This window comes from Streptomyces sp. NPDC048436, from assembly GCF_043200355.1.
GTDB lineage: Bacteria > Actinomycetota > Actinomycetes > Streptomycetales > Streptomycetaceae > Streptomyces.
In genome coordinates this window covers 57,672-278,529 of sequence record NZ_JBICXP010000006.1, presented here as the reverse complement: position 1 = coordinate 278,529, position 220,858 = coordinate 57,672, and the positions used below count along the sequence as shown (strand labels likewise).

Genomic DNA, 220,858 nt, shown 5'->3' with positions numbered 1-220,858 from the left:
GTGGGCGGGAGGGCAGGGGTGACGACAGTCATGGTGATCCTTCAGTGATGAGTGAGCGGGTGGCGCGGTACGGAGGCGGAGCTCCGGACAGCTAGCGACCCGATCGCTCGCACCCACGCCGCCACGGGACCCCGAAGGTCCGTGCGGTGGCGGTCAGGTGCTGGATCATGCTGGCCATTGTGTACGGCTAGGCCTTGCGGAGCAAACCCCCGTACTCGTAGATCCCCTTGCTCTGCTCGGTGGCGCCCAGATACGGGGCGAGGTCGTCGTGGACCGGGGCGAGCGGCGGCTGGTCGGCGTCCGGGCGCCAGTCGACCAGGTTCACCAGGCCGGGCTCGACGGGAGCGAGGCCCTCCAGGAGGGTGTCGACCTCGGCGGGGGTGCGGGTCTGCCAGGGGACACCGCCGCCGGAGATGTGCGCGCTCATCGCCGCGCCACGTTCCGGGTCGTCGGCGACGACCTGGGAGAGGCCGAGGTAGCTGCCCGGTGCCGCCCGGTCGATGATCGTGCGCAGTACGCGGCGCGGGTCGTCGGCGTCGGTGAGGTGGTGCACCACCGACAGGAAGAGGATGGCGACCGGCTCGTCGAAGTCGATGAGGCGCCGCACGTCGGGGTGGCCGACGATCGCGTCCTGGTCGCGCATGTCACCGTTGATGACGGTGGTGGTGGCGTCGTCGGCGAGCAGCGCCCTGCCGTGCGCGAGGACGATCGGGTCGATGTCCACGTAGACGACACGGGCGTCCGGTGCGAAGCGCCTGGCGACCTGGTGGACGTTGTCGTCGGTCGGCAGGCCGCAGCCCATGTCGATGAACTGGCGGATCCCCGCCCGGCTCAGATGGCGCACGGCCCGGTAGAGGAACTCGCGGTTCTGCCGGGCGATGTCGACGCACTCGGGGAAGTCGGGCAGTGTCCGCAGCAGGAAGTCCCGGTCGACCGCGTAGTTGTCCTTGCCGCCGAGCATCCAGCCGTAGGCGCGTGCCGACGTCGGCACGTCGAAGGGGATGGACATCATCTCGGTCCGGTCGTCTGCGGTCACAGCGCGTTCTCCACCTCTCCCAGAGGGATACGGGTATGTGCTCCGGTCGGTCATGTGTTTTGTCGCGGCGACATTACCCCCTGTCGGCCTTCAACAGCCGTGCGGCTCGGGGCAGTTGCTGCCGAGAGTCACGCCCTTCCCCCCACCCGGCCGCCGCGCCGCCGAGCACCCGCCCACCGCCGAGGCGGCCACATGACGCATGATCGTGGTAGGCGAGATACGTATCCCCAGAGAGGACCTCCCCATGGAAGACCGCTTCGACGTCGTCGTGCTCGGAGCAGGACCCGGCGGCTATGTGGCCGCCATCCGCGCCGCCCAGCTGGGCAAGCGGGTAGCGGTCGTCGAGGAGAAGTACTGGGGAGGTGTCTGCCTCAACGTCGGCTGTATCCCGACGAAGGCGCTGCTGCGCAACGCGGAGCTGGCCCATCTGTTCACGCACGAGCAGAAGACGTACGGAATCAAGGTCGACGGGAACGTGTCCTTCGACTACGGCGAGGCGTTCAACCGCAGCCGCACGGTCGCGGACGGCCGCGTCAAGGGCGTCCACTTCCTGATGAAGAAGAACAAGATCACCGAGTTCGACGGCCGGGGCACCTTCCTCGACGCGAACACGCTCCAGGTCGCCAAGTCGGACGGCACCACGGACACGATCACGTTCGAGAACTGCATCATCGCGACGGGCGCCACGCCGAAGCTGCTGCCCGGCACGGCGCTGTCCGAGCGCGTGGTGACGTACGAGGAGCAGATCCTCGCCGACAGCGTGCCCGAGTCGATCGTGATCGCGGGCGCGGGCGCCATCGGCATCGAGTTCGCCTACGTCCTGCACAACTACGGCGTGAAGGTCACCATCGTCGAGTTCCTCGACCGCATCGCGCCGCTTGAGGACGCGGACGTCTCCACGGAGCTGGCCAAGCAGTACCGCAAGCTCGGCATCGACGTGAAGACCTCGACCCGCGTCGAGTCGATCGACGAGTCCGGACCCAAGGTGAAGGTCACGGTGACGGGCAAGGACGGCGCGCAGCAGGTCCTCGAGGCGGACAAGGTCTTGCAGGCCATCGGCTTCGCGCCGAACGTCACCGGCTACGGCCTGGAGGCCACGGGCGTCGCGCTGACCGAGCGGGGCGCCATCGACATCGACGGGCGCGGGCGTACGAACGTGCCGCACATCTACGCCATCGGTGACGTCACCGCGAAGCTGATGCTCGCGCACACCGCCGAGTCCATGGGCATCGTGGCCGCCGAGACCCTCTCCGGCGCCGAGACGATGGAACTCGACTACCCGATGATCCCGCGGGCCACCTACTCCCAGCCGCAGATCGCCAGCTTCGGCTGGACGGAGTCGCAGGCGAAGGAGAAGGGCTTCGACGTCAAGGTCGCCAAGTTCCCGTTCATGGCGAACGGCAAGGCGCACGGCCTCGGGGACACCGTCGGCTTCGTCAAGATCATCAGCGATGCGCGGTACGGCGAGATCATCGGCGCCCATCTGATCGGCCCGGACGTCACCGAGCTGCTTCCCGAGCTGACACTGGCCCAGCAGTGGGACCTGACCGTGCACGAGGTCGCGCGTAACGTGCACGCGCACCCGACGCTCGGCGAGGCGGTCAAGGAAGCGGTGCACGGCCTGGCCGGGCACATGATCAACTTCTGACGGCCTGCTTCTGACGGCCCGCGGCACCCGGCCCCCTCCACCCCACCGGCGGAGGGGGCCTCGCCGTCCCCCGAGTGGCAAAGGCGGCTACTGTCCCTGCCCGAAAGCCGCGGCGAGCGCCTGGGCGTCGGCGTACGAAGGCAGGCCGTCCGGCACGGCTCCGTCCCGCGTGAGCGAGCGCGCCGTTTCGACGGCCGCGTGCAGGGCCGCCCGGAAGAGGAGCGAGCCGCTGCTCACCCGGCGCACGCCCATTTCCGCGAGGCGCCGGTAGGTCAAGTGGCCGGGCGCGAAGAGGATGTTGAGCGGCACGTCGAGCGTGCCGACCAGCGCGGAGATGACGTGCTCGTCCTGGAGGCCGGGCACGAACAGGCCGTCGGCGCCCGCGTGTTGGTAGGCGGCGGCACGGCGTGCGGTCTCGTCTGCCGCGTCGTCGGCACGCAGCCAGTAGGTGTCCGTGCGCGCGTTGACGAACAGCTCCGGGGCCGCCTCCTTGACGGCGCGGATCAGCGCGCACTGCGGCGCCGTCCCGGTCAGCGTCCCGTCCGGGCGTCCGTCCTCGATGTTCACGCCCACGACGCCCGCCCCGACGAGCTCCGCCGCGAGCCCGGCGACCTCCTGGGGGCGCTCGCTGAAGCCGCCCTCGATGTCGACGGTGATCAGCGCGGGCAGCCGGGCCAGGCCGCGGGCCAGGCGCAGCGTCTCCTCCCGTGTGCCGCCCGTGGCGTCCTCCTTCCCGGCTGCGGACGCCACCCCGAGGCTGGTGGTGCCGATGGCCGGGAACCCGCCGTGGGCGAGCGCGGCGGCCGAGGCGTGGTCCCAGGCGTTGGGGAGCAGCAGGGGTTCGCCGGTGCGGTGCAGGGCGCGGAACGCCTCTGCCCGGCTCCGGAAATCCGCGGCTCGGGAGTGGGTGGCCTCGGCTCGCTGTGCGTACGTCATTCCCGGACCGTAGCCCCGCGTCGGTTCGGCGCCCGCCGAAACGTCGGGGAGCCGTGGAGGAAGGCGGGGGGTCGTGGAGGCCTGCTCCGACATCGCGGAAAAAATCATCCGGCGTAGTGTCGAGAACGGGTCGTCCGCTCCGACGTCCCCTGTGAGAGTTGCCCACAAGGGGCAGCCACCGCACAGCGGAGGAGCGGCATCATGAAGTATCTGGTGATGGTTCAGGGCACGCAGGCGGACTACGAGGCGCAGAGCGGCAAGGCGAACGCCACAAGCCCGGCGTGGAGCGAGAAGGACCTGCAGGCGATGTTCGCCTTCATGGGCGCGCTCAACGACGATCTGGCGGAGTCCGGCGAGATGGTCGACGGACAGGGCCTGTCGGAGCCCGCGCAGACCCGTCTGGTCGACGTGGACAAGGAAGGCCGCCCCGTCATCACGGACGGCCCCTACGGCGAGACCAAGGAAGTACTCGCCGGGTACTGGGTTCTCGACTGCGAGAGCCTCGACCGGGTCACGGAGATCGCCAATCGGATCCAGACGTGCCCGGTTCCCGACGGCGCGCCTCTCTACCCCGTGGTGATCCGCCCCATCATGGGCGGCCCCGACCAGGCGTGCTGAACGGCTCAGCCGTGGCCGATGACCTGCTGCGCCTGCACGCGCCGCAGGTCCTCGGCGCGCTCGTACGCCGGTACGGGCACTTCTGCGAGGCCGAGGACGCCGTGCAGGAGGCGCTGCTCGCCGCCGCGCGGCAGTGGCCCGAGCAGGGTGTGCCGGACAATCCGCGCGGCTGGCTGATCAGGGTCGCGGCGCGGCGGCTCACAGATCAGCTGCGCAGTGACGAGGCCCGGCGCAGGCGCGAGGAGGAGGCCGCCCAGCTGTCCCCGCGGGACGCCCTCACCGCGCCGGCGCCGGGCGAGAACCGCGCGCCGTCCGAGGACGACACCCTGACGCTGCTCTTCCTGTGCTGCCATCCCGGGCTGAGCCCGGCCGCGCAGATCGCGCTGACGCTGCGCGCCGTCGGGGGTCTGACCACGGCGGAGATCGCCCGCGCCCATCTGGTGCCGGAGGCGACGATGGCGCAGCGGATCAGCCGGGCGAAGGCGAAGGTCAAGGGGGTGCCGTTCCGGCAGCCGGGGCCGAGGGACCGCGACCAGCGGCTCGCGGTGGTGCTTCAGGTGCTCTACCTCATCTTCAACGAGGGCTACACGGCGACCTCCGGCAGCGCCCTGCACCGCGCGGACCTGGCGCGCGAGGCGATCAGGCTCACCCGGTCCGTGCGCGGGCTGCTGCCGGAGGAGGGCGCGGTGACCGGACTTCTGGCGCTCATGCTGCTCACCGAGGCGCGCAGCTCGGCGCGTACGGGACCGCACGGGGAGCTCATCCCGCTCGACGAGCAGGACCGCTCCCTGTGGGACCGGCGCGCGATCGAGGAGGGGGCCGCGCTCGTGGAGCAGGCCCTGGCCCAAGGTCCCGCGGGCGCCTACCAGTTGCAGTCCGCGATCGCCGCGCTGCACGACGAGGCGGCGCGGGCCGACGACACGGACTGGCCGCAGATCCTCGCCCTGTACGACATCCTCGTACGCCGTACGCCCGATCCCATGGCCCGGCTCAGCCGTGCCGTGGCCGTCGCCATGGTGCACGGGCCGCGGGCCGGGCTCGCCGAAGCCGACGCGCTCGAGGGCGAGTTGGCGGGCCACCACCGGCTCGATGCCGTGCGCGCCCATCTCCTGGAGCGGGCGGGTGACCTCGAAGCGGCCCGTGTTGCTTACGGGTTGGCGGCCGGGCGTACGCTGAGTATTCCCGAGGCGCGCTATCTGCGGATGCGCGCGGCCCGCCTGCTGTCGACGTGAAATGCGGAGGACGAGATGATCGGCGTCCCGGCCGGCCAGGTGACCCTGTCGGACCGGCGCACGCGACGCAGCTGGCCGGTCGAGGTCGCGGCCTATGAGCTGGCGGCCTTCCCCGTCACCCAGGAGACGTACGAAGAGGTCATCGGCGAGCGGCCGAGCGCGGTGCACGGCGACCTGCTGCCCGTCGAAGGTGTCTCATGGCGGGACGCTGTGCGGTTCTGCAACGCCCTGTCCCTGCGTGAGGGGCGCTCGCCCGCCTATCACCTGGACGCCGAGAGCGCCGAGTGGGACGCGTCCGCCGACGGTTACCGGCTGCCGACCGAGGCCGAGTGGGAGCACGCGTGCCGTGCCGGTTCGGACGGCCCGCGGTACGGGGCGCTGGACGAGATCGCCTGGCACGGCGGCAACTCGGCCGAGCGGATCCACGACGTGGGCGGCAAGCGGCCCAACGCATGGGGTCTGCACGACATGCTGGGCAACGTCTGGGAGTGGTGCTGGGACCTCTACGACGCCGAGGCCTACGGCACCTACCGGGTGCTGCGCGGCGGCGGGTGGTTCGACGAGCACTGGAGCTGCCGGGCCTCGGTGCGCCGCCGCAGCCACCCGACCTTCCGGATCGACGACGTGGGCTTCCGCGTCGCGCGCTCCCTCGTGCGCTGAGACCCGGCACATCGGCGTCCGGTTAGGGATCGCGGTGGCGGTGCGTACACCTCATCGCACCCTCCGGTACGTAACGCAGCTCACAACGACAAGTGTCCGACCTGGGAACACCAGTCGATGGTTCACCGTTGAACAGTACGTAGGCCCCGATCGCGATTCCCCCGTCCGGTCGGGGCCTGCCTCCGTTTCGGGCGGCCCTACCCCTGATTCCGACCGTTCGTGTCCCCCGCGTTCCGTTTCACGCCTTCGAGCGCGAATATGCCAACCGCACCGCACGGCGCACCCCCGGACGGCATCATGCGTTCATGGACGGTGCCAAGCCTGTGCAGGTCTTGTTCACGCCCGACGAGTACGAAGCGGTCCTGCGGAACGCGGACCAGCTCGGCCTGGCGGTCGATGAGTTCATACGCCGGGCGGTGACCGTCGACGCCACGGATCTCCCCTGCCCCGCCACCGACGCCCGGCGCGGCTCCGGCACGCCGGCGGTCGTGCCCCCGATCCGCCGGAGCCTGGGCCCGGGCGGCGCACCCGCGCTCCAGCGGTTCCTCGACACCCTCGCGACCGCGGCGGAGCCCGGCTCCGAGGGCCGGGTTCCACCGCAGCCCACGGTCCGCAACTGTTCGGGGCAGTGAGGCCGAGGGCAGGCGGGCTCAGGCCAGGGAGATCTCCGGCGTATACAGATCGAGCCAGATCGCCAGGTCGAGCGTGCGCTCGAGGCCGCGCCGGGACGCCTGCGTGATCTGCGGTACGTCGCGCCGCGCCGCGCGCGTCACCCGGTCCCTGTCGACGAGGTCGAAGACCGGGTGGCCGGGCTTCGCGAGCAGGTCCTTGACGTGCTCCTGGAGGGCGACGGCGTACTTGGGGTCCTGCGTGGAGGGATAGGGGCTCTTCACCCGGTCGTACACGGATCGCGGCAGGACGTCCGCCGTCGCCTCGCGCAGCAGGCTCTTCTCCCTGCCGTCGAAGGACTTCAGGGACCAGGGCGCGTTGTAGACGTACTCGACGAGCCGGTGGTCGCAGAACGGCACGCGCACCTCAAGGCCGACCGCCATGCTCGCGCGGTCCTTGCGGTCGAGCAGGACGCGCACGAACCGGGTCAGATGCAGATGGCAGATCTTGCGCATCCGGAACTCGAAGTCGCTCTCGCCGTCGAGCCGTTGGATCCCGGCGACCGCCGTGTCGTAACTGCCCTGGATGTACGAGGGCAGGTCGAGGGCGGCGGTCAGGTCCGGGCGCAGGACGTCGGCGTCGTCACCGAAGTGCTCGGCGAACCGCACGAGCCAGGGGAAGGTGTCGGCGTTGCGGGCCTCTTCGTCGAAGAACTGGAGGTAGCCGCCGAAGACCTCGTCGGCCGACTCCCCCGAGAGTGCCACCGTCGAGTGTTCGCGGATGGCCTGGAAGAGCAGATACAGCGAGGCGTCCATGTCGCCGAAGCCCATGGGCAGATCGCGGGCACGGATCATCCTGGCCCGGACCTCGGGGTCGGCCAGGGCGTGCGAGTCGAGGACGATGTCGCGGTGGTCGGTGCCGGACGCCTTGGCGACGTCGTGCACGAAGGGCGTGTCCGGGGTGGAGCGCAGCGCGTCGGCGACGAAGTTCTCGCTCCGGCCGACGAAGTCGACGGCGAAGCTGCGTACGGTCTCGCCGACTTCGCCCAGTTGGCGCGCGGCGATCGCGGTCATCGTCGAGGAGTCGAGGCCACCGGAGAGCAGGGTGCAGCGCGGTACGTCCGAGACGAGCTGGCGGCGCACGATGTCGTCGAGGAGCGAGCGCACATGGGCGATGGACTCCTCGCGGCCGTCGGGGTGCGGCCGGGTCCCGAGCTCCCAGTAGACGTGGCGGCGCAGACCTCCCCGGTCGACGGTGACGACCGTGCCGGGCTCGACTTCCTTCATGCCGTCCCACACGGCGTGGCCGGGCGTCTTGACGAAGGTGAAGAGCTCGCGCAGACCGTCGGCCGTCACGCGGGCGCGGGCCAGCGGATTGGCGAGGATCGCCTTCGGCTCGGAGCCGAACAGGACGCCGTCGGGGGTCTCGTAGTAGTAGAAGGGCTTGATGCCCATCCGGTCGCGGATCATGACGAGCTTGTCGTCCCTGCCGTCCCACACCGCGAACGCGTACATGCCGTTGAGTCGCTCGGCGACGGCCTCGCCCCACTCCAGGTAGCCGTTCAGGACGACTTCGGTGTCGGACTCGGTGGTGAACTCGTGGCCGCGCCCGGTCAGTTCGCGGCGCAGTTCGGTGAAGTTGTAGGTCTCCCCCGAGTAGACGAGGGCGACGGGGCCGCGTGGTGTCCGCGCGGTCATGGGCTGGCGCCCGCCGGGCAGGTCGATGATGGCCAGCCTGCGGTGCCCGAGTGCGGCGGGTCCCTCGGTCCAGGTGCCGCGGTCGTCGGGGCCGCGGCAGGACATCGTTTCCGTCATCGCGTCCAAGGTGCCCGGCTCGGACCGCAGATCACGGTCGAAGGAGACCCAGCCAGTGATGCCACACATGCGCTACCTCCTGCGTCGCGCTGCCTGTGAGCTACCACCCGACGAACTAGGTGTAGCTAGCAGCTATGTGGCAAGGGTGTGTCCGCCGACTGCGTACGGTCAATGAGCCGGTAACACGGAACGACATGTTCCGGCCAACGGCAAAGACTTCCCCAAAGGGCCTCTCACCTGCGCCTACTTGTCTTCGCCGGCAGTCCGGGACGTGTCGCGCAACAGCGCCGCCGCCTCGCCGCGGGCCTGGCCGATCGCGTCGGGGAAGATGCGCAGGCCGTGCGCCACCAGGGCCCCCTCGTGCAGCAGCATGAGGACGCGGCCGAGCCTGGCCGCCCGCCGGGGTGCGATGTCGCGGGCGAGGCCGGTGAAGAGGGCGAGCATCCAGGCCTTCTGGCCCGTGATGACCCGATACGCGGGGTGCGCGGGGTCACTGATCTCGGCGTGCGCGTTGACCATGCTGCACCCCTTGCCGCTGTTCGCCTCCGCCCAGTCGCGCGAGGCGTCGAAGACGGCCAGGATCCGGGCGCGCGGGGTGGTCGCGGCCTCGACGTACGGGGCGAGGAAGGCCTGCCAGCGCTCGTCGCGCGCCGCCAGGTACTCGACGACGATCTGCTCCTTGGAGCCGAACCGGTCGTACAGCGTCTTCTTCGTGACACCGGCCTCGGCGGCGATCAGGTCCACGCCCACGGCGTGGATGCCCCGGTCATAGAACAGCACGCTCGCCGCGTCGAGGACTCGACGGGCGCCCGGCGTCATGACGACCCTGCGCGGTGCGCCTTCGGCGCCGGCGGCGTCCTTCACGATCTCGCTCAGCAGCTCGGTCATGGCTCCATGCTATACCGATCTGTATACTCAAGGCGAGTAGACAGATCGGTATACCTCAGTCGGAGGGGCGTCATGAACTTTCTGCTCTCGATCGCATTTGTACTGAGCTGGAGCTCAGGCTTCATCGGGGCCAAGCTGGGCGCGGGCAGCGCCTCCGCGGTGACGGTCCTGATGTGGCGGTTTCTGCCCCTGGCCCTCGTGCTCGCGGTCGTCGCCCTCACCGTGGCGCGAGCGTCCTGGCGCGGGCTCACCGCGCGTGACGTCCTGCGGCAGGCGGCGGTCGGGGCGCTGTCGCAGAGCGGCTATCTGCTCACCGTGTACTACGCAATCCAGCTCGGCGTCTCCAGCGGCACGACCGCCCTGATCGACGGCACCCAGCCGCTGGTGGCGGGCGCGCTCGCCGGGCCGCTGCTCGGCCAGTACGTCTCGCGCACCCAGTGGGTGGGCCTCGCGCTCGGCGTGGCCGGAGTCGTCATCGTGACGGCGGCGGATGCCTCGGGCGGCACGGACGCGCCCTGGTGGGCCTATCTGGTGCCGTTCCTCGGGATGTTCTCGCTGGTGGCGGCGACCTTCCTGGACCGCCGTTCGCCCCGCCCGGTAGCCCCGGCGGTGTCGATGACGGTCCACTGCGTGACCAGCGCCGTGGTCTTCACCGCCCTCGCGGCGGGCGCGGGCGCGGCGGCGCCGCCGATGGAGACCTCGTTCTGGGTGGCGATCAGCTGGCTCGTGACGCTCTCCACCTTCGGCGGGTACGGCCTGTACTGGCTGATCCTGCGGCGTTCCGGAGTCACCCAGGTCAACACGCTCATGTTCCTGATGGCACCGGTGACGGCCCTGTGGGGCGCCCTGATGTTCGGCGAACCCTTCGGCGTACAGACCGCCCTGGGGCTCGCGGTCGGACTCTCGGCGGTCGCGGTCGTGCACCGGGGCAAGCGCCCGGCGGCGCCGGTTATGCGCTCCCCGCGGAAGCCGTCCGAGGCCGCGGCGCTTCAGTCGGCCAGCCGGAAGTCGGCGTAGTCGAAGCCGGGCGCCACGACGCAGCTCACCAGGACCGCTTCGTCACCGGCGGGACGCGCCGCCTGCCACACGCCGCCGGGCACCAGGATCTGCGGGCGCTGGCCGTGCTCGACGCCAGGACCAAGACGCATGGGCGCCGCGCCCTCCTTCGGCAGCTCGCCGTCGCCGCCAAGACGCAGGTCCAGGGGGCCGCCGCGGTGCCACAGCCAGATCTCGTCGGAGCGCACCACGTGCCAGCGGGACTCCTCCCCCGGGCAGAGCAGGAAGTAGATGGCGGTGGCCGCCGCCCGCACGCCGGGGTAGCCCTTGGGCTCGAAGGAGTGCCCCGAGGCCCAGGTCTCGACGAACCAGCCGCCCTCCGGGTGCGGCTCCATGCCCAACTCGCCCGCCAGGGCCGGACGTTCGATCGCCTCGCTCATGCGTGCACTCCGGGTGTCGGTGCCGGGGGTCCGGCTGCCGTCGACGATACGCACATGGGGCAGCGCGTGCGCGGCAGAAGGCCGCCGTCACGGAGGCGTGAGGAACCGCTGGACGGTGGGCGCGTACCGCTCGGTGATCTCGGCGATCGGCGTGCCGCGCAGGTGCGGGCCGCGGGCGATGCCGTACATCACGCCCAGGCCGAGCAGCGTGCCCACCGCGAGTTCGGCGCGTACCCCCGCGTCCGGCCCTTCGAGGCGTTCGCGGAGGCGGTCCGCCACCTGCGTACGGAAGTTGGCGCGCAGGATGTCGCCCTGCTCGCGGTGGAGGGGGGCGAAGACGATGCGCAGGATGGGGTCGGCGCCGTGCTCGGCCTGGCCGGTCAGCAGATGGCGGACCATGTGGTGGCCGAGCTCGGCGAGGGGCGCGTCGAGGAGAGCCTCGGCATCGGCTTCGAAGGACATGACGCGGGCGAACAGCGCTTCCTTGTTGCCGAAGTACTTGAGGACCAACGGCGCGCTCACACCGGCCCGTTCGGCCACCGCCTTGAGCGTGATGTCCGCGTGCGCGTGCCGTGCGAGGAGGTAGCGGGCGGCTCGGATGATGGCGGCTTTCGTCGCCTCCGCGTCGCGCCGGGCGAGGGCGGGGGCGGTTGCCCCTGGTTGCGCTCCCGCGTCGGGGGGCGATGGGGTCATCAGCTCTTCCCTTTCAGGGGCGTCTCCTGCGCGGCGCCCCGGCTCCCGGTGGTCCGTCGCGGGCCGTCCGGGGAGGGATCCGAGGGTATGGCGAGGGCCGTGGCGCAGGCGACGAGTGCGATGGTTCCGGCCATGGCGAAGGCCAGCTGGTAGCCGGACAGGGTCGGCACCCGCACTCCGTCGAGCGCGGTGGTGTGGTGGACGAGCGCGGCGGCCACCGCCGCGCTGCACATGCTCTGACCGATGGTCCGCATCAGGACGTTCACGCCGTTCGCGGACGCGGTCTGGGTGAGGGGCACCGCCCGCAGGATGAGGGTGGGCAGCGCCGAGTACGCGAAGGTCGTGCCCGTCGACACCACGGCCGCCCCCAGGACGATCGTCCACAGATGGCGGCTGTCGACGATGCGCAGGACATAGCCGAGCGCGATGACGGCCGCCCCGACGGCAAGGGTCACGCGGGCGCCGTACGCCGTGGAGACACGGGCCGACACGGGTGAGAGCACCAGCATGATCACACCGTTGGGCAGCAGGCACAGACCCGTGGCCACGATCGAGAGGCCGAGTCCGTACCCGCTGGCGACGGGCGCCTGGAGCAGCTGGGCGGTGACCAGCGAGTTGGCGTAGAAGGCGAACCCGGCGAGCAGCGCCGCCACATGGGGCAGCGCCACACGCCGCCCGGAGGCCAGCCGCAGGTCCACCAGGGGCGCCTTTGCCCCGAGTTGCTGCCGCCACCACACGGCGAGGATCGCGAGGGCGGCGACGAACAGGCCGATCACAGGCGCGCTCCCCCACCCCCACTGTCCGCCCTGCGACACCGCCAGCAGCAGACAGACCAGACCGGCGGCGAGCCCCAGCGCACCCCATGTGTCGAAGCGGGCGGGTGAGCGGACCGGCGACTCGCGTACGGTCCACCAGGCGAGGGTGAATCCGATGGCGCCCAGCGCGCTCGTCGCCCAGAACATGGCGTGCCAGTCCGCGTACTGCACGATCAGCGCCGCCAGCGGCAGGCCGAGCGCGGCGCCGATCCCGACCGTCGAGCTCATCAGCGCCACCGCCGAACCGGTGCGCTCCGGCGGGAGTTCGTCCCGCAGGATGCTGATCGACAGGGGGACGACGGCGGCCGCGGCGCCCTGCAGCGCGCGGGCCGCGATCAGTATCCGGATGTCGGAGGTGAGCGCGCACAGGGTCGACCCCGCGGTCATCAGGCCGAGCGCGGCGAGCAGCACCCGTCGCTTGCCGTACATGTCGCCCGCCCGGCCCAGTACGGGCGTAAGGACGGCGCCGGCCAGGAGCGTCGCGGTGACCAGCCAGGACACCGCGCCCGGTGAACTCCCGGTCAGTCGCGGCAGGTCGGGCAGCAGCGGCACGACGACCGTCTGTGTCACCGCCATGAGAATGCCGCCGAAGGCCAGCACGGGAACGGTCAGGCGTGCGCATATGCCTGCGCTGTCTGCGGAAGATATCGGGACGAGCTTCATGATCGCTCCAGCGCGGGCACGGCGTACCGAGAAGTGAAATGGGGCGAAGTAGAGTGAATGAGAATTCACCATAGCGGGTGAATGGGCTTTCACCACCGCTGATTTCGGATACTGGATCCGGCCACATCCGTCTTGGACGGAACAACGCGGTATGGCCAACTGCCTTGCGGGCACTGGGCCGCACCCGCCGCCGACGGCATGAAGTCAGCCATAATGCCGACCATGAAGAGACTGCGAATGGGACTGGTCGGCACGGGCTCCTGGGCCTCGGCCACGCACGCTCCGGCGCTCGCCGCGCATCCGGACGTGGAGATCAGCGGAATCTGGGGCCGGCGCCCGGACGCCACGGCCGAGCTGGCGTCGGCGCACGCCACGACGGCGTACGCGGACGTGGACGCCTTGTTCGCCGCCAGTGACGCCGTGGCATTCGCCGTGCCGCCGGACGTGCAGGCGCCGCTGGCCACGCGGGCCGCGGCGGCGGGCTGCCATCTGCTCCTGGACAAACCGGTGGCGACGACGGCCGCCGCGGCGCGTGACCTCGCGGCGGCGGCCGAGGGGGCCGGGGTGGCGTCCGTCGTGTTCTTCACCCTGCGCTTCGCCGGGCCGACGTCGGCCTGGGTGGCCGAACAGGCGGCTACGGAGGGCTGGTTCGCGGGACGGGCCGACTGGTACGGCTCGTTCTACGCGGCGGACGGGACCAGCCCGTTCTCCTCGCCGTGGCGCGCGCGGCGGGGCGGCCTGTGGGACGTCGGCCCGCACGCCCTGTCCGTCCTGTTGCCGGTGCTCGGCGATGTCACGGGCGTGACGGCGGCGGCAGGCAAGGCGGATCTGGTCCACCTGATCCTGCGGCACGGCACAGGGGCGTCGAGCACGGCGGCGCTGAGCCTGAGCACACCGGCGAAGGCTTCGGGGGTGACGGTGGAGCTGCGCGGCGAGGCGGGAACGGTGCGGATGCCGACAGGTGGCGGGGCGCTCGACGCGTTCCACCGGGCGCTCGACGCGCTCGTCGAGTCGGCGCGCTCCGGCCGGCCACACGCCTGCGACGTGCGGTTCGGACTGCGCGTGACGGAGATCCTGGCCCTGGCCGAGGAGCAGCTCCCGGCCGGCTGAACCGCCCGCGGACAACCGCGGGCGGCCGGTACCGTGGCCGCTACGTAATGGCGAGTGACGGCACCGGCCGCAGCCAGTGGGCCCATGGACCGTTCCGGGAAGTTATGCGCCGTACGTACGTCCCGACTGCGACGTTTCCGACCACACGCATCGGAATACGAACAACCGATCCATACTCTTCCCGCAGCGGCCCAATAGGCCTAGGGGGTACCCAACACCGAGGAATTTCAGCCAATTTCAAGTTCCCCGGTCAAGATGCCCCACAGTTGTGTCCGCGTGCCCACCGACGGTCGAACTGGCAGGTCGGTGGTCCCGCGTGGTCCATGATGCCGCACCGACTGATCGTTTTTCTTCGGGCAATCTTTACTACCAAAGCTGGTGCGAATATTTAGACTGCTGATGCTCAACTCGGCGTGGACCAAGAGGGATTACCCACCATGAACAAGACGGCGCTCCGCGCACTGCTCCGCGAACGACGCGCCCTCATCGCCCCCGAATCGCACGGCTTCAGCCGCCCCACAGGCCAGGGGCGGCGGGCCCGCGGCCTCTCGCAGCACCAGGTCGACCAGCTCCTGCACCGCGCGATCGGGACGTATCACCGCCTGGAGTCCGGCAGTTACCCCAATCCGCCGACGTCGCTGCTGCGGGATGTGGCGCGGCTGTTCGGGCTGAACGAGCAGGAGTGGGTGTCGCTGTGCCGGTACGCGCTGTTGCAGGAGCCGCCGGGGCCGCTGCATCAGTCGTCCGGGAAGGAAGTTCCTGGGGTGTGGCAGGAGGCGGTCGACGGAATCCGGCACATGGCCTACGTCACCGATGCCTCGTGGGACATGCTGGCCTACAACGAGGCCCTCCCCGGCATGTTCCCCGACAGGAACGTCCCGAGCAACATCATGCGATGGATGGTCCTCGACCCCATGGGCCGCCGGAATCTGCTGGACTGGCATACGGCCTGGGCTCCCATGGTGCTGCCGCAGCTTCGCGCCGCGCTCGCGTCCCGGCCCCACGACAACACCTTGCGCCAGATCGAGAAGGAGGTCCTCGCCGATCCCGATGCCGCTGCTCTCTACGACGCCGGCAACTCGCACCCGCATCCCGACGGTGACGAACGCCCGCTGCTGCACTCGGAACTGGGACCGGGCTGGGTCACCATGTGCACCGCGCAGCCGCTGACCGCGCCCGGAGCCCGCCTGATGATCCTCGTGTTCCACGCCGGAACCCAGCGCGCCCACACACGTGCGCCCATGCTGCGCGCCGACTGACGCCCCTTCATGTGACAGGGCCCTCCCTGTGACACGGTCCTCCAAGTCACACGGCCCTCCTCTGTGGCGCGGGAAGACGACTTCGGCACCCGTCAAGTACGTTGTGCCGCACCCCCCGCATCCGTCCCAGTCCCCGTGGGAGCCACCTCGTGCTCGCTCATGTCTCCAGACCGCAGACCGTCCTGGGCGACCACAAGGTCGCCACCTCTGAGATAGCGGACGACATACGCACCCGTCACCATGACCACGCGAGGTTGAGGGCGTTCCTTCGCGTAATCGGCAACTCGGGCGTCCGCACCCGCCACTTCACACGTCCTCTGGGCTCCCCGACCGTTTCGGGTTCGGCCGACATCGGTGAGCGCGCCCGTGTGGCGTTCGGTGACGCGCTCACCATGGCCGAACGCGCTGCCCTCTCGGCCCTCGCTGCGGCCGGGCTCTCCGCAGACGACATCGACGCGATCGTCACTACGCACACCACCAGTTGGGCCATCCCCAACCTGGACACCCATCTCATCGATCGGCTCGGGCTCCGCCCCACCGTGCGCCGTATCGCGCTGACCACCGTGGCCTGTCCAGGGGGCACCCACGCCCTCATCCGCGCCGCTGAGCTCGTCGCCGCTCATCCTGGAAGCAACGTTCTCGTCGTGGGCGCGGAGGTCCTCTCGGCCATCTACCAGCATTCGGACACCAGCATCGAGTCGATGATCTACAAGGCTTTGTTCGGTGACTCCGCCGCAGCGACCGTTGTCACCAGCGACCGCCAGGGCCCGGGGATCGTGATCGAGGAAAGCTTCGAGTACGTCCTGCCGGACAGCATCGACCGTCAGCGCGGGCGTATCGGCGCCGACGGAATTCACTTCGACTCCACCAAGAAGGCCCTGAGCGCGGCCAACGACGTCCTGCCCCACATCAAGAACTGGTTCGGCCCGCAGCGGCCCGACTTCGCCGTCCTGCACCCGGGAAGCCCCCGCATTATCTCCGACACCGCCACCGCCCTTGGCCTCGCCCCCCACGACTCCCGCCACGCCACCGACACCCTCGCCGACGAAGGCAACCTCGGCGGTGTCAGCGTCCTGCGGGTCCTGGAACGCACCTACACGGATCCCCCCGCCGACGCCGCCCGCGGCATCGTCGTCGCCTTCGGCCCCGGCTTCGCCACCGCCGCGCTTCGCTGTCACTGGCAAGCCTGACCAATTCAGTTGCCGTGCCCCCGCCACCCTGCTGAAGTGCCCCCATGGATCACGCAGCGGTATTGGCCGCGTACGACCGGCAGCTCAGGCGCGACGTGCGGGCGGACAGTCCCGATGCCCGAGTCGAGCGCGCCGGGGACGTCGTCCGGCAGGTCGGTGCGGAGCACGACTGGAACGGCGTCCACTGGGCCCGTCTCGACCCGGCCACCGCGGACGCGGCAATCGCCGAGCAGGTGCGGTACTTCACCGCCGCCGGGCGGGAGTTCGAGTGGAAGCTGCACTCCCACGACCGGCCCGCCGACCTCGCCGACCGGCTGCTGGCGGCCGGGTTCTCCTCCGAGCCGCCGGAGACCGTGATGGTCCGCGAGGCCGGCGAGCTGCTCGCCGAGCCCGAACTGCCGGAGGGCGTACGGCTGCTCCCGGTGACGGACGCGGCCGGCGTGCGGCTCATGGCGGACGCGCATGAGATCGCGTTCGGCGAGGACGGCTCGGGGCTCAGCGAACGTCTCGCCAAGCGGGTCCTCACCCAGCTGACCGAGACCCCGGACCTGATCGTCGCGGTCGTCGCGATGGCGGGTGACGTTCCGGTGAGCGCGGCCAGGATGGAGTTCTCCCCCGGCACCGACTTCGCCGGGCTCTGGGGCGGCGGCACCGCACCGCGCTGGCGCGGCAAGGGCATCTACCGTGCCCTCGTCGCGTACCGCGCCCGCATCGCGGCCGAACGCGGCTGCCGCTACCTCCAGGTGGACGCCTCCGACGACAGCCGCCCGATCCTGGCACGGCTCGGCTTCGTACCGCTGAGCGTGACGACGCCGTACGTGTACCGGCCCTAGAGCCTGATCAGCCGGCGGCCACCAGCAGCTTCGCGATCGCCTCCGCCGTGTCCGTCTCACCGAGCCTCGGGAAGATCTTCTCGACGCTGTTGCGATGCGCTTCGGCGTCCATGTCGGTGACGGCGTCGACGGCGACCGTGACGTGGTAGCCGTGTTCGTGGGCCGCGCGGGCCGTCGACTCGACGCCGATGCTCGTCGCGATGCCGGCGATCACTATCTGCGTGACGCCGCGGCGGCGCAGCTGGAGGTCGAGGTCGGTGCCGTAGAAGGCGCCCCACTGCTGCTTGGTGACGACGATGTCGCTGTCCTGGCGGCCGAGCTCCGGGACCAGCTCCGCCCAGTCGGCGGGCACCTCACCGCCGCGGGCAGGCCCTTCGGTACGGCCGGGGGCGCCACCGGTCACCCGGACCAGCACGACGGGCAGGCCGCTCTCGCGGAAGGCGGCGGCGAGACGGGCGGATCGCTCGACGATCTCCGCCGAGGGGTGGGCGGTGGGCAGGGCGGTGATGCCCTTCTGGAGGTCCACGAGAACGAGGGCCGTGGTGGGGTCGAGGGTGGTGGCAGTCATGGTGCTGGTCTCTCTTACGTGGGGGAACTTGGGAAGCGGTCAGTGCGGGCGCGCAAGGCCCGGCCGGTCAGGGTCAGGACGACCAGGACGAGCGCCAGTACGCCAACGGTCCGGACGGCGGCCTGATTGCTGGCGCCCATGAACCCCGGCTCATCAGCCGCGGGCGTACGGCGGGCAGCGCTCTCACTGCTGCACCAGCCGCTCCAACAGCACGGCGGCGTCGGCCAGTTGGCGCCGCTCGTCGGCGTCGAGGCCTTCGGCGATGGCGCGCGAGAGCCAGCCGTGCTTGGCGGCGCGCGCCTCCGCGAGGGTGCGGCGGCCCTTGTCGGTGACCGAGACGACCGTCTGCCGTCCGTCGTTGGGATCGGGGGCGCGCTCGATCAGCTCCATGCTCTCCAGGGCGCCCACCGTCATGCGCATCGACTGCGGCCGTACGAGCTCCGCGCGGGCCAGGGCCGCCGTGGTGGCGGGCCCCTCCCGGTCGAGGAGGGCGAGGACGGTGCGCTGCGAGGCGCTGAGCCCGGCCCCTGGTGACGCTGTCCGCAGCCGGCGCGCCACGCGCCCCAGGACGGCGGTGAGATCAGCGGCGACCTGCTCGGGGGTCGGGTCACCAGGCTTCTCGGTCATGACACGACCGTAGGAGATAGACAGGCAAACTTGCAAACTTGTCTGTCTATCTCCTACCACCCCCAGCGGCGGCGACCGCGTCTAGCGGATCGGCATCCCCGACACCGTGCGCGCGATCACCAGACGCTGGATCTCGCTCGTACCCTCGAAGATCGTGTAGATCGCCGCGTCCCGGTGCATGCGCTCCACCGGATACTCGCGCGTGAAGCCGTTGCCGCCGAGGATCTGCACGGCCTGCGCGGTGACCTTCTTGGCGACCTCGCTCGCGTACAGCTTGGACATGGAGCCCTCGGCCGACTCGAACTTCTTGCCCGTGCTCGCCATCCACGACGCGCGCCAGACGAGGAGACGGGCCGCGTCGATCTGCGTGGCCATGTCGGCGAGCTGGAAGGCCACGCCCTGGTTGTCGATGATCGGGCGGCCGAACTGCGTACGCGTCTTGGCGTACTCAAGGGCTTCTTCGTACGCGGCACGCGCCGTGCCCACGGCCATGGCGCCGACGGCCGGGCGCGACGCCTCGAAGGTGGCCATCGCGGCGTTCTTCACGCGCTCGCCGCCGGTCTTGGCGCGCTCCCGGGCGCGGGCGAGGCGCTCGTCGAGCTTCTCCTTGCCGCCGAGCAGGCAGTGGCCCGGGACGCGCACGTCCTCCAGGACGACCTCGGCGGTGTGCGAGGCGCGGATGCCGTGCTTCTTGAACTTCTGGCCCTGGGAGAGGCCGGGGGTGCTCGGCGGGACGATGAAGGAGGCGTGACCCTTGGAGCCGAGCTCCGCGTCGACGACCGCTACGACGACGTGGACGTTGGCGATGCCGCCGTTGGTCGCCCAGGTCTTGGTGCCGTTGAGGACCCACTCGTCCTTGGCCTCGTCGTAGACGGCGCGGGTGCGCATCGCCGCCACGTCGGATCCTGCGTCGGGCTCGGAGGAGCAGAAGGCGGCGACCTTGACGTCGTTCACGTCGCCGTACATCTGCGGGATCCAGGTGCCGATCTGCTCCTCGGTGCCGTTGGCGAGGACGCCGACGGCGGCCAGGCCCGTGCCCATGATGGACAGGCCGATGCCCGCGTCACCCCAGAAGATCTCCTCGGTCACCATCGGGATGCCGAGGCCGGTGGGGTCGAAGAACTGCTGGGCGTAGAAGTCGAGGGAGTAGATCCCCAGCTTCGACGCCTCCTGGATGATCGGCCACGGGGTCTCTTCGCGCTCGTCCCACTCGGCGGCGGCGGGCCGGATCACGTCAGCGGCGAACCCGTGGAGCCAGTCCCGGACCTCCTTCTGTTCGTCGTTGAGCTCCATGGTGAACTCGGCCATGACCCCTCCAGGACCTGCGGTGAAGACGTACGTTACTTGCGGTAACTGGAGTCTGTTACCGGCCGGTAGCCCCTGTCAACTCCCGGCCGCCCGTTCGATGGGTGCCTGTCGCGGGGTGTTACGTTGCGCGTGCGTCACGCAATCGCACGGGCGGGGAGAGAAACACTATGGAGACCACCACACAGCAGACCGATCAGCAACGGTCTGCCGAGCGCCGGCGGCGCGAGTTGCTGGAGGCCGCCGACCGGGTGGTGCTTCGCGACGGGCCCGGCGCCTCGATGAACGCCATCGCCGCCGAGGCGGGCATCACCAAGCCGATCCTGTACCGCCACTTCGGCGACAAGGGCGGACTGTACGCCGCGCTCGCCAAGCGGCACACCGACGCGCTCCTCGAATCGCTGCGCGCCGCCCTTGACGCCCCGGCCGAGCGACGGGAGCGGGTCGAGCAGACCCTCGACACCTACCTCGCGGCGATCGAGGCACGCCCGCAGGTCTACCGCTTCCTCATGCACCCCTCGGACGGCGCCGCCCCCGGCGAGCAGGGCTTCGACGTGGGCCTGCACTCCGCCCCCGTGCTGCGCCGCATGGGCGAGGAGCTCGCGCAGGTCATCGAGGAGCGGGTCGACCTCGGACCGGGCAGCGCGCAGCTCGCGCGCGTCTGGGGGCACGGCATCGTCGGCATGATGCACGCGGCAGGCGACTGGTGGCTCGGCGAACGGCCGTGCCCGCGCGCCGAGTTGGTCAGCAGCCTGGCCGACCTGCTGTGGGGACGGCTCGCCGCGGCGGGCAACCGCGTCGGCGGCCCCGGGTTCTGAGCGGCGGCTCTTCCAAAGAAGCCCCCCGACAACGTCAGCTGTTCCAGGAGGCCTTGGCGGCGGCCCGCAGGACCCTGCGCCGCCGCCAGCCCGTGACGTGATCGGTGTAGACGCCGCCCTCCAGGTGGTCGCACTCGTGCTGCAGGCAGCGCGCGAACCAGCCGGTTCCGTGCACCCGCACCGGCGCCCCGAGCACGTCGACACCCTCCACCACGGCGTGGTCGAAGCGCGGCGTGCCCGCTTCAAGACCCGGCAGCGACAGACAGCCTTCGGGGCCGCGCACGCTGACGCCGTCCGCCTCCACGAGGCGGGGGTTCACCACGTACCCGAGATGACGGACATCGTCGTCGTCCGGGCAGTCGTACACGAAGACCCGCTGATTCACGCCGATCTGGTTGGCGGCGAGACCCACACCCTGGGCGGCGTACATCGTGGCGTACATGTCCTCGATGAGGCGGGCCAGTTCGGGGCCGAAGTCGGTGACCTCCTCGCAGTCCTTGTGCAGCACGGGGTCACCGAGCAGGGTCAGGGGTCGTACGCGCCCTGAGGCGCCCGGGATCGAGCCGTGTCGCATGGCCGCAAGGGTACGGTCCTTGGAGAGCCCCGGGGTCGGGGTGGTGCCGCTGTTCGGGCTTGTCAGTGGATCTCGATAGGCTGAGGTTCATCGCGTTGCCGGGGGCAGGCGCGGCGCCGTAAGCAAGGAGGATCCAGAACTGATGGCAGGCAACACGGACCCGCTGTCGCCGCGGGCCAAGCTGGCCGTGACGGCGGGCAAGGCGGCCGCGGCGGTGTCGCGCGCGGCGGGCCGCGGCAGCGGATCGGTGATCGGCGGCCGCGTTTCACTCAAGCTCGACCCCGACCTGCTCGGGCGTCTTGCCACGCACCTGGACGTGGTACTCGTCTCCGCCACGAACGGCAAGACGACCACGACCCGGCTGCTCGCGGAGGCGCTGCGCGCCAGCGGACCCGTGGTGTCGAACGCGCTGGGCGCGAACATGCCGGCCGGGATCACCTCGGCCCTCGCGGGCGGCTCCGACGCCCGGTTCGGCGTGATCGAGGTCGACGAGAAGTACCTCGCCGGTGTCGCCCGTGACGTGGAGCCGAAGGCGATCGCGCTGCTCAACCTCTCGCGCGACCAGCTCGACCGCGCCGCCGAGACCCGCATGATGGCCGAGAACTGGCGCGAGGGCCTGGCAGGATCCAAGGCCGTCGTGATCGCGAACGCGGACGACCCGCTGGTCGTCTGGGCCGCGTCGTCCTCGCCGAACGTGGTGTGGGTGGCCGCCGGTCAGGAGTGGAAGGACGACGCCTGGTCGTGCCCCTCCTGCGGCGGTGTGATGCAGCGCCCCGGGGACGACTGGTTCTGCGGCGAGTGCGGATTCCGCCGTCCCGCGCCCAGCTGGGTCCTCTCCGGCGACCACGTCCTTGACCCGCACGGCTCGGCCTGGCCGATCCATCTGCAGCTGCCGGGCCGGGCGAACAAGGCGAACGCGACCACGTCGGCCGCCGTCGCCGCCGTCTTCGGTGTGCCGCCGCAGGTCGCCCTGGAGCGCATGTACCAAGTGCAGGCCGTCGCCGGACGCTATGACGTGGTGCAGTTCCAGGGCCGCGAGCTGCGTCTGCTGCTCGCGAAGAACCCCGCGGGCTGGCTCGAGACGTTCTCGCTGATCGACCCGCCGCCCACCCCGGTGGTGCTGTCCGTGAACGCCCGTGGCGCCGACGGCACCGACACCTCCTGGCTGTGGGACGTCGACTACACGCGTCTGGCCGGACACCCGATCTTCGTGCTCGGCGACCGCAAGCTGGACCTCGCGGTGCGTCTTGAGGTCGCGGGTCTGGACTTCCGGGTCTGCGAGACCCTGGACGAGGCCGTACAGCTCGCGCCGCCCGGTCGCATCGAGACGATCGCGAACTACACCGCGTTCCAGGATCTGCGCCGCCGCGTCGGCAACTGACCCCACCGGACCCTCTAGACCCTCGTAGGGACGAATGAGCATGAGCGACAACAGCCTGCGGCTGGTGTGGGTCTACCCCGACCTGCTGAGCACGTACGGAGACCAGGGCAACGCCCTGGTCGTGGAGCGCCGCGCCCACCAGCGCGGCCTCCAGGTCGAGCGCTACGACGTGCGCAGCGACCAGCCGGTGCCCACCTCCGGCGACATCTACCTGATCGGTGGCGGCGAAGACCGCCCGCAGCGTCTGGCCGCCGAGCGGCTGCGGCGCGACGGCGGTCTGCAGCGGGCCGTGGGCAACGGCGCGATCGTCTTCTCGGTCTGCGCGGGCTACCAGATCCTGGGCAACGAGTTCATCAACGACCTCGGCCAGCGCGAGCCGGGCCTCGGCCTGCTCGACGTGGTCTCCACGCGCGGCGAGGGCGACCGGTGCGTCGGCGACGTCCTCGGCGACATCGACCCGCAGCTCGGCCTGCCCCCGCTGACCGGCTTCGAGAACCACCAGGGCATCACGCACATCGGCCCCTCCGCACGCCCGCTCGCCCGCGTCACGCTGGGCCGCGGCAACGGCACGGGTGACGGCACCGAAGGCGCGTACAACGGCACCGTCTTCGGCACGTACATGCACGGTCCCGTCCTGGCCCGCAACCCGCTGATCGCGGACCTGCTCCTGAAGCTGGCCCTCGACGTGAACGCACTGCCGCCCACGGACGACCGCTGGTACGAGGCGCTGCGCGCCGAGCGTGTGGCCGCCGCCACGCAGCCCGCCTGAAGCACCCGCCGCACAGGTGAGCGGGGGCGTCCAGCCCTCGGACGCCCGGTGCTGCCCCGCCCCCTGCCGCCTATAGGGTGGCGGGGTTCCAGCCGGACGACGTGGTCCGGATTCCGGCCCACGTTGCAAAGGTATTCCGGGCTATGCGCATTGGTGTCCTCACCTCCGGCGGCGACTGCCCCGGTCTGAACGCCGTCATCCGTTCGGTCGTGCACCGCGCCGTCGTCGACCACGGCGACGAGGTCATCGGCTTCCACGACGGCTGGCGCGGTCTGCTCGAATGCGACTACCGCAAGCTCGACCTCGACGCGGTGGGCGGCATCCTGGCCCGCGGCGGAACGATTCTCGGCTCCTCGCGTGTCCAGCCCGCACATCTGCGCGACGGCGTCGAGCGGGCCAAGGGCCACCTCGCCGACCTGGGCCTGGACGCGGTCATCCCGATCGGCGGCGAGGGCACGCTGAAGGCGGCCCGGCTCCTGTCGGACGCGGGTCTGCCGATCGTCGGGGTGCCCAAGACGATCGACAACGACATCGCGGTGACCGACGTGACGTTCGGCTTCGACACCGCCGTGGGTGTGGCGACCGAGGCCCTGGACCGTCTGAAGACCACCGCCGAGTCGCACCAGCGCGTCCTGATCGTCGAGGTCATGGGCCGGCACACCGGCTGGATCGCGCTGCACTCCGGCATGGCCGCGGGCGCGCATGCGATCGTCGTGCCGGAACGGCCCTTCGACATCGAGGAACTGGCCAAGAAGGTCGGCGAACGGTTCTCCGCGGGCAAGAAGTTCGCCATCGTCGTGGCCGCCGAGGGCGCCAAGCCCCGTGAGGGCTCGATGCAGTTCGACGAGGGCGCCAAGGACATGTACGGCCACGAGCGGTTCGCCGGCATCGCCCGCCAGCTCTCCATCGAGCTGGAGGAGCGGCTCGGCAAGGAGGCGCGTCCGGTGATCCTCGGGCACGTCCAGCGCGGCGGCACCCCCACCGCGTACGACCGGGTGCTCGCCACGCGCTTCGGCTGGCACGCCGTGGAGGCCGTGCATCGCGGCGAGTTCGGCAAGATGACGGCGCTGCGCGGCACGGACATCACGATGGTGCCGCTCGCCGAGGCGGTCGAGACCCTGAAGACGGTGCCGGACGAGCGGTACGCCGAGGCGGAGTGCGTGCTCTAGGCGTTCCGCCCGAGTTCCGGTGCCCGATCCGCGGCCCGGTGGGGGCTGATCGCGCCCGCGCGGCGGAGCCGCGGATGTCACAGCCCCGCGCCCCTTACGGGGCGCTCACTGAGCCAGGCAGATCGAACGGCCCCCGGACGCGTCGGCGTCCGGGGGCCGTTCTAGTCTGGGGCGGACACACAGCGCACAACCGCACGAATCAGGAGCCAGCGGATGGATCACAGCGGGCACGGCATGAACATGGATCTGCCGCCGTTCACGCTGGGGCGCGGCCTTGAGCTCTCGGCCGACCCCTTCTTCCTCATCGGCTCCCTGGTGGCCCTCGCCCTCTACGGCTTGGGCGTGGTCCGGCTCGTGCGGCGCGGCGACAAGTGGCCGGTGGGCCGCACCATCTCCTTCGTGGCGGGCATGCTGACCATCCTGCTCGTGATGTGCACCAAGCTGAACGACTACGGCATGGTCATGTTCAGCGTGCACATGGTGCAGCACATGATCATCAGCATGCTCTCGCCGATCCTTCTCCTGATGGGCGCCCCGATCACCCTGGCCCTGCGCGCCCTGCCCGTGGCGGCCCGCCGCGGCCACAAGGGCCCCCGCGAGTGGCTGCTGTGGATTCTGCAGAGCCGCTACATGAAGATCATCACGCACCCCGCGTTCACCATCCCGCTGTTCATCGCGAGCCTGTACGCGCTGTACTTCACGCCGATCTTCGACACCTTGATGGGGTCCAAGGCGGGCCACATCGGGATGATGGTGCACTTCCTCGCGGTCGGCCTTGTCTTCTTCTGGCCGATCATGGGCGTCGACCCCGGTCCGCACCGGCCCGGCTACATCATGCGGATGCTGGAGCTGTTCGCGGGCATGCCGTTCCACGCCTTCTTCGGCATCGCGCTGATGATGGCGTCCGAGCCCATGATCGGGACGTACAAGAACCCGCCCGCCTCGCTCGGCATCGACGCGCTCGCCGACCAGAGCGCCGCGGGCGGCATCGCCTGGGCGTTCAGCGAGGTGCCTTCGGTGCTGGTGCTGCTCGCGCTGCTCTTCCAGTGGTACCGCTCCGAACAGCGCCAGGCGCGGCGTACGGACCGGGCCGCTGACCGTGACGGTGACAAGGAGCTGGAGGCGTACAACGCCTATCTGGCCTCACTGGCCGCGCGCGGGCGCTAGCGGGGAAGGGCCTTCGCGGGTCAGGATGGTCTCAGGCCGCGGTCTTGGCGTCGAGGCGTCGGGGCTGCCGGGAGGAGGCAGGGCGATGCCTGATTCTACGAAGACGATGGGTGTATTCACCATCGGAGGCTTGGTCGCGGTGACCGCCTACACGGTCGCGCTGGGGAGCAACGGCTGGCTGTGGTTCGGCTGGGTCGTCATCGGCATGCTCACCCTGGCGATGGTGCTGTCGCGCAGCACCCCCTGAGGGGCGCCGCGCGCAGCCGAGGAGAGGCGCAGGGGGCGCCGGGATCCGTCAGAAGCGGAAGACGGCACTCGTCGAGTACCCCATCTCGCAGGCGTTGCCGTACGTCTTGTGCCAGCTGACCGGCCGGCCGCGGTACGTCCCCGTCGCGCTGACGGTGACCGGGGCGTACTGCTTGGTGCAGATCCCCGACTTCGCCGGCAGCGCGTCGAACTCGCCGTCCGCCTCGCCGATCGCCGCGCAGGCCTCGGCCGCGTGCGGATGGTGCCCGGCCTGCTGGGTCTCGCAGTTCAGGAGCACCCCGCGGACCCAGGCGTTCCCGTCCCCCGAGACGGTGAGGAAGACACCGTCCGACCGCCCGGGGGCGGCTTCACCGGACGCCTGGGCGGGCGCGGCCACGGCGAGGGAGATCAGCGCGGCGGCGGCCGCGGCTTGGAGCGGACGGGACGTGGGACGAGACCTCATGGGGGACCTCCTGGGACGGTGACGCGCTGCGTCGAAGTCAGGCCAGGCCACCCCCGCTCCCCGGCACACACCAAGCGGACACGCCGGGCAGTCACCCGTACGAGTCCGGGGCGGGGTCCGGTCGGCCCGTGACGCCCCGGTGACGCGCGGCTGGTGGTCTGGGGCGATGAGTCCCTACGCGTCCCCTGCAGTGCGGCGCTGGGACGCGCCCCCGGCTGCCTGCCGCGGCAGCGGAAGGAAATACCCTCCGGGACCCACGTGCTGAGCTTCTTCAGTACGGCGGCGGGCTGGCACCTCTACGAGGGGGTCGGTGACCGGGGGCGGCCGCTCGCCGTGCGCGCCGGTGCGCCGGCCGCCGTCCACCTCGCCCAGGACACGTCGGGGCGGCTGTGGGCGGCGACAGGACCGGGCGCCGCCCACCTGGTGCGCATCACCTTGCCCGCTCTTGTGGCCGAGCCGGTGCCGCGGCCGGGGCAGCGGGTGGGCGCGCTCGCGGTGTCGCCGGACGGGGAACGGCTCCTGGTGACCGTCCCGCCGCCGGCCGCGCGCGGGTCGGCCGAGGTGTGGCTGTGGGACGGGTCCACCTGGCAGGTCATGGGCGCCTCTCCGCCGCCGCACGCCTTCAGTTCGCTGGCCTGGCTGAGCGGGAACGTCGTCGCGTACGAGACGGTCCACCGCCGCGTCGCCCTCCTCGCCCTGGGCGAGGAACGCGCCCTGGAGCTCACGGACGGCGGGCTCCCGGCGGCGGCACCGCTGCGGCCCGCCTGGTACGCGGTGACGGGGCGCCGGGTGGCCGAGTTCGACTACACGTTCCCCTACCGCTCGCGTCCCGTGCGGGGGTTCCGCTTCGGTGCCGTGTCCTCCCTGTCGTTCTCGCCGGGCGGGGCGGCCTGTCTGTGGACCGAGCCCCGGGTCGCCTACCGGGTCAAGGGGTTCGGCCAGGTACGCGGCGGCCGGCGCGTGCGGGTGCGTTCGCTCGACAGAGGGGCCGGCATCGTATTGCCGCAGGTGCCGCGGTGACAGCCGCGTGAAGGGACCGGGGCCGTTTCAGGCCTCGGTCCCTTCTCCCGTCGCGGCCGCGCACTTACACTGACCGCTGCGCGAGGACCCGTGACCTGCGACGACGCAGCACCCAGGCCGGTCCACCTACGTCAAGGAGCAACGGGTGTTCTACTACCTGCTCAAGTACGTCGTTCTTGGACCGCTGTTGCGGCTCATGTTCCGGCCGCGCATCGAGGGTCTTGAGCACATACCGGAATCCGGTGCGGCGATCGTGGCGGGCAACCATCTCTCGTTCTCGGACCACTTCCTGATGCCCGCCATCATCAAGCGGCGCATCACCTTCCTCGCGAAGGCCGAGTACTTCACCGGGCCCGGACTCAGGGGCCGTCTCACCGCCGCGTTCTTCCACAGCGCCGGGCAGATCCCGGTGGACCGCTCCGGCAAGGAGGCGGGCCAGGCCGCGATCCGGGAGGGCCTTGGCGTGCTGGCCAAGGACGAGTTGCTCGGCATCTACCCGGAGGGCACCCGCTCGCACGACGGGCGCCTCTACAAGGGCAAGGTCGGCGTCGCCGCGATGGCGCTCAAGGCGCAGGTGCCGGTGATCCCGTGCGCGATGATCGGCACGTTCGAGGCGCAGCCGCCGGGCCAGAAAGTGCCGAACTTCCAGCGTGTGTCCATCCGTTTCGGCGCCCCGCTGGACTTCTCGCGCTACGCGGGCATGGAGAACGAGAAGGCCGTCCTGCGCGCGGTCACGGACGAGATCATGTACGCCATCCTCGGGCTCTCCGGACAGGAGTACGTCGACAAGTACGCCGCGGTCGTGAAGGCGGAGGAGGCCGAGCGGGCAGCCGCCGCGCACCGGAGGAAATTCCCCCGGATGCCGTTGAGTTGATCTGGTGACGCACGGTCCTGTCCATGAGCGAACACAGCCTGTACACCAAGCTGATCGGGCTGCTTGACGAGCGGGGTGCGGCGTACCGCGTGATCGAGCACGAGGAGCAGGGCGCCACGCAGGAGGCAGCCGAGCGGCTCGCGGGCAGCGTGAGCGGCACCATCCTGCCGTTCTCCTTCGACCCCGAGCTCCAACTGGTCGTGGATCCGGCGCTCCTGGTCCACGACGAGATCTTCTTCAACGCGGCGCGCCTCGACCGTTCGCTGGCGCTGCGGACCGCTGATTACGAGGCGATCGCCGAGCCGCGTACGGCCACGATCGCGCAGGAGGCCGCGGCGTAGGAGGGTGCGGCACGAAGGGGGCGACCGGGTTCGAACCCGGTCGCCCCCTTGTTGTGCCGTGCTGCCTAACGCGAAGCTGTTACGGCTTCGGCGTGGCGTGCGGCGCGCACGTCACGTCCTTGCCGTCCAGCTTGCCGGTCAGCAGGTAGGCCTCGACGCGAGGGTTGAGGCACGGGTTGACCAGGTTCGTGATGCCGTGCGAGCCGGCGTCCTTCTCCGTGATCAGACGCGAGCCCTTGAACCGCTTGTGCAGCTCGACAGCGCCCTCGTACGGCGTGGCCGCGTCGCGGGTCGACTGGGCGATCAGCACGGGCGGCAGGCCCTTGCCGGTCTTGACCTCGACGGGCTGGTGCTGCTTGCCCGACCAGGTCGCGCAGGGCAGGTTCATCCAGGCGTTGGCCCACGTCATGAACGGGTTGTCGCGGTGGATGCGGGTGTTGTCGCGGTCCCACTTCTTCCAGCTGGTGGGCCACTTGGCGTCCGCGCACTCGACGGCCGTGTAGACGGCGTTGCTGTTCTCCGAGGCGATGTTGCCCGCGGTGTCCGACAGGTCGGGGCTGGCTGCCTCGATCAGCGGCTTGGTGTCACCCGCGACGTACTTGCTCCAGTTGGTCGCGATCCCCACCCAGACGGAGTCGTAGTACGGAGCGCTCTGGAAGTACGCGATGAGCTCGGCGGGACCGACGACTCCGCCCAGCGGCTCCTTCTTCGCCGCCGCGCGCAGCTTGGTCCACTGCTCCGCGACCTTCGTCTCGGTGTCGCCGAGGTGGAAGGTGGCGTCGTACTTGGCGACCCACTTCATCCAGTCCTTGAGGCGGATCTCGAAGGCGACGTCCTGGTCGAGGTTGGCCTCGTACCAGATCTTCTCCTTCGAGGGGTTGACCACCGAGTCGACGACCATGCGGCGCACGTGCGACGGGAAGAGCGTCCCGTAGACCGCGCCGAGGTAGGTGCCGTAGGAGACGCCGAGGAAGTTCAGCTTCTTCTCGCCGAGCGCGGCCCGGATGACGTCCAGGTCACGTGCGGTGTTCGGCGTCGTCATGTGATCCAGCATGCCGCCGCTGCGCTCGGCGCAGCCGTCCGCGTACTCCGCGGCGATCTTGCGCTGGGCACTCTTGTCGGCCTCGGAGTCCGGCACCGGGTCGGGCTTGGGTGCCTTGACGAACTCCTGCGGGTCGACGCACGAGATGGGCGCCGAGTGGCCGACACCGCGCGGGTCGAAGCCGACGAAGTCGTAGGCCTTCGCCGTCTTCTCCCAGAGCGGCGCCTTGGTGACGACGCGGTTGGGGAAGCGCATTCCGGAGCCGCCGGGGCCGCCCGGGTTGTAGACGAGAGCGCCCTGGCGCTCCTTCTTCGTCCCGGTGCTGCCGATGTGGTCGACGGCCAGCTTGATCTTCTTGCCGTTGGGCTTGGCGTAGTCGAGCGGGACCGTGACCCAGCCGCACGTGATCGCCTTGTCCAGGCCCCAGTCGGCGGGGCATGCCTGCCAGTCGATGCCTGCCTTGGCGGCACGCTGCGCGGCGAGCGCGACTCCGCGCGCCTCCGAGCTGGTGCGCTGAGCGGCGTCAGCGCCGCTCCGGCGGGCGTCGGCACTGGCGACGGGCGCCATGAACGCGCCCGCTATGAGCGAGCCCGTGATCAGCGTGCCGGCTGCGCCGAATGCTGTGGTGCGTCTCAACTGGATCCTCCCCCTGTCGATTTACCTGTCGATTTTCGAACAGTAGGAGGATCCTGTCGGTCTTCTGGTTCAGTGCGACAGACGGAGCAGGTGTTCTTTACCAATCCGATAGACGGTGCACGGAACTCCGCTGAGCGGTTATGCCCCTGTTCACGTGAGTGTGCGCAGCGCCTCGTCGAGGGTGCGGCGGATCCGCAGCGCGTCAGGGGCGACGGCGGTGACGAGCACGGCGGGACCGGCGAGCGGAGTGAGCGCGGCTCCCTCCCCGAGGAGTGTGGGCTCGGGCATGTTCCGCTCGAACTCCGGCCGTACGACGACGAGTTGCCCGACCGCGCGATGGCCCGCCAGGACGGCGGGACCGTCCCAGCCGCCGGGCGCGCCGGGCCCGCAGGCGAGCTCCTGGTCCAGGAGAAGCCGCCCGGCCCGGCGCACGGTGAGCCGGCTGGTGAGACGTCCCGGTTCCTCACCGGTCCGCCCGAGCACCTGCTCCTCCCGCAGTACGAGGCGCGCGCTCCCGGTGAGCTCGGCGCGCGTGGTGACCCGCAGCTCGCTGTCGCGGACGGAGATCAACTGCTCCGGCAGCCAGTACAGTTCCGCGTCCTCACCGACCGTGATCCGCACGTCGTACCGCGCCGCCTCCTTCGACTGCCCGGGCAGCGCGAGCGTGGCGGCGGCCGAGCCGATGTGCAGCCGGGCTCCGTCGTGCGCGGCTGCCTCGACGGTGAGGTGGTCGCCGCCGAGGGGCCCGCTCATCGCCCCGACGAGCGTGACGTGGGCCCTGGTCCCGGCCGACCGGGTGCGGCGGACCGCCAGCGGCCCCTCTCCGTCGAGTACGGGGAAGACGGTACCGCCCCGTCCGTCGCCCCTCGCGGAGATGCGGGCGATGCCGCGTACCCCGGACGTCGCGACGGTGTGCGCGCTCATGCGGACGCGGTCCAGGCCGCGTACTGCGCGCGCACCCAGGCGGCGACAGGACCGACGCCTTCCTCGGACCGCAGCGACTGGAAGATGACGGGCAGTTCGGCGCGCTGGGCCTTGGCGTCCGCGGCCATCCCGGCGAGGTCGGAGCCGACGTACGGGGCGAGGTCGGTCTTGTTCACGACGAGCAGGTCGGCTGTGGTCACGCCGGGGCCGCCCTTGCGCGGGATGTCGTCACCGCCCGCGACGTCGATCACGAAGATCTGGGCGTCGACGAGGCCCTTGGAGAAGGTGGCGGTGAGGTTGTCGCCGCCGGACTCGACGAGGATCAGGTCCAGCGGCCCGAGCCCCTCGTTGGAAAACACAGTCTCCAGGTCTTCCACGGCTTCCAGGTTGGCGGAGATGTCATCGCGGATCGCGGTGTGCGGGCAGGCGCCGGTCTCCACGGCGGTGATCCGCTCGGGCGGCAGGACGGCCTCGCGCAGCAGGAACTCGGCGTCCTCGCGGGTGTAGATGTCATTGGTGACGACGGCGAGCGACAGTTCGTCCCGCAGGACCTTGCAGAGCGCGGCGACGGTGGCGGTCTTGCCGGATCCGACGGGCCCGCCGAGACCGATCCGCAGGGCGCGCCGGGCGCCGTCCGGGCGGTGCGCGTCGGCGCTGACGGCTGCGGGGCCGTCGTGGGAGTGGTCGAGATGCATGGTGCGACTCCTATGGTTCAGCAGTTCTTTCAGTCTGTGCGGAGGTCCCGAAGTCCAGCCCGTCCGCTGGGCCGCCCCTACGACGCGAACAACCGCACGGGCCACGCCGCGTGGGCCTCGGCCCCGACCTCCATCAGCGGCGCGGAGGCCGCGGGCAGCGCGTCGACCCCGTCGACAAGGGCCTCCCGCGCCGCGTCCGCCGCCGCACGGGCGACGAGGTCGAGCTCAGGAGCGAGCCGGGCAAGCACCCCTGTGGCGTCGAACGGGTCAAGGCTCAGCAACCGCACGGTCGCCGTCGCGGGCCCGCTGACACACTCGTACGCGGAGCAGTACGCGGCGTCCTCCGCGCCGAGCCCCGCCGCCCGGGCGGCAAGCCCGAGAACGACGGGCTGGTGGGCCCCTTTGGGCCGGGCGGCGGCCAGCTGGTCAAGGGAGGGATCAGGCCACGCGGCCCGCGCGGCCCGCATCATCTGCCGCCCGAGCCGCCGTCCCGCGACCCGCAGCGCGGCCGAGGGTGTCCGCGCGTCGGCGGCCTCGTCGAGTGCGAGCGGATCGAGCCCGAGCGCGGCGGCGGCCGCCAGCGAGGCGGACACGAGCCCCGTCGTGTGCAACCGCCCGCGGCAGAACTCCCCCAGGCTCGCGGCACCGGTGATCCGCCCCGCCTTGACGGCCTCTTCGGCCCCGCCTGAGTGCGCGTGCCCTCCGGCGGGGAAGCGGCCGTCGGCGAGGACGAGCAATGCTCCTCTAGACATGGCGTACGACCGCCGTCACGGCGGCCATCGCGACGGCCATCAGAAGAGGAAGTACCGCTGTGCGAGCGGCAGTTCGGCGGCCGGGGACGGTTCGACCAGTTCCCCGTCGATGGTGACGGCGAAGCTGTCCGGAGCGACCTCCACCCTCGGCAGGGCGTCGTTCTCGCGCATGTCGGCCTTCGTACGCCCGCGAGTCGAGCGGATCGCGGTGAACTCCTTGGCCAGGCCGAGCCGTTCCGGCAACCCGTCGTCCAGCGCCGACTGGGTCACGAAGTTGACCGAGTTGAGCCCCGGCGCCTTGCCGTGTGCGCCGAACATGGGACGCGGAAGGACCGGCTGGGGCGTGGGGATGGAGGCGTTGGCGTCGCCCATCTGCGCGTACGCGATCTGGCCGCCCTTGATGACCACCTGGGGCTTGACGCCGAAGAACTTCGGGTCCCACAGCACCAGGTCGGCGAGCTTGCCGCTCTCGACCGAACCGATCTCGTGGTCGACGCCCTGGGCGACCGCCGCGTTGATCGTGTATTTGGCGACATAGCGACGCGCGCGCCGGTTGTCCGCCCGGGTGTCCCCCGGCAGGAAGCCGCGCCGCCGCTTCATCACGTGCGCGGTCTGCCAGGTCCGCATGACGACCTCGCCGACGCGCCCCATGGCCTGCGAGTCCGACGACATGATCGAGATGGCGCCGAGGTCGTGCAGGATGTCCTCGGCCCCGATGGTGGTGGGCCGGATGCGCGACTCGGCGAAGGCGAGGTCCTCGGGGACGGCCGGGTTGAGGTGGTGGCAGACCATCAGCATGTCGAGGTGTTCCTCGACGGTGTTGACGGTGTGCGGCCGGGTCGGGTTGGTGGAGCTCGGCAGCATGTTCGGCAGCGACACCGCCGTGATCATGTCCGGGGCGTGCCCGCCGCCCGCGCCCTCGACGTGGAAGGCGTGCAACGTACGGCCCGCGACGGCGTCGAACGTGGCGTCGATGAAGCCCGCTTCGTTCAGGGTGTCGGTGTGGACGGCGAGCTGGGCGCCGGTGTCCTCACAGACGTTCAGGCACGCGTCGATGGTGGCGGGTGTCGCGCCCCAGTCCTCGTGGATCTTGAAGCTCACGGCGCCGGCCCGCAGTTGGGCGTGCATCGACTCGCTGGAGACCGTGTTGCCCTTGCCGAGGAAGCCGATGTTGACGGGGCTCGACTCCATCGCCGCGAACATCCGGGCCAGGTGCCACGAACCAGGGGTGATCGTGGTCGCCTTGCTGCCCTCGGCCGGTCCGGTGCCGCCGCCGATGAGGGTGGTGACGCCGGAGGCGAGGGCCTCGTCGACGATGGTCGGCGAGATGAAGTGGATGTGGGTGTCGATGCCGCCCGCGGTGAGGATCTTGCCGTTGCCGGCGAGGATCTCGGTCTCCGGGCCGATGACGAGGTCCGGGTGCACGCCGTCCATCGTGTCCGGGTTGCCGGACTTGCCGATGCCGGTGATGCGGCCGTCGCGTATGCCGATGTCGGCCTTGACGATGCCCCAGTGGTCGATGATCACGGCGCCGGTGATGACGGTGTCGGGGGCGCCTTCGGCGCGCGTGGTGCGCGACTGCCCCATGGACTCGCGGATGACCTTGCCGCCGCCGAACACCGACTCGTCGCCGGAGCGTCCGGGGCCGCCGGAACGGTCCTCCTCGATCTCGACGAGGAGGTCGGTGTCGGCGAGCCGGATCCGGTCGCCCGTCGTGGGGCCGAACAAGTCGGCGTACGCGGCACGGGACAGCTCAGGCATCGAGGGCTCCTCCGGTCTCGCCGCGCAGTCCGGGCACGATCCGCAGACCGGCCAGGGGGACGAGTTCGACGTCGACGGGGATTCCGGGCTCGAAGCGCACGGCGGTGCCGGCGGCGATGTTGAGCCGCTTGCCGTGCGCGGCCGCACGGTCGAAGTCGAGACCGGGGTTGGCCTCGGCGAAGTGGTAGTGGGAGCCGACCTGGACGGGGCGGTCGGCGGCGTTGAGGACGGTGAGGGAGGTGACCTCGCGGCCTTCGTTGAAGGCGACGGGCTCATCGGCGAAGAGGATCTCGCCGGGTATCACGGGATGCGTGGGACTCATGCGGCCGGCCCCCGTCAGACGATCGGGTCGTGGACGGTGACGAGCTTGGTGCCGTCCGGGAAGGTGGCCTCGACCTGGACGTCGTGGATCATCTCCGGGATGCCGCTCATGACGTCGTCGCGCGTGAGCACCTTGCGACCCGACGACATGAGTTCGGCGACGGTGCGGCCGTCGCGGGCACCTTCGAGAATGTGGGAGGTGATGAGGGCGATCGCCTCGGGGTGGTTGAGCAGCAGCCCGCGCGCCCTTCGCTTCTCGGCCACATCCGCGGCCACATGGATGAGCAGTCTCTCCTGCTCGTGCGGCGTCAGTTGCACGCGTCCCACCTCACAGTCCTCGCTCCGGACCGTGCGGGGTCCGGCTGCCGCGGCCACCGCGACGGATATAGATGTAACACACAGGCAGCGCACTCGATCTTGCGCACCCCGGTTACCAAATCCCCTGGTGGCGTGGGCTCGCAGGCTAGTTGGGCGGAGTTTCAACGAGGTTAACCAGCACTTGACCACCCCATGACCGTCAGCTGGGCTTACCCATACTCATCAGGCCACGCAGACCGTCCTGCAACGCCCCGATGGGAACCTCGTCGAACAACGCCAGCTGGGCGGCGAAACCCTGGGCCGCGGCGATCATCACCCGCGCGACATGGTCCGCCGGGATGTCGTCCCGCATCATGCCCGCCGCCTGATACCCCTCGACGATCCTCACCCAGACGACCCGCACCTTGGCGTACCCCTGCTTCATCACCGCCGCGAGTTCTTCGTTGCGCAGGGTCTCCGCCCACACCTGGACGATCAGCCGGGGGAAGTACGGCGGCTCCCCTTCACGCGCCCCCTGCTTCTGGGCGAGCACCTGGGTCAGCGCCCGGCCGACCAGCACGTCCGGCGGAGGCGGCGGACTCTCCTCGGCGGCCGCCTCGAAGGTCTCCTGGATCCAGCTCAGGACCTCCCCGACGATCGCCGCGATCAGCTCCTCCTTGCCCCCGAAGTAGCGGTAGACGGCCCCGGCCGAGAGGCCCACCTCCTTGAGCACGTCCTGCATCGAGGTGGCGTGGAAGCCGTTGCGGGCAAAGCAGAGGGCGGCGCCGTCGAGGATCTGACGGCGGCGGGCGTCGAGGTGCTCCTGGGATACGCGGGCCATGGCGCCAAACTAAAACGAACATTCATTCTTGACAAGCGACGCCCCCGGCATCACAGTGTCTGAAGCTCGTAAAACGAACGATCATTCTCTTTGACTTCCGACAAGCGGGCGCGTCCCGCGGCACACAGATCCAGAAGGAGTTCAGCCCATGTCCACGCCGGTCGCCACCCCGCCCCCGCAGGGCCGTCGCATCCTGGCGGTGGCCATCCTGGTCTCCGCGCTGATGGCCCTGGCCCTGTGGGCCTTCGCCTGGCCCGCCACCAGGACCGCCCCCCGCGACCTGCCGCTCGGCGTGGCGGGGCCCGCCACGGCGACGGCTCCCCTCCAGTCCCAACTCGCGAAGAAGGAGGGCGCGTTCGAGATCCATCGGTACGCCGACGAGGCCGCGGCCCGCGACGCCATCGAGGACCGGACCGTATACGGAGCGGTGGTCGTCACGCCGCAGGGGATGAGACTCCTGACCGCCACGGCGGCGAGTCCGGTGGTCGCCCAGCTCCTGGAGCAGGCGGTGGCCGGTCAGGCCCCGGAGGGGACCGAGGTCACGACCACCGATGTGGTCGCCGCACCCGCCGACGACCCGCGGGGATCCGCGCTCGCGGCGAGCCTGCTGCCGCTGGTGATCGCGGGCGTGGCGGCAGGTTCTCTGGCGACGCTGCTCGGGCTGCGCGGTATCCGCGCGGTGGCGGCCCTGGTCCTCGCGGCGGCGGCGGTCGGCGTGGCCGCCGCCGCGCTCGCGCACAGCTGGCTGGGCCTGCTGGCCGGCGACTGGTGGGCGGAGGCAGGCACGTTGGGGCTCTCGACGCTCGCGGTGAGCGGCACCGTCGCCGGGCTCGCCGCACTCCTCGGTCCGGCGGGCATCGGCCTCGGCGCTCTGACGATGGTCCTCCTCGGCAACCCGTTCTCCGGCATCAGCTCCGCGCCGCAACTGCTGCCCGAACCGCTCGGATTCATCGGCCAGTTGCTGCCGCCCGGCGCCGGAGGCACCCTGCTGCGCTCGGTCTCGTTCTTCGACGGCGCGCGCGCCACGGGGCCCGTCCTCACCCTCGCCGTCTGGACACTGGTGGGCCTGACGGCCGTGCTGCTCGGCACGCTCCGCCGCCGCCCCGCCCCCGCGGGCGACGAGTCGGCGACGCCGAGGGAAGCCGTGCAGGTCGGCTGAGGCGGCAGCACGTGGCAGCACGCGAAGACGGCCGTACGCCCCCGCTGTAGCGGACGGGGGCGTACGGCCTTTCCCGCGGACGTGGTCATCCCGCCAGGCGGGCGCCGCGGCGCCAGATGGCACGGGTGTTGAGGGTGTCGCTGATGTCGCTGATCGGGTCGCCGTCGACCAGCAGAAGGTCGGCGCGGAGTCCCTCGGCGATGCGGCCCCGGTCGCTGAGGCGGAAGCGGCGGGCCGTGGTCGCCGTGGCCGCGCGCAGGGCCCGTGCGGGCGTGAGGCCGGCGGCCACGAGGTACTGCAGCTCATGGTGCAGGCTCGCTCCGTGTGCCAGGCCCCCGAAGAACGTCTCGGGCATGGAGACGTCGGTACCGGCCAGCACATCGATGCCGGCGGCGTCCAGAGCGCGCACGGTGTCGTACACGTCGTGGAGCTTGCCCTGCGGGTAGCGGTTGTAGCTGGACCGCAGGGTCTGGTCCCACTTGCTGTCGAGGCGGGCCGCGACCCGGGGGTCGTCGGCGAGTTCGCCGCCGGTGATCCCCATCATCGAGGCATTGAGGGTGATGCAGGGAACGACGAACATGCCCGCGTCCCTGATGAGGCCGATGATCTCGGCGGTGTGCGGCTGGTCCATGAACACGTGGGCGAGGCCGTCGATGCCGGCTTCGGCGGCCATCCTGGTGGCCTCCACGGTCAGCGCGTGGGCCACAGTGAGGGCCCCGTACTTCTTGGCTTCGGCCACACCGGCGTTCACCGTGGCCTGGTCGAGCGAGGGCAGCCCGGGGTGTCCCTCCACGCTGCCGTCGTCGATCATGAACTTGATGAAGTCGGATCCCCGGGCGAGGAGTTGAGGGACGAAAGCGGCCGCTTCCTCCGGCGTGGTGGAGAACGGCATCAGGGGCATCACCGGGGGCAGGTCCCACTTCGGCCGGAACCCCTCGGGCATCAGCTCGCTCGGGTGACCACCGGGCGGTGTGATGCCGAAGCCGGCAGAGCGCACGTCGGCCACGGTGTCGTCGTCGGTGATGAGCCCCCGGTTCTCCCGGGTGTTCATCCCCTGCATCTCCAGTTCGGTCGTCACCCCGAACCGCAGGGCGAGCGCCAGGGAGCCCGGGGCGGAGTGCACATGGGCGTCGATGAGTCCAGGCAGCAGTGTGGCGCCACTGCCGTCAACGATCTCGCTGCCCTGGGGCGCGTCGCCACCGACGCGGACGATCCTTGCGCCGTCGATGACCACGGTCTGCGCACCGATGGCCTTCTCCCCGTCGAAGACCCGGGCGTTGGTGATCGCGGTAAGTGCCATGGCAGTCCGCCTCGCTTTCCTGATGACTCATTCGCATTTACATACCTAATGCTATGTACTTGTTCGACGGTATGCAAATGTGCGGTGCGGGCCTAGAATCAGGCACATGAGCAGCGCGTCTTTCTCCGAGCAGCCCCCCGAGGACCAGGCACTGGACCAGATCGGCCCGGCGCTGTCACGTCTGCGGCGACGCGCACCCGCTTCGGGCAGGGACCTCTCCCGCAATCTCGTACTCAATGTGATCGCCGATGCGCCGGACGAGACGACCGTCGGTGGCCTCGCCGCCGAGATGGGCGTCGCCCAGCCGGTGGCCAGCCGGACCGTGTCCGCCTGCATCGACGACGGTCTGCTGCGCCGGGCCGCGTCCCAGGCCGACGGTCGCCGCACCGTGCTCGAACTCACCGAGCACGGCGAGGCCGAACGCAACCGCTTCGCCGCCGAGCAGCGAAAGGCGTTCCAGGAGATCACCGCTGCCTGGTCGCCGGAGGAACGAGTTCAGTTCGCACGCCTCTTGGTCCGATACGGCGCTGACGCCACGGCATGGTCCAGGAAACAATCCGCGAGCGGCGACTGAGCGAGTCGACAGCCCTACGCCCTCGGCTGGTTCGGGTGGGAGTCCCGGTGCTCGGCGGCGATACCGAAGCGTTGGCGTTCCCCGTTCGTTGCGGTGTTCGTACGCCCCGGTCCAGCGGACCGTCACCGTGCGAGCGGCGGCCTGCGTCCGCCGTGCCGGGTGGCCTGCTCGAAGGCGTGGCCGATCTCCAGGACGCGCAGGTCACAGCGGTGCGGGCCGACGATCTGGAGCCCGACCGGCAGGCCTTCCGGGGTGAACCCGGCGGGTACGGACAGGGCAGGGCTGCCGGTCGCGGACACCAGGTATGCCGAACGCATCCAGTCCAGGTAGCTCTCCATGGGCACCCCGTCGACCTCGCCGGGATACTCCAACTCAACGGGGAACGGCGCTACTTGACTGGCGGGAAGGATCAGAGCGTCGTAGCGCTCGAAGAACTCCCTTACCCGGTGGAACAGTTCGCCGTGGAGCACGGTGGCCCGCTCCAGGTCGACGCCGCTGAGCGCGCTGCCCTGCCGTACGTTGTCGACGAGGCTGGGTTTCATCCGGTCCGCCGCCGTGTCCAGGAGAGCGCCGAGCCCCAGGTGGAACTGCCAGGCGCGGAAGGTACGGAAGACGTCGTCGGCGCCGGACAGGTCGGGGCACGCCTCCTCGACCGCGCACCCCAGGTCCGCGAACACCCGTACGGCGGGGGCCAGTACGTCGGTGACCTCGCGGTCGACCGGGACCGCACCGCCCAGGTCGGGCGACCAGGCGATCCGAAGCCCCGTCAGATCCCGTTCCAGTGAGCCGCCGAACGCGCTTCCCGGCGTCTCCAGGGCGATCGGCGAGCGGGGGTCGGGCCCGGCGATGACGGAGAGCAGCAGCGCCGTGTCGGCGACCGTGCGCGCCATGGGGCCCTGCACGGCCATCGTCGACCAAGGCGCGGTCTCCGGCCAGCTCGGCACCCGGCCGGGCGAGGGGCGCAGGCCCACGACGTTGCAGAACGACGCGGGGTTGCGCAGCGAACCGCCCATGTCGCTGCCGTCGGCCAGGGCATGCATGCCGCAGGCGAGGGCGGCCGCCGCTCCCCCGCTGCTGCCGCCCGCCGACCTGCTCAGGTCGTACGGATTGCGGGTCGCCCCGAAGACCGGGTTGAAGGTGTGCGAACCGGCCGCGAACTCGGGGACGTTGGTCTTGCCGATCGTGATCGCCCCGGCGCCGCGGATGCGTTCGACGATCAGCTCGTCACGGTCCGGGATGTTGTCGGCGAGCAGTGGCGTGCCGTAGGTGGTCCGGATCCCGCGGGTGTCGTGGGTGTCCTTGTGGGCCACGGGCAGCCCGTGCAGCGGGCCGAGCGGACCGCCGCGCGCGGCCCGGTCGTCGGCCGTGCGCGCCTCGTCGAGCGCGCGCTCCGCGGCCAGGGTCACCACGGCGTTCACCGCGCCGTTGACCTGCTCGATCCGGTCCAGGTGCGCCTGGACGACCTCGCGGGTGGACAGTTCGCGGGCACGGAGCCCGGCGGCGAGTTCGCGGGCGGTGAGGTGGACGAGCTCGGTGGTTTCGGGACTCATACGGCGCTTTCGGGGTTCATACGACACCTTCGGCTCGGGAATGGCTGCGCGACGAGAGGCAGCATGCCCACCTCGCCGCACCGGCCATGCGGGTCACCATGCCGCCTCCGGCCGCCTCCTGAGCGCCCGTCATGCCCGTCGAGGAGATCCGAAGCGTCCGGGACGCGGCTCAAACGAACCAAACGGGCTACCTCGTTCGGCGTAGACGATCGTCGTCTTAGAGACCGTCACCAGTTGCGCCCCGCGCGTACATCAGGGGCGGAATCTTCCGTTCCGCTGCTGGTCGCACCGTCCTCTGGCCCCTTCACCGGATCTCGAATCCGGCCTTGTCCACCCGAACGGTTCAGGCGTGAGGAGCCTCACAAAACGCCGTTTCGGCTCGGAATTCGAGCCGTTGACGGGTCAAGATCCCTTCCGACGACAAGCCCCCGCCACAGCGGCGGGGCGGTCCGGGCGGACGCCGAGTCCTGCCGCCGCCCGGATGCCCGGTCGACATCGGTGCACCGGCAGGAGTGGAGGACCCAAGCACGACGGGTCGGTCCGGACGGTCCGGACAACGGCCCTTGGGGTGAAGCCGCGTACGCGGCCGGGCAACTTCGCCAGCCCGAATCCGACAGGTCATCCTTCACAGGCGGCTGACGAAGGGTTGCGCATGACCGCGCTGAATCATGTTCCGTCGCTGCTGACCAGGGCCGGTTCCGCCTCGGTCCTCACGCTCGCCGTGGTGGGCGGCACCCTCGTGGCCCCAGGGCTCACGACGGAGGCAGAGGCCGCGACGCCCGGAGCGAAGGCGCTCCGGGTCGCCGCTTCCAAGAAGGGCTCCCCGTACAGCTATGGAGCTGCGGGACCTCACCGGTTCGACTGCTCGGGCCTGACGCGCTACTCGTTCAAACGCGCGGGCAAGAAGCTCCCGCGCACCGCCGCGCAGCAGTACAACAGGACCCGCCACGTCTCCGCGTCGAACCGCTCCCGCGGCGACCTGGTCTTCTTCCGCTCCGGCGGGAGCGTCTACCACGTGGGCATCTACGCCGGTAAGGGCCGGATCTGGCACGCCCCCAAGTCGAACACCGTGGTGCGCCTGGAGAAGATCTGGACCAGGAGCGTCTCGTACGGCAGGGTCCGCTGACCGGTCGTCACCGACCTCAGGCCCGCCGGAGGGCGGCGGCAGGCGGCCACACGGCCGCTGCCGCCGCCCGACCGGGCCCCCGCACGGCGCGCCCGCCATGCGTGGAGCACGGCGGCGCGGATACTCGTGGGCCATGTCCGAAAACAACGGCTCCCCCGTCCCAGGCGACCCGCACGGGCGCAACGAGACCCGGTTCGAGCGCGCCGACCGCAACTTCGGGGAGCTCCTCCAGGAGCTGCGGGTCACGCAGACCGGCGTGCAGATCCTCTTCGCGTTCCTGCTGACGCTGGCCTTCACCGAGCGATTTCCCTCGCTCGACACGGCGCAGCGCGCCACGTACGTCACCACGCTGCTCCTCGCCGTTCTCGCGGCGGCGTTGTTCACCGCGCCGGCCGCCGTGCACAGGACCCTGTTCCAGCAGCACTCCAAGCCGCTGATCGTGCGCGTCTCGTCCCGCCTCGCCGCGATCGGCATGGGGGTCCTGGTGTTCGCGCTCTCCGGTTCCGTGCTCCTGGTCGTGGACGTGGCCGTCGGCCGCACCGGCGGGATCATCGCGAGCGCCGGCACGCTGGTGGTGTGCGGCGGCCTCTGGGGCGTGCTGCCCCGCCTCGTGCGCCGCGCGGACGCCGAACCGGACAACGAGCAAGAGCAAGGACGTCGACACGACGGATGAGGTCAGGCCACGAGAGCCTCGGTGACGAGCACCAGTCCGAGGACACTCAGCGCGGCGCCCGTGCAGCCCTCGACGGCACGGGCCGTACGCGGCTCGCGCAGCCACCGCCCGAGCCGGTCCACCAGGAGCGCCACCGCGGGGAACCACGCCAGAGCCATGGCCACGATGATGGACGCGAGCAGCAGCGTCCTCGGCATCGCGGGGCTGCCCGCGGGCACGAACTGCGGCAGCACGCTCAGGAAGGTGATGGGCGCCTTGGGGTTGAGGGCGTTGGTCAGGAAGCCCTGTCGCAGACTGCCACCCGACGCCGCGGGCTCCTGGCCGTCCCGCGCGCCGGCCCTCCGCGGCGCCCGCGCCGCCGACCGCAGCGCGCGGTACCCGAGGTACAGGACATAGGCCCCGCCCATGAGTTGCAGCGCCCGGAAGAGGGTGGGCACCGCCGCGAGGACCGCCGCGACCCCGGCCACCGCGAGCGCCGTGTGGATCAGGAGCCCGCCCGCGACGCCGATCGCGCAGGTGACACCCGCCCGGCGGGAGGTGAGCGCGTTGCGCACCACGACGGCGAAGTCGGCGCCCGGCATGGCGACCATGCCCGCGGCGACCCCGGTGAAGGCGACCAGTTGTGCGTCCATGGCGCCCACCCTGCCGTTCTTCTGCCTTCAGCAGGTATGTGGAATATCCTGGGTCTGCCTTAAGCAGACGTTTACCCCAAGACGTTTACCCCCTGCCGGCGGCAGGCACCACCGGGAGACACCATGTACGACCCGACGCGGCTCGCCGCACTGGTGGCGGTCTCCGAGGCCGGGTCGATCACCCGCGCAGCCGAGCGCCTCGGCTACACCGTCCCCGCACTCTCCCAGCAGCTGGCCAAGCTCGAACGGGAGGCGGGCACCGCGCTCCTGGTCCGGCATCACCGCGGTGCGCGGCTGACCGGCGCGGGCGAGCTGCTCCTCGCGCGGGCGCGCCGGGTCCTGGACGAGATGGAGCGGGCCCGTCACGAACTGGCCCAGCTGACGGGCCTGACCGGCGGCAGACTGCGCGTGGGCACCTTCACCACGGCCGGCATCCATCTGATGCCGCCCGCCCTGACCGCGTTCCGGCGCGCCCATCCGGACATCGAGCTGACGGTCCGGGGCTATGAGCCGCCGCTCGGCGTCGCGGCCGTGGCGGCGGGCGAGGTCGACCTGGCCCTCACGCACACCTACGAGCCCGCGGACCCGGTGCCGCTGCCCGCTTCCGTGACCGCCGAGCCGGTCCTGGTCGAGGAGTTGGTCCTGGTCACCTCGCCCGGCCACGCGCTCGCGGGCGCCTCGTCGCGGCTGCCGCTGAGCGAGCTCGCCGGGCAGCCGCTGATCAGCATGGCGCCGACGCATCCGCCCCGGCAGGGAGTGGAGTCCGCGCTCGTCCGGGCCGGGGCCACTGCCTCGGTCCTCGTCGAGACTCCGGGGTACGCGCTGGTGTGCGCGCTGGTCAGCGCCGGGCTCGGCGTCGCCGTCGTACCGGAGATGGTGGCGCGGACGGCGGCCACCCCGGTGGGCGTGCGGCCGCTGGAGCCGGGGAATCTGCGCCGTACGATCTCGGTCGTCCACCGCGGCGACGAGTCGCACCCCGCGGCTGACACCTTCCGTGCCCTGCTCCGGGGGGCCTTCGGACGCTCAGCGGTGTGAGTGCGAGGGTGTCTCGCCCCGGACCGGCGCGGTCCACGGCAGTGCGATCCAGACCGTCTTGCCGCCCTCGTCCGTGGGCGTGACCGACAGTCTGCCGCCGCACTCCAGGGTCAGCCAGCGGATGATCACCATGCCACGGCCGTTGTCCTGCTGGACGGCGGCGGGCAGCCGCTTGGGATAGCGGGGATGGCTGTCGGTGACGCCGATGCGCAGCTGCTCGTCCCGGTCGAGTTCGATCTCCACCGTGAACGTGGGCGACTCACCGCGGGTGTGCTGGACGGCGTTCGTGGCGAGTTCGGAGACGATGAGCCTGAGCGTGTCGGCCACTTCGGTGTCGGCCGGCTGTCCCCACCCGGTGAGGACGGTCGACACGAATTTCCGGGCCGCGGAGACCGAGGCAGGATCGCTCGGCAGGGTGACGGATGCTTCCTGAAGGTCTGCCATGGCGACGCTGTCCCTTTCCCACCGGGGCTGGACTCCGACGCGTGGCGGAGGAGACGAGGAACAGCCCCGGACTGGTGCTTCGCGCCAGCCTGCCACTCCTGGGTCCCTCACGGGTGGCGATCCACCGAGATGTGCATATATCTGTCGCTCGAAGCGGTGAACTCTGCTACGGCAGAACGTATTTGGGCGGGAGGCCGGCACTTCCTCTACTGTCGCCGGGGAAAGTCCTGGAAGGGCCCGGAAAAGGGCTCCGTCGGGAAGGAGACGGACATGCGGTACGGCCCCGCGGTGCGCCGTCGCAAACTCGGCACGGAACTGCGCGCGCTGCGCACGCTCGCGGGGCTCACCAGTGGCCAGGCGGCGAGCCGGGTCGGCTGGCATCAGTCGAAGGTGAGCCGGATCGAGACGGGACGTAGCGGCGTCAAGGCGGCCGACGTACGCCTGCTGCTCGAGGCGTACGAGGTGGCGGACCCGCAACTGCGCCAGTTGCTGGTGGCGTTGGCGGGCTCGGAGGACGACGGCGGTCACCGCCACTGGTGGCACGCCTATCGCGAGCTGCTGCCGCCCGCCTACCGCGATTTCATCAGCCTCGAATCACAGGCCTGCCGGATGCGCACCCTGGAGACCACCGTCGTTCCCGGCCTGCTGCAGACGCCGGACTACGCGCGTGCGGTGACGCGGGCCGCCCTCGACGGGCTGCCACAGGAGCAGGTGGACGCGCTGGTGGAGGTGCGTCTGGCCCGCCAGGACGTGCTGCGCGCGGCGCCGCCGCTGCGGCTGAGCGTGATCCTGGACGAGGCGGTGCTGCACCGGCCTGTGGGCGGGAGCCAGGTACTCACCGGTCAGTTGAAACGGTTACTGGAATCCGCGCAGTTGCCCCATGTGCGGCTTCAGGTGCTGCCGTTCTCCGCCGGAGAGCATGTCGGCCTCATCGGCCCTTTCGTTATCTTCTCCTTTCCGAACATCTCTGATCTGGATGTGGTTGTTCTCGACCACTTGACGAGTAGCCTCTACCTCGAACGGAGAGAGGACCTCCGGGCCTATACGGAAGCCTTCAACTCCCTTCAGAGAAAGGCACTCTCACCCGAGGAATCAACGGATCACATCGCCGGGATCGGTGACGGCGTGTAAGGGGGCACCATGACTGCACTCCTTCGGCACGTACCTTCCAGCACGTCCCTGCACGGAGCGCGGTGGCACCGCAGCAGCCGCAGCAACGGAATGAACAACTGCGTGGAGACGGCCCCGCTCACATCAGGGCAGACATCGGGGCTCGTCGCCGTACGCGATTCGAAGAACACGGCAGGGCCCGCCCTGCTCTTCTCGCCCACCACATGGGAGGCCTTCGTCCACGGCCTTCGCTGACTACCGGGGTGCGGTGCGGCTGATCACTCGTACGGCGTCGGCGATGCGCGCGTCGCTCAGATCCGCCCGGGCGGTCAGCCGCAGCCGGGAGATGCCGTCCGGCACCGACGGCGGACGGAAGCAGCCGACGGCGAGTCCCGCCTCGCGGCAGTCGGCGGCCCACCGCACGGCCGCCTCCGGTGACGGTGCGCGCACGGAGACGACGGCGGCGTCGGGGCGTACCGACGCGAGACCTTCCGCGGTGAGGCGTTCATGCAGCTGGGTGGCGACCGCGCGGGCCCGTGCGGCGCGCTCGGGCTCCCTGCGCAGCAGCCGCAGCGCGGCGAGTGCCGCGCCCGCGGCGGCGGGCGCGAGGCCCGTGTCGAAGATGAAGGTGCGGGCCGTGTTGACCAGATGATCGATGACCTTGGCGGGGCCGAGGACCGCGCCGCCCTGGCTGCCGAAGGACTTCGACAGGGTGACCGTGGCCACGGTGTGGGCGGCGCCCGCCAGGCCGGCCGCCTGCGGGGCGCCCCGTCCGCCGTCGCCGAGGACGCCGAGTCCATGGGCGTCGTCGACGATGAGCCCGGCGCCGGACTCCTCGCATACGGAGGCGAGTTCGGCCAGCGGAGCCGCGTCGCCGTCGACCGAGAAGACGGTGTCGGAGACGACGACCGCAGGGCCCGTGTGGCCGTCGAGCGTCTTGCGGACCGCTTCGGGGTCGGCGTGCGGCACCACCTGCGTAACGCCGCGCGCGAGACGGCAGCCGTCGATCAGCGAGGCGTGGTTGCCCGCGTCCGAGACGATCAGCGAGCCGTGCGGGGCGAGCGCGGTGACGGCCGCGAGGTTCGCGGCGTAACCGGAGGACAGGACGAGGGCCGACTCGAAGCCGCAGAACGCGGCGAGTTCGCGCTCAAGGTCCGCGTGCAGCTCGGTGGAGCCCGTCACCAGGCGGGAGCCGGTCGCCCCGCCGCCCCAGCGCCGGGCCGCCGCCGCCGCGCCCTCGGTGATCTCGGGGTGCCTGGCCAGGCCCAGATAGTCGTTGCTCGCCAGGTCCAGGAGGCCGCCCGCGTCGGCCGGGCGGGGGCGCAGGGTGCGGGCGAGTCCGGCCCGGGCACGCAGGGTCGCCTGCTCGTCGATCCAGTCGAACGGCGAGCTCGCCATGGGATTCCTCCGGGTCGTGATCACTGGCCGGTTTGTAGACAGTGCACAGACCCTAGCCGTCCGGCCACCGGGCCAGGATGTGGCAATACCCACACCTCTCAGCGTTTCTGTTGTGCGAAGTCTCCTTGGAAAGGGAGCCTGTCGTGCGTAAGGATCAGCGCCATGGATCTGCTGAACACGCTGGTGGACAAGGGGCTTCGGCGCGAGCTGCCGACCCGTGAAGAGGCGCTGGCCGTGCTGGCCACCTCCGACGACGAGCTTCTCGACGTGGTTGCCGCCGCCGGGAAGGTACGGCGGCAGTGGTTCGGGCGGCGGGTGAAACTCAACTATCTGGTCAATCTCAAGTCGGGTCTCTGCCCCGAGGACTGCTCGTACTGTTCGCAGCGTCTCGGCTCGACGGCCGGGATCCTCAAGTACACCTGGCTGAAGCCCGACGAGGCCTCGCAGGCCGCGGCGGCCGGAGTGGCGGGCGGCGCGAAGCGGGTCTGCCTGGTCGCCAGCGGCCGGGGTCCCACGGACCGCGACGTCGACCGGGTCTCGCAGACCATCGAGGCGATCAAAGAACAGAACGAGGACGTCGAGGTCTGCGCGTGCCTCGGGCTGCTCTCCGCCGGACAGGCGGACAAACTGCGCACAGCGGGCGCGGACGCGTACAACCACAACCTCAATACGTCCGAGGGGACGTACGGACAGATCACCACGACCCACACCTACGCCGACCGCGTGGACACGGTGCAGCAGGCGCAGGCCGCGGGTCTCTCCGCCTGCTCGGGTCTGATCGCGGGCATGGGCGAGACGGATGACGACCTGGTGGACGTGGTCTTCGCGCTGCGCGACCTGGACCCCGACTCGGTGCCGGTGAACTTCCTGATCCCCTTCGAGGGCACGCCCCTGGCCAAGGAGTGGAACCTCACCCCGCAGCGCTGTCTGCGCATCCTCGCGATGGTCCGCTTCGTCTGCCCCGACGTGGAGGTCCGCATCGCGGGCGGGCGCGAGGTACATCTGCGCAGCATGCAGCCGCTGGCGCTGCACCTCGCCAACTCGATCTTCCTCGGCGACTATCTGACCAGCGAGGGCCAGGCGGGCAAGACCGACCTGGACATGATCGCGGACGCCGGTTTCGAGGTCGAGGGCGCGGACACCGTGACGCTGCCGGAGCACCGCGCGGACGCGCTCGCGGCGGCGGGGCCGGGGTGCGGGTCGCATGGGGACGGCGGGGGCGGGTGCGGGCCGTGCGGTTCGTCCGCACCTGCCGAGGGCGCGGAGACCTCGGCCGCCGAGACGTCCGAGGCGCGTACGGATCTGGTGGCGGTACGCCGCCGGGGCGCGGGAACGGATCTGGCACCCAATGCCTGACCTCTCCGTCCCCGAACTTCTCGACCTCGACCGGCGCCATGTGTGGCATCCGTACGGTCCCATGCCCGGCCGGCAGGAGCCCCTCGTCGTCGAGTCGGCGAGCGGTGTAAGGCTCCGCCTCGCCGACGGCGGGGGCGAGTTGATCGACGGCATGTCGTCCTGGTGGTCGGCGATCCACGGCTACAACCACCCCGTCCTCAACGACGCCGTACGCGGCCAGCTCGACCGGATGAGCCATGTCATGTTCGGCGGGCTCACCCATGAGCCCGCGGTCCGCCTGGCGAAGCACCTGGTCGACATGTCGCCCCAAGGACTTGAGCACGTCTTCCTCGCGGACTCCGGCTCGGTGTCGGTCGAGGTCGCGGTCAAGATGTGCCTGCAGCACTGGCGCTCGCTCGGCCGCCCGGCCAAGCGGCGGATGCTGACCTGGCGGGGCGGCTACCACGGGGACACGTGGCAGCCGATGTCGGTGTGCGACCCCGAGGGCGGCATGCACGAGCTGTGGCAAGGGGTGCTGCCCGAGCAGCTGTTCGCGGACGCGCCGCCGGCGGGCTACGAGGCGTACGACGACGCGTACGCCGAGCACCTCCGGGAGCTGATCGGGCGCCACGCCGACGAGCTCGCGGCCGTGATCGTGGAGCCCGTGGTGCAGGGCGCGGGCGGGATGCGGTTCCACTCCCCCGCCTATCTGCGGGTGCTGCGGGAGGCGTGCGACGAACACGACGTGCTGCTCGTGTTCGACGAGATCGCCACCGGGTTCGGCCGCACGGGAAGGCTCTTCGCCGCGGACCACGCGGGTGTCACCCCCGATGTGATGTGCGTGGGCAAGGCGCTGACCGGCGGCTATCTGACGATGGCGGCGACGCTGTGCACGCCACGGGTCGCGGACGGCATCTCGCGGGGCGAGGTGCCGGTCCTTGCCCACGGCCCGACGTTCATGGGCAATCCGCTCGCCGCCGCGGTGGCCTGCGCCTCGATCGAGCTGCTGCTCGGGCAGGACTGGCAGACCGAGGTCAAGCGCATCGAGGCAGGCCTGCGCGGCACGCTGGCCGAGGCGTCCGCGCTGCCGGGCGTACGGGACGTACGGGTGCTCGGCGCGATCGGCGTCGTGCAACTGGACCACGACGTGGACATGGCAGCGGCCACCCGCGCCGCGACGCGCGAGGGGGTGTGGGTGCGGCCGTTCCGCGACCTCATCTACACGATGCCGCCGTTCGTCACGAGCGACGACGACGTGGCACGGATCGGGCGCGCGGTGTGCGCGGCGGCGAAGGAGGGCTGAGATGACGGTCATCGTGGTGTCGGGGACGGGCACCGAGATCGGCAAGACGGTGACGACGGCCGCGGTCGCGGCCCTCGCGCTGGCGCAGGGGCGCAGTGTCGCGATGCTGAAGCCCGCGCAGACGGGGGTGGCGCCTGGTGAGCCGGGCGACGCGGGGGAGGTGACGCGCCTGGCGGGCGAGGCGATCACCACGCTCGAACTGGCCCGCTTCCCGGAGCCGTTGGCACCGGACACCGCGGCGCGGCGGGCGGGCATGGCGCAGGTACGCGCCCACGAAGTGGCCGAGGCGGCCACCAAGTTGGCCGCGTCGCACGATCTGGTCCTGGTGGAGGGCGCGGGCGGCCTGCTGGTCCGCTACGACGACGAGGGCACCACCCTCGCCGACGCGGCGCGCCTGCTCGGGGCGCCGGTCCTGGTGGTCGCGTCGGCGGGCCTTGGCACACTCAACACGACAACGCTGACGTCCGAAGCACTACGCGCGCGCGGCCTCACTCCCCTGGGCGTCGTGATCGGCTGCTGGCCGAGCACCCCCGACCTGGCTTCCCGCTGCAATCTGGCGGACCTCCCCAAGGCGGCGGGCACACAGCTGCTCGGCGCGATCCCGGAGGGTTCGGGCGCTCTGTCCCCGGCCGATTTCCGCTCCCGGGCCGGGAGTTGGATGGGCCCGGAGCTGGGGGGCGTATGGAACAGCGAGGCGTTCGGGGGGCGGGAGGGGCCGGAGGGGGCGCGGAGCTGAGGGCGGGGCCTTTGCGGGCGGGGAGTGACCGGCGGGTGGTTCGTCCGCGTCGGCATGGGGGAAACCGACCGTGCCAGGGCACCATTGCGGTAACCGCTCGCCCCGTCGAGGAGGGCCCATGTCACCTCGCTCCGCCAAGGCCGCGTCCAGGGACGCCGTGCACCACCCCGTTTTCGCCCGTTTCTACGCCCGCCAGAGCGTGGCCGCCGAGCGCGTGATCAGCGCGCACCGCAAGGAACTGCTCGCCGGGCTCTCCGGTCGGGTGATCGAGGTCGGCGCGGGAAACGGGCTGAACTTCGCCTACTACCCGGCAGCGGTCTCCGAAGTCGTGGCCATCGAACCGGAGCGCATCCTGCGGCAGCTGGCCGCGTCGGCGGCCGTGCGGGCCGACGTGCCCGTAGACGTCGTGCCCGGCGCCGCCGAGGCCCTGCCCGTCAAGAGCGAGGCCTTCGACGGCGCCGTGGCCTCCCTGGTGCTCTGCAGCGTGCGCGACGTGCCCCGCGCCCTCAGCGAGCTGCGGCGCGTCCTGCGGCCCGGCGGCGAGCTGCGCTTCTTCGAGCACGGTGTGGCGCCGGGCTCGGCGATGAGGGCCGCACAGCGCGCCCTCGACCACACGGTCTGGCCGCTGCTCTTCGGCGGCTGTCACGTCGGCCGGGACACGATCGGCGCCCTGCGCGAGGCGGGGTTCGAACTCGGCTCGTACCGAAGCCTGTTGGTGCCCGCCAAGGGACCACGGCTACCCAGCTCGTACTGCGTCCTCGGCACGGCCCGACGACCGGAGAGCGACTGAGCGGCAGACAAGCCCCGGAGACGCTCAGATCGCCTGCGTCAGATTCACCGCGTTGCCGTCCGGATCCTTGATGTGCGCCACCCGCTGCCCCCACGGCATATCGGTGGCCGGCCCCAGCACCTCTCCCCCGAGGGATTCCACCCGCTTGAGGAGGTCGTCCACCGCCTCCACCGCCACGCTCAGCAGAATCCGCTGCGGCGTATCCAGCGGCACCGTCGTGTCCGAGACCACGCCGAGTTCCGAGTCCCCGATGCGCAGATCCACGAAGAACGCGGGGCCTTCCTCCGGCACCCTCGACACTTCATCGGCCCCGAGGAGCTCCTGGTAGAACGTGAGCAGGCGGTCGAGTTCAGGGGTGATGATCATCGGCTGGATGGCGGCAGGCATGGCGTCCTCCTGAAGTGCGGCTCTCGCGCCGAACCTATCCTCGCCGCATGATCAATGGCGCACACCTCATCATTTACAGCAACGACGCCGCGGCCGACCGGGCCTTCTTCAGGGACGTACTGGAGTACCCGCATGTCGACGCGGGCGGCGGCTGGCTGATCTTCAAGCTGCCGCCGTCCGAGGTCGCCGTCCATCCCACCCCGGGGCCGGAGTCGCACGAGCTCTATCTGATGTGCGACGACGTGGAGCGAACCGTGCGCGAACTGGGCTCCAAGGGCGTGGAGTTCACCCAGGAGGTCACCGACGCGGGCTGGGGCCTCCTCGCCCGCCTCAGACTGCCGGGCGGCGGCGAGGTCGGTCTGTACGAGCCGCGCCACGAACGGGCCACCGAGCTGTGAGGCGCCGGAAAGCCCGCCCCCGCAGGACCGCTACAGGCTCCATTTCCGCAGCTCGTCCGCGATGGCGTACACGCTCGCCCCGTCCTCCTTCACAAGCCGGGCCAGATCGCGGACCTGCTCGGCCGATGTGACGACCTTGATGCCGCTGGCGACCAGGTAGGCGTAGGCGACGGACGAGGCGAAGAGGGCGTTGGAGCGTTCCAGGGCGGGGATGTGCAGGAGGATCTGGAGCAGGGCGGCCGCCCGGTCGTGCGGGCTCTCGTAGACGGCCGTGCCGAATATCTCCGCCTCGTGCCGGCTGATGGCGGCCACCAGGGCTCCCCAGTCGGTGACCTGCGGGTCTCCGGGCGTCTTGTGTTCGGCGATCATCAACAGCCAGGCAAGATCGATTCTGAGGTTCAAGAGCTCAACGACGACCCTCGCGCTCGGGACCGAACTCTTCGGCGAAGACGGATTCGTACTGCTTCATGAAGTCGGCGGCGGCCTCGACGAAGGTGTGTCCGACCTCGCCGGCGTCCTGTCTGACCAGTTCCTCGATGTAGCGGTTCACGCTCATCCCGCGGGCCAGCGCACGCTCTCGCGCGGCCCGTGCGGTGCCTTCGTCCACCCGCACGTTCAGCTGAGTCTTCGCCATGCCCTCAAGCTAGCGCCGGGGCGCTAGCGTCAGCAAGGGGGCCATCGGAGCGCGGGAGGGCGCACAGGGCGCGCGACGGCGGCACCGGAGACGATGCCCCTTACACACGCCTAAGGGTCACGACCTCGGAGGGATACCGGCAGCCCGCCCTGACCCTCTACTCTGCGCAGGACCAAGGGAGTTGGCAGATCCGCGAGCATATCCGCGAGCCAGGAGGCCGCCTTGTCCACACCTGCTTCGGCAACCGCAACGGACCGATCCGAGCCCGCCAAGGTCGCCGCACGCGCGCGTGGCCTGACCAAGGCATACGGCTCCGGTGAGACGACCGTGCTCGCCCTCGACTCGGTCGACGTGGACATCGCGCGCGGCCACTTCACCGCGGTCATGGGCCCGTCCGGTTCGGGTAAGTCCACGCTCATGCACCTGCTCGCCGGGCTCGACACGGTCTCGGCCGGTCAGGTGTGGCTCGGCGACACCGAGATCACGGGGCTCAGGGAACGCGAGCTGACCCAGCTGCGGCGCGACCGCATCGGGTTCATGTTCCAGTCCTTCAACCTCATCCCCACCCTCAACGCCGCCGAGAACATCACGCTGCCGATGGACATCGCCGGTCAGCGCCCCGACCAGAAGTGGCTGGAGTACGTCATCGACACGCTCGGTCTGCGCGACCGTCTGGGGCACCGGCCCGCCCAGCTCTCCGGCGGCCAGCAGCAGCGCGTGGCGTGCGCGCGGGCTCTCGCGTCGCGCCCCGAGCTGATCTTCGCGGACGAGCCGACCGGCAACCTCGACTCGCGGGCGGGCCTCGAGGTGCTGGGCTTCCTGCGCGAGGCCGTCGACAACCTGGAGCAGACGGTCGTCATGGTGACCCACGATCCGGGCGCAGCCGCCCACGCCGACCTGGTGCTCTTCCTCGCGGACGGCCGGATCGTCGACGAGATGCCGCACCCGACGGCGGAGTCCGTCCTGGAACGTCTCAAGCGCTTCGACGTGCACGCGCTGCCGCACTCCGACACATCGGACGGCTCGGGCCCCCCGGACCACGAGCGGGCACCGGACGGCTCCGCCGCGCCGGGCCAGGACTGAGGCGGTCCGCGGCCATGCTGAAAGCGACACTCAGGAGCTTCCTCGCGCACAAGGGCCGGCTGCTGCTCTCGGCGCTCGCCGTGATCCTCTCCGTGGCGTTCGTCGCGGGCAGTCTCATCTTCTCGGACACCGTGGCCCGCACCTTCGACCGGCTCTTCGCCTCGACGTCCGCCGATGTGACGGTCGAGCCGAAGAAGGACCTCAAGGAGGCGGTCCCCTCGGGGCAGACGCCGACGGTCCCCGCGAGCCTCGCCGGCCGGGCGGCGAAGGTCGAGGGGGTCGCACGGACCCGGGTCGACGCGGCCGTCGAGAACATCACGGTGGTCGACAGCGAGAACGACTCGGTGGGCTCCACCACCGGCGCCCCCACCATCGCCACCAACTGGCAGATCACCGACCGCAGCCCCGTCGAACTCACCTCCGGGCACGCACCGCACGGCAAGGACCAGGCGCTGCTCGACGCCGACACCGCCGACAAGAAGGACGTGAAGATCGGCGACACCCTCACGGTGCTCGCCGCGCCCGGCTCCTTCAAGGTGAAGATCGTCGGCATCGTCACCTTCACCACCACCAACCCCGGCGCGGCCCTGGTCTTCCTGGACACCCCGACCGCCCAGCGTGAACTCCTCGGCGACAAGGACGCGGCGACGGGTATCTCCGTGGACGCCACCGCGGGTGTGAGCGACTCCGAGCTCAAGCACCGCCTCACCGCCGAACTCGGCTCCGGCTACGACCTCAAGACCGCCGACGAGCAGGCCGAGTCGGCGGCATCCGAACTCGGCGGCTTCCTGGACGTCATCAAGTACGTGATGCTCGGCTTCGCCGGGATCGCCGTCCTGGTCGGCATCTTCCTCATCGTCAACACCTTCTCCATGCTGATCGCGCAGCGCACCCGCGAACTTGGCCTGCTGCGCGCGCTCGGCGCCGACCGCAGGCAGGTCCGCCGCTCCGTGCTCACCGAGGCGGTCCTGCTCGGTGTGGTCGGCTCGACGGTGGGCCTCGCGGCGGGCATCGGACTCGCGGCCGGGCTCATCGAGCTCATGGGCCTGTTCGGGGTGAACCTGAAGTCCACCGAGATGGTCATCGGGTGGGTGACTCCCGTCGCCTCGTACGTCGTCGGGGTCGGCGTCACATTCGTCGCGGCGTACCTTCCGGCGCGCCGGGCCGCGCAGGTATCGCCGATGGCGGCGCTTGCCGATGCCGAAATCGCGGGCGTGGGGCGGCCGTTGAAGATCCGTGCGGCGGTCGGCTCGGTCGTCGGAGCGGCGGGCGCCGCCGCGCTCGTGGGCTGCGCCACCGCGGAGAAGACCTCGTCGGCGGCCTCCCTGCTCGGCCTCGGCCTGGTCCTCACGCTGATCGCCACGGTCATCGCGGGGCCGCTGCTCGTGCGCCCGGTGATCCGGGTGCTCGGCGGCGCGTTCCCCGCCCTGTTCGGCCCGGTCGGCCGGATGAGCCAGCGCAACGCGCTGCGCAATCCGCGCCGCACGGGCGCCACGGCAGCCGCGCTGATGGTGGGCCTCGCCCTGGTGAGCGGCATGTCGGTGGCGAGCGCGTCGATGACGAAGTCGTTCGACGATCAGATCGACAAGACGCTGGGCGCCGACTTCGTCGTACAGAACAGCAACTTCATCCCGTTCTCGAAGGAGGTCACCGAGAAGGTGCGGGACACCGAGGGCGCCGGCCTCGTCGTGCGCCAGCGGTTCGCTCCCCTGAAGGTGTCCATGCCGGACGGCAAGAACGTGGAGACGACCGCCGCGGGCTACGACCCGCGCCTCGACGACGTCGCCCGCGTGACGTACGTCGCGGGGAACACCTCTCGCGCACTGGCTCCCGGAAGGATCGCCATGCAGCGGGACTTCGCGCGGGACCACAAGGCGCGGGTGGGCTCCAAGCTGCCCGTGGAGTTCCCCGGCGGGCGCAAGACCGAGCTGACGGTGGGCGCGCTCACCGACCAGCCGGGGGCCGAGGGGTTCGGCGTCGAGGGCGGGCTCTTCTTCGGCATGGAGACGGCCGAGGAGTTCGTGCCCGGCGGGCAGGACTCGGCGGTGTACGTGAACGCGGCACCGGGCACGGACTCCGACCAGCTGCGCGAGCGGCTGGAGAAGACCTTGGACCTGTACCCGCAGGTGCAGGTCCGCGACCAGGCCGACTACAAGGAGCTGATCCGCGGGCAGATCGCCGTGATGCTCTATCTCGTCTACGCGCTGCTCGGGCTCGCGATCATCATCGCGGTGCTCGGCGTGGTCAACACCCTTGCCCTGTCGGTCGTCGAACGCACCCGGGAGCTCGGCCTCCTGCGCGCCATCGGACTCGCGCGGCGCCAGCTGCGCCGGATGATCCGCCTGGAGTCGGTGGTCATCGCGGTGTTCGGCGCGCTGCTCGGGCTCGCGCTCGGCCTGGTGTGGGGCGTCGCGGCGCAGCAAGTGCTCGCGCTCCAGGGGATGACGGCGTTCGCCATCCCCTGGACCACGGTGATCGCGGTGCTGATCGGATCGGTGGTCGTCGGGCTCGCGGCGGCGCTGCTGCCCGCGTTGCGTGCCTCGCGCATGAATGTGCTGGCCGCCATCGCGCACGAGTGAGCGCCGCCGTAGCCCTCCGGCCTACTTGGCGGCGAAGCCGTACATCATGATCGTGTCCTTGCTCCCGGAGTACTGGGCGAGCAGATCGGAGCTGAGGAACAGCTTGTTGTGGGTGAAGACGAGTTCGGACCGCAGGGGCGACAGCGTGCTGGGCCGGGTCGTGGCGTCCAGCAGCACCTTCTCCTTCTTCAGCGTCCTGCCGTCGAGGGAGACCACCTGCGTGACCGGGCTGCTCTTGTATACGAGGATGTTCCCGCCGTCCATGCGGATCGGGAAGATCGGCGAGTTGTCGCCCGCCTCCACCTTCTCCCCCGTCATCTTCCCGGTGGCCAGGGAGAACACCACGATGTCGTTCGTCGACGAGATGCCGTCCGCCTCGTCGCGCTGTTCGGTGGGGACGTAGAGCTTGCCGTTGCCCGCCGTGATGCCCCGGCAGTCCTGGACGATGGACGCGGTGCCGCACTCGTGCAGGTACTTGTCGTCGGGCAGCGCGATCCTCGTGCGCCGCTTGCTGTGCTCGTCAAAGGCGAAGACGTCCGTCGCACCCGAACCGCTGATCTTTCCGGAGTCGACGGCGACGACCACCGGCTCGGCGGAGATCACACTGGGTGAGGTGACTCCGTCGGGGAGCTTGTGGCTCACCTTCGACGCGCCCGTCCTCGGGTCCAGGACCTCGACCCGGAAGCGCTCCGAGCCGAACTCACCGCAGGAGTTGACCGCCACAAGGCGCTTTCCGCCGCCGTAGCCGACATCGTGGCACTTCTCCCCCTGCTTCGGCTCCCACAGGATCCTCCCGCTGCGCAGGTCGAACGCCGCGCCGCCGTACAGACCGCCGACCGCCGCCGTGTCACCGCTGATGGTGACCTGGTTGAACGCCGTCTTCTCCTTCTGGTAGCCGACGGTGATCGACTTGGTCCAGAGCTTCTCGCCGGTGTCCACGTCGAAGGCGGTGACCTCGGTGCACGCGTCTTTGAACCCCTTGTCGTCGTGCACGGTGGCCCCCGTGACGACGACGGCGATGTTGTCCTTGCCGAGATCCGGGGAGCCCGCGCACGACTCCCCTGGCTTCGGCAGGCGCCAGAGCTGCTTCCCCGACGTCGCGTCGACGCCGACGATCGCCTCGACCGAGGCCTTCGCGTACACCTTGTCGGTGAGCCAGGCCCCCTTCGCCTTCCAAGTGGACTCCCCCTTCGGCAACTTGGGCTGCACGGCCTTGGTTTTGAAGAAGGCCTTGGGGTCCGTCGGCACCTTCTCCTTGGGCTTCTCGTACTTGGGCGCCGCGCCGTCGCCGCCCGTCTTGCCCGCGGCCTTGTCCTTCGAGCCGTCGCCGGACGAGGTGGCGTACCAGACCCCGCCTCCGACGATCAGGGCGAGCGCGGCGACGACGGAGACGATGACGGCGGTGCGGCGCCCGGACCGCCCACCGCCGCCTCCGTCTCCCCCCGGTCTCCGCGGCGGCGCCGGTATCGGCTGCTGGGGGCGGGGTGGGCCGAAGCCGCCGGGCGGCGGGGCGACGGGCGGGCCGAAGCCTTGCGGGGGCGGGCCGAAGGCTCCGGGCGGGGGCGGGCCGAAACCGCCCTGCGGGGACTGCTCGGGGGGCGGCGCTGGCTGCGTCATCGTGTCTCCACTGCTGGTTCTTGCGGGTAGGGGGGTTTCTGTCGCGGTGCGTCTGCTGCGCTGCCGCACGGAGGCCTCAGCGGCCGAAGGAGAGCATGCGGGCGTCGCCCTCCTCGCCCGCGGAGCCGTTGCTCTTGCCTGACAGGCGCGACGGGGTCACGAAGAACCGCCCACCGGTGTACAGGGTGTTGCCGGCGAACATGCCGGATTCCATGCTCTGGGCCGACGAGGTGTGCCGCAGCAGTACGTCCGGCTTGCCGCCACCGGGGCCGAACCGCACGGTCTGCCCGGGCTCGCCGCTCGTCGCCCGCACGTAGACGATCACTCCGGGCCGGTCGCCGCCGCCCACCGTCACCGGTGTGATCTGCCGCTTGCCCTTGACCTCCGCGGCCCACTTGGGCCTGCCCGTACCGAGGTCGAAGGCGACGACCTTGTTGGGCCCCAGGATGTCGCCATCGGATTCGCTCGCCAGGTAGAGCGTGTCCGCGCTGACGGCGGCCCCCGGGCAGTTCTGTACGCCCTCGCCGGAGTCTCCCGCCCCGGCGCACATCTCGAAGGCGTGCGGCCCCTTGTCGACGCTGATCCAGGAGCGCTGATGCCCCTTGTCGTCGACAGCGACGACCGCCCACTTGTCCAGCTCGTCGCGGTTCTGGACGGTGACCACGACGGGGTCGACGGAGTAGACCTTCTGGATGCCCCAGCCCTTCTTCGTCCGGTAGCTCCATTTCACGTCGCCGGTGCGGGGGTCGAGCTTCTTGAGCCGGCCGTGCGTGCTGGGACTGCCCAGCTGACAGGACTCCACCTGGAGCAGCCTCGATCCGCCCGCGACGCCGTCGAGGGAGCAGCCGCCCTTGCGCTCCCGCTCGGTCGTGTACAGCCGCTTGCCGTCCCGGATCCGGTAGGCGCGCATGGTGGCGCTCTGGTCGACAAGGACGGTGCTGCCCGTGATCGAGACGTGGGTCATGCTGGTGCCGTCCCAGAAGCCGCGGTCGACGAGCTTCTTGTGCCAGCCCTTCTCACCGGTTCTCAGATCGATCATCCGCAACTGGTCGCACTTCGAGCCGCTCTCGGACTTCCTCGTCGTGTACGCGACCACGACCTTGCCGTCAGACGTGGGGTTCACCGGTGTGTCGCACACCGTGCCGGGCAGCGGCACCGTCCATGCCTTCGAGCCGTCGGCGATCCGGTACCCGGTGACCTCGTCGTGCTCGGCCTGGGCCACGATCCCGGGCACGTGCCAGAGGTCCAGGAGCTGCGCGCCCTTGCCCGGCAGCTTGATGTCGTTCATGGCGAGCCAGGCCTTGGCCTCACCGGGCTTGCGCCCCGCGTTGACGTCGATCACCGCGGCCGACCCGTCGTCCTTCGCGTCGGCGTCCCGGTCCGGTCCTGCCGACTCCCGTGCGCCGTCCGGCGATTGACGCGTCTGTCCCGCTACGGGTTCACGGGAACCGCTCCCGCCCCCGTCCCCGTCTCCACGCGTGACGGCGTAGAAGCCCACGCCGCTCAGGATCAGCACGACGGCGACGGCTACGGCACCGAGGGCGAGGCCGCGTCTTCGCGTGGGGCCGGGGGGAGGCACCGGCTGCGCGTAGGGGTTGCCGGGTACCGGCTGGTGGACCGGCTCGGAATCACGATTGACCATGAGTCAGAGTCTGGACCAGATTCGCCGTTACTAGAGCCCTTTTCTAGAAAACATTTTCATTACAGGTTTCCCTCCCCCGCCAGACCGTAGCGCTGCTTACATGTCCTCATGAACGATCTCCACATCCGCTGCGCGACCCCTTCGGACATCGACACCGTGCTGCGGTTCTGGCGCGAGGCCGCCGAGGGAACGAGCATCAGCGACGACCGCGACGGCGTGGCCCGCCTCGTCGCACGGGACCCCGAGGCCCTGCTCCTCGCCGAGCGCGACGGCCTCCTCGCCGGAACCGCGATAGCCGGCTTCGACGGCTGGCGCTGCCACCTCTACCGCCTCGCCGTGCACCCGGACCACCGCCGCCAGGGCATCGGCTCGGCGCTGCTCGCCGCGGCGGAGGAGCGTTTCGTGGGCCTGGGCGGGCGGCGCGGCGACGCCATGGTCCTCGACCGCAACGAGCGGGCCCATCACACATGGCATGCCGCGGGCTACGCGCCCCAGCCGCAGTGGAGCCGCTGGGTGAAGCACCTCGACGCCTGAGCAGGCGGTCCCCGGGGAGCACAGGAGTGGGCTTTGCTGGTCCTTTAATATGGACGGACCACTCGAACGTCTACGAAAGGTGTGAGCGTCCGCCCATGGGCGAGCCTCCCAGTACCCGACATCGCGCATTCCCCCGGCCCCTGCCCGATCATGGGACGGAGGTGACCCGATGACCGAAGTGCTCCTGCTCCTGGTGGCGGTGCTGCTCTCGCTTGCCTGCGGCGTCTTCGTCGCGGCCGAGTTCTCCCTCACGACGGTCGAGCGCAGCGAACTCGAGCGGGCCGTCGAGCGCGGCGAGCGCGGTGCCGCCGGCGCCCTCAAGGCGGTCAAGAACCTCACCTTCCAGCTCTCCGGCGCCCAGCTCGGCATCACCGTCACCAACCTGGTCGTCGGCATGCTCTCCGAGTCCTCCATCGCCAAGCTGATCTCGGGCCCGCTGCGCGCCGTCGGCATCCCCGCGTCGGCGGCCTCGTCGGTGGCCCTGGTCATCGGCACGGCCCTGTCGACGGTCTTCCTGATGGTCGTCGGCGAGCTGGTCCCCAAGAACTGGGCGATCTCCTCGCCCCTGGCCGTCGCCAAACGGGTGGCGACGCCGCAGCGCGTCTTCAGCTCCCTCTTCCGCCCCTTCATCGCGCATCTGAACAACACCGCGAACCGCTCCGTGCTCCGCTTCGGCATCCAGCCCACCGAGGAGCTGGCCTCCGCGCGCAGCCCCAAGGAGTTGGTGGCGCTCGCCCGGCACTCCGCCAAGGAGGGCGCCCTGGAGGCGGACACCGCCGAACTGTTCGTCCGTACGCTCAACCTCGCCGACCTCAGCGCGGAGAACGTGATGACGCCGCGCGTCCAGGTCATGGCCCTGGACGTGATGGCCTCCTGCGAGGACGTCGCGAACGCCACCCGCGCGACGGGCCTGTCCCGCTTCCCTGTCTACCGCGGCAACCTCGACTCGGTCGTCGGCGTCGCGCACATCAAGGACGTCCTGGCCGTCCCCGCCGAGCGCAGGGCGCGCTTCCCCGTCGCCGAGGTGATGCGTGAGCCGCTCCTCGTACCGGAGTCGCTCACCGTCGACCGCCTTCTCGACCGGCTCTCCGGCAAGCGCACGATGGCCGTGGTCATCGACGAGTACGGCGGCACGGCCGGGGTCGCGACCCTGGAGGACATCGTCGAGGAGGTCGTCGGCGAGGTGCGGGACGAGCACGACCCGCACGAGACACCCGACATCGCCGCCGCGGGCACGGACGACGACGGCAGGACGCTGTACTCCGCCGACGGCTCCGCCCGCACCGACCAGCTGGCCCGCGTCGGCCTGCGCGCGCCGGACGGGCCGTACGAGACGCTCGCCGGGCTCGTCGCCACCGAACTGGGCCGCATCCCGGCCGAGGGCGACAGCTTCGAGGTCGGCAAGTGGAGGCTCGACGTGGTGGACGCCCGCGGTCGCCGCGCCGCCCGCGTACTGCTGCACGCGCCTTCGCACGACGACGAACCGGAGGAGGAGCGATGACCGCGATCCAGCTGCTGATCGGCCTGGCGACCCTCGTCGTCAACGGCTTCTTCGTGGGCGCCGAGTTCGCCCTCATCTCCGTACGAAGGAGCCAGATCGAGCCCTACGCCGAAGAGGGCGACCGGCGCGCGGAGAGCGTCCTGTGGGGTCTGAAGCACGTCTCGGCGCTGCTCGCGGCGGCGCAGCTCGGCATCACGCTGTGCACGCTGGTGCTCGGCATCGTCGCCGAGCCCGCGATCGCGCACATCCTGGAGCCGCTGTTCGACGCGGTCGGGGTGCCGCACGGTCTGGTCCACCCGATCTCGTTCGTCATCGCCCTCGCGCTCGCGACGTATCTGCACATGCTGCTCGGCGAGATGATCCCCAAGAACATCTCGCTGGCCGAGCCGGTGCGTACCGCGCTGCTGCTCGGCCCGCCGCTGGTCGCGATCGCCCGTGCGCTGCGCCCGGTCATCTTCGCGATCAACGCGTTCGCCAACGGCCTGTTGAAGCTGCTCAGGGTCGAGGCGAAGGACGAGGTCGGCGCGACCTTCTCGGACGACGACCTCGCCCGGATGGTCAAGGACTCCGGTGACGCGGGTCTGCTCGACGACCGCGCCCAGGAGCGGCTGCACGACGCCTTGGAGCTGGGCCGCCGTCCCGTCAGGGATGTCGTGCTCCCGCTGGAGCAGGTGGTCTACGCCCGGGTGGGCGTGACGCCCGAGGAGCTGGAGCGGCTTTCGGCGGAGTCCGGTTTCTCGCGCTTCCCCGTGGTGGACGACGGCCGGCGGATCGTCGGCTACCTGCACGTCAAGGACGCGCTCGACCGTGCGCCCCGCGACCTGCCGTTCCGTGTGCCGGACATGCGCAAGATCGCCCAGGTCCGCGAGAGCACGCCGCTGGACGACGTGCTGACCGCGATGCGCCGCAGCCGCACCCATGTGGCCGCGGTGCTCGGCAAGGACGGCAGACTGGCCGGCATGGTCACCATGGAGGACGTACTGCGGGAGCTGTTCGGTCAGCCCGTGTGAGCCGAGGGGGATGTGCAAGGTGAGTCAACTCGTCCTGCGTGACGTGTCGTACGGCTATCCGGAGCGGCCCGTGCTCGAACGGGTCTCCCTCTCGGTGCGGCCCGGCGAGCGGGCCGGTGTCATCGGGGAGAACGGCTCGGGCAAGTCGACGCTCCTGCGCGTCATGGCGGGCGAGTTCACGCCCGCCGACGGTGAGGTGGCCGTCGTCTCGGACGGCGGCACCGGCTACCTCGCGCAGACGCTGCGGCTGCCGCCGCACGCCACCGTGCAGGACGCGGTGGACGACGCCCTCGCCGAACTGCGGGACCTGGAGCGGCGGATCCGGGCGGCGGAGGGCGCGCTCGGATCGGCGGGGGCTGCCGAACTCGCCGCGTACGGAGACCTCGTGGCCGCCTTCGAGGCGCGCGAGGGCTACCGCGCCGACGCACGCCTGGACGCGGCGCTGCACGGTCTCGGCGTGCCGCATCTGGAGCGTTCCCGCACCCTTGGTTCGCTGTCCGGCGGCGAGGCCGCGCGCCTCGCGCTCGCCTGCGTCCTGGCCCCGCAGCCCGAGCTCCTGCTCCTCGACGAGCCGACGAACCACCTGGACGACCAGGCGCTCGGCTGGCTGGAGGAGCGCCTTCGCGCCCACCGGGGCACGGTCGTCGCCGTCACCCACGACCGGGTCTTCCTCGACCGGGTCGCCGAGGTGATCGTCGAGGTCGACGGCGACCGTCAGGCCGTGGACCGCTTCGGCGGCGGCTGGCACGGCTATCTGGAGCAGCGCGCCACGGCCCGGCGGCGCTGGGAGGAGCGCTACCGCGAGTGGAGCGAGGAGGTCGCGCGCCAGGAGCGGCTCGCCGAAGGCGGCTCCGACCGGCTCTCGACGGGCTGGCGGATGAGCGAGCGCCCCCGTTTCGCGGGCCATCAGCGGTCGGTGGAAGGGCAACTGTCCGGTGTCGTGCGCAACGCGCGCGAACGCCTGCGCAGGCTGCGCGCGGAGCCGGTGCCGAGGCCGCCGGATCCGCTGCACTTCACGGTCGGTGAGGGGATCGAGGGCGGCGACCATCCCTTCGTACATCCGGTGTCCCTGACGGATGTGGCGGTGGGCGAGCGCCTCGCCGTCGACCGCCTGCTGCTCGATCCGGGTTCGCGCACGCTGGTGACCGGAGCGAACGGCGCGGGCAAGTCGACGCTGCTCGGCGTCCTGGCCGGGGTGCTCACCCCGGATCGTGGGGAGGTCCAACTCCCGGCCCGCGTGGGCTACTTGCCGCAGGAGATCGAGTACATCACCTACGAGGACACGACGAGGCCCCTGCTCGACGCCTTCGCGGCGGATCTCCCGGGGCTGCCGGAGGACCACGCGGAAGCTCTCCTGTCCCTGGGGCTTTTCCGCGAGCAGGATTTGGTCGTGCCGGTGAAGGGGCTCTCCGTGGGGCAGCGCCGCCGCCTGGCGCTCGCACGCCTGGTGACGTGCCCGGCCGACCTCCTCCTGCTCGACGAACCGACGAACCACCTCTCCCCCGCGCTTGTCGAGGAGCTCGACGAAGCGCTCGCGGGATACCGGGGCACGCTGGTCGTGGTCTCGCACGACCGGCGGCTGCGGGAGCGGTTCCGGGGCGAGCGGCTTTCGGTGGAGGCCGGACGGGTGGTCCGGGGCTAGGGGCTCCCCCTATGGGGCGGGCCGCCTCTGACGGACGGTGGGTGTCTCGGTGATGCCGGGCCCGTGCGTCCCGGCGCGCGAGGCGCCGACCGCCGTGAGGACGGCGAGCAGCGTCGCCATCCCCGCGGTGGCGAGCGCCGCCTTCCAGTCGACGTCCAGGAGGGTGGTCGCACCGGCGACCAGAACGGCGGCGAGCGCCTGCGCGAAGGTGCGGAGCGCGCGCTCCGCGGTGGCCTTCCAGAATCCTGCGGTCCACATGTCTGGCCCACCCTCTCGTGGTTGACGGGTCGACTCCCGGCATACCGCGTTCGGGCCGCGCTGCCCACCTGCTCAGCGTGTCCGTCAGAGAGTGAGGCTGTGTCCGGTCGTCGCGTCGACGTGGGCCGGGATCTCCTCGTGGCGGTCGCCGACCGTCGGGGTTCCGGTGGGTTCGAAGAGCAGGATCGCGGCGCCGGAGGGGGCGGACGGCTTGTGTTCGGTGCCGCGCGGGACCGTGAAGACCGCGCCCTTGGGGAGGGTGACCGTGCGTTCCCCGGCGGGTTCGCGCAGGGAGATGCGCAGTTCGCCTTCGAGTACGAGGAAGAACTCGTCGGTGTCGTCATGGACGTGCCAGAGATGGTCGCCCTCGACCTTGGCCACGCGTACGTCGTAGTCGTTGACCCGGGTGACGATGCGGGGACTCCACAGGGCGTCGAAGGAGGCCAGGGCCTTGGTGAGGGCGATGGGTTCGTTGCTCATGTGTCCAGCCTCCGGTCTGCGCCGACGCCTCCGTGAGTGGTAGAAATAGCGTATGTCGCAAGAATCCTCGCAGCCGGGCGACGCGGGGAGCCCGCACCGCGTCGTCGTCATCGTCGACGCGAACTCCAATCCCTTCGAACTCGGCTGCGCCACCGAGGTGTTCGGACTGCGCAGGCCCGAACTGGGTCGGGACCTCTACGAGTTCAGGCTCTGCTCGCCCGAGCCGCGCACCCTGATGCGGGACGGATTCTTCACGCTCACCGGCGTCGCCGGACTGGACGCGGCCGACACGGCGGACACCCTGATCGTGCCCAACCGGCCCGACGTCGAAGTCCCCCGCCGCCCGGCCGTCCTCGACGCCGTTCGCCGGGCACACGCCCGAGGGGCCCGGCTCGTCGGCTTCTGCAGCGGCGCGTTCACGCTCGCCGAGGCCGGGGTGCTCGACGGGCGCCGGGCCACCGCGCACTGGCAGTGGGCGGACGACTTCCGGGCCCGCTTCCCCGGCGTACGGCTCGAACCGGATGTGCTCTTCGTCGACGACGGCGACATCCTCACCGCCGCGGGCAGCGCCGCCGCGCTCGACCTCGGGCTGCATCTGGTCCGCCGCGACCACGGCGCCGAAGTGGCCAACGCGGTGAGCCGCCGGCTCGTCTTCGCCGCCCACCGGGACGGCGGTCAGCGGCAGTTCGTGGAGCGGCCTGTGCCCGACATCCCCGACGAGTCCCTGGCCCCTGTCCTCGCCTGGGCCCAGGAGCGGCTCGACTCGCCCCTGACCGTGCCGGGCCTCGCCGCGCGCGCCGCACTCAGCCCAGCGACCCTGCACCGCCGCTTCCAGGCCCAGCTTGGCACCACGCCCCTGGCCTGGCTGACCGGCGAACGCCTCGCGCTGGCCTGCCGGTTGATCGAGCGGGGCGTGGCCCCCTTCGCGACGGTCGCCCGGCGCAGCGGGCTCGGCACCACCGCCAATCTGCGCGCCCTGATGCGTCGCGAGACAGGGCTCACCCCATCGGCGTACCGGCGCCGTTTCGGACCCGCGCCGGACTGAGGCGGGGCATGTCCCGTCAGCGCCGGTGCGCGCCACGGCCGCGGGCCACGGCCTTCGCGTCCCTCTTGAACGCCCACTCCATCTCGGGTTCCATCGCGAACCGGAAGCAGCGCTGCACCGGTGGGGTGCAGAGCACGGTGATGACGGCCGCGGCGGCCAGGGTGACCGTGATCTCGCCGAGCGGCGTGTGCAGCCAGTCGAGGTCGTACCAGTCCCAGAAGCGGGAGCCCTTGGCGAGGAATCCGTGCAGCAGGTAGCCGTAGAGCGTGCCCGCGCCGAGCGCGGTGAACCAGAGCCTGCGGCCGGGGACCCAGGCGAGGAAACACGCGACCAGGATCGCCGAGCAGCCGAACATCGCGAGCGTCATCACGCCCCCGGACCAGCCGGGCGCGGCGAGTTCCTGTGCGCTGTCACGGCGGTAGAACCAGGCGGCGTTCATGCGCGGTGCCGCCCAGTAGGCGAAGAGCAGGGCAGCCGCGAAGACGGGCAGCGCGAGGATCCTGGCCTCCCGGCGGCGCACGATCTGGAAGTGCTCGGGCTTGAGGCACAGGCCGAGCACGAAGAACGGCAGGAACTGCAGCACCCGTTGGAGGTCCAGGTCGTCGCCGATGTCGGGCGAGACCGATGCGAGCACCGCGATGGCGAGGGAGAGCGGCAGCGGCCAACGCACCACCTTCCACAGCGGGGTGGTGAGCCGCCAGACGAACAGCGCGACCAGGAACCAGGTCAGGTACCAGGGATCGAGCAGGCTGATGGGGTACGACGGGTCGTCGTCCGCCCAGCGTTTGAAGAAGGTGTACGCCACCTCGAAGAGGACGTACGGCACCGCGACGCCCGTCACCAGGCGCTTGAGGCGGCCTGGGCTCGCGTCGAAACTGCGCGAGAAATAGCCGGAGATGACGATGAACGCCGGCATGTGGAAGCTGTAGACGGTGATGTAGAGCGCGGCGGCGGCCCGGCTGTCCCCGCGCAGCGGCTCCCAGGCATGGCCCATCGCGACCAGCACGATCGCCAGGTACTTGGCGTTGTCGAAGAACGCGTCCCGGCCCTTGACCAAGGGTTTCGGCGCCCAGGATGTGGTCGAAGAGGCCGGGGCCGAGGGCGCCACCGGCGGGGTGCTGCGCGCGGTGGGCAGGGGCGCCCTCAGCGATCCGGCCCGGTCCGCCGACCGGTCTCCCGACCGGTCCGCCGAACGCATCGAGCGGTCCATCGAGCGGACAGGCTCACTCACGGGAACCTCCCGGGGGAACCCGGGCCCGCGGCCTCGCTTCTTGCATGGAATGCGGGTGCTACACCTGTGTAGAACATCACCGGCACCCTAGCCACCCAAGCCCCCGCCCGTACAGCCACGCCACCTGTGAATCAGCCGAGCACCGCCGGTGAAGGGCCGACCAGTTCGGACAGGACGTCCTCCATGGTGACGAAGCCGAGCACCGTGCCGCTCGCGCCGGTGACCGCGGCCAGGTGGCTGCCGGCCGCCCGCAGCGCGGTGAGCGTGTCGTCGAGCGGGGTGTCGATGTGCACCCGCGTGACGACATGCAGGGAGGTGCGCGGGAAGGGCCGGTCGCGCTCGGCGATGCCCAGGGTGTCCTTGATGTGGAGGTAGCCGAGCAGGGTGCCGTCAGGCCCTGTCACCGGGAAGCGCGAGAAGCCCGCGTCCGCCGCCACCCGTTCCAGGCGGGCCGGGGTGACCGTGTGATCGACGGTGCGCATCTTGGCGGCCGGTACGAGGATCTCGCCGACCGGCCGGGTGCCGAGCTCCAGGGCGTCGCGCAGCCGCTCGCCGTCGGCCGCCGACAGGAGTCCTGCCGCGCTGGAGTCGACGACCATGCGGGCGAGCTGGTCGTCGGTGTAGACGGATTCCACCTCGTCCTTCGGTTCGACCCGCAGCAGCTTCAGGAGCGTGTTGGCGAAGGCGTTGATGCCGAAGACGACGGGCTTGAGCGCGCGGGTGAGCGCCACGAGGGGCGGGCCGAGCAGCAGGGCGGTCCGGGCGGGCGCGGCGAGCGCGATGTTCTTGGGAACCATCTCGCCGATCAGCATGTGCAGATACGTCGCCACGGTCAGGGCGATGACGAAGGCGATCGGGTGCACGAGCGCGTGCGGGATGCTGACCGCTTCGAAGCCGGGCTCCAGGAGGTGCGCGATGGCGGGTTCCGCGACCGCGCCGAGCACCAGCGAGGAGACGGTGATGCCGAGTTGGGCGGTGGCCATCATCGCGGAGATGTGCTGCAGGCCCCACAGGGTGATGCGGGCGCGCTTGTCGCCCTCCTGGGCACGGGGTTCGATCTGGCTGCGGCGTACGGAGATCAGGGCGAACTCGGCGCCGACGAAGAACGCGTTGGTGAGCAACGTCAGGGCACCGATGATGAGCTGCAGGGTGGTCATCGTGCCTCCTCCATGGCCTGGCGGGGCACCTGGAGTGCCGGTTCGGTGATGCGGATCCGGTCGGCGCGGTGATGCTCGACCGCCAGAACCGCAAGCTGCCAGCCGTCGAGGTCGAGGGCATCCCCCTTGGCGGGGATGCGGGTCAGGCGGGTGGCGATCAGGCCGGCCACGGTCTCGTACGGCCCGTCGGGCGCGCTGAGTCCTATGGCGGCGAGCTGGTCGATGCGTACGCTGCCGTCCGCCTCCCACACGGTCCGGCCGTCCTGCCCCGTCTGCGCGGGCAGCAGGTCGGGGAGTTCGACCGGGTCGTGCTCGTCGCGGACCTCACCGACGACCTCCTCGACGATGTCCTCCACGGTCGCCACCCCGGCCGTGCCGCCGTACTCGTCGATGACGACGGCCATGGTGCGGGTCTCCCGCAGCCGCTCCAGGAGCCGGTCGGCGGGCAGGCTGTCGGGCACCAGCAGGGGCTCGGTGGCCAGTTCGGTGACGGGGGTGTGCTGCCGTTCGTCGGGGGCCAGGGCGAGCACGTCACGGATGTGTACGGTGCCGATGACCTCGTCCAGGCTGTCGCGGAAGACGGGGAAGCGGGACAGGCCGGTGGCGTGCGTGAGGTTGGCGGCGTCGGCGGCGGTGGCGTGCGCCTCAAGGGCCCGTACGTCGACGCGCGGGGTCATCACGTTCTCCGCCGTGAGCTCGCTCAAGTGCAGGGTGCGGACGAACAGTTCGGCGGAGTCGGCCTCCAGGGCGCCCTCGGCTGCCGAGCGCCGGGCGAGGGCGACCAGTTCCTCGGGGGTGCGCGCGGAGGCCAGCTCCTCGGCGGGCTCAAGGCCGAAACGGCGTACGACGTGGTTCGCGGTGTTGTTCAGGTGCCGGATGAACGGCCCGAACGCGGTGGTGAAGCCGCGCTGGGGTGCCGCCACCACCTTCGCGACGGCCAGCGGGCGTGCGATCGCCCAGTTCTTCGGCACCAGCTCGCCGATGACCATCAGGACCACGGTGGAGAGGACCACGCCGAGCAGGGTGGCCACGGTCGGGGCGGCGCCGCCGAGGCCGGCCGCCTCCAGGGGGCCGCGCAGGAGCGCCGCGAGGGACGGCTCGGCGAGCATGCCGATCACCAGGGAGGTGACGGTGATGCCGAGCTGGGCCCCGGACAGCTGGAGAGTCAGCCGCCGGACCGCCTTCAGGGCACTCTCGGCGCCGCGCTCCCCCGCCGCGGCGGCGCGCTCCAGGTCACCGCGCTCGACGGTGGTCAGGGAGAACTCGGCCGCGACGAACAGCGCGCAGGCGAGCGTGAGGAGCAGGGCGAGCAGCAGAAGCAGGATCTCGGTCACCGTGCCACCTCCGTTCCCTCACGCTCGGACAGCGGGCGGGACATGGCACGGTTCGTACTGGGAGGCTCACCCATTGCGGGTCCGTGGCTCCTTCTCGTACTCGTACGAAGTGTCGTACGAGGGCGGTGGCATGGAAGCGGTGGTGCTTCTACAGACACTGTAAAGGAACGGCAAAGCGAGCAGGCGCGGTCCTGGGCCGGAAAGGTCCTACAGCGGGGTGGCCGCGTGCAGGATCAGGACCATGGTCACGGCGGAGTTAGCCGACGACATGGCCGAGACGGCGGCCCCCGCTGCCGCCGCCCAGGTGGCGAGCCCCACGGCGGTGAACACCGAGGGCCAGCTGCGCGCCGCGGGAGCCGGGCCGAGCAGGGCCGCGACCCGGCGCGGTACGGGCCCCGGCGCCGCGAGGCCGGCGAGGGTCGGTGCCGGGGCGCCCCGGGAGCGCAGGGCCGCCTTGCCGATCGCGCGGGCGACGGCCCTGCGGTCGCCGACTGCGTGGGCGGCGTCCTCGTCGGCCCAGCGCTCCGTGGTGTAGGACACAGCCGTGCGCAACGGGCGCAGGAAGGGGTTGGCGCGCGCCGCGAGCTGCACGGTCAGCAGGTAGCGGTGGTGCCGGGTCGCGAGGTGGGCGCGTTCATGGGCGAACAGGGCGCGGCGCTCGGCGGGGCCGAGGCAGGCGAGCAGTCCGGTGGTGACCACGACCCGGTCGCGGGCGCCGCCGGGCAGCGCGTACGCGTAGGGCGTCTCGTCGGGCAGGACCGCGACGGCCGCTCCGGGCAGCCCGGCCAGCGCGCGGTGGGCGCGGCGTCGCACCTGGCGGTGGTGCCACAGCGTCCTGCCGCAGGCCAGGGCGACGGCGATGAGCCCGGGGATGGCAAGACGCCCCGCGACCTCGTCGTACGGAACGGCCGCGCGGACCTCGGGGTCCGACCAGCCGTCCGGCAGCGGGTTGCCGGGCAGCTGCGCGGTGCCGACGACCATCAGGAGGCCCAGGCACAGGGTGCTGCAGAGCGCCATGACCGCGGCCACCGTCGTCAGGAGCCAGGTGGCGGCCCGCGGATGCAGCCGCTGCTCGGCGAGCCGGGCGACCGGCCAGGCCGTCAGGGGCAGCACCAGCGGCAACAGGACGAACATCCCCATGGCGGTTCAGACGTCCTTCTCCGCCTCGGCCTGCCGCAGCAGCTCACGCAGGAGCCGCTCGTCACCCGGCGGCAGCGCGGTGAGGAAACTGGCGAGGACCGCCTCGCGGTCGCTCTCACCGTCGAGCACCTTGCGCATCCGGCGCGCGGCGAGACCCGCCTCGTCGGACGACGGCGTCCACGCGAAGGAGCGGCCCGCACGCTCGCGGGTCACCGCGCCCTTCTCCAGGAGGCGGGTCAGGATCGTCACGACGGTCGTGTACGCCAGGTCGGCGCCGAGCCGCTCCTGCACCCAGCCCGCCGTCGCCGGGCCTTCCGCCGCACGCAGGGCCGACAGGACCTGCGCCTCCAGCTCGCCCTGCCCGCGCCGCCGCCGCTGCTCCGCCACGCCCGGTCTCCCTTCCACTGCCTCGCCGTCGTGGATGAGGCTAACGCCCGCCCGCAGGTGGGCGCTCGGGCGGCGGCTCTGGGGCCGCCCCGGGTCGAGCTGACCCTTGACCGGCGGCCAGTTTCACGCCGGCCGGCAGCGGTGGACGTGCGCGGGGCGCGACTCCTGTCTAGCGTCACGAGCATGACTATTGTCCCGCAGCGTTTCGAGATCCTGCTGGTGCCCGAGTTCTCGGGGAACGGCGAGAGTACGACCGACGCCCGCGACGCCCTGCGCTCGGCCGTCGTGGAGGCCACCGGCGACACCGGGGCCTCCGGGTTTCCCCGGTACGCGGGGGACGGGATGGTGGCGGACATCGACCCCGCGACGCGCACCGTCGAAGCACTCCTGGTCGACGGGTCCGAGCTGGACTACGGGCTCTCGGTGCGGGTCGCGGACGCGTAGGGATTCCAGGGCCGCCGACGTCCGCGAGGTCGCATTTTTGAAGCAGATTTCTAGATAAGTATTTTAGTTTTGCTGGGATAGGGTGACGCCCATGACGCACAGCGGCCCCATGGGCACGGCGGAACATGGCGCCTAAGCAACAGCGCGGCGAGGCCACCGTCGACAAGCTCCTGACCGCGGCGCTCGAGGTGTACGCCAAGTCGGGCCAGCCCGGGTTCACCGTCACCGCGGTCACCGCGGCCGGCGGCGTCAGTCTCGGCAGCCTCTACCACCACTTCGGCAGCTTCGAGGGCCTCGCCGCCTCGTTGTACACCCGCTGCATGGAGCAGCTGTTCGACGAGATGATCGCCGAGCTGAACCGCGCGCGCACCGCCCGCACCGGGGTCCGCGCACTCGTGACCTCCTATCTGCGCTTCACCCAGGAGCACCCGGACGCCGCGCTCTTCCTGCACGCCTGCGCCTACTCCGGCCGTCTCGCGGCGCACGCGGAGCAGATCCGCACGGCCAAGGCGGCCAAGCTGGCGGTCATCGCGGAGTGGATGCTGCCGCGGGTCGTGGCGGGTGAGATCGCCCCCATGCCGGGACCCGTTCTCGAAGTCCTGGTCATGGGGCCGGTCGCCGAGGCCGCTCACCGCTGGCTCGCCAGCACGTACGACATGGATCTCACCGAGGCCGCACGCTTCCTGCCGGACCGGATCTGGCTCTCGCTGCAGCCGGACCAGCAGCCGGACTAGGCGGGCAGGTCGAGCCGGGTGAGGTGTTCGGGGGTGAGGGCCTTGAGGAAGTCCACGGCGTCGAACGCATCCCCCGCCGCGCGTACACCCGGCGCCGCGCACCGTCCGTCGAGGATGCGTGCGAGGGCCTCCACGACGAGCGGTGCGGTGACGGCGTAGATGTCGCGTCCGCCCGCGACCGCGCTGCGGGTCTCCGCGCCGCGTCGGACGACCGCCTCGACGAGGAAGGTCTGCGCGGAGCGCCCGTCGGCGTCGGCGGGGACGGGCTCCGGCGTCTCCTCGGCGCGGATGTCCTTGAGCGGGGCCAGGTTCATCACCGCGCGCACCTCGGGGGTCCGCACGTGGCGCGGCAGGGTGACCTGGTCGGCCGTCGCGAACGCGTTGGCCTCCTGGGTGCCCAGCGGCTCCGGAAAGTCCCACGCGAAGGTGTCCGGGGAGTAGTCGAAGGGCCGCAGCGCACCGCCGGTGTGGACGAGGTGCTGCCCCGCGTTGGTCTCCCCGGTGAGCCGGGTGCCCTGGGTCGGGTGCCAGCTGTCGAGGCCGTACGCGAGGGTGATCTCGTCCGCGTCCGGCCAGTCCCCCAGAGCCGCGGTGGCAAGGAGGTCGCCGAGCCCGCCGTAGAACGCAAGGGACGGCGCGATGACGACGCCCGCCGCCCGCGCCCGGTCGTCGTAGGTGTCGAACAGCTCGGCGGTGACGCCCTGTTCGGCGGCGACGTCCAGGTAGGGGATGCCCGCCCGCAGCGCCGCGTCAGCGACGGGAAGGGTGGTCCGGAGGAACGGTCCCGCGGCGTTGATGACCGCCGCCGCCCCGTCGAGTGCGCGGTCGAGGGAGGCGGCGTCCTCGGTGGATGCCACGCGTATCGGAGCGCCGGGGGCGAGGTCGCGCAGCGCGTCGAGCTTCCCCTTGTCCCGTCCGACGAGCAGCGGCGTCGCGCCGCGGCGCAGCAGTTCCGCCACGACGAAACGGCCGGTGTGGCCATAGGCGCCGACGACGGCGACCAACCGTCCGTCGATCCAAGCGCCGGTGGCAGGCGTGGAAAGGGCGTTGCTCATCGTTGACTCCCGGTGTCCGGAGGGCGGTTGTGCCCTGCCCGACCATGATCTGTCCCCAGGTGCTCACCCCACCAGTGGCTGAAACGACGAGGGGCGTACAGTTTCGGACATGCGGACTGTGGCGATGGCGCTTCCCGACGGCAGCATGCTCTTCGAGGCCGCGGCGGCCTTCGAGGTCTTCGGCACGGACCACTCCGACCTGGCCGACCCCTGGTACTCCTTCACCGTGTGCGGTCCGGACGGGGCCCGGGTCGGGGACTGGATGCGCGTCGAGACCGCCCAGGGCCTCGAAGTTGTAGCCGCAGCGCAGACGGTGATCGTGCCGGCCTGGCGCGACGTCGACGTGGACCCGCCGGGCGAGCTGATCGACGCCCTTCGCACCGCCCACGCGGCAGGGGCCCGGATCGTCGCGCTGTGCACCGGGGCCTTCGTCCTGGCCGCCGCGGGGCTCCTCGACGGCCGTCGCGCCACCACGCACTGGGCCCACACCGACCGTCTTGCCGCCAGATATCCGCGGGTCACGGTCGACGCCGGGGTGCTCTTCACCGACGAGGGCAGCGTCCTCACCTCGGCCGGGAAGTCCGCCGGCATGGACCTGTGCCTGCACATCGTGCGCACCGACCACGGCGCGACGGTGGCCAACGCCCTGGCCCGGCACCTCGTGACGCCACCTCACCGGGACGGCGGCCAGGCCCAGTTCATCCCGGCGCCGGTGGCCCACGGGCGCGACCATCCGCTGGCCGAGCTGCTCCCCTGGGTGCTCGCCCGGCTCGACGAGCCGCTCACGGTGGAGGACCTCGCCCGGCAGGCGGGCATGAGCAGCCGCAACCTGGCCCGGCACTTCCACGCCGTCACCGGGACCGCGCCACTTCGCTGGCTCCTCGGTCAACGCGTGCGTCTCGCACAGGAGTTGCTGGAGTCCGGCGACGACAGCGTCGAACGCATCGCGGCCAGGACCGGCATGGGCACGTCCGCCACGCTCCGGCGGCACTTCACCCGGGTCACCGGCCTGCCCCCCGAGGCCTACCGGCGGACCTTCGGCGCCGTATGACGAAATGCCCCTGACTGTTTGCCGAACACAGGGGTACTCGGCCGCCATGCGAACCCAGGGACAGTCGTTCAGCCGCTGATCACAGGAGCCCCGATCGGTAACCACGTGGCGTGGATGCCCATCGGCCGGCCTCACCGCTGAGCGAGCCGACAGGACTGCTGGGGTCGCGCCAGAACAACACCGGAACGAAACCGGAGCAGTACCAGCGCAGTACCAGCGCAACATTCAGAGCGGCCAACGGATCAAGAGCCAAAGGAGGCAGCCATGATCACCGCCGTCATCATCGCCGTGGTCGTTCTCGCGGCAGCCGCCGTCCTCTTCGTCGGACTGCGGCGAGCCCGGGGCGGCGGAGGCGGGCTGAAGCACCGCTTCGGACCCGAGTACGAGCACACCGTGGCCCGTCACGACGGCGACGTCAAGGCGGCCGAGCGTGAGCTCCGCGAGCGCGTGCACCGGCACGGCTCCCTCAAGCAGGAGCCCCTGCCGCCCGGCGCCCGCGAGCGCTACCTCGCCGGGTGGGCGGACATCCAGGAGCAGTTCGTCGAGTCACCGCACAAGGCCGTCACCGAGGCCGACGCGCTCCTCGCGCGCCTGGCCAGGGACCGCGGCTTCCCCGACGGCGCGCAGTACGAGGACCAGGTGGCCGCGCTCTCCGTGCACCACGCGCACGCCGTCCACGGCTACCGCAGCATGCACACCGCGGTACGCGGCCAGAACAGCACCGAGGAGATGCGTGAGGCCATGGTCGAGGGCCGCCACCTCTTCGAGGCGCTGGTCTCCGAGCACGCGGTCGACTCGCACCGCGGCAACCCGCAGCGTTCCATCGACAACCGCGGCCGGGCGCCGTGGGCCTCGGCCCGGCGCCACCCGAAGGGAAGTGGCCTGTGATGACGTTCGACCAGCGACGCCCGCAGCAACCCGAGCCCACAAGCGCGCCCGTGACCCCGCCGCCGGTAGGCCCGCCCGCCGGTAGGCCCGACGGCACGCCCGAGGGCCCGGCTCCCGGGAAGCAGCGTGGGGGATCGCACGCGCCCCGCATGGAACCCGGCGAACCCGGCCGCGCGCCGCACGAGTCGCTCACCGGCGCCTCCTCCGGCCGTGCCACCGGTTCCGCCCTGCTTCCGCGGGAGGAACAGGACAAGCTCGGCACGCGGATGCAGGACGCCCTCAACAGCTTCGTCGACAGTCCGCGCCAGTCGGTGGAGGAGGCCGACGCGCTCTTCGACGACGCCGTCAGGCACCTGACCGAATCCCTCGCGGAGCAGCGCCGCAGCCTGCGCGCGACCTGGCAGGGCCAGGACACCGAAGCGCAGACCGAAGAACTCCGGCTCGCGCTGCGCCAGTACCGCGAAGCCACAGAGCGGCTGCTGCGCATCTAGTCCGAGATCGCACATCAGGCGGGCCCCGGCGGATCAGGATCCGCCGGGGCCCGCCCGGGTCGCGTACAGCCGCCGACCGATGTCAGTCCGTGCCGGACTCCATCGCGACGCGGTCCAGGAACGTCTCCTCGTCCGTGGCCTCGCCGCGCGAGGCGATCGCCTGGGCGCCGCCCTGGTCCATGGCGCCGATCAGCCCGGTCGAGGCCGCCTGCGCGGCTCCGATCGGCGTCGGGTGGCCGCCGCCGACCAGGCCGAGAGCCGCGTACTGCTCAAGGCGCGCACGGGAGTCGGCGATGTCCAGGTTCCGCATGGTGAGCTGGCCGATCCGGTCCACCGGACCGAACGCCGAGTCCTCGGTCCGCTCCATGGAGAGCTTGTCCGGGTGGTAGCTGAACGCGGGGCCCGTGGTGTCGAGGATCGAGTAGTCCTCGCCGCGCCGCAGCCGCACCGTCACCTCGCCGGTGACCGCCGCGCCGACCCAGCGCTGCAGCGACTCGCGGATCATCAGCGCCTGCGGGTCCAGCCAGCGGCCCTCGTACATCAGCCGGCCGAGGCGTCGGCCATCGTTGTGGTACGCGGCCAGGGTGTCCTCGTTGTGGATCGCGTTGACCAGGCGCTCGTAGGCGATGTGCAGGAGCGCCATACCGGGCGCCTCGTAGATGCCGCGGCTCTTGGCCTCGATGATCCGGTTCTCGATCTGGTCGGACATACCGAGGCCGTGCCGGCCGCCGATCGCGTTGGCCTCCATGACGAGGTCGACCGCGGAGGCGAACTCCTTGCCGTTGACCGTCACGGGGCGGCCCTGCTCGAAGCCGATCGTCACGTCCTCGGTGAGGATCTCCACCGCGGGGTCCCAGAACCGCACGCCCATGATCGGGTCGACGGTCTCGACGCCGGTGTCGAGGTGCTCAAGCGTCTTGGCCTCGTGCGTGGCGCCCCAGATGTTGGCGTCCGTGGAGTACGCCTTCTCCGTCGAGTCCCGGTAGGGCAGCTCGTGCGCGAGCAGCCACTCCGACATCTCCTTGCGGCCACCGAGCTCCGTGACGAAGTCCGCGTCGAGCCAGGGCTTGTAGATCCGCAGGTGCGGGTTGGCGAGCAGGCCGTAGCGGTAGAACCGCTCGATGTCGTTGCCCTTGAACGTGGAGCCGTCGCCCCAGATCTGCACCCCGTCCTCGAGCATGGCCCGCACCAGGAGCGTGCCGGTCACCGCTCGCCCCAGCGGCGTGGTGTTGAAGTACGGGCGCCCGCCGGACCTGATGTGGAAGGCGCCGCAGGCGAGCGCCGCGAGCCCTTCCTCGACCAGCGCGGCACGGCAGTCGACGAGCCGGGTGATCTCGGCGCCGTAGGCGGAGGCTCGACCGGGCACGGAGGCGATGTCGGGCTCGTCGTACTGGCCGATGTCGGCGGTGTACGTGCACGGCACGGCGCCCTTGTCGCGCATCCAGGCGACGGCGACGGAGGTGTCGAGCCCGCCGGAGAAGGCAATGCCGACGCGCTCGCCGGCGGGGAGGGAGGTGAGGACCTTGGACATAGGAAGAGTATGCAGCATCCCGCATGGTCATGCAACGTCGCGTGCCGGGCTGCTTGAATTCCCCCGTTTTTCGCGACTCGGCAATCGACTACCGTCTTCGCGAATCCGGGTCCGTTGTCGCCGCCGAGGAGCCACGCATGAGCACGCCCCCCGCCACCCCGGACCCTCCTCGCCTGGAGCGTCGGCTGGGGGTGACCGACGCCGTGGTCATCGGCCTCGGGTCGATGATCGGCGCGGGGATCTTCGCCGCGTTCGCCCCCGCCGCGCGCGCCGCGGGCTCGGGCCTGCTCGTGGGCCTCGCGCTCGCGGCGGTGGTCGCGTACTGCAACGCCACCTCCTCGGCCCGGCTCGCCGCCCGGTACCCCGCATCCGGCGGCACCTACGTCTACGGCCGCGAACGGCTCGGGGACTTCTGGGGGTATCTCGCGGGCTGGGGCTTCGTCATCGGCAAGACCGCGTCCTGCGCTGCCATGGCCCTCACCGCGGGGGCCTACGCCTGGCCCGGCCACGAACGCCCGGTGGCGATCGCCGCCGCACTCGCCCTGACCACCGTCAACTACTTCGGCGTCCAGAAGGCCGCCTGGCTGACCCGCGCCATCGTCGCGGTCGTCCTCGCCGTACTCGCCGCCGTCGTGGCGGCCTCCTTCGCCTCCGGTGAAACCGACGCCGCCCGGCTGGAGCCGGGGGGCGACGCTAGCGTGGGCGGCGTACTCCAGGCCGCCGGGCTGCTGTTCTTCGCCTTCGCCGGGTACGCGCGCATCGCCACGCTCGGCGAGGAGGTCCGCGACCCGCGGCGCACCATCCCCCGCGCGATCCCCCTCGCCCTCGGCATCACGCTGGTGGTGTACGCGGCCGTCGCCACCGCGGGCCTTGCCGTGCTCGGACCCGCCGGTCTGGCCGATGCCACCGCGCCGCTCGCTGACGCGGTGCGCCGGGCCGGAGTTCCCGCCCTGGCGCCGGTGGTGCGCGTCGGGGCCGCCGTCGCCGCGCTCGGTTCGCTGCTCGCGCTGATCCTCGGCATCTCGCGCACCACGCTCGCCATGGCCCGTGACCATCACCTGCCGCACGCGCTGGCCGCCGTCCACCCGCGCTTCAACGTCCCCCACCGGGCCGAACTCGCCGTCGGCGCGGCCGTGGTGGCCCTCGTCTCCTTCGCGGACCTGCGCGGCGCGATCGGTTTCTCCTCCTTCGGCGTACTCGCCTACTACGCCATCGCCAATGCCTCCGCGTGGACGCTGACGCCAGCCGAGGGCCGCCCGCCGCGCGCCGTCCCGGTCCTCGGCCTCGTTGGCTGCGTGCTGCTCGCCTTCAGCCTTCCGCCGGCCTCCGTCGCCCTCGGGGCCGCGGTCCTTGCAGCCGGCGCCCTCGTCCATCTCGTACGAAGGACCGTCAACTCGAGGTGAGGCAGTCGGCGACTTCGGCGGGGAGGGGCCCGAACCTCAGCAGTCCGCTCACCGTCTCGCCGGTCAGCCGGTGCCAGGCGCCCGCTCCCCGCAGCATGGCGTGATCACCGCCCGGCATGAGCAGCGCGCACGCCTCGGCGCCTGCTTCCGCTGCTCGGGCGGCGTACGCCAGGGAGGCGCCGGGGTCGGTCGTACGGTCCCGGTCACCGTGCAGCATGACCAGGCGTCGGCCGTTCAGCTGTGCGACCGGCTCTCCCTCGGGGCACCACGGGGCGAGCCCCACCACACCCCGCACCAGTGGATGCCCGGCGGCTCGCAGCGCCGCGCGACCGCCCATGGAGTGCCCGACCAGGACCGTGGGCACATCGCCGGCGCTTGAGGCCAGCTCGTCCAGGGCCCTCCACGCGTCCCGGAACGCGTCCTCACGTTCGCCGTTCCAACCACGGCAGCGGTAACGGACGCTGCCCATGAGGACTCCCCGGCCACGGCAGGACCGCTCGACGGCCCGGACGAACGGGCGCATGCGTACGCCGGGGAGGTTCCACGGAAGCGGCGCCTCCGTCCCCTCGGAGCGACCGCCGTGGAGGAAGAGCACGGCCGCGCGGGGTGACGCGACGCCGCGGTGCACCACGAGAGCCGGTCGGGGGCCGTCGTCCGGTGCGGGCACGCTGTCTCCTCTTCGCGGGGGTCTTCTTCGCGGGGGTCTTCGTCGACCGTTCAACGGCTGGGCCGCCATGTTTGTCCCCGTACGCAGGGGGTTCTGCGGGTCGAAAAAGTTTTCCGCCTTCCTGTCACAACTCCCCGAGCCGCTCCGTCAAGGAGGTGTAGACACCAGCAACGGCTTAGGAGATCACCATGGACGCTCGTCTGAACCTCTACGGCAACCCGCTCGCCGGCAAGTTCCTGCGCTACATCAACTCCGCGGGCAAGGCGATCTCGGACTCGACGCTGCCGCACGCCACGCAGGAACTGGTGAAGATCCGCGCCAGCCAGATCAACGGCTGCGGCTTCTGCACCGACATGCACACCAAGGACGCCACGCACGCCGGTGAGACCTCGACGCGCCTCAACCTGATCGCCGCCTGGCGCGAGGCCACGGTGTTCACCGACGCCGAGCGCGCCGCCCTGGAGCTGACGGAGCAGGGCACCCGCGTCGCCGACGCGGCCGGTGGGGTCACGGATGAGGCGTGGGCGAACGCCGCCAAGCACCACGACGAGGACCAGCTCGCCGCGCTTGTCTCGCTCGTCGCCCTCATCAACGCCTACAACCGCGTGAACGTCATCGTCCAGCAGCCCGCCGGCGACTACCAGCCGGGCCAGTTCGGATGACGAGATCCTGACGACAGCCGCAGGCCGTGGACTCACGGCCTGCGGCTGTCCTCGTCCAGCGGCGAGGCGGGTGTACGCGACGAGGTCGAATGTCGCGGACGGTAGAGCTCTCTCTTGCCGCTGACAACGAGCATGCCGTTGCGATGAGGGGGCATCCGGGGAAGGTGCGAGGAGAAGGAGCTGAGATGGTGTCAACCCCCGAGGTGAGCACGGCGACTTGCGCGTCCGGTGATGTCGCGGACGATCAGCCCGAGAGCCCGAGCGAACGCGTCAACCGGCGCTGGAACGAGATCCTTCAGGAGACGCGCGTCGCCCAGACAGGCGTGCAGGTGCTCTTCGGATTCCTGCTCAGCGTCGCGTTCACTCCCCTGTTCCGGGAGCTCGGTTCCTTCGACCGCGCCGTCTACATCGTGACCGTCGTCCTGGCCGCCTCCGCGACCGGAGCACTCATAGCGCCGGTGTCGATCCACCGCTTCCTCTCGGGACAGCGCATGAAGGACGAGATGGTCGAGGTCGCCGCGCGCCTCATGATGTGCGGTCTCGTCCTTCTCGCGCTGACGATCGGATGCACGCTGCTTCTCATCCTGCGCGTCGTCATGGTGGGCTGGCTCTCGGAGGTCCTCGCCGCGGGTGTCATGGCGTGGTTCGTGCTGTGCTGGTTCGTACTCCCGCTCGTTCTTCGACGCCGATCGGCCCGCCGGGACCGGGCCTTCTCGACCAGGACCTGAAGCGCTCCGTCAGCCGTCGGCGCCGAAGGACGCCACGGAACCCGTGGTGTCAGCGCCGCAACTTCACCTTGGAGAGCGCCGCGACACCCAGGGCGGCCAAGGCGATCTGGATGAGCCACTCCGCCCAGTCCACGCCGTCCGTGTCGGCCACATCGAGACCGGAGGCAATGGCGGTGCCGACCAAGGCCGCCGCGATGCCGACGACAATGGTCCAGAGGATCCCGATGCGCTGCCGCCCGGGGAGAGCCAGGCGCCCGAGTATCCCGATGACAGCTCCGATCAAGATGGCGCTGATCAGACCCGAAATCTCCATCTCTGCTCCTCAGTTCCGTTCCTCGGTCGTTTCATTTCGCGCTTACGAGTTCCCGGAACAGCCCTGGCCAATCCTTTACGCCCGGCTAACGCCCGGCTATCGAATACAGGCGTCAGGGAGAGGACTGAGCCCTCTCCCTGACGCCTGAACTGATTTGATTACGCGTTGTGCGGCGGGCGTCAGATGCGCCCATGTGTCAGCCGAGTCAGCGGGCCGCCCTGGACCTTCGCCGTGCGGCGCCCAGCGGTGAAAGAGGCGCCGACAATGCTGACCAGGCCCGCGGCCGCACCGGCGGCGATGGCCTTGCGGTTCTTCACCAGGGTCCAGCCGGCCACGGCGGTGGACGCCACCTTTCCGCCCGCCGACACCACGGTCTTGCCACCGCTCTCAAGACCCGATGCCGCCGCCTGCTTCGCACGCTGTGTCGCGACGCCGAACGACCGCGCCCCGGAATCGGCGGCGTTCGCCGCCTCCTCGGCGGAACTCTTCGCCTGTTCAGCGGCCTTCGCGGATTCCTGCTTGGCCTTCTGTGCGGTGCTCGTGTTCACCTTGCGTGCTCCTGTACTCGCGGTGGACCGCCCCTTGGCGGTGGTGGCCTTCGTGGAGCGCCGGGCTTTTCCGGCGCCGTCGTCAGAGTTACTTCTCTCTTCAGCCATAAAGTCCGTGTAGCCACTCAACGCCGCGTGAAACTTGGCGAGTTGGATTACTCGTCACGCACTCGTCACGAGTTCGATCATTCGTCGTCAACAGGCAGCAGAGAACCCAGCGGCCCCAGATCCAGATTCAGGTCGCTCATGGTCAGTCCATATCGTTCGCAGAGCTCGGACATGCGGTCCTGAAGAATCATGAGGGTCATTCCCACGCGTTCTTCCTGGTCTTCTCTGAGGTCCCCTTGGTCGACGCGGTGCATGGCGGTGCGTTCCATCAGTTGCCGCAGGAGTTCGACAATGGTCAGCACCAGTTTGATGAGGTCGCGCTCCACCGTTTCCGGGTCGGTCTTCAGGCGGCTCGCGATATCGCGCGGCGGCTTGTCGTCCGGCCCCGCGGGCACCAGGTCGAAGGCGCGCGCCGCCGCCTGCGCCACCTCGTCGAACCTGTCGGCCTTCGGTGGTTCAGCGGACTGGTCGTCGGTCATGTTGGCTCTCCTCCTCACCACGGCGCCGGGCTGTCGGGCGTGATCGAGTGGATCACCGCGCGCAGATTGATGCGGACCAGGTCCACGTCGGCCACGGACAGCACCAGGTCTCCGGTCAGGACCGCTCCCCCGTTCAACAGGCGGTCGAGGAGGTCGATGAGCGCGACCTGCCGGCCGGCAAGACCTTCCTCCTCCGCGAAACCGCCGCCCGCGAGATCGGTGTTCATCACGCGCCCCCGCTCGACGAAGACGAAGGCGTCGCGAAGGAGTACGGGGCCCATGGGCCGGTGACTTCGATGCGCACGCCGGGTGCGTCGGCCGGCAGGTCCGCCAGGATGGCGCGGAACTCGTCCTCGCGGTCGGCCGCCACCAAGTAGGCGTCGTTGGCGATGTTCTCGCCGGGGCCGGAGTCCGGACCGCCCTGCTGTGGCCGGTGCGCGACCCGGGCGCGGGCCAGTTCGGTGACACGGTCGACCACCTGGGCGGCCACCACCCCCGCCGCTCGGTACGCGTCGCGATGCGTACGCCTCTGCGCCCGGCGCCGCTGAAGATAGGCACGCCCCGGGCTGTCCGACGCTGCGTCGTCGACGGCGGGCTCGGCGGCGGCTTCACGCGCTTCCCGCGGGTCGGCGTACACCTTGACGCCGAGTTCGATGTGACCGTCGAGCCACGCCAGGAGTTCGGTGAACTCCCCCGCGCGCTCGCGGAGCATCGCCACGACCCCCGCGTCGTCGAGGTACACCGTGGCCAGCCGCATCGGGAGTACGCCCGTGCTCTCGTACGCGGTCTCCACCACGGCGTGGTGCCTGCGGACGGTCGCTTCGAGTTGGCTGAGGTCCTCCATCTGCGCCTGCATGCCCTCGGCGCCGTACATCGCCTCCGGCACGGTGGACACGAGCGCCGCGAGGCCGCCCTCCTCCACCGTTCGCACCTGCCCCTCTTCCAGCCCCGCCGCCTTGGCGGCGGCGGCGTCGAGGGGCGCGCCGGCCCGTCCGATGGCGTACACGTACGTGATCCCTGCCGTGCTGCCCCATGCGATGCGGGACTCGGCCACGGGGGACCTGTCGACCTCGGACGGGCCGTCGGCGCTCACTTCTTCTCCTTACTGTCCGCACTGTCCTCGACCGCGGCACGCAGTTCGGCGATCTCGGCACGCAGCCTGGAGTTCTCCGCCTCCACCTCGTCCCGTGCGGGCGCCGCCGGAGCGACTTGCCGGTCCGAGTGCGCCCGCGAGGACAGGGAGGGGTCGTGCTCCCACCAGTCGATCCCCATCTCCTTCGCCTTGTCCACGGAGGCGACGAGGAGCCGGATCTTGATGGTCAGGAGCTCGATGTCGAGGAGGTTGATCTGGATGTCACCCGCGATCACGACGCCCTTGTCCAGGACGCGTTCCAGGATGTCGGCCAAGTTGGCGGAGGACCCTTGCTGGGGGCCGTACCGGGACACCCCGGACGAGGGACCGACACGGCCGGCCAGTGAATCGGACATGTCTGATCACCCTTGTCTGCAGATCATGTGACGTCAGCGGCGGGCCGGGGCGGCACGCCGCCGGGAGCGCCGAGCCGGACGTTCGTCCTCGTCGTAGTGACCGTCGTCCTCTGCTTCGGGCTCGTCACGGCCGTCGGCCGCGGGCTCGTCCCGGTCCGGCTCGTCCCGGTCGGGTTCGTCGCCCTCGTCGTCCTCGTCGTAGAGGTCCTGCTTCTCCAGGTCCTCCTTCTCCTCGTCAGGAGCGGCCTCGTCGCGAGCGTCGTCGTACTCTTCGGCTTCTTCCGGCTCTTCCCGCTCTTCCGGCTCGTCCAGTTCGTCGCGCTCGTCCCGCTGGTCGTCCTCGTTCTCCTCGTTCTCCTCGTCCTCCTCCAGCTCACCCTCGGGTTCGTTCTCGTTCTCGTCCTCTACTTCGCCGTACTCGCCCTCGGCGCGCTCGCGCTCCTCCTCCTCGACGGCGTCGTCGTGTTCGACCACGACCTCGCCGTCCCGGATCTCGCCCCGCCAGCCGTCGGTGGCTTCGCCGCGCATCATGATGAACTTGCGGTAGAGCTTGAGGTCGAGCCGGGCCCGGCGGCCCTGCGCCCGCCAGATGTTGCCGGTCTTCTCGAACAGACCCTTGGGGAAGTACTCAAGGACCAGCAGGACCCGTGTCAGGTCACCGGTGAGGCGATGGAACGTCACCACACCCTTGACCGTTCCCTTGGCGCCCTCGGTGGTCCACGTGATCCGCTCGTCCGGCACCTGCTCGGTGACGTTCGCCTTCCAACTGCGCGTGGACTTGGCGACCTTCACCTTCCAGTTGCTGCTGGTGTCGTCCGACTTCTCGACGCTCACCACACCCTTGGAGAAGGTGCTGAACTCCTGGAACTGCGTCCACTGGTCGTAGGCCTCGCGCACCGGCACACCGACATCGATGTCCTCGACGATGGTCACGCTCTTGGACTTGCCGCCGCCGCTCTTGCGTCCCTTCCCGAACATTCCCTTGACCTTGTTCTTCAGGGTGTCCTTGAGGTGCGAGGTTCCGGCGGCGAAGGCCGCCTGCCCGGGCGACTTGCCCTCGCTGAGTGCCTGGCCGCCCTTCGTGAGGCCCTTCACCAGGCCGCCCGCGCCCTGTCCCGGTTCGCCGAGCTTCGCGACGCTGTCGCCCAGCCTGGCTCCCAGGTTGGTGACGGCGTGCTGTGCGCGAGCCGTGAGGTAGTTCTGGAACTCCTCCTTCAGCTGCTCGGCAGCCGGGCTCTTGGTCACCTCGTTCTTCATGCTCCCGAGTGCGGAGTCAGGCATTGCGGCCCCCTCGGTTCGAAGCGGCACGCGTGGCCTTCGTCGCCGTCCTGCCCGCCCCCGAAGTGGCCTTCTTGGCGCTCGAGGTGGTCTTGCGCGACGCCGAGTTGGCGCTCTTGGCACCCGAAGCGGCCCGGCCTGCACCGGAGGCCGCCTTGCCGCCGGCCGACCCGGCCGACTTGGCCGACTTGGTGGCCGTCTTGGCGGGCGCCCTTGCCGCCGCCTTGCGGCGCGGTGCGGGCTCCTCGTCGCTGTCGCGGCTGTCGGCGCCGGATTCCCTGGCCCCGCCCTCGCCGTCGTCACCCTCGTCTTCCTCGTCGTCGAATCGCTCCTCGCGGCCCTTGCCGCGGTCCGGGTCGTCGAGGTCCCGGGTCCGTTCACTGAGCGAGTCGGCCAGACCCGACATGCGGTTGGTCGCGGCCGAGACGGCCGCGGACTTCGTCGCGTCCACAAGTTCCTTGCGGACCTGGCTGTTGAGCGACCCGAGAACCGGGGAATTGCTGACGAGCTGTCCCAGCTGCTTGGGATCCAGATTCAGTTTCTTGCCCGCCAGGAACATGCCGAGGCCTATGGCCATCTTGGCTTTCTTGGTACGTCCCAGCAGATAGCCCCCTACAAGGGCCACGCCTATCTTGCCGTTGGTCATCATCTTTCGAACACCTCAATCTCCCGATCATCAAGATTCGGCCTGGAGACGGCGCTGATGGGCTTCGAGCCACTCCAGCCTGTCCAGCAGTTCGTCCTCACGCCGGTCGAATTCCTCCTCCTCGATACGTCCTGCCAGCAAGTCCCTCTCAAGTTCCGCGAGTTCCTCGCGCACCGGCCCGGGGTCGTAGTACTCGCGCTCGGCGGTGACCACCACCTGGTCGAGCACCCACGCCGCACCGCGCACCGGAGCGAAGGGCAGAGTCACGATGTGAGTGATCAGACCCATGGCTTGTCTCCGCTCTGTGAGGCGACAGTGACCGCTCAGACGAAGCTGTAGGGCGGCAGCGGGCCGTTGACGTTGAGGGTGTAGGCCTCGCCGCGCTCCTCGGCAAGTTCGTGCAGGGCCTGCGAGAACGCCGCCGCCTCTGCCCGCTTGACCAGGAACGACACATTGAGGAAGTGGTCCTTGGTCGGCTGGGACACGACGGTGCGCACCGCGCTGGGCGCAAGGCGCTCCACGAGCGACTGGCCGTCGGATTCCTCGCGCGCGGAGACCTCCTGCGCGATCAGCTCGCCGAGAGCGACCTTCTCGTCCTGGGCCCCGGGGTTCTGCCGGGTGAGTTCGTTGAGCCTGCGGACCTCGGCGGACTCCTCGACGATCTCGTGCAGCAGGTCGTCCTCGTCCCTGCTCGCCTTCAGATTGAACTCGAGGCAGCCGTCGACCTCTCCCAGCCGGGCGATGTAGGCGTCCTGCTGCTCGTCGAGCACGACCTGCACCTGGTTGTCGTCGCTGCCCACCAGGCCGAAGCGCATCGGCAGGGCCGAACCGTCGGCCATCAGGCGTTCCAGGACGCTCTGGTGGGCGACAAGATCACGCCGCTTGGCCCGCAGTCCTTCCGGCACGTCACTGACCACGGCGGTCAGCGCTTGCGTACGCACGGTGCGCAGTTCGGTGGGCGGTTCGCCCACTCCCTTGAGTCCGCCCAGTTCCATCGGGTGATCGGCTGCTGTGATGGCGTATATGTACGTGGGCACTGCCTACTCCTCTCGGCTGCGGGACGGACGGCGGCTGCTGGACGACGACTTGCGCGCCGGACGCTCTTCCTTCTCGGGTTCCTCACGGCCTCGCTGGAGAGAGTCGCTGAACGCCTCGACGGCGCCGGTCAGCGCTCCTTTCGACTTCCCTTTGGCGCCGCCTTCCGTCACCTCGCCGACCAGGTCGGTGAGTTGACTGGGCGCCTTGCGTCCCGATTCGAGGTCGAGGCGGTTGCACGCCTCGGCGAACCGCAGGTACGTGTCGACGCTGGCCACCACGACACGGACATCGATCTTGAGGATCTCGATGCCGACGAGGGACACCCGCACGAAGGCGTCAATGACGAGTCCTCGGTCGAGTATCAGCTCCAGGACGTCGTAGAGATTTCCGGAGCCACCTCCACTGCCGCCCGAGGAGCTGGGTTGCTGAACAATGCTCACGGTTGACCTTCCTTCCGTTTCTGCGGACACCGGTGGTCCGGCGGAGGCACCTGGCGCGCCGCGCCGTGCCGTCGCAGCCGTTCCACCTGGCCGGCTCATCGATCGATTTGTCCCCTTGTGTACCGGCGAATCCGCTCATAGCTCATCAGTTGACCTTCGGTGTCCAGCTGTACGCGGTAGGACGCCATCACACTCGTGGTGTCAGGGACCCGTTCGATTTCGACCACTTCCACGTCGGCGTACCAGCCCTCGTCCGTCGTCTTCAGGGCGGACACCGAGTCGGGCTCGCACTGCAGCAAGGCGACGAGCTGCTCCATGGCGCTTCGCATCGCCTCGGGAGCGGTCATCCGCTCTCTCTTGCTCTTCTCGCCCGTGGGCTCAGATGTCGGCATGATCCCGTCCGTCGAATATCGAGGGAGATTCCCGTCCCTGGTCTCCGCCAGCTGGTCACGCTTGGGTCAACTGGCTCGGTCAGGGACCCGGGTGCCCGGGAGCGCGGGACCTATGCATCGCGAATCCGCCCGGCCCACGCGGTGGATCCGGAGCCGGACGCACCGCGTTTGCGGCCCGGGGCCGGGGACACTCGGTGTCCCAATATCGGCGAGGCGGGCCTCATAGGAGGAGCCATGGGCAGTCTGGTACAGGCAGCGGCGATCGTGCTCGACTGTTCGAATCCTGAGGAACTCTCGGAGTTCTACCGCGAGTTCCTCGACGGATCGGTTTCCGATGACGCGTCGGTCAACCGCATCGACATCGAGACGGCCACCGGTTTCCGGATCGCCTTCAGGCGTGATCTCAACGCCACGCCGGGCAGCTGGCCACGGCCCGACGACTCCATGCAGATCCACATCGACTTCCTGGCGCCCATGGAGGACATGGACGAGCTGGAACGGCGGTTGATCGGCCAAGGCGCCTTGCCTGTCGACGCGTCCGCCAAACGCAGCCCCAACGAGACGCGCCGCTACGCCGATCCGGCCGGCCATGTCTTCACGGTCCGCGCCTCGCTGCGCCAGAGCCCGAAGACTGACTGAGCGCGGGCCCGGCCGTCGACCGGCCGGGCCCGCGCGATGCCAAGTGTGCAAGCGCCCAGGTGCTCAGGCACCCGGGTAGGAGGAGTCGGCCAGGGTGCGGGCCAGATGCGCGGCGTTGACCGCCAGCGTCCGGGTCGTCGAGGCGACCGCCTCCGGGGTGCCGTCCAGGTCCTGGTAGTCGGTGCCCTGCTGAGCCTCGCCCACCCAGTAGGTGACCGCTCCGGGCGGAAGCGTGAAGCCCAGGTCGTTGAGCCCCTGGAAGAGCCCGGCACTCACATGGTGCGCGCCGTCCTCGTTGCCGACGACCGCGACCGCCGCCACCTTGTCGTAGGGCAGCTGTCGCCCCTGTTCGTCGGTCTCCGAGATGTCCGCGTTCAGCCGCTCGAGGACACGCTGGCAGACGCTGGAGGGATGGCCGAGCCAGATGGGGGTGGCCAGCAGCAGGATGTCCGCCGCGAGGACCTTCTCGCGCAGCTGCGGCCAGGCGTCCGTCCCGCCCATGTCCTGTGACACACCAGGCCGTACGTCGAGATCGACCACCCGGACGGCCTCACCCTTGACGCCCAGGGACGACAGTTGGGCGAGCACCTGGTCGGCGAGGAGCTGGCTGCTGGACGGCTCGGGGGACGGCGTGAGCGTACAGACGAGGGCGAGCGCGCTTGTCATGGTGGAACTCCTATTCCGCTGGACGGGCATACGGCCCCCCGTGTCCCCCGTGGGCGGATGGGCATTCACCGGCTCCCGGATCTCACGAGTGGCAGGCGGCCTCACAAGGACAGAGGCTCTGTTGGTACGAGGTGTCGCCGCGGCGCCATCGGGTACTGCGCCCTCAGCCTCCGACGCGGGACGTCAGGCGCAGGACGGGAAGGAGCCGCAGCCGTGGCCATGAGCGAGTTGGAGGAGCGATGGACGCCCGTAAGCTGATCCGCCGCTGGCCCGCCTACCGCCAGCTCACCGGCTCCGACCCGCTGGGGCGGGGGCGGGCCGCCATGTCGCCCCACACCGAGGGGCTGCGCCCGCGCACCGACTCCGCCGACCGGGTGGTCAAGTCCGTCTGCCCGTACTGCGCCGTCGGCTGCGGCCAGGACGTCTACGTCAAGGACGACCGGGTGGTGCAGATCGAGGGCGACCCCGACTCCCCCGTGAGCCGCGGCAGGCTGTGCCCCAAAGGCTCGGCGACGCTCCAGCTGACCACCGGCTCCGGCCGCCGTCATCAGGTCCTCTACCGGCGGCCGTACGCGAGCGACTGGGAGCCGCTGGACCTGGAGACGGCGATGGACATGGTCGCCGACCGGGTCGTCGAGACCCGGCGCCGTACGTGGGAGTGGGAGCACGAGGGGCTGCGCACGGCCCGCACCCTGGGCATCGCGAGTCTCGGCGGCGCCACCCTCGACAACGAGGAGAACTACCTGATCAAGAAGCTCCTGACCGGGCTCGGCGTGGTCCAGGTGGAGAACCAGGCACGGGTCTGCCACAGCTCCACCGTCGCCGGGCTCGGCGCGTCCTTCGGCCGTGGTGGCGCCACGACGTTCATGCAGGATCTGCAGCACTCCGACTGCATCGTCATCCAGGGCTCGAACTTCGCCGAGGCGCACCCCGTGGGCTTCCAGTGGGTGATGGAGGCCAAGGCGCGCGGCGCCCGCATCATCCACGTAGATCCGAGGTTCACGCGCACCAGCGCGCTGGCGGACCTGCACGTGCCCATCCGGGCGGGCAGCGACATCGCTTTCCTCGGCGGGATCATCAACCACGTCCTGACCGAGGAGAAGGACTTCCGGGAGTACGTCCTCGCGTACACGAACGCCGCCACGCTCGTAGCTGAGGACTTCCGCGACACGGAGGACCTGGACGGCGTGTTCTCCGGCCTCGACGAGGAACGGCACCACTACGACCCGGCGAGCTGGCAGTACGAGGGCGCGGAGGTGCAGCAGCCGACCGGCGACGTCGACGAGCAGTACGAGCGCCGCGTCGAGGACACCGAGGACACAGAAGGCGCCCAGGACACCGAGGCGCAGGCGAAGGTCCACGGAGCGGGCGGCGCCGAGACACACGGCTCGGGCGGCCCCCAGGCGCACACCCCTCCGGCCCGCGACGAGACCCTCCGGCATCCGCGCTGCGTCTATCAGATCCTCAGGCGGCACTACTCCCGGTACACGCCCGAGCTGGTCGAGCAGACCTGCGGGGTGCCGCGCGAGACGTTCCTTGAGGTGTGCGAGGCGCTCACCGCCAACTCGGGCCGGGAGCGCACGAGCGCCTTCGCCTACGCGGTGGGCTGGACGCAGCACTCGGTGGGTTCGCAGTACATCCGCGCGGCGAGCGTGCTGCAACTGCTTCTCGGCAATATCGGGCGTCCGGGCGGCGGCATCCAGGCGCTGCGCGGGCATGCCTCCATCCAGGGATCGAGCGACATCCCGACCCTGTTCAATCTGCTGCCCGGCTATCTGCCGATGCCGCACGCGCACGCCCATGAGGACTTGGACGCGTTCGTCGCGGCGAGCCGCACGGACAAGGGCTTCTGGGGCGAGATGCGCTCCTACTTCGTCAGCCTGCTCAAGGCGTACTACGGCGACGCGGCCACCGCCGACAACGACTTCTGCTTCGACCACCTGCCGCGCCTGACCGGTTCGCACAGTACGTACGACACGGTCCTTGCCCAGCTCGACGGCGTCTGCAAGGGCTACTTCCTGATGGGCGAGAACCCCGCGGTGGGCTCCGCCAACACACGCCTGCAGCGCCTGGGCATGGCCGAGTTGGAGTGGCTGGTCGTGCGGGACTTCTCGCTGATCGAGTCGGCGACGTGGTGGCAGGACGGGCCGGAGACCGAGACCGGTGAGATGCGCAGCGAGGACATCGGCACCGAGGTCTTCTTCTTCCCGGCGGCCTCGCACACGGAGAAGTCCGGCTCGTTCACCAACACCAACCGCTGGGTCCAGTGGCACCACGCGGCGGTCGAGCCGGAAGGCGACGCGCGCAGCGACCTCTGGTTCATGTACCACCTGGGCCGGCGCATCAAGGAGAAGCTGGCCTCGTCCACCGACCCGATGGACCGGCCTGTGCAGGATCTCACCTGGGACTACCCGGTGGACGGCCTTCTGCGTGAGCCGGTCTCGGCGGCTGTGCTCGCCGAGATCAACGGCCATGGCGAGGACGGCCAACCTCTGTCCGCCTACACCGAGTTGAAGGATGACGGGTCGACGCGCTGCGGCTGCTGGATCTACTGCGGTGTCTTCGCCGACGGCGTGAACCAGGCCGCCCGGCGCAAGCCGGGCACCGAACAGGACTGGGTGGCCGCGGAGTGGGCCTGGGCGTGGCCCGCCAACCGGCGCATCCTCTACAACCGCGCGTCGGCCGCCCCCGACGGCACGCCCTGGAGCGGGCGCAAGTCGTACGTGTGGTGGGACGAGGCCGAGCGGAAGTGGACCGGGCACGACGTCCCGGACTTCGTGCCCGACCGCGCCCCCGACTACGTACCGCCAAAAGACGCCAAGGGTCCGGACGCCCTGCGCGGCGACGATCCGTTCATCATGCAGGCCGACGGAAAGGGCTGGCTGTACGCGCCGGCGGGCCTCACGGACGGGCCGCTTCCCACGCACTACGAGCCGCAGGACTCGCCCTTCACCAACCTCCTCTACCCCGCCCAGTCCCGCTCCCCGGCGCGCCAGTTGTACGCGCGGGAGGGCAACCGATATCACCCGAGCGGTGACGAGGCGGGCGCCGGTGTCTATCCGTACGTCGTCACCACGCATCGGCTGACCGAACACTTCACCGCGGGCGGGATGAGCCGCTGGTCGTCGTATCTCTCCGAGCTGCAACCGGAGTTCTTCTGCGAACTGTCGCCGCAGCTGGCCGCCGAGCGCGGTCTTGAGCACGGCGGCTGGGCGACGATCATCACCGCGCGCAACGCCGTCGAGGCGCGGGTCATGGTGACCGAGCGGCTGAAACCGCTGACCGTGCACGGCCGTACGGTCCATCAGATCGGGCTGCCCTTCCACTGGGGCCCGAACGGAGTCGTCAAGGGTGACGCCGCGAACGAGCTGGTCGCCATCGCGCTCGACCCCAACTCCCATATCCAGGAGGACAAGGCGCTGACGGCCGACATCATCCCGGGCCGCCGCCCCCGCGGCCCCGAGCTGCACCGGCTCGTCGCCGGCCATCGCCGCAGGGCAGGCATCACGGACTCGACGGGAACGGAGACCAAGCAGTGAGCGAGAACCTGCTCAGCGGCCCCGAACGGGACCCGGCGCGCGACGCGGGACACGAGGACGCGCCGCCGCGCGTGGGGTTCTTCACCGACACCTCCGTCTGCATCGGCTGCAAGGCCTGCGAGGTGGCCTGCAAGGAGTGGAACGCGATCCCGGAGGACGGTCTTTCGCTGAGCGGGATGAGTTACGACAACACGCAGGGCCTCGGCGCTTCCAGCTGGCGGCATGTGGCGTTCATCGAGCAGCCCGCGGTTGCGGTTCCGGCTGCTGAAGGCCGCACCGAACTCCCGTTGTTGGATGCCCCGTTGCTGGACGCCCCGGCGCAGTCGGCCGGGGAAACCACGGGCAAGGACATGCGGTGGCTGATGTCGTCCGACGTGTGCAAGCACTGCACGCACGCCGCCTGCCTGGACGTGTGCCCCACGGGGTCGCTCTTCCGCACCGAGTTCGGGACGGTCGTGGTCCAGGAGGACATCTGCAACGGCTGCGGGTACTGCGTGCCCGCCTGCCCCTACGGCGTCATCGAGCAACGTCCTTCCGACGGGCGGGCGTTCAAGTGCACCATGTGCTACGACCGGCTCGGCGCCGGGCAGGAACCGGCCTGCGCCAAGGCGTGTCCGACCGAGTCCATCCAGTTCGGGCCGCTGGACGAGCTGCGGGAGCGCGCGGCGCTGCGGGTGGACCAGTTGCACGAGGCGGGAGTGAGCGAGGCACGGCTGTACGGCCACGATCCGGATGACGGGGTCGGCGGCGACGGAGCCTTCTTCCTGCTCCTTGACCGGCCCGAGGTGTACGGGCTGCCGCCCGACCCGGTCGTCACCACCCGGGATCTGCCCGCCATGTGGAAACACGCGGGGCTCGCCGCCCTGTCCCTGGCAGGCGGCTTCGCCCTCTCCTTCGCACTTCCGGCAGCCCGGGGAAAGGTCCGGCGATGAGCACCGACGGAACACGACGGCGCGGGCGCCGTGGCGAGGAACTCATGGTCCCGCGGGCCGAGTTCGACTCGTACTACGGGAAGCCCATCATCAAGCCGCCGTCCTGGGCCGCACGGGACATCGCCGGATACTTCTTCCTCGGCGGGCTCGCGGGGGCGGGCTCCGTCCTGGCCGCCGGTGCCCAGCTCACCGGGCGTCCGAAGACGGCCACCGCGCTGAAGGTGTCCTCTCTCGCCTCGGTCTCGCTGTCGGCCGCCGCACTGGTCAACGACCTGGGCATGCCGAGCCGGTTCCCGAACATGCTGCGGGTCATCAAACCCACCTCACCCATGAGCGTCGGCTCCTGGCTCCTGAGCGCCTACGGTCCCGCCGCGGGCGCCGCCGCCCTGTGCGCGGTCACCGGCCGGCTGCCCCGTGTGGGGGCCGCCGCCACCGCGGGCGCCGCGCTCCTCGGCCCGCCGCTGGCCACGTACACGGCGGTACTCGCGGCGAACACCGCGGTGCCCGCCTGGCACGGCGCGCACCGTCAACTCCCTTACCTGTTCGGCGCGTCGGCGACCGCGGCAGCGGCGGGCATGGCCCTGGCGCTCGGCCCGACCCGGGAGAACTCCCCGGCGAGGTGCGCGGCAGTCCTCGGCGCCGTCGCCGAGCAGGTTGCCACCAGGGCGGCGGAGCATGAGCTCGGCATGGTGGCCGAGACGTACCGGAAGGGCCGCGCGGGCCGTCTGATGCGCTGGGCCAAGGCGCTGACCGTGGCGGGAGCGGCGGGCGCCGTGCTCCTCGGCCACCGCAGCCGTCCGGTGGCCGTCGCGTCCGGTGTGGCTCTGCTCGCCGGGTCCGTCTGTACCCGCTTCGGGGTCTTCGCCGCGGGGATCGCGTCCGCCGAAGACCCCCGGTACACGGTGGTGCCGCAGCGGGCGTCGGCCGCCGCGGCTACCGCCGACGGCTGACGGCGAGCCGCCGAACCTCGGCCGGTGCGGTCCCTCACTCCCCGTCCGTGTGCGCCATCCGCGACAGCAGCACATGCAGCGTCTCCCGCTCCTCCACGCCCAGCGGGGCAAGGAGTTCGTCTCTGACGCCCCGGGCCACCTCGTCGGAGTCGCGCAGGAAGTCGTGGCCCGCGGGGGCCAGGGCGACGATGCGTCGGCGGCGGTCGTCGGGGGCTGGGCGGCGGTCGACGAAGCCGAGGCGTTCCAGGTCGTCGACCAGGCCGACGATCGCGCTGGGGTCGTAACCGAGCTCCCGGCTCAGCTCACGCTGGGCCGCGCCCTCCACGGTGGCCAGATAGCGCAGCAACGCGTAGTGCCGCAGGCGCAGGCCGGATCTTTCGAGCGCCGCGTTGAAGAGCTGCCCCGAGCGCAGGCCCAGGCGGTAGAGCAGGTATCCCGCGTCGGCGTGCAGGCCCCGCATCCAGGGCGCGCCCTCGTCGACCGACCCCTTCTCCACGGGCTCGGCGGTGTTCTTCCGGCTGGTCATGAAGGGCGCTCTCCCTGATCGGTCTTTCGCAGTCGTACGTGGTCGTACGTGGCGGTCTCGCAGTCGTACATCGCGGTCTCGCGGCGTACGTGATGGTCGTCGTCGCCGACAGTGTCCAGCATGCCGCATGATCGGTGTCGGCAACAACCATTGACGTCAACAACGGTTTGTCTTAACTTCCTTTCCGCGGGCCGAAGCCGGCCGCCCATCCATCTCGCCCAACCATCTCTCTCCGCTGTCTGTTGAAGGGGTTTCCCAGTGCTGGACTCATACGCCGTGGACCTGAGCGGCAAGGTCGCCGTCGTCACGGGATCGGGGCGCGGCCTCGGCCTCGCCTACGCCCACGCCCTCGCTCGCGCCGGTGCCTCCGTGGTCGTCAACGACGTCGACGAGGAGGCCGCCGAGCGCGCCGTCAAGACCATCACGGAGGCAGGCGGCCGTGCTGTCGCCGAAGTGGCCGCGGTCGGCGGCAGCGAGGCCGCCGACCGCCTCGTCGCCCGCGCCGTCCAGGAGTTCGGGCGCCTCGACGCGATGGTGACCAACGCCGGGATCTTGCGCGACCGGGTGCTGTGGAAGATGACCGACGAGGACTTCGACGCGGTCGTCACCACCCATCTGCGGGGCACCTTCACCTGCGCCCGCGCCGCCGCCGTACGGATGCGGGAGCAGGGCGAGGGCGGCAGCCTGATCCTGGTCGGCTCCCCCGCCGGGCAGCGCGGCAACTTCGGGCAGACCAACTACGCCGCCGCCAAGGCCGGGATCGCCGCCATGGTCCGCACGTGGTCGATGGAGCTGGCCAGGGCCGGCATCACCGTCAACGCGATCGTGCCGGTGGCCGCCACCGCGATGACCGAGACCATCCCCGCCTTCGCCCCGTACATCGAGGCCATGAAGGAGGGGCAGCCCCTTCCGGACTTCCTCCGCAAGGGCGAGGGGTTCGGCACGGCCGACGACTGTGCCGCGCTCGTCCCCTTCCTCGCCTCCGGCGCCGCCCGCGACGTGACCGGGCAGTGCGTCGGCATCGGCGGCGACCGGCTCGCCCTGTGGTCGCATCCGCACGAGGCCTCCGTGGCGTACGCGGATGGCGGCTGGACCCCGCAGACCATCGCCGCCGCCTGGCACACCTCGGTGGGCAGCGCCCCGGAGACGGTCGGCATCCCCGCGCCCAAGATCCCGGGAGCGTGAGGGAGTTGGACCTCTCCGAGCTCACCGCCATCGACGTCCATACGCATGCCGAGGTCTCGTCGAAGGGGCACGCCTCGCTCGACGCGGACCTCGACGCCGCCTCCAGCGCGTACTTCAAGGTCGAGGGCAACAGGAAGCCCACCCTCGAGGAGATGGCCGCCTATTACCGCGAGCGCAAGATGGCCGCCGTCGTCTTCACCGTGGACGCCGAGTCCGCCACGGGCACCGCGCCCGTCCCGAACGAGGAGGTCGCCGAGGCCGCCGCGGCCCACCCCGACGTGCTGATCCCCTTCGCGTCCATCGACCCCTTCCGGGGGAAGGCGGGCGTGCGCCACGCCCGTCGGCTCGTGGAGGAGTACGGGGTGAAGGGGTTCAAGTTCCACCCCAGCATCCAGGGCTTCTTCCCCAACGACCGTGCCCTCGCCTACGCGTTGTACGAGGTCATCGAGGAGACCGGCTGCGTCGCCCTCTTCCACACCGGACAGACCGGCATCGGCGCGGGCGTGCCCGGAGGCGGCGGGATCCGGCTGAAGTACTCCAATCCGATGTACGTCGATGATGTCGCCGCCGATTTCCCGCATCTGAAGATCATCCTGGCGCACCCGTCCTTCCCCTGGCAGGACGAGGCCCTCGCCGTCGCCACGCACAAGCCGGGCGTGCACATCGATCTGTCGGGGTGGTCGCCGAAGTACTTCCCGCCCCAACTCGTGCACTACGCCAACACCTTGCTCAAGGACAAGGTGCTCTTCGGTTCCGACTTCCCCGTCCTCACGCCCGACCGCTGGCTCGCCGACTTCGCGAAGCTGGCGATCAAGGACGAGGTCCGCCCCAAGATCCTCAAGGAGAACGCCGCCCGCCTGCTCGGGCTCAAGTAGAGGGGGCGCCATGCGCAACGAAGGACTCGGCTCCTGGCCCGCGCGCCGGGCCCGCAAGACCCCGCACCGCACCGCCCTCACCCACGAGGGCCGCACCATCAGTTACGCCGCTCTGCACTCCCGCGTCCTGCGACTCGCACACGCCCTGCGTGCCCATGGCATCCGGCGCGGGGACCGGGTCGCCTACCTCGGCCCCAACCATCCGGCCTTCCTGGAGAGCTTCTTCGCGGCAGGCGCACTCGGCGCCGTCTTCGTGCCGCTCAACACCCGCCTGACCGCACCCGAGATCGCCTACCAACTGGCCGACGCGGGCGCCCGCACACTGATCCACTCCCCCGCGCACACCGCGGTCGCGGCGGAGCTGCGGCCGGCAGGGCAGGTGGACCTCTTCGTCGAAGTGGGCGCCGCCTACGAGGAGTTGATGGACGGCACGGTCGAGTCTCCCCTGGACGAGGCGGTCGGCGGGGACGACGTATGCCTCCTGATGTACACCTCCGGCACCACGGGCCGCCCCAAGGGCGCCATGCTCACCCACGCCAACCTCACCTGGAACGCCGTCAACGTCCTCGTCGACGCCGACCTCACCGCCGACACCGTCGCCCTGGTCTCCGCCCCACTCTTCCACGCAGCGGCGCTCGGCATGCTCACCCTGCCCGTACTCCTCAAGGGCGGTCACTGCGTACTCGTCGAGTCCTTCGACCCGGCCGAAACCCTCGGCCTCGTCGAACGGCACGGTGTCAGTGCGATGTTCGGCGTACCCACGATGTACGAGCACCTCACCCGCGAGCCGCGGTGGCGGGCCGCCGACCTGTCCTCCCTTCGGATCCTGATGTGCGGCGGGGCGCCCGTGCCCACGCCGCTGATCGAGGCGTACGCGGAGCGAGGCCTCGCCTTCCAGCAGGGGTACGGGATGACGGAGGCCTCCCCCGGCGTGCTCTACCTCGACGCCGAGCACGCGGCGAGCAAGGCGGGCTCGGCCGGTGTGCCGCACTTCTTCACCGACGTACGCGTCGTACGTCCCGATCTCAGCCCTGCGGGCACCGGGGAGACCGGTGAGGTGCTTGTGCGCGGGCCCCATGTCACGGCGGGCTACTGGCAGTTGCCCGACGAGAGCGCCGCCGCCTTCACCGACGGGTGGTTCCGCACCGGCGACGCGGCCCGGGTGGACTCCGACGGCTTCGTCACCATCGCCGACCGCCTCAAGGACATGATCATCTCCGGTGGCGAGAACATCTACCCCGCCGAGGTCGAGAGCGCCGTCCTCGCCCACCCCGACGTGGTGGAGTGCGCCGTCATCGGTGTGCCGGACCCGCGCTGGGGTGAAGTGCCGCGGGCCGTCGTCGTGCCGCGCGAGGGCGCGGCCCCCACCGCGGACGACGTGCTCGGCTTCCTCGCGGGACGGCTCGCCAAGTACAAGATCCCCAAGTCGGTCGTGTGTGTACCCGAACTGCCGCGCACCGCCTCCGGGAAGCTCCACAAACCCAGCCTGCGCCGCGACCACGGCGACCCCACCCCTGAAGGAGAACCTAAATGACCGTCACCGCCAAGGGACTTGACGAACTGCTCGCGCTCGCGGGAAGCGATCTCGGTGTCACCGACTGGCTTGAGGTCGGCCAGGACCGCATCGACACCTTCGCCGACGCGACCGACGACCACCAGTGGATCCACACCGACCCCGTGAAGGCCGCGCAGGGCCCCTTCGGGGCGCCCATCGCGCACGGCTATCTGACCCTGTCCCTCTTCATCCCGCTCTTCACCGATCTCCTCGACGTCCAGGGCGTCACCACGAAGGTCAACTACGGCCTGGACAAGGTGCGTTTCCCCTCCCCCGTGAAGGCGGGCTCCCGGATACGCCTGCGCGCCACGCTCGCCTCGGTCGACGAGGTGCGGGGCGGAGTGCAGATCGCGGTCGACGGCACCGTCGAGATCGAGGGCGGCGACAAGCCCGCCTGTGTCCTGCGGAGCCTGTCCCGCTTCTACGCCTGAGGAGCCCGACATCATGACGCACCCACCCGCCGGAAAGACGAGCTCCAAGGCCGAACCCGGGGAGAGATCCGGGCAACTGCGCCGCGTCGCCCTGTCCGGACTGCTCGGCACGGCGATCGAGTTCTACGACTTCCTCGTGTACGGCACCGTCGCCGCGCTCGTCTTCGGCGACCTCTTCTTCCCCGATGCCGACCCGGCGGTGGGCACGGTGGCCGCCTTCGGCACGTTCGCCGCGGGCTATCTCGCCCGTCCCCTCGGCGGCATCATCTTCGGCCACTTCGGCGACCGGCTCGGCCGCAAGTCGATGATGCTCCTGACGATGGTCCTGATGGGCGCCGGCAGTTTCCTCATCGGTCTGCTGCCCACGTACGACGCGATCGGCGTCTGGGCACCCGTACTGCTCGTCCTGCTCCGCGTCGTGCAGGGCATCGCGATCGGCGGGGAGTGGGGCGGCGCCACGCTCATGGTCGCCGAGCACGCGGGCGACCGGCCGCGCGGCCTGTGGACCAGCTTCACCCAGCTCGGCGCCCCGCTGGGCATGGTGCTCTCCACCGGTGTCGTCACGCTGGTGACCACCCTGCCCGACGACGACTTCCGGGCCTGGGGCTGGCGGGTGCCGTTCCTGCTCTCCGTCCTGCTGCTCGGCGCGGGCCTCTACATACGCCTCAAGGTCACCGAAAGCCCGCTCTTCACCTCGCTCTCGCAGCGGCGGGAGCGGGCCCGGATGCCGCTGCTCGAAGTCCTGCGCGCGCCGCGTCCGGTGCTTCTCGCCTCGGCGGTCGGTATCGGCCCGTTCACCGCGCAGGCGCTGATGACGAGCTTCATGATCTCGTACGCCGTCGACGAGGGGTACACGCGCCCGCAGGTGCTCACCGGGGTGACCGTCGCCTCCTGTGTGGCCCTTGTGGTGCTGCCGTGCGCGAACCTCCTCTCCGACCGCTTCGGCCGCCGCCCGCTGGTCATGGCCGGGGCCCTGCTCTCGGCGGCCACCGCCTTCCCGGTCTTCGCGCTCGTGGACAGCCACCGGCCCGGTCTGCTGATCCTCGCCTGCGTGATCGGGCACGGGATCGCCCAGTCCGTGATGTACGGGCCGCTCGGCGCGCTGTTCAGCGAGATGTTCTCGACCCGGGTGCGCTACACGGGCGCCTCGCTCGGCTACCAGACCGCGACGTTGCTCGGCGCCGGATTCTCGCCGCTGATCGCCAGCGGGCTGCTCGCCACCTACGACTCCAGCGACTCCGTCGCCCTCCTTCTCACGGCCGGGGGCCTGATCACGGCGCTCGCCGTCTGGCGGGTCAAGGAGACCAACACCCAGAACCTCGCCGTACCAGCCCCGCCGTCCGTACGAGGAGAGTCCACATGACAGGCACCACCCGGCCCCGCACCGCCCGGCAGCCCGCGGTCGGTCTCGCGGCCCTGCTGCTCCTCGTGGCGGCGGCCCCGGCCTCCGCCACGCCATCCACCTCCGGCCACGTGGAGGGCACCCTCCCGTCCGGCGCCGCCTACATGATCGACACCCCGGACGACTGGAACGGCACCGTCCTGCTCTTCAGCCACGGCTACCGCCCGGAAGGCTCGCCCAACCCGGCCGTCAACGCCCCCGACGAGACCGCCAAGAAGCTGCTCCTGAAGGAGGGTTACGCGCTCGTCGGCTCTTCGTACGCGACGACCGGCTGGTCCGTGGAGCAGGCGGTGCCCGACCAGCTGGCCGCGCTCGACGCCTTCACCGGGGAGGTCGGCGAGGCCCGAAGGACGCTCGCCTGGGGGCAGTCGCTCGGCGGTCTGATCACGACGACGATCGCCGAGCGCCACCCGGGACGCATCGACGGCTCCCTCTCTATGTGCGGCCTCGTGCACGGCGGCGTCGCCAACTGGAACTCCACGCTGGACGCCACGTTCGCCCTCCGCACCCTGCTCACGCCCAACTCCGGTGGTGGGAAAGTCCAGTTGACGGGCTTCAAGGATGCCGCCGCCGCGACCGCATCGGCCAAGCGGCTCGGCGAGACCCTGGGCACGGCGCAGAACACCGCGGACGGCCGGGCCCGCATCGCGCTCGCCGCGGCGCTGCACAACATCCCGGGCTGGAACGACCCGGGCACGCCACGTCCCGCCCCGGACGACTACCCCGCCCAGCAGGCCAACCAGTACACGGCGGTACGTGGCCTGGTGGCGCAGCCCGGCTTCGCCTGGCGGGAGGAGGCCGAGCGCCGCGCGGGCGGCAACATGTCCTGGAACACGGGCGTCGACTACTCGGCGATGCTGGCCCGCTCCGCCCACTACAAGGAGGTCAAGGCCCTCTACAAATCAGCGGGCCTGTCCCTCCGGGAGGACCTGCGTGGCCTCGCCCGCGCGCCCCGCGTCAGCGCCGAGCCGCGGGCCGTGCGCTACATGGCCGCCCACGCCGCACCCTCCGGCCGCCTGAGCAAGCCGCAGTTCGACATCCACACCACCGGTGACGCGCTCGTCCCCGTCCAGGTGGAGAACGCCTACCAGCGTGCGGTGGCCGGAGCGGGCCGCACCCCGCTGCTGCGCCAGGCGTACACGGAGAACGCGGGGCACTGTACCTTCAGCCCCGCCGAACAGCTCGCCGCCCTGCACACGATCGAGCACCGGGTGACGACGGGCCACTGGGGCGACACTTCACCGCTCGCCCTCAACTCCCGCGCCCACCAGGCCGATCCGACCACTGCGGCCCGCTTCGCGGCGTACAGGCCGGGGCCGTACCCGCGCCAGTCGTACACCGGCAGCGGATGGAAATTGAAAGCCCCAGCGCACCCAGGCTCCTCACACGGATGACACGGAGGGAAGTTTGCTCGCTGCTCGCAAGGGCAAGCGAACTCCCAGTGCTTCGGACAGAAGGCACGCCCGTGGAGGCCGCATGCGGCTGTCACCCGGTGATGCCCGGGCGCGGCGCGCTCTCCCACGGTGACCTATGGCACCTCTGTTCAGGGAGTTGGCGACCTCATGCCCACCACCGCCGTCGCAACGCGCACCCCTCGCCACGACCACCACGACGCGCCGGACACAGCGGCAGACTTCCGCAAGCTGTGCAGCCTGCCCCACGGCCCCGAACGCGATGAACTGCGCCAGAAGCTCGTCTCCGCCTGGCTGCCCATGGCCGAGCGGCTCGCCGGCCGCTTCCGCAATCGCGGTGAGTCCTACGAGGACCTGACCCAGGTCGCGGCCCTCGGCCTGGTCAAGGCAGTCAACCGGTATGACCCGAAGCGCGGCAACGCCTTCGAGAGCTACGCCATCCCCACGATCAACGGCGAGATCAAGCGCCACTTCCGCGACCACTTGTGGGCCCTGCACGTGCCGCGCAGCGTCCAGGACCTGCGCAACCGGGTACGCGCCGCCCAGCAGGAGCTGGCCGGGACGGGCGCGGGCCCGGCCCCGACCGTCGAGGAGATCGCCGACCAGGCGGGCCTGACCGTGGACGAGGCACGCAGGGGCCTCACGGCGCTCAACAGCTTCAAGACGCTGTCCCTGGACGCCGGCCACCCCGGCGGCGAGGACGGCTACTCGCTCATCGACACGCTGGGTTCCCGGGAGCCCGCGCTGGACATCGCCATCGACCGCGAGGCCGTCAAGCCCTGTCTGCGGGCTCTGCCCGAACGCGAGCGCACCATCCTCTACATGCGGTTCTTCAACGACATGACACAGAGCCGCATCGCCGAACAGCTCGGCATCTCCCAGATGCACGTCTCACGGCTCATCAGCCGATGCTGCGAACAGCTGCGCAATGAGGTTCTCCAAGACGCCGCGTAGCCGCACGGGGGGTATAGGTGCCCGCCGCTGCCCGCCCTTGCCCCGTCGTGAAGCGACACCGGAGTTCGGCGCGTATTCTGATGAGGTAAGAACGCACGGTTCCCGCGGCTGACCGCGGGCCACACCCCGCCGCCCCCTACGGTCCCTTCCGTATCGATGGGCAGTTTGCGCCCCTTTGCACAGGGGACCCGCAGAGGCAGGAGGTGATCGCCATGCCTGAACCACTGCGACCACTGCGACCACTGCGACCACTGCAGGACAACCCCACGTGGCAGAGCCGTGGCCCGCGTACGGAACGTGGCCGCGGCCCCAAGGGCGAGCGCTCTGAGACCGAGCGGACCGACTGAACCGACGGACCCGACTGACCCGAACGACCGACGAACCCAACCGTGGGCCGGTCGCGCTACGCGGCCCACGAGGAGCCAGTCACCATGCGTCTTTCATTTCTGCAACCACTCCTGGACCGGCCCGGCCCCTGGGCGACGGTGTATTTCGATCCCGGTCAGGCGGACGAGGCGGGCGCGAAGCGCCGTGAACTCTCCGTACGGGAGATATGCCGGACCCTCGAACAGGAAGGTGCGGACGCGGCCACCGTCGCGGCGGTCCGCGACGACCTGACGGGGCTCTCGCCCGCCGAGGACCCGGCGGGACGCGTCGTCTTCGCCTCCGGTGGTGAGGTCGTACTGAGCCACCGTCTGTCCCGGCGACCCCAGGGCGAGTTGGCCTGCTGGGCGCCTCTTCCGCGGCTGACGCCCCTCCTGGAGCTGTCCGGCCAGGACCCGGTGGGTCTCGTCGCCTACATCGACCGCACCGGCGCCGACTTCGAGCTGAGGACCGCGGCAGGACCGCAGGAGTCCGGGCACGTCAAGGGAGTGCAGTGGCCGGTGCACCGCACCACCACATCCGACTGGTCCGAGCGGCACTTCCAGCTCAAGGTCGAGAACACCTGGGAGCACAACGCCGCACAGATCGCCGACGCGCTGGCCGCGGCCCACGCGGAGTCGGGCGCCGACCTGGTGGTGCTGGTGGGCGACCCGCGTGAGCGGCCCGCCGTGCGCGACAGGCTGCCGGAGGCGGTCCGCGCCGTGACGGTCGAGACGGAGCACGGTGGCCGCGCCGCCGGTTCGGGCTCGGCGGCGCTGGAAGAGGCCATCGAGAACGCCTGCCAGGACCATCTGCACCGGCGCGTCGACGAGGCACTCGACCGCTTCCGGGCGGGCCGCGTGGGCACCGAAAGGACCACCGACGCCGTGGAGGGCGTGCCCGCCGTGGTCGACGCCGCCCGCGAGCACCGCATCGACACGCTCCTGGTGCGACCCGACGGACCCGACCTGCACCGGGAGATGTGGGCGGGAGCCGATCCGGACCAGGTGGCGGTGCGGCGGAGCGACGCCGACTTCCTGGGCGACGGCGACCCCGTCTCCGTACGCGCCGACGACGCGCTGCTGCGGTCGGCGGCGGCCACGTCCGCGGACGTCCTGATCATCCCGTTCGAGGAGGTGACCGACGACATCCCGGCAGGAGGTCTCGGCGCCCTGCTGCGCTGGACGTACGAGCCGAGTGCGGCCTGAGAGCCAGGAGCCCGCGAAGAGGGAGGTGCATTGTCATGGACCGAGGCAGCAACCAGGTCAGTCCGCGCGCGGACGACGAGCTGAAACACGAACTGGAGGGCTACATGCGCTCCGGTCAGCACACCCACGTCGAGGAGGCGAACGACCCCGAGCCACCGGCGGACGACGACATCGTCGTGGCCCCGGGCGGCCCGGTACCGCCACCGGGTGAGGCCCGCGACCGGGCGCGCTCGACCGCCGAGGCCGATGCCCTGCGCCTGGAGCTGAGCCGTCATGTGGAGCGCACCACGTTCCCGGCCGGCCGGCAGACACTGCTGGCGTCGCTGGAAGCTCACCACGCGCCGGACCACGCCCTGGAAGCTGTCCGGCGACTGCCCGAGGGAGAGACGTACAACGACGTCACGGAAGCCGTGCGCGCACTCGGGGCCGCACCGTCCGGGGGCTGAGGCGCCCCCGGCCTGTCCGCACCAAGAACAACCGCTCAGTTGGAGGTGGAGGCGATGACAACGTCCCCCAAGTCCCCGTCCGGCACACCGTCCGGAGCCCCGTCCTCGATGTCCGGAGCCCATACCCCCATGGCCGGGGGTCCGTCCTCCATGGACACGCACCCCGACATCGTCGACATGCGTGCCCGTCACGAGAGCGCCGAGCGCGCGGCGAGCACACCCAAAGTGCAGGCCATCGACGCGCTGGCCTTCCTCACCGGCCTCTACTTGGCCGCCTCGCCCTGGATCGCGGGCTTCAACAGCTTCACGCGGCTGTCCATCGTCAACCTGATCGTCGGCATCGCCTACGCCCTGCTGATGAGCGGCGGCTTCGGCCGGGCCTACGAGCGCACTCATGGCATGGCGTGGGCCGCGTGTGCGCTGGGCATCTGGACGATCGTCGCGCCATGGGTCATCGCGGGTGACGCCACCACCACAAGGACCGTGGTCAGCAACGTCGTCACCGGTGCCGTGGCCACCCTTCTCGCTCTGGCCGCGGGCGCGGCAGCCCGGTCGGGAGATGCGTCCGGCGCGGCTCGCGGGAAGAGCGGCAGGAGGGGGATGCAAGGCGTCGGCTCCGGCTGACCGACCGTTCGCGCCTCATGCGACCGCGCCTCGTGGCACACCGAACCACGGGGCGCGGTCGCCCCGGCAGACCTCGTTGTGGTGCGTTTGGTGGAGTCCGCCGCGGGCACTTCGGGCACCGACGCGCGACGATCTAAGGGCGAAGCGCGATCTCACGAGACCCCCTAGCGCGAGGTAGTCATGAGCGACCAGAACATGGCGGACGACGCCTACCAGCCCACCGGCGGCAACGAGGAGCAGGAGGACGCGTCCCCGCTGGACCTCCAGGACGCGGTGGACGAGCGTAGCTACGACGACATGCTCGACGAGGGCTACTCGCCGCCGGAGAAGCCGCTCGGCGTCACCAAGACGGGTACGACGGCACAGGAGCAGCACGACGGCGAGAGTCTCGACGAGCGCCTTGAGCAGGAGGTCCCGGACGTCGAGCCGCCCGCCGGCGACGGCGTCGGCGATCTGCCCGGCGGCGAGGGCGAGCCACTCGACCCGGAGTCCGGGGAGCGCCGCGCGGGGCGTCTCGTGGCGCCGGACGAGGGCGCGCACCCGGACACCACCAAGGAGGTCATCGCCACGGACGAGGGAATCGACGGCGGCGCGGCGGGGGCCGAGGAGGCGGCGGTGCACATCGTCCCCGACGAGGAGCTTCCGCCGGCCCCCGGGGGACGTGACTGACCGGGCGGGCGGCAGGGCACCCGGAACGGGCACACACGATCACGCACCAGGGTGTCCCGCTGGGCCGGGGCGCCGGAACGGACGGCTATGAGCAGCGGTTTCATCGGGCCGGAAGGATTCGGGCAGGACCCGTTCGGGGAGCTCTTCGCGCGCTTCCTCGGCAGCGGCCGACGGCAGATCGACATCGGCAGGATGATGAGCGGCCCGGCACGGCAGCTGGTGGCCGCCGCGGCGTCGTACGCGGCGGAACACGGCAAGAGCAACCTCGACACGGAGCACCTGCTGCGGGCGGCCCTGACCATCGAGCTGACCCGCGGTCTGGTCGCGCGCTCGGGGGCCGACCCGGAGCAGCTCGCCGAGGAGATCGACCGTCACTCCACGGAGACCGAGGGCGCCGTGCCCACGCAGGCCGTCGCGCTCACCCCGGCCGTCAAGCGGGCGCTGCTCGACGCGCACGAGGTGGCGCGGGCCGTCGGCGCCGGATACATCGGCCCGGAGCACATCGTGATGGCGCTGGCCGCCAACCCGGACTCCGCGGCCGGGCACATCCTCAGGGCCGCCCGCTTCGACCCCGGCCCGTCCCCCCAGCCGCAGCAAGGTCAGCCGGGGCCTGCCGAGCAGCGGCAGCAGCACGGAGGTGGCGGCGGCGGGACCACACCCACCCTCGACCAGTTCGGGCGGGACCTGACGGCGCGGGCCGCGGAGGGCCGCGTGGATCCGGTCATCGGCCGTGAGGAAGAGATCGAGCAGACCATCGAGGTGCTCTCCCGGCGGGGCAAGAACAACCCGGTCCTCATCGGTGACGCGGGCGTCGGCAAGACCGCCGTGGTGGAGGGGCTCGCCCAGCGGATCGCCGACGGCGACGTACCCGACACCCTCGCGGGCCGCCGTGTCATCGCCCTCGACCTGTCGGGGGTGGTGGCGGGCACCCGCTACCGCGGTGACTTCGAGGAGCGCCTGAACAACATCATCGAGGAGGTGCGCGCCCACTCCGACGAGCTGATCGTCTTCATCGACGAGCTGCACACCGTGGTCGGGGCGGGCGGCGGTTCCGAGGGCGGCGGGTCGATGGACGCGGGCAACATGCTCAAACCGGCGCTTGCCAGGGGCGAGTTGCACGTCATCGGGGCGACCACCCTGGAGGAGTACCGGCGTTACATCGAGAAGGACGCGGCGCTCGCCCGCCGCTTCCAGCCGATCCTGGTCGCGGAGCCGACGGCGGCGGACGCGGTGGAGATCCTGCGCGGTCTGCGCGACCGCTACGAGGCGCACCACCAGGTGCGCTACGCCGACGAGGCGCTGCTCGCCGCCGTGGAGCTTTCCGACCGCTATCTCACCGAGCGGTTCCTGCCGGACAAGGCCATCGACCTCATGGACCAGGCGGGGGCCCGGGTGCGGCTGCGGGCCAGCACGAAGGGCACGGACGTGCGCGCGCTGGAACGCGAGATGGAGCAGCTCACCCGCGACAAGGACCAGGCGGTGGCGGCGGAGCAGTACGAGCGCGCCACCGAACTGCGCGACCGCATCAACGACTTGGGCCGCAAGATCGAGGCCGGGCGGGACCGCGAGCCGGGCGACGGGCAGATCGTCGAGGTGACTTCCGACGACATCGCCGAGGTGGTGTCCCGGCAGACCGGCATCCCGGTCAGCACCCTCACGCAGGAGGAGCGGGACCGTCTCCTTGGCCTTGAGGAGCATCTGCACGAGCGGGTAGTCGGGCAGGAAGAGGCCGTCAGCGCCGTGGCCGAGGCGGTCCTGCGCTCACGCTCGGGCCTGTCGAGCCCTGACCGGCCGATCGGCAGTTTCCTCTTCCTCGGCCCCACCGGCGTGGGCAAGACGGAGCTGGCGAGGGCCCTTGCCGAGGCGCTGTTCGGCAGCGAGGAGCGGATGGTCCGCCTGGACATGAGCGAGTTCCAGGAGCGGCACACCGTGAGCAGGCTGGTCGGGGCGCCGCCCGGCTACGTGGGCCATGAGGAGGCGGGCCAGCTCACCGAGGCCGTACGGCGTCACCCGTATTCGCTGCTGCTGCTCGACGAGGTGGAGAAGGCCCACCCGGACGTCTTCAACACCCTGCTTCAGGTCCTCGACGACGGACGCCTTACCGACGCCCAGGGCCGGACGGTGAACTTCACCAACACCGTCATCGTGATGACCAGCAATCTCGGCTCCGAGGCGCTCACCGGGCGCGGCGCGAGCCTCGGTTTCCGGGCGGACGGCTCGGAGGCGGACGAGGAGGGGCGGCGCGAGCAGGTGCTGCGGCCGCTGCGCGAGCACTTCAGGCCCGAGTTCCTCAACCGCATCGACGAGGTCGTCATCTTCCGGCGGCTGACGGGCGAGCAGTTGCGGCAGGTCACCGATCTGCTCCTTGAGGAGACCCGGCGCAGGCTGCGCGCGCAGGACGTCTCCATCGAGTTCACCTCCGAGGCGGTGGACTGGCTCGCCCGCCGGGGGCATCAGCCGGAGTACGGCGCGCGACCGCTGCGCCGCACGATTCAGCGCGAGGTCGACAACCGCCTCTCCAAGCTGCTCCTCGACGGGAAGCTCACCGCGGGCGGTCGTGTCCTGGTGGACGTCCAGGACGACGCGCTGACCATCGGAATCACGGCGGACGCCCATGGTCACCGGGGGCCGTGACCATGGGCGAGACCTCGGCGGGGCTCAGCGGGTCACGACGTGCCGCTCGTCCGGGACGCAGTGCGTCATGGTCAGCCCGCTCACGTCCCGGGGCGGGTTGTCGCCCAGGGAGGCGAGCCGCTTACGGTCGTCCTCTGTCAGGTCCTGGCTTGCCAGCGGCTGGAGCCCCGCGACGTCCTTCGGGCCGATGCCGAGGCCGTCGCCGACCTTGAGGCCCAGCTCGTTCTCGACGAGCAGGAAGTGCCAGACCATCCGCTCCTGGACTGCCCGGTCGCACTGCGCGAGCAGCTCGATGAAGTTCGCCACGAGATCGTCGCGCTCCCACTGCTCCATCAGGAGGTAGCGCTGTCCGGCCTGGAGGTAGTCGTTGGTGCGCGGAATGCGCTTGCGGGTCAGCCGGCCGTGGATCTCCGGGCCCACCTCGTCGTGGGTCGGGTACTGGGCCTCCCGCAGGCCGCCGGTGATGGACGGCTCGTAGTTGACGATGGGGTTCTCGCCGCCGCCGTCGACGTGATACGCCATCAGGCCGTCGCGCTGGTTCGTGCGCACCTCGGCGTTCTTGGCCTGGTTGACGGGGAGTTGCAGGTAGTTGGGGCCGACGCGGTAGCGCTGGGTGTCGCTGTAGGAGAAGGTGCGGCCGACCAGCATCTTGTCGTCGGAGAAGTCGAGGCCGTCCACCAGGACGCCCGTGCCGAACGAGATCTGGTCGTTCTCCGCGAAGTAGTTCTCCGGCATCCGGTCGAGCACCATCCGGCCGACCGGCTTGGGCGGGAAGTCCTGTTCGGGCCAGGTCTTCGTGTCGTCGAGCGGGTCGAAGTCCAGCTCGGGGTGGTCGTGGTCGTCCATGACCTGGACGAGCAGTTCCCACTCCGGGTGCTCGCCCCGCGCGATCGCCTCGTACAGGTCCTTGGTGGCGTGTCCGAGACCGTCCGCCTGTACGTTGGCGGCGTCCTCCTCGGTCATGCTGCGGACGCCCTGCTTGGGCATCCAGTGGTACTTCACCAGGAGGGACTCGCCCTGTTCGTTGAGCCACTTGTACGTGTTGACGCCGAAGCCCTGCATGTGGCGGTAGTCGGCCGGGATGCCGCGCGGGCTGAACAGGTTGACCAGCATGTGCATGGACTCGGGCGTCTGCGACATGAAGTCGAAGATGCGCCGCGGCTGCTGCTCGAACGTCACGGGGTCCGGCTTGAGGGCGTGGATGACGTCGGGGAACTTGATCGCGTCCCGGATGAAGAAGACGCCCAGGTTGTTGCCGACGAGGTCCCAGTTGCCGTCCTCGGTGTAGAACTTGACCGCGAAGCCGCGGGGGTCGCGGGCCGCCTCCGAGGAGTCACGGCCGCCGATGACGGTCGAGAAGCGCACGGCGACGTCGGTGCGCTTGCCGCGCTCCTGGAAGAGCTTGGCGCGGGTGAAGCGGGCGATGGGCTCGTCGCCGAAGGCTCCGTACGCCTCGAAGTACCCGTAGGCGGTCACGCCGCGGGCGTGGACGACGCGCTCGGGGATGCGTTCGCGGTCGAAGTGGCTGATCTTCTCGAGGAACTGGTAGTTCTCCAGCGTCGCCGGGCCTCGTGAGCCGACGGTGCGCTGGTTCTGGTTGTCGTAGACCGGGTGGCCCTGCCGGTTGGTGAGCTCCTCCCGACCGTCGTCCGCCGCGGGGCCCTTGCTCGATACATCCGTCACGTTCGTCGTCTCCTTCGACCCGATGCGTTCGTTCTGCTCCGATTCATCACGCTATGCGAGGTGACTCTGATCCAAGTTCCCACGCCGTCCGAACCCTCACCTCTCCACCGCGACCGGCTCAGGGCCATGCACGGTTCGGGACCCTGCGCGCGATTCGAAGCGCCGCGCGGTGATTGCGTCGCGCTCTCCGGGAGACCCGGGAGCGTACATGCCCGAATCTGGACACAGGGCGGCACGTGTCACAGCCCGGCGCACGAGGAGGTTTCATGACCGACCGCACCGCTTCCACGGCCAGGGCCGCCGTCGTCACCGGCGCTGATTCCGGCATCGGCCGGGCGGCGGCGGTCCGTCTCGCCGAGGCCGGGATGGATGTCGGGATCACCTGGCACAGCGATGAGGAGGGCGCCGAGAGGACGGCCGCGGAGGTGCGGGGGCACGGCAGGCGCGCGGCCGTCGCCCAGATGGACCTGTCCCGGCTGAGACTCCGGGAGACGTCGTACCCGTCGGGCGGACCGGGCCGTGTCGAAGCCGGCGGACCGGGTATCGGTGGTGTCTGGAGCAGGGATCGTCAAGGACGGGATCGTCAAAGACGGCCGACCGCATGAGCCGGCGCGGCGGTCGGCGTCCGGAAACGGAGGAGCAGGTGACGCGGAACGCGGAAGGCGCCACCCACGACCGGCGCGAGCCGGTCGCCGAGCTGCGTCCGGCGGGAGGGGCCATCGGGGTGACCACACAGCACGACGCCCCCGTCGAGGAACTTCCGCCCGACCTCAACCAGGCCATCCTGGAGGCCGCCAAACAGGTGGGCGCCGTACTCAAGAAGAATGGCCACGACTTCGCCCTCGCCGGCAGCGTCGCCGTATACGCGCACGGCGGGGCCGGGAACCTCCAGCACGACGCCGACTTCTGCATCAAGCCGGACGACGCCGAAGCGGTCGCGGCCAGCCTGAACGAGGCCGGTCTCACGGTGTACAGACCGCCGGAGGACTGGCTGCTCAAGGCCAAGTGCCTGGGCCAGGACATCGACCTCATCTTCGAGCTGGCCCACCAGCCGGTCACGGCGGAGCTGCTGGGACGCGCCGTGGAGCTGCCGGTGGACTCGGTACGGATGCCGGTCCTCGCGCCGACGGATCTGCTGCGGGCCCTGCTCGCCGCCTTCTCCGAGCATCACTGCGACTTCGGGGCCGTCCTGCCGATCGCGCGGCAACTGCGCGAGAAGGTCGGCTGGGAGGCGATCCGCCGCGAATGCGGGGACGAGCCGATGCCGGCCGCCTTCCTCTATCTGCTGGAGCGTCTGCACGTCATCGCACCGGAAGTAGGAGACCGATGAACGACCACGCGCATGTCGATTACCGCATCGCCCATCTGAAGGAACGGCTCGCCGCGGAAGCGCTGGGCGAACTAGGCATCCGTATCGAGGCCCGCGGTCCGTCCGTGATGGCCGCCGGGACCGTGCCCACGGCGCACTGCCGCGAGGAACTGCTGCGCACCGTGAACGAGGAACTGGACGGCCTGACGGTCCACTTCGACATCGTGGTGGCCGAATCGACGGCCCCTGACCACCCGGAGGAACTCGCATGATCCGCGTCGCAGCCGTGGGGGACATCCATATGGGTCTCGACAGCCAGGGTGCGCTCCGGCCCGCCTTCGAGACCCTCCCCGACTGTGCGGACCTGCTGCTCCTGGCGGGGGACCTCACCCGCCACGGCACGCCGGACGAGGCACGGGTGGTCGCGCGTGAGGTGAGAGACCTGCCCGTCCCCGTCGTCGCGGTGCTCGGCAACCACGACCATCACGACGAGCGGCCCGAAGAGGTCACCGCCATTCTGCGCGAGGCGGGCGTACGGGTGCTGGAGGGGCAGGGCACGGTCGTCGAGGTCGACGGCAAGCGCGTGGGCGTCGCGGGCACCAAGGGCTTCGGCGGCGGGTTCATCGGCCGCAGCGGCAGCGAGTTCGGCGAGCCGCTGATGAAGGAGTTCATCCGGTACACCCGCCGCTGTGCCGACGGGCTGCGGACCTCGCTGCGCGAACTGGCCGAGCAGGACTGCGACGCCCGGGTGGCGCTCATGCACTTCGCGCCGGTGCCGGACACCCTGGCGGGCGAGCCCCTGGAGATCTTCCCGTTCCTCGGCAGCTATCTCCTGGCCGAGGCTGTCGACGAGGCAGGCGCGGACCTGGCGGTCCACGGCCACGCGCACGCGGGCACCGAACACGGCATGACCAGCGGTGGCGTACCGGTCCGCAACGTAGCCCAGCCGGTCATCCGCAAGGCGTTCAACGTGTACCACCTGCCGGGCCACCCCCACGCGAGCCCCGCGACGGCGGCGGCCTCAGTCGAGCGGTCCGGCTGAACGATCCGGCCGAACGGTCCGGCTGAGCAGTCAGCTCCAGTCGGTCAGTCGCCCACGAGCCCGTCGACGACGGCTCGGGCGATGCGTCCGGCTCGCTCCGGGGTCCAGTACGCGGGGTCCTCTATGGTCGAGACGAAGTAGCCGCGGGTCAGCAAGGAGAGCATGTCGGCGGCCAGTTCGGCGTCGGGTACTCCGGCGGCGATGGACGCTTCGAGGAACTCCTGTCGCGACTCGCGCGGTTGGCGGCGGTCGACGCCGGCGGGGTCGGTGTGGGCCGTCGAGAGCATCTCGACCCACAGCGTGCGCAGCAGCAGGTCCTCGGGTTCCGTGCTCAAGTGCCACTCCACCGTGGCCCGCAGCCGTTCCTTGCCGCCGAGTTCGCCGACGTGGTCGTCCAGGTCCGCGCGCCAACGGGACTCCGCAGCGCGGACGGCGTTGGTGATCAGAGCGATCCGCGTGGGCACGTAGTTGGTGACCATCGCCGTGGAGCCGCCCAGCTCTTTGGCCACCGCGCGAATGGTGATCGCGCGTGCCCCGTCACGGGCTGCGACAGCAAGGGTGGCCTGGGCGATTTCCTTGCGGCGCTGGACTTCGTCGACGTCGATCGGCATGAAAACAACCTAGCTCAGAGGGGGGTTGACGCTGCACGCGCTCAGATGCAACGCTGTTATATCACGTTGTTTTTTAAACATTCCCCTTTCTGGAGGGCCCGTGACCCTTGCCATCCGGCGCGTCACCCCCGAGCCCGTCCCCCGCCACGCCTGGCAGCACAGGGTGCGCATGCGTGACGGCGCACTGCTGGCCACCGACGTGTACGGGGCCGGCCCCGAATCCGGCCCGTCGCCGACGGTTCTGGTGCGCCTGCCGTACGACAAGAACAGCCGGTACGTCTTCTTCGACCGGATCGCCGAGCGGTTCACGGCACGCGGCTACGTCATGGTGGTCCAGGACGTCCGCGGCAAGTTCCGCTCCCAGGGCGAGACGCTCGGCTGGACCGGCGAGGTGGACGACGGGTACGACACCATCGAGTGGGTCACGCGTCAGCCCTGGTCCGACGGGATCGTCGGCATGTTCGGCGACTCGTACTACGGCTTCACCCAGTGGTCCGCGGTCTCCGCCCAGCACCCCGCCCTCCGCGCGATCGTCCCCCGGGTCACCAGCACCAACGTCCGTCCAGGCGTGGCAAGTTACGACGCCGGGGCGAGGCCGCAGCCGCTGTGGCTGGAGGGCGCCGACTACCAGGCGCACATCTGGGTCGACAACGACAGCTACGACTTCAAGGCCGACCTCAGCAAGCGTCCGCTCATCGCCGCGTACGAAGAGGCCTTCACGTCCATCGGGAAGCGTTCGGCAGGCTTCGATCTGGTCGTCGGCGGCATCCCGCTGCCTCCCTACAACGGGCCACACCCCTACGACGCACGGCCGGTGCCCGTCCTGCACTGCGTGGGCTGGTTCGACAACCTCAACAGCGCCCACATGCGCGACTACACGGAACTGGACCGCCGCCCCGGCTGGTCGGCCGTCCAGTACATGGTCGCCGACGCGATCGACCACGAGAACTACTTCCTGGAGAAGGCCCCGGTCTCCCCCACCACCGATCATCTGCTCGACGACACCGCTCTCGACGGCGTACTCGACTCCTACACGGGACCGGCCCTGGAGTTCTTCGACGTCTTCCTGAAAGGCACCGGCAGGGCCGATTCGATTCCCCGGGTGCGCTGGAAGCTCGGACACGTCGGCTGGCGGACGTCCACCGTCTGGCCACCGGCGGATGCGAGGGAGAGCGAGCTGTATCTCGCGGAGCCGGAATCGGCGGTAGGGCCCATCTCCGGCGGGGTTCTGACGGGGCATCAAGCAGGAGATGACTCTTCCGTGGAGTGGCGGTACGACCCCGACAACCTCGTGCCCTCCGCCTCGGCCGACACTTTCATGCTGCTGCGCGACCATCCGGACGAGCGGCCCACCGCCGACCGCGACGACGTCCTCGTCTTCACGAGTACCGCCTCCGACGCACCGCTCGACCTCGCAGGGCCCGTACACGCGGTTGTGTACGTCGAGAGCACAGCCCCCACCTTCGATGTCTTCGTCCGGCTGCTCGACCTAGCCCCCGACGGCACGGCACGGCTGATCGTGCGCGGCTGTGTCCAGGCGGACGCACCAGGGGACGTGGGCGTCGACCTCGGTCACACCGGCTATCGGGTACGCACGGGCCACCGCCTCGCGCTGACCGTCGCCGGCAGCGACTTCCCGAACCACCTGCCCAACTCCGGTTCGCTGGAGGACCCGTGGCTGACGACCGCCCCCAAGGCGAGCCTGCAGAGACTCAGGACCGGGCCCGCACACCCCTCCCGCCTGCGTCTGACGACCCTGCCGCCCGAAAGCGATGGACACGACGGTAGCGGCGGAAGCGGGGGCCCGCGATGAGTCCCCGGTTCGTCGCCGCGCGGCTGGCCACGCTCGTCGCGACCGTCATCGTCTCCAGCCTGGCCATCTACGGGGCGATGTTCCTCACCCCCGGAGACCCCGCCACGCTGCTGGTCGGGGGCAGCCGCGACCCCGACCCGCACGTGCTGGCCGAAGTGCACCGCGAGTACCACTTGGACGATCCGTTCATCCAGGGCTACTGGCACTGGCTGAGCGGCGCTCTGCACGGCGACTTCGGCAAGTCCCTCGTCTACCGCGACACCGTCGCCCATCTGATCGGGACACGCGCCGGCGACACCCTCGCCCTCGTCGGTTTCGCGGCCGTTCTCGTCCTCACGGCGGGGACGGTCATCGGCACCTTCGCCGCGCTGCGCGGAGGCCGCACGGAGACGCTGGCGACCACACTGACGGCGGGCGCCATGGCGGTGCCCACGTTCGTCATGTCGGTTCTGCTCATCTGGCTCTTCGCCGTCCAGCTGCCCTGGTTCCCCGTCTACGGCTCCGGAGAGGGCTTCACAGGCACCCTCGCGCACCTGACCCTGCCGGCCGTCGCGCTCGCCATGACCTGGATCGGCTACGTAGCGCAGGTGACCAGAACCGCCGTCCGCGCGGAGCTGCGCGCCGAGCACGTGGAGACCTCCCGAAGCCGCGGTGTGCCCGAACGGACCGTGGTCCGACGCCATGTGCTGCACAACGCCTCCGGCCCCGTCCTCGCCGTGTCCGGCGTCGGCATCGCGGGACTCATCGCCACGGCCGCCGTCGCCGAGCAGGCGTTCGGCACCGGCGGCCTCGGGGCGCTCATGATCGAGGCGGCGTCCAAGCAGGACATGGCCGTGGTCCAGGCCGTGTCACTGATCTTCGTCGTCGTGTTCGTCGTCATCAACACCGCGGTCGACCTGGTCAGCGCCGCCTTCGATCCCCGACTCTCCGGCAAGGGGACCCCATGACCACCGCTCCGTACACCCATTCCGGGCGCCTCCCGCATGCCCCGCGTACCAAGAAGCGCACCGGACGCCCGTACGACCTTGTGACGCTCGGCGCCGGATGTGTCGTCGCGCTGTTCGTGCTGCTTGCCGTGTTCGGGCCGCTGCTCGCCCCGCACGACCCCAACGCCGTCGACCCGCTGAGCGTCAACACCGGTCCTTCCGCGGCGCATCTCCTGGGGACGGACGACACCGGGCGCGACATCCTGTCCCGGCTCATCAGCGCCGCCCGCGCCAGCCTGGCCGCGCCCGCCGTGGTCATCGTCGTCTCCACGACCCTCGGGACGGCCCTCGCACTGTCCGCGGCCTGGTTCGGCGGGTGGCTCGACCGGTTGATCTCCGGAGCGCTGGACGTCGTGTTCGGCTTCCCGGGCCTGATCATGGCCGTCCTCGCCGCCGCCGTGTTCGGCACGGGCCTCACCGCGCCGATCGTGGCGCTTTCGATCGCGTACTTGCCGCTCATCACCCGCATCGTCCGGTCCTCGGCCGTCAAGGAGCGCAACCTCCCCTACGTATCGGCCCTTCAGCTCCTGGGCGCTCCCACCGCCCGCATCTGGCTCCGGCACCTGCTGCCGAACCTCCTGCCCCTGGTCCTCGTCCAGGCCACCATCGGCTTCGGTTACGCCCTGCTCGACGTGGCCGCGATCTCCTTCCTCGGGCTCGGCAGCCAGCCGCCCGACCCGGAATGGGGGCTGATGGTGGCCAACGGAGCCCCGTCGATCCTCGCCGGGAACCCGCAACAGGCGCTGTACGCGGGCCTGGTCATCCTGACGGTCGTGGTGGCGTTCAACCTGCTGGGTGCGGGGCTTTCCCGACGACTGCTCGGAGAGAACGCATGAGCTCATCACCTCTGCTCCAGATCGACGCACTGCGGCTCGACCTGCCGGTCGACGGCGCCATGCGCACCGTCGTCCACCGGGCGGACCTGAGCATCCCCGAAGGGGCGGCCGTAGCGCTGGTGGGCGAGTCGGGATCGGGCAAATCACTGACGGCCCGGTCCGTTCTGCGCCTGCTGCCCCCAGGTGCGGGGGTGCACGGAGACCTCCTGTTCGCGGGGGAATCCGTTCCGGGGATGTCACCGGAGCGCCTGCGCCAGTTCCGTGGCGCCGATGTCGCCATGGTGTTCCAGGACCCGCGGGCCCACGTCAACCCCGCCCGCAGCGTGGGCGACTTCCTGGTGGAAGGCCTGACGACCGCCCGCGGGGTTCGCGGCTCCGAGGCCGTCGCCAGGGTCACGAAGATCCTTCGGGAGGTGGGGATCGGCGATGCCGAACGGCGGATGCGGCAGCGTCCCCACGAGCTCTCGGGGGGCCTCCTGCAACGAGTCATGATCGCCGCCGCGCTGGCCGCCGAACCACGGCTGCTCCTTGCCGACGAGCCGACCACCGCGCTCGACGTGACCACGCAGGAGGAAGTGATGGCCATCATCGGCGAGGCGCGCGAGGCGCGCGGCCTCGCCATGCTGTTCATCACGCACGACCTGGAACTGGCCGCCGCCGTGTGCGACAGGGTCGTGGTGATGTACGCGGGTACGACCGTGGAGGAGCTCCCGGCCGACCGGCTGCGGGAAAGCGCCGCCCACCCCTACACCCGTGCGCTGCTCGCGTCCCGGCCTCCGGTGGGCGACCGCGAGGCGGAGCTGCGCTCCATCGCAGGAAGGCCCCTGTCCGGTTTCGAGGCACCGGCCGGCTGCGCCTTCGGCGACCGATGCTCCCGGGTGCGGGACCTTTGCCGCGACGAAAGGCCATCGCAACGCCCGGTGGGTGTCGGCACCGCGGCCTGCCACTTCCCGTACACACGCTCTCCCGAGGAGGTCGGCGGACATGCTTGAGGTACGCGAACTGCGCAAGCTCTTCGGTGATTTCGTCGCCGTGGACGGCGTCACCCTCTCGCTCCCGAAAGGCGGCTCCCTCGCCGTCGTCGGCGAGTCCGGGTCGGGCAAGACGACAACTGCCCGCATGATCGCGGGACTTGAGGTGCCGAGCGCGGGCCGAATCGTCGTAGCGGGCCACGAACGGCGGCGCGCACGGCCGCGGTCCCGGGAGCGGCGCGCCCGCAGCCGGCAGATCCAGATGGTGTTCCAGGACCCGTACGCCTCCCTCGACCGCCGGCAGCGTGTGGGGGACGCCGTGGCCGAGGCGGTCCGGCTCAACCGGTCCCGGCCCGCGGACACACTCCGGGCCCGCGTGGCGGAACTGCTCGACGTGGTCGGCCTTGACGACCGTCAGGCCCGCTCCCTGCCGAGGGCGCTTTCGGGCGGTCAGCGCCAGCGCGTCGCCATCGCCCGCGCGCTGGCCGCCGAGCCCCAGGTGCTGATCCTCGACGAGGCGATAGCGGCGCTCGACGTGTCGATCCAGGCGCAGATCCTCGGGCTGCTCGCGCACATCCGTGCGACGACCGGGACGGCGCTGCTGTTCATCACGCACGACCTCGGGGCCGTCCGGCACATCAGTGAGGACGTCCTTGTGATGCGGGCCGGACGGGTCGTCGAGCACGGCTCGGTCGCCTCCGTACTCGACGACCCTCAGGAGGCGTACACGCGGCGCCTCATCGAGTCCATCCCGCAGCCGGGCTGGAAGCCACGGAGGAGGACGTGCGAGCCGGTGGTCTGAGGAGGCACACCAAAACGCCTGCCCGGCACCCAATGTGGGTTCCGGGCAGGCGTTCTGGTGTGCCTCGGTCGCCGGCCGCGCGCGTCAGCCGGTGTGCGTCCGGGCCAGCGGGGGCCGGGTCCGCGCCGCCCTCGCCTCGATGTCGGCGGCGACCCCGAGCAGCGCGTCCTCGCGGAAACGACCGCCGATCAGCTGCACACCGGACGGGAGTCCGTCGGTGATGCCTGTCGGTACGGAGATCGCCGGGAAGCCGAGCACCGGCACGGCCTGCATGGGCCACTGGGCAGCGAGCAGTTCCCGTACGCGGTCGTCACCGGCCAGGTCGGCGTCCTGCTCGAACGGCGGCTCGGCCGACACGGGCGTCATGAGAACGCGGTCCTCGCCCAGATACCGCTGGAGGCGGCTGATGAGCGTGCCACGCCGTGCGTAGCCCTTGATGTACGCGTCGAGCGTGGGCCGCTCCCCCCACATCTGCGCGGCGGCGGCGAACGAGGAGGTGAGGGAGACCCGCACAGCGTCGTCGCCGAAGCGCTCGATCTCGGGCAGCATCGTGCGCAGCTCCTCGTAGAGCAGCAGCGACCAGAGCCGGGCCGCCTCGCCGAGCAGCGGCAGTTCGACCTCCTCCACGTCGTGTCCCGCTTCGGCGAGCCACCGCGCCGCGTCGTCGAGGGCGGCGTTCACGGCGGGGTGGGGCTTGGCAAGACCGGCGTCACGTACCAGCGCGACCTTCACCGGGCCTGGCTCCCCCAACGGCGGGCGCATGGGGAGGCCCACCGGGTCGGCGAGATCCGGTGTCACCATGGCGTACAGCCCCCGCCGGACGTCGTCGACCGTCCAGCCGAGCGGCCCGTGCACGGCCATCGTCTGGAAGGACAGCGGGCTGTCGAACTCCTCCGCTCCGCGCGGCTCCGACCCGGAGACGAGGCCCATCGTGGGACGCAGACCGACCGCGCCGCAGCAGTACGCGGGGAAGCGGACGGAGCCGCCGATGTCGTTGCCCTGCGCGATCGGCACCATCCCGGCCGCGACCGCCGCGGCGGCGCCTCCGGAGGAACCACCGGGCGTGTGCGCGCTGTTCCACGGGTTGAGGGTCTTGCCGTGCAGGTCGTTGGCGGTGAACCACCGTACGGCGAAGGCGGGGCTGTTGCTGCGGCCCACGAAGTTCGCGCCCGCGTCGCGCAGCGCGGCGACGCACGCCGCGTCCTGCGAGGCGACGGCGCCTGCCCAGGCCGTGACGCCATGCGAACTGGCGTATCCGCGCAGCGAGGTATTGATCTTGGTGGAGACTGGAACGCCGTGCAGCGGCGGGAGTTCCTCCCCGGCGGCGACCGCCGAGTCCGCGGCCGCGGCCTGGGCGAGTGCTTCCTCCGGACGAAGGTCCACGAGGGCGTTGAGCGCCGGGTTGGTCGCGTCGACGCGCTCCAGGAACGACGTGGCGACCTCGGTCGCGGAGAAGGACTTGTCGCGGATTCCGGCTGCCAGTTGAGCGGCTGTACGGTCCCACAGCGGCTTGTCGTCGGCGGTGTCGGTCATCGATGTCTCCTGGGGGTCGGGGTACGTCGTACGTCGCGAGTCGTCACTTGCCGGTGCCGCCGAGGTGAGCGGCCCACGGCATGCCCATGTAGGCGAAGGACGTGGGCGCGCCACTGATGCGCTTGTTCATGAACATCCGCTCGTGGGTGGTGGCGAGATACACCACGGGGACGGTGGGCGCGAAGAGGTCCTGGGCTTCGGCGTACGCGTCCGCCGACGCGGCGGGGTCGGCCGACGTGCGAGCGCGGGTGAGCAGCCGGGTGACCTCGGGGTTGTGGTAGTTCGTCCAGTTGAAGATGCCGTGCGGAGTGACCATTTCGGCGACGTACGACGCGGGGTCGGGCATGGTGACGTATCCGAAGGTCAGGACCAGGTCGAGGTCCTTGCGGACGGCGGGGTCGTAGAAGAGTGACGACATCTCGGTGGGCTGCAGCTGCTTGATCTTGATCTCGACCCCCAGCTTCTTCGCCGCGGCCTGAATGAACGTAAGGGCCTGCAGTCCTCTCTGGTCACCGGCGGGAATGGCGGCCACCAGCGGCCGGGAGACCGGGCCCGCCTTCTTCATCAGCTCCTTGGCCCGCTTCAGGTCCGGCTTCGGGACGGCGGGCAGCTTCTCGTACGCGGCGTCGAACCGGGATGCCGCTTCGTCGCCGCGCCAAGTCAGCGGCGGCACGAGGGACTTCAGGGTGGTGGCGTCACCACCGAAGACGTTCTTGATCAACGCGTCGCGGTCGATGACGTGCGACAGGGCGTCCAGGAGGCGGCGGTCGGCGGCCGGGGACTTGGCGTTGCCGGGGATCAGCAGGACGTTCTGCGTCGAAGGTCCGAGACGGGTCGTGCCGCTGTCGGACCTGGCGAGCGCCGTCGCGCTGCTGGGCGGCAGTTCGTAGGTTCCGTCCACTTCGCCGGAGAGAAGGGCGCTGGTCAGCGTATTGCTGTTGGTGATGAACTTGAAGGCGATCTGGCGCGCCTTGGGCTTCAGTCGGGCGTCCCAATAGGCGTTGTTGCGTTGCAGGGTGATGGTGTCGCCGGACTTCCATGAGTCCAGTTCGTACGGTCCCGTGCACATGAGGCCGCCCTTGGCGGTGCCGTAGGCGGGGCCGGCCTTCGCTGTGTACGCCTTCTGGCTCACCGCGCCGAAGGACGTGGAGAGCGCCTTGGGCAGAGTCTGGTCATAGGTCTTGCCGCGCAGTGTCACCTGGTGCGGCCCTGTGGCCTTGATCGATGTCACCGCGGAGAGGTGATTCCCGTACAGCGCCTGGGTTTTGGGGTCCTTCTGGCGCTCCAGGCTGTAGATCACATCCTGTGGCGTCATCGGGGAGCCGTCCCAGAACTTGACGTCGGAGCGCAGATCGAGCACCAGGGTCCGCTTGTCGCTCCAGGTGACCTTCTGGGCGAGTCCGGGGCTCAGGGAGAAGTCCGCGTTCATCCGCGTCAGCGTGTCGCAGAGGTTCGCGCCGACGGTCTGGGGCGAGTAGTCGCCCACCTTCGCCGGGTCCAGGGTGGTCGGCTCCCCGTAGGGCAGGGCCCAGGTCACGCGGTCCACGGCGGCGGTGCCGGGTGCGGTGGTGGTGGTGAGGCGGGTGGGCCGGGGCGTGCCGTCGGCCTGGTCCGACGTGGAGGTGCAGGCGGTGGTGGCCAGCAGACTCACGCCCATGAGCACCGTCAGCATCTGTCTCTTCGCAGCCATGGCTGATGCTCCTTGCCGAAGCGGGATGGGGAGAGGGGTGGGGAGGGGTGCTCGCGCCGAGGCAGGAGAGATGCCGCTACCGGCGAGCCGTTATAAATGCGTGTCATATAACGCTGTTGCATCTCACGCTCGCATCTGGTGAGGTGACGAGTCAAGACCCCTGCCACCGCCAAGACCCCTGCCGCCAAGGAGTACTGCCGTGCCTTTCGCTCCCGCTCTCGACTTCGCTTTCGAGATCCGCGCCCACATCACCGAGACACTGCACATCGGCCACGGCGCCGGAGAAGTCACCGAGTTCACGCCCATCGTCGGAGGCAGCGTCGAGGGCCCCCTGCTGCGCGGAAAGGTGCTGGCGGGCGGCGGCGACTGGAGCAGCACCCGCGGCGAGGTCTGCGAACTGGACGCGCGCTACCTGTTGCAGGCGGAGGACGGAGCGGTGATCGACATCGTCAACCGCGGCTTCTACCGGCCCAAGGCCGAAAGCCCCGACCAGTACGACGGCGCCCTACAGGTCTCGGAATCCGGCCACTACTACCGGACCTCCCCAGTCTTCCGCACCGACGCACCCGCCCACCGCTGGCTCGCCGAAACGGTCTTCGTCGGCCTCGCGCGCCCCGAGGGCGACAACGTCGTGGCCATACGTATGTACGCGCTCCGTTAAGGGCCGCTGCCACGCCGACGCGCGATGCCCGGTCGTCAGTCGTCAGTCCGAGGAGAGCGCTCCGAGGAGCTCCGCGGGTCGGGAAGGCTGCGTGTCACTCCATTGGTCGGTTCGCCGAGGGGTGCTGGGTGCGGCCCTATGGGTTCCCGGGAGTGGCGCGGGGTGTACCGCCGCCTTACGGGTCTTCTTCGTGTTCCGGCGGCCGGGGCGCAATTACTTTCCGGGAGAACGGTTGCGTACTGGCGGATGAGAATGCCGGGCGAGAGCAGAGGGAGGAAGCCGGATACCGGGCGGATACCGATCCGGAATGCGCGGACCGGAAATACGCGGTTCCACTCCGTAGCGTTTCCTCGCGGCACATACGCGTATCGCCCACGCCGGGTCAGCTTCCCAGGCCACCGCTGCCGAAGCTGCCGCCGTCGCCCTTCCTGTGGTCTTCCGGGTCCTGCGAGGGGCTGCGGTGTGTGCTGGAGGTTCCATATCCCTCCTTGAGCTCGTGCGGGGTGAGCCGACCACCGTCCTGCGGCATCTCATCCGGCTCGCGGTACTCACGCTCCTCCCGAACGGGTCCGTCGTACGGCCGTTTCGGCTGTTCCTCGGGGCGCGGTGTCCGCGTCTCACGTGCTTGAACGCGTCGTCCCCAGTAGAAGGCGCCGAGCAGCACGCCGACCACGATGAGACCGGCGATCCACATCAACAGGGCCGCGGTGGATGAGACGGCAATTTCCATTGTCTCCATATAACGGCTGTACCCGCCCCGCGTGAAAAATAGCTTCCTCGGCTGTTATTACGCGCGGTCGGCCAGCCGGTTCCCGCAAATGGGGAACGCGCCTGGTCCGCTTGTGTGAAAGGCCGGGCAGCGGTACAGGTGAATACATGGCAGGTCGTGAGAGCGAGGAGCCGGATACGGGGTACGGCCCCGATCCGGAGGTGGACCGCGGGGCCCCGGACGCCCCGCCGAATTTGGGCAAGAAGTCGTGGCAGGCGGTGCTGCGCCGGACGGTGCGGGAGTTCAAGAAGGACGAGCTCACCGACCGCGCGGCGGCGCTGACCTACTACGGAATCTTGGCGCTGTTCCCGGCGCTGCTCGTGCTGGTCTCGCTGCTGGGGATCGTCGACAAGTCGGCAACGGACAAGTTGCTGGACAACGTCACCAAGTTCACGCCCGGTTCCGCACGTGATGTGATCACGAACGCGGTGCGGCAATTGCAGGGAAACGCCGGGGTCGGCTCGGTGATGGCCATCGTCGGTCTGGTGCTGGCGGTGTGGTCCGCCTCCGGTTACGTCGCGGCGTTCATCCGTACCGCCAACGCCGTGTACGACGTCCCCGAGGGCCGGCCGGTGTGGAAGGTACTGCCGGTCCGCCTGGGCGTCACCGTGGTGCTGATGATCCTGGCGGTGATCAGCGCGCTCATCGTGGTCTTCAGCGGGCCTCTGGCCAGTCAGGCCGGCACCGCGCTGGGCATCGGGGACACCGCCCTGACCGTGTGGTCGATCGCCAAGTGGCCGGTGCTGTTGGTACTGGTCACGATCATGATCGCGCTCCTCTACTGGGCGACGCCGAACGCACGCGTGAGGGGCTTTCGCTGGGTCACGCCGGGCAGCCTCCTCGCGCTGCTGATCTGGATGATCGCCTCCGCCGGGTTCGCGCTCTATGTGGCGAACTTCGCCTCGTACAACAAGACCTACGGAACGTTCGCCGGGGTCATCGTCTTCCTCGTGTGGCTGTGGATCACCAACCTGGCGATCCTCCTCGGCCTGGAACTCGACGCCGAGACCTCCCGCCAACGGGCCATCGCCGGCGGCCACCCCGAGCAGGAGGAGCCGTACGTCGAACCGCGCGACACGCGCAAGTGGGACGAGCAGGACAGGCAGCGACTGAGAAATCAGGACTGACCGGAGCGCACAGCGGCCCCGATCATGGTGTGGGATCGCCGGATGCGGGAAAACGGCAGGTCATGAAGGTTCTGACGGATGTGCGCCACCGTGAGCGGTGGCTGACACAGCGGATGGCGTCGTGGGACTCCCCCTGGGTGCGGCGGGTTCTGCCAGCGGCGGAGGAGGCGGCCGAGCACACCAAACTGTGGTGCGGCGCGGCGCTGGTCCTGGGGACGTTGGGCGGCCGGCGCGGCCGGAAGGCCGCCGCCGCGGGTCTGGCGAGCATGGCCCTCGCGGAGACGATCTCCAACGCGGTGGTCAAACCGCTGTGCGATCGGCGCCGTCCGCCGGAGGAATGGTTCGAGGACCAGGAGGTCGGCGACCGCCCCGACAGCTCGTCCTTCCCGTCCGGGCATACCGCGGCGGCCATCGGCTTCACCGCCGGGATCGCGCCCGTCTGGCCGTGGGCGGCCGCGGCCTGTGCCGTGCCGGCGGTGACGGTCGCCGCTGAGCGGGTGCACAGCGGTGCGCACTACCCCTCGGACGTCATTGCCGGGGCGACGATCGGCCTCGTCGCGGCCGGTCTCGTACGGACAGGGCCTCGGTTCCTGTTGCGCCACCTGTGGTGAGCGGCGGCACGGGCTCAGTGCTTGAGCGTGAAGGTGAAGTCGCCGGAGAGCTTGCCGGTCAGCCGGATCGCCGAAACGACCTTCCCCTCCGTGACCAGTCTCTCGACCTCCGCCCGCGGAAGACCGCACCCTTCGGCGATCAGTCGCACCGGCCGGACAGGAATCCGCGCCGCGAAGCGGACCGAGATGTCGATCACCTCGCGGTCCAGGTGATCCGATCCGCCGGTGTCGAGGCGCCAGGCGTCGGCCCAGTCGAGGGCGATGCGGTTACGGCGTCGCACGACCGGGTCCTGGAGCAACTCAGCCGCCAGACCAGGGTCGTTGGCGTGCATCCGGTCCAGCAGATCAGGCCGTACGGAGCGCACGTTCATCCGCTCCCAGACCGTCAGCTTGGCCGTGTCCCCGCAAGCGGTACAGAGCACGAGGAGCCAGGCGTCGAGGAGCTTGTGGTGGGCGTTGACGCGAAATTTGCCGTTTGCCCGGAAGCGCTCGGACGCGCACGTGTGACAACGGCGGAGAACGAGCGGCAGGCAGGTGGGCATGACCACCCAGTTATCGAGCACAGAAGTACACCGGTTTCAGCGAGAAGTCCGCAGCAAGAAGCAGCGCGGCGCGCAATGCGCGACGCGCGACAAATCAGCACTCGGGAGGTCTCACACGGTGTACAACGGGACGTCCTTGCCTAGACGACTTGGTTCGCCAGCACGGTAGTGGCGCACAGTGGCGCTCATCCACCGGTTTTCGAGCACCTCACCGCCGGCTCTGTCCGGCGGATCGTGGAGGGCGGCTCAGTGGAGGCAGAGGCAGAACGGATGGCCGGCTGGGTCCGCGTAGATCCGCCAGTTGGTCCCCGGGTGGAGCTGGTCCGTCCGCTCCAGCACAGTCGCGCCGAGGGCGAGCGCCCGCTTCTCCTCGCCGTCGAGGTCGTCCACGTCGAAGTCCAGGTGGAGCTGTTGCGGGCGCTCCTGGCCGGGCCACTTGGGCGGTTGGTAGCCCTCCACCCGCTGGCAGGCCAGCGGAATCCCCTCGAACCCGTGCACCTCGATCCAGTCGAGATCATCGGGGTCAGCGACCACCCGGCCGCCGAGCAGATTCGCGTAGAACTCAGCGAGCCGTACCGGATCAGCGCAGTCCAACGCGACCGCCTGCAGCTTTCGAATCACTTCCGACATCCCTCGCTCTTCGGCCACTTCCGTGACGCCCACATACGGCAGGCTCGTACCCACCACCTCTCGCTTTCACTCGACCTTCGTGGGTGTCCTGCCCACGGCGGTCAGGTGCTGGCGCGGGTCACCACGCGGGTGGGCAGGATCAGCGGGGTGGGGTCCTGTTCGTCGACAAGGGCTATGAGCATGCGGGCCATCTCGCGTCCCAGCGCCTGTATCGGCTGGTGCACCGTGGTCAGCGGCGGCTGGGCGATCTGTGCGACGGCAAGGTCGTCGAAGCCGATGACCGCGACGTCGCGGGGCACCGTCCGTCCTGCCTCCCTCAGCACACGCAGGGCGCCGACGGCCATGTTGTCGTTGGCGGCGAACACCGCGTCCAGGTCCGGGTGGTTGTCGAGCAGGACGGACATGGCGACAGCGCCGCCGGCCTCGGTGAAGTCCCCGCTCTCCGGCTCGACCGGCTCAAGTCCGGCCGCCAGCAGGGCGTCGCGGTAACCACGATGGCGCGCGCGCCCGACTTCGGTGTCCGGTCGCCCGCAGATGGTGACCACCCGGGTGCGACCGCGGGCCAGCAGATGCTCGGTCGCGGCCCGTGCTCCGCCGACGTTGTCGACATCCACGTACCACCTCGGATCCAGACCGAGGGGACGGCCGCCGAACACGACGGGCAACCCGGCTTCTTCGGCCATGCGGGCCAGCGGGTCCTCCTCCCGCAGCGCCATCAGCATGACGCCGTCGGCGGCCCGGGAGCGAAGCAGTTGCTCCACGCGCTTGCGGCTGCGGTCGGTGGCGGTCAGACACAGCATCAGATTCAGGTCGGCCTCCTCCAGGGCCGCGGAAGCGCCCACGATGACCTGGGCGAAGAACGGATCCGCGAAGATCGACGGATCCTCGCCGGAGATGACGAGCGCGGCGGCGCCCGTCTGGCGCATCGCCAGTGCGCGGGCCGTCGGGTTCGGCACGTAACCGAGGCGCCGCACCGCCTGCTCGACCGCCTCCCGTTTGAGCCGGCTGACATGCGGGGCGTTGTTGAGCGCCCGGGAAGCGGCCGAACGCGAGACTCCGGCGAGCACCGCCACCTCATCGAGCGTGGGCTGCCGACGAGGCACATCCTCTGGCATCGACCATGAGCCTTTCCCTCGCGGGTAGTTCGGCACAGCGTCTCCCCTCGGACCGTCCCCTCGGACCATCCCCTCGGGCCGTATACGAGGAGCTGGGAGCGCTTCCGGTTTTGTGACTGTAGAGCCTTCTTGCCGTCACATGAAGGGAAGTTGAGCGAGAACTCTTGACACATTCCTCCCTTCGCCAACACGATGCCGCCCATACCCAAGACCTTCGGACGCGCTTTGGGACCGCTTCCAATTGGGAGCGCTCCCATGATCTTCCGGAGCTGAACGGTTTGTGTCCTCGGGGCCGGAGCCGCCGTCGCCCGGGGCGTCGTACCTCGCACTTCCTCAGTGCGCCGCACACACACGCCCAAGGCGAAGCGTGTGCGGCGCATCCCCCGTCAGGAAGAGGTTCCCCATGTCCAGATACAGGCGCGGCCTGCTCGCGCTGCTGCTCGCCTTACCGCTCGCGCTGGCCGCCCCGGGCCTCGCCCACGCCGACAGTCCGGTGGCGATGACCAGCGGTTTCTACGTCGACCCCAACTCCACCCCCGCCGCCTGGGTCGCCGCCAACCCCAGTGACGGCCGCGCCTCCGCGATCAGGGCCAACATCGCGGCCAAGCCGATGGCCCGCTGGTTCGGCAACTGGAGCGGCACCATCGGCACGGCCACGGGTGCGTTCGCCGGCGCGGCCGACGCCGTGGACAAGCTGCCGGTCCTGGTCGCCTACAACATCCCCAACCGCGATATCTGCGGCGGGCAATCGGGCGGCGGCGCGGGCTCGGCAGCGGCGTACAACACGTGGATCGCCGCCTTCGCCAGTGGCATCGGCAGCCGTCCGGCCGCCGTCATCCTGGAGCCGGACGCCCTGGGAGACACCAGCTGCATGAACGCCGCGCAGATCGCCGAGCGCAACACGCTGCTCAACAACGCCATCGACCAGTTCAGACAGAAGGCCCCCAACACCTGGGTCTACCTGGACGCCGGAAACCCGGCCTGGCTCCCCGCCGCCACGATGGCCCAGCACCTCGCCGCCGCAGGCGCGAGCAAGGCCCACGGCTTCTCGCTGAATGTGTCGAACTACCAGACCACCGGCGCGAACACCACGTACGGCAACGCGATCAACGCGAAGCTGAGCTCGTCCTACGGCTACACCAAGCCCTACGCCATCGACACCAGCCGCAACGCGAACGGCTCCAACGGCGAATGGTGCAACCCCGCTGGCCGCAAGATCGGCACCCCGACCCAACTCGGCGGCGGAGCCGAAATGCTGCTCTGGATCAAGACCCCCGGCGAATCCGACGGCAACTGCGGCGTGGGCGCCGGATCTGTGGCAGGCCAGTTCCTTCCCGAGGTCGCCTACAAGATGATCTACGGCTACTGACCTCCCCCCATCAGGGCTGCCACCCCTTGAGCCCCCGTGGCCTGGGTCTTTTCCGTCCTCGCTGCCAGGCCACGGGGCATCACAGCACTGCCACCGGGACCTGCCATCTCCCGGCCATCCGGTCCCGGCGATATGCCCGTCGATGTACCGCGCCCCCAACCCTCCCCACCAGGAGCACACATGAGATCCGGTATCCGGTCCTCCAGACGCATGGTCTGGCTCGCCTCGGCCGCCTTGATGGCCTGCGCAGCGGCCCCGACCGCCCAGGCGCAGGCACAGGCGGCGCCCGCCGAACAGAAGGTCATCACCCCGGCCACGCGTTTCTACGTCGACCCGCACAGCAAGGCCGCCGAGCAGGCGAAGATCGACTTCCGCAAGGGCGATCGGGCCGACGCCCTGAACATGGCCAAGCTCGCCGTCCAGCCCCAGGCCGAGTGGTTCACCGAAGGCACACCCGCCCAGGTCAAGAGGGAGGTGCGCAAGCTCGTCCACGCCGCCGCGGTCACCCGACGCGTGCCGGTCCTCGTCGCGTACAACGTCCCCGGCCGCGACTGCAGCCTCTACTCCGGTGGCGGCGCCGCCTCCTCGGCCGCCTACCGGCAGTGGATCGACGCCTTCGCCGACGGCATCGGCAGCCGCGAGGCCGCCGTCATCCTGGAACCCGACGGCCTCGCGGCCCTTCCCAAGGACTGCGCCGGCGACATCGACCCCACCGGCGAACTCACCGCCCACCGCATGGCCGACCTCGCCTACGCCGTACGCACCCTGAAGAGCGAGCCGAACACCGCCGTCTACCTCGACGCAGGCAACAGCCAGTGGAAGTCGGTCGGCGACATCACCCAGCGGCTCCTGGACGCCGGCCTCGAACAGAGCGACGGCTTCGCCCTCAACGTCTCCAACTACCAGCCCACCGACCAGACGTCGCGCTACGGCGCATGGATATCCAAGTGCGCGTGGTACGCCACCAAGGGACCGGAGTCGGCTCGTGGCCACGCCGACTGGTGTGCCAGTCAGTACTACTCTCCCGCCGCGCCCAACGACGGAACCCCGGGCAACTCCGTTTCCCCTACCGATCCATCGACCTGGCACTGGACCGACACCTGGTTCGACCAGAACACGGGTGGTGCCTCCACCGGTGAACTGCAACGCTTCGTGGTGGACACCAGCCGCAACGGACTGGGCGCCTGGTCGCCGCCGCCGGGCAAGTACACCGGCGACCCGGAGACTTGGTGCAACCCACCCGGCCGCGGCATGGGCCCTCGTCCCACAGGTGACACCGAGGCCCCGCTCGTCGACGCGTACCTGTACGTGAAGACCATCGGTGAATCCGACGGCAGCTGCACGCGCAACACCGGCGGCACCATCGACCCCGAATACGGCATCGTCGACCCCGCCGCCGGCGTCTGGTGGCCCGAACAAGCCCACACCCTCGCCCGCAACGCCGTACCCGGTCTGGAATTCCACCGGTAACTCCCGGCGACCGCCGCCTCGGGGACGTCCGGACGGTCGGCTTCAAGGTGCCTGGCGGCGCGGCTGGGCGCAGTTTCCTGAGGCGGCGCTACCGTTATGAAGGTGACAGGAATTGACGCCGACCGGCGATGGTCCGAGTCCATGCCGGCGGCCTACGAGCAGTACCTCGTGCCGGTGGTCTTCCGGCCCTTCGCCGAGGACCTGGCCGCCCGAGCGGGAGCACTCCACCCCCGTCGCGTACTCGAACTGGCTGCCGGGACCGGCGTGTTGACGGCCGGCCTGATCGCGGCGGCGCCTTCAGCCGAGGTGACGGCCACCGACCTGAACGAGGCCATGGTCGCCTTCGGGTCGGCTCGATCCCCTGGTGCGGTGTGGCGACAGGCCGACGCGCAGCGGCTGCCGTTCCCGGACGGAAGCTTCGACCTGGTGGTCTGCCAGTTCGGCGTGATGTTCTTCCCTGACCGGGTCGCGGCCTTCACCGAGGTCCGCCGGGTGCTGGCTCCGGGCGGCCGGTTCCTGTTCAACACCTGGGGCCCGCTCAGTACGCACGCGTTCGGAGCCGCGCTGCAGGCCGGACTGGAGCGGGCCTTTCCGGTCGACCCGCCGCAGTTCCTCCCAACGGTCCCGCACGGCTACGCCGACCCCGCTGTCGTGGCCGCTGACCTGGCTGCCGCCGGGTTCGCCGTCGAGGAGGAGCAGGAGCTGACGCTGGAGGGTCGGGCCGCGTCGGTCGCCGACGTCGCCACCGGGTTCCTCGCCGGGACGCCGTTGCGCGCGGCCGTCGAGGAGCGCGGCGGCGGGCCGGCCGTCCGGGCCACCGTCATCGAGGAGATGACCGCACATCTGGGCCCAGGGCCCGTTGCCGCCCTGATGACGGCGTACGTCTTCCGCGGCGCGGCCTAACTGGTTCCGAACAGAAGCTGTCGGTCATGCGACTGTCGACTTGTCTGCTCGTCGGTCTGGTTGTGGTGAACCGTCAGCATCGGACCTGAGGAGTCGGCGACACGATGACGAGCAAGACCGGCTAAGGCTCTACGAGGACAGTCCGCTCGAAGGCGTCAAGCCCCCGCAGTACAACCCGGCGAAGGCGATCATCCCCTCGGTGGCACAGCCGGCCGCGATACGCGCGGCCAGCGACGACACCTTCTTGTTGATCGCTGATCTGATGAGCGGCTGCGGTATGCGCAACGCTGAGGCCACAGCTGTCAATCTCCGCAACATCGTGGCCCACGACCGGGGGGCGCATGCTTCCGGAACACCTTCCCGGGTGGTTTGGTGACCGATGCATGTCACGTGGCAATGACGGTGCGGCAGCGGGGGCATGCACTCCGCGAGGCCCGTGCGGAGGATCACATTCCACGTAGCGAGCGAGCTCCGGAAGGAAGTTGTCCGGCCGGGCGAAGCTCGGCGCAGCTGCCGGGTCGTGCCTGTAGCCGGCCGCCGGATGCGGCCCGTCCCCTGGAGGAACACCTGTGCGCACCCGACCGTTCTCGCGACTTCGCGGCACGCTGACCGCTGCCGTTGCCGTTGCCTTCAGCCTCAGCGCCGCCTCCCTGGCCGCGGCTGACACCTCCCCTTCGCACGCACCGGCCGCCCGTGCCGCGAAGGCCGCCGACATCCGCGGCCACGAGATCATCAACCGGTCCGACGGCTCCCGCATGGGCATCTGGAGCGACCAGGACTTCGACGGAGCCTGGTCCGCCACCCACCGGGGCGTGGGCTACGAGGAACGCAAGACCATGACCTGGCGGTTCGAGGACCAGGGCGACGGCACCTGGCAGATCCGCAACGAGACCGTCGACAAGCTCTGTCTGGCGACCGAGCGCGCTCCGGCTGTCGGCGTACGGGTCATCATGAAGACCTGCGACACCGGCAACCCCGCGCAGTCCTGGCGGATGGTCGCCGAGCAGACCGAACCCGCCTCCGAAGACCCGGGCGGCACCACGACCGGCTGGTGGAGCCTGCGCCCGGCCGACTCCACCAAGTACGCCGCCGCACCCCAGGCGATCGGCGCCGTCCACAGCGAAATCCTCCTGTACCGGGCCACCAACAGCGCCGACCGCCTCTGGCACCATGCACGCCCCTGGCAGAGCTGGTAGGACAGCGGCTGCGGGTTGCGCAACTCCGAGGCCACAGACGTGAATCTCCGCAACATCGTGGCCCACGACGTGTATCGGATCTCGGAACAGGTCAACCACACCAGTGGCCAATACGCACGCCTCAAGCACCGCAAGGTCGGCGAGTACCGGGACGCGCCGCTGCCGGCCCGTGCCCGGCGGACCATCGAGTGGTACGCCGAGAAGCACGGCACCACTGACGGCTACCTACTGCGCCATCCCAAAGACTCCAGCAAACCGTTCCCGTACTACCACCTGGGCAACCGGTGGCTGCGCATCAAGAAGGCTGACGAGGTCGAGATCCCCAAGGGGATGGTCCTGTACGGGATGCGGCACTTCCCGGCTACTGGCCTTCAAAGCGTGGTGTCGCAAGGGCTGACAGCCGGTGACTTCGGCGATATGCCGTCTTCATGAGGCGCAGGGTGGCGGGCTGACCGCTGAACGCCTGCAGTTGCGGACAGCCGATGAAGCGGCACGACGGGTATCCCAGAACAGCGATTCCGCCGGCCACGAGGCCCTGACCCGGGCCCGGCTCGTGCACGTCGACCAGTACTACCTGCGCGCCGGCACCATCGCCGCGGCGAACGCGCGGCTCATCGCCGCCCAGGCCAAGGTGCCCATCGTGAAGTTCTGGGGCAACGGCCTGCTCGCCTCGGTCGACGGACTGCGGTTCGTCGTGCCCGTGCGCACGATCAGCGCGGCGCCGTCGCCGAAGTACTTCGGGTTCAAGCGCGGCATCACCTGGCTCAACGCCGTCAACGACCAAGTCGCCGGGATCGGACAGATGGTCGTCCCCGGCACCCCGCGCGACTCCCTGCACATCCTGGACGCGCTGCTGAACCTGGACGGCGGGGTGAAGCCGGAGATGGTGGCGACCGACAACGCCTCGTACTCCGACATGGTGTTCGGCCTGTTCAAGATCCTCGGCTACAACTTCTCACCCCGGTTCCGCGACCTGGACGACCAGCGGTTCTGGCGCGCCGCGATGCCCGGCGTCGAGACGGGCACGTATGGAGCGGTGGAGGACCTGGCCCGCAACCACGTGAACCTGAACAAGGTGATCACGCACTGGCCGGACATGCTGAAGGTCGCAGGTTCTCTGGTCACCAACCAGGTCCGCGCCTACGGCCTGCTGCGGATGTTCGGACGCGAGGGGCGCCCGACTCCGCTGGGGACCGCGTTCGCGGAGTACGGGCGGATGAGGACCAGCTCGGCGTGCTCGGCCTGGCCCTCAATGCCATCGTGCTGTGGACGACGCGCTACATCGACGCCGCCGTCGCCCAGCTCCGGGCCGGGGGCCACGAGATCCGCGAGGAGGACGTCGCCCGGCTCCCCCCGCTCAAGCACCGCAACCTGAACCTGCTCGGGCGCTACAGCTTCACCGCCGCCGGCGCCCTGCGCCCGCTGCGTGACCCGGACGCGCCCGAGCTGGACGAGGACGACGGCGGCCAGGAGTGAGCGTCGGCAGCCCGGCCGGGGCACTGGTCGGTTCGTGTGCCAGCGCCGTGTTCAGGCCGGGTACGCAAGAGCGTGATTCAGGTGCTGACCTGCGAGTGTGCGGGGCTGAGGTAATGGACGGTGCTTCCAGCGGCGTGCTCGGTGAGCAAGTCCCGCAGTTCGCCGGCGGCGGTCTTGAGGAGGTGTCCGTCGCGGGCGCTGTGGAGGGTTTCCAGGACGAAGGCGACGTGGGTGGAGCCTTCGGTGACACGGGTGCGGTGGGCGTCGCGGTGGTTCCAGTGGCGGGTGAGCACGTCGGTGGTGTCGGCGTAGATGATCTCGCCGGGCTTGGGGTTCTCGACGGTGTCGGGCTCGCCGAGCGGGGTGAAGCTCTCGGTGCCGTCGGCGTAGCGGATCTCGACGTCGCCGGTGACGTGGTCGAGGTCGAAGGCGCCGGCGGGCAGGCCGTGGCGGATGGAGACCGTGTTGTAGGTGTCGACGGCCGGGTTAATGCGCGGCAGGGTGCCCTTCTTGGCCATGCGGCGGCCCAGCGCGTCGATGCTGGGGCGGATGCGGCGGGGGTTGGTGCCGAAGGAGCGGTAGGCGGTATGCCACGCCTCGATACGCGGATCGGCCTCGTCGGCGGGGGCCCAGGTACCGTCCGCGAGCTGCCGCTCCAGATCTTCCAGGGCGGTCGCGGTGGCCGGCCAGGGTTCGTGGCCACGCAGACCGGTGGCGGTGACGACGGCGATGAGAGTGTCAGCGAAGGCGTCGGCGACGGCGGGGCTGATGCGGAAGGTGGTCACAGGGGGGTCCGTTCCGGGAGTGCGGGGCGAGGCGGAGTCAGGCTTTCCAGGGGCCGATGCGGTCCAGGCGGCGTGTCTGCTGACGGGCGGTGGGCGTGTCCAGGCCCTGGCCGCGTTCGGTGAGCCGCCGGGCGGTGTCGGCGCGCTGCTCGACGGGTTTGTGGTCGTCGTACTTGAACTTCGCACGGACCTCGGTGACGTCCAGGCGCAGGCCGCGGATGCCGGGCAGCATCCGCCCGTAAGGCGGCTGGTCAGGGTCGATGGGGGCGTGGTCGCCCTCGGGCTGGAAGTGCGTCATCTGCCGGCGCAGCAGTTCGGCCTTGGCCGCCGGGTCGTCGACGATGGTGGCCTGGCAGGTGAACTGGACGGCCGCGTAGTAGCTGGTGGGGACGCCGTCGGTGGGCGGGATGCCGGGCTTGGCGCGCCAGGGGCCGGGGATGAAGGCGTAGTCGCTGGTGACGGTGAAGGTGACGTTCGGGTCGGCCTCGATCGTCTTCCAGACGGGGTTGGGGCGGGCGAGGTGGACCAGCAGGGTCTGGCCGTCGACGGTGAAGTGGGTGGGCACGACGATCGGCGCCTGGCCGGGCAGTCCGTTGACGCTCAGGAGGCCGAAGTCGTGGCCGTCGGCGATCCAGGTCTGCCACTCGGCATCGTCCAGGGCGGCGTCCCAGGGCTGGATGAACATACGCGGGTCCTTCCAAGGAGGTGCGGGGGTCAGGTGAGGGCGAGGAGGCTGACGGCGATGCCAGCGGTGCCCAGGCCGATGAGCTGGGTGCGGTAGATCCGTTCGGCGAGCACGGTGCGGGCGAGCAGGACGGTGCCGGCCGGGTACAGGGCGGTGATCACGGCGACGACGGCCAGGTCGCCGCTGCGGGCCGCGAGCAGGAACAGCAGGTTGGCCACCGAGTCCAGCACGCCCGCCGCCGCCGACATCGCGTAGGCGGGCTTCTCCGCGCCCAGCCTCCGGAACATGGCCCCGGCCGCGGCCAGCGTGACCGCGGAAGACACAGCCCGTCCGATGATGAGCGGTCCGACGCCGCTGTCGGAGGGCGCCTGGTGCAGGAAGACCAGCTGCAGGGCGATGGCAGCCCCGGCGCCGAAGGCCAGCAGCAGCGCGGTGCGCGTCGGGCGCATGGTGCCGGCGCCGTGGCCGGCGCTGACCAGCACCACCGCCGCCAGTGCCAGCGGCAGGCCGATCAGCCCGGCCAGTCCCAGGTGCTCGCCCTGCAGCAGTCCGACACCGACCGGCAGCATCGCCGAGACCAGTGCGGTGATGGGCGAGAGCACGTTCATCGGGCCGATCGCGAGCGTGCGGTAGAGCAGGGCGAAGGCGGCGGCCGACGCGACACCGGAGGCGGCGCCCCACGCGAGAGTCGCGGGGGCGAAGGAGGCGCCGAGGAAGGGCCACAGCAGCAGTTCGACGGCGAGCGAGGCCGGAGCGGCGATCATCACGGTGCGCAGGACGTGGGCCTTGCGGGCACCGAGGCCGCCGAGGAAGTCGGCGCATCCGTAGGCCAGGGAACTGCCCAGGGCCAGTAGCAGAGCGATCACGGGTACATCCCTTACTATCAATGGAACGACTACACCGAACAACGCACCGACCGGCAGTCGTCAACCGAACGACCGCGTGGTGCAGTGCAGTGATCCACCTGCCTGGAGGGGTGACAGCGATGACCGAGACCGAAGCGGCACTGCGGACGCTCGCGCACAACGTCCGCGCGGCCCGTACCCGCGCCGGACTGTCCCTGGACGAACTCGGCCGCCGCGCCAAAGTCAGCAAGGGAGCGCTGGTAGCCCTGGAGAGGGCCCAGGGCAATCCCAACTTCGCCACCCTGGTCCGCCTCGCCGACACCCTCGGCGCCTCCGTTTCCGCCCTGATGGAGGGGCGGTCCGAGGAACGCGTCCGGGTGGTGAGCGCCGCCACCGTCATGCCCCTGTGGAAGGGCGAACGCGGCAGCGAAGCCCGGCTCATGCTGACCACCAGCGGCCCGGCGGCCACCGAGGTCTGGCGCTGGATGCTGGAACCCGGCGAGGAATACCCCAGCCACCCCCACCAGGCCGGCGTCGTGGAGACCGTCAACGTCACCGCCGGGCAGATGGTGCTCGTCGTCAACGGCACCGAGCACCCCGTCGAGGCAGGACAGACCGCCACCTTCGACGCCGACGCCCCTCACACCTACCGCGGCTCAGGCACCGAGACCTGCCACCTGATCATGACCGTCCACCTGCCCCCCGGCCCCGCGTAGTCCTGGACGGGCCAGGGTGTCCACACCGGACCATCCCTGCCTGTCGGCAACGGATGGCACCCTCAAGTGATCAACGCACCACCCACGGATGATCATGTGATCGTGGAGGCACAGGTGCGTGATTACGGGTTTTCGCCAGCTCAGCAGGACGAGATTTGGAGACGCTGGCGCGAGGGGCAGTCGTTCAGCTTGATCGCGCGGGCGCTCGGGGCGCCGATGCAGCATGCTCGCCGTTTCCTGTATCAGAGCGGCGGCGTCCGCCTCACCCCGCAAGCGCGGTCAGAGCGGCATCTGAGCGGCAGCGAGCGTGAGGAGATATCCCGCGGTATCGCCACCGGGAAATCGGCCCGGCAGCCGGCCAGGCAGCTGGGCCGGCCTTCTTCGGCCGTCTCCCGCGAGATCGCCCGCAACGGCGGTCGGGACCACTACCGAGCTGCCTCGGCCGATGCGGCGGCCTACGAGCGCGGACGCCGTCCCAAGCAGGCCAAGCTCGCCCAACGGCCTGCTCTTCGTGCCCTGGTGGAGATGTTCCGCCTCGTACGCGGCACCGGGCACATCCTCGACGTGCTCGACGTCCTCCACCGCGACCGCCTCGTCCTGCGCATCCAAGACGGCGCATTCTCCGCGATGGACCTCACCGCCCGCCACCCGCGCACCGGCGAGGGTCTGCACCGTGAAGTTCATGGTGCAGACCCTCGCCGCCGCCGGCGAACTCCAGCGCGAGCTGACCTACTACGACGGACTGCGCGCCGCCGAGGCCAAGGGCAGCAAAGGCGGGCGCCGCCCCGCCGTGGCGGCCGCGAAGAGCGCCGACGTGCGCGCCACGTACCTGGAAGGCCGCTCGATCGCCGCTCTCGCCCGCGCCCACGGCGTCAGCCGCGGCGCGATCCGCACCGCCGTCGCCGACCTCATGCCCGACCACGCCGCCATCGAGGAGGACTCCCCGGCGCCGGAGTTGCCGGTCACCCTCGACATGCCGGGCAAGGTCGCCGACTTCCTCCGCGCCGCCGAGCTGGAGCCCGCCGAGCGGGATGCACTCGACCAGGGGGTGACCGTACGACGCGGCCAGGGCTACACCCTGCGCGTCAGCGCCGTCCCCGCCGTACACCTCGCACTCCTCGCCCACTGCCAGCCGCTCGACGGCGGCCACGGCATTCCGGCGGTTCCGGCCCCTCGGCGACACGGCGAACCGGGCAACGACCGGGAGCTATCAGGAGAAGGGCAGGACGAGCGCACCCCAGGCCACCACCGGGCCGATGCCCACTGTGGCGAGGGTGTAGCCGATCACCTGCCGGTAGAAGCGCTGCCGGTCGACCCCTCGAACGTTCGCCAGGACCAGGGCGCCGTTGGTAGAGAAGGGGGATACGTCGACGATGGTGGTGGAGACCGCGAGCGCCGCGACAACGCCGGCCGCGCTGAGCTGCCCGGAGAGGAGCAGCGGGATCGCGATAGGGATGATCGCGGTCAGGATCGCCGTTGACGAGGCGAACGCCGAGGTGACAGCGACGGTGAAGCAGAGCAACAGGGCCACCACCAGCGGGGTTCCCATGCCCGCCGCGCTCTCGGAGATCTTGTCGATCACGCCTGCGTGCTCCAGCATCGCGATGTAGGTCATCATGCCCGCGACCAGCAGGAGCGTGTTCCAGCTGACGCCGTCGACAGCCTTCTCCTGGCGCTTCATGTCCAGCAGGGCCAGGAGCGCTCCCGCGCCCAGCGCGAGGAAGCCGATCTCCAGGTGAAAGCCCACCGCTCCGACGATCAACATGCCGAGCATGGCCAGCGTGAGCAACTGCTGCCAGGTGACGCCCTCGGCGGCAGCGTCCTCGTCCTGCCCTGCGGCCTCGTCCTGCGGGTCGGTGGAGAGGGGCACTACGCGCCCCCGCAGCAGCAGGAAGGTGATGACGGATAGCAGGGTGTTGATGGCGAAACTGGCGAAGAACAGGGTCGCGGGAGAGACCGACGGCACGTCGGCGGCGTCCACCATGTCCAGGACGAGCGCGCCCGAGACAGCGAGCGGAGAGAAGGCGCCCGCGTGCCCGCCGCTGATGACCATCATCCCGACCATCAACGGGTTGATCTTGTACTTGAACGCGAAGTTCATGCCGATCGGCACCAGCATCGCGACGGCGGCCGGTGTGAACGTACCGAACGCCGTGAGCACGGCGGCGATCAGGAACAGCACCCAGGGGATCAGCGCGACCCTGCCGCGTACCAGCCGGACCCCGGCCCCGACCAGGAGGTCGATGGTGCCGTTGCGACGCGCGATGGCGAACAGGTATGTCACGCCGACGATGGTGACGAAGAGCGTCACCGGGAAGCCTTGGAGCAACTCGTCCTCGGAAAGGCCGAGGGAGAGGGTGCCGACCGCGAATGTCGCGACGAAGGCCAGGATGCCGAGATTGATCGGCAGGACGGTTCCGACGACGAACATCACGAGCAGGGCGCCGATGGATATCAGGTCAGCAGACATCATTGTCCTTACTGCGGGCAGCTGGAGCGGGGTCGAGCGGAGCGGACGATGGACGCGTCGCGGATCAGGCGGCGGCTGCGGCTGCGGCTGCGGCCGGGGTACTCGGCTCGGGAACCGAGATCCGGGCCTCGGCGAGGATGCGGGCCGCTCGCCGCACTGTGACCTTGCCGGGGCCGGACGGGGCGAGGTCGTGGCAGCGTACTGAGATGACACCGGCGGGTGTACCGATGCGCAGCCAGCCGACCGTCCGGCCGGTCCCGCCTGAGGCCGCGGCGCGGGTCACGCCGGAAACCACGGTGCCGTCCGTCAGGTTCGCCGTGGCCACGGCAACGGCCGAGGTGAGTCCGATCGCCGGGTGCGGGGCATTCATCGACAGCATCCGTACGGCCACGTCGTAATCCGCGGTTTCAACGCGCTCGCCGAGCGTGGTGGTGTAGGGGGTGGGCGGGCCGACCAGGCCGGTCTTCGGTACGGCGTCCCCGGGCTCCTGACCAGGGGCGAGCAGGCCCATGAGCGGTGCGGCCGCGTGCCGCACCGCACGCAGCAGGGGGACGTCGCCGCGCACTTCGTCCAGGGTCTCCACTCCGCTGCGCCCGGCTGACGCGGCATCCACGAGGACGACCGGGGCTCCCGCGTCGACCATGCTGACTGTGAGCGGGGCGCCATGGCCGAGGGACAGCTTCTCAGCGGGGAGCCCGGTGGGCAGCAGGGCTCCGGTCGTGCGACCGGCCGGGGCGAGAAACGTCAGGCCGACGGCGACGCCGCCGGAGCGGGTGCCTGGAACGGTCTGCTCGCCGAACTCATGGACCCGACCGCCGGCGGTATCCACGGTCGCCTCCAACATGGCGCCGGTGTTGGTGTTGTGCATGATCACCCGGGTCACGTCCCCGGTGATCGGCACGAGGCCCCTGGCAACCGCGTACAGGGCGATGCCCGTAGCGCAGTTGCCACAGTTGGAACCCCACTCGACGACGCCGGTGCCGATGCCGACCTGAGCGAAGAGGTAGTCGATATCGACCCCGTCGCGGGCGGATGCTCCGACGACCGCGGCCTTCGACGTGGTGGGAGTGGCGCCGCCCACGCCGTCGAGTTGGACGGGGTCGGCCGCGTCGTACGCGGCGACCAGTAGGCGCTCGATACCGGCGCGGTCGGCCGGGGTGTCAACCTGGCTGAAGAGCCAGCACTTGCTGGTGCCACCACGCACCAGAGTCGCGGGAATGTGCACGTCAGCGACTTCCTTCTACGTTGCGCGGACGTTTCCGTCCGGTGAATGAGAAGACCGTGACAGAGCCAAGACTTCAGCACAATGCCCATTCCCTTCAATCGCCTTTAGCTCAGCTAAACTCGCAGGCATGTTGAATGTGCGCCGCCTTCTGCTGTTGACCGAGGCCGCCGAGCGCGGTTCGCTCACCTCCGCCGCCGAGGAATTGGGCATGACGACCTCGGCCGCCTCCCAGCAGCTCTCCCTGCTGGAGCGGGAAGCGGGCCAGCCCCTTCTCGAACGGCTCCCCCGGGGGGTGCGCACCACGGCGGCCGGGGCGGCGCTGGTCACCCGGGGGCAGACCATCCGTCGTGAACTACGCGGCGCCGACGCCGACTTGGAGTCCCACGCACACTTGCGTCAGGGCACTCTGCGCCTCGGCTCCTTCCCCACCGCGAGCGCCTCATTGCTGCCCTTGGCCCTGACCCGCTTCCGCCGCCGCCATCCGGACGTCCGCACCGTCGTCCGCGCGGGCGTCCTGGCCGAACTCCTTGAACTGCTGCACACCGGCGAGTGCGAGATGACCCTGCTGTGGGACTACGAGTGGAACCGCGTCGAGGACAACACTCTGACCCTCACTCACCTGCTGGACGACCCCACCGTCCTCGTCGTACCCGCCGACTCCCCCCTGCGCGGGCGCTCCCAGGTCGAACTCGACCGCCTGGCAGATCAGGACTGGATCATCCGCGCCGACAACCACCCCGTCGCCGACGTCCTCCGCCACGCCTGCCACCGCGCGGGCTTCGAGCCCCGCATCGCCTACGAGTCGCACGACTACCAGGAGGCGCAGGCCATGGTCGCCGCCGGCCTCGGCATCGCCCTGGCCCCCCGTCTTGCCCTCACCAACCGGCGCAGCGACGTACGCCTCCTCCCCTTCGCCTCCGACGCCCCCGCACCTGTCCGCCGGATCCTCCTGGCACGCTCGGCCCGGAGCACCGCCACACCGACGGCACAGGCCATGACCCGCGTCCTGCGCGCCGTCGCGGAGAAGTTCGCGGGCACCGGCCTCGATCGCGCCCAAGTCGGCTCCGTACGCCCGGCCGGGCCGGGGCGTTCGGGTACGGCGACCAAGCCCGGGAGCCCGGTCCGGTGAAGCCGTAATAATCGCTGGATGCGAGGTCGGGCCGGCCTCTGGCTTCATGCGGTGAGGCAATAGGCGGATGACGGTGTGCCGAACTTCCCGCTGGGTCCGACAGCAGACCGCCGGTGACGGTGACCTCGCCGGGATGAACCCGCCCGTGGCCGAGATCGATCCGGACGGGCAGCGGGACATCTGCGAGGGGCCTCGTCGACTTCTTCACCGACCCGATGTACCGATCCCGTGCACGGAGCTGGGAGCAGAACGCGCGAACGGTCGTCGCGCAGTTCCGGGCCGCCAGCCTGGCCAGACCGAACGACGAGGGGTTCCAGGCGGTGGCGGCCGAGCTGAAGGCGGCGAGCCCGGAGTTCGCCGACTTGTGGGAGCGGCGGGACATCGAGGAGGCCGGGCAGATCCGCAAGGAGATGGACCACCCGGTGCTGGGGCTGCTGTGCTTCGAGTCCAGCATTGGGATTGCCAGACCTGGCCACAGATGGCCACACCCGCGGTTCGCTGCCTGACCCCGAAGCCCCTCCGGCGCGCATCATCGCTCACCCATGGCCAGCCGCATTCGACGCATTCAGGACCGCCCCGGACCCTAGCCCTCACGACAGCAACCGCCCTGGTCAGCGCACCCGTCCCCGCGGTTTCAGCGGCACAGGCGGCAAGTCCGGCGCAGGGATGCGGTCACCGTCATAGCCCTTCACCTCACCGAAGCGTGAGCTGTCCATCCAGTCCGAACGGGCCTGTGCGATGTCCTCGTTGGACCGTCCGATGAAGTTCCACCACATGACCAGTTCCTCGTCGAACGGCTCGCCCCCGAGCAGCATCAGGCCCGCGTCCGACTCGGCGTGCAGCGGCAGTTCGGTGCGGCCGCAGCCCAGGTACAGCATCGAGCCGGGCAGGACCGGGACGCCGTCCACCCGGGTCTCGCCGGACATGCTCAGGACGGCGTACTCGAAGTCGGGGTTCAGCGGCAGGCGTACGTCCGCGTCGCGGGTCAGGGTCAGGTCCGCGCCGACGATCGGGGTGTAGGTCGTGCCCGGGGAAGTGGTGCCGTCGACCGTGCCCAGGATGAGCGTCGCCGTCAGGCCGGGGGCGGTGACCAGCGGGAGCTCCGCGTGGTGTTCGAAGTGCGGGTCGGCGTGGCGGTGGATGTCCGGCAGCGCCACCCACAGCTGGGCGCCGTGCAGGAGGCGGGCGTGCGACTTCGGGCTCTCCTCGGAGTGCGAGATCGCCCGGCCCGAGGTCATCAGGCCCAGCTCGCGGGGGCGGATCGTCTGGAGGCTGCCCGTGGAGTCGCGGTGCAGCACCTCACCGTCGTGCAGCCAGCTGACCGTCTGCAGGCCCATGTGCGGGTGGGGGCCCACCTGCATGCCGGGCTCGTCGGCGATGTCGTCCGGGCCGTAGTGATCGACGAAGCACCAGGCGCCGACCATGCGGCGGCCCAGGTTGGGCAGCAGGCGGCGGAGCTCGGTTGACTCACCGAGCTTCACCTTTCGGGGGCTGAGGAGTTCCCGCACCGGTTCGGCGACGACGAACCCGCGCCCGCCGCACAGTGACGGAACCGCCTCGCGATCAAGATTGCTCATGCCGCACAACCTAGACCCGTGAGGCACCGGACGTCAGGCGCCCGCCCGGTCATCCCGGAGCGAGGGACAGACCACTAGTGGAATATTTAACTATCTGCTGCCGTTGGACGCCATCGAAGGAGGCAACAGTGGACACGACGTACTACGACCACGGAACCGCGGCGGAGCGCTGGGAGCGCGCGCGGCAGTTCTTCGACGCCAAGGAGTACGCGACGGCGGCGCGAATTCTCGGCGCCCTGGCCGACGAGGTGCCGGAGCAGGTCGCCCCGCGTCTGCTGCTGGCCCGCGCCTACTACCACTCGGCGCAACTGCTGCGCGCCGAGGCCGAGTTGCGTACGGTCATCGAGCTCGACCCCGTCGAGCAGTACGCCAGGCTGCTGCTCGGCCGCACGCTGGAGCGGCAGGGACGGGACACGGACGCGGCCCCGCATCTGCGGATGGCGGCAGCTCTCGCGGGAGACTTCGCCGAGGCGTGAGCCGTGGGGCCGCGGCTCTGCTCCTACCGGCCCGCACCCCGCCGGGCGCCGGTGGCACTCGCCACCGGCGCCCTGGCCGTGGCAGTCGGCCCGCTCACCGACGATCACGCCCGCCTCCACACCACCAGGCGCCGCGTCGCCCACGCCGCGCTCCATACGGCAGCCAGTGCCGCGAGCACGGTCAGTGCGAGGTAGGCGAGGCCCGTGCGGAGGTGGCCGTCGCGCACCAGGCGTTCGATGTCCACCGCGTACGTGGAGAAGGTGGTGAAGCCACCGAGCACGCCGGTGCCGAAGAAGGGCCGCACCAGGCGGTGCGCCGCCCCCACCTCGGTGAGGATCACCATCAAGATCCCCATGAGGGCGCACCCGATGACGTTCACCAAGAGCGTCGTCGTGGGAAATGCGCCGGAGGCGGTCGGCCAGATCAGGGACGCTCCATAGCGGGCCGACGCGCCGATCGCACCGCCGACGGCCACGACAGCCACCACGGGCCACACGCCGTACTCCCTCAGCTGTCTCGGGTAACTTGCGGAGATCATCCTCAGGCTAGCCGCCGGGCGGGGTGTCCCGCAGGCCGAGGCGCAGGTGCTCGACGTGGAAGAGCGCCTGGTCGAGGAGTTCGGCGACGTGGTGGTCGTAGAGGGCGTAGATCACGGAGCGGCCGTGCCGTTCGCCGGTGATCAGGCCCAGGTTGCGCAGCAGCCGCAACTGGTGGGAGCAGGCCGACTGTTCCATGCCGACCGCGTCGGCCAGGTCACCCGCCGCGCAGGGGCCCTCCTGCAGACGGGCGAGGATCCGCAGCCGTGACGGCGTCGCCAGGGCCTGGAGGGTGGCGGCGACGTCGGCGGCCCCCACGGCGTCCAGCCGCTCGCGCGTGGTGGCGGTGCTCTTGTCGTCGACTCCGTGGCCCATGGCGCCATCCTATCGATGACACATGAAAAGGTGTTCATTCATTCCTGTACGGTGATGGGGTCGCCGTTCCCCAGCCCGTGAAGGGTTCCTCCGCCATGCCCACAGCCCTGATCCCACGTTCCACCCAGGGGCCTGACACCACTGCGGCAGCCGCCCCCCGCCGCCGCACCCACGTCCTCGCCCTTGCCGAGGCCCGCTGGGCGGCGGCGGCCACGGCCGCGTTCCTGCTCGCGCTGCCGCTCCAGCTGGCGGGGGCCGCCGCCTGGGCGTGGGGTGCCCTGTACGCCGTCGCGTACGTCGCCGGGGGCTGGGAACCCGGGCTCGCCGGGCTGCGGGCGCTGCGCGGGAAGACGCTGGACGTGGATCTGCTCATGATCGTCGCGGCGGTCGGCGCGGCCTCGATCGGGCAGGTGATGGACGGCGCGCTCCTGATCGTCATCTTCGCCACGTCGGGCGCGCTGGAGGCCGTCGCCACGGCGCGCACCGCCGACTCGGTGCGCGGCCTGCTCGACCTCGCACCCGACACGGCCACGCGGCTGACCGGCGAGGGCGGTGAAGAGACCGTGGGGACAGCCGAGTTGAGGGTCGGCGACATCATCCTCGTACGGCCTGGTGAGCGTGTCGGCGCGGACGGCGAGGTGCTCGACGGTGCCAGTGACGTCGATCAGGCGACGATCACCGGGGAGCCGCTGCCGGTCGCCAAGGAAGCAGGCGACCCGGTGTTCGCGGGGACGCTTAACGGGGCCGGCGCCCTGCGGGTGCGGGTCGGGCGGGACGCGTCGGACTCGGTGATCGCGCGCATCGTCGCGATGGTCCAGGAGGCGTCGGAGACGAAGGCGCCGACGCAGCTGTTCATCGAGAAGGTCGAGCAGCGGTACTCGCTCGGCATGGTCCTCGCCACGCTCGCCGTGTTCGCCGTCCCGTTGACACTCGGCGACGACCTGACCGGGGCCTTGCTGCGGGCCATGACGTTCATGATCGTGGCGTCGCCGTGCGCGGTGGTGCTCGCGACCATGCCGCCGCTCCTTTCGGCGATCGCCAACGCGGGGCGGCACGGCGTCCTGGTCAAGTCCGCCGTCGTGATGGAGCGTCTGGGGCAGGTCGACACGGTCGCCATCGACAAGACGGGCACCCTGACCGAGGGAACGCCCCGGGTGACCGCTCTGCACACGCTGCCCGGCAGCGGTCTGACCGACGACGGCCTCCTCGCGCTCGTGGCGGCCGTCGAGCACCGCAGCGAACATCCGCTGGCCCGTGCCGTGTCGGACGCGGCGCGCGCTCGCGGCCTCGGCCTTCCCGCGGCGGCCGATTTCGCCTCCGCGCCGGGTGTCGGCGTGAGCGCCACGGTCGGGGGTGCGGTCGTCGAAGTGGGGGCGCCTGCGCGGCTGCTCGGCGCCCGGCCGGATGGTGATGACGGGCCAGAGAGTGGCGCCAGGCCGGACGGTGGCAGCCGGGGCGCGGCGAGCGCCGCCGCGGTCGCTCGTGCCCGGCAGGTGGGAGAGAGCGGCCGGACCGCCGTGCTCGTGGTGCGGGACGGGACCCCCGTGGGCGTCCTCGGCATCTCCGACCGGCTCCGCCCGGACGCCGCGGCGACCGTCGCCGCCCTGGAGTCCCTGACGGGCTCGGCTCCGATGCTGCTCACCGGCGACAACGCGCGGGCCGCGGCCAGGCTGGCGGCGGAGGTCGGCATCGGTGACGTAAGGGCCGGGCTGCTCCCGCGGGACAAGGTCGCGGCGGTGCGTGCGGCGGAGGCCGCGGGGCGCAAGGTCCTCGTCATCGGCGACGGCGTCAATGACGCGCCCGCCCTCGCCGCGGCCCACACGGGCATCGCGATGGGCCGGGCCGGTTCCGACCTCGCCCTGGAGACCGCGGACGCGGTGATCGTGCGGGACGAACTCGCCACCGTGCCGCGGGTGATCGCGCTGTCCCGGCGCGCCCGCCGGCTCGTGGCGCAGAACCTGGTGATCGCGGGAGCGTTCATCGCCGTCCTGGTCACCTGGGACCTCGTCGGCAGCCTGCCGCTCCCGCTCGGCGTGCTCGGCCATGAGGGCTCCACGGTGATCGTGGGGCTCAACGGTCTGCGGCTGTTGCGGGACGCGGCGTGGCGGGACACGGCCGACTGAGCGGACCGCCCGCCGCCCCGGCCCGAAGTGTGCGGGGCGCGGGTTCCCCGTGGGCGGTGCACCGCCCACGGAGGCGCCCTGCCGGTCGCCGCCCTGTCAGGGCCTTCGGACCACGACGACGTCGAACTCCAGGATCACCTTCGGGCTGACCATGAGCCTGGTCGCGGCGTTCTGGTTCACGCCCCAGTCGTGACGGTTGATGGTCACGCTGCCCTTGAAGCCGACCCCGGGGTCGCCTCGCGGGTCGCGCTCGACGCCCGTCAGGGCGACGTCCAAGGTGACCTCTCCGGACACGCCGCGCAGGGCCAGGTCGCCGGTGACCTGAAAGTGGCTCCCGTCGACCTGCTTCACCCCGGTCGAGGTGAAGCCGATCGCCGGGTGGTTCTCCGCGTCCAGGAACGCGCCCCACAGCAGGTCGTCACGCTGCCGGTGGCCCGTCTGGATGCTCTTGGCCCGGATCATGAGCTGCGCGCCGGACCTCGAAGGGTGGTCGCCGTCCAGGTGCGCGCCGCCCTCGAACTCGTCGAACCGGCCGCGCACCCGGGTGGACATCGTGTGCCGGGCGACGAACCCGATCCGCGTGTGGGCGGCGTCGAGGACGTAGTCGCCTGTCAGCTCGCCGAGCTCGGTGCGAGCGGGGCCGCCGGTCATCCCAGCTGGCCGGGCCGGTAGTCGCCGCCGGGCTTCTGGGTGATGACGTTCAGGCGGTTGAAGGCGTTGATGACGGCGATGAGCGACACCAGGGCGCCGAGCTGATCCTCGTCGTAGTGCTTGGCCGCGTTCGCCCACACCTCGTCCGTGACCCCACCGGACGCGTCCGCGATGCGCGTGCCCTGCTCCGCGAGCTCCAGGGCGGCCCGCTCGGCGTCGGTGAACACCGTGGCCTCACGCCAGGCGGCGACCATGTGCAGGCGCACCGCGCTCTCCCCTGCGTGCGTGGCCTCCTTGGTGTGCATGTCGACGCAGGCACCGCAGCCGTTGATCTGGCTGACGCGCAGCAGTACCAGTTCCCGCGTCGGGGCCGGGAACGATGATTCCGCCACCGCCTTGCCCGCCACGGCGAGTTGCTGGACGAACTTCCCCGAGACCGGGTTGGCGAGGAAGTCCAGACGGGTTTGCATGGTGATCTCCTTCGTCGTTTTCACGGGATCGCGTTCGTCCCAGCAGTACGACGAGGCAGCCCGCCGGAATGTGAGGTGGGCTCGCCGCATCACATTCCGGCGCGCTGTTTCGTCGTAGTGGTGACGTCGGATACGGATATGGGGAGCGGCGACACCATGAGGACGAGACCCGAGCCAGGAGACGGCCGGATCGACGGCCCCGGAGACGGCCGGATCGATCCGGAGCTGAGCGCGATCGTGAGCGAGCGGCGGCAGCTGATCAATCTCGCCTACCGGCTTCTCGGCTCCTTGGCCGACGCCGAAGATGTCGTACAGGAGGCGTACACACGTTGGTACGCGATGTCCGCGCGGCAGCGGGCGGCCATCGAGTCCCCGGGCGGCTGGCTGACGAAGGTCGCGAGCCGCGTCTGCCTCGACCAGCTCGGCTCGGCACGGGCCCGGCGCGTGAGCTACGTCGGCGAATGGATCCCCGAACCGCTGCCCGATCACACGGAGTGGACGGCGGACGGGCGGCCTGGGGGAAGGACGGCCGACCCGGCCGATCGCGTCACTCTCGACGAGTCGGTCAACATGGCGTTCCTCGTGGTGCTCGAGACGATGACCCCGGCCGAACGCGTCGCGTTCATCCTTCACGACGTCTTCCGCTACCCGTTCGCCGAGGTGGCCGAGATCGTCGGCCGCACCCCAGCGGCCTCCCGCCAGCTGGCCTCATCGGCCCGTCGCCGCATCCGCGCGTCGCACGCTCCCGCGACTCCCGCGGGCCGGCACGCCGAGATCGTCAGGGACTTCAAGCAGGCATGGGAAGCCAAGGACATCGACGCACTCATCGGTCTCCTCGACCCCGACGCCACGGGGCTCTCCGACGGCGGAGGCCTGGTCAGCGCCGCGCCTCCCACCGCAGGCGGCGAGCAGATCGCCCGCTACCTGATCGCCCTGGCCGACAAGGCGCCCGGCCTGACGCTCCTGGAACGGACGGTCAACGGCCAGCCCGGCCTGGTGGTGCGGCACGAGGGCGTCACCGTGACGGTGATGGCCTTCGCGGTGGCGGACGACCGGATCCAGCACTTCTGGGCGATACGCAACCCCGAGAAGCTCCGGACATGGACCACGGACGCGGGGTGACGGCGTGCCCGCCGCCGGATGTCGCGGCGGCGGGCACGCCGACCGTTGTCCTGCTCATGCCCCCTATCCCCGGTAGGTCTCCAGCAACCGCAGCCACACCTCACTCACCGTCGGATAGGCCGGAACCGCGTGCCACAGCCGGTCCATCGGCACCTCCCCCGCGATCGCCACCGTCGCCGAGTGGATGAGTTCGCCCACGCCGGGGCCCACGAACGTCACGCCGAGCAGGACCTCACGGTCGAGGTCGACGATCATGCGGGCGCGGCCCTCGTAGCCGTCCGCGTAGAGGCCCGCGCCCGCGACGCCCGCCATGTCGTAGTCGACGGCACGCACGCGGTGGCCCGCGGATTCCGCCTCCGCGAGGGTGAGGCCCGCCGACGCCGCCTCGGGATCGGTGAAGACCACCTGGGGGGTGGCGGCCCGGTCCGCGGTGGCCGAGTGGGCGCCCCAGGGGTCGGTCTCCAGGAGGGGAACACCCTGGGCGCGTGCGGTGATCGCGGCGCCGGCGATGCGGGCCTGGTACTTGCCCTGGTGGGTGAGGAGCGCGCGGTGGTTGGCGTCGCCCACCGCGTACAGCCAGTCGCTGCCCTGCACCCGCAGGCTCTCGTCGACGGGCAGCCAGGAGCCGGGTTCGAGGCCGATCGTCTCCAGGCCCAGGTCGTCGGTCCGCGGTGCGCGGCCCGTGGCGAAGAGGATCTCGTCGGCTTCGAGGGTGCCGCCGCCGCTCAGGGTCGCTGTGACCGTACCGTTCTCGCGCTTCACCGCGGTGACGGAGACGCCGGTGCGGACGTCCGCGCCCGCCTCAGTCAGCGCCTTGGCGACCAGCTCACCGGCGAACGGCTCCATGCGCGGGAGCAGGCCGTCCCCCCGGACGAGCAGCGTGACCTGGGAGCCGAGCGCCTGCCAGGCCGTTGCCATCTCCACGGCGACGACACCGCCGCCGACCACCGCGAGCCGGCCGGGCACGTGGTCCGCGCTGGTTGCCTCGCGGCTGGTCCAGGGCTTGATGTCGGCGAGGCCCGGCAGATCCGGGAGCGCGGCCCGGGTGCCGGTGCACACCGCCACCGCGTGGCGGGCGGTGAGGGTCCGCTCGGTTCCGTCGGAGGCCGTGACGGTCACCTGGCGGGTTCCCGCGATGCGGCCGTGGCCGCGGTAGAGGTCCACGCCGACCGATTCCAGCCAGCCGACCTGGCCGTCGTCCTTCCAGTGCGAGGTGTAGTCGTCGCGGTGCGCGAGGACCGCCGCCGCGTCGAGCGGCCCCTGCACCGATTGCCGCAGGCCGGGCACCTTGCGCGCGTCCGCACGGGCGATGACAGGGCGCAGCAGCGCCTTGCTCGGCATGCACGCCCAGTACGAGCATTCACCCCCGACGAGTTCGCTCTCCACGATCGCCGCGCTCAGGCCACCCGCACGGGCCCGGTCGGCGACATTCTCCCCTACGGGACCGGCGCCCAGGACCACTACGTCGTACGTCTTCGAATCCGTCATGGAAGCCAGTGTGGTCCCAGGTGTGCGACGTGGCCACATGGGTACGCGCGCGGAACGAGCACGGGTGAGCGCGTGGAATACGTCCGCCGCCCGGGCCGTTGTGCACAGCGGCTTCGACCCATAGCAGGAAGAGGGAAACACCATGAGCAGCACGACTCTGGAGCTCACCAAGGAGAACTTCGACCAGACAGTCACGGACAACGAATTTGTCCTGATCGACTTCTGGGCGGAATGGTGCGGGCCGTGCAAGTCGTTCGCGCCTGTCTACGAGAAGGCCGCAGAAGCCAACCCCGACCTCGTCTTCGGCAAGGTCGACACCGAGGCGCAGCCCGAGCTGGCGCAGGCCTTCGGTATCCAGTCGATCCCGACGTTGATGATCGTCCGTGACCAGGTGGCCGTGTTCGCGCAGCCCGGCGCGCTGCCGGAGGAGGCCCTGGTGGACGTCATCGGTCAGGCCAGGAACCTGGACATGGACGAGGTCCGCCAGTCCGTCGCCGAGGAGCAGGCCAAGGCGGAGGCGCAGGGCCAGAGCCAGGCCCAGTAAGGAAGGACCCCGTAAGGGAGGGGTCAGCTGGACTCGCGGTGCACTGCCGTCGCGCCGAGCACGTCGTGCACCTCGGGCTCCATGCCCGGGTCGCGCACGACCCGGTCGACGAGCTCCGCGAGTTTCTGGCCCGACGGCAGCTCGATGCGGACCGTGCTCAGCCGCGGCCGCAGGAGCTTGCCGAGCATGAGGTCGTCGGCTCCGATGAGTGCTGTCTCGTCGGGGACCGCGATTCCCTCGTCCTGGAGAGCCCGCATCAGCAGCATCGCGTACTCGTCGTTGTACGTGAACACCCCGTCGATGCCCAGCGTGCGCCAGCGTGCCGCGAGCCGGGCCGCCGCTTCCTCGTCGTAGGTGAGGGGCAGCTCGGTCATCGTGGCGTCCGTGCCGTGCAGTGTGCGCCGGATGCCTTCGGCGCGTGGCCGCGCGAAGGGCTCAAGGCCCCGTTCCCCGGGGATCACCACTCCGATGTGCCGGCTGCCGCGCTCCAGGAGATGCGCGGCGGCGCACCGGCCCACCAGGCACTGGTCCATGAGCAGGGAGTGCGCGCCCTCGGCGCCCTGCGGGCCCAGGGTGAAGACGGCCTTGGCGCCCGAGCGCTTCAGGACGCTCACGCCGCGCGCGCCGAGCGCCGACGCGCCTGGGGCGAGGACCGCCACCGGACGCAGCTCGGCCCAGGCGCGGGCCGCGTCCTCGCCGGTCAGGCCGAGGCTGCCGTACTGCACGACGGTGTAGTCGAAGCGGCTGAGCGCCCACTGCAGCTCGTTGAAGAACTCGCTGAAGAGCGGGCCCGCCGGGATCTGCGGGGTGGGCATCAGGACGACGCGGGTGTGCCCGGCGCGCAGGCTGCGGGCCGCGGCGTGCGGGACGTACCCCAGTTCCTTGGCGGCCTCGTGGACGCGGCGGCGCGTGGGCTCGCTGATGCGGACGGCGCTCGTGTTGTTCAGGACGTACGACACGGTCGCGCGGGAGACGCCCGCCAGACGCGCCACGTCGGCGCTCGTCGGTACGGAGTACTGCGCGGGCTGCTGTCCGGTCTTGTTCGGTATCTGCACCATGGCGGGGCTCATCCTTCCAGACGGCGCGAGGGCGCTCCCAGGCGGGCACGAGGGCGCCCCCGGCCCGCGACGGTGCGCGCCCAGGATGCCGTGCGCGGCGTGAACTGCCCTGCCCTCATACCGCGTTCGTCCCGCTCCGGTTAGCGTGCGTGCACCTGTCCGCCGACCAAAGGTGCCCCCACATGACTGCCGACCGTGCCGAGGGCCTCGCGCGGACCGCCCGCGCGCTGGCCGCCGGAGAAGTGTCCTCGCGTGCGCTCACCGAGCGGACGCTGGCCCGGATCAAGGCCTCCCAGCCCCTGCTCAACGCCTTCAAGCTGGTGCGGGCCGAGGCCGCGCTCGCCGAAGCGGACGCCGCGGACCGGGAGTTGGCGGCCGGTGTGGCGGGGCGGCCGCTCCTGGGGGTGCCGCTCGCCGTGAAGGACGACACCGACATCGCCGGGGAGCCGACCGCGTTCGGCTGCCGTGGCGACTTCCCCGCGAAGAAGGAGGACGCCGAGTCGGTACGCAGGCTGCGGGCGGCCGGAGCGGTGATCGTCGGCAAGACCAACACCTGTGAGCTGGGGCAGTGGCCCTTCACGGAGGGGCCCGGCTTCGGGGACACCCGCAATCCGTGGCACACCGGACACACCCCCGGTGGCTCGTCGGGCGGTTCGGCGGCGGCCGTCGCCGCGGGGCTCGTGCCCGCGGCGCTCGGCTCGGACGGCGCGGGCTCGGTGCGCATCCCGGCCGCCTGGACCCACCTCGTCGGGATCAAGCCGCAGCGCGGGCGCATATCGACCTGGCCCTGGCCCGAGGCGTTCAACGGCATCACCGTCAACGGGCCACTCGCGCGGACCGTCGCCGACGCGGCCCTGCTGCTCGACGCGGCCAGCGGCAATCACCACGGTGACCTGCACAAACCGCCCGCCGTCCGGGCCGCCGACGCGGCGACCCGCGACCCGGGGCGGCTGCGGATCGCGCTCGCCCTGCGCATGCCGTTCACCGCGACCCCCAAGCGCCTGCACCCCGTGGTGCGGCGGAAGGTCATCGTCCTCGCGGACCGGCTCGCCGCCCTGGGCCACGACGTCGTGGAGGACGACCCGCGCTACGGCCAGATCGGCCTCGACTTCGTGCCCCGGGCCACGGCGGGGATCACCGACTGGGTTCGCGAGGTCCCCGATCCGCGCCTCCTTGACCCGCGTACGAAGGAGGCCGCCCGCCTGGGTCGCCTGCTCGGCGGTGCTCCCCTGCGCCTGGCCCGCCGCGCCGAGGCCGCCCTGCACCGCCGCGTCGGTGCGGTCTTCTCCACGTACGACGTCGTCCTCACGCCCACCACCGCCACTCCCCCGCCCCGGATCGGCGCCATGGCGGACCTCAGCGGGTGGCGCACCGACCAGGCCATGATCGCCGCCTGCCCCTACGCGTGGACGTGGAACGTCCTTGGCTGGCCCGGCGTCAACGTGCCCGCAGGACGCGTGGGTGACGGCCTGCCGGTCGGCGCCCAGTTGCTCGGCCCGGCGGGCAGCGAACCGCTCCTGGTGTCGCTCGCCGCGCAGTTGGAGGCGGACCAGCGGTGGTACGAGCAGTGGCCTGACGCGGCTTGACGTGAGCTGACGCTGCTTCACCGAGAGCCATCGGGCGGACCCGCCCCACCGGTTGGGCCGGGCAAGTTCTACGGTGGCCCGCGTGACTGCCAACACCGATGACCAGCAGATGCCCGCGCACCCGGGCCGCATGGGCCGCACCGCGACCACCGAGGCCGAGCCCCGCGAGGTGGGCCAGGTCCAGACGACGTACGCCCCCGCCCATGACGGCGATCCCGACCCGGGCGAGATCGTCTGGACGTGGGTTCCTTACGAGGAGAACGACGGGCGCGGCAAGGACCGTCCCGTCCTCGTCGTCGCCCGCGAGGCGCGCGGCACGCTGCTCGCCGTGCAGCTCTCCAGCAAGCAGCACGCCAATGATCGGGAGTGGGTGCCGATCGGCAGTGGGCCGTGGGACCGCGAGGGGCGCGAATCCTGGGTCGACATCGACCGGGTGCTTCGGGTGCACGACGCGGGCATGCGGCGCGAGGCGTGCGCGCTGGACCGGATGCGGTTCAACCTCGTCGTACGGCGGCTCCAGGAGCGCTACGGCTGGCGGTAGCCGCTATGGCCGACGCTGAGCCATGCCTTTGAAGCCCTGCCTCTCGCTCTCGCCGAACGCCTCCTCGAAGGCGGCCCGCGTCACCGCGCCGCGCGTACGGTCGAGCACCCCGAAGACGATGTGCTCGAAGTACCCGTGGAACCGGCCGCCTTCGTCGAGCGGCCGGGCGAACGCGGCCGCCACCTGGGTGGGGTCGTTCTGGAAGACCCCGCAGCCCCACGCGCCGAGCACGAGGCGCCGGTAGCCGTGGGCGGCGGCGGTCTCAAGGACCCGTTCCGCGCGCCGGGCCAGGGCGGCCGGCAGCTCCGCCGCGCGCTCCGGGGCCTGGCGCCGGACGACGCCCGCGTTCGGCGCCGCCGAGGTCAGGAAGCCCACCACGTACGCGGCGTCGAGCAGGCGGCCCTTGTCGTCACGGAAGACCGGCACCGCCGGGGAGTGGATCACGCGGTCGCTGTAGAACGGGTCGCGATGCTCACGGTGGTGGTCGTAGAACTCGCGGACTTCCCGCACGCACGTGTACAGGGCCGAGGCGCGGCAGAGCGCCTCCTCCTGTGCCTGGGCGCCGTTCAGATAGCCGCCGCCGGGATTGCGCGCGGAGGAGAAGTTCAAGGCGGCCACGGGGCCCGCGTCCGCGCGCGTCAGCCGGTGCGCCGCCTCCAAGCTGCTCTCGCCGGTGACCTCGACTACCGTGGAGGTCAGCTCGGGCGGCGTCACGTCAGTCACGCACAGGGCCGCCGGACCGAACATCCGCGTGCCGGAGCGCGCGGCGTCCACCGCTTCCGCGATCACCACCTCGCGGCCACCCTGAGCGACATATCGCCCTGCTGCCACGATCTCCTCGGTCTGCTGCGCGATGCCACGCAGCCGCGCACTCATGCCCGCTCCACCCCCACGACCGCAGCCCCGTCCCCCGTCTCGCACATGAACCCATGGTGAGCTGTTCTCGATGCCCGCCGCAACAGAATTCCCTGGCATCGGCTTCGCTCCAAGGGCACTCTTGTGCGAACGGCCGACAAGGTCTTGGGTGGGACGGGCGCTGCCAACTCGGTCGACCCCATATCGAGTTGACCGGGTGGTCCGCAACCGCTGGACCAGGCAGAACTTGAACAGGAGGACCCCTGCATGCCCGAGGGCGACTGTACGACGTACCGCTCGCACTACGGTGCCGCGGTATCCGAGGCCGAAGCGGAGGCGCTGGTCAGCGGCATCTGCTTCAAGACAGGACCACCTAGGATCACCGGCGTCGAACTGGAATGGCTGATCCACGAGCCGCACCGGCTCCATCTACCCGTAGCCCCCGCCCGCCTCGAAGCGGCCTACGCCGCACTGCGGGCCCTGCCCCTGCACTCCCTGATCACGGTCGAACCAGGCGGCCAGCTGGAGCTCAGCTCGCTCCCCGCCGCCTCGCTGATGGAGTGCGTGTCCGCCGTATCGGCCGACCTGTCCGTCGTACGCGACCGACTCGCCTCCCTGAATCTGACGCTCACCGGACTCGGTGCCGATCCCTGGCGCCCGCCGTCCCGCATCCTGCACCGGCCGCGCTATGACGCGATGGAGTGCTATCTCGACCGCGCGGGACCGGCGGGCCGCCGCATGATGTGCTCCACGGCCTCCGTGCAGATCTGCCTGGACGCGGGGCACGAGGAGCCGGGACCGCTCGGCTACGGGCGGCGCTGGCGGCTCGCGCATCTCCTTGGCCCGGTCCTTGTCGCCGCGTTCGCCAACTCACCCGTCCAGGACGGCCGCTCCACGGGCTGGCGCTCCACGCGGCAGGCCGTGTGGGCCTCGATCGACCCGGGCACGTCGAGCGCGCCGCCGCTGGACATGGAGCCGCGGGCGGCCTGGACGCGGCACGCCCTGGACGCTCCGGTGATGTGCGTCAGAGCCGGGGGCGAGGACGGGGACGAGGAGGACGGGGCTCCCTGGACCGTCCCGGAGGGGCTGACCTTCCGCGGGTGGGCCCGCTCGGGCGGCGGGCCGCGCCCGCCTACGCGCGGGGACCTCGACTACCACCTGACCACGCTCTTCCCGCCCGTACGCCCGCGCGGCCATCTGGAGCTGCGGATGGTCGACGCCCAGCCCGGCGAGAACGGCTGGATCGTGCCGCTCGCGGTGACGAGCGCGCTGTTCGACGATCCTGAGGCCGCCGAGACCGCCTACCGCACCGTGAAACCGCTGGCCGAGCGCGATTGCCCGCCCGGCGCACCCGCGGCCCCCCGCAGCCCGCTGTGGCTGGACGCGGCACGGCACGGGCTCGCCGACCCGGAGCTGCGCGAGGCCGCCGCCGCCTGTTTCGCGGCCGCCGCCGATGCGCTGCCCCGGATGGGCGCGAGCGCCGAGGTGCTGGAAGCCGTCGACGCGTACGCCGAGCGGTATGTCGCACGGGGCCGCTGCCCGGCGGACGACCTGCTCGACGGGCCGCTGGAGGAGCGGCTGGACGAACGGTTGGACGAGCGGTTGGCCGGACACCTGGACGAGCACCACCACCACGAGCACGAGAAGGGCAGCATCCGATGACCGGAACCGTCAGCGACCCCGAATCGCTTCGGGAGCGCGCCCTGGCGGCGCTCCTCGCCGCCCGGGACCGTACCTCGCTCCTCACCACGTGCGTCGAGGAACCCGAACTGACCGCTCAGCACTCGCCGTTGATGTCACCGCTGGTCTGGGACCTGGCGCACATCGGCAACCAGGAAGAGCTGTGGCTGCTGCGCGCGGTGGCGGGCCGCGACGCCATGCGGCCCGAGATCGACGGCCTGTACGACGCGTTCGAGCACCCCCGCTCCGAGCGGCCCAGCCTGCCGCTGCTCGCGCCCGCCGAGGCCCGCCGTTACGCGGCCGAGGTGCGCGGGCGCGCCCTTGACGTCCTGGAGAGCACACCGTTCCGCGGTTCGCCGCTGACCGATGCCGGCTTCGCGTTCGGCATGATCGCGCAGCACGAACAGCAGCACGACGAGACGATGCTGATCACCCATCAGCTGCGCTCGGGACCCACGGCTCTGACCGCGCCGGACCCCGCGCCCGCGCCGCGGTTCAACGGACCCGCCGAAGTCCTCGTACCCGGTGGCCCGTTCACGATGGGCACCTCCACCGAGCCGTGGGCGCTGGACAACGAGCGTCCCGCACACCGCCGTCTCGTCCCGCCGTTCTTCATCGACACGACGCCGGTCACCAACGGCGAGTATCAGCGCTTCATCGCCGACGGCGGCTACGAGGAGCAGCGGTGGTGGGCCCCCGCGGGCTGGGACATGGTGCGCGGCAACGGGCTCTCGGCGCCGCTCTTCTGGCGCCGCGAGGCAGGCCAGTGGCTGCGCCGCCACTTCGGGACCGTCGAGGTGGTGCCGCCGGACGAGCCGGTCCTGCACGTCAGTTGGTACGAGGCGGACGCGTACGCCCGGTGGGCGGGCCGGCGGCTGCCCACCGAGGAGGAGTGGGAGAAGGCGGCGCGCCACGACCCGGCGGCCGACCGCTCGACGCGCTACCCGTGGGGCGACGCGGACCCCACGCCCGAGCACGCGAACCTGGGCCAGCGCCATCTACGCCCGGCCCCTGCGGGCAGCTACCCCGCGGGCGAATCCCCGCTCGGCGTACGCCAGTTGATCGGCGACGTGTGGGAGTGGACGTCGAGCGGCTTCCTGCCCTATCCGGGGTTCGCCGCCTTCCCCTACCCCGAGTACTCGGACGTCTTCTTCGGCGGCGACTACAAGGTGCTGCGCGGCGGGGCTTTCTCGGTGGACGAGGTGGCGTGCCGGGGTACGTTCCGCAACTGGGACCACCCGGTGCGGCGGCAGATCTTCTCCGGGTTCCGCACCGCGCGCGACGCGGGCCCGGCGGAGGGAGCCTGATGTGCCGTCACCTCGCGTTCCTGGGCCCCGAAGAGCCGCTCGGCAAGCTTCTCGTGGACCCCGCGCACAGTCTGTTCCGGCAGTCATGGGAGCCCAGGCAGCAGCGCTACGGGACCGTCAACGCCGATGGCTTCGGCGTGGGCTGGTACGCCGAAGGCGACCCTGTGCCTGCCCGCTACCGCCGTCCCGGGCCGATCTGGGGCGACCAGTCCTTCGCGGACCTCTCCCGGGTCGTCCGCTCCGGTGCCATGCTCGCGGCGGTGCGCGATGCCACCGTGGGGGGCGCGGACGGGGAAGCGGCGGCGGCGCCGTTCGCGGCCGGGACGTGGCTGTTCAGCCATAACGGCGCCGTCGCGGGCTGGCCACGCTCGCTCGCGCCGCTGTCCCGGCTGCTGCCTCCCGCCGATCTGCTCTCGATGGAGGCACGGTGCGACTCCGCGCTGGTGTGGGCGCTCGTCCTGCACCGGCTGCGCGGCGGCGACGACGAGAGCCAGGCGCTCGCGGACACCGTCGTCGAGGTCGCCGCGGCGGCCCCCGGGTCGCGCCTGAACCTGCTGCTCACCAACGGCGAGACGATCACGGCGACGGCCTGGGGCGACACCCTCTGGTATCTCACCGAACCGGGCCGCCGCACCGTCGTGGCCTCCGAGCCCTACGACGACGATCCGCACTGGCGTCAGGTGCCCGACCGCACCCTGCTCGCCGCCAGCCGTACCGATGTCCTGCTGACCCCGCTCAAGGAGCCCACCGAGTGAGCCCGTTCCAGTTGACCCGCACCCTTCCCGAGGACGCCACCGACGCCGCCCTGCGGGCCGATGTCCTGCACGGCCTCACCCACACCCCCAAGACGCTGCCGCCCAAATGGTTCTACGACGCGCGGGGCAGCGCCCTCTTCGACGAGATCACCACGCTGCCCGAGTACTACCCGACGCGCGCCGAGCGCGAGATCCTGCAGACGCGCGCCACGGAGATCGCCGGGGCGACGGGGGCGCGCACGCTGATCGAGCTGGGCTCTGGCTCCTCGGAGAAGACCCGCCACCTGATCGACGCGCTGCCCGGCCTGCACACATACGTCCCTGTGGACGTGAGCGAGAGCGCCCTCACCGGCGCCGCGAACACCCTGATCGCCTCGCGCCCCTCGCTCAACGTGCACGCCCTGATCGCCGACTTCACCCGCGGCCTGGCCCTGCCGGGGGCGCCGGGCCCGCGCCTGGTCGCGTTCCTGGGCGGCACGATCGGCAACCTGCTGCCCGCCGAGCGCACCGCGTTCCTGGCGTCGGTACGGACCCTGCTCTCCCCCGGTGACGCGCTGCTGCTCGGCACGGACCTGGTGAAGGACGAGTCGGTCCTTGTCTCGGCGTACGACGACGGGGCGGGCGTCACGGCCGCCTTCAACAAGAACGTCCTGACCGTCATCAACCGCGAGTTGGGCGCGGACTTCGACCCCGACGCGTTCTCCCACGTGGCCGTCTGGGACCGCGAACACGAGTGGATCGAGATGCGTCTGCGTTCCCTGGCCGCCCAGACGGTGAAGGTCCCCGCGCTCGACCTGACGGTCGACTTCGAACGCCACGAGGAGATGCGCACGGAGATCTCTGCCAAGTTCAGGGAGGCCGGCGTGCGCTCCGAACTGTCAGCGGCGAACCTGAAGTTGACGCATTGGTGGACGGACGAGAGGGCCAGGTTCGCGCTGTCGCTGAGTGTGGCGGACTGAGAACGACCGCCCCACGCCCCCTCAGGGACCGGTCACGTCCAGTTCCTGGGTGATCCGGCGCGAGGCCTTCTTGGCCTCCGCCGCCGGGTCTCCGCCGCCCAGCACCTTGCTCATGTACGTCTTGATCGGGTTGTCCGCCTCCACGGCGGCCCACTTGGGCGAGGCGGGAGTGGCCCGGCCGCGGGCCGCTCCCGTCGCCATTGCCGCGGCGCCGGGTTCTCCCGCCACGGCCGAGGCGAGCGTCGTCTTGTTCGGTACGTAGTTCATGGTGCGGGCGAGTTCCGTCTGCCATTTCTTCCCGGCCAGGGCCTCGATCACGGCGACCGCCCCCTTGCGGTCGTCCGTCTTGCCCCGCACGACGAGATCGGAGCCGCCGGTGAACACGGCCCCGGGTTTCGCCGCCGTCTTCCCCGGGATCGGGAAGTAGCCGAGCTTTCCCTTCAGGCCAGGGTTCGCCTCTTCGATGGCCCGCGCCGTTCCGGGCACGGCGACGATCTGCGCCACGTCCCCCTTGGCGAACACCCCGGCCTGCGGCGGATGCTCCTCGTCCGCGCCCCGTGGCCCCTTCCCCAGCGCCTGCAACCGCCGGTAGAACTCCATCCCCCGCAGGGCCGCGGTGGAGTGCAGGCTGCCCTTCCATACGCCGCGGGATCCCTCGGCCTCCTCGGCCAGCTCGCCGCCCTCGTCCCAGATGAATCCGGCCAGGGTGTACCAGTCCTGGCCCGCCAGATAAATCCCCTGCTGGCCCCCGGAGTTGAGCCGCTCCGTGGCGGCGATCCACTGTGCGCGCGTCTTCGGCGGCTGCTCGATCCCGGCCCGCGCGAAGAGGTCCTTGTTGTAGATGACTACGCGGTTGGCGGCATACCAGGGGACGCCGTACTGGCTGCCGTTGTACCGCCCCGGCTCGGCAAGACCCGGCAGCCAGTCCTTCATGCCGAGGTCGCGCGCGGACTCCAGTGTGAGGTCGTAGAGCCCGCCCTCGTCGACGTACTGGGCGACCTGCGTGTTGCCTACCTCGATGACGTCGGGACCGTCCTCGGCCTTGAGCGCGGCCTTGACCTTGCCGCCGACGCCGGTCCACTCCTGGAGGCGTATCTCCAGGTCGATGTCGCCCTGCCGCTTCTCGAAGTCCGCGGTGAACCGCTTGACGAACTCCGCCGACGCGCTGCCCCGCATCAGCCAGACGGTCACCGTCCGACGCTCCTCTCCCCCGCCCGGCAGGGCCCCGCACCCCGGCAGCAGCACCGTGGCGGCGAGGGCGAGGGACAAGGACATGGCGGCGCGGCGGGAGTGCTTCACGTGGGTCACTTTCTTCCTGCGGACAGGGGAAGGTCGGCCCGACGCGGGGGGTGAGCTCATGGCTCGAACGGGTACGGCTGGATTTTGGTCTGTACCAATGGGCTGGTCAAGGGTTTACGGCCCGGATCAAGGGTTCACGGCCCGGATCGGGCCAGGCGCACCATCGAACACGTCCATCACCTCGCGCACCGACGCTCCGTGGGGCACGGTGGAGTGACGTCACCCCACGGCCGAGAGGAACACCCTCATGTCCGACCACACCTACCGGGTCACCGAGATCGTCGGCACCTCGCACGAGGGCGTCGACCAGGCGATCCGCAACGGCATCGCCCGCGCCTCGCAGACGCTGCGCTCGCTGGACTGGTTCGAGGTCACCCAGGTGCGCGGTCACATCGAGAACGGCGAGATCGAGCACTACCAGGTGGGCCTGAAGGTCGGCTTCCGCCTGGACGACGGCGACAGCGCCTGAGTACGCCCCTGAGCGGTCACGTCCGCCCCTCGCGCTCCTGAGCGTCCTTCAGCGCGGCGGACGTGCTCGCCCAGCGCGCCCGTACGACCCTGAACCCCGCACGCTCGGCCTCGTCGCACACCAGCTCGTCGTCGTCCACGAGGACGCGGACCTCGCGGGTCCTGGCGATCTGCCGGAGGATCTCCAGCTTGGTACGACGGGCCGGGCGCCGGTCGTCGTTGCGGCGCATCCAGATGTGCCCCTCCGGGAGACCCTGTGCCGCGAGCCACGCCACGGTGTCCTCGCGGCACCGTTCGGGCCTGCCCGTGAGGTAGACGACCTCGCACTCCCGCGCGCTCTCAAGGACCAGGGCCACGCCCTGCCCCAGCGGCGGATCGTCCGGCGCCGCCGCGAAGAAGGCGTTCCAGTCGCGCGGCTTCTTCTCCAGGTGGCGCTGCCGGTGCGCGGTGTCCGCGAGCGTGTTGTCCAGGTCGAATACGGCCAGTGGCCTGCTGTCTTCCGTCACGCGCACAGCCTAAGCAGGTTCCGCGGCAGTCGACCGCGGCGGCGGGAATCCTGGCGCCGCTCAGGCGTTGAACCCTCTGTGAGCTCAGTGATCGAAGCAACGCGGTTCTCCGTCCTCGACCGTTCCCGCACCCGCGAGGGGCACGACGGTCCCGAGGCCCTGCGCGACACCGTGCGCCTGGCCAAGGAGCTCGAAGAGCTGGGTTACCACCGTCTCTGGGTGTCCGAACACCACGCGGTGCCGGGCGTCGCGGGCTCCGCGCCGACCGTTCTCGCCGCGGCCGTCGCCGCCGCGACACGCACCATCCGGGTCGGCACGGGCGGTGTGATGCTGCCGAACCATCAACCGCTCATCGTCGCCGAGCAGTTCGGTGTCCTCGAATCGCTCTTCCCCGGCCGGATCGACATGGGGCTCGGCCGCTCGGTCGGCTTCACCGACGGGGTGCGCAGGGCGCTGGGCCGCGACAAGCACGACGCCGATGACTTCGCGGCACAGCTCACCGAACTCCTGGGCTGGTTCGCGGGCACGTCGGACACGGGAGCGCACGCCAGGCCCACCGAGGGCCTGAGTGTCCCGCCGTTCGTCCTGGCCATGGGCGAAGGCGCCACCATCGCGGCCGAGGCCGGCCTTCCGATGGTCATCGGCGACCTCAGGAGCCGCGAGAAGATGCTCCGCGGCATCGAGCACTACCGCGCGTCCTTCCGCCCCTCGGCCTGGTCGAGCGAGCCGTACGTCGTCGTCTCGGGCACGATCGCCGTGGCCGAAACGCCCGAGGAGGCCCGCCGCCTGCTGATACCGGAGGCCTGGTCGATGGCGTACTCCCGCACCCACGGCACGTTCCCGCCGCTGCCCCCGGCCGAGCGGATCGAGTCACCGGCGACGACGATGACCGACAAGGAGCGCGGCTTCTACGAGCAGGGCCTCGCCGGCCACATCCACGGCACGGAGGAGCAGGTCGCCGACGAACTCGAGACCCTGATCAAGGAGAGCGGCGCACAGGAAGTGCTGGTCACGACCAGTACGTACGACCGTCAAGGCCTGCGCGACTCCTTCCGGCGCCTGGCCCGGGTCGCGGGCCTGACCGCGACCTAGAATCGTGGGGTTTGCCCCCGAGCCACGTACGGAGTCCGCCCCATGCGCAGCCCCCACGATCCGTTCGTACGTGTCCGGGGTGCCCGCGAGCACAATCTGCGGGACGTGGACGTGGACATCCCGCGTGACGTCATCGCCGTCTTCACCGGTGTCTCCGGCTCGGGCAAGTCCTCGCTCGCCTTCGGGACGGTCTACGCGGAGGCCCAGCGCCGCTACTTCGAGTCCGTCGCCCCGTACGCCCGTCGGCTGATCCACCAGGTGGGAGCGCCGAAGGTCGGCGAGATCACCGGCCTACCACCCGCGGTCTCGCTCCAGCAGCGCCGCTCGGCGCCCACCTCCCGCTCCTCGGTGGGCACCGTCACCAACCTGTCGAACTCGCTGCGCATGCTTTTCTCCCGCGCCGGCACCTACCCGGAGGGCGCCGAGCGGCTCGACTCGGACGCCTTCTCGCCGAACACGGCGGCCGGGGCCTGCCCGTCGTGCCACGGCCTGGGCCGTGTGCACCGCACGACCGAGGAACTCCTGGTCCCCGACCCGGCCCTCTCCATCCGCGAGGGCGCCATCGCCGCCTGGCCCGGCGCCTGGCAGGGCAAGAACCTCCGCGACGTCCTGGACGCCATCGGATACGACGTCGAGCGTCCCTGGCGGGAGTTGGAGCAGGCGGACCGCGACTGGATCCTGTTCACGGACGAGCAGCCGGTGGTGACCGTGCACCCGGTGCGGGACGCCGGGCGCATCCAACGCCCGTACCAGGGCACGTACATGAGCGCCCGGCGCTATGTGATGAAGACGTTCTCGGACTCCAAGAGCCAGACTCTGCGCGCCAAGGCCGAGCGTTTCCTGCAGAGCGCGGACTGTCCCGCGTGCGGCGGCAGCAGGCTGCGCCCGGAGGCGATGGCGGTCACGTTCGCGGGCCGCACGATCGCCGATCTGGCCGCGCTGCCCCTGTCGGAGCTTGCCAAGTCCCTTGAGCAGGCGGCAGGTTCGGAGGCGGCCCGTGTGCTGAGCGAGGATCTCCTTGCCCGCATCGCCACGATCACCGAGCTGGGCCTTGGCTATCTGAGCCCGGACCGCGCCACGCCGACTCTCTCGGCGGGCGAGCTGCAGCGGCTGCGGCTCGCGACCCAGCTCCGCTCGGGTCTCTTCGGCGTCGTGTACGTCCTGGACGAACCGTCGGCCGGGCTGCACCCGGCGGACACCGAGTCCCTGCTCACCGTCCTCGACCGGCTCAAGGCCGCGGGCAACTCGGTCTTCGTCGTGGAGCACCATCTCGATGTCGTACGCCACGCGGACTGGCTCGTCGACGTGGGTCCGAACGCGGGTGAGCACGGCGGTCAGGTGCTGCACAGCGGCCCGGTGGCGGACCTCGAGGGCGTCACGGAGTCCGCGACGGCCCGCTTCCTCTTCGACCGCGAGCCCGCCGCGGTACGCGAGGTGCGCGTCCCGCACGGCTGGCTGAAGGCCGGCCCCGTGAGCCGGCACAATCTGCGCGATGTGAGCGCCGAGTTCCCGCTCGGCGCCTTCACCGCGGTCACCGGTGTCTCCGGTTCGGGCAAGTCCACGCTCATCGGCGAGATCACCGAGGAACTGGACGGCGTGGGACGTCTGGTGTCCGTCGACCAGAAGCCGATCGGCCGCACCCCCCGCTCCAACCTCGCCACGTACACAGGCCTCTTCGATGTCGTGCGCAAGGTCTTCGCGGCCACGGACGCGGCACGGACACGGGGCTATGGCGTCGGACGCTTCTCGTTCAATGTCGCGGGCGGGCGGTGCGAGACCTGCCAGGGCGAGGGGTTCGTGAGCGTGGAGCTGCTCTTCCTGCCCAGTACGTACGCGCCGTGCCCCGACTGCGGCGGTGCGCGCTACAACCCCGAGACCCTCGAAGTGGCGTACCACGGACGGAACATCGCGGAGGTGCTCGACCTGACGGTGGAGGCCGCCGCGGACTTCTTCGCGGACACCCCGGCCGTCGCCCGCAGCCTGCGGACACTCCTGGACGTGGGGCTCGGCTATCTGCGCCTGGGGCAGCCCGCGACGGAACTCTCCGGCGGCGAGGCGCAACGCATCAAGCTGGCCGCCGAGTTGCAGCGGATCCGGCGCGGGCACACGCTCTACCTCCTGGACGAGCCGACGACCGGGCTCCACCCTGCCGACGTCGAGGTCCTGATGCGTCAGCTGCACGGCCTGGTCGACGCGGGCCACTCGGTGGTGGTCGTCGAGCACGACATGGCGGTGGTGGCGGGCGCGGACTGGGTGATCGACATGGGCCCCGGCGGTGGCGACGAGGGCGGGCGCGTGGTCGCGGCGGGGCCTCCGGCGGCGGTGGCGAGGGCCGAGGGGAGCAGGACGGCGCCGTATCTGGCGCGCGTGGTGGCGGGGGGCCGGTGAGGCCGACCCCGCGCCAACGTGAGCCGCACCAACGCGGTCCGCGCCCACTTGGTCGTCAACTTGGTCCGTCAACTTGGTCCGCACCAACTCCTTGACGGGGCCCAGGAGTCTGCCTTAAATCAAGTACTGAACTAAGCGCCGGGACCGATCGCCCGCCGCGTTCAGTTCTCGATGCCACCTTGTCATGCGCATGGCACACCGTAGACCTCGCACCCCCACAAGCTCGCCACCCCCACGTGAAGCGATGTGATGACTGTGCATACCTCCTGGCGCCGCCGCGCGGCACTCTCCACGGCCGCCCTGGCCTGCTGTGCCACGGCACTGGCCGGACTCCCCGCCGGAGCGTCGGCGGCCCCCTCCCCCGCACCCGCCGCCGCGGACCCCACGTTCACCGACGACTTCAACGGCCCCGCGGGCTCGGCGGTCGACGGCGGCAAGTGGCAGATCGAGACCGGCGACAACGTCAACAACCACGAGCGGCAGTACTACACCTCGGGCAACAACAACGCCGCCCTGGACGGCCAGGGCAACCTGGTCATCACCGCCCGCAAGGAGAACCCCGGCAACTACCAGTGCTGGTACGGCCGTTGTGAGTACACCTCGGCCCGGCTCAACACCTCGGGCAAGTTCACGCAGACGTACGGCCATGTCGAGGCCCGGATGAAGGTGCCGCGCGGTCAGGGCATGTGGCCGGCGTTCTGGATGCTCGGCGCCGACATCGGCAGCGTCGGATGGCCCAACAGCGGTGAGATCGACGTGATGGAGAACGTCGGCTTCGAGCCGGGCACCGTCCACGGCACACTCCACGGCCCCGGCTACTCGGGCTCGGGCGGCATCGGCGCGGGCTACACCCTGCCCGGCGGCAAGGCGTTCGCGGACGACTTCCACACGTTCGCGGTGGACTGGTCGCCGAACAAGGTCACCTGGTCGGTCGACGGCACCGTCTACCAGACCCGCACCCCCGCCGACCTGAACGGCAACAAGTGGGTCTTCGACAAGCCCTTCTTCCTGATCCTCAACCTCGCGGTCGGCGGCTATTGGCCCGGCGACCCGGACGGCAGCACCAGCTTCCCGCAGCAACTCGTCGTCGACTACGTCCACGTGACCACCAACAACTGACGGGAGCGGAACGGGCTAGCGCGCGGCCGGTGCGGCGGCCGCCTGCTCGTCCGGCTCCGCCGTGGCCCGTGCCCGCCGCCCTCGCTCGACCATGCCGAGCGCCACCCCGGCGACGATGATGGCGCCGCCCGCCACCTGGGCCGGGCGGATCGACTCCCCGTTGATCACGACGGCACCCAGGACGCCGAAGACCGGGACGAGGTTGAGGATGTTCACGGCGACGCTCGAAGCCATTCTGCGCAGGCCGTAGTTGTAGAGAAGGAAGCCGCCGACCGAGCACGCCACGGCCAGATGAACGAGCAGCGCCGATGCGGTCGCGTCCGGCATCCGCCAGTCACCGGCCTCAAGGAGCGACGCGAGCAGGAAGCCGGCCGCGCCCGCCAGGGTCTGGTAGTAGGTGACGCTCACAGCGTCCTGCCCGGCGCTCGCGCGCTTGCCGAGCACGTTGTAGCCGGCCCAGGCCAGCCCGCCGAGCAGCAACAGGATGTCGCCAAGCCAGCGCGAACTGCCGCCCACCTGGGCGCCGTTGCGTACGACGAGGAAGGCGCCGGCGGTGGCAAGGAGTACGCCCGTCACCCGCGGCAACGGCAACCGCGTACGGAAGACGAGCAGTTCGAGCAGCATCGTCATCAGCGGGTACGTGGCGACGATCAGCGAGGCGTCGGACGCCGTGGACATGTCGACGCCGACGTTCTCCAGGATGAAGTAGACGGTGATGCCGAGGAACCCGCTCAGGTAGAGCCGGCCCCGCTGCCGCGCGTCCGGCCGGCCCCGGCGGTGCCGGTTCATCCTCACCATCACGCACAGGACCAAGGCCGCCATGCTGAACCTGATGGCGCCGATGCTGAACGGGCCGACGTCCTCGAGCACCCGCTTGGTCACCGCGTACGAACTGCTCCAGAGCAACGCGGCGGCCACCACCGCGCATATCGCCCCCGCGCCGGGTCCTCGTCCGCGCATCTCAAGTCGCCTCTCTCCCAGTCGCCGAACACGCTGTCGCCGAACACGCCGTGGCCGAACAAACATCAGCCGATCTCGGAGGAGGTTAAGCAGATGACCGAAGGCCGCGCTTAGAATCCGAATTACCTTCGGAAACTGACAGGGTGAGGCGAGCGTGGACGAACTTGATTCGGCGTTGGTGCGGATGCTCCAGGAAGACGGTCGGCGCACCAACAGGGACATGGCCCAAGTGCTCGGCATCGCTCCCTCCACCTGTCTGGAGCGGATCCGGTCGCTGCGCCAGCGCGGCATCCTGACGGGGTTCCACGCGGAGGCCGACCTCACGGCGATCGGCCGCGGGCTGCAGGCCATGATCGCCGTACGGGTCCGCCCGCCGACGCGTGCGGTGATCGAGGCGTTCCAGGCGTTCCTCGTGCGGATGCCCGAGGTGATCTCGGTCTTCGTCCTCACGGGGACCGACGACTTCCTGGTGCACGTCGCCGTCCGTGACGCCGACCATCTGCACGCCGTGGTCCTGGACAAGCTGACGAAGCGGCCGGAACTCGCCGACGTACGGACGTCGGTGGTCTACAACCACATGCACAAGAAGGTTGTCGGGCCCATGTGATGGCCCCGTGATCAGTTGAGCCGCGCCAGGGCGTGGGCGGCCTCGCGGGTCGCCGGATACAGGTCCAGGTAGAGGCCGTAGAGCCGGTCGTAGACGGCCGACGCGGCGGGGTCCGCCGCGATCACCTCGACCGTCGGGTTCCAGTGCGCGATGTCGTCCGGCTCGGCCAGTCCTGCGCCGACCGCCGCCAGGAACGCGTCGCCGTACGCCGCGCCGATGGTGTGGCGCGGCAGGTGCTGCTCGCGGCCCGTCACGTCGGAGACGATCCGGGTCCACAGCGCGTGGGCGCCGCCGCCGACCGCGACCAGACGCTCGGCGGTGGCGCCCGCCTCCGTCATGGCGGCGAGATTGTGCCGGACGCCGTACGCGGTGGCCTCCAGCGCCGCCCGGTAGAGGTGACCGCGGCCGTGCCGCAGCGTCAGGCCGTGGACGAGGCCCCTGGCATCGGGGTCGAAGAGCGGGGTGCGCTCCCCCGCGAAGTACGGCAGCATCAGCAGCCCCTCGGCGCCGGGCGGCAACGCCCCTGCCTCCGCGGTCAGTTGCTCGTACGACGTGCCGGTGAGGTCACGCAGCCACCCGGTGACCGCCCCGGAGGTCGCCATGCCGGCGGCCAGACAGTACGTGCCGGGAAACGCCCCCGCCGTGCCCCACAGACGCGGGCTGGTCAGCGGCTCCCGCAGGATGCTCACCAGGAACATCGTCGTGCCGTACATGAGCATGAGGTCGCCCGGGGCGGCTACACCGACGCCGGTCGCCTCCGCCCAGGCGTCGACCGTGCCCGCGACGACCGGGGTGCCCGCGGGGAGGCCCGTGAGGGTCTCGGCCTGCGGGGTCACGGCGCCGACGACTTCGGACGGCCAGACCAGTTCGGGCCACTGGAGGCCAGGGGCGATCTCCTCGCAGCGCTCACCGATCCACTCCTGGGCGGCCAGGTCGTACAGCGGAGTGCACTGACTTGCCGAGTGGTGGTCGAGGACGTACCGGCCGGTGAGGCGGTGCACGAGGTAGGAACTCGCCATGTACCAGCGGCGGGTGCTCCGGTAGGCCGCGGGTTCGTGACGGCGCAGCCACGCGAGCTTCGGGCCGATCGCCTGGCTGGTCAGGGGCGAGCCGCAGCGGCGGATGATGTCGTCGGGCCCGTAGCGTTCGTTCTGCTCGGCGATCTCGGCCCCGGCCCGGGTGTCGACTCCGTACAGGATGGCCGGGCGGACCGGCGCGCCCTGCTCGTCGACGGGCAGCAGACAGGGGCCGATGCCGCTGACGCCGACCCCGGCGAGCGACTCGCCGGCGGGCAGCTCGGCCATCAACTCCCTTGCCAGGGACCGGAATTCGGCCCACCACACACTGTCGGCGTCGTGCTCGAACCAGCCGGGGCGCGGCGTGGACACCGCGTGCTCGCGCCGCGCCTGGGCGACGAGCGTGCCGTCGGGGCGGACGAGGACGCCCTTGGAGGAGGACGTCCCGATGTCGACGCCGAGCAGTAGGCCAGTGGGCGGTCGCCCGGTGGAGGAGGTCATGGTTACGGGACGATCGAGTCCACGTAGCCGCCGTCGACCCGCACGGCGCCGCCCGTGGTGGCCGAGGCGAGCGGTGAGCTGAGATAGACCACCATGTTCGCGATCTCCTCCGGCTCGATGAGCCGCTGGATCAGGGACTGCGGGCGGTGCTTGGCCATGAATTCGCGCTGCGCCTCGTCCCAGGGCAGGGCGGAGTCGACCAGTTCGTACACGAAGTCCTCGACGCCGCCGGTGTGCGTGGGGCCCGCGATCACGGAGTTGACGGTCACGCCCGACCCGGCGGCCTCCTTCGCGAAGCCCCGGGAGACCGCGAGGAGCGCGGTCTTGGACATGCCGTAGTGGATCATCTCGGCGGGCGTGACGAGCGCCGAGTCGCTGGCGATGTTCTGGATCCGCCCCCAGGAGCGGTCCTTCATCCCGGGCAGGTAGTGCCGGATCATCCGGACGGCGGTCAGGACGTTGACCTCGAAGTAGCGTCGCCATTCGTCGTCGCTGATGCCGAGGGCGTCCTCGGCGCCGAAGATGCCGAGGTTGTTGACGAGGATGTCCGCGTGGGGCACGGCCGCGAAGACCTGCTCGGCGCCTTCGTCGGTGGAGATGTCGCCGGGCGCCGGGATGAACTCGGCGCCTCCGTGCTCCTCCTTCAGCCGTTCGACGGCCTTGTCGACGGAAGCGGCGGACCGTCCGTTGACCGCGACCCTGGCGCCCGACCTGGCGAGGCCGACCGCGATGGCCGCCCCGATGCCCTGGGTCGAGCCGGTGACGAGGGCGGTCTTGCCGGAGAGATCGACGAGCATGCTGCGTACCTCCTGCTGTGGTTCGACTGGGCGGGCGCTTGGGTGGCCCGCCGTGTCCCCCGGGCCCAGTAGATCATTCCGGCGGCCCGGGCGACGTGCGGAATACGGCGTCCGTTCAGGCGGCGAGGGTCAAGCGGCGAGAGTCTGCTTCAGGGCGGCGAGCCCGTCGCTGAAGATGCCGTGGAACAGGGTGACGACCTCGTCGTCGCCGACGCCCACCGGTGTGAAGACGCCGGACCACTCGACGCGGGAGGCGTCCTGGCCGGGGGCCTCGTGCACCGCGAGGGTGGCCACGTAGTCGGTGGCGGGGAAGGGTGCCTTGAGGATGGAGTAGCTGTAGGTGCGCGCCTTGTCGTCGAAGTGCAGGAGGCGCTCGACGATGACGCCGCCGTCCTCGCTCGTGAGGGTGCGTACGCGGCCGCCCTCGCTGGATTCACTGGCGGGGATGAACGGAAGCCAGTCGGGCAGCGAGTCGAAGCCGCCGATGAGCTGCCAGACACGGTCGGCGGGTACGGGGATCTCGATGGAGGCGCTGGTGGAGGCCACGGGATTCTCCTTGCGGGACGTAGGTGCTTACGGGCGGGGCCAGTTGAGGGTCAGGCGGTGGGCACGGTTACGTCAGCGGCGATCAGCTTCTGAGCGCGCAGGTCCGCCTGGAACGCCGCCGGGACGCTCTCGCCGAGCGCGGCGACGTCCTCGGCGATGCGGCTCGGCTTGCTGGCGCCGGGGATCGCCGCGGGCGCCTTCCGGAACTCGAAGTGCTGACCGCCCGCGAGGATGCCCGAGCTGCAGGGACCGCCCGCAAGGCCCTGGCGGTCCGCATCATCGGCTGACGCCACCCGCTCACTCCCCATACGACTTCCGCAGCGAGGACTTGGCCAGCTTCCCGGTAGGAGTACGAGGCAGTGTCTGCGCGAAGTCCACGGACCTCGGTGCCTTGTAGTGCGCGATCCGTCGCCGTACGAACTCGATCAGCTCCCGCTCCAGTTCGGGCCCGGCGGTCACTCCTTCGGCAGGCTGCACCACGGCCTTGACCGCCTCCCCCATCTCCGGGTCCGGGACCCCGATCACGGCCACGTCCGCCACCGCCGGATGCAGGACGAGGCAGTCCTCGGCCTCCTGCGGATAGACGTTCACACCACCCGAGATGATCATGAATGCCTTGCGGTCGGTGAGGAAGAGGTAACCGTCCTCGTCGACGTGACCGATGTCGCCCGTGGTGGTCCAGTTGGGGTGCTCGGGGTGCTGGGCCTCGCGGGTGCGGCCGTCGTCGTTGTGGTAGCGGAAGGGCTGTTCCTCGCGCTCGAAGTAGACGATGCCGGTCTCGCCGACCAGCAGCGGAACCCCCGCGTCGTCGCAGATCCGCAGGGTGCCGAGGAAGCCGTCCCGGCCCACCGAACCGGGCTTGCGCAGCCACTCCTCGGGCGAGATGAACGTGATGCCGTTGCCCTCCGTCGAGGAGTAGTACTCGTACAGAATCGGCCCCCACCACTCCAGCATCCGCTGCTTGACCTCGACGGCACAGGGCGCGGCGGCGTGGATGGCGACCTTCATCGAGGACAGGTCATGGCGTTCACGCACCTCGGCGGGCAGCTTCAGCATGCGGACGAACATGGTCGGCACCCACTGGCTGTGCGTGACCCGGTGCTTCTCGATCGCGGCGAGAGCACCCTCGGCCTGGAAGGAGTCCATCAGGACGACCGTGCCGCCGAGCGCCGTGACGACTCCGCAGAAGCGCAGAGGCGCCGCGTGGTAGATCGGCGCGGGCGAGAGATAGACGGTGTCCTCGCCGAAGCCGTACATGGCCTGGAAGATCAGCACATAAGTGCTGGGCTCCTCACGCACGTCCCCTTCGGGCAGTGCGGGCTCGATGCCCTTGGGGCGGCCGGTGGTCCCGGAAGAGTAGAGCATGTCGGTGCCGCGCGGCTGGTGCGCGGGCGGTTCGGCGGATGCGGACTCCAGCGCCTTCTCGTACGTCCCGTCGTCCAGGCCGAGCCGGATCGGCGGACCGCCCGCCAACTCCGTGACCGCCGCGCCCAGTTCGGCGAGCGACCCGGAGGTGATCAGCGCCTTCGCACCGCAGTCGCGGACGATGTAGGCGGCCTCGTCCGTCGAGAGGTGGTGGTTGACGGCGGTGAGATAGAGGCCCGAGCGCAGGGCCGCCCAGTAAACCTCGAGGGCGCGCGGGTCGTTGTCGCAGAGCAGGGCGAAGTGGTCGCCCCGGCGCAACCCCGCGGCCCGCAGATGATCCGCGAGCCGCAGGGAGCGTTCTTCGAGCTGCCCGTAGGTGAGGGTCCGTGTGCCGTCAGCGGTGACGACGGCCGTCCTGGCGGGGTCGTACGCTCCCGGATGCATGCGGGCGACGGTAGCGCCCTGAAGGGGCGCGGGGAACTGCGCGATCAGCCACAACCGACCCGCAGATCCTCAACTGCTCACGCCGTGCCTATCGACTGACCTTCCGAGTGGCCCGCAGCCACTCCTTGTTCATCGCGGAGATGGAAGGCAAGGGGATCCCCTTAGGACAGGCAGAGGCGCAGGCGCCAGTAAGCGTGCAACCACCGAAGCCCTCCTCGTCCATCTGCGCCACCATGTCGAGGACCCGCGTCTCCCGCTCGGGAGCGCCCTGCGGCAGGACATTGAGGTGGTTGACCTTGGCCGAAGTAAACAGCATCGCCGAGCCGTTGGGGCAGGCGGCGACGCACGCCCCGCAGCCGATGCACTCCGCGTGCTCGAACGCGAAGTCCGCGTCCGGCTTCGGCACGGGCGCCGCGTGCGCCTCGGGTGCGGCGCCGGTCGGGGCGCTGATGTAGCCGCCGGACTGGATGATCCGGTCGAAGGACGAGCGGTCCACCACCAGGTCCTTGACGACCGGGAAGGCGGCGGCGCGCCACGGCTCGACGTCGATCGTGTCGCCGTCCTTGAAGGACCGCATGTGCAGCTGGCAGGTAGTGGTGCGCTCGGGGCCGTGCGCGTCGCCGTTGATGACGAGCGAGCACGCGCCGCAGATGCCCTCGCGGCAGTCGTGGTCGAAGGCGACGGGGTCGTCGCCCTTGACGATGAGCTCTTCGTTGAGGGTGTCCAGCATCTCCAGGAAGGACATGTCGGACGAGATGCCGTCCACTTCGTACGTGGACATGGCGCCGTCGGCGTCGGCGTTCTGCTGGCGCCAGACGCGCAGGGTGAGCTTCATGCGTAGCTCCGCTGAGTGGGGTGGACGTACTCGAAGACGAGGTCTTCTTTATGAAGGACGGGGGCATCACCGGTGGCGGTGAACTCCCAGGCGGCGGCGTACGAGAACTCCTCGTCCACACGCGCCGCCTCGCCGTCCGGAGTCTGCGACTCCTCGCGGAAGTGACCGCCGCAGGACTCGGCGCGATGCAGGGCGTCAAGGCACATCAGCTCGGCCAGCTCCAGATAGTCGACGATGCGGTTCGCCTTCTCCAGGGACTGGTTGAACTCCTCGCCGGTGCCCGGCACCTTTATCCGGCGCCAGAACTCCTCGCGGATCTGCGGAATGCGCTCCAGGGCCTTGCGCAGCCCCGTCTCCGTACGGGCCATGCCGCAGAACTCCCACATCAGTTCGCCGAGTTCACGGTGGAAGGAGTCGGGGGTGCGGTCGCCGTCGACGGCGAGGAGCTTCGCCAGCCGCTGCGAGGTCTCGTCGAGGACGTCCCGTACGACGGGGTGTTCGTCGGAGATCTCGTCGTGGTGCGGATGGCGCGCGAGGTAGTCGTTGATCGTGGACGGCAGCACGAAGTAGCCGTCGGCGAGTCCCTGCATCAGGGCCGACGCGCCGAGCCGGTTCGCGCCGTGGTCGGAGAAGTTGGCCTCGCCGACCGCGAAGAGGCCGGGGACGGTGGTCTGCAGGTCGTAGTCGACCCAGAGTCCGCCCATCGTGTAGTGCACTGCGGGGTAGATCCGCATCGGCGTCTCATACGGGTTCTCCGCGGTGATCCGCGCGTACATGTCGAAGAGGTTGCCGTACTTCTCCTCGACCTTCTTCTTGCCCATGCGCGAGATGGCGTCGGCGAAGTCGAGGTAGACGCCCTGCCCGCCGGGGCCCACGCCACGGCCTTCGTCGCATACGTTCTTGGCCGCGCGGGACGCGATGTCGCGGGGCACGAGGTTGCCGAAGGCGGGGTAGATGCGCTCCAGGTAGTAGTCGCGCTCGTCCTCCGGGATCTCGTTGGCCGGGCGGTCGTCGCCCTGGGCCTTGGGGACCCAGATCCGGCCGTCGTTGCGCAGCGACTCACTCATCAGCGTCAGCTTCGACTGGTGGTCGCCGGTGCGCGGAATGCACGTCGGGTGGATCTGCGTGAAACAGGGGTTGGCGAAGTAGGCACCGCGCCGGTGGGCCCGCCAGACGGCCGTGGCGTTGGAGTTCATGGCGTTCGTCGACAGGTAGAAGACGTTGCCGTAGCCGCCGGAGGCCAGGACCACCGCGTCGGCGAAGTACGTCTCGATCTTGCCGGTGATCAGGTCGCGGGCGACGATGCCGCGGGCGCGCCCGTCCACCACGATGACGTCCAGCATCTCCGTGCGCGGGTGCATCTCGACGTTGCCGGCCGCGATCTGCCTCGAGAGTGCCTGGTAGGCGCCGAGGAGCAGCTGCTGTCCCGTCTGGCCTCGCGCGTAGAACGTACGCGAGACCTGTACGCCGCCGAAGGAGCGCGTGTCGAGGAGGCCGCCGTACTCGCGGGCGAACGGCACGCCCTGCGCGACGCACTGGTCGATGATCTCCACCGAGATCTGCGCGAGGCGGTGGACGTTGGACTCGCGGGCGCGGAAGTCGCCGCCCTTGACGGTGTCGTAGAAGAGGCGGTGGACGGAGTCGCCGTCGTTGCGGTAGTTCTTCGCGGCGTTGATGCCGCCCTGCGCGGCGATCGAGTGGGCGCGGCGCGGCGAGTCCTGGTAGCAGAACTGCACGACGTGGTAGCCCTGTTCGGCCAGCGTGGCGCCCGCGGAGCCGCCCGCGAGGCCGGTGCCGACGACGATCACGGTGTGCTTGCGGCGGTTGGCGGGGTTGACCAGCTTGGCCTCGAAGCGGCGGGTGTCCCAGCGTTCGGCGACGGGACCGGCAGGGGCCTTGGTGTCGACGACCGGCTCCCCGGTCGCGTAGTCGGCGTACTCACGAGAGGAGTACTCATGGGAGGAGTACTCATGGGAGGCGTGATCACGGGAGGAATTCATCTGCTAGCTCACCACTCCGGTCATGACGGCCACGGGGACGACGACGAAGCCCGCCGTCAGGAACAGCGCGAGGCCATTGGCGATGATCTTGAGGGCGCGGTCACGGGTCGCCTTGCCCGCGCCGAGGGTCTGCGCGGCGCTCCAGAGTCCGTGGCGGACGTGGAAGCCGAGGGCGATGACGGCGACGATGTAGATGACGTTGCCGTACCACGTGGAGAACGTGTCGATGACGTTCTGGTACGGGTGCAGGTGTTCGTAGCCGCCCGGGTGCACGGTGCCGGTCGTCAGGTCCAGGATGTGCCAGACGATGAACAGGCCGAGGATGATCCCGCCCCAGCGCATCGTGCGCGTCGCGAAGGTCGCGCCCGCCTTCTTGTGGGCGTACTTGGTGGGGCGTGCCTTGATGTCGCGGCGGCTCAACTGGTAGGCGGAGGTGGCGTGCGCGACCACGGCGGCGACGAGGACGACGCGGATCAGCCAGAGCGTCCACTCGTAGTGCATGAAGGGCTCGCCGACCGTGCGCAGCCAGTGGGCGTAGTGGTTGATCTCCTGTGGCCCGAAGAAGATCTTCAGGTTCGCGATCATGTGGGCGATCAGATAGAGCAGCATGATCAGGCCGCTCACTGCCATCACTGTCTTCTTGCCGACGGACGAGTCCCAGATCGTGCGCGTCATCGACGGCCGTCGGTCCGTCCGCGTTGCCAGAGCCATGTCACTGACGTTAGGGGCGAAGGTCCCGATCGGTCCAAGAGATGGATCACCTCATCTCGATAGCGAACGCCTATCATCGCCCGTATCCTGCCGTGTATGCAGTTCCAGCAGCTCCTCTACTTCGTCGCGGTGGCCGAGACCAGGCACTTCACCCGGGCCGCGGAGCAGGTACACGTCTCCCAGCCCTCCCTCTCCCAGCAGGTCCGCGCCCTGGAGAAGGAACTGGGCGCCGAGCTGTTCAGCCGGGCCCGGGGCAACATCGCGCTGACCGACGCGGGCGAGGCGCTGCTTCCGCTGGCCCGCCGGATCCTCGCGGACGCCGACACCGCGCGCATCGAGGTCCAGGAGCTGGCCCAGCTGCGCCGCGGCCGGATCCGCCTGGGGGCCACGCCCAGCGTCTGCACCGGTCTGCTGCCCGAGGTGCTTCGCGCCTTCCACGACCGGCATCCGGGCATCCAGCTGCTCCTTGAGGAAGGCGGCTCCCACGACCTCGTACGGGAACTGGCGCGCGGCGCCCTGGACCTGGCCGTGGTCGTGCTTCCGCTGCCGAGCCCCTCTCCCGCCCTGACGACCGTGGAGCTGCTGCGCGAGGACCTGGTCGTGGTGTCGTCGCCGGACGCGCGGGGGTTCGGCGGCGGGACGGTGCGGGTGGCCTATCTGGAGCGGGAGCGCCTCGTGATGTTCCGGCACGGCTACGACCTGCGAGAGCTCACCGTCGCCGCCTGCCGCGCCGAGGGCTTCGAGCCCGAATTCGCGGTGGAGGGCGGCGAGATGGACGCGGTCCTCGGCTTCGTGCAGGCGGGCCTGGGGGTCGCCGTCGTGCCGCGCATGGTGGCCGAGCGCGCTGGGCGCGGGCTGCGGATGACACCGCTGGCCCGGCCGACGCTGCACCGGACGATCGCACTCGCGCACCGCAGCGATGTGGCACCGCCGCGGGCTGCGCGGGAGCTGCAGAAGATGCTCCTCGCGCGGTGACTACGGAACGGGTGACTACGGAACGGGTGACTTCGGAACGGTGCCTACGGAACGGTGGGCAGACTGCCGGTCCTGGGATTCCGGATCGTCAGGCAGTACGTGCCGCCCGCCGGGTCCCGCATCACGATCCAGTGCGGTCCGCGCCACACGGTCTCGGCACCGCGCTCCTCGTGCCGGGCACGGGCGGCGTCGAGGTCCGAGCAGGAGAAGTCCAGGTGCGCCCCGGCAGGCCCGTCCGCGTCGAGGCGCTGGAGCAGGATCCGGACCGGCAGCCGCGGGGACGGCTCGACGAGGTGGAACTCAGGACGCGAACCCGGGCGCGCGGACCATCGCGTGAAGGCGGGCCAGAACTCCTTCTCCGCCTCGAAAGCCGCCGGCGGCACGTCGAGGCACACCTGGTCGAGGCGGCTCGTGGTCCCGTCCGCCGCGACGAGCGGCTCGGGGCGGGCCCGCTCGCCGTCCCACTTGACCACGCAGAACAGCTGACCGCCGGGAGAGCGCAGGACCTCAAGGCCCTCCTCCGCGAAGACCGGGGTGGCTCCGAGCGCACGGGCCGCGCGTGCGGTGGCGACGACGTCCGCCACGCAGAAGTCGAGATGCGCGCCGCCGGGTCCTTCGACGGCCTGTGCCTTCAGGAAGGCGTCGGCGCCGTCCGGCAGCAGCGTCACGAACTGCTCTTCCTCGCCCCGGAACGCGGAGAGCCGCGTCCCGGTGACCTCCGCCCAGAAGGCGTGGGCCTGCGCGAACCTGTCCTTGGGCCGGTCCACAAAGGCGTACACCCACTGGATCACTTCGGAAGGCACGCTCGTACTCCTCAGCTCGTCGCGTCCGCGAGCGCCAGCTCGTGCAGTTGGTCCGGCGGGCCGGGCCGTGCGTAGTACCAGCCCTGTGCCGTGTCGCAGCCCAACTCTCGCAGCTGATCCGCCTGCGCGCCCGTCTCGACGCCCTCGACCGTGACCGCGAGGTCCAGGCTGTGGGCGAGCGAGACGATTCCCTCGACGATCTTCAAGTCCACGGGGTCGGCGGGGAAGTGCTGCATGCCCTGCGTGAAGGAGCGGTCGAGCTTGAGGATGCTCACCGGCAGACGGCGCAGATTGGCGAGGTTGGAGTAGCCCGTGCCGAAGTCGTCGAGCGCGATGTCCACGCCCATCTCGGCGAGCCGCCGCAGCGGCTTGAGCAGATCGTCGTCGGCGCCGATCAGCGCGGACTCGGTCACTTCCAGGCACAGGGCGCCCGGTTCGAGCCCCAGACGCTCAAGGATCTCCACCGTGTCCGAGACCAGGCCGGGGTGGGTCAGCTGCATGGGCGAGAGGTTCACGTTCACACGCAGCGGCCCGGCGGCCGCCCCCTCCGCGGTTCGCGCCTTCCAGGTGCGGGCCTGGCGCACGGACTCCTCAAGGACCCAGCGCCCGAGCGGCACGATCAGACCGGTGTGCTCGGCGAGCGGGATGAAACGGTCCGGGCCGATGATCCCGTGCTGGGGATGCAGCCAGCGCACCAGCGCCTCCGCGCCGCGCACACTGCCGTCCCCGAGGTGCACGAGCGGCTGGTACTCGATGAAGAACTCGCCCCGCTCCAGGGCGGCGGGCAGCGCGGTGGTCAGGCCGTGCCGGGTGATCGCGCGGGCGTCGGCCTCGGGGTCGGCGAGCTCGAAGCGGTTGCCGCCCGCGGACTTCGCGCGGTACATCGTGATGTCCGCGCTGCGCAGCACCTCCGCCGCGCCGCGCTCCCCCGCCGGGCCCTCGACGATGCCGATGCTGCCGCGCACGGTCAGTTCGCGGCCCTCGACACGGATCGGCGTGGAGAGGGCGTGCATGATGCGCCCGGCGAGCTCGTCCACCTCGACCTCGCTCTCGCGGCCCGTGGTCAGCGCCACGAACTCGTCGCCACCGAGCCGGGCGACCATCTCGCCCGACGCGGTGGCGCACGACTGGAGCCGGTCGGCGACCTCGACGAGGAGCCGGTCGCCCGCCGCGTGCCCGAGGCTGTCGTTGACGGTCTTGAAGCCGTCGAGGTCGAGATAGCAGAGCCCGAACCGCGCGCCGTCACCCGCGGCGAGGGCCTTCTCCAGGCGCTCGAAGAACAGCGTCCGGTTCGGCAGGCCGGTGAGCGCGTCATGCGTGGCTTCGTAGCGGAGGCGCAGATTCAGCAGCCTGCGCTCGGTGGTGTCCTCCATCAGCGCCAGTTGGTACTGCGGCACTCCGTCGGCGTCACGCAGCAGCGAGACCGTCAGGTTGGTCCACAGGACGGTGCCGTCGGGCCGGTAGAACGCCTTCTCCACGCGGTAGTGCTCGCGCTCCCCGCGCACCAGCTCTTCGTAGAGCTTCCATACGTGGGGCGAGTCGTCCGGGTGCGTCCACTCCTGGGCGTTGCGAGCGCGCAGGTGGCTCTCCAGGCCGCCGAACATGCTGATCAGCGCGTCGTTCACCTCCAGGACCGTGCCCGAGAGGTCGGCGATGCCGATGCCGATCGCGGCTCCGTGGAAGACGGCGCGGAAGCGCGCCTCGCTGGCGTGCAGTGCTTCGGCGACGGCACTGCGCGCGCTCAGCGCTGCCTGGGATATCGCCTCCTGCTCGGCGAGGGTGCGCTCCCGCAGGGCGGCGGCGAAACCCGCGGCCACGGCGTGCTGCAGGCGCGCGGACCGGGCCCGCAACTCCTCCTGGGGGCCGTCGTCACCGCAGTAGAGGACGAGGTAGGCGTCCACGCAGTCGAGGGTGCGGCTCAGCGCCTCCGGGTCGGTGCAGTGCGTGCCGACGAGGGCCGCGCCGATCGCCTGCGCCTCGGTGGCGTCGAAGATCCGCTCGTGCAGCGCGGCACGCAACCGCCGCGCCAGGGGCACCAGTTGCTGCTCGAACTCGGGGCGGGTCATCGAGGTCGCCGTCACCGGGAAGATGGCGCGGCTCCAGATGGTCGCGAACCTGCGCACTCTGTCCTCGGGTCCGTCCGGTTCCCCGCTCATGCCGTGCGCCCCACGCCGGCGAACCCGGAGAAGGTGTACGGATCCTCCTCCTCGGGCGTGGTGTCGGGCCGCCAGTGCGGCATCGGCACGAGGCCGGGTTCCACCATGTCGTATCCCTCGAAGAACCGCGCGATCTCTTCGCGCGAGCGCATGATCAGTGGATTGCGGATGTCCTTGTAGACGCCGACGGCCTGACCGGCCTGCTCGGCGGGGATCGGCATCCCTTCGTACGAGGCGTGAGTGAGGGCGATCACGCTGCCGGGCGCGCTTGCGTCCCGCAGTTCGGCGACCGCTGTGTAGGGATCGTACGCGTCCTCCACGAAATGCAGGACGGCCACGAGGAGAACGGCCACCGGGCGGTCGAGGTCCAGGAGTCCCTTGACCTCCGGACTGCCCAGAATGTCCTGCGGTGTACGCAGATCCGCGGTGACGACCGTCGCTTTCTCGTTGTCGCCGAGCACGGCCCGGCTGTGCGCGACGGCCACCGGGTCGTGGTCGACGTACACCACGCGGGCGTCGGGGCTCGCCTGTTGCGCGACTTCGTGGACATTGCCGAAGGTGGGAATGCCCGAACCGATGTCGAGGAACTGCGTGATGCCCTCACTCACACAGAAGCGCACGGCCCGGCGCATGAAGGCACGATTCGCCTGCATGATCTTGGGCAGCCCCGGCATGAACTCCATGGCCCGGCGGGCTGCCTCCCGGTCGACCTCGAAGTTGTGCGAACCGCCCAGGTAGTAGTCGTAGATGCGGGACACACTGGGCATCGTGATGTCGATGCCCTGCGGGGCCCAGGCGGGACGCTCCATCAAGACTCCAAGGCGTAGGCGAGGCGAGCCGGTGTTCGAAGTGAGGCTACTGATCGTCCGCCAACGGAGCGAGTCAAAACGGAAATTGGCCGTCCGTTCTCGGTCACTGCCTGTGGCAAGTGCCGAATATCAACCCAAAGAACCGGTCCGTTCCCTCCCCCGGAGGGGAATGGAACGGACCGGCCGGACCGAACGCGAGGTACTTCCGACGAACCTCCTTATCGGCTGGACTTCTCCTTCGGCTCTTCTTCGGTGCTGCTTCCTCGGTGCTACTTCTTCGGGGCGCCGACAGGTTTTCCGTTGGCCCCGGCGGCGTACCAAGTGCCGCCGACGCCCTGTCCGTTGGTGTCGCCGGGCTTCTTGTCACCGGAGAAGGTGTAGAGCGGCCAGCAGTCGATCGTCTGCTGCTTCTGCCCGTCGGGGCGGTTGAAGACGACGAAGCCCTTCTTGAGGATTCCCTTGGTGTCGTTCTTGTCGACGGGCTGAACGGCCGGCCACTTCTGGAGGCAGGCTCCCGTGCACGCCGACTTCATGGGCCAGGCGGAGTCCTTCGTGAAGCGGTAGACGGTCATGCCGTTCTTGTCGACGACGACCTCTCCGAGCTTGGGGTCCTTGCGGGTGGAGAGGCCGGCCGGGTCGACGGGGGCGGTCTCCGCGGGGGGTTCGGTCTCGGCCGGGGGCTCGGCCTCGGCGGCGGGCGAGGCCTTCTTGCCGTCGGGGGCCGCCGCGTACCAAGTGCCGCCCACGCCCTGCCCCTTGGCGTCACCGGCCTTGGCGTCCTTGGCGTACCGGTACATCGGCCAGCCGTCGATGGTCAGCTGCTTGCTGCCGTCGGTCCGGGTGACCTCGCCGAGCAGGGACTTGTCCACGCCGGGCGCGGCGACCGCGCCGTCGGCGGCCACAGCGGGCCAGGTCGTGGCGCAGGCGCCGTCACAGTTCGATTTGGGCGGCTGGGCGGTGTCCTTGTCGAAGCGGTAGAGCGTGAAGCCCTCGCTGTCGGTGACGACCTCGCCGAGCTTCTTGCTGTCCCAGACGGCGAGCTGACCCGCGGCCTTCGTCTTCGCCGCGCCCTCCTTCGCGTCGCCCGCGCCTGCCCCGTATCCGTCGTCACCCGCCCCGTACCCGTCCGCCTTGGCAGGGGCCTGGTTGCCGACGTTCTGTCCGTTCGGCGACTGGTCCCCCTTCTCCTGACCGCACGCCGTCGTCAGCGCCAGCATGGCCGCAGCTGTCGCTACGAGTGAGGCGCTCCGCCAGGTCTTCATTGCTAGCTCCCGCTGTTCGCTTGGGTGTCGCGCCGCTGAGTGCGTCACGCATGGCCCTAGGTACGGGTGGGAACAGCTGGTGCGTTCAACCGGCGTTCAAGATTCTTTGTCCGTCAAGCTCGCGCCCGGCGTCTTCTCCGTTCGGGTCATAGGTGCGCCTCGGCGGCGTGGCAGGGCGACATGCTGCCCATGATCTCTGTCGTGCATGGATCAACGCGGGCCCCATGCGGCCTGGTCACACGCTTACTGGCGCTTGTGGTGCTGGCGTGGTTGCTCGGTACGCCGATGGCTGCCGCGGCGGCCGTCGCGGCGCCCGCCATCGCGCGCGCCGACAACTGCGCCGTCGCCTCGATCGGTGACGCTCCCGGCGGTGGCGCGGTGGCTGTCGCGGGCGATGGGGCGGTCTGCACGACGGGCCCCACTCACCGCCCCAAGCCGCCACCACCGCCTCCGCCCCCTCCTCCGCCACCGCCACCGCCACCGCCCGCTCCGGCTCCCCCGCCGCCGCCCGAGCCCCCAGCACCGGAACCCCCTCCGCCGCCACCGCCGCCGCCCGCACGCCCGGCCCCCGCCGAGCCCGCGCCGCCGCCACCCCCGAAGCCGGCCCCGACCCCGAAGCCGACCCCGTCCGCTCACCCCAAGCCCACGCCGACCCCGGTGAGTTACCCCTCGTACCGCATCACCCCGCGCAAATCGCCGCCCCGCGGTGGCCCGTCCCTGGTCTCACTCACCCTGCTCGTCACCGCGCCCGCGGTGCTCGCCGTAGCCGCGCTGCGTCCGCGCTGACCGTCGGAGGTCCCCCATGTCGGAATGGCTTGTTCTCACCCTCGCGATGGCGGCCGCGTGCGGCGTCGTCCTTGTCGTCACCTTCCTGCGGCACCGCAGGACGAGTCCGGATTATGACGCTTCGGAGACCCCGGACGTCATCGAGTACATGACGATGATGATCGGCGTGGTGTACGCCATCGTCCTCGGCCTGGCCATCGCCGGGGTCTGGGAGGCGCGCAGTGTCGCCCAGGACCATGTCCACGCCGAGGCGCAGGCGTTGCACGAGGTGTCCGAGCGGGCGCGGGTCTACCCGGCCGACGTCCGCGAGCGCATCCGCGCGGACGTGCACACCTATGTCAGCCATGTCGTCACCACCGAGTGGGACTCCATGTCCGACCACGGCGAACTCACCGACCGCGGCGCCAAACTCCTGGACCGCGTACGCCATGACGTCACCGACTACCAGCCCAAGTCGGACTTCGAGGCGCAGGCCTATCAGCCGCTCGTCGATGCGGTGGCCGCCGCCGCCGACGCGCGCAGCTCCCGGGGCGACAGTGCCGGGGCGACCATGCCCGGGGTCGTCTGGTTCGGGCTGATCACGGGCGGCCTCGTCACCGTCGGCATGATCTTCGCCCTGCAGATCCGCAGGACCCCGCGCGAACTCATCCTCGCGGGGCTGTTCTCGGCCTTGATCGCCTTCCTGCTCTTCCTCATCTGGGACTTCGACGCGCCGTACAGCCGCGGTGTCGCGGCGACCCCGGAACCGTTCCGGGCGCTCTTCGACCACCTCGGGAAGTGAGGGAGGCAGGCCCCAGGCGGTTTTGCTCCCGCCAACCGGCAGACGGGGACCGCCTGGGGCCTGCGCTCACTCGGCGATGACGGACGCGACCTGGGTGAGGGAGTCGATCCGCCAGTCCGCGGCCTCGACCACGGCCGGGTCGTCGGCCCACCAGTACCCCCAGGGCCCGCGCCGGATGTGCGCCGCCCGCAGTCCGGCCGCCTTCGCCGGGTAGATGTCGTTCGCGGGGTGGTCACCGACGTACAGCGTCCGCTCCGGCGGAGCCTGCGCCACCTCGGTCACCCGGGCGAAGAACGACGGATCCGGCTTGGCCACGCCCCACTCCCCCGACGTGACGACGAGGTCGGCGGGCAGATCCAGGTCACGCAGCAGCTCGCCCACGCGAGCGGTCTGGTTCCCGGCGATGACCACGCGCACTCCCAGCTTGCGCAGACCGCCGAGGGCGGGGCGCACATCGGGGTAGAGGTCGGTCTCGGCCAGGTGCTCGCCGCGCCCCGCGACTTCGCGGGCGTGGTAGGCGGCGGAGACGTCCATGTCCGGGTTCAGCAGCCTGAGCGCCTCGGTGTTGTCGCGGCCCCGCGTGACGACACCCCCCACGAGCGCGGAGACGGTGTGGCGGGGCACGCCGAGCCAATCGGCCCAGGATGCCCAGTAGCGGTCATCTTTGGTGAGGGTCTCCCCCACGTCGAACACGACGGTCTCGATCATCATCGTCCGTAGCCTAAGGCGCCGTTGCGGGGCGGTGGCCGTGCGCCGCGCAGTGGTCGGGGCTTGTTCGAGGGAGTGTGCGGGAGAGTGGGCGCATGGAGATGAGGGAACCCGCGGAGGTCGCGGAGGAGTTGGTCGCGGCGCGGCACCCGGAGGCGGTGGCGGCGTTCCTCGGCGGAAGCGCGACGACTTCGCGTCGTACGCCGTATTCGGATCTGGACGTCGTGGTGCTCCTCGCCGGTGAGCGGGACCCGTCGCGGGACAATCTGCGGTGCGGTCCATGGCCCGTGGAGATGTTCGTGCACACCGAGGTCAGTTGGCGGTGGTTCGTCGAGAAGGAGATCGCACGGCGGCAGTCGCCGTTGCTGTCGATGTGCGCAGAGGGTGTCGTGCTCGTGAACCGGGACGGCACCGGCGCCCGACTGCGCGACGAGGCGCTGCAGTTGCTGTCGGCCGGCCCGCCGAGGGCGACTCGGGGCGAGCTGGAGGACCGCCGGTACGCGCTGACTGACCTCCTGGACGACCTGGCCGGATGCGCGACGGCCGGCGAGCGGCTGTTCATCGTCACCGAGATCGCCCGGCGGCTCGGCGAGTTCGTCCTCTTGCGTACGGGGGCGTGGCTGGGCGGCGGGAAGTGGCTGGCGCGGCGGGCGGACGAGGTGTGGCCGGGCTTTTCCGCGCGCCTTGAGGGCGAGGTGCGAGCCGCCTTGGCGGACCGGGACTCGGGCCTCGTGGCGCTGGCGGACGAGGTGCTCGCGCCGTCCGGCGGGCGTCTTTGGGAGGGCTATCGGCGCAGCGGTTATCCCGGCCCCGTCGGACCGGCTTCGCACACGGGTCCGTAAACCGGGCTGCGCGGCGGCTTCCCGCGGCGCACTCTGGTGGCATGGCCTGGCAGACACCCATCATCGTCCACCCGCCCACTCCCGACGGCGGCCGTCGGATCACCGTGCGCGGAGAGGCCGTAGGCATCGCGCGCGGCGACCGCGATCTCATGGAGTTCCTGCGCCGCGCGGGGCTCGGAGACGCCGACATGGCCCTCGACGACCCGAACCTCGTGGAGTGGCGGGGCGGCGGGGCACATGTGTGGGAGGCGGGTGGCTGAGCCTTCCGGGGGCGGATGTTGCCGGGCGTCCGTGGCGTACCGGTGGGCTGCCCGGGGCTCTTCTCCCTGGGAAGGGCCCCCGCCGGGAGGCCGAACCGGCAACCGCCCGGCGTCCCAGCCCTCCGGACCGAGCGCGCGGCCCGCACTACCTGGTCGCGACGCCCGGCCGAAAGCGAAAGCCCCCGAGGGAGCCACAAGGACCGGGCACCCGCGGCCTCCACCGGGGAGGCCGAACCGGCAACCGCCCGGCGTCCCAGCCCTCCAGACCGAGCGCGCGGCCCGCACCACCTGGTCGCGACGCCCGGCCGAAAGCGAAAGCCCCCGAGGGAGCCACAAGGACCGGGCACCCGCGGCCTCCACCGGGGAGGCCGAACCAGCCACCGTCCGGCGTCCCGGCCCTCTGCCGAGCGCGCGGCCCGCACCACCTGGGTGCGATGCCCGGCCGACGGCCAAATCCCCCGAGGGAGCCGCAAAGGCCGGGTATCCGCGGCCCCCACGGCTGGCCCCGCCCCAATACACGCACCACCCCCCAAACCCCCTCGCCCACCCCGCGACACCCCGCCCCGTTCCCCCGGCCGGCGCACACCATTGCCCCGTTCGCGCGACTGCGATCGCGGCCGGGCGGGTCCCTGCCTAGCGTTTCCGGCATCGAGGTGCATTTCAGGTGTAAGCGGAACAAGGTCCGCGGCTGCTCCTCGGGACCCGGAGGAATCATCATGCGCGCGATACGCGTCGCCTCGGCCGTTCTGCTCGCCGCCACTGCCCTGACCCTCACCGCCCCGACCGCCACCGCGGCCGTCGCGGACGAGTCCGACACGGGCAACAACATCACCTCGTTCGGCTTCCGCGTGACCCCGTCCACGATCGCCGCCGGAGGCCAGGTCTCGCTCAGCGTCGATGGCTGCGAAGGCGACACGAAGGTCACCTCCGGCGTCTTCGACGACGCCCATATCCCCAAGGGACAGCAGTCGGTCACCGCGATGGTCTTCCCTGACGCGAAGCCCGGCGCGATGTACGAGGTGACCTTCGACTGCAAGGGCGAGACCGGCACCACGGACCTCACCATCGCCACGGGCCGCCCCACCCATCACCCCACCTCGCACCCCACCGCCCCGGTCCACCACGGAGTGCGGGCCGGCGTCGGCGGCAGTTTCGGCGGGCTCGACCTGCACGAGATCGCCCTCGGCGGAGCCCTGATCGTGGGCACCCTCGGCACCGCGTACTACCGGACGCGCCGCCGCACCGGTGGCGACAACTCCTGAACCGCCCGACCGGCGCGGAAGGGGGGACGCGCCGGTCGAGCGAAGCGGAACCGCTCACACCGGACGTGCGAGTGACCGGTGTTCGCGTACAGCACCTGCGAGAGACAGAGCCGTCCTCAGAGGCCTCGCCCGGCGTTCTCCGAGCGGCGCCGCATCCAGAACACCCCGCCACCGATCACCGCGGCGGCCACCAGCCCCCCGCCGATCGCCATGTCGGTACTGGTCGCCCCGGAGCTGGTGCTGCCGCCGAGACCACCGCGTACGCCACCGTGGATGACGGTGAACGCGGAGGGCTTGGTGAGGGTCTTGCCACCACAGTGGACCGTGATGTCGTGCGCCCCGGGCCTGGCGTGATGGTTGACGACCGGGTTCGCGCTGGCCGAGCTGCCGCCCGGCATGGGGCTCAGGGTGGTGTCGGGGAAGGCGTTCGAGGTGACCTTGCTGCCGGACGCCTGGCAGGCGCTGCCGTCGACCGTGACGGTCAGGTGACCGCCTCGTGGGATCACGCTCGGCATGGCCACGATGTTCGTCGGGTCGGCCCAGGCCGATGCCGTCGGGGCGGCGAGCCCTACGACGGCACCCGCGGTGACGGCGACCGCGAGGGCACGAGTGGTGCGCATACGAGAAGTACGCATGTGAATCCTCCGCGGAAGACGCCCCGGGGTAACCGTCCCCGGTCGATCGGCGAGAGCGCCTCCCAGTCAGACCCTCAGATGCCCTGCACAGGGCCGCATTTCGGCGATCGGCCGTCCTGGTGAGGCGACACGCCGAAGCGCAGACGTACAAGCCGATATTGCCGCAGGTCACGGACCGTCAGAAATTTCCTGCCGACCACGACTCGGATGGCTCACCCCCGGTATGGCCGCCACCCGTTCGCTCCCGCTCTGTCGCCTCTCGCGTGCGCCGCGCTTAGCGTGCTTGTACGCGCAACGGACGCGGTGCGAATGCCGCGTTGAGAGGGGATCAGAGAATGCCTTCGTCCCAGCCGGCCGATGAGGAGGAACAGCCGAGGAAGCGCGCGCCCTGGGGCGTAATGGCGCTTGTTCTGCTGACCGGCCTCGCACTGATCCGGAATGGTTCAGGGGAATTCGACGTGGGTCCGCCCCAGCCGGCTTCGGCCGCCGCCGCGGACCAGGCTCCCCAAGACGCGGGGCAGGGTGTCGCCCCGCTGACGTTCGCGCCCGCGGCGCGCATCGGCATCAAAGGGATCCAGGTGGACGCGCCGGTCCTGCCGGTCGGGCTCGACGAGGACGGCTGGGTGGACGCGCCGCCGCCCGAGGACCCGAACCTCGCGGGCTGGTTCACGGGCGCCGTTTCGCCGGGCGAGAAGGGCACATCCGTGATCGTCGGCCATGTGGACAATCAGCAGGGCCCCGCCGTCTTCTACGGCCTTGGCTCGCTGAAGAAGGGAAACCGCATCGAGGTCCTGCGCACGGACCGCAAGACAGCGGTATTCGAGATCTACGGGATCGAAGTCTTCGAGAAGCGCGATTTCCCGGGCAGCCGCGTCTACAGCGACAAGGGGGCGCCGGAACTCCGCGTCATCACCTGCGGCGGCGGTTTCTCCAAGCGGTCCGGATATGACGGGAACGTCGTCGTTTTCGCCCGCCTGGTGGACGTACGCTGACGGCGAATGCGCCGGCGGTTCACGACACATGGCGGGCGAAATACCGCGCCCTACATTCCGTAGCGGCTCGGCACCGTGATCCGATAGCCCGCGTCGATGAGTTCGGGGAGATACGTCCGCAGGGCGTCCACGCTCTGGGAACGGTCGCCGCCCGCGTCGTGCGAGAGCACGACGACCCCGGGGGCGGCGCCGGCCCGTACACGCCGGATGATCGTCATGGTGCCCGGCTCGGTCCAGTCCAGGGTGTCGACGGTCCAGGCGAGCGGCTCCATGCCCAGCTCGGCGCCCAGCTGGAAGGCGTTGCGGTTCCAGGCCCCGTAGGGGGCACGGAACCAGAGGGGCGGCTCGCCCACGGCGTCCTCGACGACCTCGCAGGTGCGCTCGATCTCCTCGCGCATCGCGTTCCGGGTCAGCTTCGGAAGCAGCGGATGCGTCCAGGTGTGATTGCCGATCACATGCCCGTCGTCGGCCATCTCGCGCAGCAGGTCCTTGTTGTCCACGGCCATCTCGCCGCAGACGAAGAACATCGCGCGGACGTCGTACCGGCGCAGGGTGCGCAGGATGCCCGGCGTGTAGCGGGGGTCGGGCCCGTCGTCGAACGTCAGCACCATGGCGCGGCCGTCCCCGTCCATGCGCAGGATGGGCTTCCTGCGTACGCGGAGCCGGGCGCGGGCGGCGTGCGGCGGGCCGTAGCCGGCGATGGGCTGGAGGCGGTACGCGGAGGGCTTGAGGGCCCGCGCGGCCGGCGGGCCACCGGCCGCCGCACCGCTGGGCACCGCGGGTCGGGGCGTGCCCGGCCGTTCGGTGCCCATACAGCCGGTGGCCGCGGCCAGACCGAAGACAGCGGCGGCGCGCAGGAGCGCGCGACGCCCTGGAGTCATCTGATCCTTTTTCATTACTAATCCGTCGCATGGCGGAAGGCCGACGCCGGACAGCAACACCACCGCGGGCCGCGAAAGCACCCGATGGGACCAGCGGAAACAAGGAGGATCAGCGGCGGCGTACGAGCGGGAAGGGCAGCGTCTCGCGGATCGTCAGGCCGGTGAGGAACATGACGAGCCGGTCGACGCCGATGCCGAGCCCGCCGGTGGGTGGCATCGCGTACTCCAGGGCGTCGAGAAAGTCCTCGTCCAGTTCCATCGCCTCCGGGTCTCCCCCCGCGGCAAGCAGCGACTGCTCGGTGAGGCGGCGGCGCTGTTCGACGGGGTCGGTCAACTCCGAGTAGGCGGTGCCCAGTTCGGTTCCGAAGGCGACCAGGTCCCAGCGCTCGGCGAGGCGCGGGTCGGTGCGGTGCTGACGGGTCAGCGGGGAGACGTCGGTCGGGAAGTCCTTGTAGAAGGTGGGCAGCGTCGTCTTCTCCTCGACGAGGCGCTCGTACATCTCCAGCACGACATCGCCCCTGCCGTCGTCCGGCTGGTACGGCACGTGCGCGCGGTCGCAGAGCCGGTGCAGTTCCGGCAGCGGGGTGTCGGCGTCGATCTCCTCGCCGAGCGCATCGGAGATCGCGCCGTAGACCGTCTTGACCGGCCAGCGGCCGGAGATGTCGTGCTCGGTGAGCCGCCCTTCCGCGTCGGCCTTGCGGGCGACGGGTGAGCCGAAGGCGGCGGTGGCGGCGCCCTGGACGAGTTCGCGGGTGAGGTCGAGCATCACGTCGTAGTCGGCGAACGCCTGGTAGGCCTCCAGCATCGTGAACTCGGGGTTGTGCTTGTACGAGACCCCTTCGTTGCGGAAGGTGCGGCCCATCTCGAAGACCTTCTCCATGCCGCCTACGCAGAGCCGTTTCAGATACAGCTCAGGCGCGATGCGCAGGTAGAGATCGAGGTCGTAGGCGTTGATGTGGGTGGTGAAGGGGCGGGCGTTGGCGCCGCCGTGGATCTGTTGCAGCATCGGGGTCTCGACCTCCAGATAGCCGCGGTCGAGCAGTCCCTGGCGCAGGGCCTGTACGGCGGTGGAGCGGGCCCGGACGACGTCGCGTGCGCCGGGGCTCGCGACCAGGTCGAGGTAGCGGCGGCGGACCTTGGCCTCGGGGTCGGCGAGACCGTGGCGCTTGTCGGGGAGCGGGCGCAGGCACTTGCCGGTGAGCCGCCAGTCGGTGACGAAGACGGTGAGCTCGCCCTGGTCGCTGCTGCCGACCGTGCCGGTGGCGGTGATGTGGTCGCCGATGTCGGTGGCCGCGGTGAAGCGGTCGAGGACGCCGGGTCCGGACCGGTCGCGGGTCAGGGCGAGCTGGCGGTCGCCCGACCAGTCCCGCAGGACGGTGAAGACGACGCCGCCGAAGTCGCGTACGAGCATGACGCGTCCCGCGACCGTGACCCGATCGCCCGTCAGGGCTGGCGTGACCTCGGCGAGGGTATGGGTGCGCGGCGGGAGGCCCACCGGATAAGGGTCGACGCCGTCGGCGCGCAGCCGGTCGAGCTTGCGGTGGCGGATGCGGGCCTGGTCGGAGAGCGCGGCCAGCGGGTCGGCGTCCGCCGCGTCCCCGTGGCCGACGAGCCCGAGGGCGGAGATCGGCGGGAGGCCCGCCGTGTTCGCGGGCTTGGTGACGCCCTTGGGCCGCCGGCCCTTGCCCCAGAGCTTGCGCAGCGAGGGCACGGAGACGAAGCCTTCGGCGATGCCCGAGGCGAGGCTGATCCGGGCGAGGGCTCCGGCGTCGCCGTAGCAGATGAAGCGCGGATACCACTCGGGGTGGTACTTGGCGTTGGAGCGGTAGAGCGCTTCCAGCTGCCACCACTTGGAGAAGAACAGGAGCAGCCTGCGCCACAGCCGCAGGACGGGTCCGGCGCCGATGCGGGCGCCCTCCTCGAAGACCGAGCGGAACACCGCGAAGTTCAGGGAGATGCGGCGCACCCCGAACTTGCCCGCGCCCGCGCAGAGTTCGGCGACCATGAACTCCATGACGCCGTTGGGCGCGGTCGCCCGGTCGCGGCGCATCAGATCCAGCGAGATGCCGTCCTTCCCCCAGGGCACGAGGGAGAGCAGGGCGATGAGCCGGCCGTCGGCGTCCAGCGCCTCGACGAGCAGGCAGTCGCCGTCCGCGGGGTCGCCGAGGCGGTCGAGCGCCATCGAGAAGCCACGTTCGGTCTCGGTGTCCCGCCACGCGTCCGCCTTGTCGACGATCGCCTCCATCTCCTCGTCGGTGAGGGTGGAGTGACGGCGGATGCGGGTGGTGGCGCTGGTGCGGCGGACCCGGTTCACCGCCTGCCGTGTGACGCGCATGTCGCGGCCGTCCAGGTCGAACCCCGCCACGTGCAGGATCGCCTCGTCCCCGAGCTGGAGCGCGCCGAGTCCGGAGCGGGCGTACGCGGTGGCGCCGTCCTCCGATGCGCCCATCACCGCGGGCGCCCACGCGTACCGCCGCGCCACGTCCAGCCAGGCGCCGATCGCGTGCGGCCAGGCCTCACGGTCGCCCACGGGGTCGCCGCTTGCCAGGCAGACGCCCGCCTCGACGCGGTAGGTGACGGCGGCCTTGCCACTGGGCGAGAAGACGACGGCCTTGTCGCGCCGGGTCGCGAAGTAGCCGAGGGAGTCCTGGGCGCCGTACGTGCCGAGCAGCGCGCGGATGCGGGGCTCCTCGTCGCCGTGCAGGGCGGCTTCCATGCGCTGGGAGCGGAAGAGGGTCGCGGCGGCGTTCAGGAGGGCGAGGGCGCCGAGGAGGCCGAACCAGAAGTGCAGGGCGCGCGGTGGTCTGCCGTCGAAGTAGTCGTGGCCGGTGAAGAGACCGCCGCAGACGCGGTTCACCGCCCAGAGCAGGGCCTCGCCACGCGGCAGCGTACCCGGGAAGAGCGCGACGAGGCCCCAGCCGACCAGGATCGCCACGGCGAGCCCCGCGGCGAGCACGGCGATGGCCCGCCGTACGGCGCCGCGGCGTGAGTCGGCTGAGAACTCCTTGCGGGCCAGGATCAGGAGGACGAACGCGATGCCGCAGACGACGAAGGAGGGCAGCGAGTCCGCCCAGAAGCCGAGAGCCATGCCGAGCACGTCGAAGGCCAGCAGGAGGCCCAGATACACGATGACGAGCCACCAGGCGACCTTCTTGCGCGCCCCTGTCGCCGCGGCGAGGAGGAAGAGGAAGACGGCGTACGCGAGGTTGGGGCTCACCGGGACCGTGAGGAGGTCCAGTACGCGGACGAGAGGGCGCAGGAGGTGGCGCAGCGGGGCGATGATCGCGAGGACCGCGCAGAAGAGGCCCAGGAACCCGAAGAAGACGGCGAACCCTTCGGGGACGCGGCTCAGGAAGCCGCCGCGTGCGGTGGCCGGGCCTTTGCTGCCGGGGCTCTCCACGGTGGTGCTCATGGACCGACCCTAAGAAGGCTCGACCGGCGCCGCCCGTCGAGAAGGCCGGTTCGTCGAGAGGGTGCGCGCGTCCTCGGCCGTGGGCGCCCTCAACGGGAACGGACGTCTCCGTTAACCTCTCGGCTGTGACTGAAGACCACTCCCACCAGTTCGAACGCGGCACCGACGGACCGAAGGTGATCGTCGTCGGTGTCGACGGGTCGGACTCCTCACTCCGTGCCGCGGCATATGCCGGAGGCCTTGCCCGTCGCCAGCGCGCGCTGCTCGTCGTCGTCTACATCCAGCCGGTGATGGCCGCGGGCGCCGCGCTCGGCGCCCCGGTCGCCGAGACGACCGACGAGATCGCCGAGGGGCTGATCACCGAGATCAGAGACGCCGCCGAGCGGGTGAAGGACATATTCGACGTGCGCTGGGAGTTCCACACCTTCCGCGGCGACCCCTACAGCGGTCTGGTCACGGCGGCGGACGACCTCAAGGCCGACGCCGTGGTCGTCGGAGCCTCCGAGCAGGCGGGCCACCGGATCGTCGGATCGGTCGCGGTACGCCTGGTCAAGGCGGGCCGCTGGCCCGTCACCGTCGTGCCGTAGCCCGTGTGGCGTCTTCCGTCGCGCACGGGCCTGGGCCATCATGAGCCGCCATCAGCCGACTGCCGTCTGCGAAAAGGTGGAGCTCATGGCGGGACTCCGGATGGGGCACGGCGTACTGCGCCGCAAGCCCATCGAGAACATCGAAGAGACCGAGGGGGAATCGGGCGGCGGGCTCTCCCGCTCGCTCGGCCTCTGGCAGCTCACCGCGATCGGCGTCGGCGGGATCATCGGCGCGGGCATCTTCACCCTCGCGGGCACCGTCGCCAACGGCACGGCGGGACCCGCGGTCCTCATCTCGTTCCTGATCGCGGGCGTGGCGAGCGCCGCCGCCGCCTTCTCGTACGCCGAGTTCGCGGGCCTCATCCCGAAGGCCGGATCGGCGTACACGTACGGCTATGTGGTGCTCGGCGAACTCACCGGCTGGTTCATCGGCTGGGACCTGCTCCTTGAGTACACGGCGATCGTGGCGGTGGTCGCCATCGGCATCTCCGGCTACTTCAACTTCCTGATCGAGGACATGGGCGCCGAGCTGCCCAACTGGATGCTGGGCGCGCCAGGCACGGGCGACGGCCACAGGGTCGACCTGTTCGCCGCGGTGCTCTGCCTGCTCATCGCGTATCTGCTGACCCTCGGCATCAAGAACGCGGCGCGCTTCGAGATGATCGTGGTCGTCCTGAAGGTCATCGTGGTGCTCATCGTCATCGCGGTCGGGTTCTTCCACATCAACACGGGGAACTACAAGCCGTTCTTCCCCTTCGGCGTCAGCGGGGCGTTCACCGGTGCGGCGACGGTCTTCTTCGCGGTCTTCGGCTACGACGCGATGAGCACCGCCGCCGAGGAGTCCAAGGACGCCCAGCGCCACATGCCGAAGGCGATCCTCTACTCGCTGGCCATCTCGATGGTCCTGTACGTCCTGGCCTGTCTGGTCCTCACGGGCATGCAGGGCTACAAGGACATCGACCCGGAGAGCGGATTCTCCACCGCCTTCAAGTCGGTGGGCCTCGGCGGTCTCGCAGACGTCATCGCGGTCGGCGCCATCATCGGCATCCTCACCGTGATGTTCACCTTCATGCTCGGCGTCACCCGCGTCTGGTTCAGCATGTCGCGCGACGGGCTGCTGCCGAAGTGGTTCGCCAAGACGCACCCGACCCGGCATGTGCCGACGCGCGTGACGTGGATCGTCGGCTTCGCGTCGGCCGCCATCGCCGGTTTCCTGCCGATCGGCGAGGCGGCCGAACTCACCAACATCGGGATCCTGTTGGCGTTCGTCGTGGTGTGCGTCGCGGTGATCGTGCTGCGCTACAAGCAGCCCGATCTGCCGCGTTCGTTCCGCTGCCCCGGGATGCCGGTGGTGCCGGCGATCGGGGTCGTCTTCTCGATCTGGCTGATCACGTTCTTGCAGTGGCAGACGTGGGTGCGGTTCGCGGTGTGGTTCGTGGTCGGCCTTGCCGTGTACTTCGGGTACTCCTACCGGAAGTCGGAGCTGGCGAAAGCCGACCGCGTTCCTTAGCGGGGGGGCTCAGGCGCTCTCGATGGACTTCTGGAACTCCCGCGCCATCTGCTCCAGGCCCTTGCTCTTCCACTCCGCCCAGAACGGCTTCCATTCGCTGATCTTCTTGCGGCCGCTGACGATGTCGTTGACGAGGTCGGTCGCCTCGGTCGACATGCGGCCGTAGTGCTGGGTGTACGCGTCCGAGTAGTGGCCGACGACCGGGTTCTGGATGGCGGTCTCGATGAGCTTCTGCTCGGCGGCGTACACGTCCTTGACGTCCTGGGCACGGTGGGTGCCCGGGAACGTCGAGGCGACGAGCGCGAAGGGCGAGGTGGTCGCCGTGGTCAGTCCACTGAAGAGCCCCTCGACCTGCTGCTTCCCCTTCTTCGTGCGCTCCGGGAAGCCGTTCTTGTCGTACGTGAAGTCCTCGCCCTCGGTGCCGAATTCGAGGAGCTCGCGCTCGGTCGTCCCGAAGGGCGCGGCCAGGTAGTCGAGCACGCGGAGCAGCATGCGCACGCGCTTCTCGTCGCCCTTCTTGATGGCGGTGTAGCCGATGGTGCCCAGGTGGTAGTGGTGCTTCGGCTTCTTTCCGTCCACGCCGAACGGGATGAGGATCTCTGCGGCCAGGCCGGGGTCCTGGACGCGGATGTCCTTGCGTGCGTTGAAGGGGTTGGCGAAGACGGCCGCGCCGATCGCCCCCTGCGCCAGCTTGGTGTTGGCGTCGGCCATCTTGGGGTTGCCGGGGTAGAAGACCCCGGCCTTCTTCAGCTTGAGGACGAAGTTCAGGGCTTCGGTGTACTCGTCGGTCTCCTGGAACCAGGTGAGCGAACCGTCCTTGTTCCGGCGCCACTTGTTGGGGGCTCCGAAACACTGGCTCATCACGCTGGCCGCGTTGACGTAGATCGGCTCAAGGGCCCAGACCTTGCCGCCCGTGACCTCCTTGCACTTGGCGAGGAACTCGTCGGGGCTGGTCGCCGAGAAGCCGTCCGCCTTCTCCCAGACTTCGGGATTGCCGCCGTAGACCTGCCCGAAGGCCGGGTACGGGCTGGGCGCGCCCCATATCTTGCCGTTGACGACCGCGGTCTTCCAGTGCGCGGGGGTCATCGCGGCGAGGTTCGGATAGCTCTTCACGGCATCCCCGGAGACGTACTCCGTGATGTCGGCGCACTTGGCCTCGAGCAGCTCGGCGATGTGCTGGATGCCCTGGTTCGGCGGTATCCACATCAGGTCGGGGAGTTCGCCGCCCGCGATGACCGCGGAGAACTTCTCCTCGTAGCCGGGGTCGGTGCCCAGGATCGCTTCCAGGTCGACACCGAGCTCCTTGTTCACCTTCTTCCAGTGGGTGTTGGAGCCCGCGGGGGTCGGCGGCTGCGTCCAGATCTCCGTCAGCACCGTGACCTTCGAACCGTCGCCGGGGGTCTTCGGGACGCTGCGCACCAGGTCCTTGGGGTACGAGAGGAACCCCGCCGACAGGCCCTTCGCGTTCGGCGGCAGGTCGGGCTTGACCTTGCCGAAGGGGACGTACGAAGGCAGCTTCACCTTCGACGATGCCGCCTCGCCCGTCTTCTTCGCGCCCGAGCCGCAGCCCGTCAGCGAAGTGGCGGCCGCCCCCGCCGCGACGGCGGTGGAGAGGCTCAGGAAAGTGCGTCGGGACATGCCTGTCATGGGGATCTCCGCAAAGGGGGTTCAGGGGAAAGTCAGGAGGAGGCGAGTTCAGCCCTTGATGGCGCCGGTGAGCACGCCCTTGGTGAAGTACTTCTGCAGGAACGGGAAGAGCAGCAGGATCGGGATGAGCGCGATCATGACGACGGCCATCGAGATGGACTGCTGCGGCGGCATGTGGCTGACGCCGAGCTGGTCGCCGGAGATGGACTTGCCCTGGACGACGTAGGTGCGCAGGACCAGCTGGATGGGCCACTTGCCCGAGTCGTTGAGGTAAAGCATCGCGTTGAAGAAGGCGTTCCAGTACGTCACGGCGTAGAAGAGACCGACGACAGCGACGACGCCCTTGGAGAGCGGCATGACGATGCGGGTGAGGATGCGCCAGTCCCCCGCGCCGTCGATGCGCGCCGCCTGGTACAGCTCCTCGGGGATGTTCATGAAGAACGCCCGCAGGACGACGAGGTTGAAGGCGTTGATCATGACGGGGAGGATCAACGACCAGTAGGAGTCGAGGAGTCCGAGCTCCTTGACCACCACGTACATCGGCACCATGCCCGGCACGAAGAGCAGCGTGAAGAGCACCAGGAGCAGGATCGGCTTGCTGCCGGGGACCCCGCGCTTGCTGAGGCCGTACGCGAGGGCGATCGTCGTCAGGAGCGAGAGTGCCGTGCCGACGAGCGTGATGAGGACGCTGACGACGACGGCGCGGGAGACGATGCCGCCGGAGAGGATCGTGCGGTACGCCTCAAGGGTCGGGTCCGTGGGGAAGAGGACGAAGCCGCCCGCTTCGGTGATCTCCTCGCGTGAGGCGAGGCTCGTGGAGAGGACCGTGAGGAAGGGCAGGATCATCACGGCGCAGATGACGGTGATGACAACGGCCTTGGCGGTCGAGCCGATCTTCGTCGGCGGCTCTTCCCAGGCGGGCCGCTCCTCGCGGGCTCGCCGGGTGCGCAGGGGGAATCCGAAGCTGCTCATTTGCTGTACACCCCGTGCTCTCCGAAGGCGTGGGCGACCTTGTTGGCGCCGTAGATCATCAGGGCCCCGATGACGCCCTTGACCAGGCCCGCGGCGGCGCCGACGCCCCAGTCGCCGTAGACGACGCCGTGGTAGTAGATGTACGTGTCGAGGACTTCCGACGCGCGGGCGCCGACCGCGTCGCGCTGGAGCAGGAACTGCTCGAAGCCGACGGACAGGACGTCGCCGAGGCGGAGCACGAGCAGCATGATCGTGACGCCGCGCACGGCGGGCAGGGTGACGTGCCACATGCGCCGCCGGCGTCCGGCGCCGTCGACGGCGGCCGATTCGTACAGGCTCTGGTCGACGCTCGCGAGCGCGGCCAGGTAAATGATCATGCCCCAGCCGATGTCCTTCCAGATCACCTGTCCGGTGATGAGGAGCGAGAAGGTGCTGGGGTCGGTCATCACGTCGAGGGCGGACATGCCGTGGTCGCGCAGGTAGTTGCTGAACAGGCCTGCGCCGCCGAGTACTTGCTGGAAGAGCGCGACGACCAGGACCCAGGAGATGAAGTGCGGCAGATAGACGACGCTCTGCACGAACTTCTTGACGCGGGGGCTGACCAGGCTGTTGATCAGCAGGGCGAGGGCCAGCGGGGCAGGGAAGAAGAAGATCAGCTGGAGCGCGGCGAACGCCAGGGTGTTGCGGACCGCTTCCCAGAACGCCGGGTCGGCGAAGAGTTCCTGGAAGTTGGCCAGGCCCACCAGGGGGCTGTCCTTGAAGCCGATGAAGGGCTGGTAGTCCTGGAAGGCGATGACGTTGCCGAGCATCGGCAGATAGAAGAAGAGCAGGAAGAACAGCAGGCCAGGGGCGATGAGGGCGAGCATCACCCAGTTGTTCCGCAGCCGGACGCGGAGCGGGACGCGCCGGTGGCGCGGCGGGCCCGGTGACTTCGGATCCGGCACGGGTGGTGGCGACGCGGCTCGCGGCCTGCGTTGCGTTGCTGGGGATGTCACACGTACTCCCTGGCCTGACGGCACGACGGAACAGACGACACGACGGGACGGAAAGGGACGGTCCATCGGCAGCCGGCCAATTAAGAAGCCAACTTGCCGAAAGAGAGCCACATCATCGAAGCGTCGTCGGCGTCCGTCAACCACCTTCCGGTCCTAAGGAGTTGGACTTTTCTCCGCGGCGTGATCGATGTGTTCCAGTGCGAGGCGGGCTGCCCCGATTGCGGTGGATTCCTCGCCGAGTACGGAGGTTTGGACCGTCGGCCGGTAGGGGCAGAGCTCTCCGAGCCGTGCCGCGAACGGCTCGCTGAGCAGGGCGCCCGCCCGCGAGATGCCGCCGCCGAGCACCACGGACTGCGGGTCGAGTACGGCGACGTGGCGGGCCAGGCTGTCGGCGAGCGCCTCGGCGAACGCGCGCAGGGTGTACTTGGCGCCGCCGTCGCCCGCCGCCGCGGCGGTCACCACCGCGCGGGCCGCGTTCTCGCGCGTGGGCCGGTCCGCGCCGTCGTGCCCCGCGAACCAGTCGAGAAGCCGCTGGTAGCAGCGCCCCCAGCCGTCCCCGGCCACCATCTCCCCCGCCGCCCCGTGGTGCCCCCGGTGCAGTTCGCCGCGGAGCCAGAGGCCGATGCCGAGGCGGTTGCCGACGTACAGGTACACGCAGTCGCGGGCGCCGACCGACACGCCCCCGGTGCACTCGGCGAGGGTCGCGAGCTGGATGTCGTTGCCGACGACGACGGGGCCGTGGCCCGCGTCGGCGAGTTCGCGCGTGAGGTCGAGGCCCGTCCACTGGGGCAGCGAGTCGCTCTCCACGACCCGGCCCCCGGAGTCCACCATGCCGCTGGTGCCGACGCCGGTGGCCAGCGGGCGCACGCCGGCCGCCGCGGGCTGCGCCAGGCAGCCCGCGATCGCCTCGCGGACGGCGTCGAGGCGCCGGGCCGCCGGGAGTTCGGGCGTGACGGCGACACGGCGGGTGGCCACGGTGCGCCCGAGCAGGTCGGCGGCGTGCACCAGGATCTTGTGCGCGCCGATGTCCACGCCGAGGACGTGCGCGGCCTCGGCCCGGAAGCGGAATCGCCGGGCGGGCCTGCCCACGCTTCCACTGCCCGGCTCCAGCTCCACCAGGCGTCCTTCGCGCAGGAGCTGAGCCGTGAGGTCCTGGGCCGTGGGCCGCGACACGCCGATGAGGGAGGCGAGTTCGGGCACGGTGATCTCGTCCCGCTCGCGCAGCACGCGCAGGGCGGCGGCGGCGTTGAGGCGGCGCAGGAGTGACGGATCTCCGCTCATGGCGCTGCTGCTGGCCGTGGCACTCAAGGCGTCCCCCTTGACAGCGTGATCGGTTGATCTCCAGTGTGACCCGGAGCGATTGAGAAACTTACCTAATAAACAGCGCCCTTGGGGGAGCACAGATGGGTGAGACTGGTCATCCGGAGCTGGCATGCGGGATCGGCTCCTGGGACAGCGACGTCTACGGTAACCACCGGCTTCTCGTCCGCGCCGACGGCGCGGCCCCGGCCGTCGCCGCCGAACTGCCTTGGCGGCGCCAGGATCCGGACCCCGGGTCGGTGGACGTCATCGTGGTCGGACCGTCCGGGGAACGCGTGCGCAACACCGTGGCCGTGGAGGTGACGGGCGAGAGGGGCCGCATCGCCTTCGAGCCGACGGACGGCCCCGGCACCTACGCCGTGCACTACCTCCCGTACGCGCACACGGGCAAGCCCTACTACCCGCAGGCCGCCTACCGGCCCCCGACGCGGACGGCGGACCCCGGCTGGATGCACCGCTGCGGTCTGCACGATCCCGCCGGGTGGGAGAAGCTGCCGCGCGCGGAGGCCTACGGTTACGAGGCGGCGAGCGCGGTCGACTCCTTCGCGCCGCTGGGCTTCGCGGCCACGGACGACGAGTGCGCGCAGCTCCACCAGGCTTATGCGGGCGAGCGGTTCGTCCTCTTCGGCGAGGACCGCGCGCATCCGCTCGGCCGCTACGAGCGGCTGCCCGCCCGCTGGGCCCTGGCCACTCCGTTCGCGCCGCTGGACGTCGACGCGGAGCGCGGGGAGTTCTACCCGGTGCAGGTCGGCGTGTACGCCTTCCAGGAGCTGCCGGACGTGCGCGCCGAGGTGCGCGGACTCCCCTTCCCCGTACGGTGCGTGAGCACGGGCGGCATCGACGCGCGCGGCAAGGCCTTCGAGCGACGCGTCGAGGTCGGCGCGGGGCGGGCGAGCGCTCTGTGGTTCGTCGCTCAGATCCCTGAGGACGCCCAACCCGGGCTGTACGAAGGGGAGATCGCCGTCCGCGCGTCCGGCGCCCCCGAGCGGATACTGCCCCTGCGCCTCACCGTCAGCCAGGACCTGGTCACCGACGGAGGCGCCGGTGAGCCGTGGCGGCTCGCGCGCATCGGCTGGCTGGACTCGGCGATCGCGCAGGACGACGAGGTGGTGGCTCCCTTCACCCCGGTCGCGATCGAAGCCGACGTCCGGGCCGACGGGCAGCGCCTCGCGATTCTCGGCCGCACGGTCGACCTCGGCCCGGACGGGCTCCCCCAGCGGCTCACGTCCACGTTCACGCCGAGCGTCACGAGCGCCGAGGGGCCACCGCGTGAGCTGCTCGCCGCGCCGGTCACGCTGGACATCGGCCGCCCTCTGGAGCACGAGACGCTCACCCTGGGGAGGCGAGGTCCGGCGCGGGTGCATTGGTCCGCACGGGCTTCCGGTCAGGACGTACTCCTGTGCACGGAGGGCGAGTTGGAGGCGGACGGCTTCCTCGTCGTACGCGCCACGGTCGAGGCGACCTCCGACACCGAGCTCGATGTGACGCTGGACGTGCCGGTCCGCGAGGAGGTCGCCCGGTACGCGATGGGGCTCGGCCTGACGGGCCGGGCGTGCCCCCAGACGTACGACTGGAAGTGGGACACGCCAACCCGCAACCAGGACGCGTTCTGGCTCGGCGACCCGGCGGCAGGCCTCCAGCTCGGCCTGCGCGACGAGCACTACGCGCGCCCCCTCAACACCAACTACTACCGGGAGAAGCCGCTGCGCACGCCACGTTCCTGGGCGGGCGACGGGGAGGGCGGGGTGCGGCTGCGCACAGCGGACGGGGTGCGCCGCCTCTCCGCCTTCAGTGGGCCGCTGACCCTGCGTGCGGGCGAGAGCCGGTGCTTTGAATTCCGGCTGCTCCTGACCCCGTTCAAGCCCCTCCAGCCGGGTCGGCAGCTGTCCGAGCGCTACTACCACGCGTACGCGTCCCCCACGGAGATCGCCGAGTACGGCGCGAACGTCGCCAATCTGCACCATGCGACGCCGCCCAACCCGTACATCAACGACCCGCTCCTCGGCGCGGACGCCCTGCGCTCCTACACCGAGGAGGCGCACCGGCTCGGTATCCGGATCAAGGTGTACGACACGGTGCGCGAACTGACCCGCCACACCCCGGAGTTGCCCGTGCTCGCCTCCCTGGGCGACGAGATCTTCGCGCCCGGGCCAGGCGGTGGGCACGCGTGGCTGCGAGAGCACATCAGCGGGGACTACGTGCCGGGGTGGGTGGCCCCCGACGTAGGGGACGTCGCGGTCGTCACCTCGGGTGACTCGCGGTGGCACAACTCCTATGTGAGCGGCATCGAGCGGCTGCGGCGCGTCGTGGAGACCGACGGTCTCTACCTCGACGACGTGGCGTACGACCGCACGACCATGAAGCGCGTCCGCAAGGTCCTGGCCGCTTCCGGCGAAGCTCCGCCGCTGGTCGACCTGCACTCCTGCAACCAGTTCCGCGCGCCGGACGGCTTCGCCTCCAGCGCCAATCTGTACGCGGAGCTGCTGCCGTACGTCGACCGGCTCTGGCTGGGTGAACTCTTCGACTACGACGGCCCTGACGGCTCCGCCGGGGGCGATCCCGCCTACTGGCTCGTGGAGATCTCCGGCATTCCGTTCGGGCTGATGGGCGAGATGCTGGAGGGCGGCGGGAATCCGTGGCGGGGTCTGGTGTTCGGGATGACCGCGCGGGCGCCCATGACGGACGTACGACCGCTGTGGCGGGCCTTTGACCAACTCCGGCTTCCGGAGGCGGAGATGACCGGATGGTGGGCCGGCGGTTCGCCTCCCGTCAGTACGGGTCGGGACGATGTCCTCGCCACGACATGGGAGGGGCCCGGCGGGACCGTGACGGCGCTTGCCTCATGGGCTTCGGAGGCGGTGGACGTGGTCCTCTCGTCGGCGGCGGGGCCGGTCGCCGCGTACGCGCCCGCGATCGAGGGGTTCCAGGTCGAGCGGCGGTTTGCGGCGGGTGAGGTGGTGCGGGTGGAGCCGGGGCGGGGGTGGCTGGTGCGGGTCGGCTAAGACGTTGCCCTACCCGACCCCGCCCCTCCCCCGGTCGGCTACTGCCCCATCCGCAGCCCGTCCTTCTCCGCGCCGCGGCTCAGGACCACCTGGCGGATGCGGTCGCGTACGGCGGAGACGTCCGCGCCGCGGGACAGGGCCGCGTTCAGGTTGGTGACACGTCCCGTGGCCGTGTTGAACCACTGCGGGATGAACTCGGCCTTCTTCACCTGCCAGCGGGCGCCGGGGGACGCGGGCGGTTCGAACGTGAAGCGGCCGATCGTCCCCTGGTTGCCCCGGGGGTCGTTCGCGTCGTCGTCGTTGATCATGTCGCCGGCGATCTGGTCGCCCATGCCGTAGATGACCCAGGTGCCGTTGACCTTCTCGTAGGCCTGGGGAATGTGCGCGTGGGTGCCCAGGATCAGGTCGATGTCGGGGCGGCCGTTCGTCCGGGACGCCGTGAGCTGCTTGCCGAGGCTCAGCTGCTGACGGTCCGGGGCGTCCTGCCACTCCGTGCCCCAGTGGACGGAGACGAGGACCACGTCCGCGCCCGCCTTCCGTGCGGCGCGCGCGTCCGCGACGATCCGCTCGCGCTCGATGAGGTTGACCGTCCAGGGCTTGCCCTCGGGCAGCGGGTTGTCGTTCGTGCCGTACGTGTAGGCGAGCTGCGCCACCTTCGCGCCGCCCGCGTGCAGCCAGGCCGGTGACGCGCCCTCGGCGGCCGTACGGCCCGAACCCGCGTGCCTGACGCCTGCCTTGTCGAGTGCGCGGAGCGTGCGGCGCACCCCGGCGGCTCCGTCGTCGAGCGTGTGGTTGGAGGCGGTGGAGCAGGCGTCGTAGCCGGTGACCTTCAAGGCGTGGGCGATCTCGGGCGGGGACTTGAAGCTTGGGTAGCCGGTGTAGTCGCCCTTCTCTCCGTAGACCGTCTCCATGTGACAGATCGCCAGGTCCGCCTTGGACACGACGGGTTTGACCCCCGAGAGCATCGGCACGAAGTCGTAGCCGTCGCCGCCCGCGTCGGCGTTGGCCTTGTCGATGATCGAGGAGTGCGGGAGTACGTCTCCGGAGGCGACGAGGGTGAAGGGGCGCGGCGCGTCGGGGCCGCCGTGGGCACCGTGCGCGTGTTGCTCTCCCTGCTGCCCGGGTTTCCACTGCCGCGTGGGGGCTTCATTAGCCGTACAGGCGGCGGTGGCGGTGAGAGCGGCTCCGATCATTACGGCCGCTAGAACGACTGTTCCCTGCGAGGTGCGCTGCGTCATCGACCAGGCTCCGAGAATGGGGGATATTCGTCGAAACGAATCCACATTCGGACACAAGGCCGAGTCAAGCAGCAATGCCGCCATAGTCCCTGAAACGGACTCATATTTTCTGCCTATGTGACACGAAGAACAAAGGGCCGCCGACCTGCGACGAAACCGGGGGCTGGGTCAAGCCTCGGCAAAGCGCCTTGCTCAGACCCCCCTCGGGGTAATCGGCTGTCCTCATCCGTGTTCCGGAATTGGGGGCCAGAGCCGGCGACGCGCACGGACCGGAGGAAGGCGAGACGGGATGCTGCACGAGAGCCGAGGAAACACGGAGGGCCCGAGTGACGGCGAACTGGCCGTGCCGATGGCGTGGTTGTACGCCGAGTACATCGCGGACGAATTGCTGCGCACCGGCGATTTGATGCCTCCGACGTCGTTCGAATACCGCGCGGGGCGTGATGCTCTGGCCCTGACTATTTTCCTCTCCGACACGAGAGGCGAGTTGTCGGGCATCCGCGTGGTCTCCCAGCTGGAGACGTGGCTGTCCCTTACGGCCTACGACCAGCCGTGGCAGGACTGGGTCGGCGAACGGATGGCCGTGCTCACGGCGGACGCGATCGGCTCCGGGGAGCCCGCGCCCGATCTGGTGCTCGCCGACCAGGCGTGGCGCTGGCTGGAGGAGACGGAGCTGCTCGCACCCGATCTGGACGCGGTGCCGGGCGGCGGGTCGGCGGGCAGCGAGGACGACGGGCCGAAGGTGTGGACGGCGGCGTGGCGTCTGGGGTTGCCGCTCGGGCACCTGGCGATCCATCTGTTCTGACGTCACGGGCGGGTGTTCCCGTCCCACCCCTTGAGTGATTCGGCGGTCCGCTGCGTACGGAAGGGCAGGAAACACCCCTCCTGCCCGACTCGTCACGCAAGGAACGCCATGAGGTCCCTGGAGCGGCATCGTGACGCCGGCGCCTACGCGCTCGGTGTCCTCGACGCGGCGGACACCTTCCGCTTCGACGATCACCTCATGGACTGCCCCGCGTGCCGGGCCATGGTCGATGAACTCGGCCCGGCCACCCAGCAGTTGGCAGCCCTCCAACGCCACACGCCGCCGCATGTCGAACCGCTGGCCGCCCCCGGCCCCGGCCTCCTCGACCGGCTGCTCACCGAGGCTCTGCGGCTGCGCAGGGCCGGGCGCAGGCGGTGGCTGAGCGCGGTCGCGGCGAGCGTCGTGCTGGCGTTCGCCGTTCCCGCGACGGCGGTCCTCACCGCCGAGGGGCCAGGACCGGAGCGGATCACCGCCCGCGACGGCCGCACCGGCGTCTCGGCGACCCTGACCGCGCGGGGCCGCGACTGGGGCACGGACATCGGGCTGCGCGTCCGCGACCCCGAAGGCGCCCACGTCTGCGAACTCGTCGCCGTCGGCACCGACGGCTCCGAGCAGACGGTGACGACCTGGAAGGCGCCCGCCACCAGCCCCTCAGGAGAGCCGTCGGCCGAGCTGTCGACGCGGGGCGGCGCGGCCCTGCCCCGCGAGGACATCGCACGTTACGAGGTGCGCACGACGGACGGGAAGCGCCTGCTGACGTTGCGGCGCCCCTGAACTCCCGGTGGCCACACGTCATTTCAGCAACCGGGACATCCTCCGGTCCGCCAGCAGCTTGCCGCCGGTCTGGCATGTCGGGCAGTACTGCAGCGAGGAGTCGCTGAAGGAGACCTCGCGGATGGTGTCACCGCAGACGGGGCACGGTTCACCGGCGCGGCCGTGGACGCGCAGGCCGCTCTTCTTCTCTGCCTTGAGGCGGCCCGCCGCGACTCCGCGCGAGCGCTCCACCGCCTCGGTCAGCGTGGTCCGCAACGCCACATACAGCCCATGGGTCTCCTCCTTCGTGAGGCTCGACGTGAGCTTGAACGGGGACATGCGGGCCGCGTGCAGGATCTCGTCGCTGTACGCGTTCCCGACGCCCGCGATGAGGCTCTGGTCCCGCAACGCGCCCTTGATCTGGCGGCGTTCGCCCGACAGAAGACCCGCGAATCGGTCCTCGTCGAAGTCCGGGGCCAGCGGATCGGGGCCGAGGCGGGCGATGCCCGGGATCTGTGCCGGGGCCTCGGTCACGTACACCGCGAGGCGTTTCTGTGTGCCCGCCTCCGTCAGGTCGAAGCCCTCGCCCGTCTCCAGAGCGACACGCACCGCGAGGGGGCCCTTGCCGGGGCGGGGCGGGCCGTCGGGGAGGCGGTCCTTCCAGTGCAGCCAGCCCGCGCGGGCGAGGTGGGTGACCAGGTGCAGGCCGTCCGCGTCCAGGTCGACGAACTTGCCGTGGCGCGTCACATCCGTGACGGTGCGGCCTTCGAGGGCGCTGACCGGTGGGTAGTACGTCTTGAGGACGCTGACCGCGACGGGCAGCACCCGGACGATCTCGCGCCCGACGAGGTGATCGGTGAGGAAGGCGCGCAGCGCCTCGACCTCGGGCAGTTCCGGCATCCGCTCACTCCTGACCGTCCCGCGCGGGCACGACGAACTCGCACCACACGCACTTGCCGCTGCCTCGCGATTCGACGCCCCACACATCCGCGAGCATGTCCACCAGCATCAGCCCACGCCCCGAGACGCCCGACTCCCCCGCCTCCCTGCGGCGCGGCAGCGCGCTTGAGGCGTCCTCGACCTCGACGCGCAGGCGCCGGTCGCTCCCGCTGATCACACGCAGGGTCACGATCGCCGCGCCGTCGGTGTGCATCAGGGCGTTGGTGATCAGCTCGTCCGCCACCAGCTCGATCTCGTCGGCGCCGTCCCGGGCACCCCAGGCGCGTACCGCGGCCCGGATCATGTGCCTGGCCTCGGCGAGCGCCTCCGGATCGCCGGAGCCGACATGCTGCTGGAGGCGTCCGCCGGCCTGGGGCGCGTCGAGCAGGCGGCGGCGCAGGAGCAGCAGCGCCGCGTCGTCGTCACCGCCCCGCTCGTCCACGCTCGAACAGAGGCGGTCGGCGAGCTGCTGGAGGTCGCCCGGGCCCGAGCAGGCCAGCTCGCCCAGGGCCCGCAGCCCGTCGTCGAGGTCGGCGCCCGGCTCCTCGATGAGACCGTCGGTGAAGAGCAACAGGGTCTGGCCCGCGTCGAGTTCGAAGGTGGTGACGGGGTATTCGAGACTGCCGAATTCGACCGAGAGGCCCAGCGGAAGACCGCCGTCGACCGGCACCCTGCGACAGCTCCCGTCGGTCTGCTGGACGAGCGGGTCGATGTGACCGGCCCGCACCATCTGGACCACGCCCGTCGACAGATCGGTCTCCGCGTAGAGGCAGGTGGCGAAGCGGTCGGTGTCCAGCTCGTGCAGGAACCCCGAGGCGCGCGCCATGACCGTGGCGGGCGTGTGCCCCTCGGCGGCGTAGGCGCGCAGCACGATGCGCAGCTGGCCCATGACGGCCGCCGCGTGCGTGTCGTGGCCCTGTACGTCGCCGATGACCGCCCCGACGCGCCCGCCCGGCAGCGGGATCACGTCGTACCAGTCGCCGCCGATGTCCCGGCCGAGCGCCGCCGAACGGTAGCGGACGGCGACGTCGGCGCCGGGCACGCCGGGGATGGTGCGGGGCAGCATCGCCTGCTGGAGGCCCTGTGCGAGGTCCTTCTCCTGCTCGTAGAACATGGCGCGCTGCAGGCTCTGCGCTATGCCGCTGCCCAGCGCGACCAGGACGTTGCGTTCCTCCTCGGTGAAGCCGGTCTTGTCCTGGTAGAGCAGGCCGAGTACGCCGATGGGCTTGGCCTGCGCGATCAGCGGGAGATACGCGGCCGATGTGATGCCCAGCTTGTCTATGTACGGCCACAGCTCAGGGTAGGAGGAGGCGAACTCCTCCGCCGTCTCGATGAAGCGCGGCGAGAGCGTCCGCACGGCCTCGCTCATCGGATACCGCTCGTCGATCCGCGTGAATTTGGTGCCCGGCACGAAGCTGCCCTTGGGGCCCTCCGCGACCAGACGGATCCGCCCCGCCTCCACCAGGCCCATGACCAGGTTCGACGCCCCCAGATGGGCCAGGCCGTTGGTGTCCTTGAGTACGTCGATGACGTCCCGCACGGTGCGGGCGTGCGCGAGGGCCGCCGTGGTGCCCTGCACGATGCTCGTGCGGCGGCGCCGGTCCTCCTTCTCGTCGGCGCGCTCACGCCTGGCCGTGCTGTCGCCGAGCTCCTGCGTGGCGTCGCGGACGATGCCCACGATGCGGCGGGGGCGGCCGGTCGCGTCACGCTGGATGAACCCCTGGGTATGGGTCCAGCGCAGGCCGCCTTCGCGCAGCCGTACGCGGAAGTAGGCGCCGTAGTTCCGGCTGCCGTCCTTCAGCGCCTGCGAGACCAGGGCGTCGAGGCGGTGCGACTCGACCGGCGACACGCGGACGGCGAGGCACTCGGGGCGGCCGTCGTACTCGTCGGCCCGGATGTCGAAGACGTCCAGTCCGGCGGCATCGAGATGCATCAGGCCGGTGTCGAGGTCCCAGTCGAAGCAGCCTGTGTGGTTGAACGCCAGGACCGACCGTGGTTCCGCTGGCCAGTCGTCCGGCAGTGACGAGGTCGTCATGACACTTCATGATTCTTCGCTGTCGGGCCCAAATGCGCACGCTCAGCTCGGCGCGTCGCCGGGGCCACCGGCCGGGGGCGTCGGCGAGGGCTGCGGCGAACGGGTGACGGGCGAGGAGGGACGCGGGCCGCTTTGGGCGCAAGATGGCCCTGTGGAGTGGTTCTCAGCCGATCAGTACTGGCTCAGCCGGCTCGTCTTCCAGCGGGCGCTGGCCGCCGTCTATCTCGTCGCGTTCCTGGGCGCGGCGCTGCAGTTCCGTGCGCTGATCGGGGAGCGCGGCATGCTGCCGGTGCCGCGGTACGTCGAACGCGTGCCCTTCCGCAAGGCACCGAGTCTCTTCCAGCTCCACTACTCGGACCGCTTCTTCGCCCTGGTGGCGTGGACGGGGTGCGCCTGCGCGGCGGCGCTGCTCGCAGGCGTCGACGGTTTCCTCCCGCTGTGGGGCGGCATGCTGCTCTGGGTCGTGCCGTGGGCGCTCTATCTGTCGATCGTCAACGTGGGGCAGACCTGGTACGGCTTCGGCTGGGAGTCGCTGCTCCTGGAGGTGGGCTTCCTCGCCGTCTTCCTGGGCAACGACGAGACTGCGCCGCCGGTGCTCGTGCTCTTCCTGCTGCGCTGGGTGCTCTTCCGCGTCGAGTTCGGCGCCGGGCTGATCAAGATGCGCGGCGACGCCTGCTGGCGCAAGCTCACCTGCCTGTACTTCCACCATGAGACGCAGCCGATGCCGGGCCCGCTGAGCTGGTTCTTCCACCATCTGCCCAAGCCGGTCCACCGGATGGAGGTGGCGGCGAACCACTTCACCCAACTCGCCGTGCCGTTCCTGCTGTTCACGCCCCAGCCGATCGCGACGGCCGCGGCCTGCCTGATGATCGCCACCCAGTTGTGGCTGGTGCTCTCGGGGAACTTCGCCTGGCTGAACTGGCTGACGATCGTGCTCGCCGTGCCCGCCGTGGACTTCGGGAGTGTGGGAGCGCCGTCACGTTCGCCCGCTTCCCCGCTCTGGTACGAGGTGGTCGTCATCGCCGTGACCGCCCTGCTCCTGGGTCTGAGCTACCGGCCGGCGCGCAATCTGTTCTCGCGGCGCCAGATCATGAACTACTCCTTCGACCCGCTCCATCTCGTCAACGCGTACGGCGCGTTCGGCAGCGTCAGCCGCGTCCGCCAAGAGGTGGTCATCGAGGGGACGGCGGATGCGGTGCCGCGCCAGGACTCGGACTGGCGGGAGTACGAGTTCAAGGGCAAGCCGGGTGATGTCCGGTACTGGCCGCGCCCGTTCGCGCCGTACCATCTGCGGCTCGACTGGATGATGTGGTTCGCCGGGCTCTCCCCCGCGTACGCCCGGTCCTGGTTCGGCCCTCTGGTGGAGCGACTCCTGGAGGGTGACCGGGACACGCTGCGGCTGCTGCGCCGCTCCCCCTTCCCGCCGGACGCGCCTCCCGCGTACATCCGTGCCCGCCTCTACCGCTACCGCTACACGACCTGGCGTGAGCTGCGGGAGACGGGGGCCGTCTGGGAGCGGACCTACGTACGGGAGTTCCTGCCGCCGACGCGGGTCGGATCGCCCCGGTGAGTCAGAGAGCGTAGACGCGGGTCGCGGTCCCAGCGAAGAGGGCGGTGCGTTCGCAGTCACTGAGCGACTCCGTCAACTGCCTTGCTGTGTCGACGACTTCCGCGTACGTGGCGGCCAGGGTGCAGACGGGCCAGTCCGAGCCGAACATCAGGCGGTCGGGCCCGAAGGCGTCCAGGACGGTGTCCGCGTACGGGCGCAGGTCATCGACGGTCCAGGTCTTCGGGTCGGCCTCGGTCACCAGACCGGAGAGCTTGCAGACCGTGTTGGGGAGTGCGGCGAGAGCCCTGACGGCCGCCGCCCAGGGCTCAAGGGCGCCCGAAGCGATGGGCGGCTTGCCCAAGTGGTCGAGTACGAGGGTGAGTTCGGGGTGTTCTTGGGCTGCCTTGACGCAGGCGGGGAGCTGGTGGGGCAGGACGATCAGGTCGTACGCGAGATTCGCCGCGCCGATAGCGGCCAGTCCGCGGCGCACGTCGGGCCGCAGCAGCCACTGCGGGTCGGGCTCGCCCTGTACCTGGTGCCGGATCCCCACGAGGCGTTGTCCGCCCGAGAGTTGGCGCATCGCGGCGAGCGTGTCGGCGACATCCGGGTGGGTGAGGTCGGTCCATCCGACGACGCCCGCCACGAGGTCGCTCTCCGCGGCCAGGGCGAGGAACTCCGGCGTCTCCTCGGCGACGGTGACCGTCTGGACGAGCACGGTCGCCGCGACACCCGCGGCGCGGGCCTCCGGCTCCAGGTCGGCGAGGGAGAAGTTACGGCGGATCGGGGCGAGCGCGTCGCCGGTGATCCATTCCTGGTCGCGTACCGACAGGTCCCACACGTGGTGATGGGCGTCGACGAGTTCCGGCGTCACGGCAGCTCCCATACGACGGGCAGCCCCGCCTCCGCGCCTTCGGCCGAGTAGTCGTGGACGACGTCGAGCAGCTCGGCCATGCGGGCCTGCCAGGCGATGTTGACCGGCAGTCTGTCCAGCTCGGCGAGCATACGGGCGTAGTCCTCGCACTCCAGAAGGTGGAAGAGATCTGTTCCGCTGCGCCAGATCGTCCAGGAGGTGGCGCCCGCCGCGCGGATGGCGGCGGTCAGCTCGGCGGGCACCTCACGGTGAGCGGCGTCGTACTCGGCGACGCGGTCGGCGCGGACCTTGGTGTGCAGGGCGACTCTCACGCGGGGTCCTCTCCGGGTACGGATACAGGTACAGGTACAGGTACGTCTGCGGGCAGCAGGCCTTCCGCTCTGGCTTCCTTCCAGAAGTCCGCGGGGACGGCGGCGGCGAACTGCCGTGCCGCGTCGCGCACTTCGCGGCGTGAGCGGGCGCCGACGAGGACGGTGGCCACCGCCGGGTGCGCGAGGGGGAAGGCCAGGGCGGCGGCGCGCAGGGCGGTGCCGTGCCGTTCCGCGATCGCCTTCAGGTGGCAGGCGCGGTCCACGAGGGCGCGGGGTGCCCTCGTGTAGTCGTAGGTCGCGCCGGGCTTCGGGTCGGCGAGGAGACCCGAGTTGAGGACGCCGCCGATCACCACCGCCTTGCCGCGTTCCTGTGCCGCCGGGAGCAGCTCGGCCAGGGCGCTCTGGTCCAGGAGCGTGTAGCGGCCCGCACAGAGCACGGCGTCGACGTCCGTGTCACGGATGAAGCGGGCCAGCATCGCCGTCTGGTTCATGCCGGCGCCGATCGCGCCGACGACGCCTTCGGCGCGCAGCCGCTCCAGGGCCGGATATCCCTCACGGAAGGCCTGGTCCGCGTGGTCGTCCGGGTCGTGGAGGTAGACGACGTCGACGCGGTCGAGGCCCAGGCGGGTGAGGCTCGCCTCCAGGGAGCGGCGGATGCCGTCCGCGCTGAAGTCCCAGACGCGGCGGTGCGTGGCGGGGACGGCGAAACCGTGGGCGAGGTCGTTGCCCACGGGACCGGCCACCGGCTCCAGGAGGCGCCCCGCCTTCGTCGAGACGGTGTACGTGGACCGGTCGCGTCCCCGCAACGCCTCGCCCACCCTGCGCTCGGACAGGCCGATTCCGTAGTGCGGCGCCGTGTCGAAGTGGCGGATGCCCGCGTCCCAGGCCGCGTCGAGCGCCTCGGCTGCCTCCTCGTCGCTGACCGGCGTGTAGAGGTTGCCAAGGCCTGCGGCGCCGAAGGACAGCTCGGTCACCCGGACGCCGCCGGGTCCCAGGGTGCGCCGGGTCATGCCGCTCACTGGCCCGCCGGGCGGAGCCGCAGGCCCTGCATGCCGCCGTCGACGGCGAGCGCGGTGCCGGTGGTGGCTCCGGAGAGCGGGCTCGCCAAGTAGGCGACGGCGCCCGCGACTTCGTCGGCGCTGACCAGGCGGCCGGTGGGCTGCCGGGAGGCGAGCGCGGCACGTTCGGCCGCCGGGTCGGGCGCGGCGTCCAGGAGGCGGCCCACCCACGGGGTGTCCACTGTGCCGGGGTTGACGCAGTTGACGCGTACCCCTTCGCGTACGTGATCCGCGGCCATGGCGAGTGTCAGGGAGAGCACGGCGCCCTTCGACGCCGAGTACAGGGCACGCTGCGGAAGGCCCGCGGTGGCGGCGATCGAGCAGGTGTTGACGATCGCCGCATGGGTGGAGACACGCAGGTGCGGAAGGGCGGCGCGGGTGGTGCGCACGATCCCGAGGACGTTCACGTCGAGCACCGTGTGCCACTGGGCGTCGTCGTTGTCCTCGACGGTGCCCTGCGCGCCGATCCCCGCGTTGTTGATCAGTACGTCGAGTCCGCCGAGGTCGGACACGGCGGCGGCGACGGCTTCGCGTACCGAGGCGTCGTCCGAGACGTCGGCGCGGTAGCCGGTGAGCGGCTTCTCCACCGTGTCCGGGTTCAGGTCGAGCACGGCGACCCGGGCGCCGCGCGCGGCGAGCAGCTCGGCCGTGGCGCGTCCGATGCCGGAGGCTCCGCCGGTGACGAGGGCCTTGAGCCCCTGGAAGTCCTGGGCGTCAGTCATGCGGCTGCTCCTTTGCCCTGGGCGAGGTCGGCGGCCCAGAAGACGCCGTCAGGATAGGTGAACTCGGCGAGCGACTCGGCCCGCATGGTGGCGGAGAAGCCCGGCGCCGCAGGTGGCATGTAGTGGCCCTCGCGGAGCACGACCGGGTCGATGAAGTGGTCGTGGAGATGGTCGACGTACTCGATGACGCGGTTCTCGGTGGTCCCCGACAGCGCCACATAGTCGAACATCGACAGATGCTGGACGAGTTCGCACAGGCCCACGCCGCCCGCGTGCGGGCAGACCGGGATGCCGAACTTGGCGGCGAGCAGCAGGATCGCGAGGTTCTCGTTGACGCCGCCGACGCGGGCCGCGTCGATCTGCAGTACGTCGATCGCGCCCGCCTGGAGGAGCTGCTTGAAGACGATGCGGTTCTGCACGTGCTCGCCGGTGGCGACCTTGACCGGGGCGACGGCCTTGCGGATCGCCGCGTGGCCCAGAACGTCGTCGGGGCTGGTCGGCTCCTCGACCCAGTACGGGTCGAACTCCGCGAGGGCGCGGGTCCATTCGACGGCTTCGTCGATGTTCCAGCGCTGGTTGGCGTCGATCGCCATCCGGATGCCGGGCCCGATCGCCTCACGGGCGGTACGGCAGCGTCGTACGTCGTCCGCCAGGTCCGCGCCGACCTTCAGCTTGATCTGCGTGAAGCCGTCCGCCACGGCCTGCCGGGCGAGCCGGGTGAGTTTCTCGTCGCTGTAGCCGAGCCAGCCAGGCGAGGTGGTGTAGCCGGGGAAGCCGCGCTCCCGCAACAGGGCTTCCCGGTCGGCGGCTCCCTCGCGACCCAACTGCAGGAGACCCAGGGCCTCTTGAGGCGTGAGCGCGTCCGCGATGTAGCGGAAGTCGATCTGGGAGACAAGCCACTGGGGCTCGGCATCGGTCAGGAACCGCCACAGCGGCTTGTGCGCGCGCTTGGCGGCCAGGTCCCAGAGTGCGTTGACGACGGCGCCGATCGCCATGTGCATCACGCCCTTCTCGGGCCCGAGCCAGCGCAGTTGGCTGTCCCCGACGAGGTCGCGATTCAACGTCCCCGGATCGGCGCAGAGTTCCTCGACGGACCGGCCGAGCACGTGGTGGCGCAGCGCCTGGATCGCGGCGACCTGGACGTCGTTGCCGCGCCCGATCGTGAAGGTGAAGCCGTGCCCCTCCAGACCGTCGTCGGCGTCGGTGCGAAGCACCACGTAGGCGGCGGAGTAGTCGGGGTCCGGGTTCATCGCGTCGGATCCGTCCAGTTCACGTGAGGTCGGAAACCGTACGTCGTAGGTGTCAACCGCGGTGATGCGGGCGGGAGTCGGGGACACAGGAGGCCTTTCCGGAAAGGGGCTGAGGAGGCGGGGAACCCAGAGCGGGGTCAGTCCTGTGCGCGGCCGGTGGTGACGCGCGCGATCATCAGGGCGACCAGGATGATTCCGCCGTAGATGGCCTGGATCCAGAAGGACGGCACCTGGGCGAGAGTGAGCAGGTTCTGTACGACGCCGAGCAGCAGTACGCCGGTGAGGGCGCCGAACATGGTGCCCTTGCCGCCGTCGAGACTGATGCCGCCGATGACCGCGGCCGCGAACACGGTGAAGATCATGTTCTGGCCCTGGTTGGCGTTGATGGCGCCGACATAGCCGGTCTGCATGAGTCCGCCGACGGCGGCGAGAACGCCCGCCACGATGAACACGCCGAGCATCACGCGCTCGACGCGGATCCCGGCGGCGCGTGCCGCGTCCGCGTTGCCGCCGATCGCGTACAGGGCGCGGCCCACGCGGTGGTACTTGAGGACGAACCCGGCGACGCCGAAGGAGACGGCGGCCAGCCACACCGAGAGCGGGATGGTCAGGAACGTCGAGGTGGCGAGGGTGTAGAAGGCGTCGGGCATCCCGAAGAGCGTCTTGCCCTCGGTCGCGCCGACGAGCAGTCCGCGCAGCACGATCAGCATGGCGAGGGTGACGATGAAGGCGTTGAGCTTGAGCTTCACCACGAGGATGCCGTTGAAGGCGCCGATGACCGCGCCGACCACGAGGATCGCGAGCAGCGCCACCACGGCGGGCATCTCGGTGCCGAATCCGGCCTGTGCGGCGGGCAGCACGAGCAGCGCGCCGACGGCGGGCGCGATGCCGACGACGGATTCGAGGGACAGGTCGAACTTGCCGGTGATGAGGACGAGCGACTCGGCGAGCACGACCATCGCGAGGGCGGCGGAGGCTCCCAGGATCGAGATGAGGTTCCGCTCCGTGAGGAACGAGTCGTTGACGAGTGTGCCGAGCAGCATGAGGAGCAGCAGGGCTGGGACCAGGGCGAGTTCGCGGGCCCTGCGTAGCAGAACGGAGCGCGCCTGGGCGCGGGCGTTGTCGGTCTTCGCGGTCAGGTCCGGCGCGGTCGAGGCCGACGGGGCCTTCGTGTCAGCCACGGTCATTCACTCCTTTTTGCACTCCTACGGTCTCTTCCACGCCCGCGCTCTCCCCGACGCCCTCGATCGAGGCGATCAGGTCGTGGTCGGTGAAACCCGCCTCGTGCTCGGCGACGACTCTGCCGTGGAAGAGGACAAGGACGCGGTCGCAGCGCCGCAGGTCGTCCAGCTCGTCGGAGACGACGAGGACGGCGGTGCCGTCCTCGCGGGCGTTGTCCATCCGGGCCAGCAGCGACTCCTTGGACTTCACATCCACGCCCGCGGTCGGGTTGATGAGGACGAGGAGCCGCGGCTCGGAGGCGAGGGCGCGCGCCATGACGACCTTCTGGGCGTTGCCGCCTGAGAGGTCGGAGACGGGCTGGTCGGGTCCCTCGGCGTGGATGTCGAGGCGGTCGATCAGCTCCCGGGCGAAGCCGCGCTTGCGCTCGGTGCCGACGAAGCCGTACTTCCCGAGCCGGTCGAGGACGGTCATCGTGGCGTTGTCGCCGATCGTCATCCCGAAGACGAGGCCCTGGTCGTGCCGGTCGCGCGGGACGCAGCCGACACCGGCGCGCAGCGTGGCGGTGACATCCCCGAACGGCAGCTGCTCACCGTCGAGTCGGGCGCTCCCGCCGGTCGGCGTGTGCAGTCCCGCGATGGTCTCCGCGAGGTTGATCTTGCCGCTGCCGCTGGATCCGGCGAGGCCGACGACCTCGCCCTTGCGGACGGTGAGGTCGACGTCCGCGTACGCCTCGCTGGTGAGGCCCGTGACGTCGAGCATCACCGGTGCGTCGGCGGGGACCTCGGTCCGGGCGACGGACTCCTCGGCGGCCTCCTTCTCCCGCAGGGCCTCCCCCGCCATCGCCTCGACGAGGGCGGCGCGCGGCAGATCGGCGACGGGCGCGGTGGTGATCCAGCGGGCGTCGCGCAGGACGGTGACGGTCTGGCACACCTCGTACACCTCCTGGAGGTGGTGCGAGATGAAGAGGAAGGTGACGCCGGACTCCTGGAGGGCCCGCATCCGGGTGAAGAGGCGTTCGATCTCTCGGTTGTCGAGCTGCGCGGTGGGCTCGTCGAGGACGATGAACCGCGCCCCGAAGCTGAGCGCTCGCGCGATCTCGACCATCTGCCGGTCCTCGACCTTGAGGTCGGCGGTCCGCGCGTCCGGGTCGACCCGTACGTCCCAGGTGTCGAGCACATCGGCGGCCTGCGTACGCAGCTTGCGCCAGCTGATGAAGCCGCCGCGCCCTTCGGGCTGCCGGTTGATGAAGAGGTTCTCGGCGACGGTCAGATCCGGCACGACTGTCGGCTTCTGATAGACGCAGGCCACCTTGCGGCGCCAGGCGTCGCGGTCGGTGAGCGGGGGCGCGGGTTCGCCGTCGAAGAGGACGGTGCCCGCGTCCGCGGCCTGGAGTCCGGTGAGGATGGTGACGAGGGTGGACTTGCCCGCGCCGTTGCGGCCGACGAGGGCGTGGGACTCACCGGGCAGGACGGTCAGCTGTCCGTCCTGTAGGGCGACGGTGGGTCCGTACCGCTTGCCTATGCCGGTCGCTTCGACGAGCGGAGTCGCCGCAGGGCCGGTGGGGGGCTTGGTCATCGGCGTACTCATTTGACCGTGTTGCCCCACAGCTTGGAGTCGTCCACGTTCCCCTTCGTGACCAGGGGCGCGGGCAGTTGGTCCTCCAGGATGCCGCTGGGCAGCTTGACGATGGTGGAGTCGTGGTCGGTCGGGCCCGGCTTGAACTTCTTCCCCTTCATCGCGGCCTTGATGTAGTACATGCCGTACTTGGCGTACGCGTCGGCGGGCTGCGAGACGGTGGCGTCGATCTGGCCCTTGCGGATGGCGTCGAACTCCTGCGGGATGCCGTCGTTCGAGATGACGGTGATGTGGCCCTTCTCGCCCGCCTTCTTCAGCATCTTCTTGGACTTCAGGGTCTGCAGGGTGGGCGCGAGGTAGACACCGCCGGCCTGCATGTAGATGCCCTTGATGTCGGGGTTGGAGTTGAGCAGGGTGTCCAGCTTGGACGCGGCCGTGTCGGACTCCCACTTGGCGGGGATCTCCAGGACCTTGAGCCCCGGGAACTTCTTCTTCACGCAGGTGCGGAACGCCTCGGAGCGTTCACGGCCGTTGACGGAGGCGAGGTCTCCCATGATCTGGACGACCTTGCCGGTCTTGACCTGCTTGCCGAGGTACTCGCAGGCCTTCTCGCCGTACGCCACGTTGTTCGCCCGCACCACCATCGCGACCTTGCCCTTCTCGGGGGCGACGTCGACGGCGACCACGGGTACGCCCTTGCGCTCGGCCTGGTCGAGCCCCGCGGAGATCGCGGCACTGTCGAGGGGCGCGACCACGAGCCCCTTGACGCCCTGATTGAGCTGGTTGTTGATGTCGGTGATCTGCTGCGAGGGGTCGCTGTTGGAGTTGACCGTCTTGAGCGCGTCGACGTCCTCGGACTTCGCCATCTTCGGCACGTAGTCGTTGTACGACTGCCAGAACGGCGAGGTCAGCAGCGGCAGGATCACCCCGACCTTGCCTTCACCGCCGCCCTCACCTCCCGCGGGCGACGCGCTGTCCTTCGTACTGCCGCATGCCGTGAGCACGAGGGACGCGCAGGCGGCCGCGGCGGCGATCCGCACCACCCGCGAAGACCCCGCCCTGCTGGACCTGTTGCGCACTGTTCTGCCGGCCATCTGACGGCTCCTCATCGAGCGTGAACGGACGAAGTCCTGGCGAATTCTGGCTGAGCCCTGGTTGAGCCCCGATCGACCCCTAGCGCCTGCTGGGCGAATATTTATCAGACCACTTGGCGCCCACAACACCCCTCGGCGCCAAGTTTTCCCGGTTTCAGGCCGTAGTGGTCGGACCACATCTCTGATTAGACTGCGGCGCACCCGGCTAGTGGAGGAGCGTTACGTGGACGAGACCGCCCCGCAGAAGGGCACCGTGACCGGGCGGGCCATCGAGCAGGTCAAGGCGATGATCGGCGAGGGCAGGCTGGAGCCGGGTGAACGCCTGCCCACGGAGCGGGAGCTGGCCACCCAGCTGGGCATCTCGCGCAGTTCGATGCGGGAGGCGATCCGCGCGCTCACGGTGATGGGCGTGCTCGAAGCCCGGCACGGCTCGGGCATCTACGTCACGCAGCTGGAGGCCGGGGATCTCCTGGAGACCTTCGGAGTCGTGGCGGACCTGTCGCGCGGTCCACGCCTCGTGGAGCTCCTGGAGGTGCGCAGGGTCCTGGAATCCACCGCGACGGCACTGGCCGCGGCCCGCATCTCACCCGACCAACTGGCGGACGTGGAAAAACACTTGGCGGCGATGAACGCCACGGAGGACCCGGAGGAAATCCTCTCCCACGACCTGGCTTTCCACCGCACGATCGCGTTGGCGGCGGGCAACGACACGATGGCGGCAATCCTGGAGGGCCTGTCCTCACGCACGTTCCGCGCGAGGGTGTGGCGCGGCTACCAGGAGGAGGGCGCCTTCGAACGCACCCGGCGAGAACACGCCCGCATCCACCGCGCGTTGGTGGCCCGCGACCCGGAGGCGGCGAGGGCCGCGGCGGCGGCGCATGTGGGGGAGGTGGAGGAGTGGCTGCGGGGGCAGTTGGACGGGTGAGAGCGGTGCGGTAGTCGCCTACCTCGGTAGTCCGGTCGCGGACCCGCGCACCCGCGCCGAGGCCACGGGTGTTTCCCGGCGGTCCGGCGGGCGTTGCACCACTGGGCGGATCGCCTCCGCACCGGCCTAGACGATGAGGGTCTCCTTCGGGCGGACCACGCAGAACTCGTTCCCCTCCGGGTCGGCCAGGACGGTCCAGGACTCCTCACCGCTCTGCCCGACCTCCGCCCTGCGGGCCCCGAGTGCGATCAGGCGCTCGATCTCGGCGTCCCGGTCCTCCGCGCCGGACGTCAGATCGAGGTGCAGACGGTTCTTGACGACCTTGCGGTCCGTCACCGGCATGAAGCAGATGCCCACCGGCGCGGTCTCGTCCGGACCGATCACGACCTCCCGCTCCCGCTCGGAGAGAATCCGCCAGCGCAACGCATCGGCCCAGAACCGGGCCAGGGCGGGGAGATCGTGGGCGTCGATGACGATGTGGTGCAGCGAGACGGGCATGGGGCCAGTGTGCCCGTTGGTCGGGCCGACCAGGTCCCCCTTGGTCACTTCAGCAGTCGCGCCGCATAGATCCATGGCCGACCGGCCAGGTGGTGACTTATGAGCAGCGTAGACAGGGGTATTTGTCGACGCGGAGCAAGACGCCGGACGAGCTGTCCATCAGCCCGTCCGGCATCCGAGCGTTTGCTCCCGCCCCTGCTCAGTGCGACGTCACGCCCGCGTCAGCCGCAGCGTCACCAGCTCGAACGGCCGCAGCGTCAGGGCGACACCGTCACCCGCGCGCTCCGGCGCCGCGGCGTCCGCGAGGGGCCGCTCCAGCAGGTCCGTCGCCTCGACGGAACCGACCGGGAAGCCCGCGGTCAGCGTCGCCTTCGCGCGACCACCGCGCGACTCGTGGAAGCGGACGACCACGTCGCCGCTGCCGTCGTCGGCGAGCTTGAGTGCCGTGACGACGACCGCGTCGTTGTCGATCGTCACCAGCGGGGCCACCTCGCCGCCGCCCGTCACCTGCCGCTCGGGCAGGTTGATCCGGTAGCCCTCCCGCACCGCGTCGCCGATCCCGGCCCCGGGCACCAGCGCGTGCCGGAAGCGGTGCACCCCCTGGTCCGTCTCGGGGTCGGGGAAGCGCGGGGCGCGCAGGAGTGAGGCGCGGACGGTCGTCGTCGTGCCGGAGTCCGAGGCGCGGACCGTGCGGGTCACGTCATGGCCGTACGTCGAGTCGGTGACGAGCGCGACGCCCCAGCCGGGCTCCTCCATGTGCACGAAGCGGTGGTTGCACGCCTCGAACTTGGCGGCCTCCCAGCTCGTGTTGGTGTGCGTGGCCCGGTAGAAGTGGCCGAACTGCGTCTCCGACGCGTACCGCTCCGCGTGGATGTCCAGCGGGAACGCCAGCTTGAGGAACTTCTCCGTCTCATGCCAGTCGACCTCCGTCTCGATGTCCAGACGCGTGGAGCCGGGCGCCAGGGTCAGCACCTGGGTCAGACGTGATGCGCCGAAGCTTCGTACGACGCGGACCGATGCGTCGTCCTCGACGGGCTCGACCGCTTCCG

Annotated in this window: 222 protein-coding genes, 5 pseudogenes and 1 riboswitch (1 of these 228 running past the window's edge); of the genes and pseudogenes, 113 read left to right on the top strand and 114 right to left on the bottom strand. The window is 70.6% G+C overall.

The genetic code is table 11. From position 1 onward, the window contains the following. Positions 1–187: 187 nt before the first annotated feature. Positions 188–1,036 carry an SAM-dependent methyltransferase gene (locus ACGFX9_RS22670; RefSeq protein ID WP_393474756.1) on the bottom strand — a complete coding sequence of 283 codons (849 nt, stop codon included), beginning with the start codon at positions 1,034–1,036 and terminating at the stop codon, positions 188–190. A 244-nt stretch (positions 1,037–1,280) separates the two neighbouring features. Between ACGFX9_RS22670 and lpdA the strand changes: the two genes are divergently transcribed. Beyond that, entirely contained in the window at positions 1,281–2,684 is a 1,404-nt protein-coding gene (gene lpdA / locus ACGFX9_RS22665) for a dihydrolipoyl dehydrogenase (protein WP_393474754.1), read from the top strand. An 87-nt stretch (positions 2,685–2,771) separates the two neighbouring features. Here lpdA and ACGFX9_RS22660 read toward each other — a convergent pair whose 3' ends face one another. Next, positions 2,772–3,620 carry an isocitrate lyase/phosphoenolpyruvate mutase family protein gene (locus ACGFX9_RS22660; RefSeq protein WP_393474751.1) on the bottom strand — a complete coding sequence of 283 codons (849 nt, stop codon included), beginning with the start codon at positions 3,618–3,620 and terminating at the stop codon, positions 2,772–2,774. Positions 3,621–3,821: 201 nt separating this feature from the next. Between ACGFX9_RS22660 and ACGFX9_RS22655 the strand changes: the two genes are divergently transcribed. The 4 genes from ACGFX9_RS22655 (at position 3,822) to ACGFX9_RS22640 (ending at position 6,762) form a co-directional block, all read left to right on the top strand. Next, a complete protein-coding gene (locus ACGFX9_RS22655) occupies positions 3,822–4,238 on the top strand; it encodes a YciI family protein (RefSeq protein ID WP_393474749.1) in 417 nt (138 codons plus the stop codon). An 11-nt stretch (positions 4,239–4,249) separates the two neighbouring features. After that, the gene (locus tag ACGFX9_RS22650) at positions 4,250–5,470 is read left to right on the top strand and encodes an RNA polymerase sigma factor (protein WP_393474746.1); all 1,221 of its coding nucleotides are present in this window, start codon (positions 4,250–4,252) and stop codon (positions 5,468–5,470) included. Positions 5,471–5,485: 15 nt separating this feature from the next. Continuing rightward, complete coding sequence (locus tag ACGFX9_RS22645; protein WP_393474743.1) at positions 5,486–6,130, top strand: formylglycine-generating enzyme family protein; 645 nt, start codon at positions 5,486–5,488, stop codon at positions 6,128–6,130. A gap of 305 nt (positions 6,131–6,435) precedes the next feature. Next, positions 6,436–6,762: a hypothetical protein gene (locus ACGFX9_RS22640; RefSeq protein WP_393474740.1), complete on the top strand. Its 327-nt coding sequence runs from the start codon at positions 6,436–6,438 to the stop codon at positions 6,760–6,762. An 18-nt stretch (positions 6,763–6,780) separates the two neighbouring features. Here ACGFX9_RS22640 and asnB read toward each other — a convergent pair whose 3' ends face one another. Beyond that, a complete protein-coding gene (gene asnB, locus ACGFX9_RS22635) occupies positions 6,781–8,622 on the bottom strand; it encodes an asparagine synthase (glutamine-hydrolyzing) (protein WP_393474737.1) in 1,842 nt (613 codons plus the stop codon). A gap of 174 nt (positions 8,623–8,796) precedes the next feature. Further along, positions 8,797–9,372, bottom strand: coding sequence for a TetR/AcrR family transcriptional regulator (locus ACGFX9_RS22630; RefSeq protein ID WP_393475394.1), 576 nt, complete (start codon positions 9,370–9,372; stop codon positions 8,797–8,799). Positions 9,373–9,513: 141 nt separating this feature from the next. Here ACGFX9_RS22630 and ACGFX9_RS22625 point away from each other — a divergent pair, with 141 nt between their 5' ends. Beyond that, the gene (locus ACGFX9_RS22625; protein ID WP_393474734.1) at positions 9,514–10,458 is read left to right on the top strand and encodes a DMT family transporter; all 945 of its coding nucleotides are present in this window, start codon (positions 9,514–9,516) and stop codon (positions 10,456–10,458) included. Here ACGFX9_RS22625 and ACGFX9_RS22620 read toward each other — a convergent pair. The 3 genes from ACGFX9_RS22620 to ACGFX9_RS22610 all read right to left on the bottom strand — a co-directional run bounded on the left by ACGFX9_RS22620 (position 10,431) and on the right by ACGFX9_RS22610 (position 13,048). Further along, positions 10,431–10,877 carry a cupin domain-containing protein gene (locus tag ACGFX9_RS22620; RefSeq protein WP_393474731.1) on the bottom strand — a complete coding sequence of 149 codons (447 nt, stop codon included), beginning with the start codon at positions 10,875–10,877 and terminating at the stop codon, positions 10,431–10,433. The genes ACGFX9_RS22625 and ACGFX9_RS22620 overlap by 28 nt on opposite strands. Before the next feature lie 87 nt (positions 10,878–10,964). Further along, positions 10,965–11,570: a TetR family transcriptional regulator gene (locus ACGFX9_RS22615; RefSeq protein WP_393474728.1), complete on the bottom strand. Its 606-nt coding sequence runs from the start codon at positions 11,568–11,570 to the stop codon at positions 10,965–10,967. Then, positions 11,570–13,048 (bottom strand): MFS transporter, encoded by a 1,479-nt coding sequence (locus tag ACGFX9_RS22610; protein WP_393474725.1) that lies wholly within the window; start codon positions 13,046–13,048, stop codon positions 11,570–11,572. The genes ACGFX9_RS22615 and ACGFX9_RS22610 overlap by 1 nt, the downstream gene beginning before the upstream one ends. A 222-nt stretch (positions 13,049–13,270) precedes the next feature. On the opposite strand from ACGFX9_RS22610, the gene ACGFX9_RS22605 reads away from it, so the two are divergent. The 4 genes from ACGFX9_RS22605 (at position 13,271) to ACGFX9_RS22590 (ending at position 17,440) form a co-directional block, all read left to right on the top strand. After that, the gene (locus ACGFX9_RS22605) at positions 13,271–14,158 is read left to right on the top strand and encodes a Gfo/Idh/MocA family protein (protein ID WP_393474722.1); all 888 of its coding nucleotides are present in this window, start codon (positions 13,271–13,273) and stop codon (positions 14,156–14,158) included. Positions 14,159–14,595: 437 nt separating this feature from the next. Further along, complete coding sequence (locus ACGFX9_RS22600) at positions 14,596–15,417, top strand: helix-turn-helix domain-containing protein (RefSeq protein WP_393474719.1); 822 nt, start codon at positions 14,596–14,598, stop codon at positions 15,415–15,417. A gap of 149 nt (positions 15,418–15,566) precedes the next feature. After that, complete coding sequence (locus ACGFX9_RS22595; RefSeq protein ID WP_393474716.1) at positions 15,567–16,607, top strand: PhlD; 1,041 nt, start codon at positions 15,567–15,569, stop codon at positions 16,605–16,607. A 44-nt stretch (positions 16,608–16,651) separates the two neighbouring features. Continuing rightward, positions 16,652–17,440: a GNAT family N-acetyltransferase gene (locus ACGFX9_RS22590; RefSeq protein WP_393474713.1), complete on the top strand. Its 789-nt coding sequence runs from the start codon at positions 16,652–16,654 to the stop codon at positions 17,438–17,440. Between the two features lie 7 nt (positions 17,441–17,447). Here the strand turns inward: ACGFX9_RS22590 and ACGFX9_RS22585 are convergent, their stop codons facing one another. From ACGFX9_RS22585 to ACGFX9_RS22570, 4 genes are all read right to left on the bottom strand, one after another. Further along, positions 17,448–18,008: an isochorismatase family protein gene (locus tag ACGFX9_RS22585; RefSeq protein ID WP_393474710.1), complete on the bottom strand. Its 561-nt coding sequence runs from the start codon at positions 18,006–18,008 to the stop codon at positions 17,448–17,450. A gap of 14 nt (positions 18,009–18,022) precedes the next feature. Beyond that, entirely contained in the window at positions 18,023–18,148 is a 126-nt protein-coding gene (locus ACGFX9_RS22580) for a hypothetical protein (RefSeq protein WP_393474707.1), read from the bottom strand. A 43-nt stretch (positions 18,149–18,191) separates the two neighbouring features. Further along, entirely contained in the window at positions 18,192–18,635 is a 444-nt protein-coding gene (locus tag ACGFX9_RS22575; protein WP_393474704.1) for a MarR family winged helix-turn-helix transcriptional regulator, read from the bottom strand. A gap of 81 nt (positions 18,636–18,716) precedes the next feature. Next, complete coding sequence (locus ACGFX9_RS22570) at positions 18,717–19,943, bottom strand: acyl-CoA dehydrogenase family protein (protein ID WP_393474698.1); 1,227 nt, start codon at positions 19,941–19,943, stop codon at positions 18,717–18,719. Positions 19,944–20,110: 167 nt separating this feature from the next. Here ACGFX9_RS22570 and ACGFX9_RS22565 point away from each other — a divergent pair, with 167 nt between their 5' ends. Next, positions 20,111–20,758, top strand: a complete 648-nt coding sequence (locus ACGFX9_RS22565) for a TetR family transcriptional regulator (protein WP_160509223.1) — start codon at positions 20,111–20,113, stop codon at positions 20,756–20,758. A 34-nt stretch (positions 20,759–20,792) separates the two neighbouring features. Here the strand turns inward: ACGFX9_RS22565 and def are convergent, their stop codons facing one another. After that, a complete protein-coding gene (gene def / locus ACGFX9_RS22560; protein WP_393474695.1) occupies positions 20,793–21,332 on the bottom strand; it encodes a peptide deformylase in 540 nt (179 codons plus the stop codon). A gap of 142 nt (positions 21,333–21,474) precedes the next feature. Here def and ACGFX9_RS22555 point away from each other — a divergent pair, with 142 nt between their 5' ends. From ACGFX9_RS22555 to ACGFX9_RS22535, 5 genes are all read left to right on the top strand, one after another. After that, positions 21,475–22,713, top strand: a complete 1,239-nt coding sequence (locus ACGFX9_RS22555) for a MurT ligase domain-containing protein (RefSeq protein ID WP_393474693.1) — start codon at positions 21,475–21,477, stop codon at positions 22,711–22,713. A gap of 40 nt (positions 22,714–22,753) precedes the next feature. After that, positions 22,754–23,482, top strand: coding sequence for a type 1 glutamine amidotransferase (locus ACGFX9_RS22550; protein ID WP_393474690.1), 729 nt, complete (start codon positions 22,754–22,756; stop codon positions 23,480–23,482). Between the two features lie 143 nt (positions 23,483–23,625). Continuing rightward, the gene (locus ACGFX9_RS22545) at positions 23,626–24,651 is read left to right on the top strand and encodes a 6-phosphofructokinase (protein ID WP_393474687.1); all 1,026 of its coding nucleotides are present in this window, start codon (positions 23,626–23,628) and stop codon (positions 24,649–24,651) included. 213 nt (positions 24,652–24,864) lie between these two features. Beyond that, on the top strand, positions 24,865–25,818 hold the full coding sequence (locus ACGFX9_RS22540; protein ID WP_393474684.1) for a cytochrome c oxidase assembly protein: 954 nt from the start codon (positions 24,865–24,867) through the stop codon (positions 25,816–25,818). 85 nt (positions 25,819–25,903) lie between these two features. Then, positions 25,904–26,065, top strand: a complete 162-nt coding sequence (locus ACGFX9_RS22535; RefSeq protein WP_190078913.1) for a hypothetical protein — start codon at positions 25,904–25,906, stop codon at positions 26,063–26,065. A 48-nt stretch (positions 26,066–26,113) separates the two neighbouring features. Here ACGFX9_RS22535 and ACGFX9_RS22530 read toward each other — a convergent pair whose 3' ends face one another. After that, positions 26,114–26,527: an SSI family serine proteinase inhibitor gene (locus tag ACGFX9_RS22530; RefSeq protein ID WP_393474681.1), complete on the bottom strand. Its 414-nt coding sequence runs from the start codon at positions 26,525–26,527 to the stop codon at positions 26,114–26,116. A gap of 258 nt (positions 26,528–26,785) precedes the next feature. Here ACGFX9_RS22530 and ACGFX9_RS22525 point away from each other — a divergent pair, with 258 nt between their 5' ends. The 3 genes from ACGFX9_RS22525 (at position 26,786) to ACGFX9_RS22515 (ending at position 28,762) form a co-directional block, all read left to right on the top strand. Next, positions 26,786–27,547, top strand: a complete 762-nt coding sequence (locus ACGFX9_RS22525) for a hypothetical protein (RefSeq protein ID WP_393474678.1) — start codon at positions 26,786–26,788, stop codon at positions 27,545–27,547. 145 nt (positions 27,548–27,692) lie between these two features. After that, on the top strand, positions 27,693–28,421 hold the full coding sequence (locus tag ACGFX9_RS22520; protein ID WP_393474676.1) for a lysophospholipid acyltransferase family protein: 729 nt from the start codon (positions 27,693–27,695) through the stop codon (positions 28,419–28,421). A 23-nt stretch (positions 28,422–28,444) separates the two neighbouring features. Next, the gene (locus tag ACGFX9_RS22515) at positions 28,445–28,762 is read left to right on the top strand and encodes a YbaK/EbsC family protein (RefSeq protein ID WP_393474673.1); all 318 of its coding nucleotides are present in this window, start codon (positions 28,445–28,447) and stop codon (positions 28,760–28,762) included. Positions 28,763–28,841: 79 nt separating this feature from the next. Here ACGFX9_RS22515 and ACGFX9_RS22510 read toward each other — a convergent pair whose 3' ends face one another. The 8 genes from ACGFX9_RS22510 to ACGFX9_RS22475 all read right to left on the bottom strand — a co-directional run bounded on the left by ACGFX9_RS22510 (position 28,842) and on the right by ACGFX9_RS22475 (position 36,031). Beyond that, a complete protein-coding gene (locus tag ACGFX9_RS22510; RefSeq protein ID WP_393474670.1) occupies positions 28,842–30,440 on the bottom strand; it encodes an alpha/beta hydrolase in 1,599 nt (532 codons plus the stop codon). Positions 30,441–30,590: 150 nt separating this feature from the next. Continuing rightward, the gene (locus tag ACGFX9_RS22505; protein WP_393474667.1) at positions 30,591–31,364 is read right to left on the bottom strand and encodes an urease accessory protein UreD; all 774 of its coding nucleotides are present in this window, start codon (positions 31,362–31,364) and stop codon (positions 30,591–30,593) included. Then, a complete protein-coding gene (ureG, locus tag ACGFX9_RS22500; RefSeq protein ID WP_393474664.1) occupies positions 31,361–32,059 on the bottom strand; it encodes an urease accessory protein UreG in 699 nt (232 codons plus the stop codon). The genes ACGFX9_RS22505 and ureG overlap by 4 nt, the downstream gene beginning before the upstream one ends. 77 nt (positions 32,060–32,136) lie before the next feature. Beyond that, positions 32,137–32,811, bottom strand: coding sequence for an urease accessory protein UreF (locus tag ACGFX9_RS22495; protein WP_393474661.1), 675 nt, complete (start codon positions 32,809–32,811; stop codon positions 32,137–32,139). A gap of 39 nt (positions 32,812–32,850) precedes the next feature. Then, positions 32,851–34,572: an urease subunit alpha gene (locus tag ACGFX9_RS22490; protein WP_393474658.1), complete on the bottom strand. Its 1,722-nt coding sequence runs from the start codon at positions 34,570–34,572 to the stop codon at positions 32,851–32,853. Then, on the bottom strand, positions 34,565–34,876 hold the full coding sequence (locus tag ACGFX9_RS22485) for an urease subunit beta (RefSeq protein WP_393475391.1): 312 nt from the start codon (positions 34,874–34,876) through the stop codon (positions 34,565–34,567). Before ACGFX9_RS22485 ends, ACGFX9_RS22490 begins: the two co-directional genes overlap by 8 nt. A gap of 32 nt (positions 34,877–34,908) precedes the next feature. Further along, on the bottom strand, positions 34,909–35,211 hold the full coding sequence (locus ACGFX9_RS22480) for an urease subunit gamma (RefSeq protein ID WP_266873899.1): 303 nt from the start codon (positions 35,209–35,211) through the stop codon (positions 34,909–34,911). Positions 35,212–35,410: 199 nt separating this feature from the next. Continuing rightward, positions 35,411–36,031, bottom strand: a complete 621-nt coding sequence (locus ACGFX9_RS22475; protein ID WP_393474655.1) for a TetR/AcrR family transcriptional regulator — start codon at positions 36,029–36,031, stop codon at positions 35,411–35,413. Between the two features lie 148 nt (positions 36,032–36,179). Between ACGFX9_RS22475 and ACGFX9_RS22470 the strand changes: the two genes are divergently transcribed. Then, positions 36,180–37,190, top strand: coding sequence for an ABC transporter permease (locus ACGFX9_RS22470; RefSeq protein WP_393474652.1), 1,011 nt, complete (start codon positions 36,180–36,182; stop codon positions 37,188–37,190). Positions 37,191–37,275: 85 nt separating this feature from the next. Here the strand turns inward: ACGFX9_RS22470 and ACGFX9_RS22465 are convergent, their stop codons facing one another. Then, positions 37,276–38,490 (bottom strand): amidohydrolase family protein, encoded by a 1,215-nt coding sequence (locus ACGFX9_RS22465; protein WP_393474649.1) that lies wholly within the window; start codon positions 38,488–38,490, stop codon positions 37,276–37,278. Between the two features lie 106 nt (positions 38,491–38,596). Between ACGFX9_RS22465 and ACGFX9_RS22460 the strand changes: the two genes are divergently transcribed. Next, the gene (locus ACGFX9_RS22460; protein ID WP_393474646.1) at positions 38,597–39,064 is read left to right on the top strand and encodes a MarR family winged helix-turn-helix transcriptional regulator; all 468 of its coding nucleotides are present in this window, start codon (positions 38,597–38,599) and stop codon (positions 39,062–39,064) included. A 122-nt stretch (positions 39,065–39,186) separates the two neighbouring features. Here ACGFX9_RS22460 and ACGFX9_RS22455 read toward each other — a convergent pair whose 3' ends face one another. Beyond that, positions 39,187–40,614, bottom strand: a complete 1,428-nt coding sequence (locus ACGFX9_RS22455; RefSeq protein WP_393474643.1) for an amidase — start codon at positions 40,612–40,614, stop codon at positions 39,187–39,189. 483 nt (positions 40,615–41,097) lie between these two features. Beyond that, positions 41,098–41,263: riboswitch (cyclic di-AMP (ydaO/yuaA leader) on the top strand. A gap of 3 nt (positions 41,264–41,266) precedes the next feature. Between ACGFX9_RS22455 and ACGFX9_RS22450 the strand changes: the two genes are divergently transcribed. Both ACGFX9_RS22450 and ACGFX9_RS22445 read left to right on the top strand, forming a co-directional pair. Then, on the top strand, positions 41,267–41,740 hold the full coding sequence (locus tag ACGFX9_RS22450; protein WP_393474640.1) for a C40 family peptidase: 474 nt from the start codon (positions 41,267–41,269) through the stop codon (positions 41,738–41,740). 133 nt (positions 41,741–41,873) lie between these two features. Continuing rightward, the gene (locus ACGFX9_RS22445) at positions 41,874–42,413 is read left to right on the top strand and encodes a DUF6328 family protein (RefSeq protein WP_393474638.1); all 540 of its coding nucleotides are present in this window, start codon (positions 41,874–41,876) and stop codon (positions 42,411–42,413) included. A gap of 2 nt (positions 42,414–42,415) precedes the next feature. On the opposite strand, the gene ACGFX9_RS22440 is transcribed toward ACGFX9_RS22445, so the two are convergent. After that, on the bottom strand, positions 42,416–43,045 hold the full coding sequence (locus tag ACGFX9_RS22440; RefSeq protein ID WP_393474635.1) for a LysE family translocator: 630 nt from the start codon (positions 43,043–43,045) through the stop codon (positions 42,416–42,418). 123 nt (positions 43,046–43,168) lie between these two features. Between ACGFX9_RS22440 and ACGFX9_RS22435 the strand changes: the two genes are divergently transcribed. Next, positions 43,169–44,080 (top strand): LysR family transcriptional regulator, encoded by a 912-nt coding sequence (locus tag ACGFX9_RS22435; protein ID WP_393474633.1) that lies wholly within the window; start codon positions 43,169–43,171, stop codon positions 44,078–44,080. Here ACGFX9_RS22435 and ACGFX9_RS22430 read toward each other — a convergent pair. Beyond that, positions 44,069–44,524, bottom strand: a complete 456-nt coding sequence (locus ACGFX9_RS22430; RefSeq protein ID WP_393474630.1) for an ATP-binding protein — start codon at positions 44,522–44,524, stop codon at positions 44,069–44,071. The two genes, ACGFX9_RS22435 and ACGFX9_RS22430, sit on opposite strands and share 12 nt — an antisense overlap. 270 nt (positions 44,525–44,794) lie before the next feature. Between ACGFX9_RS22430 and ACGFX9_RS22425 the strand changes: the two genes are divergently transcribed. Next, positions 44,795–45,655 carry a helix-turn-helix domain-containing protein gene (locus tag ACGFX9_RS22425; protein ID WP_393474627.1) on the top strand — a complete coding sequence of 287 codons (861 nt, stop codon included), beginning with the start codon at positions 44,795–44,797 and terminating at the stop codon, positions 45,653–45,655. Positions 45,656–45,664: 9 nt separating this feature from the next. After that, a complete protein-coding gene (locus tag ACGFX9_RS22420; RefSeq protein WP_393474624.1) occupies positions 45,665–45,889 on the top strand; it encodes a DUF397 domain-containing protein in 225 nt (74 codons plus the stop codon). Here ACGFX9_RS22420 and ACGFX9_RS22415 read toward each other — a convergent pair whose 3' ends face one another. Beyond that, a complete protein-coding gene (locus tag ACGFX9_RS22415) occupies positions 45,890–47,032 on the bottom strand; it encodes an 8-amino-7-oxononanoate synthase (RefSeq protein WP_393474621.1) in 1,143 nt (380 codons plus the stop codon). It lies immediately after the preceding gene. 162 nt (positions 47,033–47,194) lie between these two features. Here ACGFX9_RS22415 and bioB point away from each other — a divergent pair, with 162 nt between their 5' ends. The 4 genes from bioB to ACGFX9_RS22395 all read left to right on the top strand — a co-directional run bounded on the left by bioB (position 47,195) and on the right by ACGFX9_RS22395 (position 51,196). Beyond that, positions 47,195–48,388 carry a biotin synthase BioB gene (gene bioB / locus ACGFX9_RS22410; RefSeq protein WP_393474619.1) on the top strand — a complete coding sequence of 398 codons (1,194 nt, stop codon included), beginning with the start codon at positions 47,195–47,197 and terminating at the stop codon, positions 48,386–48,388. Further along, positions 48,381–49,670 (top strand): adenosylmethionine--8-amino-7-oxononanoate transaminase, encoded by a 1,290-nt coding sequence (locus ACGFX9_RS22405; protein ID WP_393474617.1) that lies wholly within the window; start codon positions 48,381–48,383, stop codon positions 49,668–49,670. Before bioB ends, ACGFX9_RS22405 begins: the two co-directional genes overlap by 8 nt. Position 49,671: 1 nt before the next feature. After that, the gene (bioD, locus tag ACGFX9_RS22400) at positions 49,672–50,406 is read left to right on the top strand and encodes a dethiobiotin synthase (protein ID WP_393474614.1); all 735 of its coding nucleotides are present in this window, start codon (positions 49,672–49,674) and stop codon (positions 50,404–50,406) included. Between the two features lie 118 nt (positions 50,407–50,524). Then, positions 50,525–51,196, top strand: coding sequence for a class I SAM-dependent methyltransferase (locus ACGFX9_RS22395; protein ID WP_393474611.1), 672 nt, complete (start codon positions 50,525–50,527; stop codon positions 51,194–51,196). 24 nt (positions 51,197–51,220) lie between these two features. Here ACGFX9_RS22395 and ACGFX9_RS22390 read toward each other — a convergent pair whose 3' ends face one another. Further along, positions 51,221–51,583, bottom strand: a complete 363-nt coding sequence (locus tag ACGFX9_RS22390) for a VOC family protein (RefSeq protein ID WP_393474608.1) — start codon at positions 51,581–51,583, stop codon at positions 51,221–51,223. A gap of 47 nt (positions 51,584–51,630) precedes the next feature. Between ACGFX9_RS22390 and ACGFX9_RS22385 the strand changes: the two genes are divergently transcribed. Beyond that, positions 51,631–51,981, top strand: coding sequence for a VOC family protein (locus ACGFX9_RS22385; RefSeq protein ID WP_393474606.1), 351 nt, complete (start codon positions 51,631–51,633; stop codon positions 51,979–51,981). A 30-nt stretch (positions 51,982–52,011) separates the two neighbouring features. On the opposite strand, the gene ACGFX9_RS22380 is transcribed toward ACGFX9_RS22385, so the two are convergent. Then, a complete protein-coding gene (locus ACGFX9_RS22380) occupies positions 52,012–52,383 on the bottom strand; it encodes a fic family toxin-antitoxin system, toxin component (protein WP_393474604.1) in 372 nt (123 codons plus the stop codon). Positions 52,384–52,387: 4 nt separating this feature from the next. Beyond that, a complete protein-coding gene (locus ACGFX9_RS22375; RefSeq protein ID WP_393474601.1) occupies positions 52,388–52,615 on the bottom strand; it encodes an antitoxin in 228 nt (75 codons plus the stop codon). Between the two features lie 222 nt (positions 52,616–52,837). Here ACGFX9_RS22375 and ACGFX9_RS22370 point away from each other — a divergent pair, with 222 nt between their 5' ends. Beyond that, positions 52,838–53,698, top strand: a complete 861-nt coding sequence (locus tag ACGFX9_RS22370) for an ABC transporter ATP-binding protein (protein WP_393474598.1) — start codon at positions 52,838–52,840, stop codon at positions 53,696–53,698. Between the two features lie 14 nt (positions 53,699–53,712). After that, a complete protein-coding gene (locus ACGFX9_RS22365; RefSeq protein WP_393474596.1) occupies positions 53,713–56,277 on the top strand; it encodes an ABC transporter permease in 2,565 nt (854 codons plus the stop codon). Positions 56,278–56,298: 21 nt separating this feature from the next. Here the strand turns inward: ACGFX9_RS22365 and ACGFX9_RS22360 are convergent, their stop codons facing one another. Both ACGFX9_RS22360 and ACGFX9_RS22355 read right to left on the bottom strand, forming a co-directional pair. Beyond that, on the bottom strand, positions 56,299–57,894 hold the full coding sequence (locus ACGFX9_RS22360; protein WP_393474593.1) for a PQQ-binding-like beta-propeller repeat protein: 1,596 nt from the start codon (positions 57,892–57,894) through the stop codon (positions 56,299–56,301). A 76-nt stretch (positions 57,895–57,970) separates the two neighbouring features. Then, positions 57,971–59,536: a PQQ-binding-like beta-propeller repeat protein gene (locus ACGFX9_RS22355; RefSeq protein ID WP_393474590.1), complete on the bottom strand. Its 1,566-nt coding sequence runs from the start codon at positions 59,534–59,536 to the stop codon at positions 57,971–57,973. 108 nt (positions 59,537–59,644) lie between these two features. On the opposite strand from ACGFX9_RS22355, the gene ACGFX9_RS22350 reads away from it, so the two are divergent. The 4 genes from ACGFX9_RS22350 to abc-f all read left to right on the top strand — a co-directional run bounded on the left by ACGFX9_RS22350 (position 59,645) and on the right by abc-f (position 64,223). Continuing rightward, a complete protein-coding gene (locus ACGFX9_RS22350) occupies positions 59,645–60,070 on the top strand; it encodes a GNAT family N-acetyltransferase (protein ID WP_393474587.1) in 426 nt (141 codons plus the stop codon). A 169-nt stretch (positions 60,071–60,239) separates the two neighbouring features. Further along, the gene (locus ACGFX9_RS22345) at positions 60,240–61,571 is read left to right on the top strand and encodes a hemolysin family protein (RefSeq protein WP_393474584.1); all 1,332 of its coding nucleotides are present in this window, start codon (positions 60,240–60,242) and stop codon (positions 61,569–61,571) included. Beyond that, positions 61,568–62,581, top strand: coding sequence for a hemolysin family protein (locus tag ACGFX9_RS22340; protein ID WP_393474581.1), 1,014 nt, complete (start codon positions 61,568–61,570; stop codon positions 62,579–62,581). The genes ACGFX9_RS22345 and ACGFX9_RS22340 overlap by 4 nt, the downstream gene beginning before the upstream one ends. Positions 62,582–62,591: 10 nt before the next feature. Then, a complete protein-coding gene (gene abc-f, locus ACGFX9_RS22335; protein ID WP_393474578.1) occupies positions 62,592–64,223 on the top strand; it encodes a ribosomal protection-like ABC-F family protein in 1,632 nt (543 codons plus the stop codon). A 9-nt stretch (positions 64,224–64,232) separates the two neighbouring features. Here abc-f and ACGFX9_RS22330 read toward each other — a convergent pair whose 3' ends face one another. Next, positions 64,233–64,481 carry a holin gene (locus ACGFX9_RS22330; protein WP_393474575.1) on the bottom strand — a complete coding sequence of 83 codons (249 nt, stop codon included), beginning with the start codon at positions 64,479–64,481 and terminating at the stop codon, positions 64,233–64,235. 84 nt (positions 64,482–64,565) lie between these two features. Next, positions 64,566–64,961 (bottom strand): cupin domain-containing protein, encoded by a 396-nt coding sequence (locus tag ACGFX9_RS22325; RefSeq protein WP_393474572.1) that lies wholly within the window; start codon positions 64,959–64,961, stop codon positions 64,566–64,568. Between the two features lie 52 nt (positions 64,962–65,013). Here ACGFX9_RS22325 and ACGFX9_RS22320 point away from each other — a divergent pair, with 52 nt between their 5' ends. Beyond that, complete coding sequence (locus ACGFX9_RS22320) at positions 65,014–66,006, top strand: GlxA family transcriptional regulator (RefSeq protein ID WP_393474569.1); 993 nt, start codon at positions 65,014–65,016, stop codon at positions 66,004–66,006. Positions 66,007–66,022: 16 nt separating this feature from the next. Here the strand turns inward: ACGFX9_RS22320 and ACGFX9_RS22315 are convergent, their stop codons facing one another. From ACGFX9_RS22315 to ACGFX9_RS22295, 5 genes are all read right to left on the bottom strand, one after another. Further along, entirely contained in the window at positions 66,023–67,216 is a 1,194-nt protein-coding gene (locus ACGFX9_RS22315) for an acyltransferase family protein (RefSeq protein WP_393475389.1), read from the bottom strand. A gap of 152 nt (positions 67,217–67,368) precedes the next feature. Continuing rightward, the gene (locus ACGFX9_RS22310; RefSeq protein ID WP_393474566.1) at positions 67,369–68,394 is read right to left on the bottom strand and encodes a hemolysin family protein; all 1,026 of its coding nucleotides are present in this window, start codon (positions 68,392–68,394) and stop codon (positions 67,369–67,371) included. After that, a complete protein-coding gene (locus tag ACGFX9_RS22305; protein ID WP_393474563.1) occupies positions 68,391–69,728 on the bottom strand; it encodes a hemolysin family protein in 1,338 nt (445 codons plus the stop codon). Before ACGFX9_RS22305 ends, ACGFX9_RS22310 begins: the two co-directional genes overlap by 4 nt. 207 nt (positions 69,729–69,935) lie before the next feature. Beyond that, entirely contained in the window at positions 69,936–70,868 is a 933-nt protein-coding gene (locus tag ACGFX9_RS22300) for a M56 family metallopeptidase (protein WP_393474560.1), read from the bottom strand. A 6-nt stretch (positions 70,869–70,874) separates the two neighbouring features. Then, entirely contained in the window at positions 70,875–71,255 is a 381-nt protein-coding gene (locus ACGFX9_RS22295) for a BlaI/MecI/CopY family transcriptional regulator (RefSeq protein WP_393474557.1), read from the bottom strand. A 183-nt stretch (positions 71,256–71,438) separates the two neighbouring features. On the opposite strand from ACGFX9_RS22295, the gene ACGFX9_RS22290 reads away from it, so the two are divergent. Both ACGFX9_RS22290 and ACGFX9_RS22285 read left to right on the top strand, forming a co-directional pair. Next, positions 71,439–71,699: a hypothetical protein gene (locus ACGFX9_RS22290; protein WP_393474554.1), complete on the top strand. Its 261-nt coding sequence runs from the start codon at positions 71,439–71,441 to the stop codon at positions 71,697–71,699. A gap of 125 nt (positions 71,700–71,824) precedes the next feature. Further along, the gene (locus tag ACGFX9_RS22285; protein WP_393474551.1) at positions 71,825–72,433 is read left to right on the top strand and encodes a TetR/AcrR family transcriptional regulator; all 609 of its coding nucleotides are present in this window, start codon (positions 71,825–71,827) and stop codon (positions 72,431–72,433) included. On the opposite strand, the gene ACGFX9_RS22280 is transcribed toward ACGFX9_RS22285, so the two are convergent. After that, a complete protein-coding gene (locus ACGFX9_RS22280) occupies positions 72,430–73,488 on the bottom strand; it encodes a saccharopine dehydrogenase family protein (protein WP_393474549.1) in 1,059 nt (352 codons plus the stop codon). The genes ACGFX9_RS22285 and ACGFX9_RS22280 overlap by 4 nt on opposite strands. A gap of 109 nt (positions 73,489–73,597) precedes the next feature. Between ACGFX9_RS22280 and ACGFX9_RS22275 the strand changes: the two genes are divergently transcribed. The 3 genes from ACGFX9_RS22275 to ACGFX9_RS22265 all read left to right on the top strand — a co-directional run bounded on the left by ACGFX9_RS22275 (position 73,598) and on the right by ACGFX9_RS22265 (position 75,918). Then, positions 73,598–74,539 (top strand): helix-turn-helix domain-containing protein, encoded by a 942-nt coding sequence (locus ACGFX9_RS22275; RefSeq protein ID WP_393474546.1) that lies wholly within the window; start codon positions 73,598–73,600, stop codon positions 74,537–74,539. 264 nt (positions 74,540–74,803) lie between these two features. After that, positions 74,804–75,427: a hypothetical protein gene (locus tag ACGFX9_RS22270; protein WP_393474543.1), complete on the top strand. Its 624-nt coding sequence runs from the start codon at positions 74,804–74,806 to the stop codon at positions 75,425–75,427. Between the two features lie 149 nt (positions 75,428–75,576). Next, entirely contained in the window at positions 75,577–75,918 is a 342-nt protein-coding gene (locus tag ACGFX9_RS22265) for a hypothetical protein (RefSeq protein WP_393474540.1), read from the top strand. Between the two features lie 82 nt (positions 75,919–76,000). Here ACGFX9_RS22265 and argG read toward each other — a convergent pair whose 3' ends face one another. Continuing rightward, on the bottom strand, positions 76,001–77,449 hold the full coding sequence (gene argG / locus ACGFX9_RS22260) for an argininosuccinate synthase (RefSeq protein WP_393474537.1): 1,449 nt from the start codon (positions 77,447–77,449) through the stop codon (positions 76,001–76,003). Between the two features lie 137 nt (positions 77,450–77,586). On the opposite strand from argG, the gene ACGFX9_RS22255 reads away from it, so the two are divergent. Further along, positions 77,587–78,852: an APC family permease gene (locus tag ACGFX9_RS22255; protein WP_393474534.1), complete on the top strand. Its 1,266-nt coding sequence runs from the start codon at positions 77,587–77,589 to the stop codon at positions 78,850–78,852. On the opposite strand, the gene ACGFX9_RS22250 is transcribed toward ACGFX9_RS22255, so the two are convergent. After that, positions 78,839–79,519 carry an alpha/beta hydrolase gene (locus ACGFX9_RS22250; RefSeq protein WP_393474531.1) on the bottom strand — a complete coding sequence of 227 codons (681 nt, stop codon included), beginning with the start codon at positions 79,517–79,519 and terminating at the stop codon, positions 78,839–78,841. The two genes, ACGFX9_RS22255 and ACGFX9_RS22250, sit on opposite strands and share 14 nt — an antisense overlap. A gap of 188 nt (positions 79,520–79,707) precedes the next feature. On the opposite strand from ACGFX9_RS22250, the gene ACGFX9_RS22245 reads away from it, so the two are divergent. Beyond that, positions 79,708–80,181 (top strand): carboxymuconolactone decarboxylase family protein, encoded by a 474-nt coding sequence (locus ACGFX9_RS22245; RefSeq protein WP_393474528.1) that lies wholly within the window; start codon positions 79,708–79,710, stop codon positions 80,179–80,181. A 185-nt stretch (positions 80,182–80,366) separates the two neighbouring features. Beyond that, a complete protein-coding gene (locus ACGFX9_RS22240; protein WP_393474526.1) occupies positions 80,367–80,909 on the top strand; it encodes a DUF6328 family protein in 543 nt (180 codons plus the stop codon). Between the two features lie 49 nt (positions 80,910–80,958). Here ACGFX9_RS22240 and ACGFX9_RS22235 read toward each other — a convergent pair whose 3' ends face one another. The 12 genes from ACGFX9_RS22235 to ACGFX9_RS22180 all read right to left on the bottom strand — a co-directional run bounded on the left by ACGFX9_RS22235 (position 80,959) and on the right by ACGFX9_RS22180 (position 87,639). Next, entirely contained in the window at positions 80,959–81,222 is a 264-nt protein-coding gene (locus tag ACGFX9_RS22235; RefSeq protein WP_393474523.1) for a GlsB/YeaQ/YmgE family stress response membrane protein, read from the bottom strand. 179 nt (positions 81,223–81,401) lie between these two features. Further along, the gene (locus ACGFX9_RS22230; RefSeq protein WP_393474520.1) at positions 81,402–81,770 is read right to left on the bottom strand and encodes a hypothetical protein; all 369 of its coding nucleotides are present in this window, start codon (positions 81,768–81,770) and stop codon (positions 81,402–81,404) included. 185 nt (positions 81,771–81,955) lie between these two features. Further along, positions 81,956–82,357 (bottom strand): gas vesicle protein K, encoded by a 402-nt coding sequence (locus tag ACGFX9_RS22225; protein ID WP_393474517.1) that lies wholly within the window; start codon positions 82,355–82,357, stop codon positions 81,956–81,958. Positions 82,358–82,371: 14 nt separating this feature from the next. Further along, a complete protein-coding gene (locus tag ACGFX9_RS22220) occupies positions 82,372–82,584 on the bottom strand; it encodes a gas vesicle protein (RefSeq protein WP_393474515.1) in 213 nt (70 codons plus the stop codon). Next, positions 82,584–83,450 carry a GvpL/GvpF family gas vesicle protein gene (locus ACGFX9_RS22215; protein WP_393474512.1) on the bottom strand — a complete coding sequence of 289 codons (867 nt, stop codon included), beginning with the start codon at positions 83,448–83,450 and terminating at the stop codon, positions 82,584–82,586. The genes ACGFX9_RS22220 and ACGFX9_RS22215 overlap by 1 nt, the downstream gene beginning before the upstream one ends. Further along, positions 83,447–83,845 (bottom strand): gas vesicle protein, encoded by a 399-nt coding sequence (locus ACGFX9_RS22210; RefSeq protein WP_393474509.1) that lies wholly within the window; start codon positions 83,843–83,845, stop codon positions 83,447–83,449. The genes ACGFX9_RS22215 and ACGFX9_RS22210 overlap by 4 nt, the downstream gene beginning before the upstream one ends. Before the next feature lie 33 nt (positions 83,846–83,878). Continuing rightward, positions 83,879–85,126 carry an SRPBCC family protein gene (locus ACGFX9_RS22205; RefSeq protein WP_393474506.1) on the bottom strand — a complete coding sequence of 416 codons (1,248 nt, stop codon included), beginning with the start codon at positions 85,124–85,126 and terminating at the stop codon, positions 83,879–83,881. Then, positions 85,119–85,772: a hypothetical protein gene (locus tag ACGFX9_RS22200; RefSeq protein ID WP_393474504.1), complete on the bottom strand. Its 654-nt coding sequence runs from the start codon at positions 85,770–85,772 to the stop codon at positions 85,119–85,121. The genes ACGFX9_RS22205 and ACGFX9_RS22200 overlap by 8 nt, the downstream gene beginning before the upstream one ends. Positions 85,773–85,799: 27 nt before the next feature. Beyond that, positions 85,800–86,057 (bottom strand): gas vesicle protein GvpG, encoded by a 258-nt coding sequence (locus ACGFX9_RS22195; RefSeq protein ID WP_393474502.1) that lies wholly within the window; start codon positions 86,055–86,057, stop codon positions 85,800–85,802. 35 nt (positions 86,058–86,092) lie between these two features. Then, positions 86,093–86,806, bottom strand: a complete 714-nt coding sequence (locus ACGFX9_RS22190; RefSeq protein WP_393474501.1) for a GvpL/GvpF family gas vesicle protein — start codon at positions 86,804–86,806, stop codon at positions 86,093–86,095. Between the two features lie 3 nt (positions 86,807–86,809). Then, the gene (locus ACGFX9_RS22185) at positions 86,810–87,247 is read right to left on the bottom strand and encodes a gas vesicle structural protein GvpA (RefSeq protein WP_393474498.1); all 438 of its coding nucleotides are present in this window, start codon (positions 87,245–87,247) and stop codon (positions 86,810–86,812) included. Positions 87,248–87,342: 95 nt separating this feature from the next. Next, positions 87,343–87,639, bottom strand: a complete 297-nt coding sequence (locus ACGFX9_RS22180) for a gas vesicle protein (protein WP_393474495.1) — start codon at positions 87,637–87,639, stop codon at positions 87,343–87,345. 234 nt (positions 87,640–87,873) lie between these two features. Between ACGFX9_RS22180 and ACGFX9_RS22175 the strand changes: the two genes are divergently transcribed. Further along, the gene (locus ACGFX9_RS22175) at positions 87,874–88,278 is read left to right on the top strand and encodes a VOC family protein (RefSeq protein WP_393474492.1); all 405 of its coding nucleotides are present in this window, start codon (positions 87,874–87,876) and stop codon (positions 88,276–88,278) included. A gap of 63 nt (positions 88,279–88,341) precedes the next feature. On the opposite strand, the gene ACGFX9_RS22170 is transcribed toward ACGFX9_RS22175, so the two are convergent. After that, complete coding sequence (locus ACGFX9_RS22170; RefSeq protein ID WP_393474489.1) at positions 88,342–88,944, bottom strand: flavodoxin family protein; 603 nt, start codon at positions 88,942–88,944, stop codon at positions 88,342–88,344. A 239-nt stretch (positions 88,945–89,183) separates the two neighbouring features. Between ACGFX9_RS22170 and fdh the strand changes: the two genes are divergently transcribed. Genes fdh through nrfD form a run of 3 tightly spaced genes read left to right on the top strand, consistent with a single transcriptional unit; the run spans position 89,184 to position 94,365 of the window. Next, positions 89,184–92,483 (top strand): formate dehydrogenase, encoded by a 3,300-nt coding sequence (fdh, locus tag ACGFX9_RS22165; protein ID WP_393474486.1) that lies wholly within the window; start codon positions 89,184–89,186, stop codon positions 92,481–92,483. Next, complete coding sequence (locus tag ACGFX9_RS22160; protein ID WP_393474483.1) at positions 92,480–93,415, top strand: 4Fe-4S dicluster domain-containing protein; 936 nt, start codon at positions 92,480–92,482, stop codon at positions 93,413–93,415. The genes fdh and ACGFX9_RS22160 overlap by 4 nt, the downstream gene beginning before the upstream one ends. Further along, positions 93,412–94,365, top strand: a complete 954-nt coding sequence (gene nrfD, locus ACGFX9_RS22155) for an NrfD/PsrC family molybdoenzyme membrane anchor subunit (protein ID WP_393474480.1) — start codon at positions 93,412–93,414, stop codon at positions 94,363–94,365. Before ACGFX9_RS22160 ends, nrfD begins: the two co-directional genes overlap by 4 nt. A 34-nt stretch (positions 94,366–94,399) precedes the next feature. On the opposite strand, the gene ACGFX9_RS22150 is transcribed toward nrfD, so the two are convergent. Both ACGFX9_RS22150 and ACGFX9_RS22145 read right to left on the bottom strand, forming a co-directional pair. Then, positions 94,400–94,891 (bottom strand): MarR family winged helix-turn-helix transcriptional regulator, encoded by a 492-nt coding sequence (locus tag ACGFX9_RS22150; RefSeq protein WP_393474477.1) that lies wholly within the window; start codon positions 94,889–94,891, stop codon positions 94,400–94,402. Further along, on the bottom strand, positions 94,888–95,013 hold the full coding sequence (locus ACGFX9_RS22145; protein ID WP_393474474.1) for a hypothetical protein: 126 nt from the start codon (positions 95,011–95,013) through the stop codon (positions 94,888–94,890). Before ACGFX9_RS22145 ends, ACGFX9_RS22150 begins: the two co-directional genes overlap by 4 nt. A gap of 139 nt (positions 95,014–95,152) precedes the next feature. Here ACGFX9_RS22145 and ACGFX9_RS22140 point away from each other — a divergent pair, with 139 nt between their 5' ends. The 12 genes from ACGFX9_RS22140 (at position 95,153) to ACGFX9_RS22085 (ending at position 108,649) form a co-directional block, all read left to right on the top strand. Continuing rightward, on the top strand, positions 95,153–96,076 hold the full coding sequence (locus ACGFX9_RS22140) for an SDR family NAD(P)-dependent oxidoreductase (RefSeq protein ID WP_393475386.1): 924 nt from the start codon (positions 95,153–95,155) through the stop codon (positions 96,074–96,076). 5 nt (positions 96,077–96,081) lie between these two features. After that, positions 96,082–96,951: an amidohydrolase family protein gene (locus ACGFX9_RS22135; protein ID WP_393475383.1), complete on the top strand. Its 870-nt coding sequence runs from the start codon at positions 96,082–96,084 to the stop codon at positions 96,949–96,951. A 10-nt stretch (positions 96,952–96,961) separates the two neighbouring features. Continuing rightward, positions 96,962–98,485: a long-chain fatty acid--CoA ligase gene (locus ACGFX9_RS22130; protein WP_393474471.1), complete on the top strand. Its 1,524-nt coding sequence runs from the start codon at positions 96,962–96,964 to the stop codon at positions 98,483–98,485. Then, positions 98,482–98,937, top strand: a complete 456-nt coding sequence (locus ACGFX9_RS22125) for a MaoC family dehydratase (RefSeq protein ID WP_393474468.1) — start codon at positions 98,482–98,484, stop codon at positions 98,935–98,937. Before ACGFX9_RS22130 ends, ACGFX9_RS22125 begins: the two co-directional genes overlap by 4 nt. Before the next feature lie 13 nt (positions 98,938–98,950). Beyond that, positions 98,951–100,300, top strand: coding sequence for an MFS transporter (locus ACGFX9_RS22120; RefSeq protein WP_393474465.1), 1,350 nt, complete (start codon positions 98,951–98,953; stop codon positions 100,298–100,300). After that, complete coding sequence (locus tag ACGFX9_RS22115; RefSeq protein ID WP_393474462.1) at positions 100,297–101,733, top strand: alpha/beta hydrolase family protein; 1,437 nt, start codon at positions 100,297–100,299, stop codon at positions 101,731–101,733. Before ACGFX9_RS22120 ends, ACGFX9_RS22115 begins: the two co-directional genes overlap by 4 nt. Positions 101,734–101,901: 168 nt before the next feature. Beyond that, positions 101,902–102,705 carry an RNA polymerase sigma factor SigF gene (locus ACGFX9_RS22110; RefSeq protein ID WP_393474459.1) on the top strand — a complete coding sequence of 268 codons (804 nt, stop codon included), beginning with the start codon at positions 101,902–101,904 and terminating at the stop codon, positions 102,703–102,705. 431 nt (positions 102,706–103,136) lie between these two features. Beyond that, positions 103,137–104,276: a Vms1/Ankzf1 family peptidyl-tRNA hydrolase gene (locus ACGFX9_RS22105; RefSeq protein WP_393474456.1), complete on the top strand. Its 1,140-nt coding sequence runs from the start codon at positions 103,137–103,139 to the stop codon at positions 104,274–104,276. Between the two features lie 35 nt (positions 104,277–104,311). Continuing rightward, positions 104,312–104,722 (top strand): DUF2795 domain-containing protein, encoded by a 411-nt coding sequence (locus ACGFX9_RS22100; protein ID WP_393474453.1) that lies wholly within the window; start codon positions 104,312–104,314, stop codon positions 104,720–104,722. A 150-nt stretch (positions 104,723–104,872) separates the two neighbouring features. Further along, entirely contained in the window at positions 104,873–105,346 is a 474-nt protein-coding gene (locus tag ACGFX9_RS22095) for an SPW repeat protein (RefSeq protein ID WP_393474451.1), read from the top strand. Positions 105,347–105,526: 180 nt separating this feature from the next. After that, entirely contained in the window at positions 105,527–106,015 is a 489-nt protein-coding gene (locus ACGFX9_RS22090) for a DUF5709 domain-containing protein (RefSeq protein ID WP_393474448.1), read from the top strand. Positions 106,016–106,102: 87 nt separating this feature from the next. After that, positions 106,103–108,649, top strand: a complete 2,547-nt coding sequence (locus tag ACGFX9_RS22085) for an ATP-dependent Clp protease ATP-binding subunit (protein ID WP_393474446.1) — start codon at positions 106,103–106,105, stop codon at positions 108,647–108,649. Between the two features lie 24 nt (positions 108,650–108,673). On the opposite strand, the gene ACGFX9_RS22080 is transcribed toward ACGFX9_RS22085, so the two are convergent. Continuing rightward, positions 108,674–110,332 carry a catalase gene (locus tag ACGFX9_RS22080; protein ID WP_393474443.1) on the bottom strand — a complete coding sequence of 553 codons (1,659 nt, stop codon included), beginning with the start codon at positions 110,330–110,332 and terminating at the stop codon, positions 108,674–108,676. 266 nt (positions 110,333–110,598) lie between these two features. Here ACGFX9_RS22080 and ACGFX9_RS22075 point away from each other — a divergent pair. From ACGFX9_RS22075 to ACGFX9_RS22060, 4 genes and pseudogenes are all read left to right on the top strand, one after another. After that, positions 110,599–110,811, top strand: a pseudogene (locus ACGFX9_RS22075) (SDR family NAD(P)-dependent oxidoreductase); the annotation flags it as partial. 164 nt (positions 110,812–110,975) lie between these two features. Beyond that, positions 110,976–111,662, top strand: a complete 687-nt coding sequence (locus tag ACGFX9_RS22070) for a hypothetical protein (protein WP_393474440.1) — start codon at positions 110,976–110,978, stop codon at positions 111,660–111,662. Continuing rightward, positions 111,659–111,913: a hypothetical protein gene (locus tag ACGFX9_RS22065; protein WP_393474438.1), complete on the top strand. Its 255-nt coding sequence runs from the start codon at positions 111,659–111,661 to the stop codon at positions 111,911–111,913. Before ACGFX9_RS22070 ends, ACGFX9_RS22065 begins: the two co-directional genes overlap by 4 nt. Next, the gene (locus ACGFX9_RS22060) at positions 111,910–112,683 is read left to right on the top strand and encodes a metallophosphoesterase (protein ID WP_393474435.1); all 774 of its coding nucleotides are present in this window, start codon (positions 111,910–111,912) and stop codon (positions 112,681–112,683) included. The genes ACGFX9_RS22065 and ACGFX9_RS22060 overlap by 4 nt, the downstream gene beginning before the upstream one ends. 44 nt (positions 112,684–112,727) lie before the next feature. Here ACGFX9_RS22060 and ACGFX9_RS22055 read toward each other — a convergent pair whose 3' ends face one another. Further along, entirely contained in the window at positions 112,728–113,294 is a 567-nt protein-coding gene (locus tag ACGFX9_RS22055; RefSeq protein WP_393474432.1) for a TetR/AcrR family transcriptional regulator, read from the bottom strand. A gap of 100 nt (positions 113,295–113,394) precedes the next feature. Between ACGFX9_RS22055 and ACGFX9_RS22050 the strand changes: the two genes are divergently transcribed. From ACGFX9_RS22050 to ACGFX9_RS22030, 5 genes are read left to right on the top strand one after another with little or no spacing between them, the layout of a single operon-like run. Continuing rightward, complete coding sequence (locus tag ACGFX9_RS22050; protein ID WP_393474429.1) at positions 113,395–115,107, top strand: CocE/NonD family hydrolase; 1,713 nt, start codon at positions 113,395–113,397, stop codon at positions 115,105–115,107. After that, on the top strand, positions 115,104–116,054 hold the full coding sequence (locus tag ACGFX9_RS22045; RefSeq protein WP_393474427.1) for an ABC transporter permease: 951 nt from the start codon (positions 115,104–115,106) through the stop codon (positions 116,052–116,054). Before ACGFX9_RS22050 ends, ACGFX9_RS22045 begins: the two co-directional genes overlap by 4 nt. Further along, positions 116,051–116,929, top strand: a complete 879-nt coding sequence (locus ACGFX9_RS22040) for an ABC transporter permease (RefSeq protein ID WP_393474424.1) — start codon at positions 116,051–116,053, stop codon at positions 116,927–116,929. The genes ACGFX9_RS22045 and ACGFX9_RS22040 overlap by 4 nt, the downstream gene beginning before the upstream one ends. After that, positions 116,926–117,921: an ABC transporter ATP-binding protein gene (locus ACGFX9_RS22035; protein WP_393474422.1), complete on the top strand. Its 996-nt coding sequence runs from the start codon at positions 116,926–116,928 to the stop codon at positions 117,919–117,921. The genes ACGFX9_RS22040 and ACGFX9_RS22035 overlap by 4 nt, the downstream gene beginning before the upstream one ends. Next, positions 117,914–118,702, top strand: a complete 789-nt coding sequence (locus ACGFX9_RS22030; protein WP_393474419.1) for an ABC transporter ATP-binding protein — start codon at positions 117,914–117,916, stop codon at positions 118,700–118,702. Before ACGFX9_RS22035 ends, ACGFX9_RS22030 begins: the two co-directional genes overlap by 8 nt. Positions 118,703–118,786: 84 nt before the next feature. Here the strand turns inward: ACGFX9_RS22030 and ACGFX9_RS22025 are convergent, their stop codons facing one another. Together ACGFX9_RS22025 and ACGFX9_RS22020 are read right to left on the bottom strand one after the other, a co-directional pair. Then, positions 118,787–120,235 (bottom strand): amidase, encoded by a 1,449-nt coding sequence (locus ACGFX9_RS22025; protein ID WP_393474416.1) that lies wholly within the window; start codon positions 120,233–120,235, stop codon positions 118,787–118,789. A 43-nt stretch (positions 120,236–120,278) separates the two neighbouring features. Then, positions 120,279–121,925, bottom strand: a complete 1,647-nt coding sequence (locus tag ACGFX9_RS22020; protein WP_393474413.1) for an ABC transporter substrate-binding protein — start codon at positions 121,923–121,925, stop codon at positions 120,279–120,281. A 199-nt stretch (positions 121,926–122,124) separates the two neighbouring features. On the opposite strand from ACGFX9_RS22020, the gene ACGFX9_RS22015 reads away from it, so the two are divergent. After that, positions 122,125–122,586: a DUF3237 domain-containing protein gene (locus ACGFX9_RS22015; RefSeq protein ID WP_393474410.1), complete on the top strand. Its 462-nt coding sequence runs from the start codon at positions 122,125–122,127 to the stop codon at positions 122,584–122,586. A 382-nt stretch (positions 122,587–122,968) separates the two neighbouring features. On the opposite strand, the gene ACGFX9_RS22010 is transcribed toward ACGFX9_RS22015, so the two are convergent. Next, on the bottom strand, positions 122,969–123,316 hold the full coding sequence (locus ACGFX9_RS22010) for a DUF6479 family protein (protein WP_393474407.1): 348 nt from the start codon (positions 123,314–123,316) through the stop codon (positions 122,969–122,971). 146 nt (positions 123,317–123,462) lie between these two features. On the opposite strand from ACGFX9_RS22010, the gene ACGFX9_RS22005 reads away from it, so the two are divergent. Continuing rightward, positions 123,463–124,482, top strand: a complete 1,020-nt coding sequence (locus ACGFX9_RS22005) for a YihY/virulence factor BrkB family protein (protein ID WP_393474404.1) — start codon at positions 123,463–123,465, stop codon at positions 124,480–124,482. Positions 124,483–124,544: 62 nt separating this feature from the next. Further along, positions 124,545–125,093 carry a phosphatase PAP2 family protein gene (locus ACGFX9_RS22000; protein WP_393474401.1) on the top strand — a complete coding sequence of 183 codons (549 nt, stop codon included), beginning with the start codon at positions 124,545–124,547 and terminating at the stop codon, positions 125,091–125,093. A 14-nt stretch (positions 125,094–125,107) separates the two neighbouring features. Here the strand turns inward: ACGFX9_RS22000 and ACGFX9_RS21995 are convergent, their stop codons facing one another. The 3 genes from ACGFX9_RS21995 to ACGFX9_RS21985 form a co-directional block, all read right to left on the bottom strand. Continuing rightward, positions 125,108–125,656: a DUF1062 domain-containing protein gene (locus tag ACGFX9_RS21995; protein WP_393474398.1), complete on the bottom strand. Its 549-nt coding sequence runs from the start codon at positions 125,654–125,656 to the stop codon at positions 125,108–125,110. A 225-nt stretch (positions 125,657–125,881) separates the two neighbouring features. After that, positions 125,882–126,256: a VOC family protein gene (locus tag ACGFX9_RS21990; protein ID WP_393475380.1), complete on the bottom strand. Its 375-nt coding sequence runs from the start codon at positions 126,254–126,256 to the stop codon at positions 125,882–125,884. A 110-nt stretch (positions 126,257–126,366) separates the two neighbouring features. After that, positions 126,367–127,380, bottom strand: coding sequence for a LacI family DNA-binding transcriptional regulator (locus ACGFX9_RS21985; RefSeq protein WP_393474395.1), 1,014 nt, complete (start codon positions 127,378–127,380; stop codon positions 126,367–126,369). Positions 127,381–127,783: 403 nt separating this feature from the next. On the opposite strand from ACGFX9_RS21985, the gene ACGFX9_RS21980 reads away from it, so the two are divergent. The 6 genes and pseudogenes from ACGFX9_RS21980 to ACGFX9_RS21955 form a co-directional block, all read left to right on the top strand. Next, positions 127,784–128,749 (top strand): glycoside hydrolase family 6 protein, encoded by a 966-nt coding sequence (locus ACGFX9_RS21980; protein ID WP_393474392.1) that lies wholly within the window; start codon positions 127,784–127,786, stop codon positions 128,747–128,749. Between the two features lie 180 nt (positions 128,750–128,929). Beyond that, a complete protein-coding gene (locus ACGFX9_RS21975) occupies positions 128,930–130,219 on the top strand; it encodes a glycoside hydrolase family 6 protein (RefSeq protein ID WP_393474389.1) in 1,290 nt (429 codons plus the stop codon). A 96-nt stretch (positions 130,220–130,315) separates the two neighbouring features. After that, entirely contained in the window at positions 130,316–131,122 is an 807-nt protein-coding gene (locus ACGFX9_RS21970) for a class I SAM-dependent methyltransferase (RefSeq protein WP_393474386.1), read from the top strand. A gap of 569 nt (positions 131,123–131,691) precedes the next feature. After that, the gene (locus tag ACGFX9_RS21965) at positions 131,692–132,318 is read left to right on the top strand and encodes an RICIN domain-containing protein (protein ID WP_393474383.1); all 627 of its coding nucleotides are present in this window, start codon (positions 131,692–131,694) and stop codon (positions 132,316–132,318) included. 39 nt (positions 132,319–132,357) lie between these two features. Continuing rightward, positions 132,358–132,750, top strand: coding sequence for a hypothetical protein (locus ACGFX9_RS21960; protein ID WP_393474380.1), 393 nt, complete (start codon positions 132,358–132,360; stop codon positions 132,748–132,750). A gap of 91 nt (positions 132,751–132,841) precedes the next feature. Then, positions 132,842–133,794, top strand: a pseudogene (locus tag ACGFX9_RS21955) (Tn3 family transposase); the annotation flags it as partial. A gap of 77 nt (positions 133,795–133,871) precedes the next feature. Here the strand turns inward: ACGFX9_RS21955 and ACGFX9_RS21950 are convergent. Genes ACGFX9_RS21950 through ACGFX9_RS21940 form a run of 3 tightly spaced genes read right to left on the bottom strand, consistent with a single transcriptional unit; the run spans position 133,872 to position 136,130 of the window. Further along, positions 133,872–134,579, bottom strand: coding sequence for a B3/4 domain-containing protein (locus tag ACGFX9_RS21950; RefSeq protein ID WP_393474377.1), 708 nt, complete (start codon positions 134,577–134,579; stop codon positions 133,872–133,874). Positions 134,580–134,616: 37 nt separating this feature from the next. Continuing rightward, positions 134,617–135,264: an FMN-binding negative transcriptional regulator gene (locus ACGFX9_RS21945; RefSeq protein ID WP_393474374.1), complete on the bottom strand. Its 648-nt coding sequence runs from the start codon at positions 135,262–135,264 to the stop codon at positions 134,617–134,619. A 29-nt stretch (positions 135,265–135,293) separates the two neighbouring features. Further along, a complete protein-coding gene (locus tag ACGFX9_RS21940) occupies positions 135,294–136,130 on the bottom strand; it encodes an EamA family transporter (RefSeq protein ID WP_393474371.1) in 837 nt (278 codons plus the stop codon). A 119-nt stretch (positions 136,131–136,249) separates the two neighbouring features. On the opposite strand from ACGFX9_RS21940, the gene ACGFX9_RS21935 reads away from it, so the two are divergent. Both ACGFX9_RS21935 and ACGFX9_RS21930 read left to right on the top strand, forming a co-directional pair. Beyond that, positions 136,250–136,825, top strand: a complete 576-nt coding sequence (locus ACGFX9_RS21935) for a helix-turn-helix domain-containing protein (RefSeq protein WP_393474369.1) — start codon at positions 136,250–136,252, stop codon at positions 136,823–136,825. A 216-nt stretch (positions 136,826–137,041) separates the two neighbouring features. Further along, positions 137,042–137,176, top strand: a pseudogene (locus tag ACGFX9_RS21930) (IS30 family transposase); the annotation flags it as partial. 283 nt (positions 137,177–137,459) lie between these two features. On the opposite strand, the gene ACGFX9_RS21925 reads toward ACGFX9_RS21930, so the two are convergent. The 3 genes from ACGFX9_RS21925 to ACGFX9_RS21915 all read right to left on the bottom strand — a co-directional run bounded on the left by ACGFX9_RS21925 (position 137,460) and on the right by ACGFX9_RS21915 (position 140,520). Then, complete coding sequence (locus ACGFX9_RS21925; protein ID WP_393474366.1) at positions 137,460–137,975, bottom strand: hypothetical protein; 516 nt, start codon at positions 137,973–137,975, stop codon at positions 137,460–137,462. Positions 137,976–138,035: 60 nt separating this feature from the next. After that, positions 138,036–139,298, bottom strand: coding sequence for an SLC13 family permease (locus ACGFX9_RS21920; protein WP_393474364.1), 1,263 nt, complete (start codon positions 139,296–139,298; stop codon positions 138,036–138,038). Between the two features lie 61 nt (positions 139,299–139,359). Next, on the bottom strand, positions 139,360–140,520 hold the full coding sequence (locus ACGFX9_RS21915) for a PrpF domain-containing protein (protein WP_393474361.1): 1,161 nt from the start codon (positions 140,518–140,520) through the stop codon (positions 139,360–139,362). A 127-nt stretch (positions 140,521–140,647) separates the two neighbouring features. Here ACGFX9_RS21915 and ACGFX9_RS21910 point away from each other — a divergent pair, with 127 nt between their 5' ends. Beyond that, complete coding sequence (locus ACGFX9_RS21910) at positions 140,648–141,649, top strand: LysR family transcriptional regulator (RefSeq protein WP_393474359.1); 1,002 nt, start codon at positions 140,648–140,650, stop codon at positions 141,647–141,649. 191 nt (positions 141,650–141,840) lie between these two features. Beyond that, positions 141,841–142,101: pseudogene (locus ACGFX9_RS21905) on the top strand (XRE family transcriptional regulator); the annotation flags it as partial. A gap of 159 nt (positions 142,102–142,260) precedes the next feature. Here ACGFX9_RS21905 and ACGFX9_RS21900 read toward each other — a convergent pair. Then, positions 142,261–143,226, bottom strand: coding sequence for a pirin family protein (locus ACGFX9_RS21900; protein ID WP_393474355.1), 966 nt, complete (start codon positions 143,224–143,226; stop codon positions 142,261–142,263). Between the two features lie 128 nt (positions 143,227–143,354). On the opposite strand from ACGFX9_RS21900, the gene ACGFX9_RS21895 reads away from it, so the two are divergent. Further along, positions 143,355–143,702 carry a tetratricopeptide repeat protein gene (locus ACGFX9_RS21895; RefSeq protein WP_393474352.1) on the top strand — a complete coding sequence of 116 codons (348 nt, stop codon included), beginning with the start codon at positions 143,355–143,357 and terminating at the stop codon, positions 143,700–143,702. Positions 143,703–143,806: 104 nt separating this feature from the next. Here ACGFX9_RS21895 and crcB read toward each other — a convergent pair whose 3' ends face one another. Both crcB and ACGFX9_RS21885 read right to left on the bottom strand, forming a co-directional pair. Further along, positions 143,807–144,241, bottom strand: coding sequence for a fluoride efflux transporter CrcB (gene crcB / locus ACGFX9_RS21890; protein WP_393474349.1), 435 nt, complete (start codon positions 144,239–144,241; stop codon positions 143,807–143,809). A gap of 7 nt (positions 144,242–144,248) precedes the next feature. Next, positions 144,249–144,614, bottom strand: coding sequence for an ArsR/SmtB family transcription factor (locus tag ACGFX9_RS21885; protein ID WP_393474346.1), 366 nt, complete (start codon positions 144,612–144,614; stop codon positions 144,249–144,251). A gap of 95 nt (positions 144,615–144,709) precedes the next feature. Between ACGFX9_RS21885 and ACGFX9_RS21880 the strand changes: the two genes are divergently transcribed. Continuing rightward, the gene (locus ACGFX9_RS21880; RefSeq protein ID WP_393474344.1) at positions 144,710–146,737 is read left to right on the top strand and encodes a heavy metal translocating P-type ATPase; all 2,028 of its coding nucleotides are present in this window, start codon (positions 144,710–144,712) and stop codon (positions 146,735–146,737) included. Positions 146,738–146,833: 96 nt separating this feature from the next. Here ACGFX9_RS21880 and ACGFX9_RS21875 read toward each other — a convergent pair whose 3' ends face one another. Next, positions 146,834–147,388: a YceI family protein gene (locus ACGFX9_RS21875; protein ID WP_393474342.1), complete on the bottom strand. Its 555-nt coding sequence runs from the start codon at positions 147,386–147,388 to the stop codon at positions 146,834–146,836. After that, positions 147,385–147,858 carry a carboxymuconolactone decarboxylase family protein gene (locus ACGFX9_RS21870; protein WP_393474339.1) on the bottom strand — a complete coding sequence of 158 codons (474 nt, stop codon included), beginning with the start codon at positions 147,856–147,858 and terminating at the stop codon, positions 147,385–147,387. The genes ACGFX9_RS21875 and ACGFX9_RS21870 overlap by 4 nt, the downstream gene beginning before the upstream one ends. A gap of 156 nt (positions 147,859–148,014) precedes the next feature. Between ACGFX9_RS21870 and sigJ the strand changes: the two genes are divergently transcribed. Continuing rightward, positions 148,015–148,980, top strand: a complete 966-nt coding sequence (gene sigJ, locus ACGFX9_RS21865; RefSeq protein ID WP_393474336.1) for an RNA polymerase sigma factor SigJ — start codon at positions 148,015–148,017, stop codon at positions 148,978–148,980. A gap of 63 nt (positions 148,981–149,043) precedes the next feature. Here sigJ and ACGFX9_RS21860 read toward each other — a convergent pair whose 3' ends face one another. Next, positions 149,044–150,468 carry a dihydrolipoyl dehydrogenase family protein gene (locus ACGFX9_RS21860; RefSeq protein ID WP_393474333.1) on the bottom strand — a complete coding sequence of 475 codons (1,425 nt, stop codon included), beginning with the start codon at positions 150,466–150,468 and terminating at the stop codon, positions 149,044–149,046. A 142-nt stretch (positions 150,469–150,610) separates the two neighbouring features. Between ACGFX9_RS21860 and trxA the strand changes: the two genes are divergently transcribed. Beyond that, positions 150,611–151,012 (top strand): thioredoxin, encoded by a 402-nt coding sequence (gene trxA, locus ACGFX9_RS21855; protein ID WP_393474330.1) that lies wholly within the window; start codon positions 150,611–150,613, stop codon positions 151,010–151,012. A 23-nt stretch (positions 151,013–151,035) separates the two neighbouring features. Here the strand turns inward: trxA and ACGFX9_RS21850 are convergent, their stop codons facing one another. Then, positions 151,036–152,070 carry a LacI family DNA-binding transcriptional regulator gene (locus tag ACGFX9_RS21850; RefSeq protein WP_393474327.1) on the bottom strand — a complete coding sequence of 345 codons (1,035 nt, stop codon included), beginning with the start codon at positions 152,068–152,070 and terminating at the stop codon, positions 151,036–151,038. Between the two features lie 182 nt (positions 152,071–152,252). Between ACGFX9_RS21850 and ACGFX9_RS21845 the strand changes: the two genes are divergently transcribed. Beyond that, positions 152,253–153,656: an amidase gene (locus ACGFX9_RS21845; protein ID WP_393474324.1), complete on the top strand. Its 1,404-nt coding sequence runs from the start codon at positions 152,253–152,255 to the stop codon at positions 153,654–153,656. Positions 153,657–153,765: 109 nt separating this feature from the next. Next, positions 153,766–154,197 carry a type II toxin-antitoxin system PemK/MazF family toxin gene (locus ACGFX9_RS21840; RefSeq protein WP_393475377.1) on the top strand — a complete coding sequence of 144 codons (432 nt, stop codon included), beginning with the start codon at positions 153,766–153,768 and terminating at the stop codon, positions 154,195–154,197. Positions 154,198–154,200: 3 nt separating this feature from the next. On the opposite strand, the gene ACGFX9_RS21835 is transcribed toward ACGFX9_RS21840, so the two are convergent. After that, a complete protein-coding gene (locus ACGFX9_RS21835; RefSeq protein ID WP_393474321.1) occupies positions 154,201–155,073 on the bottom strand; it encodes a TIGR02452 family protein in 873 nt (290 codons plus the stop codon). Positions 155,074–155,319: 246 nt separating this feature from the next. On the opposite strand from ACGFX9_RS21835, the gene egtA reads away from it, so the two are divergent. From egtA to egtD, 4 genes are read left to right on the top strand one after another with little or no spacing between them, the layout of a single operon-like run. Continuing rightward, positions 155,320–156,714: an ergothioneine biosynthesis glutamate--cysteine ligase EgtA gene (gene egtA, locus ACGFX9_RS21830; protein WP_393474318.1), complete on the top strand. Its 1,395-nt coding sequence runs from the start codon at positions 155,320–155,322 to the stop codon at positions 156,712–156,714. Then, positions 156,711–158,039 carry an ergothioneine biosynthesis protein EgtB gene (gene egtB / locus ACGFX9_RS21825; protein ID WP_393474315.1) on the top strand — a complete coding sequence of 443 codons (1,329 nt, stop codon included), beginning with the start codon at positions 156,711–156,713 and terminating at the stop codon, positions 158,037–158,039. The genes egtA and egtB overlap by 4 nt, the downstream gene beginning before the upstream one ends. Next, positions 158,039–158,794: an ergothioneine biosynthesis protein EgtC gene (gene egtC, locus ACGFX9_RS21820; RefSeq protein ID WP_393474312.1), complete on the top strand. Its 756-nt coding sequence runs from the start codon at positions 158,039–158,041 to the stop codon at positions 158,792–158,794. The genes egtB and egtC overlap by 1 nt, the downstream gene beginning before the upstream one ends. Then, a complete protein-coding gene (gene egtD / locus ACGFX9_RS21815) occupies positions 158,791–159,753 on the top strand; it encodes an L-histidine N(alpha)-methyltransferase (RefSeq protein ID WP_393474309.1) in 963 nt (320 codons plus the stop codon). Before egtC ends, egtD begins: the two co-directional genes overlap by 4 nt. Positions 159,754–159,774: 21 nt before the next feature. Here the strand turns inward: egtD and ACGFX9_RS21810 are convergent, their stop codons facing one another. Continuing rightward, complete coding sequence (locus tag ACGFX9_RS21810) at positions 159,775–161,028, bottom strand: extracellular solute-binding protein (RefSeq protein WP_393475374.1); 1,254 nt, start codon at positions 161,026–161,028, stop codon at positions 159,775–159,777. A 271-nt stretch (positions 161,029–161,299) separates the two neighbouring features. Between ACGFX9_RS21810 and ACGFX9_RS21805 the strand changes: the two genes are divergently transcribed. Beyond that, positions 161,300–161,521: a dodecin gene (locus ACGFX9_RS21805; protein ID WP_361831529.1), complete on the top strand. Its 222-nt coding sequence runs from the start codon at positions 161,300–161,302 to the stop codon at positions 161,519–161,521. A 16-nt stretch (positions 161,522–161,537) separates the two neighbouring features. On the opposite strand, the gene ACGFX9_RS21800 is transcribed toward ACGFX9_RS21805, so the two are convergent. After that, positions 161,538–162,026, bottom strand: coding sequence for an HAD family acid phosphatase (locus ACGFX9_RS21800; protein WP_393474306.1), 489 nt, complete (start codon positions 162,024–162,026; stop codon positions 161,538–161,540). 78 nt (positions 162,027–162,104) lie between these two features. On the opposite strand from ACGFX9_RS21800, the gene ACGFX9_RS21795 reads away from it, so the two are divergent. The 3 genes from ACGFX9_RS21795 to ACGFX9_RS21785 all read left to right on the top strand — a co-directional run bounded on the left by ACGFX9_RS21795 (position 162,105) and on the right by ACGFX9_RS21785 (position 166,625). Then, positions 162,105–163,118 (top strand): LLM class flavin-dependent oxidoreductase, encoded by a 1,014-nt coding sequence (locus tag ACGFX9_RS21795; RefSeq protein ID WP_393474303.1) that lies wholly within the window; start codon positions 162,105–162,107, stop codon positions 163,116–163,118. Positions 163,119–163,160: 42 nt separating this feature from the next. After that, positions 163,161–165,506, top strand: a complete 2,346-nt coding sequence (locus ACGFX9_RS21790) for an ATP-binding cassette domain-containing protein (RefSeq protein ID WP_393474299.1) — start codon at positions 163,161–163,163, stop codon at positions 165,504–165,506. Between the two features lie 249 nt (positions 165,507–165,755). After that, positions 165,756–166,625, top strand: a complete 870-nt coding sequence (locus ACGFX9_RS21785; protein WP_393474296.1) for a family 16 glycosylhydrolase — start codon at positions 165,756–165,758, stop codon at positions 166,623–166,625. Between the two features lie 15 nt (positions 166,626–166,640). Here ACGFX9_RS21785 and ACGFX9_RS21780 read toward each other — a convergent pair whose 3' ends face one another. Beyond that, positions 166,641–167,585 (bottom strand): DMT family transporter, encoded by a 945-nt coding sequence (locus ACGFX9_RS21780; RefSeq protein ID WP_393474293.1) that lies wholly within the window; start codon positions 167,583–167,585, stop codon positions 166,641–166,643. Positions 167,586–167,739: 154 nt separating this feature from the next. On the opposite strand from ACGFX9_RS21780, the gene ACGFX9_RS21775 reads away from it, so the two are divergent. Beyond that, positions 167,740–168,192, top strand: coding sequence for an Lrp/AsnC family transcriptional regulator (locus ACGFX9_RS21775; protein ID WP_393474290.1), 453 nt, complete (start codon positions 167,740–167,742; stop codon positions 168,190–168,192). Positions 168,193–168,203: 11 nt separating this feature from the next. Here the strand turns inward: ACGFX9_RS21775 and ACGFX9_RS21770 are convergent, their stop codons facing one another. The 8 genes and pseudogenes from ACGFX9_RS21770 to ACGFX9_RS21735 all read right to left on the bottom strand — a co-directional run bounded on the left by ACGFX9_RS21770 (position 168,204) and on the right by ACGFX9_RS21735 (position 176,371). Next, positions 168,204–169,709 carry an FGGY-family carbohydrate kinase gene (locus tag ACGFX9_RS21770; protein ID WP_393474287.1) on the bottom strand — a complete coding sequence of 502 codons (1,506 nt, stop codon included), beginning with the start codon at positions 169,707–169,709 and terminating at the stop codon, positions 168,204–168,206. Between the two features lie 2 nt (positions 169,710–169,711). Next, on the bottom strand, positions 169,712–170,506 hold the full coding sequence (locus ACGFX9_RS21765; protein WP_393474284.1) for an SDR family NAD(P)-dependent oxidoreductase: 795 nt from the start codon (positions 170,504–170,506) through the stop codon (positions 169,712–169,714). 129 nt (positions 170,507–170,635) lie between these two features. After that, positions 170,636–171,052, bottom strand: coding sequence for an SRPBCC family protein (locus tag ACGFX9_RS21760; protein ID WP_393474282.1), 417 nt, complete (start codon positions 171,050–171,052; stop codon positions 170,636–170,638). Between the two features lie 50 nt (positions 171,053–171,102). Beyond that, positions 171,103–171,312: pseudogene (locus ACGFX9_RS21755) on the bottom strand (aldo/keto reductase); the annotation flags it as partial. A 37-nt stretch (positions 171,313–171,349) separates the two neighbouring features. Next, complete coding sequence (locus tag ACGFX9_RS21750; protein WP_393474279.1) at positions 171,350–172,861, bottom strand: acyl-CoA synthetase; 1,512 nt, start codon at positions 172,859–172,861, stop codon at positions 171,350–171,352. An 88-nt stretch (positions 172,862–172,949) separates the two neighbouring features. Then, entirely contained in the window at positions 172,950–173,696 is a 747-nt protein-coding gene (locus ACGFX9_RS21745; protein ID WP_393474277.1) for a succinate dehydrogenase/fumarate reductase iron-sulfur subunit, read from the bottom strand. Next, positions 173,693–175,696, bottom strand: a complete 2,004-nt coding sequence (locus ACGFX9_RS21740; protein WP_393474274.1) for a fumarate reductase/succinate dehydrogenase flavoprotein subunit — start codon at positions 175,694–175,696, stop codon at positions 173,693–173,695. Before ACGFX9_RS21740 ends, ACGFX9_RS21745 begins: the two co-directional genes overlap by 4 nt. A gap of 3 nt (positions 175,697–175,699) precedes the next feature. Continuing rightward, on the bottom strand, positions 175,700–176,371 hold the full coding sequence (locus tag ACGFX9_RS21735) for a succinate dehydrogenase (RefSeq protein WP_393475371.1): 672 nt from the start codon (positions 176,369–176,371) through the stop codon (positions 175,700–175,702). Between the two features lie 132 nt (positions 176,372–176,503). On the opposite strand from ACGFX9_RS21735, the gene ACGFX9_RS21730 reads away from it, so the two are divergent. Further along, on the top strand, positions 176,504–177,382 hold the full coding sequence (locus ACGFX9_RS21730; RefSeq protein ID WP_393474271.1) for a LysR family transcriptional regulator: 879 nt from the start codon (positions 176,504–176,506) through the stop codon (positions 177,380–177,382). Between the two features lie 44 nt (positions 177,383–177,426). Here the strand turns inward: ACGFX9_RS21730 and ACGFX9_RS21725 are convergent, their stop codons facing one another. The 4 genes from ACGFX9_RS21725 to ACGFX9_RS21710 form a co-directional block, all read right to left on the bottom strand. After that, a complete protein-coding gene (locus ACGFX9_RS21725) occupies positions 177,427–178,185 on the bottom strand; it encodes a VOC family protein (RefSeq protein WP_393474269.1) in 759 nt (252 codons plus the stop codon). An 11-nt stretch (positions 178,186–178,196) separates the two neighbouring features. Then, a complete protein-coding gene (locus ACGFX9_RS21720; protein ID WP_393474266.1) occupies positions 178,197–180,341 on the bottom strand; it encodes a putative bifunctional diguanylate cyclase/phosphodiesterase in 2,145 nt (714 codons plus the stop codon). Continuing rightward, positions 180,338–181,150, bottom strand: a complete 813-nt coding sequence (locus ACGFX9_RS21715; protein ID WP_393474263.1) for an SAM-dependent methyltransferase — start codon at positions 181,148–181,150, stop codon at positions 180,338–180,340. The genes ACGFX9_RS21720 and ACGFX9_RS21715 overlap by 4 nt, the downstream gene beginning before the upstream one ends. A 269-nt stretch (positions 181,151–181,419) precedes the next feature. Next, positions 181,420–182,412, bottom strand: a complete 993-nt coding sequence (locus tag ACGFX9_RS21710; protein WP_393474260.1) for an SCO0930 family lipoprotein — start codon at positions 182,410–182,412, stop codon at positions 181,420–181,422. A 657-nt stretch (positions 182,413–183,069) separates the two neighbouring features. Here ACGFX9_RS21710 and ACGFX9_RS21705 point away from each other — a divergent pair. Both ACGFX9_RS21705 and ACGFX9_RS21700 read left to right on the top strand, forming a co-directional pair. Next, positions 183,070–183,198 carry a hypothetical protein gene (locus ACGFX9_RS21705; RefSeq protein ID WP_393474258.1) on the top strand — a complete coding sequence of 43 codons (129 nt, stop codon included), beginning with the start codon at positions 183,070–183,072 and terminating at the stop codon, positions 183,196–183,198. A gap of 16 nt (positions 183,199–183,214) precedes the next feature. Further along, positions 183,215–183,979, top strand: coding sequence for a hypothetical protein (locus ACGFX9_RS21700; RefSeq protein WP_393474255.1), 765 nt, complete (start codon positions 183,215–183,217; stop codon positions 183,977–183,979). 66 nt (positions 183,980–184,045) lie between these two features. Here the strand turns inward: ACGFX9_RS21700 and ACGFX9_RS21695 are convergent, their stop codons facing one another. Next, a complete protein-coding gene (locus tag ACGFX9_RS21695; RefSeq protein ID WP_393475368.1) occupies positions 184,046–184,687 on the bottom strand; it encodes an HAD family hydrolase in 642 nt (213 codons plus the stop codon). Positions 184,688–184,782: 95 nt separating this feature from the next. Here ACGFX9_RS21695 and ACGFX9_RS21690 point away from each other — a divergent pair, with 95 nt between their 5' ends. From ACGFX9_RS21690 to ACGFX9_RS21680, 3 genes are all read left to right on the top strand, one after another. Beyond that, complete coding sequence (locus ACGFX9_RS21690) at positions 184,783–185,529, top strand: nucleotidyltransferase domain-containing protein (RefSeq protein ID WP_393474252.1); 747 nt, start codon at positions 184,783–184,785, stop codon at positions 185,527–185,529. Positions 185,530–185,570: 41 nt separating this feature from the next. Beyond that, positions 185,571–185,789 carry a hypothetical protein gene (locus tag ACGFX9_RS21685; RefSeq protein ID WP_393474249.1) on the top strand — a complete coding sequence of 73 codons (219 nt, stop codon included), beginning with the start codon at positions 185,571–185,573 and terminating at the stop codon, positions 185,787–185,789. 716 nt (positions 185,790–186,505) lie between these two features. Beyond that, positions 186,506–187,051, top strand: coding sequence for a hypothetical protein (locus tag ACGFX9_RS21680; protein ID WP_393474246.1), 546 nt, complete (start codon positions 186,506–186,508; stop codon positions 187,049–187,051). 116 nt (positions 187,052–187,167) lie between these two features. Here the strand turns inward: ACGFX9_RS21680 and ACGFX9_RS21675 are convergent, their stop codons facing one another. After that, positions 187,168–187,671, bottom strand: a complete 504-nt coding sequence (locus tag ACGFX9_RS21675; protein ID WP_393474243.1) for a hypothetical protein — start codon at positions 187,669–187,671, stop codon at positions 187,168–187,170. A 350-nt stretch (positions 187,672–188,021) separates the two neighbouring features. Here ACGFX9_RS21675 and ACGFX9_RS21670 point away from each other — a divergent pair, with 350 nt between their 5' ends. Next, positions 188,022–188,678 carry a class F sortase gene (locus ACGFX9_RS21670; protein WP_393474241.1) on the top strand — a complete coding sequence of 219 codons (657 nt, stop codon included), beginning with the start codon at positions 188,022–188,024 and terminating at the stop codon, positions 188,676–188,678. A 50-nt stretch (positions 188,679–188,728) separates the two neighbouring features. On the opposite strand, the gene ACGFX9_RS21665 is transcribed toward ACGFX9_RS21670, so the two are convergent. Further along, positions 188,729–189,574 (bottom strand): polysaccharide deacetylase family protein, encoded by an 846-nt coding sequence (locus ACGFX9_RS21665; protein WP_393474238.1) that lies wholly within the window; start codon positions 189,572–189,574, stop codon positions 188,729–188,731. Between the two features lie 94 nt (positions 189,575–189,668). Continuing rightward, a complete protein-coding gene (gene lysX, locus ACGFX9_RS21660; protein WP_393474235.1) occupies positions 189,669–192,971 on the bottom strand; it encodes a bifunctional lysylphosphatidylglycerol synthetase/lysine--tRNA ligase LysX in 3,303 nt (1,100 codons plus the stop codon). 125 nt (positions 192,972–193,096) lie between these two features. Here lysX and ACGFX9_RS21655 point away from each other — a divergent pair, with 125 nt between their 5' ends. Both ACGFX9_RS21655 and ACGFX9_RS21650 read left to right on the top strand, forming a co-directional pair. Then, positions 193,097–193,558, top strand: a complete 462-nt coding sequence (locus ACGFX9_RS21655) for a universal stress protein (RefSeq protein WP_393474232.1) — start codon at positions 193,097–193,099, stop codon at positions 193,556–193,558. Positions 193,559–193,643: 85 nt separating this feature from the next. After that, on the top strand, positions 193,644–195,068 hold the full coding sequence (locus tag ACGFX9_RS21650; RefSeq protein ID WP_393474229.1) for an amino acid permease: 1,425 nt from the start codon (positions 193,644–193,646) through the stop codon (positions 195,066–195,068). A 9-nt stretch (positions 195,069–195,077) separates the two neighbouring features. On the opposite strand, the gene ACGFX9_RS21645 is transcribed toward ACGFX9_RS21650, so the two are convergent. From ACGFX9_RS21645 to ACGFX9_RS21630, 4 genes are all read right to left on the bottom strand, one after another. Next, positions 195,078–196,706, bottom strand: a complete 1,629-nt coding sequence (locus tag ACGFX9_RS21645; RefSeq protein WP_393474227.1) for an extracellular solute-binding protein — start codon at positions 196,704–196,706, stop codon at positions 195,078–195,080. A gap of 57 nt (positions 196,707–196,763) precedes the next feature. After that, positions 196,764–197,687 (bottom strand): carbohydrate ABC transporter permease, encoded by a 924-nt coding sequence (locus tag ACGFX9_RS21640; protein WP_393474224.1) that lies wholly within the window; start codon positions 197,685–197,687, stop codon positions 196,764–196,766. Further along, complete coding sequence (locus tag ACGFX9_RS21635; protein WP_393474221.1) at positions 197,684–198,631, bottom strand: ABC transporter permease; 948 nt, start codon at positions 198,629–198,631, stop codon at positions 197,684–197,686. The genes ACGFX9_RS21640 and ACGFX9_RS21635 overlap by 4 nt, the downstream gene beginning before the upstream one ends. Positions 198,632–198,835: 204 nt before the next feature. Continuing rightward, positions 198,836–199,990 carry an ROK family protein gene (locus tag ACGFX9_RS21630; RefSeq protein WP_393474218.1) on the bottom strand — a complete coding sequence of 385 codons (1,155 nt, stop codon included), beginning with the start codon at positions 199,988–199,990 and terminating at the stop codon, positions 198,836–198,838. Between the two features lie 95 nt (positions 199,991–200,085). Here ACGFX9_RS21630 and ACGFX9_RS21625 point away from each other — a divergent pair, with 95 nt between their 5' ends. Next, complete coding sequence (locus tag ACGFX9_RS21625) at positions 200,086–203,004, top strand: glycoside hydrolase domain-containing protein (RefSeq protein ID WP_393474215.1); 2,919 nt, start codon at positions 200,086–200,088, stop codon at positions 203,002–203,004. A 38-nt stretch (positions 203,005–203,042) separates the two neighbouring features. Here the strand turns inward: ACGFX9_RS21625 and ACGFX9_RS21620 are convergent, their stop codons facing one another. After that, positions 203,043–204,242: a CapA family protein gene (locus ACGFX9_RS21620; protein WP_393474212.1), complete on the bottom strand. Its 1,200-nt coding sequence runs from the start codon at positions 204,240–204,242 to the stop codon at positions 203,043–203,045. A 289-nt stretch (positions 204,243–204,531) separates the two neighbouring features. Here ACGFX9_RS21620 and ACGFX9_RS21615 point away from each other — a divergent pair, with 289 nt between their 5' ends. Then, entirely contained in the window at positions 204,532–205,047 is a 516-nt protein-coding gene (locus ACGFX9_RS21615; protein WP_393474209.1) for a hypothetical protein, read from the top strand. 108 nt (positions 205,048–205,155) lie between these two features. After that, positions 205,156–205,821 (top strand): zf-HC2 domain-containing protein, encoded by a 666-nt coding sequence (locus ACGFX9_RS21610; RefSeq protein WP_393474207.1) that lies wholly within the window; start codon positions 205,156–205,158, stop codon positions 205,819–205,821. Between the two features lie 18 nt (positions 205,822–205,839). Here ACGFX9_RS21610 and ACGFX9_RS21605 read toward each other — a convergent pair whose 3' ends face one another. Together ACGFX9_RS21605 and ACGFX9_RS21600 are read right to left on the bottom strand one after the other, a co-directional pair. Next, entirely contained in the window at positions 205,840–206,700 is an 861-nt protein-coding gene (locus ACGFX9_RS21605) for an Fpg/Nei family DNA glycosylase (protein ID WP_393474205.1), read from the bottom strand. Between the two features lie 4 nt (positions 206,701–206,704). Continuing rightward, the gene (locus tag ACGFX9_RS21600; RefSeq protein WP_393474203.1) at positions 206,705–208,774 is read right to left on the bottom strand and encodes a SpoIIE family protein phosphatase; all 2,070 of its coding nucleotides are present in this window, start codon (positions 208,772–208,774) and stop codon (positions 206,705–206,707) included. A gap of 151 nt (positions 208,775–208,925) precedes the next feature. Between ACGFX9_RS21600 and ACGFX9_RS21595 the strand changes: the two genes are divergently transcribed. After that, a complete protein-coding gene (locus ACGFX9_RS21595) occupies positions 208,926–210,344 on the top strand; it encodes a lipase maturation factor family protein (RefSeq protein WP_393474200.1) in 1,419 nt (472 codons plus the stop codon). A gap of 1 nt (position 210,345) precedes the next feature. Here ACGFX9_RS21595 and ACGFX9_RS21590 read toward each other — a convergent pair whose 3' ends face one another. Genes ACGFX9_RS21590 through ACGFX9_RS21555 form a run of 8 tightly spaced genes read right to left on the bottom strand, consistent with a single transcriptional unit; the run spans position 210,346 to position 218,386 of the window. Next, a complete protein-coding gene (locus ACGFX9_RS21590) occupies positions 210,346–211,206 on the bottom strand; it encodes an amidohydrolase family protein (RefSeq protein ID WP_393474197.1) in 861 nt (286 codons plus the stop codon). Further along, on the bottom strand, positions 211,191–211,505 hold the full coding sequence (locus tag ACGFX9_RS21585) for an L-rhamnose mutarotase (protein ID WP_393474194.1): 315 nt from the start codon (positions 211,503–211,505) through the stop codon (positions 211,191–211,193). The genes ACGFX9_RS21590 and ACGFX9_RS21585 overlap by 16 nt, the downstream gene beginning before the upstream one ends. Continuing rightward, positions 211,502–212,515 carry an aldo/keto reductase gene (locus tag ACGFX9_RS21580; protein WP_393474191.1) on the bottom strand — a complete coding sequence of 338 codons (1,014 nt, stop codon included), beginning with the start codon at positions 212,513–212,515 and terminating at the stop codon, positions 211,502–211,504. The genes ACGFX9_RS21585 and ACGFX9_RS21580 overlap by 4 nt, the downstream gene beginning before the upstream one ends. A 5-nt stretch (positions 212,516–212,520) precedes the next feature. Then, positions 212,521–213,285: an SDR family NAD(P)-dependent oxidoreductase gene (locus ACGFX9_RS21575; RefSeq protein WP_393474188.1), complete on the bottom strand. Its 765-nt coding sequence runs from the start codon at positions 213,283–213,285 to the stop codon at positions 212,521–212,523. Then, positions 213,282–214,622, bottom strand: a complete 1,341-nt coding sequence (locus tag ACGFX9_RS21570) for an L-fuconate dehydratase (protein ID WP_393474185.1) — start codon at positions 214,620–214,622, stop codon at positions 213,282–213,284. The genes ACGFX9_RS21575 and ACGFX9_RS21570 overlap by 4 nt, the downstream gene beginning before the upstream one ends. A gap of 50 nt (positions 214,623–214,672) precedes the next feature. Next, on the bottom strand, positions 214,673–215,716 hold the full coding sequence (locus ACGFX9_RS21565; RefSeq protein WP_393474182.1) for an ABC transporter permease: 1,044 nt from the start codon (positions 215,714–215,716) through the stop codon (positions 214,673–214,675). Next, on the bottom strand, positions 215,709–217,292 hold the full coding sequence (locus ACGFX9_RS21560; RefSeq protein WP_393474179.1) for a sugar ABC transporter ATP-binding protein: 1,584 nt from the start codon (positions 217,290–217,292) through the stop codon (positions 215,709–215,711). Before ACGFX9_RS21560 ends, ACGFX9_RS21565 begins: the two co-directional genes overlap by 8 nt. An 8-nt stretch (positions 217,293–217,300) precedes the next feature. Further along, on the bottom strand, positions 217,301–218,386 hold the full coding sequence (locus ACGFX9_RS21555) for a sugar ABC transporter substrate-binding protein (RefSeq protein ID WP_393474176.1): 1,086 nt from the start codon (positions 218,384–218,386) through the stop codon (positions 217,301–217,303). A 223-nt stretch (positions 218,387–218,609) separates the two neighbouring features. On the opposite strand from ACGFX9_RS21555, the gene ACGFX9_RS21550 reads away from it, so the two are divergent. Continuing rightward, positions 218,610–219,311: a FadR/GntR family transcriptional regulator gene (locus ACGFX9_RS21550; protein ID WP_393474173.1), complete on the top strand. Its 702-nt coding sequence runs from the start codon at positions 218,610–218,612 to the stop codon at positions 219,309–219,311. A 126-nt stretch (positions 219,312–219,437) separates the two neighbouring features. On the opposite strand, the gene ACGFX9_RS21545 is transcribed toward ACGFX9_RS21550, so the two are convergent. Then, positions 219,438–219,809 (bottom strand): VOC family protein, encoded by a 372-nt coding sequence (locus ACGFX9_RS21545; RefSeq protein ID WP_393474170.1) that lies wholly within the window; start codon positions 219,807–219,809, stop codon positions 219,438–219,440. 210 nt (positions 219,810–220,019) lie between these two features. Then, positions 220,020–220,858, bottom strand: the final stretch of a protein-coding gene (locus ACGFX9_RS21540; RefSeq protein WP_393474167.1) for an alpha-mannosidase. 2,191 nt of this gene lie beyond the right edge of the window; only the last 839 of its 3,030 coding nucleotides appear in the window; its start codon lies beyond the right edge, outside the window — the gene reads right to left on this strand; the stop codon is at positions 220,020–220,022.

Bases quoted from the DNA above. Each gene is read 5' to 3' on its own strand.
- lpdA (WP_393474754.1), top strand. From the start codon at position 1,281: ATGGAAGACCGCTTCGACGTCGTCGTGCTCGGAGCAGGACCCGGCGGC.
- ACGFX9_RS22660 (WP_393474751.1), bottom strand. From the start codon at position 3,620: ATGACGTACGCACAGCGAGCCGAGGCCACCCACTCCCGAGCCGCGGAT.
- ACGFX9_RS22655 (WP_393474749.1), top strand. From the start codon at position 3,822: ATGAAGTATCTGGTGATGGTTCAGGGCACGCAGGCGGACTACGAGGCG.
- ACGFX9_RS22645 (WP_393474743.1), top strand. From the start codon at position 5,486: ATGATCGGCGTCCCGGCCGGCCAGGTGACCCTGTCGGACCGGCGCACG.
- ACGFX9_RS22640 (WP_393474740.1), top strand. From the start codon at position 6,436: ATGGACGGTGCCAAGCCTGTGCAGGTCTTGTTCACGCCCGACGAGTAC.
- asnB (WP_393474737.1), bottom strand. From the start codon at position 8,622: ATGTGTGGCATCACTGGCTGGGTCTCCTTCGACCGTGATCTGCGGTCC.
- ACGFX9_RS22630 (WP_393475394.1), bottom strand. From the start codon at position 9,372: ATGACGCCGGGCGCCCGTCGAGTCCTCGACGCGGCGAGCGTGCTGTTC.
- ACGFX9_RS22625 (WP_393474734.1), top strand. From the start codon at position 9,514: ATGAACTTTCTGCTCTCGATCGCATTTGTACTGAGCTGGAGCTCAGGC.
- ACGFX9_RS22620 (WP_393474731.1), bottom strand. From the start codon at position 10,877: ATGAGCGAGGCGATCGAACGTCCGGCCCTGGCGGGCGAGTTGGGCATG.
- ACGFX9_RS22615 (WP_393474728.1), bottom strand. From the start codon at position 11,570: ATGACCCCATCGCCCCCCGACGCGGGAGCGCAACCAGGGGCAACCGCC.
- ACGFX9_RS22610 (WP_393474725.1), bottom strand. From the start codon at position 13,048: ATGAAGCTCGTCCCGATATCTTCCGCAGACAGCGCAGGCATATGCGCA.
- ACGFX9_RS22605 (WP_393474722.1), top strand. From the start codon at position 13,271: ATGAAGAGACTGCGAATGGGACTGGTCGGCACGGGCTCCTGGGCCTCG.
- ACGFX9_RS22600 (WP_393474719.1), top strand. From the start codon at position 14,596: ATGAACAAGACGGCGCTCCGCGCACTGCTCCGCGAACGACGCGCCCTC.
- ACGFX9_RS22590 (WP_393474713.1), top strand. From the start codon at position 16,652: ATGGATCACGCAGCGGTATTGGCCGCGTACGACCGGCAGCTCAGGCGC.
- ACGFX9_RS22585 (WP_393474710.1), bottom strand. From the start codon at position 18,008: ATGACTGCCACCACCCTCGACCCCACCACGGCCCTCGTTCTCGTGGAC.
- ACGFX9_RS22580 (WP_393474707.1), bottom strand. From the start codon at position 18,148: ATGGGCGCCAGCAATCAGGCCGCCGTCCGGACCGTTGGCGTACTGGCG.
- ACGFX9_RS22575 (WP_393474704.1), bottom strand. From the start codon at position 18,635: ATGACCGAGAAGCCTGGTGACCCGACCCCCGAGCAGGTCGCCGCTGAT.
- ACGFX9_RS22570 (WP_393474698.1), bottom strand. From the start codon at position 19,943: ATGGCCGAGTTCACCATGGAGCTCAACGACGAACAGAAGGAGGTCCGG.
- ACGFX9_RS22565 (WP_160509223.1), top strand. From the start codon at position 20,111: ATGGAGACCACCACACAGCAGACCGATCAGCAACGGTCTGCCGAGCGC.
- def (WP_393474695.1), bottom strand. From the start codon at position 21,332: ATGCGACACGGCTCGATCCCGGGCGCCTCAGGGCGCGTACGACCCCTG.
- ACGFX9_RS22555 (WP_393474693.1), top strand. From the start codon at position 21,475: ATGGCAGGCAACACGGACCCGCTGTCGCCGCGGGCCAAGCTGGCCGTG.
- ACGFX9_RS22550 (WP_393474690.1), top strand. From the start codon at position 22,754: ATGAGCGACAACAGCCTGCGGCTGGTGTGGGTCTACCCCGACCTGCTG.
- ACGFX9_RS22545 (WP_393474687.1), top strand. From the start codon at position 23,626: ATGCGCATTGGTGTCCTCACCTCCGGCGGCGACTGCCCCGGTCTGAAC.
- ACGFX9_RS22540 (WP_393474684.1), top strand. From the start codon at position 24,865: ATGGATCACAGCGGGCACGGCATGAACATGGATCTGCCGCCGTTCACG.
- ACGFX9_RS22535 (WP_190078913.1), top strand. From the start codon at position 25,904: ATGCCTGATTCTACGAAGACGATGGGTGTATTCACCATCGGAGGCTTG.
- ACGFX9_RS22530 (WP_393474681.1), bottom strand. From the start codon at position 26,527: ATGAGGTCTCGTCCCACGTCCCGTCCGCTCCAAGCCGCGGCCGCCGCC.
- ACGFX9_RS22515 (WP_393474673.1), top strand. From the start codon at position 28,445: ATGAGCGAACACAGCCTGTACACCAAGCTGATCGGGCTGCTTGACGAG.
- ACGFX9_RS22505 (WP_393474667.1), bottom strand. From the start codon at position 31,364: ATGAGCGCGCACACCGTCGCGACGTCCGGGGTACGCGGCATCGCCCGC.
- ureG (WP_393474664.1), bottom strand. From the start codon at position 32,059: ATGCATCTCGACCACTCCCACGACGGCCCCGCAGCCGTCAGCGCCGAC.
- ACGFX9_RS22495 (WP_393474661.1), bottom strand. From the start codon at position 32,811: ATGTCTAGAGGAGCATTGCTCGTCCTCGCCGACGGCCGCTTCCCCGCC.
- ACGFX9_RS22490 (WP_393474658.1), bottom strand. From the start codon at position 34,572: ATGCCTGAGCTGTCCCGTGCCGCGTACGCCGACTTGTTCGGCCCCACG.
- ACGFX9_RS22475 (WP_393474655.1), bottom strand. From the start codon at position 36,031: ATGGCCCGCGTATCCCAGGAGCACCTCGACGCCCGCCGCCGTCAGATC.
- ACGFX9_RS22470 (WP_393474652.1), top strand. From the start codon at position 36,180: ATGTCCACGCCGGTCGCCACCCCGCCCCCGCAGGGCCGTCGCATCCTG.
- ACGFX9_RS22465 (WP_393474649.1), bottom strand. From the start codon at position 38,490: ATGGCACTTACCGCGATCACCAACGCCCGGGTCTTCGACGGGGAGAAG.
- ACGFX9_RS22460 (WP_393474646.1), top strand. From the start codon at position 38,597: ATGAGCAGCGCGTCTTTCTCCGAGCAGCCCCCCGAGGACCAGGCACTG.
- ACGFX9_RS22455 (WP_393474643.1), bottom strand. From the start codon at position 40,614: ATGAGTCCCGAAACCACCGAGCTCGTCCACCTCACCGCCCGCGAACTC.
- ACGFX9_RS22450 (WP_393474640.1), top strand. From the start codon at position 41,267: ATGACCGCGCTGAATCATGTTCCGTCGCTGCTGACCAGGGCCGGTTCC.
- ACGFX9_RS22445 (WP_393474638.1), top strand. From the start codon at position 41,874: ATGTCCGAAAACAACGGCTCCCCCGTCCCAGGCGACCCGCACGGGCGC.
- ACGFX9_RS22440 (WP_393474635.1), bottom strand. From the start codon at position 43,045: ATGGACGCACAACTGGTCGCCTTCACCGGGGTCGCCGCGGGCATGGTC.
- ACGFX9_RS22435 (WP_393474633.1), top strand. From the start codon at position 43,169: ATGTACGACCCGACGCGGCTCGCCGCACTGGTGGCGGTCTCCGAGGCC.
- ACGFX9_RS22430 (WP_393474630.1), bottom strand. From the start codon at position 44,524: ATGGCAGACCTTCAGGAAGCATCCGTCACCCTGCCGAGCGATCCTGCC.
- ACGFX9_RS22425 (WP_393474627.1), top strand. From the start codon at position 44,795: ATGCGGTACGGCCCCGCGGTGCGCCGTCGCAAACTCGGCACGGAACTG.
- ACGFX9_RS22420 (WP_393474624.1), top strand. From the start codon at position 45,665: ATGACTGCACTCCTTCGGCACGTACCTTCCAGCACGTCCCTGCACGGA.
- ACGFX9_RS22415 (WP_393474621.1), bottom strand. From the start codon at position 47,032: ATGGCGAGCTCGCCGTTCGACTGGATCGACGAGCAGGCGACCCTGCGT.
- bioB (WP_393474619.1), top strand. From the start codon at position 47,195: ATGGATCTGCTGAACACGCTGGTGGACAAGGGGCTTCGGCGCGAGCTG.
- ACGFX9_RS22405 (WP_393474617.1), top strand. From the start codon at position 48,381: ATGCCTGACCTCTCCGTCCCCGAACTTCTCGACCTCGACCGGCGCCAT.
- bioD (WP_393474614.1), top strand. From the start codon at position 49,672: ATGACGGTCATCGTGGTGTCGGGGACGGGCACCGAGATCGGCAAGACG.
- ACGFX9_RS22395 (WP_393474611.1), top strand. From the start codon at position 50,525: ATGTCACCTCGCTCCGCCAAGGCCGCGTCCAGGGACGCCGTGCACCAC.
- ACGFX9_RS22390 (WP_393474608.1), bottom strand. From the start codon at position 51,583: ATGCCTGCCGCCATCCAGCCGATGATCATCACCCCTGAACTCGACCGC.
- ACGFX9_RS22385 (WP_393474606.1), top strand. From the start codon at position 51,631: ATGATCAATGGCGCACACCTCATCATTTACAGCAACGACGCCGCGGCC.
- ACGFX9_RS22375 (WP_393474601.1), bottom strand. From the start codon at position 52,615: ATGGCGAAGACTCAGCTGAACGTGCGGGTGGACGAAGGCACCGCACGG.
- ACGFX9_RS22365 (WP_393474596.1), top strand. From the start codon at position 53,713: ATGCTGAAAGCGACACTCAGGAGCTTCCTCGCGCACAAGGGCCGGCTG.
- ACGFX9_RS22360 (WP_393474593.1), bottom strand. From the start codon at position 57,894: ATGACGCAGCCAGCGCCGCCCCCCGAGCAGTCCCCGCAGGGCGGTTTC.
- ACGFX9_RS22355 (WP_393474590.1), bottom strand. From the start codon at position 59,536: ATGGTCAATCGTGATTCCGAGCCGGTCCACCAGCCGGTACCCGGCAAC.
- ACGFX9_RS22350 (WP_393474587.1), top strand. From the start codon at position 59,645: ATGAACGATCTCCACATCCGCTGCGCGACCCCTTCGGACATCGACACC.
- ACGFX9_RS22345 (WP_393474584.1), top strand. From the start codon at position 60,240: ATGACCGAAGTGCTCCTGCTCCTGGTGGCGGTGCTGCTCTCGCTTGCC.
- ACGFX9_RS22340 (WP_393474581.1), top strand. From the start codon at position 61,568: ATGACCGCGATCCAGCTGCTGATCGGCCTGGCGACCCTCGTCGTCAAC.
- abc-f (WP_393474578.1), top strand. From the start codon at position 62,592: ATGTGCAAGGTGAGTCAACTCGTCCTGCGTGACGTGTCGTACGGCTAT.
- ACGFX9_RS22330 (WP_393474575.1), bottom strand. From the start codon at position 64,481: ATGTGGACCGCAGGATTCTGGAAGGCCACCGCGGAGCGCGCGCTCCGC.
- ACGFX9_RS22325 (WP_393474572.1), bottom strand. From the start codon at position 64,961: ATGAGCAACGAACCCATCGCCCTCACCAAGGCCCTGGCCTCCTTCGAC.
- ACGFX9_RS22320 (WP_393474569.1), top strand. From the start codon at position 65,014: ATGTCGCAAGAATCCTCGCAGCCGGGCGACGCGGGGAGCCCGCACCGC.
- ACGFX9_RS22315 (WP_393475389.1), bottom strand. From the start codon at position 67,216: ATGGACCGCTCGATGCGTTCGGCGGACCGGTCGGGAGACCGGTCGGCG.
- ACGFX9_RS22310 (WP_393474566.1), bottom strand. From the start codon at position 68,394: ATGACCACCCTGCAGCTCATCATCGGTGCCCTGACGTTGCTCACCAAC.
- ACGFX9_RS22300 (WP_393474560.1), bottom strand. From the start codon at position 70,868: ATGGGGATGTTCGTCCTGTTGCCGCTGGTGCTGCCCCTGACGGCCTGG.
- ACGFX9_RS22290 (WP_393474554.1), top strand. From the start codon at position 71,439: ATGACTATTGTCCCGCAGCGTTTCGAGATCCTGCTGGTGCCCGAGTTC.
- ACGFX9_RS22285 (WP_393474551.1), top strand. From the start codon at position 71,825: ATGGCGCCTAAGCAACAGCGCGGCGAGGCCACCGTCGACAAGCTCCTG.
- ACGFX9_RS22280 (WP_393474549.1), bottom strand. From the start codon at position 73,488: ATGAGCAACGCCCTTTCCACGCCTGCCACCGGCGCTTGGATCGACGGA.
- ACGFX9_RS22275 (WP_393474546.1), top strand. From the start codon at position 73,598: ATGCGGACTGTGGCGATGGCGCTTCCCGACGGCAGCATGCTCTTCGAG.
- ACGFX9_RS22270 (WP_393474543.1), top strand. From the start codon at position 74,804: ATGATCACCGCCGTCATCATCGCCGTGGTCGTTCTCGCGGCAGCCGCC.
- ACGFX9_RS22265 (WP_393474540.1), top strand. From the start codon at position 75,577: ATGGAACCCGGCGAACCCGGCCGCGCGCCGCACGAGTCGCTCACCGGC.
- argG (WP_393474537.1), bottom strand. From the start codon at position 77,449: ATGTCCAAGGTCCTCACCTCCCTCCCCGCCGGCGAGCGCGTCGGCATT.
- ACGFX9_RS22255 (WP_393474534.1), top strand. From the start codon at position 77,587: ATGAGCACGCCCCCCGCCACCCCGGACCCTCCTCGCCTGGAGCGTCGG.
- ACGFX9_RS22245 (WP_393474528.1), top strand. From the start codon at position 79,708: ATGGACGCTCGTCTGAACCTCTACGGCAACCCGCTCGCCGGCAAGTTC.
- ACGFX9_RS22240 (WP_393474526.1), top strand. From the start codon at position 80,367: ATGGTGTCAACCCCCGAGGTGAGCACGGCGACTTGCGCGTCCGGTGAT.
- ACGFX9_RS22235 (WP_393474523.1), bottom strand. From the start codon at position 81,222: ATGGAGATTTCGGGTCTGATCAGCGCCATCTTGATCGGAGCTGTCATC.
- ACGFX9_RS22225 (WP_393474517.1), bottom strand. From the start codon at position 82,357: ATGACCGACGACCAGTCCGCTGAACCACCGAAGGCCGACAGGTTCGAC.
- ACGFX9_RS22220 (WP_393474515.1), bottom strand. From the start codon at position 82,584: ATGAACACCGATCTCGCGGGCGGCGGTTTCGCGGAGGAGGAAGGTCTT.
- ACGFX9_RS22210 (WP_393474509.1), bottom strand. From the start codon at position 83,845: ATGTCCGATTCACTGGCCGGCCGTGTCGGTCCCTCGTCCGGGGTGTCC.
- ACGFX9_RS22205 (WP_393474506.1), bottom strand. From the start codon at position 85,126: ATGCCTGACTCCGCACTCGGGAGCATGAAGAACGAGGTGACCAAGAGC.
- ACGFX9_RS22200 (WP_393474504.1), bottom strand. From the start codon at position 85,772: ATGATGACCAACGGCAAGATAGGCGTGGCCCTTGTAGGGGGCTATCTG.
- ACGFX9_RS22195 (WP_393474502.1), bottom strand. From the start codon at position 86,057: ATGGGTCTGATCACTCACATCGTGACTCTGCCCTTCGCTCCGGTGCGC.
- ACGFX9_RS22180 (WP_393474495.1), bottom strand. From the start codon at position 87,639: ATGCCGACATCTGAGCCCACGGGCGAGAAGAGCAAGAGAGAGCGGATG.
- ACGFX9_RS22175 (WP_393474492.1), top strand. From the start codon at position 87,874: ATGGGCAGTCTGGTACAGGCAGCGGCGATCGTGCTCGACTGTTCGAAT.
- ACGFX9_RS22170 (WP_393474489.1), bottom strand. From the start codon at position 88,944: ATGACAAGCGCGCTCGCCCTCGTCTGTACGCTCACGCCGTCCCCCGAG.
- fdh (WP_393474486.1), top strand. From the start codon at position 89,184: ATGGACGCCCGTAAGCTGATCCGCCGCTGGCCCGCCTACCGCCAGCTC.
- nrfD (WP_393474480.1), top strand. From the start codon at position 93,412: ATGAGCACCGACGGAACACGACGGCGCGGGCGCCGTGGCGAGGAACTC.
- ACGFX9_RS22150 (WP_393474477.1), bottom strand. From the start codon at position 94,891: ATGACCAGCCGGAAGAACACCGCCGAGCCCGTGGAGAAGGGGTCGGTC.
- ACGFX9_RS22145 (WP_393474474.1), bottom strand. From the start codon at position 95,013: ATGCTGGACACTGTCGGCGACGACGACCATCACGTACGCCGCGAGACC.
- ACGFX9_RS22130 (WP_393474471.1), top strand. From the start codon at position 96,962: ATGCGCAACGAAGGACTCGGCTCCTGGCCCGCGCGCCGGGCCCGCAAG.
- ACGFX9_RS22125 (WP_393474468.1), top strand. From the start codon at position 98,482: ATGACCGTCACCGCCAAGGGACTTGACGAACTGCTCGCGCTCGCGGGA.
- ACGFX9_RS22120 (WP_393474465.1), top strand. From the start codon at position 98,951: ATGACGCACCCACCCGCCGGAAAGACGAGCTCCAAGGCCGAACCCGGG.
- ACGFX9_RS22115 (WP_393474462.1), top strand. From the start codon at position 100,297: ATGACAGGCACCACCCGGCCCCGCACCGCCCGGCAGCCCGCGGTCGGT.
- ACGFX9_RS22110 (WP_393474459.1), top strand. From the start codon at position 101,902: ATGCCCACCACCGCCGTCGCAACGCGCACCCCTCGCCACGACCACCAC.
- ACGFX9_RS22105 (WP_393474456.1), top strand. From the start codon at position 103,137: ATGCGTCTTTCATTTCTGCAACCACTCCTGGACCGGCCCGGCCCCTGG.
- ACGFX9_RS22100 (WP_393474453.1), top strand. From the start codon at position 104,312: ATGGACCGAGGCAGCAACCAGGTCAGTCCGCGCGCGGACGACGAGCTG.
- ACGFX9_RS22095 (WP_393474451.1), top strand. From the start codon at position 104,873: ATGGACACGCACCCCGACATCGTCGACATGCGTGCCCGTCACGAGAGC.
- ACGFX9_RS22090 (WP_393474448.1), top strand. From the start codon at position 105,527: ATGAGCGACCAGAACATGGCGGACGACGCCTACCAGCCCACCGGCGGC.
- ACGFX9_RS22085 (WP_393474446.1), top strand. From the start codon at position 106,103: ATGAGCAGCGGTTTCATCGGGCCGGAAGGATTCGGGCAGGACCCGTTC.
- ACGFX9_RS22065 (WP_393474438.1), top strand. From the start codon at position 111,659: ATGAACGACCACGCGCATGTCGATTACCGCATCGCCCATCTGAAGGAA.
- ACGFX9_RS22060 (WP_393474435.1), top strand. From the start codon at position 111,910: ATGATCCGCGTCGCAGCCGTGGGGGACATCCATATGGGTCTCGACAGC.
- ACGFX9_RS22055 (WP_393474432.1), bottom strand. From the start codon at position 113,294: ATGCCGATCGACGTCGACGAAGTCCAGCGCCGCAAGGAAATCGCCCAG.
- ACGFX9_RS22045 (WP_393474427.1), top strand. From the start codon at position 115,104: ATGAGTCCCCGGTTCGTCGCCGCGCGGCTGGCCACGCTCGTCGCGACC.
- ACGFX9_RS22040 (WP_393474424.1), top strand. From the start codon at position 116,051: ATGACCACCGCTCCGTACACCCATTCCGGGCGCCTCCCGCATGCCCCG.
- ACGFX9_RS22035 (WP_393474422.1), top strand. From the start codon at position 116,926: ATGAGCTCATCACCTCTGCTCCAGATCGACGCACTGCGGCTCGACCTG.
- ACGFX9_RS22030 (WP_393474419.1), top strand. From the start codon at position 117,914: ATGCTTGAGGTACGCGAACTGCGCAAGCTCTTCGGTGATTTCGTCGCC.
- ACGFX9_RS22025 (WP_393474416.1), bottom strand. From the start codon at position 120,235: ATGACCGACACCGCCGACGACAAGCCGCTGTGGGACCGTACAGCCGCT.
- ACGFX9_RS22020 (WP_393474413.1), bottom strand. From the start codon at position 121,925: ATGGCTGCGAAGAGACAGATGCTGACGGTGCTCATGGGCGTGAGTCTG.
- ACGFX9_RS22010 (WP_393474407.1), bottom strand. From the start codon at position 123,316: ATGGAAATTGCCGTCTCATCCACCGCGGCCCTGTTGATGTGGATCGCC.
- ACGFX9_RS22005 (WP_393474404.1), top strand. From the start codon at position 123,463: ATGGCAGGTCGTGAGAGCGAGGAGCCGGATACGGGGTACGGCCCCGAT.
- ACGFX9_RS22000 (WP_393474401.1), top strand. From the start codon at position 124,545: ATGAAGGTTCTGACGGATGTGCGCCACCGTGAGCGGTGGCTGACACAG.
- ACGFX9_RS21985 (WP_393474395.1), bottom strand. From the start codon at position 127,380: ATGCCAGAGGATGTGCCTCGTCGGCAGCCCACGCTCGATGAGGTGGCG.
- ACGFX9_RS21980 (WP_393474392.1), top strand. From the start codon at position 127,784: ATGTCCAGATACAGGCGCGGCCTGCTCGCGCTGCTGCTCGCCTTACCG.
- ACGFX9_RS21975 (WP_393474389.1), top strand. From the start codon at position 128,930: ATGAGATCCGGTATCCGGTCCTCCAGACGCATGGTCTGGCTCGCCTCG.
- ACGFX9_RS21970 (WP_393474386.1), top strand. From the start codon at position 130,316: ATGAAGGTGACAGGAATTGACGCCGACCGGCGATGGTCCGAGTCCATG.
- ACGFX9_RS21945 (WP_393474374.1), bottom strand. From the start codon at position 135,264: ATGTTCATCCAGCCCTGGGACGCCGCCCTGGACGATGCCGAGTGGCAG.
- ACGFX9_RS21935 (WP_393474369.1), top strand. From the start codon at position 136,250: ATGACCGAGACCGAAGCGGCACTGCGGACGCTCGCGCACAACGTCCGC.
- ACGFX9_RS21920 (WP_393474364.1), bottom strand. From the start codon at position 139,298: ATGATGTCTGCTGACCTGATATCCATCGGCGCCCTGCTCGTGATGTTC.
- ACGFX9_RS21910 (WP_393474359.1), top strand. From the start codon at position 140,648: ATGTTGAATGTGCGCCGCCTTCTGCTGTTGACCGAGGCCGCCGAGCGC.
- ACGFX9_RS21900 (WP_393474355.1), bottom strand. From the start codon at position 143,226: ATGAGCAATCTTGATCGCGAGGCGGTTCCGTCACTGTGCGGCGGGCGC.
- crcB (WP_393474349.1), bottom strand. From the start codon at position 144,241: ATGATCTCCGCAAGTTACCCGAGACAGCTGAGGGAGTACGGCGTGTGG.
- ACGFX9_RS21885 (WP_393474346.1), bottom strand. From the start codon at position 144,614: ATGGGCCACGGAGTCGACGACAAGAGCACCGCCACCACGCGCGAGCGG.
- ACGFX9_RS21880 (WP_393474344.1), top strand. From the start codon at position 144,710: ATGCCCACAGCCCTGATCCCACGTTCCACCCAGGGGCCTGACACCACT.
- ACGFX9_RS21875 (WP_393474342.1), bottom strand. From the start codon at position 147,388: ATGACCGGCGGCCCCGCTCGCACCGAGCTCGGCGAGCTGACAGGCGAC.
- ACGFX9_RS21870 (WP_393474339.1), bottom strand. From the start codon at position 147,858: ATGCAAACCCGTCTGGACTTCCTCGCCAACCCGGTCTCGGGGAAGTTC.
- sigJ (WP_393474336.1), top strand. From the start codon at position 148,015: ATGAGGACGAGACCCGAGCCAGGAGACGGCCGGATCGACGGCCCCGGA.
- ACGFX9_RS21860 (WP_393474333.1), bottom strand. From the start codon at position 150,468: ATGACGGATTCGAAGACGTACGACGTAGTGGTCCTGGGCGCCGGTCCC.
- trxA (WP_393474330.1), top strand. From the start codon at position 150,611: ATGAGCAGCACGACTCTGGAGCTCACCAAGGAGAACTTCGACCAGACA.
- ACGFX9_RS21850 (WP_393474327.1), bottom strand. From the start codon at position 152,070: ATGGTGCAGATACCGAACAAGACCGGACAGCAGCCCGCGCAGTACTCC.
- ACGFX9_RS21845 (WP_393474324.1), top strand. From the start codon at position 152,253: ATGACTGCCGACCGTGCCGAGGGCCTCGCGCGGACCGCCCGCGCGCTG.
- ACGFX9_RS21840 (WP_393475377.1), top strand. From the start codon at position 153,766: ATGCCCGCGCACCCGGGCCGCATGGGCCGCACCGCGACCACCGAGGCC.
- ACGFX9_RS21835 (WP_393474321.1), bottom strand. From the start codon at position 155,073: ATGAGTGCGCGGCTGCGTGGCATCGCGCAGCAGACCGAGGAGATCGTG.
- egtA (WP_393474318.1), top strand. From the start codon at position 155,320: ATGCCCGAGGGCGACTGTACGACGTACCGCTCGCACTACGGTGCCGCG.
- egtB (WP_393474315.1), top strand. From the start codon at position 156,711: ATGACCGGAACCGTCAGCGACCCCGAATCGCTTCGGGAGCGCGCCCTG.
- egtC (WP_393474312.1), top strand. From the start codon at position 158,039: ATGTGCCGTCACCTCGCGTTCCTGGGCCCCGAAGAGCCGCTCGGCAAG.
- ACGFX9_RS21810 (WP_393475374.1), bottom strand. From the start codon at position 161,028: ATGTCCTTGTCCCTCGCCCTCGCCGCCACGGTGCTGCTGCCGGGGTGC.
- ACGFX9_RS21805 (WP_361831529.1), top strand. From the start codon at position 161,300: ATGTCCGACCACACCTACCGGGTCACCGAGATCGTCGGCACCTCGCAC.
- ACGFX9_RS21790 (WP_393474299.1), top strand. From the start codon at position 163,161: ATGCGCAGCCCCCACGATCCGTTCGTACGTGTCCGGGGTGCCCGCGAG.
- ACGFX9_RS21785 (WP_393474296.1), top strand. From the start codon at position 165,756: ATGACTGTGCATACCTCCTGGCGCCGCCGCGCGGCACTCTCCACGGCC.
- ACGFX9_RS21780 (WP_393474293.1), bottom strand. From the start codon at position 167,585: ATGCGCGGACGAGGACCCGGCGCGGGGGCGATATGCGCGGTGGTGGCC.
- ACGFX9_RS21770 (WP_393474287.1), bottom strand. From the start codon at position 169,709: ATGACCTCCTCCACCGGGCGACCGCCCACTGGCCTACTGCTCGGCGTC.
- ACGFX9_RS21765 (WP_393474284.1), bottom strand. From the start codon at position 170,506: ATGCTCGTCGATCTCTCCGGCAAGACCGCCCTCGTCACCGGCTCGACC.
- ACGFX9_RS21750 (WP_393474279.1), bottom strand. From the start codon at position 172,861: ATGCATCCGGGAGCGTACGACCCCGCCAGGACGGCCGTCGTCACCGCT.
- ACGFX9_RS21745 (WP_393474277.1), bottom strand. From the start codon at position 173,696: ATGAAGCTCACCCTGCGCGTCTGGCGCCAGCAGAACGCCGACGCCGAC.
- ACGFX9_RS21740 (WP_393474274.1), bottom strand. From the start codon at position 175,696: ATGAATTCCTCCCGTGATCACGCCTCCCATGAGTACTCCTCCCATGAG.
- ACGFX9_RS21735 (WP_393475371.1), bottom strand. From the start codon at position 176,371: ATGACGCGCACGATCTGGGACTCGTCCGTCGGCAAGAAGACAGTGATG.
- ACGFX9_RS21730 (WP_393474271.1), top strand. From the start codon at position 176,504: ATGCAGTTCCAGCAGCTCCTCTACTTCGTCGCGGTGGCCGAGACCAGG.
- ACGFX9_RS21720 (WP_393474266.1), bottom strand. From the start codon at position 180,341: ATGAGCGGGGAACCGGACGGACCCGAGGACAGAGTGCGCAGGTTCGCG.
- ACGFX9_RS21715 (WP_393474263.1), bottom strand. From the start codon at position 181,150: ATGGAGCGTCCCGCCTGGGCCCCGCAGGGCATCGACATCACGATGCCC.
- ACGFX9_RS21710 (WP_393474260.1), bottom strand. From the start codon at position 182,412: ATGAAGACCTGGCGGAGCGCCTCACTCGTAGCGACAGCTGCGGCCATG.
- ACGFX9_RS21700 (WP_393474255.1), top strand. From the start codon at position 183,215: ATGTCGGAATGGCTTGTTCTCACCCTCGCGATGGCGGCCGCGTGCGGC.
- ACGFX9_RS21695 (WP_393475368.1), bottom strand. From the start codon at position 184,687: ATGATCGAGACCGTCGTGTTCGACGTGGGGGAGACCCTCACCAAAGAT.
- ACGFX9_RS21690 (WP_393474252.1), top strand. From the start codon at position 184,783: ATGGAGATGAGGGAACCCGCGGAGGTCGCGGAGGAGTTGGTCGCGGCG.
- ACGFX9_RS21685 (WP_393474249.1), top strand. From the start codon at position 185,571: ATGGCCTGGCAGACACCCATCATCGTCCACCCGCCCACTCCCGACGGC.
- ACGFX9_RS21680 (WP_393474246.1), top strand. From the start codon at position 186,506: ATGCGCGCGATACGCGTCGCCTCGGCCGTTCTGCTCGCCGCCACTGCC.
- ACGFX9_RS21675 (WP_393474243.1), bottom strand. From the start codon at position 187,671: ATGCGCACCACTCGTGCCCTCGCGGTCGCCGTCACCGCGGGTGCCGTC.
- ACGFX9_RS21670 (WP_393474241.1), top strand. From the start codon at position 188,022: ATGCCTTCGTCCCAGCCGGCCGATGAGGAGGAACAGCCGAGGAAGCGC.
- ACGFX9_RS21665 (WP_393474238.1), bottom strand. From the start codon at position 189,574: ATGAAAAAGGATCAGATGACTCCAGGGCGTCGCGCGCTCCTGCGCGCC.
- lysX (WP_393474235.1), bottom strand. From the start codon at position 192,971: ATGAGCACCACCGTGGAGAGCCCCGGCAGCAAAGGCCCGGCCACCGCA.
- ACGFX9_RS21650 (WP_393474229.1), top strand. From the start codon at position 193,644: ATGGCGGGACTCCGGATGGGGCACGGCGTACTGCGCCGCAAGCCCATC.
- ACGFX9_RS21645 (WP_393474227.1), bottom strand. From the start codon at position 196,706: ATGTCCCGACGCACTTTCCTGAGCCTCTCCACCGCCGTCGCGGCGGGG.
- ACGFX9_RS21640 (WP_393474224.1), bottom strand. From the start codon at position 197,687: ATGAGCAGCTTCGGATTCCCCCTGCGCACCCGGCGAGCCCGCGAGGAG.
- ACGFX9_RS21625 (WP_393474215.1), top strand. From the start codon at position 200,086: ATGGGTGAGACTGGTCATCCGGAGCTGGCATGCGGGATCGGCTCCTGG.
- ACGFX9_RS21620 (WP_393474212.1), bottom strand. From the start codon at position 204,242: ATGACGCAGCGCACCTCGCAGGGAACAGTCGTTCTAGCGGCCGTAATG.
- ACGFX9_RS21615 (WP_393474209.1), top strand. From the start codon at position 204,532: ATGCTGCACGAGAGCCGAGGAAACACGGAGGGCCCGAGTGACGGCGAA.
- ACGFX9_RS21610 (WP_393474207.1), top strand. From the start codon at position 205,156: ATGAGGTCCCTGGAGCGGCATCGTGACGCCGGCGCCTACGCGCTCGGT.
- ACGFX9_RS21605 (WP_393474205.1), bottom strand. From the start codon at position 206,700: ATGCCGGAACTGCCCGAGGTCGAGGCGCTGCGCGCCTTCCTCACCGAT.
- ACGFX9_RS21600 (WP_393474203.1), bottom strand. From the start codon at position 208,774: ATGACGACCTCGTCACTGCCGGACGACTGGCCAGCGGAACCACGGTCG.
- ACGFX9_RS21590 (WP_393474197.1), bottom strand. From the start codon at position 211,206: ATGGGAGCTGCCGTGACGCCGGAACTCGTCGACGCCCATCACCACGTG.
- ACGFX9_RS21580 (WP_393474191.1), bottom strand. From the start codon at position 212,515: ATGACCCGGCGCACCCTGGGACCCGGCGGCGTCCGGGTGACCGAGCTG.
- ACGFX9_RS21575 (WP_393474188.1), bottom strand. From the start codon at position 213,285: ATGACTGACGCCCAGGACTTCCAGGGGCTCAAGGCCCTCGTCACCGGC.
- ACGFX9_RS21560 (WP_393474179.1), bottom strand. From the start codon at position 217,292: ATGACCAAGCCCCCCACCGGCCCTGCGGCGACTCCGCTCGTCGAAGCG.
- ACGFX9_RS21555 (WP_393474176.1), bottom strand. From the start codon at position 218,386: ATGGCCGGCAGAACAGTGCGCAACAGGTCCAGCAGGGCGGGGTCTTCG.
- ACGFX9_RS21545 (WP_393474170.1), bottom strand. From the start codon at position 219,809: ATGCCCGTCTCGCTGCACCACATCGTCATCGACGCCCACGATCTCCCC.